We start from the raw sequence: 223,091 nt of genomic DNA, 5'->3' as shown, positions 1-223,091 counted from the left end.
CTTCATGGCCATGTTCATCGGCCTCGCGCCGCTCTCCCTACTGATTGCGGGCTATGGCGGTATCGCCATAGGCGGCGGGCCGGGTCAGCTCATGATGCTTGCAGGGCTGATCTATGTCATCGGCTGCTTTGGCGTCACGGTCTGCTTCAACGTCCCCATGAACGAGGCGCTTGCGGGGATGGACATCACGTCAGACGCTACCCAAACCTATTGGACAGAGGTCTACCTGCCGCGTTGGACCTTCTGGAACACGGTGCGCACCATCGCCAGCGGTGCCTCTGCGGCATTGCTCATGTCAGCGCTGCTTTGGTTCACAAAAATACAAACATAGCGTAGCCGTTATGCCAGCATGGCCAGTCATCCAGATTAAACTGGCTCACCTTGACGGGTGGTATTTATGCCCGCGCTTTCTCCCGCTTTGGGTCCAGGAAGGGCAGGGCGCAGACGGTTCCGGGCAGGCGTTTCATGTGCCCGTCCAACTTTCCGACTTCGAGTATCGCGCCTGCTTCGCTGTTTTCAATCGCGACCCGCGCCATGGCAATGGCGTGCCCCAGTTGATGAGAATAAGTAGCGCTGGTGATCACGCCGACTTGCTCACGCCCGACGAAGATCGGATCGCCATGGGCAGGGGCCTCTTTGCCGCTGAATGCAAGCCCGACAAGGCGGCGACGCGCGGCGGCTTTGTTGCGCTCAAGGGCTGCGCGGCCAATGAAATCGTGCTTCTTGAAATCAACCGCAAAGCCCAACCCGGATTCCATTGCATCAACATCTGGCCCGAATTCGGCCCCTGCGATCATCAGCCCGGCCTCAAGTCTGACCATGTCCAGCGCAGCACCGCCCATCGGCACCAAACCGTCGGGCGCGCCAGCGGCCATCACGCCGTCCCAGATTTCGGTCGCATCATCGCGGTCGCAGAAAATCTCATAGCCCAGCTCGCCGGTAAAACCGGTGCGGCACAGCATGAAGACGGGCCCGTCGCGGTCATGTAGCCGCGCCACCGTGAAGCCAAACCATTTGATATTCTCCAACGCCGGGCGGCCCGGCTGGGTGAACACGATTTTACTGAGGATGTCGCGCGATTTGGGGCCTTGCAGCGCAAGGTTCACCATCCGGTGCCCCAGCGAGCGTATATGCACGTTCAGCCCCAGCTCTGCCGCCACTTCCCGCAAATGCAGCGCAGAATTGTCTGACCCGCAGCACCAGCGATAGGTCGTCGGCTCGATACAGAACAAGGTGCCGTCATCCAGCACGCTGCCCCGTTCATCGCACATCAACGCGTAGAACCCGCGATGCTGTGCCAACTTTTCGACATTGCGGGTCAGGCAGTGCTGCAAAAGCGCGGCGGCATCGGGGCCGATCACGTCATATTTGCGCAGGCCCGACATATCTTGCAGCGTGGCCGCGTTCTTGCAGGCCCAGTATTCCTCGACGGCGCCAGTGGCGTCGAAATGGCTGGGGCTCCACAAGTCCCGCGCTACGGTGAAATGACTGGTCAGTTTGGACGTGCGCGGGTGAAAGGCGGAATGCCGCGTCATCTTCGCGCCATCCTCTGGCTGCGCCCGCCATGAAACAGAATGGGTGATCGAACTATCCTCTTCATAAATTCGAATGTGAACATCAGTGGGGTTCCAGCCGTTGATCGCGTCGACATCATCGGGGCAAGCGGTCGAGACGCAGACCAGGTCGGTCAACGCCTCCATGGCGACGTAATCGCCGGGCCGGGACCAAGCCTCGTCAGAGCCGAGGTGCCCGTGCGTCGGGTCCACCCATGAATTGAAAAAGAAATTAACCGCAGGCCAAGCCGCGCGGGGCGCGATGCTGTAGGGCGCGAAAGCCCCTGAAATATTGTCGGAACAATTCAGGTGCCCGGGAAAGCCCCGTTCCTCATAGCCGCGCGCGGTGCAGGCTAGCGCAAATGTGTCATGCCGCCCGACCGTGTCCTGCCGCACTGCCAAAAGCGGGCGGATGTCCTGATCGAAAAATTTGTCATGCAAGCCCGGCAACGGGTAAGCCGCACGCGCCATCGTGCGCGATACGGTCGAGTCAATGTACCGCTCGATACCCGCATCCAACGCGGAGGCGCGCATCGCCATGAAGTCAGAGCATTGCTGCCCCTCCACGTCGATCACCTGCACGAATTGGCCCGTCTTGACTTCATATGCTTTGGCCGTCCCGCGTGTTATGCGCCATTCGTCTACGATCTTGCCCAATGGTCGCGGTAGGGCAAAATCCTCGGATCCCGTCGCGGGCGGCTGAACGCGCACCGCAAAATGACTGCCACCCCCTGCCTCAACAAAGCTGCGGGCAACAGGGGCGATGATGAAAACCGCGCAATCAAGGTCGAACTTGGTAACATAAAGCGCGCCGGGCTCGGACGCCGCGTCAAACAGCTCGATGCCGGTGCCGTCGGTCAATGACGCCCCGCGTGTGTCGGCCAATGCCGCCATCTGTCGGTTATCAAAAGTCTCAAGCGGCAGTGCGATCTGATCGGCAGGCGCGGCACCTGTGGGCGTGGCGGAGAATTTCTTTTCGTCCGGCAAAAGCACTGTCAGCACTGCGGTCGCACCGCCATCCACGTTGGTCACCGACAGCGTCGACCCGGCGCAGATATCCAGTCTGACGGCCTCACCGCACAGGACATCTTCCACATGAATATTGGGCACGCCAAGTCCGCGCAGTCTGGGGCGTAGGTCGCCGAAAGAGGGCTGTGTCAGGCGCATAATCTGTGTCTCTTTCAATGCAAAGTAACCGGTTACTCAAAGGGTCGTTTTCTATCCCCGTTGGCAGATGTACTGGCGTTTAGGAGACAAGTAACTTAACGACCTGAACTTAATTTGTGTCAAGAGAAATAGCGCACGGAACCCGATACTGGATATTAAATGTCGGACAAGGTTGGAAAAATAAGAGACGTGGCGCGTGCGACAGGCCTGTCGACCGCCACTGTTTCGCGGGTGATGAACGGGAATCCCAAGGTCAATCCGGAGATGCGGGCCAAGGTTTTGGAGGCCGCGAAGCAGCTGAACTACGTTCCCAACCCTGCCGCGCGAGCCCTGTCCATGCGCAAGTCGAAAACCGTGGCAGCGATCATCCCGACGATCGAACACTCGGTCTACGCGAAATACATCACGGCCGTCGAACAAACCCTCGCACGCCACGGCTACACTTTGGTTCTGGCCATCTCGAACGCTGATCAGACGCAGGAGCTGGCCGCCGCTGAACAACTCGTAGCGATGGGCGCGGAAGCCTTCATTTTGACAGGCGCAGATCACAGCCAAGACCTGATGGACCTGCTGGCACGCCGCGCAATGCCAGTTGTCCTGACGTCCATTTTTGATGAGGCAAGCGCCGTCCCAACAATCGGGTATGACAACACCGCGCTCGCAATGTCTGCTATTAACTATTTGCACAGCCAAGGTCACCGCGACATCGCGGTCGCGCATGGCCCAACACATGAAAGCGACCGCACGGTGGCCCGGTGCGATGGGATCAAAATGGCCACAGCAGGGCAGACGATGGCTCAGATGGTCGAGGTGGCGCTAAGCGTTGAAGGCGGCAGAGACGCGGCCAAGCGCATTCTTGAAATGACCCCGCGGCCCAGCGCCATTTTGTGCCTTTCTGACGTGTTGGCATTGGGCGTCATGTTCCAATTGCAAAGCATGGGTATGACCATTCCCGATGACATTTCCATCATGGGGTTTGACAATTTGGACTGGTCGAAGGATTCTCAGCCCAGCCTGACCACCATCGACCTGCCCGCGACTAAGATGGGTGAAATTGTCGCTCAGCAGGTTGTTGATCAGCTCGAAAATGACACCCCAATTACGAGCGTTTCGTTGCCAGCCCATATCGTGATGCGCAACTCTGTCGCGTGTTCGACATAGCCAGTCGGACTAAAAACGACTGCGTTGGTATTTGAATTTGAAGAGACGACGCAGGCTGAGCTAGAGCACCGCGACTGGTGCTCAAACAGTGCTTTGCGCAACGCATCCCGCACTGCCAATTGCGTCGGCGCAAGTCCCGCACAAAAGGCGTCATCTTTCAGAAAGACAGGTGGGTTGTGAGACCCTGAGGTCTGTTGTGGTGCGGGCGGGGGGACTCGAACCCCCACGGGCATTCGCCCAACAGATTTTAAGTCTGGTGTGTCTACCATTCCACCACGCCCGCGATGACGAAGTGTCACCGATCTGCGTAGCCGCTGCGGTTTCCAAAAACAATGGGTGCGGCGTGGGGTGGCGCGTGTTTTTGGTTAAAGTTCCGTTTCACTCGCACCTTCAGGCGGCAAGTCACGCAGGCGGAAGCGTTCCGGTAACCAAGGGTTGAGCGCAAGCGCTTCGCGCAGGGCGATTTGCCCATCTCGCTCGCGGGCAAGCTGGAACAGGGTCAGGGCACGGCCTGACAAAGCGCCGATATGGTCAGGGGTGATGGTCAGCGTGTGTTCAAGGTCGCGTAGCGCCTTGTCGAATTCTGCGTTCAGGAAATAGACGAAAGCGCGTTGGTTGTAGCCCTCGGCATAGGCGGGGCAGTAGGCGATCAGCGCGTTGAAATCCTTGAGAGCACCGAGATAGTCGTAGGATCCGCGCCGCGACATGCCGCGCGTCAGCATTTCCTGCGCGGTGTCGTCAGGCGCTGTGGTCCAGATTTCCCAAAGCGCGTTGGACAGCTTACGCCCCTCGGCTTCATCTGGCGCGGTCTTTATTTGCGCCATCAGCTCGGTCTGGCGGGCGGAGCGGTCCGGAATCGGCGGGCAGGCGGCAAGCGCCAGCGAGGGCGCGCAAATCAAGGCGAGGGCAAGCATTTTCATGACATAAGTAAAGAAGACGCAAAGCGCGCGCCGGTCAAGTCACGTGGCCGTGCATGTCACTGCGCCCGCCGCAACGAAACGGTTGGGCGGGGCGCGGCGTCTCGGACGTTAAAAGAGGTGGGCCCACCCTGATCGACATAGGGAGGATCGCGGTTCCCCAGCGTATGTGAAACGCCAGCGGCTTGCCTGTCACCGGTGATCGCAAAGCAGCCCGTTCGAACTGCCGCAATCCATCTGTTTGTCTGCGCGCAAAAGGCGCGCTGGTACCGGGGACGGGTTTTAGGGCCCGCGGGTTAACGGGTCATGAGCAGGGCGTACGCTCGATTGCCCTTAACGCACGCTCGCGCTAGATTTTGCGCGAATGAGACGCGGGGCTGAGCCAGATTATGTATGACCCAAAAGGCAATAGCAGGCACCGCGCGACCGAAGCCGTCCAGTTTGATCAGGCCAGCCCGCCGCCGCATCTGCGTTCTGTTGTGCATGGTTTTTTGGACCTTCGCACAGTGACGCACCTGATGCAGGACTACCGGTTTCACGCCTTGCCGGATGCCTGCACCTATTTGGTTTTTGATCAAAACAGGACGGATGTCGCGGGCGTCACGCGCCTGCAGGCCTCCTCAGAGGAGCTTAACCTTGGGCGGAATTTTCACTTCACCAATGTCCGTTTCCTGCCGGGTGTCTGGCAAACGCAGCATGTGCCGGTCTCTTACGGGCAGGTGGACGTGCCCTATACGGGCGCCTTGCCGCTGGCCGCATGGAACCGTGATCTGATCGGAAAGACATTTGCGCAAAAGCAAGAGCTTTTGATCAGCTATGTCGAAGACTTGCTGGATCGCGGATTGGTTGCCCCAAATCCCGTTACCGAGAAAATCTTCGACCAAATCGAGGAGATCTACGCGGTCGCCGACATGGCTGAGGTGGCCGAGCTTTCGCCGCGCCAATTGCAACGGGTCCTAAAAAGCAGCACAGGCTTCACCCCGCATGACTTCTTGAAGGTGATCCGGCTGCAACAATCACTGTTGGGCGAACCCTCGCTCTCCTACGCGGATCAGTCGCATTTCATCCATTCCTTCAAACGCGCCACCGGCTACACGCCCGGTCAATTTGCGAAAAAATTCGATGTCTGAAATCTACAATACCGGCGCGCGGTGACGCTTTAGACCTCTCTTCATGACCTCAAATATGCAGGAGCAAGAGAGATGACAAAGATGAACGCAATCGGATGGTTTGACATTTACGTGGATGATTTGGACCGGGCCACAGGTTTTTACGAAACCGTTTTGGGCTGCAAGTTGGAGCCTATGGGCGATCCCACCGGGGAGCTTCAAATGATGAGCTTCCCGGCCGATATGGCAGCCTACGGCGCAGGCGGCGCGCTGTCGAAATCGCCCTATGCCAAGCCGGGTCCTGGCGGCACCGTGATCTATTTCAACGCCGAGGACTGCGCCGTGCAAGAGGCGCGTGTTGAGGCAGCAGGCGGGCAGGTGATCCGGCCCAAATTCTCCATCGGCGAATTCGGCTTTGTAACGCTGTGCCAGGACAGTGAGGGTAACGTGATCGGCATCGCGTCGATGACCTGATTTTTGGCGAGTTCGGGAGCGGTGTAATGCAAAATTGCAGCGCTTCCGGATTGCCACTGGTTGACGGGGAAGCGAATGCCTGCTTCGGGCCAATACATACCAAATTTCCGAGAAAAACCTAAAGTCAGCATTCGGGGCGACAGATGCTCGTTTAACGCAGACGCGTTCAATGCAACGGCCGGAAATTTGAAGCATTATCCGAACCTTTCTTAAAATGCAGTGTCCCAAAAAACAACGAGCAGCCGTTTCTACAATTCTAAAACAAACGCCTGACCTGAAACTTCGACCAGTGGCCGCATGTGCTCTAGAAATTCACTCGGTCTCCACCCTTAAGGTCTAGTATCTCGCGGGCCTCGTCGGGGGTGGCGACCTGACATCCCAGCTCTTCGACGATGCGCCGGACTTTTGCCACTTGTTGGGCGTTGCTTTCCGCCAGCTTGCCGCGCTCGATGAACAGGCTGTCTTCCAGCCCGACGCGTACATGGCCGCCCATTTGGCTTGCGGTCGTGGCCATCGGGATTTGTGACGCGCCAGCAGCCAGGATTGACCAGCGGTAGTCATCGCCGAACAGTTTGTCGGCAGTCTTTTTCATGAAGACCAGATTGTCGATATCCGCCCCGATCCCGCCCAGAATGCCCATCACGAACTGGATGAACACCGGGGCTTTGAACAGACCCGCATCCATACAGAATTTCAGATTGTAGAGGTGCCCGACGTCATAACATTCGTGTTCGAATTTGATGTCATGGGGGGCCAGCGTCTCGGCGGCTTCGCGGATGTCGCGGAAGGTGTTGCGGAAGATGTTGCCGTCTGACTTGGCGACATAGTCCTTTTCCCAGTCGAACTTCCAATCATCATCACTGTAACGTTTGGCGAGCGGATGAAAGCTGAAATTCATCGACCCCATATTCATGCTGCACATTTCTGCGCTGAAGGTCGCCGCCGGGTTGATCCGGTCTTGGATCGACAATGTCAGCGACCCGCCGGTCGAGATGTTCACCACCGCGTCGGTCGCCTGTTTGATCCGCCCCAGGAATGGTTTGAAATCATCCGGGTTGACTGAAGGTGCTCCGGTTTCATTGTCCCGCGCGTGCAGATGCAGGATAGAGGCGCCCGCCTCCGCGGCCTCAATCGCTTGGGTCGCGATGTCGTCATAGGTGTAGGGCAGGGCGTCCGACATGGTCGGCGTGTGGATCGCGCCGGTGACCGCGCAGGTGATGATAGTGCGCTGTTGTTTCGCCATTGGGTTAGTGTCCTTTGTCGGCGTCGCCGGTGCGCACGCGGTAGCTGAGAGGGAAGAGTTCAAGATCAAAGCGGCTGCGGATCAGGCCCCAGACGCCTTTTGGGGCTTTCAGCATGATCCCGATAGCGACCAGCCCAAGCACGATCAGATAGATGGTGCCTAGGTCGGCCAGCGTTTCGCGCAGCAGGAAGAACAGGATCGTGCCGATGATCGGCCCTTCCAATGTGCCGATCCCACCGATCACCACGATGAAGATCACGAAGGCCGTCCAGTCATTGACCGAGAACGCCGCATCCGGTGAGATGCGCAGTTTTTGCAGAAAGATCAGGCCGCCGATGATCGCCGTGAAGGCGGAGGTCACGACATAGACCTCAAGCTTGGTGCGCCAGATGTTGATGCCCAGACCAGCGGCGGCCACTTCACTGTCGCGGATCGCTGTTAGCGCCAGGCCACGGTTTGAGCGCAGGAACAGGTAGACACAGGCCATGACGGTGATGGCGGCGCCGAGGGCCAGCCAATAGCTGAGCGCCTCGCGCCCCGAACGGGACGCAGCCAAGGATTTGACGACATTCACCGGCAGCGATGACCCTGAGCCGCCCCCCAGTGATGAGGCTTGCGCAAAGCTGAGGCGGAAGACCTCCGCCATGACCCATGTACCGATGGCGAAATAGGCACCCTTGAGGCGGAAGATGAGGGCCGCGATGGGGACAGAGAGAAGCGCGGCAAGTATGCCGCCTGCGAGGATCGCGACGATTGGGTGCAATCCGGCAAACATCGTCAGGGCGAAGAGCAGATAGCCCCCGAAGCCCACATAGGCTTGCTGCCCAACGGATACGAGGCCCGCGTAGCCTGCCATGAGGTTCCACAGCATGGCGAGTGAAAGGTAGAGGTAGATTTCCCCCAAGAGCCGCAGATCAGCCCGGCCTGCCCACCAAGGGGCTGCGGCCAGCACGATCAGGCCAAGGGCTGCGATCAACATGGCCACTTGTGCCGACCGGCTGGTTCTGACGATGCGCGTGCTCAATGGGATACCCTCGGAAACAGGCCCTGCGGGCGGATGGCGAGCACGACGAGGAACGCGATGTGACCGGCCAGCAATTGCCATCCGGGGTCAATCTTGGCCCCGATGGTTTGGGCAACGCCAAGGATGACACCGCCCGCCAGCGTGCCCCACAGGTTGCCGAGCCCGCCGATGATCACGGCCTCAAACCCAAAGATCAGCCGTGCGCCGCCAACGGATGGATCAAAGCTGGTGCGCACACCAAGCAGGATGCCCGCGATTGCGGTGACCGCGAGGGCGAGCGCCATGGCCATGCCAAACACATGCGCCTTGTTCAGGCCCATCAGCTGCGCGATGTCCGAATTGTCGGATGTCGCGCGGAAGGCGCGGCCCAGCGCCGTGCGGTAGAATATGAATTGCAGCCCTGCGATGACCGCGACCGCAATGCCAAATGTCAGCAGCGGCAAGACGCCAAGCGTCAGGCCACCGACGGGCACGCTGGCGGTTTCGATCAGGCCTGCGTTCATCTTTTGCGGATCGGCGGAATAGGCCTCAAGCAGCGCGTTTTGTAGGATGACCGACAGGCCGAACGTCACCAGCAGCGGCGGCAGGATATCATCGCCAAGCGTGCGGTTCAGGATGCCCCGTTGCAGCACGTAGCCGATGCCCGCCATGGCGGGCATGACGATCAACAGGGCGACAAACGGATGAATGCCCAGCATGACCGTGGTCGACAGGCCCATATACGCGGCCAGCACGATCAGATCGCCATGGGCGATATTCACCAGCCGCATCACCCCAAAGATAAGCGACAATCCGGCGGCGAAAAGCGCGTAGAGCCCGCCCAGAAGCGTGCCTTGCACGATGGCAGAAATCCAATCCATTAGGCCTCTACTCCGAAATAGGCGCGGGTGATGTCGTCGCGTGAAATGCTGTCAGTTGCACCCGATAGCGACACACGGCCTTCCTGCAGGCAATAGACCCGCGATGAGACGGACAGCGCTTTGCTGATATCCTGTTCCACGATCACGGCGGTCATGCCGTCGCCAACGACCTGGGGCAGCGCGTCGTAGATGGATTTGATGATGACAGGGGCAAGGCCAAGGCTGATTTCATCAAACAGGATCAGATCGGGGTTCGCCATGAGCGCGCGCGCGATTGCCACCATTTGCTGCTGGCCGCCGGATAACGTGGTTGAGGCCTGGTCTTTGCGTTCCTCAAGGATCGGGAACAGGGCATAGACTTTTTCAAGCGACCACGGCCCTGCGCGCCCGGTCTGCGCCCCGATCATCAGGTTCTCGGCGACCGACAGCGACGGGAACAGCTGGCGGCCTTCGGGGACCAGCGCGATGCCTTTGCCCGCGACCTGGTCCGCACGCAACGCGCCTATGGCCTCGCCTTGATAGCTCACCTGTGCCGCGTCGTTCTTCAACAGCCCGGCGATGGAGCGCAACAGAGTCGTCTTACCCGCGCCATTCGCGCCGATGATGGCGACGACCTCGCCTGCGGCGATCTGCATATCGATGCCAAACAGGGCTTGGAAATCGCCATAATGCGCATCCAGATTGCGCAGCGACAAAACGGGATCAGGCATCGGCGGCGATCCCCAGATAAATCTCTTTCACTTCGGCGCTGTTCATGATGGCTTTGGGCTCGCCTTCAGCAATCTTGCGCCCGAAGTCGATGACGATCAGCCGCTCGGCGACGGCCATCAGGGCATGGACGACATGTTCGATCCAAATGATCGTGGTACCGTTTGCGTGGATGCGTTTGATCGTGTCTATCAGGGCGCCGCATTCGGCGTCGGTCAGCCCGCCGGCGATTTCATCGAGCAAGAGCAGCTTGGGCTTGGCTGATAGTGCGCGGGCCAGTTCCAGCCGCTTGCGTTCAAGCAAGGATAGCGATCCGGCACGCATATTGGCTTTGTCGAAAAGGCCCGTTTCTTCCAGTACATTAAGCGCGTGATCCTCAGCCTCGCGCCCGCGCAAACCAGCCCCTTGGGTGGCCCCGACAAGGGCGTTTCCAAACACCGTCATGCCGACAAAAGGTTGCGGGATCTGGAAGGATCGCGCCACGCCCATCTTGCAGCGCGCCGCGGCTGGCAATTTGGTGATGTCTCGCCCGTCAAACCGGATCGTGCCGCTGTCTGCGCGCAACGCCCCGGTGATCAGGTTAAAAAGCGATGTCTTGCCCGCACCGTTGGGCCCAAGAATGCCGACGGCTTCCCCTTGGGCCACGTCAAAGCTGCTGGCGTCGGCCACGGTCACCGCGCCGAACGACTTTTGCAGGTCTTTGATGGACAGAAGTGCGGACAAGACAGGTTTCCTTAGCTCAGCAGTTTCAGCTTGCCGCCCACTGGGATGTTGGGCGCGGCTGCGTTGTTGGTGATGACCAGTTCCATCGCGTCGCCGGTTTTCTGCCACTGGCCCGCGACCAGCGGGGTTTTGGTGACATTGGGCACAGGGCCCGCGCCAAAGTTCACGTCGCCCACGATGGTGGACATGTTGGTCGCTTTGATCGCATCGACAATTGCCATTGGGTCATCCAGGTCGGCGGCACGCGCTACGACATCGCGCACCACCTCAAACAGCGCATGTTTGAAGCCAATGGGTTGGGTCCAAGGACGCCCCGTCGCGGCGGTATACCCGTTCGCCAGATCACCCGCGCTTTGCCCTGTCAGGGAAGAGTTGAACGGGTGGTTCGGGCTCCACCAAATCTCAGAGGTCAGCCCATCGCCCCGATCACCAAGGCTTTCGATAACGGATGGGAACAGAAGCGCCTTGCCGATGGTCACAACCTTCGGGCGGAAATCCTGCTGCGCGGCTTGCGCCCAGAAGGTCGCGAAATCCGGTGGGATCATGTTGCCGGTGATGATCTCGCAGCCTGCGTCTTTGAAAGCGGCGATGTAGTTGCTGAAATCATCGTTGAGCGGCTGGTACCTGCCCGGATCAGTCAGGGTATAGCCCGCCTCAGACAGTGGTTTGGGGAAGCCCAGCTCTGGATCGCCCCAAGCGTTGCCGTCCGCATCATTGGGGAACAGCCCGCCGATGTTCTTAGCGGCACCGGAACTGCCCCAAAGATCAAGGAAGTTGCCGATGACATCTTCAAGGCCCCAGAAGAAATGGTAGGTAAAATCAAAGCCTTGCGCCGGGTTGCCGTTGCGTCCGAAGAAATAGGGCTGCCACGGACAATCTGTGGTGATGCAGGGCACTTCATTGATCTCGGCCTGATCGGAAACCGGGTTTGTCGTGTCGGGCGTCGAGGCCGCGACCATGATGTCGACCTCATCGCCCAAGATCAGGTCAGCGGCGACTTCGGCGGCGCGGTTGGGGTTGGACTGGCTGTCTTTCGAGATGATCTCGATATTGTAGGACTTACCGTTATTCTCCACGCCGCCCGACAGGGCCGCCTTGATGCCTTCGAGGACGAAATCGTCCGCTTCGGCAAAGCCTGCGAGCGGCCCGGTCCGTGGGCTGACATGGCCCACCTTGATCGTCGGCGCCTGTGCATAGGCGCGGCCGGATGTCAGGATTGCGGGGGCTGCGACAGTTGCGGCGAGCCCACCCAATACGTGGCGTCTGTTTGGTGTCTTTTTCATCTTTGCTCCTCCCAAAGCTATGGTCAGTCGGGTAAAATTTCTTCCAGTTTCTTGAGGTGTTCGGCAACGCGGGCTTTCGTCTCCTCCAGATCGCCCGGTTTCCAGTCGCGCAAACCTGCGCCTGCGGCCATGCCGCTGCGACCCGCATCGCGCATCTTTTGTAGGTAAGGGGACGGGGTGCCTGAGGTGTCTAGGTCGAACAGAACCTGGGTGTGGATGTCTTGGGTCAGTTCCAGCCCGACAAGGTCTGCGTTTTCTAGAGGGCCAAGCACCGCGAGCCTGCGGCCAAAGCTGGCCTTAACCACGTTGTCCACCGTTTCGGCGTCGCAGATGCCATTCTCGACCAGAGAAATCGCCTCGCGCCACAGCGCATGTTGCAAGCGGTTGCCGATGAAGCCGGGGACGTCCTTTTCGACCATCGCGGGGGTCTTGCCCGCTTGGGCCAGCAGGTCAAACATGCGCTGCGCCAGCGTGGGATCGGTCCATTCGGTTTTGACCACTTCCACCAGCGGGATCATATGCGGCGGGTTCCACCAATGGGTGCCTAGTGCGCGGTGGCGACCAGACAGACCGCCCATGATTTTGGAGATTTGAATGACGGATGTGTTCGATGCAAGGATCGCGTCTTCTGGCGCGTGGGCTTCGATATCCGCGAAAATCCGTTGCTTCAGCTCGAGCTTTTCGGGGGCTGCTTCAAAGACAATATTGGCGTCGCTGACAGCATCGGCCACGTCATTCGCAAGGCGCACGCGTCCTATGGTCTCTTCGACTTCATCCGTATCAGCACCAAGCAACGTCAGGCTTTCAGCAATGCGTGCAGGACAGGTGGCCAGCATATCGGCGACCGGGTCGGTCACGCTGACCGGGTGCCCAGCACGGGCGAAAGTCAGGGCAATGCCATGCCCCATCAACCCAGCGCCGATCACGGCGATATGTTGTGCCGCGTGTGTCATCCTGCGGTGTAGCCGCCATCGGCGTAAAGAATGTGCCCGGTGTAGAAATCCGACGCCGCCGAGGATAAGAACAGCAGCGGCCCGGCGAGGTCTTCGGGCTCACCCAAACGCCCCTTGGGCACGCGGGCGAGGAAGCCGTTTCGCACGGCGGTCGCCTCCTCCGTGTCTTCAAACATCCACGCGGTCAGGGGCGAGCGGAACACCGTCGGCGCGATTGCGTTCACAGTGATGCCCGTTGGCCCCAGCTCGCACCCCAACGATTTGGTCATACCATCTACGGCGGCCTTGGACGCACAATAGGCGGTGTAGCCTGCCGGGTGGCCCAATAGACCACGGGCAGAGGAGACGAACACGATCTTGCCGCCGTCGCCTTGCGCCTTCATCTGCGCCGTGACCGCACGCGCGATCAGCCAGCTTTGGGTGACATTGGCGTCCATCACCCCATCAAAAGTCTCAGGCGCCATATCTTCGATCTTGGCCACCTTGTTCATGCCAGAGGCCACGACCAGAATGTCGACCCGCCCGAAGGCCTTGACCGCCTCGGCCACCATATCGGCGCAGGCGGCTTCGCTGTCCGGGCGGGCGTTGATCTGGTGGACCTCACCGGTGCATTTGGCAGCAACTTCGGCCATGGCCGCGGCATTGCCTGCGGCCAGCACGACCTTGCAACCAGCACCCGACAGACATTGCGCGGCAACCGCACCAAAGGCCCCGGACGCGCCGGTGATCAGGGCAACCTTGCCCTTCACGTCGAACATGGAAAGTGGGTTGTCGAGCGACATGGGGCTACTCCGGTCTTTTACCGCCGGGATACGGGATCACGACGAGCATTTTGCAGATGTGGTTGGTCTTGTTCTCGATCCGGCGGACCTCACCCGGGGGGATGGTGCAGCTGTCCATCGGGCCAAGGACGGTTTCAGCGCCATCCACCTCGACGGTCATTTCGCCTTCAAGAACGACATAGACTTTCTCGAACGGGGTGCTGTCAGGACCAGCGCCGCCGCCGGGAAGGAATTGCGAAAAGCCGATCCATTGGTTTTCCGGCCCGCCGTCTTCAAACCCTTGCAACCGCAGCCCGGTGACGCCCCAATGGTTAGGGGCGTCATATGTTTCAGCGTCGGCAAATCGCTTGAGGTGCATCAGAAAGCCTCTCCAGCTTCGATGCGGTAGGCTTGCTGTTTGTCAGTGATCGCAACCAGGCGGATGATGCAGCCGTCGCCGCGGTCCCAGTTCCAAGGGAAGAACGCAAAGGTGACGCGTTTACCGGTGACGGCATCCAGATCGCCGCCTACGTTTTCGATGCCCAGAATGCCGTTGGAAAACAGGGTGTTGTGTACCGGCTCCCATTCGGGGAAGTCATCTTTCCAGTCATTGCCGCCGGACCATTCCTTATACTCTTCCTCAAGGTGAGGCAGAATCGGGCCGTTGCGCTGCGGGCCGATGGCTGTGGCAAGCGGGTGGTCATTGGCTTGCGTGTCGTGGCCGACAACCTTCACACCCTTTTCCACCATCCAATCGGCGGCAGAAGGCACCAGGCCGGGGCAATAGGCAAAGTAATCGCCATCTTCATATTGCTTGTGCCAGCCGGTGTTGATGATCAACACATCGCCTTTGCGGATCGCATGACCGCAGGCCTTTTCCAGATCCTCGCCCGTGATGCTTTCCCACTTCTTCTTGGGGATCGACACGACAAGACCGGAGCCGAAGAAATGCGGCAGCGGCACTTCGTCGATGAACGGCGTGCCCTGAACAACATGGGCGGGCGCGTCGATATGCGTGGTGACGTGCATCGTTGTGGTGATGGTTTGGCTGAGGACGCCAGACTTCGCCATGTAATGCTTCCGCTCGATCGCGACGTCTTTGAAATAAGGCCAGTTTGGGCACTGGTAGCCAAACCGATGGCTCAGGTTCACGAACTCGAGCCCCATGTCGTTGTTCAGATTGTCCTGAAAATCAATTCCGCGGATTGTTACAGTCATCGTTCTCTCCCAAAGACGTCAAATCAAGTGTTTCGCATTATGGTGCAATATGTACCGTATTGCGGTCAACTATTGATTTCTAATTTTTGCACCTTTAGGATATTCGCAACGCCAGAACCGAAATATGCGAAGTGAGGCCAATAGATTGAACGTCCAGGAAACCCATAAAACACAAGGCATTCAGGTCATTTCGCGGGCCGCCGACATCTTGCGTGTGTTAGGGGCAAACTCTGGCGGACTAAGCCTTGGGCAGATCGCGCGTAAAGTCGAATTGCCCCGCTCTACGGTACAGCGGATCGTCAGTGCGCTGATCCATGAAGGCCTTGCCGCATCCGATGGAGGCAATGGGGGAATCAGGCTCGGTGATGAAATCCGGGTGCTGGCAAATGCACCTGCTTTTGATTTGCGCGAGTACTTTCGCCCGCTCTTGGAGCAGATCGCTGCGGCAACATCCGAGACGGTGGATCTTGCGGTGCTCGAGGGGCCGCACATGCGGTTCATCGATCAAATTGAAGGCAGCCAGCGGCTCCGAACTGTCTCAACAATCGGTGACAAGTTTCCGCTCACGACAACGGCCAATGGGAAAGCAGCTCTTGCGCAGTTGAGCGAAACCTCGGCGCGCGCGCTGATTTCAGCGGAACTCGGTTCTGATGGAGATGTCGACGCACTGATGGCGGAGCTGTCCCGCATTCGGGACGGCGCTATCGCGAGCGATCTCGGTGAACATTCGGAAGAGGTCTGCGCGTTGGGCTTTGCTGTCATCGGCCCCAACAAGGAGATCGCAGCGATCTCTGTTCCGGTTCCGAGTAGCCGATTTCATCGGATTAAGGCTGATCTCACAAAGAAACTGGACCGAATTAAAGGCAAAGATATTTTGCCAGTTTAAGAGTACTTAACTCCGCTCGAACGCCCGACTTCGATCTCTGATCGTCGATGTTGTTGGGCGGAAATGAATGAAGCGGACATTGGCACAGTCGCAACGAAAGGGTAGTTTGGTGCCGCATAGGCGACATTGAAACAGCTTAGCCTCTCTCGCCCGCGAATCGCGCCGCCCAATCCTCACGCTGCTCGTCTGTGATTTTGGCAAAAAGAACATCCGGCACGGTGAAGGCGTGACCTGCGGGCAAGGCGGTTAGCGCGGCCTCGACATCGTCGGGCCAGCTGGTGTCGAGCGTATTCATGCCAGACAACATCTTGGCGGCGGCCTCCGGGATGAAGGGCGCAGACAGTACAGCGTAGACGCGGATTAGGTTGAGAGCGAGGCGAATTTGCGCGGCGGCTTTATCGGGATTGGTTTTGAAGACGGTCCAGGGCGCTTCCGCCTGCAAATATTCGTTTCCGGCGGTCCAGATGCCCCGCAGCTCATTCGCGGCTTTGCGGACTTCCATATCGGCCATAAAGCCTTCGTAAGCTCTGATTTTATGAGTTAAATCAGCGATGAGTGTGGTTTCAGAGTCTCCGAACTCGCCGCCTTCGGGCACGGCCTCTGAGAATTTGGAGCGGCAGAATTTTGTGACACGGCTCACAAAATTGCCCAGTACATCGGCCAGGTCCTTGTTCACCCCGGCCTGGAAATTTTCCCAGGTAAACTCGCTGTCAGAATTCTCCGGCGCATGGCTCAGCAGCCACCAACGCCAGTAATCGGCAGGCAAGATGTCGAGCGCCTGATCCTGAAAGATGCCGCGCCCCTGCGACGTGCTGAACTGCCCACCATCATAGTTGAGGTAGTTGAACGACTTGATGTAGTCGACCAGTTTCCACGGCTCGTTCGAGCCCATGATTGTGGCCGGGAAGCTGAGCGTATGGAAAGGCACGTTGTCCTTGCCCATGAATTGCACGTAGCGCACGTCATCGGCGCCCTTGTCAGTGCGCCACCAACGCTCCCAATCTCCGCCGGTCTTGTCGGCCCATTCCTTGGTGGCCGCGATATATTCGATGGGCGCGTCGAACCAGACATAGAAGACCTTGCCCTCCATGCCCGGCCAATCGGAGTCGCCACGTTTGACCGGCACGCCCCAGTCCAGATCGCGGGTGATACCGCGATCCTGCAACCCGTCGCCGTCATGGAGCCATTTCTTGGCGATGGATGTGGTCAACACGGGCCAAGGTTTGTCTCTGACGGTTTTGCTGTCGATCCAATCGGACAGCTTGTCCTTCAGCTGGCTTTGCTTGAGGTAGAGATGCTTGGTGTCGCGCACCTCCAGATCGGTGGAGCCGGAAATAGCGCTGCGCGGCTCGATCAGATCGGTCGGGTCCAGCTGCTTGGTGCAGTTTTCGCATTGGTCGCCGCGGGCTTTATCGTAGCCGCAATTGGGGCAGGTGCCCTCAATATAGCGATCCGGCAGAAACCGCCCGTCGGCATGGGAATAAAACTGCTGCTCGGACACTTCCTCGATCAATCCTTCATCGGCCAAGCGGCCCGCGAAATGCTGGGTGAGCGCGCGGTTTTGATCTGAGGATGATCGGCCAAAATGATCAAAGCTCAGGCCAAAGCCTTCGCCGATGCGGGCTTGAACCTCATGCATTTCGGCGCAGAACTCGGCAACTGGTTTGCCTGCCTTTTTGGCAGCCAACTCAGCAGGCGTCCCATGCTCGTCTGTGGCGCAGATGAACATCACCTCGTCGCCCCGCGCGCGGCAGTAGCGGGCGTAAAGATCGGCTGGAAGCTGAGAGCCGACAAGATTGCCCAGATGCTTGATCCCGTTGATATAGGGGATTGCGGAGGTGATGAGGATACGGGCCATAAGACGCGCCTTCGTTGTTCAGGTTTCCCCCTGTAAACCAAGGCCGCGCAAGGTGCTAGTGCCGGAGCCTCGGGCGGGAATATTTTTGAAACAATGAAGTTGGGTCCGCCGCCTAGCCTCAACGGGCCCAAGCCAGCTTCATCATCTGCGGCCATCGGCAGTCCTATCTGGCCCGGAACCACATGGTGCATTTGCCTTGGCCAAGTAAGCCTGGCCACATCTTCATTGTTTCAAAAATATTCCGGGGGTGAGGCGCATCGCCCCCTGCTACCGCGCCGCCGGCAGGCGGCGCAAAACCTGCTATTCCTTGTCGCGCTGTCGTTTCAATAGTCGTCCAATCGTGATCGACGTGCGCGGCGTGTAGACGTACGGTGTTTTGGCGTCGACGGTTTTACGGACTTTCATGCGGCTGAGGCCAAACAGGATCAGCGCGGCATGGCCTGCGGAGATCAGCAAGAACAGCGCTTGTGGCCCGAATGCGTCAATCAGGCCCGAGGCGACCAGAGGCGAAGCAATCGCGCCAATGGCGTAGAAAAACATCAAGGCGGCGGATAGCTCTACGCGTTCTTCTGAGCTTGCGAAATCATGGGCATGCGCGGCGGAGACCGAAAAGATCGGGAAGGTCGTGATGCCAAAGAGAATGGCAGCGACCATTACCGCGGCCGTGCCGCCGCCGGCCAGCAAGATGGTGACAGCACAGGACATGATCGCCGCGACCGACAGCCAAATCAGCACCCAGCGTCGGTCATATTTATCCGCAGCCCAGCCGGCGGGGTATTGTGCAAGCGCGCCGCCCAGCACGAAGGCTGCCAGAAAATACCCGATTTGTTCCGCGCCAAGCCCGACCTCCTGACCATAGATTGGGCCGACCATACGGAAGGCGGCTGAGGTCAACCCCGCCACCATCACGCCCGCGACGGCCAGTGGCGATTTGGCCCAGGCAAGTTTTGGGCGCAAACGCGGGGCGGTGGGCGTTTCGGGTTGCTTGATGGTCGTCAGCGTCAACGGAAGAAGCGAGGCGCAACATAGCAGGGCCAGCAGGTTGTAGGAAACGTAAGAGGCGGGCTCCAACACGCCAATCATCAGCTGCGCCACCAACGACGCGCCCATGTCGACAATACGGTAGGTGCCCATCGCGCGGCCGCGCGTTTCATTGGTGACTTTGGCGTTCAGCCAAGCCTCGATCACCGTGTAGCAGCCCGCCACGCAAATGCCGGAGGCCACGCGCATCAGCGCCCATGCATAGGGGTCGATCACCAGCATATGGGCCAAAAGCCCTATGGCGCCGGATGCGGTGAAGGCCGCAAAAGCGCGGCTATGCCCGACAGAGCCCATCAGGCGCGGCGCCCACCAGCAGCCGATGAAAAAGCCGATGAAATGCGCGGAGCCCAAAAGCCCCACTTGTTGGGTCGAAAAATCCAGTGCCAAGCCGGACAGCGCATCCAGCGGGCCCACGCCGCCAGAGCTGAGCTGCAACAAGATGACAGATAAAAACAAAGCGGCGAAGGAAATGAGCATGCGCATGATCTGAGCTAGACCATGCGCATGCGCCGGATGCTATCAGGTTTTCGACGCGAAACGTCGAATATAGCACCTTGCCCGACTATTTTTTGACACGCGCCACAATATCAAGCTGCACCTGATCATCCACCAAGTTGCTATATCCTGTCGCACCAAAAGCGCTGCGGCTTAGTGTGCCGTTCAGCCGGAAGCTGAGACGGGACAGATCATTCGGATCGGTGCCGCGTTGCCGAAACAGCGCTGCGTTCAGGGTTACGGGCCGGCTGACACCGCGCATCGTCAGCGTGCCGTCAATTTGCGCGCCATCTGACAATCGGCCGGACCCGTTCAGCCGGATCCGCGTGGATTGGAACCGAATGGTCGGATGCGCCTTTGCATGGAGGACGCTAGCCCCTTTCAGCGCTTCGGTGGCGAAGAACAGCCCCGTTTTAGCGCGGCGCACATCTACGGTGACATCCACACGCGAGTTGCGCAGATTTTGCAGATCAATCGCGATATTTGATGCGGTGACCGGCATCTCGCCGCGCGCATCCGCCGCGTTCAGTTTGAAGATAAAGCCAACCTGCGATTTGTCGGACTCCAGCGCGTAGGCTTGGGGTGCGGCAAAAAGGGCTGCGGGCAACAAGAGGGTAATAACCAGGGCGAGCAGTCTGAGCATGAGGTCTCTCCTTGTGAACTTAAGCTAGAGGGAAAACGCCTGAAGGCCGCTCTTTATTCATTCACACGCGATCACTGTGACGTGCGTGCTTGCCCCTGCGCGGCAATGCGCTAGCTTGGCAAAAAACAAATCTCCCTCAGAAAGCTCGCGCTCATGAAAACCATTCCGCTTGGACAAACCGATATTCAGGTCTCGCAACTTTGCCTTGGGTCGATGACCTGGGGGACGCAAACCTCAGAGGCGGGTGGCCACGCGCAAATGGATATGGCGTTGGATGCGGGCATCAATTTCATCGACACGGCGGAGGCCTACCCGGTCAACCCGATGAACAAGGAAAACGCCGGAAAGACGGAGGCCATCATCGGCACCTGGCTGGCGGACCGCGGCAAACGTGACGATGTGGTCATCGCCAGCAAATGCGCAGGGGCGGGAAATTACATTCGCGACGGAGAAGAGATATCCGGCAAGGTGATCCATGAGGCGGTCGAGGGCTCACTCAAGCGGATGCAAACGGACTATATCGACCTCTACCAACTGCATTGGCCCAACCGGGGCAGCTATATGTTCCGCCAGAATTGGACCTATGACCCGTCGGGCCAGGACAAAGCCGCAAGCCGCGCGCATATGGAAGATGTGCTAGGCGCGCTGCAGCGCGAGGTTGATGCGGGCCGCATCCGCGCCTTCGGGCTGAGCAATGAAAGCGCCTGGGGCACCTGCCAATGGCTGGATGTGGCCGAAAAAATGGGCGGGCCACGGGTTGAAACGATGCAGAACGAATACTCGCTGCTGTGTCGGATGTATGACACCGATATGGGGGAGCTGGGCCACAATGAGCAGATCACCCTGCTGGCGTTTTCGCCTTTGGCGACCGGCCTTTTGACTGGCAAATACCAAGGCGGAGCGGTGCCCGAAGGCTCCCGCGCCTCAATCGGACCAACATTGGGTGGGCGCATGTCGGAGCGGGTTCTGCCTGCCGCGCAGCTCTATCTGGATATTGCTGCCAAGCACGGACTTGATCCGGTGCATATGTCGCTGGCCTGGTGCAACCAGCGCCCGTTCCCAGTCAGCCCGATCTTTGGGGCCACGACCACTGAGCAATTGCAGCATATCATCGATGGCAAGGATTTGGTTCTGAGCGCGGAGGTCATGGCCGAGATCGACGAGGCGCAGCGCGCCATCCCGATGCCCTATTGATGGAAATTCGCGCGGCGCTTGCCTCGGAACTTGCCACAGTCCGCCTCTCGGCTACTGCGCGGACGGGCTCGACCGGGTGTCTTTTGAAAAGCAGCTGCAAGTGCTAGTCAAGGCGAGGCAAATCCGGTCGGCGGGCGGCGTCTAACGAGCGGTCCACAAAACGGATGTAGCGTGCAATTTCCTCAAGGTGACCTTCCCAGTCGGGGACGCACCGGTATTGCGCCTCATAGAGTTCGCAGTCGCGGCTCCTTTTGCTGAACTCTATCAGCTCCTCAAAATGGATCGTTGTCAGATCAGCGTCCTCGGCGAAAGAAAGGGAGCCGACGTCACAGCGATCATTGCATCTCATAACGACGTAGCGCCCCTGAAAAAGACGCTGGGTGGAAAGGTATATCCGCGACAAGTTGGCGTCATCTGATTTAAGTCTGCTGAAGTCCACCGTCGCGGGCTCCAGCAATGCGAGGCGCGACGCGTGGGTTGGGCGGTCAAATGCATTCTTCCCGGTCAAAGCATGATAGGTATAGTGGAAGCCGGGCTCCCGCTTGAAAAACGTCCCATCGTGCAGGCGCAACTTATCCCCAAAGTCATTCCAATACCCTGCCGAGCGCGTGCCGCAATGGGTGTAAAATGAGAATGCCTGACGGTCGAGCGACGCGCCGCGTTGGAACACGCCGTCTGTCACCTGCGTCTGGTCGCGGCTGTCGGTTGTGATGTGGCATTCGTCCGCTGACGTGGGGTGATACCGATGTGGGAGGCTGAAAAATTGCCCCGACATTGACTTTACGACATGGCCTTGCGGGATATCGGTGCAGTCATATTCGGTACAAAACGCGGCCCATTCCTCTGCTTTCGAGATGGCGGCTTGCTGATACTGCACGGTCTCCCACGGTTCTGGAATGGGCATGGTTTTGAACGTGTAGACCACAAAGGCAAAGACGCCCGCACTAAGCAAGGCAAAGACCAACAGCCCCGTGATCAGGGTGTCTTTGAAAAAGCGCATTATGTTCATAGCTGACCTACTAATCTCAAAAATATGACCTCACTATGGCCCGAACTTATAGGTGCCTTGCTGTCAGCGCGCGGCCTTTTTGTATGAGACGCGCCAGATCGTTTTTCCGCAGGTTTCGGTAAATGGCCGTTTTGGCCGCAAAGTGTCGAAAACCAGCTTGATACTTGCACGCGAAACTGGCCCTCTTCAAAAAAATGAAAGGGAGCCCAATGCCGCTGACCATGAACCGAGATGTTTTCATCACTTGCGCCGTGACCGGATCGGGGTCCACCCAAGACCGCAGCCCGCATGTGCCGCGCTCGCCCAAACAAATCGCCGACAGCGCGATTGCCGCGGCCAAGGCGGGAGCTGCGATTGTGCATTGCCATGTGCGCGACCCGAAAACGGGCGTGCCCTCACGCGAGCTGAGCTACTACCGCGAAGTGACAGAGCGTATTCGCGACGCCGAGGTCGATGTGGTGCTGAACTTGACCGCGGGTATGGGCGGTGACATGATTTTTGGGTCGCCCGAGCGGCCATTGCCGCTCGCGGATGGCACCGACATGATCGGGGCCGCAGAACGCGTGCAGCATGTGGCTGAATGCTTGCCGGAAATTTGCACGCTTGATTGCGGCACGATGAATTTTGCGGAAGCGGACTACGTGATGACCAACACACCCGGTATGCTTACCGCAATGGGCCGCATGATGACCGAGCTTGGCGTGAAGCCAGAGATTGAGGCGTTCGACACCGGCCATTTGTGGTATGCCAAGCAGTTGGTGAAGGACGGCGTGCTCGACAGCCCCGCGCTGGTCCAGCTGTGCATGGGGGTGCCCTGGGGCGCGCCCAATGACCTGAACACGTTCATGGCTATGGTCAACAATGTCCCCGAGGACTGGACCTGGTCGGCCTTCTCACTGGGAAGGGATCAGATGCCTTACGCTGCGCAAGCTGTGCTGGCGGGCGGCAATGTACGGGTGGGGCTGGAGGACAACCTGATGCTCGACCGCGGGGTTTTGGCGACCAATGAAGCCTTGGTCGGACGCGCTGTCGAAGTCATCGAACGGCTGGGGGCGAATATTATGGGGCCTGACGCAGTGCGCGAAAAGCTCGGGCTTGTGAAGCGGGCGCCGAAATGAGGGCGCTTGCCCTCATCGCGCTGATGCTGGTGGCGGGCTGCGCCAGCGTTGTGCCGCCCAGCTACCGCGACACGAGCGTTCTAATCTCTTCCAAGGCGGCGTTTGACGCGCAGGCCTATGCGGGGACCTGGTATGAGATCGCGAGCTATCCAACTCCGTTTCAGGAAGGATGCACCCGAACGCAGGCCTCGTACACCGCTCGGCTGGAAGGCGGGTATGACGTGCTGAACCAATGCCTGGTCAGCCGACAGCTCAAGGAAATCAGCGGCACCGCATTGCCCGACGGGCCCGGGCGTTTGCTGGTCTCATTCAAAGGCGTGCCCTTTGTCAAAGCGCCTTACTGGGTGCTGTGGGTCGATGCGGATTATGAGACGGCCGTGGTCGGCAGCCCATCGGGACGGGGCGGCTGGATCCTCAGCCGCACGCCGGACATTCGCGATGACAAGCTGACCGCAGCGCGCCAGATACTAGCGTTCAATGGGTATGACTTGGGCGCGTTGAGGATGACCCCGCAATGATTTTGTTCCTGTTGCTGCTGGTCGCTCTTGTTCTCGCGATCCTGCTGTCGGTTTTTGGCGGGCGGTTCGAGATACGCAAGCCCGCGATCATTTTGACAGGGCTGGGTGTCGCCGGGGCGGTGTTTTTCTTTGCCCTTCTTGGGATCACGGACAATGGGGCATTTGCGATCTTGGCGATGATTGGCCCGTTGGTTTGCCTGATTTCGGTGATTGGATTGTTGAGCCTGGCCATTTTGTGGGCCTATCGCCGCTGGAGCGGCTTTTACGAGGAGCGTTGAGATGAGCACAGCTTGTATCGTCGGCGGCGGCGTGATTGGCGGCGGTTGGGCCGCGCGGTTCTTGCTTATGGGCTGGGACGTGCGGGTGTTTGACCCCGACCCGGAGGCGGAGCGCAAGATCGACGAAGTTTTGGCCAATGCGCGGCGCTCCTTGCCGGGCTTGTCAGATCAGGCGATGCCCGCGGAGGGCGTGCTGAGCTTTCATGACGATATGGCCGATGCTGCGTCGGGCGCCGTATGGATACAGGAAAGCGTGCCGGAGCGGCTGGAGCTGAAACATAAGGTCTACGTGTCTTTGCAGGCGGTCTGCGATGAGGGGGCGGTGATTGCGTCCTCCACCTCCGGATTCAAACCGTCCCAGCTGCAGGAAGGTGCGGCGAGGCCTGGCCAGATCCTCGTGGCGCATCCGTTCAACCCGGTCTACCTGCTGCCTTTGGCGGAGTTGGTGCCCTCGGACGCCAACACGCCTGAGATGATCGAGGGGGCGCAAGACGTATTGCGCGCGATTGGCATGTACCCGCTGCATGTGCGCAAGGAGATCGACGCGCATATTGCCGACCGGTTCCTGGAGGCCGTCTGGCGGGAGGCGCTGTGGCTGGTCAAGGACGGCGTGGCCACGACAGAGGAAATTGACGACGCCATTCGCTACGGGTTTGGCATTCGCTGGGCGCAGATGGGCCTGTTTGAAACCTACCGCGTGGCAGGCGGTGAGGCGGGGATGAAGCATTTCATGGCGCAGTTTGGCCCGGCGCTGAAATGGCCCTGGACCAAGCTGATGGATGTGCCGGAGTTCACTGACGAGCTGGTCGACTTGATCGCGGGCCAGTCAGATGCGCAATCGGGCCAGTATTCGATCCGGGAGTTGGAACGCATCCGCGACAATAATCTGGTGGCGATGATGCGGGCCTTGAAGGCGCAGGATTTTGGGGCAGGTGCGCTGTTGAACAAGGCGGAGCCCGCGAAGCCTGCCCTTGGCGATGTGTCGAAACCCATCCTGACCGCGTCGCGCGCGGTGCCTTTGGATTGGACGGACTATAACGGCCATATGAACGAGGCGCGGTATTTGCAGGCCTTTGGCGACGCAACCGACCGGTTCATGGAGATGGTAGGCTGCGACGCCGACTATATTGCGTCAGGCGGCAGCTACTTCACGGCGGAGACCCATATCCGGCATTTGGATGAAGTGCATGCAGGAGCCCGGATCACGGTTGAGACGCAAGTGCTGCTGGGCGAGGGAAAGAAGATGCATCTGTTTCATGTGATGCGGGAGGGCGAACGGATGTTGGCTACGGGCGAGCATATGCTGATCCATGTGTCTTTGGAGACGCGCAAAGCATCCATTCCAGCCGATCATATCGCCGCATGTCTGGCTGAGATTGCGAATGCGCATGCGGTGCTTGATTTGCCAGAGGGCACGGGTGCTGCGGTGGGCAAGAGATGAAGGTTCTGATCACCGCAGGTGCCTCCGGCATCGGGTTGGCCATGGGCAAAGCGTTTGCGGCTGCGGGCGCGGATATTTGGGTCACCGATGTGGACACGACCGCTTTGGCATCGGTCCCTGACGGGTGGTGCAAGAGCGAGGTGGACGCGAGCGACGAGCAGAGCATGGCCGCGCTTTTTGGTGAGATTGAGCGCGCGTGGGGCGGGCTTGATGTGCTTTGCGCCAATGCGGGGATCGCAGGGCCGACGGCTTTGGTTGAAGACGTGGCACTTGCTGATTTCCAACGCTGCATGGCGGTGAATTTGGAAGGCGCGTTTTTGGCGGCGAAATATGCGACGCCGTTGATGAAACGGGCGGGGGCGGGGAGCATGGTTCTGACCTCCTCCACCGCTGGTTTATACGGATTTCCGAACCGCGCGCCTTACGCATCCGCCAAATGGGCCATCATCGGGTTGATGAAGACGCTGGCCATGGAGTTGGGCCCGTTTGGCATTCGCGCTAATGCGATTTGCCCGGGCGCCGTGGAAGGCCCACGCATGCAAGGCGTCATGGAGCGGGAGGCGGCGGCCAAGGGCATGTCTTATGAGGCGATCTACGAGGGTTACGCCAAAGGCACGTCACTGGGCGCTTTGGTCCGCGCCGAAGACATCGCGGATATGGCGGTGTTCCTGGCCTCACCCCAGGCCAGAATGGTTTCAGGGCAGGTGATGGCGGTAGACGGGCATACGGTGAACCCGGACCCGAAAATTTAGACATCTTGATCTAAATGTGCAGCTTCGCTGCGCGGTATTGATTTTGCTCTTTGAGGAGGCGCGGCCTCCTCAGCCGCAAGGGCAAACGCCTTCGGAATATTTTTGAAACAATGAAGTCTAGGAAGTTTCCTGACGCAGGGTTGTCAGCAGGTCAGGTAGGTCGCGCGACGAGCCTTCAGAGGCGCGGATGAGGCCATCGAAATGGGCGGTGATGGCTTGAACGCGCTCCGTGTCGCGAAAGGCGATGTAGTTGCGGCCCAGATAGATCACGGCCAGCAGGGGCCCGAAAATTGTGACCGGTGCGGAGTAGAGCTTGCGCGCGTCAAACGGGTAAAGCCGCAGCGTCGGGTAGAGCTGTGCGTGCAGATCAAGCATCCAATCGATTTGGTCGCGGCGCGTCCTTGCGGGCAGGCCCGCGTAATAGCCTTCCGCCCGAGCGAAGCTGTACAGATCATGAATAGGCATTGCGATTTCATAGTCGGAGCGCGCGGCGCGCATCCAGGTGAGCCGGTCCTCGGACGCGCCGATGGCCTGATCGGTGGTGCGGCCGAGATGTGGCGCGTATTCCCATCGGAGCATGTCGTGGGTTTTCAACATATCTGGCAGGCCTGCGGGGACGTGGCGGATTTTGTAGCCCGCCGCTTCCTTGTGCCACGCGAAGATTTGTTCATCAACCAGCGCGCGGGGCGCTTCGGTGATCGACAGTGAGGCTGCAAGAAGGTCGGCAGCTTGTTCCGGGCGCTCTGTCAGGCCAAGGAGCCAGTCGGCGGAGACGCCGAGCGCACTCGCGCATTCGGCGACGAGCTGCGCATTGGGGAGCCGCGCGTCTTGCGCCTTGAGCAATTGCGAGATCGTGGAACGATCAACGCCCGCGGCGCGCGCGAGCCCGCTTTGGGTTTCGCGCGCTTGGTCCATGGCCTGGGCCAGACGGGTGCGGAAAAGGTGGGCGCGGTCGCGTTTGTCTGTTTGATCTCCCATGTGGTGATTTAAATCACAACTTAGAAAAAATGTGAACAGTTTGCTGAATTGTGAACAGCCAATTTGCGGCTGACACTGCGCCTGATGGAAACGAAAGCACGCAGTTTGGTGAAAGCGGTGATCTGGACCCTGACGGGTTTCTTGATGATGAGCGGTGTCGGATTTGCGATGACCGGCTCAATCGGGCTTGGCGGGCAGATGGCGGTTTTGAACTCGGTGATTGGGCTGGTGTCTTACATCATCTACGAGCGTATCTGGGCCAAGATCCGTTGGGGGCGTCATGCGGATTGAGGTGCCGACCCTTGCGCTGATGGCGCTGAGCTACCTGTGCTGGGGGTTGGGAACAACGCTGGTCGCACAGTGGCATTTGGGCGCTGGGATTGCTTTGGTCGCTTTGACTGTCGCGCTCTTTTCATCGCTTCAGCATGAAGTCATTCATGGCCACCCGTTTGCGTCGCAGCGGTTGAATGAAGCGCTGGTTTTTCCGGCGTTAAACCTTGTCATCCCCTTCGCGCGGTTTCGCGATACGCATTTGAACCATCACCGCGACGCTGACCTGACCGATCCCTATGACGATCCCGAGAGTAATTTCTTGACCCTGGCGCAATGGCAGGCGTTGCCTGGACTTGCGCGCGCTGTTTTGAGGTTCAACAACACGTTGGCGGGGCGACTTTTGGTCGGGCCGGTCGTTTCGCAAGTGATGTTCATACGCGCTGAATGGCGGCAGGGTGGGGCCCCTGTTCGAAGCGGTTGGGCGTTGCATGGCTTTGGTGTGGCGCTGGTCTTGGGTTGGCTTTTGCTGGTCGGCGCGATGCCGCTTTGGAGCTATTGTTTGGCCGCTTATTTGTCCATTTCCATTGTGAAAATTCGCACCTTTCTGGAACATCAGGCGCATGAGAAAGCGCGGGGTCGAACAGTGATTATTGAGGATCGCGGCCCGCTTGCCTTACTGTTTTTGAACAATAATTTTCATGCAGTGCACCACATGCACCCAAATGTGCCATGGTATCGGTTGCCCGCGCTTTACACCCGCGGCAAGGCGCGCTTCCTGCGCTGCAACGAGGGCTATGTGTATCGCTCATACGCCCAGATTTTTCGGCAGTATTTCTGGCGGGCCAAGGATGAGGTGGCGCATCCGCTCTGGCATCGCGACTGAGCCTGTGCCACCACGGCGCCTATGAGCCTTTGGATCGCAGTCTCCGTCTTCGCCGCCTTCATGCAGAACCTGCGCTTCATGTTGCAGCGTTTCATGAAGAAAACCCGGCTAAGCACAGCGGGGGCCACCTATTCCCGGTTCCTGTTCGCGCTGCCTTTCATGCTGGCATTGGTCGCAGGCTACGCGACGTTCAATGGCGCGGGCTTGCCTGCTTTGGGCGGCGCCTTTTGGCCCTATACGGTGGTCAGCGGCGTGGCGCAGATACTGGCCACGGCTTGCGTGGTGGCGTTGTTCGGGCAGCGCAATTTCACCGTAGGCATCGCGTTGAAGAAATCCGAGGTGATCCTGACAGCGCTGGTGGGATTTGTTGTGTTGGGCGAATTGGTGACATGGGGCGCGGTGTTGGCGATTGTGGTGGGGTTTGCCGGGGTTATTTTGCTATCTGACCCGCCCAAAACCGATGTGGTTTTGCCGTGGAAAAAGCGGCTTTTCAATCAGGCGTCGGGATATGGGCTAGGGGCTGGGCTGCTCTTTGGTGTCTCGGCAGTTGGCTACCGTGGCGCGACGCTAGAGGTGATGTCCGACGATCCGCTGATGCGCGCGATGGTGGCGCTTGCGGCCGCTGTGGCCTGGCAGGTGTTTATCATGACCGTCTGGCTTTTGTGGCGCGACCGGGGGGAGATCATGCGGGTCGCCGCAAGTTGGCGCGTGTCGGTTTGGACCGGGCTTACCTCGATGTTGGGGTCGCTGGGATGGTTTGTCGCCTTCACGCTGCAAAACGCGGCCTATGTGAAGGCGGTGGGGCAGATCGAACTGCTCTTTACCTTCGCGGGCAGCTACTTTGTTTTCAAGGAACGCAGTTCGGTTCGGGAGGTTTTGGGCGCGGTGCTGATCGTGGCGTCAATCCTGGCGCTGATCACCGCTTTGTAGCTTGGGCCGCGCGGATGCGGTCATTATAGGCGCGTTGGTGAAGTGCTTTCAGGCTGAGCGGGTTTTCGGGTTCCGCCTGCGCTTCTGGCAGGTCCAGCTGCGGGTAGCGCTCGCGGAAGTAGCCCAAAAGCAGCTCTTGCCGGGTCTCAATGAAATCAACAAGGAATGGGCGGTCATATTTAGATTGACCGATCTGCGTTGGGGTCGCGGCGCGGTCGTCGCGGGTCTGCACCGTGTAGACAGCCGTTACCATCAGCATTGTCATGCTGATCGCGCCCAGAAAACTTTTGATCACGGTCAAGACCATGGAGTGCCCGTGTTACCCGTCATTGAGCACGAGACTGGCAGCGGAATGTGGCGGGCATAGGCCCAGAATGGGGAAATTTGGGTGCTGGGTCGCCGTGCGGCGTCAGACCTGAAAGATGTCTGACGCCTCTGGGTGTTTGCGCCGCCACATGTTCACAAACGGGCAGAGCGGGACGACTTGAAAGCCGTTTGCGCGCGCATCTTCGACCAGAAATCGGGCCAATGCACCTGCGTGGCCCTGTCCTTCATCGGCAACAGGAACCTCAGTGTGATCGACTATGGCAAGGGTGGGGGAGGTGACGGAAAAGGTCATGACGGCTTCGCCGCTAGGTGTTGGGATGGTGTAGCGACCATGCCCACCATCTATCGTTTTTGTAACGTCAGCCATGCCAGCTCAGTGCGGCGGGCGGGGTCGTATTTGGTTGGTGCATACCAAACTCGCGAATCTTGTCAGGGCCGACATGATGCACCCCAAATGTTAACGCGGCAAGCGGTCACGCCATGATCTGCGACAGCAATGCGCTGTGCATGTCCTGCAACGCTTGGGAGGGTTGGCGCAGCGCGAAGGTTTCACCAAACGGGTCCGGGGCCGTGATCGCGCTGCCAGCCATTTCTGTCAAAGCGGCATGGGCGCAGAACGGGACATATGTTTCAGAGTAGCCGCCCTCATGCACCAAGATCAGGCGACCATCGCAAAGATCATCGGCCACTTCCATGATCTGTTCGGTCATAGCGCGGAATGTCTCCCGTGTGGCGAGCATGCGCGACAAAGGATCGAGCGCGGCCGCGTCATACCCTGACGCCACGATGATCACATCGGGTTGAAAGTCCTCTAAGGCGGGAATGGCGTAGCGCTCCATCGCTTCCAGATACAGCGCATGGCCGCCGCCGGGCGGCAGCGGGATGTTAAGATTGTAACCCATCCCGGCACCGACACCGCGATCCGATGCATCGCCCGTGTCCATCGGGTAGTTGCGTTCCTGATGCAGCGAGATGGTCAGAACGTCGTCGCGGTCGAAGAAAATTGCCTCTGTCCCGTTGCCGTGATGCACGTCCCAATCAAGCACCGCCACGCGGTCGGTCAGGCCTTCGGCAAGGGCTGCCTCAACGGCAATGGCGATGTTGGCGAGCAGGCAGAACCCGTTCGGGTGGTCGGGCAGGCAATGATGACCCGGCGGGCGCGACAAGGCATAGGCGTTGTCGCAGCGGCCTTTCAGGACTTCGAACACCGCCGCCTTGGCCAGACCCGCTGACAGCGTCGCGATTTCGAACCCGCCGGGGCCGAATGGCGTGCGCACCCCCAACTCTCCACCGCCAGCGTCCGACGTTTCTTGGAACTTGCGAAGGTAAGTTTCAGGGTGGACGCGGGCGAGGTCGTCCCAAGTGGCCTCCGGCGCAGATTTTGTGTCGAGCGCGTCCCAAAGCCCGGTCACGCGCATTAAGTTGACCAGCCTGCGCTTGGTTTCGGGGTTTTCGGGCAAGCCGCCAGAGGCCATGGGTTGCACCAATCCGCCCAGTGGCAGCATGCCTGCGTAATTGCCGCCTGCGTGCCAGAAGCACCGTTCATCCCAGAAAAACGCGGTTTTGTTCATGAAAACCCCCTCATGACACGGAGCCCTTTTCCAGCCGGTAACTGCCTTCGGGCAGGTTCAGCGCAGCTGCCAGATCGCGGATTTGCCGCATCGAAAATGTAACGCGCTGCAAACGGTCGGTCACCGGGTCGTGCTGCTCGACGGTGACGCAATCCTCAAAAGCGTTGACGGTCACGTCTTCAAGCAAATGCGGCGTGCCCTCATCGACGAGCGTGACGGCAGTCGAGTCAAATTCATGCTCTATGGTGAACATATAGGTGCCTCATTTTTAGGTTAATCGGGATCAAATCAGCCTGCGCGGGAAAGTGCAAATGCTTGGCGCGCCGGGGGCGGGGGCTTGGCGCAGCCCGTGCGCGCCGTTATGTGTAACCTATTGCGAGAGGTTGAGTATGAAACACGCTATCTTTTTGGCCGCGGCGCTCGCGCTTGCCGCATGCGAGCCGTATCCGACTGTCACCAATGAACCCGCGCGCGTGCCTGCTGAGGCCACGACACAGGCCGCCGGGACGAAAATCTCGCCCAGCGTCGCGCGATCTAATTTTGCCGCGGTGATCCGCCGGGTTGAACCTGTGGCGGAGGCCGAATGCCGGGCACGCGCGCCGCGCGTGAATTGTGACTTCAAGATCATCATCGACAGCAATGCCAAGCTGCCGCCGAACGCCTATCAGACCCGCGAACGCTCTGGCCGCCCGGTGATTGGGTTCACCCAGTCGCTTCTGACAGATGTGCGCAATCGCGATGAACTGGCCTTTATCCTGGGCCATGAGGCGGCGCATCACATCCAAAACCATTTGACCGAGCGCGCCCAAGGCGCGGTTGGCGGTTCGATCCTGGGGGCCTTGGCTGACGCGGCCCTCGGCACAGGTGGTGTGTTTCAGGACGCTGGCGGCTTTGTCGGCGGTCGCGCCTATTCCAAGAAACACGAGCTAGAGGCCGATGGGCTGGGAACATTGATCGCCAAACGGTCAGGCTATGATCCGGTAAAAGGCGCGCAGTATTTCAATCGCATCCCGGATCCGGGCAATCAATTCTTGGGCTCCCACCCGCCCAATGCCGAACGGATCGCGACTGTGAAGCGCGTGGCGGCGGGGCTCTAGGGCATGAGCGATATCGTCACCTCCGAATGGCAACGTTTTGTAAATCGTTGCGTCTGGTCCTGGCAGGGCGTGGTCGAGATATGGCAGACGGAGGCCAGCTTCCGCCTGTGGACATTGGTTAATATCGCGTCCGCAACACTGGCGGTCAGCCTGCCTTTGTCAGGGGGGAACGTGCCGTACTGTTGTCATTGGGCGTGCTGATCCTGGCGGCGGAGATGATGAACTCCGCCATTGAGCGCGCGATTGACTATATCAGCGAGGACATCCACCCGCTGGCCAAAGCCGCAAAAGATGCGGGCTCGGCCGGGGTGGCAATCACTGCCATGGCAGGCGGCGTTGCATGGGTGGCAATTCTGCTGAGTTAACGGATCCGTGTGATCTCGGTGCCATAAAGGCAGCGCGGGAAAAACGGATACGCATCAGTGGCGAAATATACGTAGCTCCCGTTCATCATAGCGCCGTTGCACTGATCAAGGTTGCCGTAGCCCCGCACATATTCGAAATCCTCATTGTAACTGCCATCATGGGTGCCGCCCGGCGCGGTGGGGCGCGTGCCCGATTTCAGCATGTAGGACGGCTTGGCGGAGGTGCCGACATAGTGGATCTCAAACCCGTCAGCCGCCCAACCAATCCGAGTATCGTTTGAGGTCGGCGCAAGCGCTTCGGGCATACCGTGGTAATGGTAGATACCGCGATTGTCGACATGGGCGTTATTGCCATCCAGCCCCAGCGTGTTGTCCGGCCCCATCCCGTCGAGGTTCCACCCGCTGGACCGGTCGCGCGAATGCCCACGCGGGCTGGAGGCGTCAAAGAAATCCGCCGTGCCAGGGCGGATCAGGATGCCATTTTCCATAATCCCCACGGTGCGCACCTCACTAGGTTGCCCCCCTTTTTCAGGGGTGGCGGTGACGCAGACTTTGATGTTTTGCGCAGAGATCGAATGTGGATTTCCGGCGTTGGGGAACTTGCCGATGGCGTGGTTAGGGATGCCGTTTGATGCGATGCAGATTTGGTTGGCGGATTCATCAATCTTAACGCGGTGGGTCAGCGCATAGACAGCCGTGGCAAAGGTTGCGGCAATGGCAAGCGCAAGAAGCGCGGGTTTCAGATACATGGTTTTGGGTCCCTCTGGTGATGCGTTACCTCTTTCACGGCTGGCCATCGGGTTTCCGTCGCGGCATGGTGCATGTCATGAAAATATTTGAGGCGGTGCTGAGCGACCGCGGGTCGAAATACGCGGTGTCTGGCGGGCCGTGCCGGACGAAAGCCGATGCGCAGGCGTTCCTCAAGCAGCTGTGCCGTAACAAGAAATTCGCCAAAGCCACGCATAATACATGGGCCGTTTTACTGCCGGATGGCACGCCATTGAAAAACGATGACGGGGAAAGTGGCGCGGGAATGGTGATCCTGCGGATGCTGGAACGCGAAGAGGCGAGCGGCGAAATCGTGGTCGTCACCCGCTGGTATGGCGGCACCAAACTGGGCGGTGACCGGTTCCGGCGTGTCCAGGATTGCGTGCGCCACTATTTCGATCATCGCTAAGCGGACTTGATTTTTCGTCAGTATTGAACAGGCTGGACCGTGCATTGGTTAAGGAAGATTAAGATGACGCCGAGTGAAATTAACAAGTACCGTCACCGCAAAGAGCCCTTCCGGTTTTATCTGACGCTCTTCGTGATTGCCCCTTTTCTGGGCTTGCTGGTGCTGATGGTCATCCTGGCGGGCCGCGGCGGGTTTATCGCGGTCGCAATTTTCCTGTTAGCGTTTTTCATTATCCGTTGGTTCTTGCACCACCTCGCCATGGCGAGCGTCAAAAACAACATGGTTGCGGTGACGGAGAAATCTTTTCCCGAAGTGCACAACGCGATTGGCGAAGCGCAGCGGTTCTTCTCTTACCCCAACCCGATTGAGGCCTACGTGTTCGAGCAAGGCAGCTACAATATGCTGCTTGCCCCTTTGATGCGCACGAAAGTGCTGCTGCTACATTCAGAGGTGGTCGACCCGGACACGGGTGAGAATAAGGAAATGCGCTTCCTCGTGGGCCGGTTTGTGGGCGCCATGGCTGCACGTCATTACCGGTTCATGACGCTTGAAATGATCGTCGACGGGTTCGAGAAAATCGCCGTCTTCAACATCCTGCTCTACCCTTACCAACGCGCGACCCAGCTGACCGGCGACCGGCTGGGCTACGCCTTTATCGGGCATGACATTCAGACCTCGGTCCGCACACTCTTGCGGCTCAGCGCAGGCCGCAACGTGGCACACCGGGTGAATGTGAACAGCTTTTTGGAACAAGGCCGCACCAGCGCCGGATTCTTCAGCTTCCTGACCCGTATGCTGTCGAAGTTTCCGCATATGACGGAACGGGTGAATTCACTGGTAAGTTTTTCGAGGCGGTAGTTTCGCGGTAAGTACGCTTAAGCGCAATCATTGGACTGAAATTGGCTCAGGTCTACTGAGCACCACTATTGAATTGGTTAGATACAGATAGATGCATGACAGAATTTAGAGGCTCTTGCACCTAACGCGCCTTTGAGCGGGATAGCGGTGAATGTCCGTAATATAGGACGAAGTGAGCTTTTGCCGCGCTTGTTCCTATGACCGCTTTTTTTACGCCACTCAGCTCAATTGATGCTTACTTTTCATCGGTACTGTTTTGGCATTTATGACGCGCCAACAAAAAACCCGTATTGTTCAGCCAAAACATGGCGCGTATCCGCGCCCAGCTTTTTTGCCGCGTTGAACGCCCAATGCGGGTCGCGCATCATCTCGCGGCCCAGCAAAACGATGTCGGCCTTGGATGATCTGACAAGTCCATCCGCTTGCGCCGCATCGGTAATGCCACCCACAGCCATGACTGGAAGCCCCGTCGCCTCGCGGATTACACCAGCCATATCGGGCTGCTCGGCGGTCCGGTTGCCAATCGCGCCGCGTGCTTCGGGGACTGCGCCGCCGCCAGAACAATCCAGAATATCAACGCCAAGTTCCTTGAGCCAAAAACCTACCCGCGCAGTGTCGTCCAGCGTCAGCCCGTTGGCGGCAAAATCATCAACCGACAAACGGACTGATAGCACCTTTTCAGCCGGCCAGACTGCGCGGACCTTTTCAACTGTTTCTAAAAGGAACCGCGCACGTGCCAGCAGATCGCCGCCATATTCATCGTCGCGGGTGTTCACCAATGGTGTGAGGAAAGAATGCAGTAAATATCCATGCGCACAGTGCACTTCCAAAAGGTTATACCCGACTTCCAACGCCAGCTTGGCGGAGTGGACAAACTGACCTTGGATTTCCAAGATTTCATCCACAGATAGCGCACGCGGCGCTTTCCAAAGCCGTGTGCCATCGGGATCAAACGCCTCAGATGTCGGGCCGACCGTATCCCATCCATCCGGGTCATCGGCATCAAGGTGGCTCCCCCCATCCAATGCGGTCGCAGCACTTCCTTTGCGGCCAGAATGGGAGATCTGGATACCTGTCACAGCCCCAAACTGACGTTGGAATGCTACAATAGGTTTTAGCGCTGCGGCCTGCGCATCATTCCAAAGACCAGCGCATCCCGTTGAAATGCGTCCAGTCGCAGACACGGCCGTACACTCAGCCATGATGAACCCGACTCCACCGACTGCACGAGAGCCCAAATGCACCATATGCCAGTCACTCGCAACGCCGCCTATTGAGCTGTATTGGCACATCGGCGACATCCCGATGCGGTTCTTGAAGGTGACACCGTTGATCTTGAACGGCGAAAAGAGTGAGTTGGTCATATCAAACCGTTGTTGAATTACTGGCATCAGACGGAGCGCGTAATGCCGCCATCTACCCGAATATTCTGCCCTGTGATGTAAGCCCCGCCGTCTGACGCCAAGAAGGCAACGACGCTGGCAATCTCGCCCAGTGAATTGCCATAGCGGCCCATAGGGATCATAGAGCGGAACTCCTCCTTTTCCGGCAAGCTATCAATGAAGCCGGGCAGGACGTTGTTCATGCGGATGTTCTCGGCAGCGTATTTGTCCGCAAAGAGCTTGCTGAATGCTGCAAGGCCCGCGCGCATGACGCCCGAGGTCGGGAAGACCGGATTCGGTTCAAAGGCCGCGAAGGTCGAGATGTTGATGATAGCACCGCCACCTTGCTTTTGCATGATCGGGGTGACCAAACGCGTCGGGCGCACAGCATTGAGGAAATAGACCTCCATTCCCTCGTGCCAGTCTTCATCCGTCAGTTCTAACACGGGCGCGCGTGGGCCGTGGCCTGCGGAATTGACCAGCACATCGATGCGGCCCCAATGGCTCATCGCGGCATCGACAAGTTTTTGCAGGTCTTCTTCCGATTTGTTGGTTCCCGTTATGCCGACGCCGCCAAGCTCCTTTGCCAAGGCCTCCCCCTTGCCGGAGGAGGACAGGATACCAACTTTGAACCCGTCAGCTGCCAAGGCCCGGGCGCTGTCCGCGCCCATGCCGGACCCGCCTGCGGTGATCAGTGCTACTTTTACGTCTGACATAGGTGTCTCCTCTTTAGATTTTCTTCGTGTCATCGATGATATTCATTGTGGCCACGCCGCTATTTCCCAGCTCGACCGCAGCAAATGGCCCGCCGTGGCACATATTGCCGGGGTTTTGGGCGTCCATTGATCCGGTCTCGGCCAGAATTGTCTGAGCGAATTGTTCGGCATTGTCTTTGGGGCGGTAGCCCAGAAAGCTGGCCTTTGCATTGTCGACAGGTGCACGGTCATTGCCTGAGACACCATAAACGACCGAGAAACCCGTCACGGGTGTCTCAATGCTACGCTGAACAAGTTGGATCAGATCGTCGTAGGACAACCACGACCCAAGCGCGCGGGCGTTCGTGACCTGCGCGCAGGACAGGATGCGCATGTGGACGCTCTCAAGCCCACGTTTGTCCCAATACATCGACCCAAGGTCTTCGGCGAAGCACTTAGCCAGCCCATAAAACGTATCCGGGCGATGACGAACTTCGGTATCGATAAAGTCTGTCTTGGGATGCATGCCCACCGCATGGATGGAGCTGCCGTAGACGACACGTTTAAGACCGCGTTGGTAGGCTGCCTCCCAGATGTTGTAGGCCCCCACAAAGTTCGGCCCGAGCAGTTTCTCAAACGGCCCTTCATCTGCATAGGCGCCCATGTGGACGACCATGTCCGCGCCCTCCAGAACACGCATCATATCATCAAGGCTGGCCAGATCGCCTGTGGCGTAGCTTTCGCCATCATATAGGCTGCCAATATCGTCAACGATGTCGGTGGACACCAGTTCGTCGCACATTTTCGACATGGGTTCGCGCAAGTAAGACCCAAGACGGCCCGCAGCGCCTGTCAGAACAAGTTTTTTCATGCGTCAGGTCTTTCTTTTGAGTTTGGCAACCGAGGCGGCGATACGGTCCATCGCTTCGCTCAAAACCTCCATGGAGGCAGCGGTTGAGATACGGAAAAAGGGCGACAGCTCATAGGCGCTGCCGGGCACGGCGGCGATGCCGGCGTCTTTGAGGATGTAAGCCGTGACCTCAGCGTCATCGGCTAGCGTTTCACCGCCTTCGGTTTGCGCGCCAATCAGATCCGCGCAGCCGATCAGGCCGTAAAACGCGCCACCGGGCGGGGCGAGGGTTAGCCCATCAATCTGGGCCACGCGGTCCACGACGAGATCGCGGCGTTCCTCGAAGGCCTGACAAAACGCGCGCACGGCGTCTTGCGGACCATTCAGCGCCGCCGCGGCGGCGGCTTGGGCAATGGCGCATGCGCCGGAACAAATCTGGCTTTGTACCTTCGTCATTGCCGCAATCAACGGCTTTGGGCCAGCACCATAGCCAATCCGCCAACCGGTCATCGCATAGGCTTTGGACACGCCATTGACGGTCAATGTGCGCCCCTTCAGCGACGGGTTGGCCGCCGCAAAGGACAGGAACTTGCGGCCATCAAACAGTATATGTTCGTAGATTTCGTCCGACAGGATCAACACTTGCGGGTGGTTCTCAAGCACTGCGCCCAAAGCCCGCAGATCATCGTCGGAATAAACCGCACCAGCAGGGTTTGATGGCAAGTTGAGCATGATCCAGCGCGTTTTCGGTGTAATCGCAGCCTCAAGCTGATCCGGTGTCAGGCGAAAGCCGTTCTCAGCCGGGCATTTCAACGCGACGGCCTTCCCGCCAAGAATAAGAACGATGTCCTTGTACTGGCCAAAATACGGGGCACACATCAGGACTTCGTCATCTGGCTCAAGCGTGGCCATCATTGCATTGAATAGTACCTGCTTGGCGCCGTTGGAGACGATCACCTCGTCCAGCGCATAGCTAAGTGCGTTTTCTCGAAGCAGTTTGTCTACGACTGCCTGGCGCATCTCAAGCGTTCCATTGGTCGGCGGGTAACGTGTTTCACCGCGCAGGGCTGCTTGGTGCGCGGCCTCAACGATATGGCCGGGGGTGTCGAAATCCGGCTCCCCCAAACCCAGATCGATGACGTCTTCGCCGCGCGCCTTGGCCTCTTTCGCGGCTTGGCTCACCCAAGCGGAAGCGGAGGGTTTAACCGGCTCAAGGCGGGAGGCTGAAAACTTCACGCCAGTCCGTCTTTTACGGTCGCAAGCAAATGATCTGACGCTTTCGCCAAAAGGCTGGCATCTGTGCCGCAAGCGACAAAGGTGAACCCGTCATTCAGCAATTCAACCGCAAACGTGGGGTCCAGAACGAGAGTTCCAACGGGCACACCTTTCGCGATCAACTTTTGCGCGGCAGGCTTTATAAGGTCCCAGACTTCGGGATCCATTGGCTTGCCAAGCTTGCCGATGTCAGCTGCAATATCCGCAGGTCCAAAGAAAATGCCGCTAACGCCATCAACCTCGCTGATCGCCTCTGCCTGTTCGACGGCTGCGCGCGTTTCCAGTTGTAACAAAACCGTCGTTTCATCTTCGACACGCGATACGTAGTCTGTGACGCGGCCGAATTTTGTTGCACGTGTCGCACCTGACACTCCACGCACGCCGTGAGGGGGATAGCGGGTTGCAGCGACAGCTTTCGTTGCCTCTTCAACCGATTGGATCATGGGGAACAAGATGCCGGGCGCGCCCAGATCAAGCAGGCGTTTTACGGCAACCGTATCGTTCCATTCGACCCGCACAATGGCTGTGGTGTCACTTGCGGCAAAGGCCTGCAATTGACCCAAGACGCTGAAATAGTCATTGGGGCTGTGCTCCATGTCGATCAGCGCCCAATCATATCCTGCGGGTGCTGTTACCTCTGCGACGAAGTTGCTGCACAGGCTGATCCAAAGCCCAACCTGTTTGTCACCAGCGGCCAGCGCTTGGGTAAAAAGGTTCGTTGCCAACTTCATCAGATGATCGCCTTCTCGATGATCTTGCGACCTGCCGGGATGCGATCAAAGTGGAACTGCGTCATGTCGAGTGTCTGGTATGTGCCATGCACCATGATCTCGGCGGTACCACGCCCCATGGCAGGGGATTGTTGCAGCCCGTGACCGGAAAATCCGTTGAGGAAGAAGAAGTTCTCGACCTCCATATGCGGTCCCAAAATCGCGTTATGATCGAAGGTGTTGTAGGCGTAGTGACCCGCCCATTCGGATTGCACCTTGATTGCTTCAAACTGGGGGATGCGCGTCGCGAGGATCGGCCAGACGTGGTCCTGCCAAATGCCGTGATCCATGATGAAGTCATCCGGGTCGACGGCGGGGTCAATCTCGGAATGGCCGCCGCATTGATAGGTTCCGCCGCCGTTTTCGCGTACATGGACGCCGGACGGGTCGATGGTTAGCGGCAGATCACGATCCAGCGGCTGCTCGGCGGAAAAAATCCATGAATAGCGTTTGCGCGGCTCTACCGGCACGTCGATGCCCGCCATCTGAGCGGTTGCGGCGGCGCGTGGGCCGGATGCGTTCAGAACCTGACCGCAGGCGATGACCTCACCCGATTTCAAGGTAACGCTTTCGACGTGAGTGTCAGCGGCGTTCTTGTTCACTGAAACAACTTCGTTTTCGATATATTCGACACCGCGTTCACGGGCTGATTTACGCCACCAGTCAAAGACAGCCGTTGCATCCCAAAACCCTTCGTCGACCAGATTGATTGATCCCAAGACGATGTCATCGACATTGTAGAACGGATAAGCCGCTTTGATCTGATCCGGCGTCATCAATTGGGTCGCGGCACCGGCCTTCAGCTGCACCTGCTGGCTTTCACGCAAGACGTCCGCAAAGCCTTCGTTGTCGGCTAAATACATGTAGCCAAATGATCGGATTGACAGGTCAGGAACACGATCATCATTGCCCATATAGCGAGGAAGGTTTTTGACGAAGTCAGCCGCGAACTGGCTGATCCGCACGTTCAATTCGCCTGAGAATTGTTGCCGCAAGCAGGAATTGGTGTGCATGGTCGATGTGTTCTCATAGGTAAGGTCGCGATCAACAACCAAGACGGTGCCGTCAAAATCCTTGTCATCTGACAGAAACCAAGCGGCGGATGCGCCCATCATCGCGCCGCCAATGATCACCACGTCATAGGATGTGCTTTTGGGTGTTTGGGTTTTCATAGTGCATCTCCTCGTGCGACAGCGGCTTCTACGTCTAAAATGTCGGCTGCGGATAGATTGTAGTCTTTTGCGGCTGTCTCAGCTGAGATGTACCCGCGTGCCAAATCGCGTTTGACCAGATCGACAGACCGCTCGGACGGGTCGCCGTAACCAGCACCGCCAGGAAAAGCCATGACGACTTTACGCCCATGGGCCACGAACTGTTTGCCCTTGCCGTTCATAGGTGTGCCATCGTCTTGGACGATTGTTGTCGCCGCACCTGCCCCACCACCGCGTCGGCCGCGGGCGGGATGTTCAACGCGGTCGAACATGGCTTGGATGTCAAACTCATGCCCTTCCTGCGCGCCAACTTCCATGTATTGACCAAGGCCACCACGTGTCTTGCCGGCACCGCCTGAGTCAGGCCGCAATTCTTTGCGCCAGATGATGACGGGGCCTGCATGTTCTGTTGCCTCAATCGGCATCGTCATAACACCGGATGGAAACGCGGTCGCGTTCAAGCCATCATGTTCAGGTCGCGCCCCTGATCCGCCGGAATTGAAGGTCAAAACCTCTGAGCGGCGCGCATTTTCTGGGGCTGGCGCATCCGTGCGCGGGCGCAATGAGACTTGGAAGTTGCAAAGGCAGCCTGCACCCTCAGCAGGCACCAAGCCGGGCACGATCTTGTCGAAGGCGTTGAACACCGCGTCCGGCACGAAATGGCCCACGATATGGCGCAGGGCCACCGGGGCGGGGTGCAGCGCGTTGACGATGGTGTTTTGCGGCGCTGCAATTTCAAACGGGGCAAGGCTGGCCGCGTTGTTCGGAATTTCCGGTGCAATGGCGACTTTCAACGCGTAGCAGGCATAGGCCTTGGCATAGACCAGCGGGCAATTGATGCCCTTCTTGTCGAGGCCGGACGAGCCGGTAAAGTCACTCACAATCCGGTCGCCCTGAACGCTGACCTTTACCTTCAACGTGATCGGCTGCGCGAACCCGTCCACCGTCATTTCCCCCTCCGCTGATTTTTGCGGCAGGGCGGCGATCCGTTCAATCGTGGCACGGCGGGAGTTTTCGAGGATGAACTCCGCAATGCCGTTCAGATCATCGAGCGCGAATTCTTCCAGCATGTCGACAAGGCGGCGATGACCGATCTCGTTACACGTTGCCAAAGCGTAAATGTCGCCGATCAGCTGGTCCGGCTCGCGCACATTGCCGCGAATGATGCGGGTCAGGGTCTCGTCCACCGTGCCGCGATCCGCGAATTTCATAATCGGGATGTAGAGCCCTTCCTCATAGACGCTATGCGCGTCGGCCCCAAAGCCGCGCCCGCCGATATCCACGATATGCGCGGTGCAGGCAAAGAACCCGACCAATGCGCCCTGATGGAAGGAGGGCGTGACCATGGTGATGTCATGCAGGTGGCCCGTGCCCTCCCATGGGTCGTTGGTGATGTAGACGTCGCCATCATGGATGTTGTCGCGCCCGATGCGGCGGATGAAATGCGCGACAGCGTCGGCCATGGCGTTGACATGGCCCGGCGTGCCGGTGACCGCTTGGGCCAACATATTGCCTTCGACGTCATACACGCCCGCCGACAAATCACCTGCCTCACGCACGGAGGTTGAAAACGCGGTGCGCACAAGGGCCTGCGCCTGTTCTTCCACGACCGAGATCAGGCGGTTCCACATCACCTGATAGGTGACTTTTGAATGCTGTTGGGTCATTGGGCGGCCCCCTTTGTCACTATGTCGATGCAGCCGTCAGGCTGGCGGATTGCGTCGCGGCTGGCGGGGACGATAATGGTGGTTTCATCCTCAACCACTGCCACAGGTCCAACCGCCCGTTCACCGGTCGACATGTCGGAGCGGTTCACCACATCCGCATTCAGAAACTTGCCCGCGGCCGCGTCAAACAATTGACGCCCACCCACAGAGTTTGCTGTCGCTTTGCCGCTAGTTTCATCCATCCGCGCGACCTTCTCTGGTGGGGTCGTCGCGTTAACAGACCAGACGGTGATTTCGATATCCATGCCTTCAACCGGGCGGCCAAAGAGCTTGGTGTAGTCCTCTATGAACCGCGCCTCAAACGTCGCCGCATCGGGGTTCATGGCTTGGTCTTCGGTCAATTCAATCGGGATTTCCCAACCTTGACCTGTGTAGCGCATGTAGACTTTGAACTCCGACAGGATCGGGCTGACCTCGTCGCAGGTGCGCACGAATCCCGTGGCCTCGGCCTTGAGGTCGGAGAGCAAGCACTTGATCCGGTCACCGTCAAAGTCTGACAGTTTCATGTAGACGGACCGATTGGCCTCGAAACTAAACGGCGCGCGCAAGAACCCGATCGCGGAGCCCACACCTGCACCGGGTGGAACCAGCAAACGTTCAACGCCCAGTTTTTCAGCCAACCGTCCTGCATGCAGCGGCGCCGCACCGCCGAACGCGATCATGGTGTATTCCGATAGGTCTTCACCGTTTTCGACCGCATGAACGCGCGCGGCATTGGCCATGTTTTCATCGACGACTTCGGCCACGCCAAACGCGGCCTCGACTGCATCCATATCAAGCGTTTCGCCAACGTGGTTTGATAGCGCGGATTTGGACGCCTCAGGGTTCAGTTTGATCGACCCACCCGCAAAATTTTCGGGGTCAAGCTTGCCCAGAACAAGGTCTGCGTCGGTCACTGCGGGCCGCGTGCCGTTGCGGCCATAGCAGGCGGGGCCCGGCTCTGAGCCCGCGCTTTCGGGGCCGACACGGATCTGGCGCAGCGCATCGACATGCGCCAGTGATCCGCCACCCGCCCCGATTTCAACCATGTCGATCACGGGGATCGAGATCGGCATGCCGGAACCCTTTTTGAACCGATAGGTACGTGCCACTTCGAACACGCGGCTGGTTTTTGGGGTTTGGTTTTTGATCAGGCAAATCTTGGCCGTGGTGCCGCCCATGTCGAAGGACAGCACCTTGTCCAACCCGTAACGCGCCGCAATGTGGGCCGCAAAAACCGCACCACCTGCAGGGCCAGATTCGACCAAGCGCACGGGAAAGTCCGCCGCGTTCTTGATTGAAATTATCCCACCGCCTGAATGCATCAGGAAAATACGACAGGACACGCCTTCGTTTTTCAGCCGGTCTTCTAAGCGACCCAAATAAGAGGCCATCAACGGCTTGATATAGGCATTCGCGACGACTGTATTGAAGCGTTCGTATTCGCGCATCTGCGGGGAAACCTCGGACGAGATCGACACCGCAACATCTAGCAGTCTCTCCGCGAGAACGTCGCGCACAAGCTGTTCGTGGGTTGGATTCAAATAGGAATGGATGAGACCTACAGCGACACTCTCAAACCCTGCCTCGGCAATTTGATCGACAACTGCCTCAACCTCGGCGCGGTCCATTTCGACAAGGATCTGACCGTTGGCATCGACGCGCCCTGCAACGGTGAACCGCATCTGACGTGGCAACAACGGGTCGGGCAGGTTGAGGTTCAGGTCATATTGCTCAAACCGGCTTTCGGTCCGCATTTCGATCACATCGCGGAAACCTTCAGTCGTGATGAGGGCCGTCTTTGCGCCCCGCCGTTCGATCAACGCATTCGTGGCAAGCGTGGTCCCATGAATGATCTGGTCAATTTGCGCAGGGGTCACATCCGCCTTGGCACACACCTGATGCATCCCGTCGATGATCGCATTTTCAGGGGCGGAATACGTTGTCAGAACCTTAGTTGAAAACGACACGCCATCCTTTTCCAACACAACGTCAGTAAATGTGCCGCCAATATCGACGCCAAGGCGAACGGAAGGTGCTGCCATTTTGCGGCTCCTGTAATAAATTATTCATGCAGGTGACCCCAACGGGCTTAAATTATCAAATCGATTAAATTTTTCGCATCGATCACTTTTAGTGATCTAAGGGTGGTGCATAGCTGCCTTCGCGATCTGTGCAGCTTTTTCGACATATAGGGCGGTACGCGCAGGTGCGTAGCGTGCATAGAAAGACAGAGGTTCAGGGACCCAATCAGGCTCCACCCGGTGTAGCTCACCTGAAGCAATTTCAGTAGCAACGAGCCGTTCGGGCAACAAAGCGACCCCCAGCCCCTCAAGCGCCATTGGGACGCATGCCGACAAAGCGCTGGAATGAACTATCCTTTCGCTGCGCAATTTACGATCAATGGCAATGTTGTGCAGGGCGGCGCAGGCCTGTGTGTGTTTTGCGTGGGTTAAAATCGTCAAATCAAATAGATCGGTTATGGCTGGTTTTGCGCCAATTCGATTGATCAGGTCTGAATTCACAACCCAACAGTAGTTTTCTTGACCCAAGGCAAGTCTTGCGAATGTCTTTGATTTAAACGGCCCAGTTTGAAGCGCCAGATCAAGTTGCCCTTCCATCAACCTTGCGTCAATTGCAGTTGAAAGATCGACTTCCAGCTGAATACGAAGCTTGGGATAAGCCTCTCTTATCAAACGAAGGAAGCCCTGCAACCACGTGCAAGCCACAAGCTCTGTCACGCCCAGCCGCAAAGTTTCTTCGATCAACTCCTGACGGCCAGCCTCTTCAATGAGAGCTTCACCCGCCCACAAGACTTCACGTGTTTTGACGAGCAATTTGGCACCATCTGCCGTCAAACGCACAGACCCTGGATCACGAATTAACAAAGTGACGTTGAGCGCAGTTTCAAGCGCAGCGATGCGCGCCGACACATTTGGTTGGGTCGTCCCAAGCGCAGACGCTGCAGCACGAAATGTGCCGGTATCAACGACGAAGGCAAATGCTTCTAACTGCTTGAGTGTAATTTGACTTTTTATCATGTACGGCTCGTTGATGGAACGGATTAATGTTCAGGTTATCTGCTCCAATGGTCTGGGCAAGCCGTATCGAAGGCCCAAGACTATTTGATATCCCAATAAACCAACCGCTTCCTCCAAGCCGACTTTCGTGTGCGATATAGCATCAATCACTTTTGGCTCGAAGCAGATATACGTCGATGGTTTTGATCTTTTGTGCATCGCTTCGGTTAGCTGGATTTAGCTTTACTGCGGCGACACCAATCCTCCGGGGCTCCGCCTGTAGAATGGCCGAAAAGGTCCTCTGGACTTTTTCTTATTTGGCCATGCGACCCCATAAATCATACTCCCCGGCCTCATCAACTTCGACCGTCACCAAATCCCCAGCCGACAGCCCGTCAAACCCTTCATCAATAAACAGGTTCCCGTCGATTTCAGGCGCATCCGACATGGTGCGACAGGTGGCGGCGTCTTCGTCTATCTCGTCGACAATCACCTGTATCGTCTGGCCGACTTTGGCGGCAAGCTTGGCTTCCGATATGGCTTGGGCTTTCTCCATGAACCGATCCCAACGCTCTTGTTTGACCTCAGCAGGCACGTGGTCGGGCAGGGCGTTGCTCCGCGCGCCATCGACGTTTTCGTATTGGAAGCAGCCGACACGGTCGAGCTGGGCGTCGTCCAGCCAGTCGAGCAGGGTTTGGAACTCGGCCTCCGTCTCGCCCGGATAGCCGACGATGAAGGTGCTGCGCAGCGTGATGTCGGGGCATGTCGAACGCCAAGCGGCGATCTCGTCGAGCGTTTTTGCGCCGTGGGCGGGGCGGGCCATGCGTTTGAGCGTGTCGGGGTGGGCGTGCTGGAACGGGATATCTAGGTAGGGCAGCACGGCGTTGTCGGGGTCGGCCATCAGCGGGATCAGCTCGCGCACATGGGGGTAGGGGTAGACGTAGTGCAGCCGGACCCAAAGTTCATTCTGGGCGCCCAGCTGCCCCAGTTCGCGCGACAGATCGGTGATGTGGGAGCGGACCTCCCGATCCTTCCACGGGTTCATATCATAGCGACGGTCCAGCCCGTAGGCGGAGGTGTCCTGACTGATCACCAGCAGCTCTTTCACGCCCGCGTCGACCAGTTTCTCGGCCTCGCGCAGGATCGCGTGGGCGGGACGGGAGGCGAGCTTGCCGCGCATGTCGGGGATGATGCAGAACTTGCATTTGTGGTTACAGCCCTCGGAAATCTTGAGGTAGCTGTAGTGGCGCGGGGTGAGCGAGACGCCGGTTGCAGGCAGCAGGTCTATGAACGGGTCGGGGCTGGGCGGCACAGCTTGGTGGACCGCGTCGAGGACCTGTTCGTATTGATGAGGGCCGGTGACGGCCAGGACGGACGGGTGGGTGCCGCGGATGTAGTCTTCTTCGGCGCCCAGGCAGCCGGTGACGATGACGCGGCCGTTCTCGGTGAGGGCTTCACCGATGGCGTCGAGGCTTTCGGCTTTGGCTGAGTCCAGGAAGCCGCAGGTGTTGACGATGACGGCTTCGGCGCCGGAATAATCGGGGGAGATCGCGTAGCCTTCGGCCCGGAGGCGGGTGAGGATGCGTTCGCTGTCTACGAGGGCCTTGGGGCAGCCAAGGGAGACCATGCCGATCTTGGGCTGGCCGTCGCGGGCGGGCTCGGACAGGCGGGCTTTGGGGGCGAGGTCGGGGCGAAGATCGGGCGGGTTCTGAGACATGGGATGCTCTTAGGCCGTGGGGCGGGCGAGGGGAAGCATTTCTGCGGGCCCCGCATGCGGGGAATCTTGTAAGTCATTGACTCCATTTTAATTCTGAAAATTTTTAAGGGGTTGTTAACCTGCGTTTTCACGCCATGCGCGCCGCCATCCGCCGGAATTGCGCTTGCCGGAACGGGCAATGCGGGGTCTGATGGGCGGATATTGATGCAAGGATTTTACAGAGTATGGCCGAGTTAAAACCCGCCAATGAAAACCCCTGGTATGTGCTGTCGACGCTTTTTGGCGAATATACCGATGGGTATGATTCTGATTTAGCTAAGAAAAATATCGCGCTTTGGAATATTTGGTCCTGTCAGGCGCTTTCGGATGATCAGCGGAAAACGCTTCGCGACAGCGGGGCGGCGGTACCAAGTAGGGCGGCGTGGGTCCAACGAAAGACGGAGATTGAAAAGCGTTTTACCGCAGAATTTTTGCGCCGCAACGGGGAGGGGTTTGATGTCCCAAAGCTGCCGAATGTGGATCAGTTTGTGAACCTAAGCAAAACAGCCTTCTCCCATACATCTGTATGGGAGAAGGCTGTTTTCACGCAGGCCGCCAATTTCCGCTCCGCCACCTTTGAGCAGACCGCCTATTTCCGCTCTGCCACCTTCGAGCAGGCCGCCTCCTTCAGCTTCGCCACCTTCGAGCAGAACGCCTTTTTCAGCCCCGCCAAATTCGCGCAGGTCGCCTATTTCGACTCCACCACCTTCGAGCAGGCCGCCTCTTTTAGCGACGCCACTTTCGAGCAGGCCGCCTCTTTCAGCTCCGCCACCTTCGAGCAGGCCGCCTCTTTCAGCTCCGCCACCTTCGAGCAGGCCGTGGTTTTCAGAGACGCCACCTTCGAGCAGGCCGCCTATTTCCGCTCCGCCACCTTCGAGCAGGCCGCCTTTTTCAGCTCCGCTACCTTCGAGCAGGCCGCCTCTTTCATCTCCGCCACCTTCGAGCAGACCACTGATTTCCGCGCCGCCACTTTTTCTGGCGTTGCGCGATTTGTGGGAACCAAATTTGGTGTGGAGGATGTCGATAGCGCGATTTGCCAAGTTTATTTCAGTGACGCCGTTTTTGAAAAACCTACGAGTTTTCGGCGTGCGGTGTTTCAGGATCGCTATCCCGTTTTTGCAGGGACAGTGTTTCACGAAAGGACGCAAGTTACGGCCAAGGCGATGCATTGGCCGCGGATCGCGCAGCCTGACACGGAGGCCGCGAAGGAGACTTGTGCCACATTGCGCCATGTGGTGGCCAAGCAAAGCCTGCCGGAGGATGAGTATTTCTTCTTTCGGCGAGAGATGCAGTTTGCGGGAAAGACCGGACCGTTTTTGGCGCGGGCTGTCTATTGGTTTTACGGATTCTTTTCAGATTATGGGCATTCGATTTCGCGGCCTTTGATATGGCTTAGCGGGCTTTGGGTTGTGGGTTTTGTGATCTTCCAAGGGTGTGTCGCGGATGACGTGTTTTGTCTGATTAATCCCCCGCAAAACCGGCTGCTTTCGACGAGCGATGCAGCCGGGTTGTCCTTTGCAACGATGTTCAAGTTTTTTGGTTTGCAGGGGCTCTACTTTACGGAGGTCCTAAAAGCCTTTTCGCCCAGCATGAAGGTTTTCGCCTCCGTCCAGACAATCGCGAGCTTCATATTGCTCTTCTTTCTCGGCCTTGGCCTGCGGGCGCGGTTTCGGTTGCGGTAGGGGCGGGGCAGGCGGTTGCGTGAACCGGTGGGCACGTGGTTCCCGCCCATTTGACGTTAAGTCATGCTCTGGTTTGAAGACAAAAGTGGATTTTTCCCCTTTGTTTGCCGCGCTGCAGCGGCGATATTACGGGCAAATGTAATTTATGGAGTCTTCGAGATGTTTAAGACCTCTCTCCTCGCGGCCGGGTGTGTTGCCGGTCTGACGGCGGCCTCGCAGGCGGCTGTGTTTGATTTTAACGACGCGGCGTTCCTCGACACGACGGTGGGCAGCGTGACAACCAGCGATGGCACGATCACAGCGAGCCTGACCACGAAACGCAACGCGGGCAGCGCGAAAAACCCAAATCTGGTGGCTGGTATTGCCGCGATTTTTGACACTGAGAACCCGAATAACGGTCTGAGCGGCAGCAATGGCGACAACGACCTGACGGAAGGCGCAAGTGTCAATGTGAACAGCGATTTCACCGGCTCTGGCTTTGGTGGCGCGTTGATCATTTCGGAAACCGGCGCGACCGCCGGGGTTGCTCTGTCGCCAGCTGATGACAACGGCTCGGGCGGGACGATCATGTTTGATTTCGGATCGACCCTTGTGAACCTGCTGAGCTTTGACATTCTGGACGACGCGACCCTGACCGTGATCTCCAACGGCGTGTCGGTGACCGAACAAGTGACGACAAATGGCGGGTTCGGCACAGGGTTTGACCTGTCCGCGCTGACCAACGTGTCCTCGGTCACGTTTGATTTTAACGGCGCCTCGGGTGCGATCGACAACTTCGCGGTTGAAGCGGTCACAGCCGTGCCGGTTCCGGCGTCGCTGCCACTGCTGCTGGCCGGTTTGGGCGGGCTAGGCCTGCTGCGCCGCCGCATGTCCTAAGCGCTGGTTTTCGCTGGGCCGGTTTTGATCGGGCCAGTTGCAAACGGATTTTGACACCCTTCCCTCGCGGGGAGGGTGTTTTTCGTCATGGAGCTGCGAGGCCGCGCAGCGTTTGGGCGTGATCTGGCGGGACCGCGTCGGGGCGCCAAGTGGTGGTGGCCGGATCGGTATCGCCCAAAGCCGCAAGCAGCGCGAGCGCCGCCGCGTAGGCGCCAAGCGTGCTTTGGTGGTGCCCGTCGGGCGCATAAAGCGCGGTGATGCCCGCCCCATGCGCCTGCTGCCACAGCTGCCCCGCGCGGGCGACGGTTCCGCCCGTGTCGCGGGCAAGGCGCGTATAGGCGGTGTCGATCCACGCGGTGGTCAAACCGGGGAACAGGCGTTTTTCCAGCCGCGCGGCGGCCAGTGGGCGTAAAACACCAGCTCCGCGCCCTGGGCCTTGGCCGCGCGCGACAAGGTGAGGGCCGCGCGGCGCATGGTGTTGCGGCGATGGGGCGAAAAGCTCATCCAACTGGCATCTTGCAAGACCACCACATCCCAGCCGCCTTGGGCGATGATGCGAAGGGCGCGCGGCGTGAGCTCTTGCAGGGTGGCGCCGTTGCGGGTGACGCGTTCGGTGTGGTAGCGGATGGGCGGCGCGGCGCTTTGGCCCAATGCGTGGATCATCGCGGGGATGTCCTGTCGCGCGGTGTAGGAATTGCCGATGAAGAGGATGCGGCGCGCCTGCTCCTGTGCGCTGAGCGGCAGGGCCAGCGTCAGGCCCAGAGTCAGGCACAGCGCCAGCAGCGCCCCGCGGACCAGATATAGCATCACACAATCTTCCCCAATTTCTGCCCCCAAACATGCCATGCAGCGCTTTGCGGGTCAAAGGGGATGACTTGGCCGCGCGCGCGCCCTAGCATGGCGGAAAAAGAACAGGCGGAGCGGGCCCGATGCGGTGGATTTGGCGGATAATTGCGACCTTAGTGGTGCTGATCGTGGTGGCGATTGGCGCGATTTTTCTGATCCCGGCGGAGCGGATTGCGCGGATTGCGGAGACTCAGTTTGAGCAAAACACCGGGCGGGCGCTGGCAATCTCGGGGGGCGTATCGCCGACCATCTGGCCGCGTCTGGGCGTGGTGCTGGAGGGCGTGACGATTGCCAATGCCGACTGGGCGGGCCCGGCGCCGATGGTGGAGGCGGGCGCGATCAACGTGGCGGTGGGCGCCTCGGCGTTGATGGGTGGCGACGTGATTGTGGAGGCCTTTGAGGTGGACGCCCCGGTGATCCGGCTGATGCGCCACGAAGACGGGCGCGCGAATTGGGAGTTTTTGACCGATCTGGGCGGGGAGAGCGAGGCCGAAGACGGGCCGTCGCGGATCAATTCGGTCTCGCTGCCGAAGGGGACCATAACTGGTGCCAGCATCCTCTATGACGACCGGCAGGCGGGGGTGCGCCACAGTTTGGAGGCGCTGGACGCGACGCTGAGCCTGGACGATCTGGCAGGCGCGGCGCAGGTTGATGTCTCGGCGCTGATGGCGGGGCAAAGCGTGTCGCTGAGCGCCTCCGTCGCGGCGTTGCAGCCTTTGCTGGACGGGGGTGTTGAGACGGTCAGCGCCACGGCGACACTGGGCGAGAACACAGTGAGCTATGACGGCGCGGCGGGGCTGGAGCCGGTGCAGGCCAAGGGCGCCGTGGAAGGCCGGGTACGCGACTATGATGCGCTGTTTGCAATCATTGGCGGCACCAAGCCGCGGATCCCCGAGGGCATGGGGCAGCAGGTTGATTTTGCTGGGAATTTGACCGTGACGGGAGAGCAGGACGTGTTTCTGCGCGACGCCGTGCTGCAGCTGGACCAGAACCGGTTGGCGGGCGATCTGGACCTGAACCTTGGGGGCGACAAACCTGTGGTGACGGCGCGGCTGGCGGGCGACCGGCTGGATTTTTCATCGATGAGCACGGATGAAACCAGCGGCGACGGCGCGGCCAATGCCGGGGCTGGTGGCTGGTCGGATGCGCGGCTGGATGTGAGCGGGCTGGGCGCGGTCGACGGGCAGTTCACCTTCAAGGCGAATGCGGTTGATCTGGGCTCCATACAGCTGGGGGCCACGCAGCTGGGCGGTACGTTGGATCGGTCCCGGCTGGTGCTGCAATTCGAGCGCGTTGAGGCTTTTGATGGCAGCGTGACCGGGCAGTTTGTGGTGAACAATCGCAACGGCTTGTCTGTGGGCGGCGATATGGCCGCGCGCGGCGTCGTCATGCAGCGCCTGATGGCGGATTTCGTGGGCTTTGACCGGCTGATCGCAGATGCCGCACTGGATCTGCAATTTCTGGGCGTGGGCAGCACGATGGATGAGATCATGAAATCCCTGTCTGGGTCGGGCCGCATGGATGTGGGCGCGGGGGAGCTGTTGGGGCTCGATATTGCGGGCATGATCCGCAATCTGGACGCGGCCTATGTCGGCGAGGGATCAAAGACCGTGTTTGATGATATCACGGCGAGCTTTGAAATGGCGGATGGCGTGTTGCGCAATGAGGATCTGACCTTCACCTCGAAGCTGCTGACCGCGACCGGTGCGGGGGATGTGGATTTGGGCGGGCAGAGCATAGATTACCGCCTGATCCCGGTGGCCTTGTCGGGTGAAGACCGCGCGGGATTTTCGGTGCCGGTGAAGATCGCCGGGCCCTGGAGCGATATCAAATTCCGACCAGACCTGAAATATCTGGCCGATCAGGAGCTGGCGGAAGAGAAAGAGAAGCTAAAGGCGGCAGCAAAGGCACGGGAGGCGGAGCTGAAAGAGCAGGTCAGAGCGCGCGAGGATGAGATCAAGGAAAGTGCGAAGGACAAGCTGGAAGACGCCGCCAAGGACGCGCTGCGCAAACTGTTTGATTGATGTGATTCAAATGTGCGGCCTTATGGCCGCGCACGATATTTTGCGCTTTTGAAGGGGCCTTGCCCCTTCGTCGCGCGGGCAAATCCCCAGAGTATTTTTGACAAAACGAAGCGTATAGCCGCGCCTTAGCGGCGGCGGTCGCGCCGCGCTGACATCGGTTGGAAGGCGACGCCGACATGGGCTTCGCAATAGGGTTTTCCGGTTTGCACGGGCAGACCACAGAACCAGAAATCTTCTGTCGCGGGATCGCCAACGGGCCATTTGCAGGTGCGTTCGGTCAGTTGCATCACGCTGAGCTTTTTGGCCTTCTTTTCGACCTCGCGCACGGAGGCCAAAGCTTCCGGGCTGATTTCATTGGCGGAAGGTTGCGGCGGCAAAGGCTGACCGGCGGTCACGACCAGCTTGGGACGCGGGATGACTTTGGCGGGTGTTGTGGCGGCAGGCGCGGGTTTGGCGGCTGGTTCTGCGGCTTTTGGCTTCTCAGCCGCTGCGGGCTTGGCCTTGGGCGCTGCTTTTTCCTTGGCCGCAGGCTTTGCGCTGCCAGCGCCGCCGGAGCGGTTCGACAGGCCCAGACGGTGGACTTTGCCGATAACGGCATTGCGGGTGACGCCGCCAAGTTCCTTGGCGATCTGGGAGGCTGATTTGCCTTCGCCCCACATTTTTTTCAGTATTTCGACGCGATCATCTGTCCAGGACATGGGCTGCCTTTGCTTTTATAGAGCTTCAAACGACAAGACCGCCCCCAAATAAGGAGCGGCGGCTGATCGTTTAGCGTTAGAGGCAATTTAAGCCGATGGGCGGGCAGATTCAAGCGGTGATACTTGGCAAGGGGCGATGAAGCTGTCACTGGGGGATCAAATTCCAACAGTGTTGTTCCCCCATGACCCAACCCCATTCCGCCACGCGCCGCGGCATTATACTGATGTGCCTGGCCATGGCCGGGTTTGCGCTGGGCGATACGATGATCAAACTGGTCTCGTCCCAGCTGAGCGTGGGCTACATCCTGTTGCTGATCGGTCTGGGCGGTACGCCGGTTTTTGCGGCGATGACCTGGCGCGCCGGGCACCGATTGTGGAGTGCCGCGTTTTTTAGCCCCGGCGTTCTGGCGCGCAACGCCAGCGAGGTGGTGGGCACGATTTGCGTGGTCACGGCGCTGTCGATTGCGGATCTGTCGCTGGTCTCGGCCATCATGCAGGCGGCACCGATTTTTGTGACCTTTGGGGCCGCTGTGGTCTTGGGCGCGCCGGTTGGGCCGCGCCGCTGGGCGGCGATTGTTGTGGGTTTGGTCGGAGTTGTGATGGTGTTGCAGCCCGGTTTGGGACTGAGCTACGGCTTGTCACTGGCCTTGGCGGGCACGGTGATGCTGGCGGTGCGCGACCTTGCGACCCGGTTTGTGCCTGCGGACATGCCGACGCTGACGCTGGCCACCTACGGGTTTTCGATGCTGATCCCGACGGGGGCCGTGTTGATCGCGCTGGACCCGCATTGGCCCGCGATTGACGCGCGCGCAGCGGCTTTGCTGGGGGCGGCGATTGTGACGCTGGTGGTGGGCTATTACGCCGTCACCGCCGCTATGCGGGTGGGCGAGGTCGCCCTGGTCACGCCGTTCCGCTACACCCGGATCCTCTATGCGCTGGTGATTGGCTTTGTGGTCTTTGGCGAGCGGCCCAACCTTCTGGCGCTGTGCGGCGTGGCTGTCGTTGTGGGCTCAGGGCTGTTTATTCTATGGGCTGCTTGGAACCGGGCAGAAAAGGGCTAGACAGGGGCCTGCGGGTACGGGTAGGTGGCGTCACATGATCAACGCGACACATAACACGACCATGCGACGCCGACGCTAACCGCGTCCGCCTTTGATCTGCTGTGCGCCCTCTGCCCCTGAGCCTTGCGGGCTGCACATTCCAACTCTCAAATTGACACCACGCTGAAATTCCTGACAGTCGGGATTTCACTCTTGCCGTAAAGGACCGATCCGATGATCCCCTCCATTATGCCGACCTATGGCCGCGCGAAGATGACGTTTGAAAAGGGCGAGGGCTCTTGGCTGATCGAGCGAGACGGGACGCGCTACCTGGATTTTGGGGCCGGGATTGCGGTGACGGCTTTGGGGCATGCGCATCCCGAGCTGGTGCAGGTGGTGCAGGATCAGGCGGCCAGCCTGTGGCATACGTCGAACCTGTACAACATCCCCGCGCAAGAGCAGCTGGCCGATAAGCTGGTCGCCGAGACCTTTGCGGATACGTGTTTTTTCACCAATTCGGGCGCGGAGGCGATGGAATGCGCCTTGAAGACCGCGCGCAAATACTGGTCGGCGAAGGGCCAGCCGGAGCGGGTGAATATCATCACCTTCACCGGGTCTTTTCATGGGCGGACGCTGGCCACGATCTCAGCCGCGGCGTCGGAAAAGCTGACCGGCGGCTTCGGGCCACTTTTGCCCGGCATTATCAACCTGCCGATGGGCGACCATGACGCGTTGCAGGCGGCGATGGATGACACGATTGCCGCCGTGGTGGTCGAGCCGGTGCAAGGCGAGGGCGGGATCATCCCGTTGCCCGACGCCTGTCTGAAAGGGCTGCGCGACCTGTGCGACGAGACCGGCGCGTTGATGATTTGCGATGAAATTCAATGCGGAATGGGGCGCACCGGCAAGCTGTTTGCGCATGAATGGGCGGGGGTAACGCCGGACATCATGGCCGTGGCCAAAGGCATCGGAAACGGGTTTCCGCTGGGCGCCTGCCTGGCGACGGAAGAGGCGGCAAGTGGGATGACGGCTGGCACGCATGGGTCAACCTACGGGGGCAATCCGCTGGCTTGCGCGGTTGGTGCGGCGGTGATGGACCGGATCGCGGATGACGCGTTTCTGGCGGATGTGAACCGCAAGGCCGGGCTGATGCGCCAGAAACTGGAAGGGCTGGTCGCGGCGCACCCGGATGTGTTCGAACTGGTGCGCGGGGCCGGGCTGATGATCGGGGTGAAATGCAAGGTTCCCAATGGGGACGTGATTGCGGCGGGCTATGGCCAGCATATTCTGACCATTCCGGGCGGCGACAATGTGATCCGGATTTTGCCCGCGCTCAACATCTCGGACGAGGACATTGCCGAAGGCGTGGCGCGGCTGGACCGGGCGGCTCAGGATGTGGAGGCGTCGCTATGAGGCATTTCCTCGATATTCACACCACTGATCCGGCTGAGCTGCGGCGGATCATCGATACAGGTCGCGCCATCAAGGATGCGCGCAAAGGCAAGCCGAAGGGCGCTTTGGATCAGGACACGCCGCTGAAGGACCATATGGTCGCTTTGATTTTCGAAAAGCCGTCGACCCGAACACGTGTGTCTTTTGACGTCGGCGTGCGGCAGATGGGCGGGCAAACCATGGTGCTGTCTGGCACTGATATGCAGCTGGGCCATGGTGAGACGATTGCCGACACGGCCCGTGTTCTGTCGCGCTATGTCGACCTGATCATGATGCGTACGTTTGAGGAGGACACGCTGACCGAGATGGCGGAATATGCCTCCGTCCCGGTGATCAACGGGCTGACCAACCGCACGCATCCCTGCCAGATCATGGCCGATATCCTGACTTTTGAGGAGCATAGCGGCCCGATCAAAGGTAAGAAGGTGGTTTGGTCGGGCGACGGCAACAATGTCTTTGCCAGCTTCGCCCATGCGGCCAAACAGTTTGAGTTTGATCTGGTCTTCACCGGGCCGGAGCCTTTGGATCCGGAACGCGCTTTGGACGGGCTCTATTCAATTGAGCGCAACCCGCAGGCTGCGGTGGACGGTGCCGATTTGGTCGTCACGGACACGTGGGTGTCGATGCATGACCCGCAATCCGCGCGCGAACGCCGCCACAACCAATTGCGCGGCTATCAGGTGAATAAGGACCTGATGAGCCACGCCAAGCCGGACGCGCTGTTCATGCATTGCCTGCCCGCGCATCGCGACGATGAAGCGACGTCAGAGGTGATGGACGGCCCAAACTCAGTCATTTTTGACGAGGCCGAGAACCGGATGCATGCGCAAAAGGCTATCATGAAATGGTGTCTGGAGAGCTGAGCGTCGCCAAGGCACGCAGGTTCTCCTGCAAGTCGGCCAGACGGGCGGCGCCCAGATGGGTGCGGTAGTGTGCTTCGATTTCTTGTTTGACGTCGTTGCCTACGCGTAAAGTCTCAACCCCGGCCTCGGTCAGCGTGACCCGCTTTTGACGCGCGTCATTGGGGCTGTGGGTTCGTGCAACGATGCCGTCGCGTTCCAGCTCATCCAAAAGCTGTTGCACCGCTTGTTTTGATATGCCGAGCCGTTCCGGGAGGGCGTTTTGTGCGATGCCGCCAGGCCCAATCTGGCGAAAGACCGCGCCGCGAGCCTCTGCAATCCAAGCATAGCCCCGCGCGGCCATCTCAGCATCAAAGGCTTGCTTCCAATTTTGGGTGGCCTGCCAAAGATCCCATCCAATATGGTCTAGCAGAGGGGGCATCTTAGGGTTCATATTCGTCAACCTGCTTGACTATATTGAGGCGCATCGATATTCGTCAACTATCTTGACTAAATATCCAATCCCTTCAACCCAAATGATGGGAGGTCCCATGCAGGCCTTTCTTCCCGCCCGAAGCCTGAACGCTGCCTATGACCGTGCCTCTGGTCGTTGGCACCATAAATTGCGCTCCCTTGGATTTGTTGCGGCTTATCGCGAGCTGGCGGAGCTTGGGGTGGGGCGCAGTGGTCCGGCGCAGACAATGTTGGATGTGGGCTGCGGAACAGGAGCGCTGAGCGAGGCCTGGGTCGCGCAAGGCGGGCTGGCCGCTTCCGGACGGATTGATCTTCTGGACCCGTCGCCGCGTATGCTGGCGCATGCCGGTCATATGTTGCACGACCTGCGCCCGAACATGGTCGAGGGTGGCATTGGTTGTGATGCAATCGAGGCAGGGTTTTATGACGTAGTACTGTGCGCTCACGTGATTGAACACTTGCCGGACCCGATTGACAGTCTTGCTTGGATGAAGTCGCGGCTAAAGCCTGGCGGGCGTTTGATCCTTGCCGTCAGCCGACCGCATTGGTGCACTGCGCTGGTGCGCCTGAGATGGGGAAGCCGCGCGTGGCGGCCTGAACAGGTTTTGGAAATGTTGCGCGACGCGGGATTGTCGCAACCGCAGAGCCATCGGTTCTTATCCGGTCCGCCCTCCCGCCTGAGTTGCGGTTATATCGCCCAAAACTAGCTGGACGCCGTGCGACTTTCCTGTGACCTTCCTTCAATCTTGGGAGGACATAAAACATGATCGAAGATCCGCCACGGCTAAAGATTAATGGCACCCGCTTGCGCCCGACGGCTGAGCAAATCGCGGCATTCCAGGGGGTGCCAACGGGGTTTGTCGAGGACGCCTTGTTTGGCGGGGCGGCTATGGATGCGTCCATTGCGGCCATTGGGTTTGGGCGCGATATTGACTGCGTTGCCGCCGGGCCGGCGCTTACGGCGGATAACCGGCCATCCGACATCATGGGCACGATTGCGGCGCTCAACTTTCTGCAGGACGGCGATGTGCTGGTCGCGGGGTTTGGCGCGCATCAGGCGCATGCCGCCGCCGGGGACCGGGTTGCCGCGATGATCAAGAATTGCGGCGGCGCAGGGTTTGTGACGGATGGCCCGATGCGGGATTACGCGGGCATTGTGGAGGTCGGGCTGCCCTGTTGGTGCACCGGGCTGACGCCGGCCTCGCCCCATACATCTGGGCCTGCAACGGTTGGGCTGCCGGTGCAGATTGGCGGGCAAAACGTGCGGACCGGTGACATGATCGTGGCCGACCGCGACGGGGTTGTCGTGGTGCCGTTTGAGCAGATCGACGCTGTGATTGGCCGTCTGGACGCCGTGCGCGCGGCGGAGGAAGCGTTGGATGCGCAGCTGGCCGACGGGCTGAAATTTCCCGAAGGCGTGGCGCAGATAATCGAGGGCGATGACGTGGTCTATGTCAAAGGCTAGCGCCTACGTTTTGCGCATGGAGTTGGATTAAACATGTCAGGGCGATCACATTAAGTTTTTTGTGTGAACTTTACACACGCGGGCTCCGTAACCCTTTTTACATGCCGACTGGAGCATGCGTTATGAAAGGGAGACACCTTTATGAAGACCTTGATCAAAGCCGCCGTTATCGCTGCAACCGCCACGCTGAGCGCGGGCGCCGCACAATCGCAAACCATCGCTGAAATCGCCTCTGGCGATGAGCGGTTCTCGACCCTCGTGGCGGCTGTGGGCGCCGCTGGTTTGGTCGACACGCTCAACAGCGAGGGCCCGTTCACGGTCTATGCGCCGGTCAATGCCGCCTTTGATGCGCTGCCTGCCGGCACCGTTGAGACGCTGTTGCAGCCCGAAAACAAGGGCCAGCTGACCAATGTGCTGCTGTACCATGTCGATGACCGCAACCTGACGGCTGAGAAAATCCCGGCCGGATCCAACTACTTCAAGCCGGTTCTGGCCACAGAGCGTTTGTGCATCACCAAAGACGCCAGCGGTGTGTCGATCGCGGATGGCTCAGGCGAAAGCGCGAATGTTGTGATCGCCAACATCAAAGCATCGAACGGCGTGATCCATGTGATCGACAAGGTGCTGCTGCCTGGCAACCGCCCCGCTTGCCACTAAGCCAAAGTTCCAGTGATGCGGGCCGTCCTATTGGGCCCGCATCGGGCGTGCGGTGCTTGGTTTTGGGAGAGACCGATCCCCGCGCGTCACGGATGCGGCGTCTGGCCCCTCGGGCGCCGCATTTGTCTGATTGCCTGTCAGGGCGTCATGATGATGCAGGTGGTGGAGCCGGTGGCGTAAAGTTTGCCATTGTCCACGCCGCGTATTTCACCATTGGAAATACCGGTGGACCGCCCCGCATGTTGAACCGTTCCGGTGCAATCGACGAGCATGCCCTGTGGGATGGGGCGCACGATATTGAGCTTTAATTCCAACGTTGTATAGACTGACCCTTTGGGGACTTTGGTCATCACCGCGCAGGCGAGCGCACTGTCGAGGATGGTGGCGTACCAGCCGCCATGGATCGTGCCGACTGGGTTCATGTCTTCAAAACGCGGCGCCCCCCGAAAGGTAACGGTGCCGTCTTCAACCGCATGTAACTGAAAACCCAGCGTGCGCGCGATAGGGGCGGCGGGGATGCGCCCGTCCAAAATGCCGCGCATGAAATCGAGGCCTGACATCGACAAGACGGTGTCGCGGTCAGGCAAATCCTGTGGCGAATTCGCGAAAAGTATGTCGGTCAAACGCCTGCCTCCTAGCTGTACAGGGAAACGGTAGGAGGCAGGCGCCCGAGGTGCAAGCTGGCTCTTGCGTCAGGGGCCGAACCTTAGGCCACTTCTGCCAGCGACACCCGTGGGCTGAGGCCGAGCGCTGCGCAGATATCGCGGGTTAGCTCGGGGCGGTTGAGCGTGTAGAAATGCAGGTGATCAACGCCGCCTTCCATCAAATTGCTGCACAGTTCGGTTGCGAAAGCGGTGGCGAGCAGGTCTTCGCGCCCGTCGCGGACGGCTTTGCCAAAAGCGTCATCGAGCCAACCGGGGACGTTTGCGCCGCAGCGTTGCGCAAAGCTGCGCGCGTTTTTCCAGTTTTCAATCGGCAGGATGCCCGGCAGGATTGGCTGAGTGATGCCCGCCTTGTCACAGGCGTCGCGGAACCGAAAGAACGTCTCCGCCTCGAAGAAAAACTGGGTGATGGCGGCATCTGCGCCCGCGTCGAACTTGGCTTTCAGGTAGTCGATATTCTGGGCTTGGGACGTGGCTTCCGGGTGCGGGTCGGGGTAGGCGCCGACGCGGATGGTGAAATCGCCCGCGTCTTTCAGTGCTGCGATCAGCTCGACCGAGCTGTTGAACCCGTCTCTGGTGGGCGCGAAGGTCCCGCCGCCGGGTGCGTCGCCGCGCAGCGCCACGATGTCAGTGACACCGGCCTTGGCATAGGTTTGCGCGATGGCGAGTGTGTCGTCGCGTGTCGCGTCGACGCAGGTCAGGTGGGCTGCGACCTTGAGGCCAAGGTTTTTGTGGATCGCTGTGACGGCTTCATGCGTCAGGGCCCGCGTGGTGCCGCCCGCGCCATAGGTGACGGACACAAAATCCGGCGCGTAAGGCGCAAGAACATTGAGCGTGTCCCAAAGACGGAAGGAGCCTTCCAGGTTCTTGGGCGGAAAGAACTCGAAGGAAATGGACGGCTGCGACATGGGGGAATCCTTGAAAAGCGGGTTGAAGAGACTGTCCCATAGGCAGTAATGTGAGGCAATTTCATAACTCTCAAGATAAACATGAGGTTCACTTGCATATCGAATTTCGTCATCTGCGCACTGTCAAAGCCATTCACGATTGTGGCGGGCTGGCGCGTGCGGCCGATCAGTTGAACATCACGCAATCCGCCTTGTCGCATCAGATCAAAGGGCTGGAGGATCAGGCGGGGGTAGAGCTGTTCATCCGCCGTTCCAAACCGATGAAGTTGTCGCCTGCAGGGATGAAACTGCTGCGCGCGGCGGAGCGGATTTTGCCGGAGGTGGCGGCGCTGCAGGAAGAATTCGTCTCGCTCAGGATGGGCAAAACGGGGCGGCTACATATCGCGATCGAATGCCATGCCTGTTTTGAATGGCTGTTCCCGGTGCTGGAAGGGTTCCGACAAAGCTGGCCCGATATTGATGTCGATATTCGCCCCGGCCTCAGCTTTGACGGGCTGCCCGCGCTGTTGCGTGAGGAGGTGGATTTGGTGGTCTCCTCCGATCCCGAAGACCTGCCCGGCGTGGATTTCACACCGTTGTTTGACTATGAGCCGGTGTTTGTAGCCTCGTCACAGAACCCATTGGCTAAAAAGGATTTTATCGAAGCTGAGGACCTGCGCGATCAGATGCTGATCACCTATCCGGTGGACCGGACCCGGCTTGATGTGTTCACCGAATTGCTATTGCCAGCCGGGGTAGAACCGCGCGCGACGCGGCAGGTTGAGCTGACGGCGGTGATTTTGCTGCTGGTGGCTTCTAACCGGGGGGTCGCCGTGCTGCCCGACTGGGTCGTGCGGGAGGTGCGCTACAATTCAGATTATGTGACGCGGCCTTTGACGAAGGCCGGAAAGACCAAGCGCTTGTTCGCGGCGACCCGCAGCGAGGACACGCATAAGCCGTTTATGTCGAATGTCATCCGGCTGGCGCGCACGGAGCCTGTGAAGCTGCAACGCACGGAAACTGACGCCTGAGAATGCCTGCTAGGCGACGTGGCGCGCGGCGGCGCCCCCAACCTGGGCTACAAAATCCGCCTCATTGACGGGTTTTGAGAAGAAATATCCTTGCGCCAGATCGCAGCCGATGGCGCGCAGCGCGTCTACGTCCGCGGGCGTTTCAAGACCTTCGGCGACGACTTCGACGCCCAGTTCCTGGCCCAGCCCCACAAGCATTTTGACAATGCTCTGCGAGACGGGGTTATTGACGGCGTCGCCCGCAAAGGCGCGGTCAATTTTGAGCGCGGAGAGCGGCAGCTCCTTGAGATAGGCCAGGTTTGAATAGCCGGTGCCGAAATCATCAATCGCGATGCCGCAGCCGAAGGTTTTCAGCCGGTCTATGTTTTTGACCGCTTGCGGGCTGTTGGGTACCAGCGCGGTTTCCGTAACCTCCAACTTCACGTGATGCGGTTTGAGGTCGTTCAGGTCCAAGACATGCGACAGGAAGTCGACGAAGTCGGCCCGTCCAACATCATGGCCGGAAATATTGACCGAGGCGAACAGCCTTGCGCAATTGGCGTTGCCAGTGCGCAAACGCCTGAGCGTCGCGCAGGCCTCCATCAGTGCGAAATTGGTGAGCTGAGTGATGGAACCCATCGTCTCCGCCACGGTGATGAACTGGTCGGGAGGGATGTTGCCATGCACCGGGTGGGTCCAGCGCATGAGCGCTTCATACCCCGCAACACTGCTGTCAGAGAGATGGACAATTGGTTGATACGCCATGCTGAATTCGCACCGGTCGAGACCCGTCAGGATGTCGCTGGCCATTTCAAACAAGGCGATCAGCTCATCCGCGTTATGGAGCGTTGAGCGGGCCAGCGGTGCGTGATTGTCTATACCTGCTTTGCTTTCTTCAATGCGGGCGGACAGATTGATCGAGGTTTCGACACATGCACGCAGGATCGGGTCGAGCTTTTCAAACCTGTTTAGGATTTGCTCCGCTGGGATCCTGAACAGGCGGCAGGGCTTCACGGCCTCGACACTGACAGCGCGTGGGCTGTCAGTTAGAATCGACAACTCACCCAGTATGGCGCCTGCGCGGCGGCGCTCCGTGTCGACACGTACCCCGTTGCGTTGGGTGAACAGGACGAGTTCGCCAGATTCAATGATGTAGGCGCAGTCGTTTGGATCACCCTCCCGGTACAAAATGTCACCAGGCGCCAACAGAGTTTCGAAGTTCATTTGGAGCGCCTTTCGCACCGATGGACGCAAATGTGTCTAAGCAGCAGTGCTACGCCAAAGGGTTTAACAACGGTTGAAGCAATGCCGACGGAATGCCTGAAAAACGCTTAAAATTACGCCGATTGGATTAAGTGCTGCGCGCTGTGGCGCGGGCCATGCGCTGTTCGCGGAAAATGATGTAGAGGCCGGAGCCGATGGTGATCGCGATGCCCAACTGAGCCAGCCCGTTGGGCCAGTCACGGAACACCAGATACCCGATGATCGTGGCCACCGGGATTTCGAGATATTGCATCGGCGCGAGCGTGGCGGAGGGAGCGAAACGCAGGCTCCATGTCATCAACAGATGCGCGAAAGTGCCCAGCGCGCCGATCAGGAAAAGCAGATATATCTCAATCCCTTGCGGCGCGATGATCACAAAGGATTTGGGCAGCGCGCCGCCCAGAAGCGGAAAGAGCGGGACCAGCAGCACGCAGGCAATGACCCCGGAGACCGCCTGCATCGAGATCGGGTCAACATCCTTGGCGACCTGCCGCGTGACCAGCATGAACAGCGCGAACAGCACCGCCACCAAAAGCGGTAACAGGGCCGGGTAGCCAACGGCGGCAAAGCTGGGTTGGATCACCAAAAGCGTGCCGATGAAACCCACGATACAGGCGATGAGGCGGCGGGCGCCGACCTCTTCCCCCAGCACGTATTTTCCCAAGAGCAACATGATGAAGGGCATGACAAAGGCAATGGCGACCGTGTCGGCCAGCGGCATGTAGCGCAGGGCGGTGAACATCACACCGATGGCCACCATGTGAAAAACCGTGCGCAGCGCAGTGAGCTTGAGAACGCGCGGGGTCATACGCAATGTCCGGCCTGTGAGCCAGACCAGCGGCAGCAAAAGCAGCGCTTGCAGGCCAAACCGGACCAGCAACAGCTGGCCCAGCGGGATCGTCTCGCCCAGATATTTCGCAAGCGCGTCGCCCATCGGCGCCAGGATACAAAAGCCCAGCATCAGGGCGATGCCTAATGAAGGGCGATCAGCGGTCGACATGGCGCGAGGCTAGGTCGGTTTCGGGGGCGGCGCAATGAGGGGTTTATCTTGCGCGCAAGCGGGGATATACGCGCGGCCTGACCCCTTTTTTGTTTAGGACTTCCCGCGATGCAAGGCTCGGCCAATCTCAATGTCATGGTGAAAGCGGCGCGCGCCGCCGGGCGCAGCCTTGTGAAGGATTTCCGCGAAGTGGAGAATTTGCAGGTCTCCATGAAGGGCGCGGGCGATTTTGTGTCCAAAGCCGACACCGCCGCCGAGGAGATCATCCGCGAAGAGCTGATGAGCGCGCGGCCGACATATGGCTGGCTGGGGGAGGAAAGCGCGGAAGTCGAGGGCAAGGACCCGACGCGACGCTGGATTGTCGACCCGCTGGATGGGACCACCAATTTTTTGCACGGGATGCCGCATTGGGCGGTCTCAATCGCGCTGGAACATAAGGGCGAGATCGTCTCGGCGGTGGTCTATGACCCGTCCAAAGACGAGATGTTTTTCGCCGAGAAAGGGCAGGGCTGCTGGCTGAACGACCGGACACGTCTGCGCGTCTCTGGCCGAAGCCGGATGATCGAGAGCGTCTTTGCCACCGGCGTGCCCTTTGCAGGGGGCAAATACCTGCCCGCGACACTGCAGGACCTGGCCGGGTTGATGCCCGAATGCGCTGGCGTGCGGCGTTGGGGCGCCGCGTCGCTGGATTTGGCTTATGTCGCGGCGGGGCGCTATGACGGCTATTGGGAGCGCGGCTTGAAGATTTGGGATATCGCGGCCGGTGTGCTGCTGGTCAAAGAGGCGGGCGGGTTTATCGAGCCGATCCGCGACGGTCAGAACCTGCTGGAAGACGGGCATTTGATCTGCGCCAACCCCGAGATTTTCCCGAACTTTTCCAAGGTTATTCGCGCGCGGGATTGATCCATTAGGCTGATCAAAAGGGGCGGCTGCGCCGCGCTGTTTTGATTTTGCTCTTTGAGGAGGCGCTGCCTCCTCAGCCGCAAGGGCAGACACCTCCGGAATATTTTTGAAACAATGAAGCGGGTTCAGGCGCGCGTCAGTATCGCCTGGTTGGCCTGCATCTGGTCTGTGGCGCGGTCAAAGCGCAGATAGGCGAGCGCCTGTGAACCCGCGACCGTGTGCAGCGTGCCCACAGGTTTGTCGTTTGATGTGATCGGTGTGCCCGGTGTCGCGGGGCCGGTCAGCGTGACCTGGGTCAGGCCTTTGCGCAGCTCGGTCTTGTGTTTCATGCGGGCGGTGACTTCCTGCCCGACATAGCAGCCCTTTTTGAAGTCGACGCCGTTGAGGCGTTCAAACCCCATCTCAAGAATATAGCTGTCATCGGGCGTAAGTTCTTGTCCCGCCTCGGGGATCTGATGGGCCACGCGCAGAGCGTCCCAATCGGTGTGGGGGTCTGAACCTGTTTCGCCATATGCCCGCCAGCCCAGCGCGTCATGTCGCGGGTCGGGGAAAGCGCCTGCGGGCGGGGCGCCAAGGCCGCGCGCCACGCCCATGTCTTCGGGGGTGATCGTGACATTGGCGCGGAGTTTGTACATGTTGAGGCGTTTGAACAGGCTTGGTGCGAGCGCCGCGTCCACATCGATCAGGATCGCATCGCCGTCGGGGACCAGGAAGAAATCGGCCAGGTATTTGCCCTGCGGGCTGAGCAGGGCGGCGTAGACCAGCCCGTCTGCCAGCTTGGCCACGTCATTTGTGACCAGCCCTTGCAGGAAATCAACGCGGTCAGCGCCGGTGATCTTTAGAATCTGCCTATTTTCTACGCGCTCGCCGGCCATCTTCGCTCTCCCGTTTGGGTGTTAGATGTCATATAGGGGGGCGTGACGAATTCCAAAGCGATTTCCGAGACGAGGCCCATGCAGGCGGCACTTTCGATCATCATTCCGACCTTGAACGCGGGCGCGGCTTTGCCCGGCACCCTTGATGCGCTGTTGCCGGGCGTCGGTGCGGGCGTGATCCGGGAGGTGATTGTTAGCGACGGGGGCAGCAGCGACCGGTCGCTGACGCTGGCCGACGATGCGGGGTGCGAGATCATCACAGGTGCGCCCGGGCGCGGCGGGCAATTGGCGCGCGGCGCGCAGGCGGCGCGGGGCACGTGGTTACTGTTTTTGCATGCTGACACGCATTTGCCCGACGCCTGGGTGGGGGCCGTGTGCCACCATATGCAACATAGCGGGGAAGCCGCCGTCTTCGCGCTGTCATTTCGGGCTGACGGCATGATGCCGGGGCTGGTGGCGGGATGGGCGAACCTGCGCACGCGGGTCTTTGGGCTGCCCTATGGCGATCAGGGCTTGCTGATTTCGCGCGCGCTCTATGACGAGATTGGCGGGTTTGACGCAATCCCGCTGATGGAGGATGTGGCGATGGCGCGCAAGCTGCGCGGCCGGATCACCGTGCTGACCGAGACCGCCAGTACCGACGCGATCCGCTACCAAAAGGCAGGCTGGCTGCGGCGCGGCGCGGGCAACCTTGTGACGCTGGCGCGCTATTTGGCCGGGGCCGACCCCACAAAACTTGCTACGCGCTATCACAAAAGCTGAAGGGCGCGCGATTGACGGCATGGGGCGTGCGCAATAGCTCTTGTCGGCAGATAAGAAGGACCCACGCCATGACGCTTTCCAATGGTCGCCACATGCTGGCTATTCCCGGCCCCTCGGTCATGCCCGACCGGGTGCTGCAGGCGATGCACCGGCCTGCGCCGAATATCTATACCGGCGAGATCGTCGATATTGCCGCCAGTTTGGTCCCTGACCTGAAGGCGGTGGCACGCACGCAGCACAATGTGGCGATGTATATCGGCAATGGGCATGCTGCGTGGGAGGCGTCTTTGTCGAATGTGCTGGCCCCGGGTGATCTGGTGCTGGTGCCCGCGACGGGCAATTTTTCGCATGGCTGGGCGGGCATGGCGCAGCGGCTTGGGATAGAGACCCAGCTGCTGGAATTTGGCAAACGCGCGGCGCTGGACCCGGCCCGCGTGGCGGAGGCTTTGGATGCAGACAAAGCCCATAAGATCAAGGCGGTGCTTTGCGTGCAGACCGACACCGCCACCTCGGCCAAGTCGGATGTGGCCGCGTTGTCGGCGGCGATGAAGGCCACCGGCCACCCGGCCTTGCTGATGGTGGATTGCATTGCCTGCTTGGGCTGCGATGAGATGCAGATGGACGATTGGGGCGTCGACGTGATGGTGGCAGGCTGCCAGAAGGGTTTGATGACGCCGCCGGGCATGTGTTTCGTTTTCTTCAACGACCGGGCTGCGGCGCGGCGGGCGGAAATGGCGCGCGTCTCCAGCTATTGGGACTGGACCCCGCGAGCCAACCCCGAGGAATTCTATCAATATTGGTGCGGTACCGCGCCCACGCATCACCTGTACGGATTGCGCGAGGCGCTGAGCATGGTGGTTCATGAGGAAGGGCTGGAAGCCGTCTGGGCTCGCCACGCCACCCTAGCGCGCGCGGTTTGGGCGGCGTTTGAGGCCTGGGAAATCGGCGGCCCGGTGGAGCTGAACATCCGCGACCGGGCGGCGCGGTCGAACGCCGTGACCGCTGTGCGGATTGGCGCGGAAAACGGCACCCGGCTACGCAACTGGCTGACGGATGAGGCGGGTGTGACGCTGGGCATCGGGCTGGGCATGGCGACTGACGCGGACCCAAAGGCCGACGGGTTTTTCCGCGTGGGCCATATGGGACATGTCAGCGCCCATATGCTGATGGGCACCTTGTCGAGCATTCAGGCGGGGCTTGTCGCGCTGGACATTCCGCATGGCGGCGGGGGGCTGGACGCGGCGGCCAAGGTCTGCGCGCAGTGCTAGAGGCGGTATCGCGCGGGCCATTGCCCGATCTTGGATAAAAAGAGGAGGCTGCCAGATGGCCATGTTCAACCCCGACAACCACACCAAATCGGCGGAGCACAAGCAGCTCTACGCGCAAAGCGAGCTGATCTACACCATCATCGATGTGGCCGCAGCGGCGCTGTTTGTGATTGGCAGCATTCTGTTTTTCTTTGACAGCACGGTCTATGCGGGGACCTGGTTGTTTTTGGTGGGCTCGGTGCTGTTTGGCGCACGACCAAGCGTCAAACTGTGGCGCGAGCTGGGGTATCGGCGGTTGAATGCGCGCCAGGAGGGCGACGCTGACACCGGGGCCTAGGCCACAGTTCAAACAAATGCGCCTTAGCGCCAGTCGAGCACCACTTTGCCCGATTGCCCGGATGTCATGGCCGCGAAGCCGTCGGCAAAGTCGCGCGCCGCGAAACGATGCGTGATGACCTTGCTGACATCGAGGCCGTTTTGCAGCATGGCGATCATCTTGTACCAGGTTTCAAACATTTCCCGGCCATAGACGCCCTTGATGGTGATGGCTTTGAAGACGATGCGGCTCCAATTCACGGGTGATTGGCCGGGTGGGATGCCCAGTAGGGCGATTTTGCCACCCATCACCAAAGCGTCGACCATCTGATCAAGGGCCGCCTGACTGCCCGACATTTCCAACCCTACGTCGAACCCTTCGGTGAGGCCCAGCTCGTGGGTCACGTCGGCAAGGTCCTCTGCGCTGACATCGACCGTGCGCACGGATGGCACCACGCGTTGGGCAAGCGCCAGACGGTCGGCGTTGATATCGGTCAGAACCACGTGGCGCGCGCCAGCATGACGCGCGACGGCGGCGGCCATGATGCCTATCGGGCCTGCGCCGGTGATCAGAACATCCTCGCCCAACAGCTCAAAACTCAGCGCAGTGTGAACGGCGTTGCCGAGCGGATCGAGTATGGCCCCGATCTCATCAGGGATGTCATCGGGCAGGGTGACGACATTGAATGCGGGCAGCCGCAGATACTGCGCAAACGCCCCTTGTTCACTGACCCCGATCCCGCGCGTGCCGGGGTCCAGATGGAACTTGCCCGCGCGCGATTGGCGGCTTTCTGTCCCGATCAGATGGCCTTCGCCCGAACAGCGTTGGCCCAGCGACAGCCCGGTCACGTTGCGCCCGATATCGACAATTTCGCCCGCGAATTCATGGCCCGTGATCATCGGCACCGGCACGGTCGATGCGGCCCATGCATCCCAGTTCCAGATGTGAATATCCGTGCCGCAAATGCCGGTCATGTTGACCCGGATCAGCACGTCATTCGGGCCAATCTCGGGCACCGGCGCGTCGATCTGCCAAAGGCCCTGTTCCGGCTTGGTCTTCGCCAGAGCGGTCATCATATTCGTGGTCATGCGATCACCCCCAGCGCGCGCCCCACTTTGGCAAAAGCGGCGAGGGCGCGGTCCAGCTCTGCCCGGCTTAGCGCCGCGTTCATTTGGGTTCTGATGCGGGCTTGCCCATGCGGCACGACGGGGAAGAAAAAGCCCGAGACATAGACCCCTTCATCGAACAAGGCGGCGGCCATGTCCTGCGCAAGCTGCGCGTCGCCAAGCATCACCGGAATGATCGGGTGTTCGCCCGGTAGCAGTTCAAAGCCAAGTTCCGTCAAGCCGGACCGCCAGTGCCTGGCATTGTCAAAGAGCTTGGCCCGCAGCTCCGCGCCCTGTTCCACCAGCTTGATCGCTTCCAACCCGGCGGCGACAATCGCCGGGGGCAGGGAATTGGAAAACAGGTATGGCCGCGCCCGCTGGCGCAGCAGGTCAATGACGGGCTGCGGGCCTGCGATGTAGCCGCCGATGGCCCCGCCAAGCGCCTTGCCCAACGTGCCGGTTAGAATGTCGACATCGACGCCAAAGTGATCAGGGGTCCCGGCACCGCGCGGCCCCATAAACCCGGTGGCATGGCAGTCATCGACCATGACGACCGCGCCGTAAGCGTCGGCCAAAGCGCGAATGCCGGGCAGGTCGGCCAAGGTGCCATCCATCGAGAACACGCCATCCGTGGCGATCATGATGTGGCGCGCGCCGGCCGCCTTGGCCTCTTTCAATTTTGCTTCGAGGTCGGCCATATCGGTGTTCGCGTAGCGATACCGCTTGGCCTTGCACAAACGGATCCCATCGATGATCGAGGCGTGGTTGAGGCTGTCGGAAATGATCGCATCATCCGGCCCGAGCAGCGGTTCGAACAGCCCGCCATTCGCGTCAAAGCAGGCCGCGAACAAGATGGCGTCGTCTTTGCGCAGAAACTTGGCCAGCGATTGTTCCAGGGCGCGGTGCAGGTCCTGGGTGCCGCAGATGAAACGCACGCTCGCCATACCAAAGCCATGCGTGCCCATCGCGTCTTTGGCAGCCTCAATCAGGGCAGGGTGATCGGCCAGCCCCAGATAGTTATTGGCGCATAAATTGATCACCGCGCGGTCTTGAACGGCCACCGTGCTCGCCTGCGCGGATGTGATCAGACGTTCGCGTTTATAGAGGCCTTCGGCCTCGATCTGGGTCAGCGTCTGAGAAATATCTGTGAGGAAGGCATGCGGCATGATGGTCTCCTTTGAGACTCATTTTCTGCCATAACGGAATTTATTCCGCAATCATATAATCCGTTATATAAGAGATCGATCCACTAAAGCGCCGTCTTGCCCGGTTTCACGATCAAAAACACCCGTGCGGGGCCACCAGCGGCGGCGATCTGGTGCGGCACGTCGGCCCCGTAGCGCGCCGTGTCGCCCTGCGCGACCTCTGACGTCACGCTGCCCGAGGTGACCTGCACCTGCCCCTCGATGACGGCAAGCTGTTCGATCGACCCGCGCGCATGCGGCTGGCTGCTGAGGGTGCCGCCGGCCTGCAACCTGATGTCGTAAACCTCATGCTGCCCAGCGTCTTCGGGCGGGGACAGGATCACGATGCGGCAGCCTTGCCCCATATTGTCGATGGCGGGCATATCGGCGGCTTTCACCACATCAATGCGGTCGCCGCGATCTGTGTGATCCAGCAACCCGGCGAAATCGACATTCAAGGCCCGCGTCAGGTTCCACAGCGTGGCGATGGTGGGGCTGCTTTCCCCGCGCTCGATCTGGCTTACCATGGAACGGGACACGCCGCTGAGATTTGCAATCGCGTCGAGCGACAGCCCCTGCGCCTTGCGCGCCTGTTTCAGGCGGCTGGGCAGGGCGTTCAAGATAGTGTCATCATCATCCGTCATACCGGAAAAATACTGGGGTGAGCGGGTTTTGCAAGGGGCGGCAGGGGCCGGTTTCTCGCGAAAAATTATTCGCGTCCGTTTACTCTCGGCGGGGCAGCAAGGCGATGCCCCAGCGCACAAAACCGGCAGTGACAAGCGACGCGATGTAGCTATGCGCGGCCCAAAGCGCGAAAAGCCCCAAAAACACGACCAATCCGGCGGACCATAGGAACGCGACGGTATAATCCTCGGCGCGGCCAGCGGGTTGGCGGGGTTTGTAGTCGTCATGCATGGGGTCAAAGCTTAGCCCCGGAATGCGTCAGGAAAACCCTTAATGTGCCGCTTTGATCGCTTCGGGCAGAGCTGTGGCAAACAGGTCCATCTCACGTGCGCCGCCGCAGCTGATGCGGATGCAGCGGTCCTGCGGGGCCACAAACGGCATGCGCACGAACACCCCGCGTTCGATCAGGCCCGCCAGGATGGCGCGGGCATAGTCGCCGTCCCGCCCGCAATCTATGGCCACAAAATTCGTGGCAGATGGTAGCGGCGTCAGTCCATTTTCCTTTGCAATCAAGCTGATACGGTCGCGTGATGCGGCGACCTGCGCCTGCACCTGCGCCAGATACTCCTGATCTTTCAACGCCGCCAGGGCCCCCGCCTGGCTGATCCGGCACATCCCGAAATGGTTGCGGATCTTGTTGAAGGCGGTGATGAAATCGGCGTGGCCAATCGCGTAGCCCACCCGTGCGCCTGCCATCCCGTAGCCTTTTGAGAAGGTGCGCATGCGGATCACATTTGGTTGAGCGACATCAATCGCGGGCACCACGCCGCTGGGCGCAAGGTCGCAATAGGCCTCGTCCAGCAACAGCATCGCGCCGTCGGTCACGGTGTTCATCATCTCTGCGACGGTGCCCGCGCTGTGCCAGCTTCCCATCGGGTTGTCGGGGTTGGCGAAATAGATAAGCTTCGCTTGGACTTCCCGCGCTTTGGCGAGCAGGGCGTCTGGGTCTTCGTGGTCGTCCTTGTAGGGCACTTTGTGCAGCGCGCCGCCAAAGCCCGCGACATGGTAGTTGAATGTGGGGTAAGCCCCGTCGCTGGTCACAACCGCGTCGCCGGGACCCACCAGCAGCCGCACAACGTAGCCCAACAGCCCGTCAATGCCTTCGCCGACCATGATGTTGTCCGGGCTGACGCCGTGATGGGCCGCAATGGCGTGGCGCAGGTCATGGCTTTCCGGGTCGCCATACATCCAGACCTCGGCGGCGGCTTTTTGCATCGCCTCAATGGCCTTGGGTGACGGGCCGAAGACGCTTTCATTGGCCCCCAGCCGCGCGTCAAAGGCAGCGCCTCGCGCGCGTTCTTGCGCCTCTGGCCCCACAAACGGGACGGAGGCAGGCAGGGATTGGGCGAGCGGTGTGAGAATAGGATCAGTCATGGGGCGCGATCAAACCAAAAGCGCGGCCGGGCGCAAGGTTGAAATTGCGGTTTCAGATGCTTACTTGAGAATTACTCGCAACTGGAGGGCTTTATTGATGCCCAAACTGACAAGACGCGGCTTCATCGCCGCCGGGGCCGCCGCCGCATCTGTGCGCGCTTTGCCCCAAATTGCCAAAGCACCGCCCGCGCGGCGGGTGCTGACGCTGATCTATGACAAATCCATCGGCGCGATGCGCGCGATTGACCGTGTCGTAAGGTAGTGCTGGCCATGGCCCATGCGGCTGCCTAGGCTTGAACGTATGAGCCTTGTTCGCACAGAGATATCCGCGCGCGTCGCCACGGTAACGCTGAACCGCCCCGAGAAGATGAACGCTGTCAGCCTTGAGATGCTGGACGCCGTGATAGACGCGGCGCATGCGCTGCGCGGGGCGGATATCAATTGCGTCGTCTTGCAGGGCGAAGGGCGCGGCTTTTGCGCGGGCATTGATCTGGTGTCTTTGTCATCGCTGATCGGCGCCGACATGGACGAGGTTCTGGTCGCGCGCAGCCATGGTACGCGCAACCGGTTTCAGGAATTTTCTCTGGCCTGGAGCGATCTGGAGGTCCCTGTGATAGCAGCGCTGCACGGGGTGTGTTTTGGGGCCGGGCTGTTGCTGGCCTCAGGCGCGGATATCCGCATTGCCGCGCCGAGCTGCAAATTGTCCGTGATGGAAATGAAATGGGGGCTTGTCCCGGATATGGGCGGCATGGCGCGGCTGCCGCGATTTGTCCGCTCTGACATTTTGCGCCGCCTTGTCTACACCGCGGAGGTGATTGAGGGCCCGCAGGCTCTCGACTGGGGCCTTGTCACTGAGCTGGCGGATGACCCACAGGCCCGCGCGCAGGAACTGGCAGCACAGATCGCCGCCCAAAGCCCCAGCGCGCTACGCGCCGCGAAACGGTTGATCGAAGTGGCCGAGACGGGGGATGAAGCCGCCGTCCTGATGGCCGAATCCGTGGAACAAGCCGCGCTGATCGGTACGCCCGACCAAATGGCCGCAATCGCGCGCGGCATGGCCCAGAAAAAGGCGGTTGAAGCCCCGCTCCAACCGCCTCCTAAAGCCGCCCTTTCGAGCGTCGCTATCCGGTCCGGTCATCGGCTTCCCAGCCTGTACCGGAGTTTTAGAGAGCACCGATTCTTGTTTCCATTTGGTTAAAAATATCCAGTTGCGGCGCTGCTAGTGGGCGCGGAATTTGGATATTTAAAAACCAAATGGAGAGGGGGCGGTTTTCCCAGCTCAGCCAATCTCAGCGAGTTTGGAAAGTGCCGTTTTCAGCTTGCCCTCCTCCTCCTCGCGCGCGGCGAGATTGGCTTGCGCTTCCTCCACGACCTCGGGCGGGGCGGAGGCCACGAATTTCGGGTTGTTCAACCGCCCGCGCAGCCCGCCGAGTTCCTTGGCAAGCTTGCCCAAGCTCTTCTCCAGCCGCGCTTTTTCGGCGCTGACATCAACGATGCCTTCAAGCGGCAGCGCGAAATTGCCGCCTGCGACAGGGATGGAGACGGAGCCCTTCGGCGCTTCGCCTTGAGACACCTCGCCCAAGCGCGCGAGCTTGGCGATCATCGCGGCGTTACTGGCGAAAGCGGCCTGGCCCTTGTCGTCGAGGGTCACTTCGATCAGCGGGACCTCCAGCGACGCGGGCACGTTCATTTCGCCGCGCGCAGACCGCACAGCTTCGATCAGGGTGATAACCCAGTTCATTTCGCGGTCCGCGTCGACGTCGACCAGATCGGCGCCATAGTCGGGCCAGTTTGTGACGGCGAGCATCTTGTCGCGGGTGGCGGTGACGCCCCACAGCTCTTCGGTGATGAAGGGCATGATCGGGTGCAGCAGGATCATGCATTGATCCATGACCCAGCCCATCGTCGCGCGGGTTTCGGCCTTTTGATCCTCAGTGCCGTCGTAGAACAGCGGCTTGGACAGCTCGACATACCAGTCGCAGACCTTGCCCCAGACGAACTTGTACAGCGCGTCGGCGGCGTCGTTGAAGCGGTAGGCGGCAATCGCAGTGTCGACGGTTTCGCGGACCTTGGCGGTCTCGCCGATGATCCATTTGTTGACGGTCTGTTCCGGGCTTGGCAGGGGGAAGGTCATTGCGTCCTCATAGACGCCGTTCATCTCCGCAAAGCGGACGGCGTTCCACAGCTTGGTGCCGAAATTGCGGTAGCCTTTGATGCGTTCCATATCCAGCTTCAGCACGCCGCCCATCGCCGCCATGGCGGCGGAGGAAAAGCGCAGCGCGTCGGCGCCGTATTCGTCGATAATGTCGAGTGGGTCGATGACATTGCCGGTGGATTTCGACATCTTCTTGCCCTTGGCGTCGCGCACAAGGCCGTGGAGGTAGACGTCCTTGAACGGGATACGCTGTTCGACCGGCAGCTCATCCGGCAGAACCGCCAGCTGCATCATCATCATCCGGGCGACCCAGAAGAACAGAATGTCCTGCCCCGTGATCAGCGTCGAGGTCGGGAAATACTTCTCCATCTCCGCCGTCTCTTCCGGCCAGCCCAGAGTGCCGATGGGCCAGAGCCCAGAGGAGAACCAGGTGTCTAGGACGTCGGGGTCTCGCCACATTGGCGTAGTAAGGTGACCTTTTGGCGATTGACTGCTTGAATTTGGCCATTCCCAAGGTTCACTGGGCAATTCGACCAACTCTGCAGGCGGCTGGCCTGTGCGATCTATCCAGACTTTCTCAATGGCTTCTTTGGCCTCGTCCACTGAACCAGCGCAAAAATCCATTGTAAGAATGCCGCTTGGACTTAGGCGGCCGCCGAGTGCTTCATCATCATAGCTGTTTTCATCAAGGAACTTCTTCGCCCTGTCCCTTGGAATGTTGTCCCCTACCCGAACTTTCCAATTTCCAACTTGGCCATCCAGCGTTGGAACCTGCGCAGTCCAAACCGGGATCTGATGCCCCCACCAGAGCTGGCGGGAGATGCACCAGGGCTCGATATTTTCCAGCCAGTGGAAATAGACCTTTTTGTCGCTCTCGGGCATGATCCGAACCGTCCCGTCGCGCACGGCGTCGAGCGCGGGGCCGACGATCTTGGCGGAGTCCACGAACCATTGATCCGTTAGCATCGGCTCGATCACGACCTTGGAGCGGTCGCCGAAGGGCTGCATGATCGGTTTGCTCTCGACATATGGCTCAAGACGGGAACTTTCCTGCCCGTCTTCCTCATCGATGACGGGGACGGAATGCATGACCGCATTCCCCTCCGCCGTGATGTCTTCGACCACCTTTTTGCGCGCCTCGAACCGGTCGAGGCCGCGATATTCCTCAGGCACCAAGTTCATCGCGGCGATCATCGCCTCGTCAAACTCTTGTTCACCGTTCGCGATTTTTTGGGCAATGGCGGCTTCTTCCGCATAGGGCTTCCCGTCGCTGCGCATCGCGCCTTTCGTGTCCATGAGCGCATACATCGGGATGCCGCCGCGCTTGGCGACCTCATAGTCGTTGAAGTCATGCGCGCCGGTGATCTTCACCGCGCCGGAGCCGAAGGTGGGGTCGGGGTATTCATCGGTGATGATCGGGATCAGGCGGCGATGCTCTTTCGGACCGACCGGGATTTCGCAAAGCTTGCCGACGATCGAGGCATAGCGCTCATCGGACGGATGCACCGCAACCGCGCCATCGCCCAACATGGTTTCGGGCCGGGTCGTGGCGATGGAGATGTAGTCCCGCGTCTCGCGCAGGGTGACGTTGCCGTCCTCGTCCTTCTCGACATATTCGTAAGTTGCACCGCCGGCGAGCGGGTATTTGAAATGCCACATATGGCCCGGCGTTTCGAGGTTTTCGACCTCAAGGTTGGAAATCGCTGTTTCGAAATGCGGGTCCCAGTTGACCAGCCTTTTGCCGCGATAGATCAGGCCCTTGTTGTACATCTCCACAAAGACCTTGATGACGGCGTCGTGAAAATTGCCCTCATTGCCCGTAGGCGCGTTCAGGGCACCGGACATGGTGAAGGCCTCGCGCGAATAGTCGCAAGACGCCCCCAGGCGCTTCAGCTGGTTGATGATCGTGCCGCCGGATTCCGTTTTCCATTCCCAGACTTTCTCAAGGAATTTATCGCGGCCCATATCGGTGCGTTTGGGTTGTTGGGTTTCAGCCAGCTTGCGCTCCACCACCATCTGGGTGGCGATGCCCGCGTGGTCCGTGCCGGGCTGCCACAGCGTGTCAAACCCGCGCATCCGGTGCCAGCGGGTCAGGATGTCTTGCAACGTGTTGTTGAAGGCGTGGCCGATGTGAAGGACGCCGGTGACATTGGGCGGAGGGATCATCACGCAAAACGTCTCGGCCCGCGACGCATTCGCGCCCGCCTTGAAGCAGCCTGCTTTTTCCCAAGCGGCGGAAAGCCGTGCTTCGGCCTCGCTCGCGTCGAATGTTTTTTCCAGTGCCATATCAGCAATTCCCGTCCTTCTTTGAGGCGGGTCTACCCAATGGGCTGGCTGAGGGAAAGCCGGGACCCGTGTGCCATGAGTATTTTTGACAGAACGAAGCCGGATTTTACTCAAATTTAAGCCGAATCCGTGTTTCTGGCGTTGCGGTACAGGCGGGAGCGCCGATGGCCGTACAGGACGAAGCCACCTTGCTCCGCCACCCTAAATGCGTGGCCGGGCAGGGTGTCTTCACTTGATGCGGTTTTCCGCTTCGTTCTGTTAAAAATACTCAAATACCGACAGTCACCAAAGGCTCCCGCGCGCTGGGGCGGATCACCGCGGGATCATAAGGCGTGCGCGCGAACACCGCGCGCACCATGTCGCGGAAGAATTCTATGTCTTCATGCGCGTAGTCGGGGTCGAACGAGCTTTGATCCCAACGCTCGCAAAACGCGGCGCAATCGTCGAAATAGGGGTGGCCGCGATAGGCGTCGCGCTTGTGCTGGTCGCCGCCGACATGGTGGCCGTAGTAGAGCATTTGAAAATCGCCATGTTTTTCGACCACCCAGGTGCATTGTTCGCGCACGAAAGGTTTCAGGATCGAGGCTGCGTATTCGTCGTGATTGTAGGGCGCAAAAATGTCGCCAATGTCGTGCAGTAGCGCCGAGACCACCCAATCAGTATCGGCCCCGTCGCGATGCGCGCGTGTGGCCGATTGCAGCGAATGGCCCAGCCGGGTGACCTGATAGCCCGACAGGCTTTCATCAAGCGAGACCAGCGCACCCAGCAGCCTGTCCGCCGTGCCCGACGCGTAATCCACTTCCAGCGGGTGCAGCAGATCGTAATCCGCTTTGTCGCCGTCTTTCATGGCGGTGAATTTGACCTTTTGCATCGGATCCTCGCGTACGGTTTGGGCAAAGATCGCTGTTATCGCACGCTTCGTCTAGCCCACTTGCGACCCGAAATCGGTCGGGGTCTCGCTGCAGCGCGGCTTTGAATTTTGTTGACCGGCGGGCGAAGATCGCGCTCAATTGTCAGACAATTGAAATCAAAAATATTCTACGAGACTTGTTCAGCACCGATCTGGGAGGAGACCTGCTATGAACCTGAGACCTGACCCGACTTTTTATCCTTCGGCCAAAATGGCCATGGAAGCCCCAACCGAAAATTACGCGTTCACCCTTATGCTGAGCCCCGATGGCACCAAGCCTGACGGGCTGGCGGTGGTGGATGTGAACCCGACATCCAAGACCTATGGCACCATCGTGCATGAGCTTTATGTGCCCAATCTGGGCGATGAGTTTCACCATTTCGGCTGGAACGCCTGTTCCTCGGCACTGTCGCCCTTGACGGGCCACGCGTTTTTGGAACGGCGCTATCTGATCATTCCCGGTATCCGGTCGTCGCGCATCTACATCATCGATGTCAAAGACCCGCTCAACGCCAAAATCCACAAAACCATCGAGCCGCAAGAGCTGTTCGACAAAACCGGCTATTCCCGCCCGCACACCATCCATTGCGGACCGGAGGGTATCTACGTCTCGACCCTTGGCGGTGGCGGCGAGGATGGCACAGACGGCCCGCCCGGCATCTTCATCATGGATTGCGAGACATTTGACATTCTTGGCCGCTACGAGATGGATCGCGGCATTCAGGACAAACACTATGATTTCTGGTGGAATCTGCCGCGTGACTACATGGTCAGCTCGGAATGGGGCCTGCCGCCGCAGTTTGAAAACGGTGTGGTGGCGGAGGATCTGTTGTCCAACAAATACGGCCACACAATCCATTTCTGGGACCTGCGCGCGCGCAAGAATATCCAGTCCATTGATCTGGGCGAAAACCACCAGATGGCGCTGGAAATTCGTCCCGCCCATGACCCGGCCAAGGAATACGGGTTCTGCGGCGTGGTCGTCGACACCACCAACCTGCAAGGCGCGATCTTCACCTGGTGGCGCGACGATGACGGCACCTGGCAGGCCAAGAAAACCATCACAATCGACCCGGTGCCCGCCGATGCGGACGACCTGCCCGACCTGCTGAAGGGGTTTGGCGCAGTGCCGCCGCTGGTCACCGATATCGACCTCAGCCTAGATGACAAATATCTCTATGTGGCCTGTTGGGGCTTGGGCGAGATGCATCAATATGATGTCTCCGACCCGATGAATCCCAAGCTCGCGGGCAAGGTTGATCTGGGCGGGATCGTCACCAAGACCAACCACCCCAATGGCAAGCCGTTTGTCTACGGGCCCCAAATGGTCGAGATCAGCCGCGACGGCAAACGGGTCTACTGGACCAACTCGCTTTATTCCACTTGGGACGACCAGTTCTATCCCGGCGACGAGGGCGGGCAGATGGTTATGGCCAATGTCGGCGAAAATGGTGGGCTGACGCTGGACAAGGATTTCTACGTCGATTTTCCCAAAGGCTACCGGTCGCATCAAATCCGGCTTGAAGGGGGCGATTGCTCAACCGATAGCTTCTGCTACCCGAACGTCTAGTTGGGCGATGTGATGACAACGACGGCGGGCCTGTGGCTCGCCGTGGTTCTCAGCGGGCTTTATCACGGGGTAAACCCCGGGATGGGCTGGCCGCTGGCGGTGTCGTCCGCCTTGATGGAGCGCAAACCGGCCGCTCTGTTCGCGGCGTTGGGTGCTTTGGCTTTGGGCCATTTCGCGGCGATGCTGTTGATATTGCTGCCATTTTCAATGCTGACATCGCTGCTGACCTATGAACGCGAACTGCGCTACGGCGCCGGGGCCATCGTCATTGGGCTGGGGCTTTACCTGCTGATCACCCGCCGCCACCCGCGGTTCTTGTCCCGCGTTCCGCCACACCGGCTGGCGCTTTGGTCCTTCCTTGTGGCGATTGTCCACGGGGCTGCGCTGATGCTGGTGCCGATTTATTTGGGCCTTTGCGGGCCCGAGGCGTTGGAGGGCGGGCACCTCGCCGTATCCGAGCTTTTGGCGCGCAACGGCGGCATCCTGATCGGCGTGACGCTGGCCCATACAGCGGCGATGATTATCGCGGGTGGCGGGATTGCTTATGCCGTCTACCGCTGGCTCGGCCTCGCGTTTCTGCGTAAAAGCTGGTTCGATCTGGAGGCCGTCTGGGCCCTGTCGTTGATCGCCGTGGGCGTGCTGGGGCTGGCCACGGCGGGGCATGCCTAGGCCGCGCGCCAACAACGAGATCCAAAAATCTGCGAAGATGTGCTATACTCGGGTTTTTAGTATCGGAGTATTGTAATGAGACCTATTCATTTTGCACTTATTGTTCTTGCCCTTGTGCCTGCTGGCCTTGTCGCCGCCTGTGATCCGAAAACCGGGGCTGAGCGGGTCGATTTAGTCCCCGAACGCAGGCCCGGTTCCCAAGGACAAAACGGGTTTTGCAATGGCACCAACGCCGAGCTTTTTGTGCGCGTGCGCAACCAGTCCAACATTGATGCACTTCAGGTTTCAAAGACGCGCGTGACGTTTTCAACCGGCGCCACGTCAGAGCTGGACACGCCGCAAATTCCGGGCGGCTCGCTTGCGACAGTTGGACCGTTCCCGATCCCGGCGAGCTGTTTCAATGCCGATTGCAGCTTTACCATCACGGTCAACGCGACCGGCACGCTGCCCAATGAGCGCGCTGACAACAACGCAGAGGCCGGGATTTGCATCGGATGAAGCGTTTGGGCCGCGCCGTTAAGGCCCGCGCACACGGCTCAGATCAGGCCGGCTGACCCATGGCAGGCGCAGTGTCAGGCCGCGCCTGCGTTGCGCCACGCTGGGGTGAAGGGCTTCTGACGGGTCTTGCCCGACCTTGCGGGCGCGGCGTTGCAAAAAGAACCGCGTCAGCCCGCGAAACGTCCCGACAGAGCGGGCATTGACGTCGGTCGGTAGACGCTTTTGCCAGCCTTCGGGCAGCGGCAGGCCGCACCCTTCCGCCTGTTCCAGCATCCAGACCAGCGGGATGTTGGACAATCGACGCGCCTCGTAAACGCCATCGAGATGCCCGCCGACATCGCTGTGAGACCCAGGAAACCACATCTGCTTCAGCGTGCCTTCATGCCCGTCACGGCTTTCCCAAAGTACCGGTTCATAGGCTTTTCGGGTCTCGTTCAGCGCGAGCGCTTGAAACCCGTTGCGCACGCAGCGACCCAGATGGTGGCTGTGAAACGCGTGTTCCTCTGGCGAAAACCGCCACAAGATCGGGGCGCGAAATCCCAGTGCGCGCACCGTGTCCCAAACGCCGATCATCTCGATCGGTGCGCTGTCGTGGCAATGGGTCTGGCGAAACGCCGCCGCAGTTTCGCTGTCTGGGCCCAGCCGGTAATGGCGATAGGCCTGGCGCACATTGCGTTCCGTGGCGCAGTCGGCGCGCAACAGGCCCACCTTGTCGATCACGCCGCCCAAGCTGCGCACCGCATAGGCGCCGCGCGAAAATCCGAACAGGAAGATACTGTCGCCCGGCTGATAGCGTGAGGCCAGGAATCCGTAAGCCGTGCGGATCTGCTGGTTGATGCCGACGCCCGCCAGCACATCCATCGCGCGGTGCAGGCCCTGCCATTGCAACCCGGCCTCGTAGCGCAGCGACATCGCCTTGTTAGGCGCCATTTCCGACAACATACGGAAGGTCATACCGGCATTGGTCTCGTAGCCTTCTTCCAGCGAAGACATGGTGCCGTCCATGATGATCACATGCATGACTGGCCCGCGTGAGGCCGCGCCGGAGGGCGGCGGTACGCTCGCTTCTTCGGGGCCGAAGCCTGCCAAGGCTTTCAGCCGCCGCGACGCCGAAAGGCAGCGGCCAAAGGCAGATTTCAGGGCTTGGGGTAGGCGCAAGGGGCAGGGGCCTCATTGGTAGGTGGCGATGTTCAGACCGACCTTAATTCAGCCATTGCGGCCTGTCAGCACAAAGCCGCACACGAACGGGTGAGCCGCCGGTTATGGCCCTGCCAGACAAGACACTTTGTCAGAAAATATTGGTAAACATCAGGCTCGCCGCGGCGTATCCCACCAGCATTTCCAACACCGCGAAATTGAGCAGCATGTTCTTGAACCGCTGGGCGGCGGCTGAGAACAGCAGGCCAATCATCAGCAGGTGAAACCCGGCCGAAAAGCTCAGCGCGGTGAAGAAGTAAAAGGTCTCAGGACCAAAGCCCGGGCCAAACGCCATTTCGGTGCTGACCCGCGCGGCGAAAGCCAGCGGCATCAGGATCAGCGCCATTAACCCGGCCAGCGGGATCGTCCACCGCAGCTGCGGTGCCAAACGCGGTTCGGCGTGTTCTGACGACTGGTTACTGCTGTCAACAAGAGCCATAATCATGCTCCATGCTTTTTATCTTCGCATGGGGTGGTAGTGGCCGGATCGGGCAAGAATATGGCAAATTCTGTGAGATTTGGTGCGCTAAAGGGGCTAAGGCGCGGGCCGTAGCAGCCATGAAAAAGCCCGCCGCGGCGCTGCCGGGCGGGCTTTTCCGAAACTTATGTCGTTAAAAGCCTTAGGCTTTTTTGCGACGTGCTGCGATGCCGAATGCACCCAGACCAGCCAGCAGAAGCGGCAGGCCAGCAGGCAATGGAACCGGAGGCAGAACGCTGTCGTCTACCTTTTTCGTTGTGCGGTTGGACTCGTCCCAACCCAACCAGTCGTTGCCTTTGAAGCAAGTCAGGTCATCGCCAACTTCGTAAGTGCCGCCGCAAGATGCGAAGGTGTTACGTGTTGTGTGCAGCCAAGTACCGATCATACCGTCGAACTGAACGCCTTCCCAAGCCTGACCAGTCGATGTCGACAGGTTCTTCTTGTTCAAGGTCGATACGTCGATGACCATGTCATAGGTGGTTTTGCCGCCTGCGCTGGTCGAGCTGATTGCGTTTTCGTACTTGTTCAGCAGCGTGCTGTTGAACGAGCCGTTTACGCCATGTACGCCGCGGCCAGTGTACTGGTAAGCCCAGACGTCGGTCAGGTCGGAGTACAGGATCGCCAGGTGGCCGGCGCCTTGGTGGTACGGCTGTGGGCCGTTGTTAACCACAACCCAGAAACCGTCAGCATTGTCGGAATCTTTGGATGTGAAGGACATGCCGAAACGCTCGGTGGTGTCCTGGTATGTGAACGTAGCGTTCTCAACGCCGTTGCGGTTTGCCGCGGCGGTGTGCTGATACGTGGTGGCGGTCGCAGCAGTTGCTGCAAACGCACCGGCGATCAACGCGGTGGTTGTCAGAAATTTTGTCATGGGTTCCCCAGCAAAAAAATACACTCTTCATCCCCGCAGCCCCTCTTAGACATGCGAGTGACGTAAGGGTAAATGAAAGATTAACAAAATGCAATTGGTTTGAAATTTTGAAATTTTCTTATTTTCAAATAAAAACAATACCTTACACGAATGACGTTAACGTCGATTCAATCTTTTTTGGGGGAATTTTGGTGTGAAAACGACTTTGGTAGCGTGTGAAAATTGCCCACGACATCAAGCCGGTCGGCCATTGTTGTCTTAGGGAAAAAGCCCGCCATGCCAAAAGGCAAGGCGGGCTCAATCATTGCTCAAAGCGAAGCGCTTAGGCTTTTTTGCGGCGTGCTGCGATGCCGAATGCACCAAGGCCAGCCAGCAAGAGTGGCAAACCTGCAGGCAAAGGCACAGGCGGCAGAACGCTGTCATCTACGCGACGGGTTCTTTCATACGCCTCGTCCCAGCCAATCCAGTTGTTGGAGTTGAAGCAGGTCAGATCGCCATTGGTCTCGTAAGAGCCGCCACAATTCGCAAACGTATTCACCGTTGGGTGCAACCACGTACCGATCACATCATCCATGCGCAGACCCTGCCAGCCGGGTGTTACGGCTTGGCCGTTCAGGCCGGCCACGTTCAGGATCATGCTATAGGCTGTGTTTGCGCCAACCGTCGAAGCGGTAACCGCGTTTTCATATTTCGCCAGCACGGGCCCGGTATTGTAAGAACCGTTGTTGTTGCCCGAACCCTGGTACTGATAGGCCCAGATATCGGTCAGGTCGGAATACATGATGGCGTATTTGCCACCAACGCCGCCAACGGGCATCGGGCCGTTATTCACCACGAACCAGAACCCGTCCACATTGGCGGAGGTCTTGACTTCAAAGTCGAGTTTGAAGCGCTCGGTTGTGTCTTGGTAGATATACTCGGAGTTATACACCCCGTTCAGGCCGCTTGCGCCAACATTGTTGGTCGATGTGTATTGCCAGGTGGTGGCGGCGGCTGGTGCTGCGGCAAAAACTGCGGCCGCAAGTATTGTCGTCTTGATCAGATTTTTCATGGTTACCCTCAGATACAAAAACCTAGTTAATCGGTCACACTACAGGTCCCCAAAAAGCGCAAAGTGACCTCAAATTTAATACGGGGTCGTCGGAGCAAAATCAATTCGACCGGGCACGAAAAAGGCGGGTTTGCGACAATTTTAGAGCAAAATCCCAACGGGTCGCGATATAGTAAGTTTATAAGGCTCTGATTGGTTCCAAAATGTAAACAATGACGCTATTCCCGTTAAGAATCGCGTCCAAATTGAGGCGGACAAAGTTCACCGATTTTTGGCCCGAAAAGGCGGATTTAGACCGCACTGAAATCCCGCCCGAACTTAGCCTTATTGCGCTGCGCGCTTGGCCTTATCCATCCATCCCCAAACCCGCTGCGGGGTGAAGGGCATGTCGACATGGCGAACGCCCTCAGACCACAGCGCGTCCAGAACACCGTTCGACACCGCCGCAAGCGCGCCGACGGTTCCGGCCTCCCCGCAGCCTTTCATGCCCAGCACGTTTGCCGTTGATGGTGTCGGTTCTGAATGGAAGTTGATCATCGGCACGTCGCCCGCGCGCGGCATGCCGTAATCCATGAAACTGGCGGTCAGAAGCTGGCCGTCTTCGTCATAGACCACATGCTCGCTGATCGCCTGGCCGATGCCCTGCACCACGCCGCCATGGACTTGCCCCTCGGCCAGCATCGGGTTCATCAACACGCCGAAATCATCCACCACGGTAAATTTGACCACTTGGGTGACGCCTGTGTCGGCGTCGACCTCGACTTCGGCGATATGGCAGCCATTGGGGAAGGATCGCCCGGGAAGGGTGGTCGTGGCGGATGTGCTCAGCAGATCGGCTTCTCCGGCCTCCGCCGCCGCATCTGCGGCCTCGATCAGGGTCATCACGGTGTTGGAACCTTCGGCCCGGAAGCCGCCATCTTCAAACGCCACCTCCGGCACGCCCAGCTGGTCGGCCACGAAGGGTTTGAACCGCTCGATCAGCGCCTCCGATGTGCCTTTGATGGCCGTGCCTTGCGTCGTCACAGAGCGCGACCCACCCGTGCCGCCGCCCGTTTTTATGCGGTCGCTGTCGCCTTGGATGATCTCAACCGCGTCATGGGGGATGCCGGTATATTCGTGCAAGAGCTGGCGGTAGACCGTCTCATGGCCTTGCCCGTTGGACTGCGTGCCCACGTAAAGCCGCGCGCCGCCCGTACCGGTGAATTCGACCTTTGCAGTCTCATCGGGCGCGCCGAGGATGCTTTCGATATAGTAGCAGATCCCAAGCCCGCGCAGCTTGCCCGCCGCCTTTGACGTGGCTTTGCGCGCCGCAAAACCCGCCAGATCGGCCTCAGCCGTTGCGCGGTCGAGCACTTTGTCGAAATCGCCGACGTCATACAGCTCGCCCGTCACCGTCTTGTAGGGGAATTGCGCGCCGCGCACGAAGTTTTTGCGCCGCAGCTCCAACGGGTCGACGCCCAGCACACGTGCGGCGTGGTCCATGGCGCGTTCCAGCTTGTAGATCGCCTCCGGCCGGCCCGCGCCACGATAGGCGTCGATCTGGGTCGTGTTGGTGTAGATGCCCGCATTGCGGAACCAGGCGGTCTGGATGTCATAGACACCCGCCAGCACGCGGGACGCCAGATCGGACTGGATAAACTGCGCATAGCTGGAATTATACGCCCCCATATTCGACAGTGTATCAACCCGGTAGGCGGTGATCTTGTGATCGGCATCAAAGGCCAGTTCAACTTGCGAGACCAGATCGCGGCCGCCATTGTCGGCCAGCATGGATTCCGTGCGTTCGCCTTGCCAGCGGACAGGTTTTCCCAAGGCGTGGCAGGCATGGGCCACCAGAAAATATTCAGGGTAATCAAAGGCTTTCATGCCGAAACCACCGCCCACATCGGGTGTGGTGACATGCACGTCTGCCTTGTCCAACCCCAGCGTCTTGGCGATGGAGTCGCGCGTCCCCCAGACGCCTTGCCCGGTATAGGCGAAGTGCAACCGCCCCTCGGACATCTCGGCATAACAGCCGCGCGTCTCCATCGAGTTGGCGATGATCCGGTTGTCGACGACCTCAAGGCTGATGTGATGCGCGGCACTTGCAAAGGCGGCCTCCGTCGCGTCTTTGTCGCCGACCGCCCAGTCATAGGCGACGTTGTCTGGTGCTTCAGGGTGGATCGCGGGCCCACCTGGGGCGAGCCCCATGGCGACGTCCAGATCGTCATAGTCAAACAGGATCATCTCAGCCGCGTCTTTGGCCTGCTCAAGCGTGTCGGCGACGATGAAGGCCACAGGCTCACCCACAAAGCGCACGCGCCCAACCGCCAGGATCGGCCGGGCAGGGGCCGCGCCTTTGGAACCGTCCTGATTGTCGATGATCGACGCGCCCATGGCGTTTTTCACGCCTGCCGCGTCCAGATCATCCGCCGTCAACACCATATGAACGCCATCGGCGCCGCGCGCGTCCGCCACGTCCAGTTCGGTGATCTCAGCATGCGCGACCTGCGCGCGCAGCAGATAACCAAACAGCGCCCCCGCCGGGACCGCGTCTTCGGTATAGCTGCCTGCGCCCGTCAAAAACCGCGTGTCTTCCACACGCCGCACGGGTTGGGATGTTCCGAATTTCGTGATGGGGGTGTTCATGGCTATAGGCCTCCGAGACTGCACCGTTCAGAGATTAGCCGGGCATGAGCCAGTGTCTAGGGGGTGCGACTAAGGGTTGCTGGCCAATTGCTGCGTTTCGGGCAGCGCAGGCGCGTCGCGACGTGGTGGCACCGGGCCTTGCCACCGTCCTGACCAGCGGACGTCGCAGGCTTTCAGTGCTTTTGTCACCGACCGGCTGACCTTGCGCCGGAAAGTTGGCAGGATCAGGTTCTTCTTGGGGTGATATGTCTCATAGGCGCGCGCGGGCGACTTGGACATGTCCAGAATGAATCCCCAGGTGTCATACCGCGCCGTCGGTCCGCTGACATAGTGCAGCGGTGCGTCATAGTAATCGCGGGTACGCGCGTAGTCCTGATGTTCGAACAGGCCTGGCATCGTGCGGGTGTTGACGCATGTCAAAATGTCATCAACGGAGCGCATATCCGTCGCCCCTGCCTGTGTCGCCGCTCCCAGCGCCAAAACGGCACAGGTGCAATAAGTCTTCAACATCCAAAATCCCCCAAACACGCGTTTCTCCCGTGCAGGCGCCTTAAATTCAACAGCGCGACGGCACTGTGCCATGTTTTAGGGCGGCTGAAAAGCCGTCGCCATGAGGAGCGCGCAAACGACGCGCTGGCACCATTGGGATCAACGCCTCACCGGGCGGCGGCCGATTTGTACTCAGCTAACATTTTGAAAGGATTGCGTCTCAATCCCTTCTGCAAAACCTCAATTTCACAACATTTCGACCCGTTCAGACGCACCGGCCAGATCTGCACTGCTCTGGTTCAAAACCCGGTCCTCTGATGGGCTGTCTGATGCAATTGGGCCGTTCACTGGGCAAATACGCACAACTGTGCGGCGGCTCCATGTCCAAATAGGCTGGCAGTGCCGCGCAGCCTTCGGTGGTTGCGCTCAGTGCTTGGTCGGTGCCACGGCACGCTGCAATTCCAAAGCGCGCTTCGGCGCCACCCCCAGCACATGTTCAATCTGATGCAGCACGCGGTCTTCTTCGATATGTTTGATGCCATCTGCGAAAACGACCGACCAAAGCGCCGTCAACATGGCCTCTTTCTCTGCGGTGCCAATGGCCTTCGCCAAGATCGCGCTGAGCGCATCCGTGTCGGGCATTTCCGCCTCCAACCGCTCGCAAGAGGCGCGCATTTGCGCGGCCTCAACCGGGTTTAAATCGTTGAGCACCGCCAAAATGCGGTCCACCAGCTCAATTTCTGCAAAAAGATACGCGTCATCGGCTTTCGCCGCGCGCACCATCAGCGCCCCCAATGCATGCTGCGCATCTGAGGCGGGCAGGGGCGTGACATAGTTTGGGGGGTTTTTGAACAAAGCGCGTAGCCTGTCGAACATGTCTGGGTCCTTTTCAGGCAGGCCTAACGACCGGCCGTATTTTCAGCAATCATCGAGATCATTTCAAACATCACCGCAGATGCCGTCAATGCCGTGATCTGGTTCGGGCTATCCTTGGTCGGCATCATACAGACCACATCGCCACCCACGATATTGAGGCCGCGCACGGCGTGCAAAAGTCCCACGGCTTCGTCAATGTCAAAACCCTTCTCGCCGGCTTCAATATTGGACACGCCCGGCGCGATTGTCGGGTCAAGACAGTCCAGATCAAAGGTGATATAGACGGGTTTGCCTGCCAGAACCTCCTTGATCTGGGCCACCACATCGGCCAGGCCCCGCGCGCGAAAATCTTTCATGGTTACAACGTTGTAGCCATAGTCGTAGCTGGGTTGCAGCCAGTCCAGCGTGCGCGCATGGCCTCTGAGCCCGATCTGCATCGAATGCGTCGGGTCCACTTGGCCCTGATCGGCCAAATAGGCGCCCCAATGCGCGGCGGATTTTTTGGCCCCCAGAAAATGGTCAACTTTGGTGAACACATCCGTATGCGCGTCGAGATGCAGGAAACACACAGGCTCCCCGCCCGTGATCTGGCCGCAGCCCAAAGCCTGCACGATCCCGCCGGTGATCGAATGATCGCCCCCTATGGACACCGGCCGCGCGCCTGCCGCGTCGATGCTTTGGTAGAATTCCGTGATTTGCGCGATGCAGGCCTCATTGTCATTGGCGCGCGGAAACGGCACGTCGCCCACATCGACGATCTTGGCCGCGCTCCACGGGTCCAGCTGAAACCCGCCATGCATCCGCCGCGCCACGCTAGATACGTTGCGCAACGCGCGCGGGCCCAGATGCTGGTCGCGCTCCGTTGTGCCATTGCCTGCCGAATGCGGCACGCCGACCAGTGCGATATCGGCGCCGTCTGGGCCCTCATTTGGGCAGCGAAACAGGGTGGGGATCCCCCACCAATACAGGTTTTCCATCATCGAATTGAGATGCGGGTCGGACATGTTTTCTAGGCCTTTCGATCAATGTGCCGAAACTGTAGCCAAAACGGCGCCTGCGTCTACTTGCGCGGCTTCGCTCGCACGGTCGGCTCGGCCTGCGTCGGGTCTTCGGGCCACGGGTGTTTGGGGTAGCGCCCGCGCATGTCCTTACGCACATCGGCGTAAGACGTGGCCCAAAACCCCGGCAAATCCTGCGTCACCTGCACCGGTTTGTGCCCCGGCGACAGCAGCGTGATCTTCAGCGGCAGCCGTTCCGGCCCCACGGTCGGGTGCGCTGTGCAGCCGAACATTTCCTGCAAACGGACCTCAATTCCGGGCACGTCGCCCGCGTAATTTACCGCCGCTTTGCGTCCCAGTGGCGTGGTGATGGTGGCAGGCGCCAGCCGTGCCAATTCCTGGCTCGTGTCCCAGTCGAGGGCGCTGCGCAAGGCCTCCGCCACATCAACCGATTTCAAATCCGCCGCCGTTTTCTTGCCCGCCAGATAGGGCAGCAGCCAGTCCTCCAGCGTGCTCAGCAACCCCGCATCCGACCAATCCACCAGATCGCCCAAATACCGCCCCCGCGCGCGCAGCAAAGTCGCGGCTTTCGACCAGTTGAGCGCGCCGAGACCTAGCTCCCGCACCCCGTCCAATAAAGCACGCGCGACCAAATCAGGGTCCGCGTCCTGCCAAATCCGATCATCCAGCACAATCGCGCCAAACCGTTCCTGCTTGCGTGTCAAAACACGGGCGTCTCGTTTCGACCATTCACAAATCTCGCGCCATGCGATCTGGTCGCCGTAAAGCCCGCGCAGATCCGCCTCGCTGATCACCGCGGCGGCGCGGATTTTGGCCTCCCGCGCGTCGCCATCCAGATCGGCCACTGCTAACAATCGCTGCCCGGCAAGCGCATCGTCGCCCGGCAAAACAGCGCCTTTGCCGCCCGACAAATGGAACCGCGCGTCCCCGCCCTTGCGTCGCAGCGCCACCCGGTCCGGGTAGGCAAGCGCCACCATTTCACCCAAAGACCGCGCGGGGCCTTTGGCGTAGCGCGCCAGCCGCTTAGCCTCCACCGCGACCTCGCGCGTGCGCGGCTGGCGCAAGCGCGCCGCCAGATCTGCGCCCGCCGCAGGCCCCGGACGCGCCGCCAAAACAGCTGCCACATCCGCCGCTTTCGCGTCAGCCGAGGCCAGCATATGCGCCAGCCTCGGATGCAGCGGCACGCGGGCCAAAGCGCGCCCATGCGCCGTGATCCGACCGCTGCCATCCAGCGCGCCCAGCATCTGCAACACGGCCCGGGCTTCGCCCAAGGTGCCCTCGGGCGGTTGGGTCAGCAGCGCCAGATCGGCAGGATCCGCGCCCCATGCGGCCAGATCCAGCGCCAGCCCCGCTAAATCCGCCGTTTCAATCTCGGGCGGGGCGAAGGCGCCCATCACGCCTTCCTCCGCGCGGGTCCACAACCGGTAGCACACGCCTTCCGCCACGCGGCCCGCGCGCCCTTGTCGCTGCGTCGCCTCCGCCTTTGAGGCGCGCTCCGTAACCAGCCGCGACATGCCGGAGCCCGCGTCATAGCGCGCGCGCCGTGCCAACCCCGCGTCAACAACCACCCGCACGTCTTCAATGGTCAGGGAGGTTTCCGCAATCGACGTCGCCAGCACAACTTTGCGCGCGCCTTTTGTTGCGGGCGCAATCGCCGCGCGCTGATCTGCAAAGGGCAGGGCGCCATATAAAGGGCGCACCTGCACCGCGCCCAGATCCAGCGCCGCCTGCACGCGTCTGATCTCGCCCGCGCCCGGCAAAAATGCCAAGACGCCGCCCTCCGTCTCGGACACAGCCTGCGTGATCAGCGCGGCCATATCCGCCTCCATCCGCGCGCTTGCGCGGCGGGGGTGGCGAGCCACCGGGTTTCCACCGGGAAGCTGCGCCCTTCCGAGGTCACAACCGCCGCGCCACCCAAAAGCGCGGCCACAGGGGCCGCATCCAGCGTCGCCGACATGACCAAAACGCGCAAATCCTCGCGCAGCGCGTCCCGTGTTTCCCACACCAAGGCGAGCCCCAAATCCCCGTTCAAGGACCGTTCATGAAATTCGTCAAACACCACGCAGCCCACGCCCGGCAGCTCCGGGTCGGCCTGCACCATGCGGGTGAGAACGCCCTCGGTCACCACCTCGATCCGGGTCTTGTTTGAAACCTTGCTGTCGCCGCGCATCCGGTAGCCCACGGTCTCCCCGACGGCCTCCCCCAAAACCTGCGCCATCCGCTCCGCCGCCGCGCGCGCGGCAAGGCGGCGCGGCTCCAGCATGATCAAGCGCCCGGTAAATGCGCCCGCCTGCAACAAGGCCAGAGGCACCCGCGTGGTCTTGCCCGCGCCCGGCGGCGCTTGCAGTACGCAGACGCCGTCCGACGCCATCACGGCGCACAGCTCATCCAGAATGTCGTCAATTGGTAGCGCGGTCATGCCCGCCTTTTAGGCCGCGCTCAGCGTCGCGTCATCACCGCATTGCCGTAAAGCGTTTGCGTGACGACCTTTTCCACCCGGTAGCGGCCGTCACTGGTCTTGGCGTAATACAGGTTGAACGGAAACCGGGTCTTTTCGGCCATGTCTTCTGCCGAAAAGCCTTTCAGCCGCCGGTATTCGCCGTTGCACAGGATCATGTCGCCCTCTGGCCGGGGCGAGCTCAGCCGCACCTGCGAGCGGCGCTTGCCGTCAAACATCTGCACATTCAGCTTGCACACAGCGTCCGCGTCCACGTCGCGAAACGCGGCATAAATCGCTGTTTGCGGGTCCACCGTGCCCTTTTGCGCGGCCGGGTTCAGATCGCCCGTGCTGCCTGCCACAACTTTGGGAACGCCGCCCGCATAGGTCATCGTGGTCTTGGATTTGCGCTTGCCGGTATCGGCATCCTCATCATAGCGCACCGGGCTGAACCGGTTGCCCCGCACCGTACCAGAGGCTCGCGCGGTGTATTTCACCTGCGCCACCAGCCCCAGCAATCCGCCCGATTTTAACACGCCCGTGGTCTGGTAGCTGCCGCCGCCTTCGGTGCCTTTGACGCTCAGCGTGCCCGCAGAAATGCCGCGAATGGCCACGTTGAATGTCGCATCCGTCGACCCGTCGGCCCAGGCGGGCAACGCCAAAACCGCCGCCATAAATCCCGCAAAAACACCGTGTTTCATTGCCAATTACCTGCTAAATCGCATTTCTCGCTTGCCCCTCTATAATGGGGCTTTCAAAAAGACGTACCACCCCGTTCACCACTTGGTGAGGGGAAAGACAGGCAAAAGATCGCGCAGCCATGAAACATATTGAAGAACTTGCCAGCAAAGTCATGAGCGCCGAGCGCCGGGCGCTGGCACGCGCAATCACGCTTGTGGAAAGCGGGCGCGCCGATCATCAGCAAGAGGCGCAGGCGCTGCTGGAACGCCTTGCCACGACCAACCGGCAGGCCCTGCGCATCGGGCTGTCAGGCACGCCCGGCGTCGGCAAATCCACCTTTATCGAAGCCTTCGGCATGATGCTCACCGCCCAAGGCCTCAAGGTCGCGGTGCTGGCGGTCGATCCCAGCTCTGCCCGCTCGGGCGGCTCCATTCTGGGCGACAAAACCCGCATGGACCGGCTCAGCCGCGACAAAAACGCCTTCATCCGCCCGTCACCCGCAGGCGCGCAGCTTGGTGGTGTCGCGCGCCGCACACGCGCCGTGGTCGCGCTGTGTGAGACCGCAGGCTTCGACGTAATCCTGATCGAAACCGTCGGCGTCGGTCAGTCGGAAACCATGGTCGCGGAAATGTCCGATATCTTTACGCTGCTGCTGGCGCCCGCGGGCGGCGATGAATTGCAAGGCGTCAAACGCGGCATCATGGAAATCGCCGATCTGATCCTGGTCAACAAGGCCGACGGCGATCTCAAACCCGCAGCGATCCGCACCGTGGCCGATTACGCCGGCGCGCTCAGATTGCTGCGAAAACGCGCCCAAGACCCCGATGGTTTCCCAAAGGCGCAGCCCGTCTCGGCGCTGCATGAGGACGGGTTGGCGCAGGTCTGGGATGATATGCGAACACTCAGCGACTGGCGCAAAACAGAAGGCCATTGGCAGAAAACGCGGGCCCGCCAAGCCGTCCATTGGTTTGAAGAGGCCGTGCGCACAGGGCTTCTGGCACGGCTCACGGAGGATCCGGACACGGCCGCGCTTATGCAGGCCCAGGCGCAAGCTGTCCAAGGCGGGCAGACCGCGCCCGACCAGGCCGCGGCCCATATTCTGAGCGCTCTAAAATAGCTTCATTGTTTTAAAAATATTCCGGGGGAGGCGCAGCCGGGGGCAGAGCCCCCCAAACAAAACCAAAGCTGCGCGCCGCAGGCGCTCATTTTAACGGCTCAAAGCCCGGATTCATCGCTTGACCTGTCACACCGGGCTGGCTAAACCGCCCAAACAGAATTCAGGGCGTCCGAAATGTGAGTCTCGGCGCCCTTCTTATCTTTGAAAAGGAAACGTCATGTCTCGCGTTTGCGAACTTACTGGTAAAGGCCCGATGTCTGGCAACAATGTCAGCCACGCCAACAATAAAACCAAGCGCCGTTTTCTGCCGAATCTGAACGATGTGACGCTGACCTCTGATGCTCTGGGGCGCTCCTTCAAATTTCGTATCTCGGCAGCGGCGCTGCGCACCGTCGATCACCGCGGTGGTCTGGACGGCTTCATGGCGAAAGCCAAGGATGCTGAGCTGTCGGCAAAAGCGCTGAAAGTCAAAAAAGACATCGCCAAGCAATTGGCAGCTGCCTAAGCGCGCCCACACGGCGCAACATGCGCCGCGTGATGTCAAGAATGCAAAACGGCCTCACCTACACGGGTGGGGCCGTTTTTCGTTTCGCTCCGATCCAATCAGGGAACTCAACCAAGATGTGATCCCCTGTGGGTGCTGAAGGCTTCACAACCGCAGCGCTTGGTCCTACACCATCCCCTATGAAGCTGATGCGCTCCCTTCTGATGGCCATGCTCGCCTGCGCCCTCGTGCTCACCTCGGGGACGATGGCCGTGGCACGTGCGACGCCTCAAGGCGAGACGATTGTGATCTGCGCCGCCGGTGGGCTGCAGGAAATCACGCTCGATCACAATGGGCAGCCAATGGGCCCCGTGCCGCATTGCCCTGACTGCCTGACCGCAAGCCACGCGCTTGAGGCGCCGGTGTTCCGACTTGTGATCTGGACCGGCACGGCGCGTTTGCTGCGCCGCGCGCCGCATACTGTCGCCAGTACCCAATCTGAACAGCTGCGCGCCACGGCCCGCGCGCCGCCTGCCATGTCCGCCTGAAACACCACGTTACGTACCCAAAACAGTTTCTAGGATGACACAGATGTCTCTCAAATCTCTGGCCGTTTCAGCGGCCGCTTTCGCGTTTTTTGCCGGATCTGCTGTTGCAGATAGCAGCAAAATCATGGTCATGGACCCCTACGCGCGCGCCTCAACGCCGTCGTCAAAAAGCGGCGCCATCTTTTTCGAGTTGATGAACCACGGCGAAGCCGACCGGCTGATCGGCGCGAAAACCGAAATCGCCAATATGGCGCAGCTGCACACCCACAAAGAAGACGGCGACGGGGTTATGAAAATGATCCATGTCGAGGAAGGTTTTGAGCTGCCCGCCGGCGAAACCATCTTGTTCAAACGCGGCGGAAAGCACGTCATGCTGATGGGCCTGACCGGTCCTTTGGAAGACGGCGCTGAGGTTGCATTGACGCTGGTGTTTGAAAATGCGGGCGAGGTTGTCGTCACCGTGCCCGTCGATCTCAAACGCAAGCCAAAGCATGGCGGGCATAGCGGCCACGCGCATGGGACGGACGGCTAGAACGATTTTCATATCATGACCGTTGCGGGCAGCTCCCGCAGCGGACATTTTTTGCAAAACAGCCTGTTTTGTTTAATATTGGCACAAAATCGCCAAGAATTAACCGTATTCAAAATTATTTCTTCCCATAGCGTTCTCTTTCTAGGTAAGGTTTTCCTTACCTAATGCAGAGGGGCATTGGATGGACCGTATCTTGATCGTTAGCTCGCGCAACATCTGCCGTTCCCCTCTTGCCGAGGCGATTTTGCGCCGTCAGGTGCAGGCGTCCAGCTTGTCCATTCATGTTGATAGCGCGGGCACAGACGGTTGGCATATTGGTGACCCGGCTGACCCGCGCGCAGTTGTCGCCGCGCGCGTGCACAATATGGAAATCGGCGAACATCGCGCGCGCAAGCTGCGGGCAAGTGACTACAAGGACTTCTCGCAAATCCTGGTCATGGATGAACAAAACTTGGCCGACGTGCTTGCGCGGCGTCCGTTTGGGGTCAATACGCCCGTCAACCTGATCACGGAATTTCGTAAGATGCCGGGCCCGCTGGACATCCCCGACCCGTATTATTCAAGCAAGTTCGAGCCGGTCATCAGCCTGCTTGAAGACTGCATTTCGGGTCTCATGGATCAGCGTATCGCGGCGCAGTAGCGCTCACTTTCCGAGATGAATTGCTTGTAGCGGTCCCAGAACTGCTCATTGCTGCGCGCGTCGGATTGGCGAATATCCTGTGCCCGCTGCGGGTCTGAAAAGAAGCTTGCTGCAAGGCGCTGGTCCGTATTGGTCAAATGCCGGTCCGCAATGGCTTGCGCGCAGCCGCAGATGCGCGGGTTGGCGTCGCGCCGGTCAGACCGATTGCAAGCTGCAGAGACGGGCCCCATCGCCGCGACCACACCCGAAGACTGACGCGATGCCGACGGCCCACCGCCTGCGCATCCCGCAACCAAAAGGGCCAGGCTGCCTATCATCGCGCGTCTCAGATATGTCATCGCCAATGCCCTTCATATGCGTGCCCGGCCAGTGTGGCGTGGCAGTCTTAACAGAGTGCAAAATGCGGGCAGAAAACTCAATCGCTGCGGCGATCACGATAGGTAAGAAAGCGCCGCCGCGGCATAGTCCGACCACATCAACAGCCCCGCCGGCTTAAAGAGTATCCGACCAACGGGTAAAATCGGCGTTCGAGGCTAGCGATTGCCGGAGAGCCAATGTCGCGCCTCAATCCAAATGCGTGGCAAGTCTGTGCGCCATTAGGTGGCGCTGCAGTTTCAACTCTCAGTTCAAAGAGTGCGCAAATTTTTTGAATTATGCCTAAAAAGATAAATATTGGACATAAATTTGCCTAAAATTTCATCAAATGAAGACTCTCGATCCATAGGTAGAGAGTAGAACATGAGAACGAATGTCATCGGAATCGCAGCGCTAGCCGCCCTTTTCGCAGGGCCCGCTGCTGCACAACAAGCCTCTTCAGGCGTTTCACCCTTCGTTATGAATACGTTGTTTATTGTCTTTTGCGGCGTCCTTGTCATGTGGATGACCGCAGGGTTCGCAATGATCGAAGCGGGCTTCGTCCGCCAGAAAAACGTCGTCAATCAATGTGCCAAAAATATTGGCCTCTTCCCCATCGCCGCATCGGCATTCGTTCTGTGCGGATACGGGATCATGTTCCCCAACGAGAACTGGATCATGCCCGGTATCTTGGGGTTTGACGGCGCAATCGAAATCACAAACGTTGTTGACTACAGCAGCGACTTCGTTGGGCGCGGCCATGCCGGTGCCAGCGATATCTTCTTCCAGTCGATGTTCTGCGTCGCGGTCGCGTCGATTGTGTCGGGCACCATCGCCGAGCGCATGAAGATCGTGTCGTTCTTCATTTTCACCGCCGCTTTGACGGCTGTCATCTATCCGATCCAAGCCTCTTGGACATGGGGTGGTGGTTTCCTGGCAACCGATCTTGGCTTCAAGGACCTGGCCGGTAGTACAGTTGTGCACGTGGTTGGCGGTGTCGCCGCCTTGACCGGCGCGCTGTTTGTCGGTGCCCGCAACGGGCGGTTCGTTGACGGCAAGAAAGTGGCTCTGGGCAACTACTCTTTGCCGCTGGCAACGATTGGCGCCCTGATCTTGTGGATGGGCTGGTATGGCTTCAACGCGGGCTCCTACCTCAGCTTCTCAACCGATGGCGATGCAGCGAACGTGTCGCGTATCTTCCTGAACACCAATATGGCCGCAGCGGGCGGCGTCGTCGCGGCAGCCTTCGTGTCCTACCTGCGCGAGTACCGCTTTGATCTGGCCTTCATGATCAACGGGGCGCTGGGCGGTCTGGTCTCGATCACGGCAGAGCCGCTCTTCCCGACACCATTCGCGGCCTTCGCAATCGGCATGTTCGGCGGCATGGTCATCTACTGGTCCATTCAGCTGCTCGACTATTTCAAAATTGATGATGTCGTTGGCGCCATCCCGGTTCACCTGTTCTGCGGCATCTGGGGTACCATTGCCGTTGCGCTGACCAACCCGGATGCGACCTTCCTGGGGCAGCTGTCCTCGGTGTTGATCATTATTACCTATGTTGCCGTCGCAAGCAGCGTGGTCTGGATCGCGCTCAAAGAGACAATCGGCCTTCGCGTGACGTCTGCCATTGAGGAAGACGGCATCGATATCAGCACGTTTGAGCTGAGCAACTGATCGTCTGATCGGTCGCAGTAAGAGTATGGCCCAAGGCAGACCACGTGGGTTTGCCTTGGCAGAGACGGCAGGCAGTGGTTTGCCAGTAGCGTAAAAAGAAAGAACGTTTTGTGGAATTCAGCGTTCTTGTTTCGGAGTACAGTAAATGAAGATGCTGATGTGTGGAGTTGCAGTATCGCTCGGGCTTGGTGCCAGCGATGTGAGCGCCGAGGTGACGCTAAAGGTTGATGGGGTCGACTACACGCTGTCCGCTTTGATGGAAAACTGTAAGAATATCAAAGGCGATGCAGCGGGAAAGGTCGCGTGTTTCAACGCGGTGTCCGAGCTTCTTGCCGAACAACCCGAAGCACAAGAAACAGGTGGCCCTTCCGTCAGCGAAACCCTGGATGCGCTGAGAAATGTGGCCCAGTATCAGGACGACGCGACGGGCCTGACAATCGCCGGATCGGACTGCAACATCCAAACGATCTACTTTGGCAATTACTACCATATCAGCCGCCGCAACATATCGACCTTCGACATGTTCAGCGCGCAGTTTGATGCGTCAAAACTGAATGCTGATCAGCTCACCAAGGACCAGGGCGGGAAACACCCGCTGTCAAAAGGGACCATGGCCGCTGGCGCAATGGCCCAGATGCGGGGCGGTGAGGGCCTCGATTCAGGACAGCATAACTTCGCCCCCAGGTCCCCGCGCATGACGCTTGGCGTCTATGCCAATGAGGTCGCCGTTCAATTGCCCGCCCGCCAAGATCAGGCCTTTGACTTCGTGCTGGTCCACCCAATGCGGCGCAATGCCAGTGCAGATATCTGGAACGCTTTCGACGCCTTCGTCGCCGCGTGCAAAGCCTGAAGGTCTTGGCCCTCCGATAAAGCCAAACTAGGGACAAGCGTTGTGTTTTACTCTGCCAAGCTGCAGAAACAGCGGCCTTTGGTATTGGGCGCGGCGTAAAGCAGCTGGCAATTTACGTGCAATGTCTGCTTTCATGGAGGTCAGAAATGCTAGCCAATAGTCGGCGGGGCAGGGTGGGCCATAGACATCGACCGGTGTTTTCAGCCCTGCGGTCCAAGACATGAGCAACAGCAGCCCGAGTTCAAGGGAGTTGTCGGAATGCAGGTGCGTGATGAAGAGCAGGGACAGATCTTTAAGCTGCATGCCTTGATCGACCAAACCTTTGGTGACACCAAACCCGCAATCCACAGCGACTTTATTGCCGTTCAGGACATACGAGTTTGACGTTGGCATAGACGACCCGGGACGGATCGTGGGGCCGCCTTTCGTGCCCAAAATGGGCGACGTAGTTCTCTGATATGAGGTTTCCCTTCAGACCGACGCGAAACCCGCATCGAGCGCGGTCAAGATCGTGTTGGCATCGGCTTCGGTCAGAACCAGCGGCGGTGACAAAATCAGGTTCGGGCCGGACACACGCACCATTGCACCGGACGCATAGGCACCTTCGTAGACTTTGGCCGCCGTCGCCGCGTCGATCGGTTTTTTGGAGGCGCGGTCGCTGACCATTTCAATGGCGGTCATCAACCCGTGCCCTCCACGCACATCTCCGATGATGTCGTGTTTTGCCATCAACGATTTGCACCCTTCGTAAAGTTGCGTGCCGCGTGCAGCGGCGTTCTCGACCACGTTCAGGCGTTTGGTTTCTTCCAGACAAGCAAGGGCCGCTGCCGCGCCGACAGGGTGGCCGGAATAGGTATACCCATGACCGATTTTGGCGTTTGGATCAGCCTCGAAAGCTTCGATCATGCGATCACCCAACATCACGGCCCCGAATGGGAAATAGCCGTTGGTAATCGCTTTTGCGGTTGCCATCATGTCGGGTTTGATGCCCCACAGCCGTGCGCCAGACCAGGCACCTGTGCGGCCATAAGCCGTAATAACCTCATCCGTGATCAACAGAATGCCGTTTCGGTTGCAGATGTCCTGCACCATCGGCGCAAAGGATTTATGCGGAGGAATCACGCCTCCCGCGCCCAAAATTGGTTCCATAATCATGGCCGCGATTGTGCCAGCCCCTTGGAATGCGACTTCATCTTCAAGCGCTTGGGCGCAGAGCTGCGCGAGACGTTCGGGATCTGTTTCGTCGAATGGATTGCGATAGGTGTAGGGTGCGGGAATGTGATAGCAGCCCGGCAAGAGAGGTTCATAAGCCGTGCGGAAATTGGCGTTACCATTAACCGACGCGCCACCAATATGGGTCCCGTGGTAGCCCTTCTTCAGGCTTAGGAACTTGGTACGTCCCGCCTCGCCACGCAGCTTGTGGTATTGGCGCGCCAAACGCAGCGCGGTTTCAACGGAATCGGACCCGCCTGACGTGAAAAACGCGCGGCTGAGACCATCGGGCTCGAAAAATTGCCCAAGCTCATAAGACAACTCAATGGCGGCGTCATTGGATGTGCCGCGGAATGTTGAATAATAGGGCAACGCATCCAATTGTTTAGCGATCGCGTCTTTGACCGGCTGGCACGAATATCCCAAATTGACGTTCCAAAGCCCGCCAACGCCATCCACCACAGAATGCCCATCGATGTCCGACACGCTAACGCCGGATGCGCCTGTGATGATCTTGGGCGGATTGTCATGGCTGTCTTTGGGGGACGTCATGGGGTGCCACATATGGCGCCCGTTATTCTCTTTCAGGAAGTTCAGAATCTTTCATGATGTCGGGTCCAATGTATTGAGATTTTTCAGCGTGGCGGCCCAAACGGCTTCAATTTTGTCGGGCACGGTGCCGCCCCATCTGCGGGTTAGATCGCGGCTGGCGGTTATCAGGTGTTCTTGGCATTTGCGCTCGAGTTCGGGCGAAAATCGGGTCGCGACACAGGCTACGGAGACTGCCCCGGCCAAACTTCCGGTTTCGTCAAAGACAGGTGCCGCGAGGCTGGACACCTCTTCTTCAAAGCTTCGGGTCGTTCGGCCAAACCCGGTTTCCCGAACCGATTGCACTGTCTCTTCTAGGGACGCCTTCGAATTGACGGTGTGGCTTGTAAAGGTTTCGAGGTTTTGCGTCGCAACCTCCATAAGATCGGCCGGACCGAAGGCTAATATGGACAGGCCGGAGGCCGTCGCGTGAAGCGGAAATTTGTTGAGGTCAATCACAACACGTGTGCTGTGCTGGGTCGATTCACACGACGCCAATGCAAAAACAGTTGTCCCTGACAAAACCGACGCGTGGGTCGTTTCACCTGTTTCTTCCGCCAATGTCTTCAAAACCGGCACAGCGCTTTCTTTGCGAGGCACTGTCTGTTCGCGTATCTGCGCCAACTGCAAAAGAGCGGGCCCTAGGCGGTACTGCCGTGTGAGCGGGTTTTGTTCGACAAACCCCGCTTCCTCAAGGGCCTGAAGATGCCTGTGAGTCGTTGCCTTGTCACGTTTCGCCAGTCGGTAAAGCGCAGACAGTCCGATTTCCGGTCTGGCTGCTGAAAAAAACGACAGCAAATGAAGGGTTTTTACCGCTGAGGACAATTTGGGACCGCCGATATGTCTGATTTCAGAAAAAGTTTGACAGACACAATTTCCTAAGGCAACCTTTTTTTAAACCAATGGTTCAAATAATAAACCGATCAACTGGGAGAACGTAGATGATCAAATTGACGAAAGCGGCAACGGCTGTGGCTTTGGGTCTTGCCGCGATGGCGGGAAGTGCGCAGGCGGAATATCCTGAAAAACCGGTGGAGTTTGTTGTGCCTTGGCCGCCGGGCGATCTTGAGGACGTGCTGACACGCATGATTGCGGAAGATTTCAGCGCGGCATATGGCGTTCCTGCCGCAGTCGTGAACAAGCCGGGCGGCGGCGGTGGGCCATTCCCGGGGGCGATCGAAGTCGCGAATGCCCCTGCTGATGGCTATACCGTTGGCTCCTTTATTATCGCCATTCCAGTCGTGGGGCCGCAGATCGGTATCCCTGAGCTGAACCCGAACCCGTTTGTGCCGCTTGGCAACTTCCTGACTTACCCATTTGTCATCGCGGCAGGCGCGAATGCGCCATATGATGATATGGCGGGTCTTGCAGCACATGCGCAGGACAACGACGTTGTTTTGGGCCACTTCGGCGCGCCGCTTGTTCCAACGCAGGTCACGCTTGGGTTGGCGTCCGAGATGGGCTTCTCTTACGCAGCGGATGCAGCGTTTGACGCACTGGATTGCAATACCTTGGCATCTGGTGATGTCGATGTAATCAATACAACATTGCAGCTTATCCTGCCTTGCCTAGACGATGTGAAGGTTTTGGCGTCCATCGGTTCTGAACGTATTTCGCTGACCCCTGACGCACCGACTGTTGCTGAACTTGCGCCGAACCTGAACGTCGCGCTTTGGAACGGTTTGTTCGTTCACAAAGACACACCACAGGACGTGCGCGAAAAGATCATCGCGGTCGCAAAGGAAACTGTCATGTCTGAGCGTGCTCAAACATTGGCCGCTGAAACGGGTGCGCTTGTCTACTGGCAGGACGCAGATGCCGTGACTGCCCAGATCGAGAAAGACACTGAAACGCTCGGAGCGATCGAGTCGATTTTGGCTGAGTAAGCGCCGGCTTGCAAAATCGAGCCGGGCGACGCTGTTGCCCGGCTGTTTTAGGCAGAACGGTTTTAGCTGGCCAGCGCGGAGCATTCCTTTGACAAATACCAAGACATTGAAGTCGCTTTTCAAACGATATCGCCGTCCCGGAGATATCGTATTCGCTTGGTTTTGCGTTGTCGGTTCTGTCTTCTTGCTGAGCCAGATTTTTGACCAGACAGCCTATAAGAACGGGGCAAAGTTATTTGCGCAGCCCCGGTTCTGGCCCGCTGTTTCTTTGACCCTTATGACGGCATTCGCAGCGTTTCACCTTCTGGGGTCGGCTTTGTCGGAACGAATAGAAGGGCGCTGGCGCGAAGTCTGGCTTTGGGTTTCCTCGTTGGAATATGCGGGTTGGTTCATGGTCTATGCTTTTGCGGTGCCCTACACCGGCTACCTTTTGACAACGATTGTCTTCGCTGTCTTGCTTGTCCTGCGCGTCGGATACCGCAGCGCCAAAGTGATGCTCGCGGCAGCGGGAAGCGCGCTGATGACTGTCTTATTGTTCAAAACCCTCCTGAAAGTGAATTTGCCTTCTGGCTTGATCTACGAACAGCTTCCCGACGGTTTGCGTCAATTCATGCTGACATATTTCTAACAGGATCTGATGATGGAAAATATTCTCGCAGGCCTGGAAATGTTGGCGCGATGGGATGTCCTGATCGCCTTGTTGGTTGGGTCGATTGGCGGCGTGATCATCGGCGCAATTCCCGGCGTCGGACCAGCTGTCGCGATTGCGATCATGCTTCCGGCGACGTTTGGGCTGGACCCGATTGTCGGTCTGACAATGCTCTTGGGGATCTATGGGTCGTCCATGTATGGCGGTGCGATCCCGGCTGTTTTGATCAACACCCCTGGTACCGCCGTGAACGCGCTGACCTCCTATGATGGCTACCCGATGACGGAAAACGGCGAGGCCCACCGCGCGGTATCGCTGGCCTATAGCGCCTCGTTCTGGGGTGGTTTTTTTGGCATAGGTTGCCTGATCTTGTTGTCACCGGTTCTGGCCATTGTCGCCCCGATGTTTGGCAGCCGGGAGATTTTCCTGGCCGCCCTTTTGGGCATCATATTGGTGGTGCTGGCGCATCGCGGCCAGATCATGGCGGCAGGTATGCTGGGGATGTTTGGGATATTCCTGCAAACCATCGGCCTTGATGCTGTGACCTACACACAGCGCTACACCTTTGATCAATCTTTCCTGTCATCCGGCATCAACTTGATCGTTGTCGTGTTGGGTTTGTTCGCGCTCAGTCAGGCCTTCTTTTTGCTGACGGCACCCGATAGCAGCCCCGATGCCAAACCCGTTTCCGGTAAACTGGGTGCGGGATTTAAGGAACTTCTGAAGCACAAGCGGATCGCAACCGTTGCCTCTGGGTTTGGTGTCATCCTTGGCATGATCCCCGGCACTGGCGAATTCACAGCCCAATTCATGAGCTACACTTATGCGCAGAAAACATCGAAGGACCCCGAGAAATTCGGCAAAGGGTCGCCCGAAGGTTTGATCGCCTCAGAGGCTGCGAACAACGCCGTACCTGCGGCGGCTATGATCCCGCTCTTGGCGTTGGGCATTCCGGGTGAAGCGCTGACCGCGATGATGTTGTCAGTGTTCTACGTTCACAACGTCATCCCCGGCCCACAGTTGTTCCAAAACAATATTGACCTTGTATATGGTCTGTATTTCGCGCTGATCGCACTGAACGTGATCGTGTTGGTCTTCTTGCTTTTCTCGACGAACCTGTTGACCAAGATCATTCGCATCCCAACCCGTTTCTTGGGTGTCATGATCCTGATGCTCTCCTTCGTGGGCGTCTACTCGCTGCGCAATTCGCTGACGGATGTCATCATCTCTGCAGTATTTGGTGTGCTTGGCTTGGTGCTGAAGCGGCTGAACCTGCCGATCGTTCCGATCATCCTCGGGATGGTGCTTGGCGGGATCATGGAGACCAAGCTGCGATCCGCCTTGCCGCGACTTAAGTCGCCGCTGGATATGATCGACCGTCCGATTTCATTCATCATCTTCGCTCTGATCCTGCTGGTGATCGCCCTCCATATTCGCACCTTGGTGAAGGAATTTAAGGCCCGTCAGCCGGACGAGGATCACGAGCTTCATGACACGCAATCACGGTAAAACATAATGGATCAAACCCAAATCGATGCGCTGCGCGGTATCGCGATTTCACCACGCGGCCACATCATCGACGGTAAGTCTGTCGCCGCATCGGACGGCGCGACGATGGAAATCGTGTCGCCAATTGATGGCGCTGTTCTGACGCAGGTTGCCCGCGGAACTGTGGCCGATATGGAAGCCGCGATTGCGTCGGCACGGGCATCGTTTGATGATGGGCGTTGGTCGGCAATGCCGCCCGCGGCGCGCAAAAAGGTGCTGCTGAAATGGGCTGAATTGATCGAAGCCAACGCGCTTGAATTGGCTGTGTTGGGTGTGCGCGACAACGGCACCGAGATCAACATGGCGATCAAGGCTGAACCAGGGTCAGCCGCAGGAACGATCCGGTATTACGCCGAGGCGCTTGATAAAATTTACGGCGAGATTGCACCAACCTCCGCTGATGTTCTGGGGCTGGTCCACAAAGAACCTGTTGGCGTTGTCGGCGCGATCATACCTTGGAATTTCCCTATGATGATCGGGGCTTGGAAACTCGGCCCCGCATTGGCCCTGGGCAATTCAGTTGTCTTGAAGCCAGCGGAAACAGCATCGCTTTCGTTGATGCGCATGGTGGATTTGGCGCATGAGGCTGGCCTGCCCCCCGGTGTCTTGAACGCTGTAACAGGGGAGGGTGCGGTCGTGGGCGAAGCTATGGGGCTGTCGATGGATGTCGACGTCCTCGTTTTCACCGGATCAGGCGGCACAGGTCGGCGGCTGATGGAATATGCCGCGCGGTCCAACATGAAGCGGGTCTATCTCGAACTGGGTGGCAAATCGCCCAACATCATTTTCGCAGACGCCCCCAATCTGGATGAGGCCGCGAAGGTCGCAGCGGGCGGCATTTTCCGCAATGCCGGGCAGGTCTGCGTCGCGGGCTCGCGTTTGCTGGTCGAGGCCGCGATCCATGATGAATTCGTCACGGCAGTTGTGAAGGCCGCGGAGGCTATGCCCGTGGGCAACCCGTTGGACATGACCACCGCCATTGGGGCTGTGAATTCCGAAGTGCAGCTGACGGCGAACCTTGGGTTCGTCGACACGGCGCGTTCTGAAGGCGGGGAGGTCATCACAGGTGGCGAACGGATTTTGCAAGAGACCGGCGGCTATTACATGGCTCCGACTGTCGTTACCGGCGTCACGCCAGACGCGACGCTGACGCAGAAAGAGGTCTTCGGGCCCGTCTTGGGCGTCACCTCCTTTACCGACGAGGCCGAGGCGACGCGCCTTGCCAACGCTACGGTCTATGGGTTGGCGGGGGGCGTCTGGACAAGCAACCTCAGCCGCGCGCATCGCATGGTGAAAGCCGTTCGCACGGGGGTCATGCACGTGAATACTTATGGCGGCGCGGACGGGACCGTTCCCTTGGGCGGTGTCGGCCAATCGGGCAATGGTCATGACAAATCGCTGCATGCGATTGAAAAATACATCAATCTCAAGACCGCTTGGATCAAGCTTTAAGGAGTAGACGTAATGTCGGGCAAAACGATACTCGTCATCGGAACCTATGACACAAAAGACGATGAGCTGGACTATCTGGCCGGCGTGATCCGACAGCAGGGCGGGCAGGTTGTCACCATGGATGTGTCGGTCCTGGGCGATCCGACAAAGCCGACAGATTATTCCAAACATGATGTCGCCGAGGAAGGCGGCAGCAGCATTGCCGCCGCTATCGCGACAAAGAATGAAAACAAAGCCATGCAAATCATGGCCGAAGGCGCGGCCCTTTTGACCGCGCGGCTTTATGCCGAGGGCCGGTTCGATGGCATGATGGTATTGGGTGGGTCTATGGGCACCGATCTGGCGCTGGATGTTACCGCCGCCTTGCCGCTGGGCGTGCCGAAATACATCGTCTCCACGGTCTCCTTCTCGCCGCTCATTCCGCCCGAACGGCTTGCAGCAGATACGCAGATGATCCTGTGGGCGGGCGGCCTTTATGGGCTCAACAGCGTGTGCAAAGCATCTTTGAGTCAAGCCGCAGGTGCCGTCTTGGGGGCTGCCAATGCAGTTGAAAAACCGGATGCCTCCAAGCCGATGATTGGGATGACGTCACTGGGCAAAACGGCACTGCGCTACATGGTGTTTTTGAAACCAGCACTGGAAGAACGCGGCTATGAGGTCGCAGTGTTTCACGCCACGGGCATGGGCGGTCGCGCCTTTGAAAGCCTTGCCGCGCAAGGCGCGTTTGCCTGTGTGTTCGATTTCTGCACCCAAGAGCTCGGCAATCACATTCATGGGTCGAATATATCCGCAGGCGCGGACCGTCTGACCAACGCGGGCATGACCGGAACGCCGCAGATTGTGTCTGGCGGTTGCTATGATTTGGTCGATATCGTGGGCTGGCAGGGAGTGCCGGATAAATGGAGCGATCATCTGACCCATGCCCATAACCGACTGATCACCTCTGTTGTTTTGAACACCGATGAACGGCGTGCCGTTGCGCGGGCCCATTCCGACCAACTGTCGACCGCCAAAGGGCCTGTTGCGTTTCTTTTGCCAGAACATGGGTGCGGCGAATGGGATCGCGACGGCGCCGATCTGCACGACAAGGACGGGCTTGATGCATTCTTGTCAGAATTGCGGGCGACATTGCCGGAAAATGTCGAACAGCATAACGTAGATGCTCATATCAACGACGAAGGCTTCGCCGAAAAGGCCCTTGAAATCTTCGATGTGTGGCGCGCAAAGGGGGTTGTGACAGGTTAGGATATTTTCGCCATTTGCTTTAAGCATCGCCGCAATATGGCTTGTTCGTCTGCAGTGAATGACGCCATGAGAGTTTCGTTGTAACGCGTTGCTTCGTTCTGAAGATGATCGAAGGCGGACTGCCCAATTTTGGTCAAAGAAAGCAACGCGTTCCTACGATCTATGGGCACCTCTGTGCGTTTCAAAAATCGTTTGCGCTCAAGGGCAGACACCGCGCGGCTGACCTTGGTTTTATGCAAATCAGCCATGGTACAAATCTGTTTCGCGGTCAGATCGCCGTATCGCCCAAGATGAAAAAGCACCCGCCATTCGGTGCGCAACATGTTGTAGCTGTCTTTGTAGGTTTTTTGGAAGTCCAAACTCGTGGTTTCTGCCGCCCGGTTCAAAAGATACGGCATAAAATCTTGAATCGATAAGGGGTCATTTTTTGTCATTTTGCAAAATTATCCATTGATAGTTACAAATGCAACAAATACCGAAGTGTGAGATTTAGGAGGGGTTCCATGAACAAGCTCAGCGCGCCGCACGGATTACAGCAAGCAAGTACAACTGTCGGCACTCATGCAGGTTACATGCCCGGCTTTGGCAATGATTTTGAGACGGAAGCCCTTCCCGGTGCCTTGCCGCAGGGGATGAACAGCCCGCAAAAATGCAACTACGGTCTGTATGGCGAGCAGCTTTCCGGAACGGCTTTTACCGCGCCAAGCCATCAGAACGAACGGACGTGGTGTTACCGTATTCGCCCCTCCGTCAAACATTCCCACCGCTATGAACGGATCGATTTGCCCTATTGGAAATCGGCCCCCAACGTGGTCGAGGATGTGACCTCCTTAGGGCAGTATCGCTGGGATCCCGTCCCGCATTCCGACCGGCCCCTGACATGGCTCACCGGCATGCGCACGATGACCACCGCCGGTGACGTGAACACGCAGGTGGGCATGGCGTCTCACATCTACCTTGTGACCGAAAGCATGGTGGACGCCTATTTCTATTCCGCGGATTCCGAACTGCTTGTGGTGCCTCAAGAAGGTCATCTGCGGTTCTGTACCGAATTGGGTGTTTTCGACGTCGCGCCGCAGGAAATTGCGATTATTCCACGCGGTTTGGTTTACAGCGTTGAGGTTCTTGAAGGCCCGTGTCGCGGCTTTGTCTGTGAAAACTACGGCCAGAAATTCGAACTGCCCGGTCGCGGGCCAATCGGGGCCAATTGCATGGCCAACCCGCGTGATTTCAAAACACCGGTTGCGGCGTTTGAAGATCGCGAAACACCGTCCACAGTGACCATAAAATGGTGCGGCCAGTTCCATGAAACCAAGATCGGCCATTCGCCCTTGGATGTGGTTGCATGGCATGGAAATTACGCGCCCTGCAAATACGATCTGAAAACCTACTGCCCTGTCGGCGCGATCTTGTTCGACCACCCTGATCCGTCGATCTTTACAGTCCTCACAGCGCCGTCTGGCCAGGAAGGCACCGCGAATATCGACTTTGTTCTGTTCCGCGAACGTTGGATGGTGGCCGAGGATACGTTCCGGCCCCCGTGGTATCACAAGAACATCATGTCCGAGCTGATGGGCAACATTTATGGCCAGTACGATGCCAAACCCAAAGGGTTTGTTCCGGGCGGCGTGAGCCTGCACAACATGATGTTGCCCCACGGGCCCGACAAAAACGCCTTCGAAGGCGCATCGAATGCAGACCTGAAAGCGGAAAAACTGGACAACACCATGTCCTTCATGTTCGAAACCCGCTTCCCTCAACATCTGACGACCTTTGCCGGTAAAGAAGCACCGCTGCAGGACGACTACATTGATTGCTGGGAAAGCCTCGAGAAAAAGTTCGACGGCACGCCGGGGCTGAAATGAAGCTCTACAGCTACTGGCAATCCACAACATCCTACCGCGTCCGCGCGGCGTTGAACCTCAAGGGGCTGTCCTATGAGACGGTGCCTGTGGATCTGGTCGCTGGCGCACAAAAGGACCCCGAATATACAGCACTTAACCCAAGCGCAGGGGTGCCAACGCTGGTGCTGAATGACGGCGCGATCTTAACGCAATCGATGGCGATCCTTGATTATATTGACGCAATCTGGCCCGAGCCGCGTCTGATCCCAACCGACCCGATGGAACGCGCACGGGTTTTGGCGGTGGCCCACGGCATCGCTTTGGACATTCACCCGGTCAACAACCTGCGCGTCGTCCAAACGCTGGGCTCTGATTTCGGGGCAACGCCTGCGCAGAAAAAGACATGGATGCAAGGTTGGATGACCAAGGGGTTTACTGCCGTAGAGGCGCAACTGCCCGCCGATACGCCCTTTGCATTTGGTGACACGCCGAACCTCGCCGACCTGTGCATCGTATCGCAAATGTACAATGCTGAACGTTGGGATGTCGCGCTCGATGCCTTTCCAAACCTGACCCGAATAACCGCCAATTGCTTGGCCGTTCCTGCCATTATGGCTGCCCACCCCTACAACCAACCTGATGCGAAAGAAATCAAATGACATTGCTCCGTTCATGGGTCGAAAGCGCGAATAGCGCCGACACGCCGTTTCCGCTCAATAACCTGCCTTACGGGGTGTTCTCGACCGATCCCGAAACCATGCCGCGTTGCGGTGTGGCCATTGGCGACATGATTTTTGATTTGTGCAAAGCCGAAGGCGACGGTCTGATCGACTTGGGCGCGCCTGTTTTTGATGTGCCTTACTGGAACGAGGTGATGGATCTCGGCCCCGAGGCTTGGTCTGCTTTGCGTGCGCGATTGACTGAGCTTCTTGCCGAAGGCTCAGATGCCCTGCCTGACTACCTCGTCGCGCAGACCGATGTCATAATGCAGATGCCCTTCAAGGTTGCTGAGTTCACAGATTTCTACGCAGGCAAACACCATGCCATGAACGTGGGCACCATGTTCCGTGGCCCAGAGAATGCACTGCCGCCGAACTGGCTGCACATCCCGATTGGGTACAATGGCCGTGCATCAACTGTCGTTGTGTCCGGCACAGATATCGTCCGCCCGAACGGCCAAACCAAAGCACCAGACGCGGAGGTGCCCTCATTTGGCCCCTGCAAACGACTGGATATTGAGCTTGAGATGGGTGCCATCATCGGCGGCGCGAATGCCATGGGTGATCCGGTCACGGTGCAACAAGCCGACGATATGATCTTTGGCTATGTCCTTCTCAACGACTGGTCCGCGCGCGACATCCAAGCGTGGGAATACCAACCGCTTGGGCCCTTCCAAGCCAAGGCCTTCGCGACTTCCATCAGCCCGTGGATCGTCACCAAAGCAGCGCTTGAGCCTTTCCGCACCAGTACGCCCGCGCGCGAAAAAGAACTGCTGCCGCATTTGGTTGAGCCCGGCCCGATGCTCTATGATATCGACTTGGATGTGACGATGGCCCCAAAGGGTAAGACAGCCACAACCATCGCGCGCACCAACTACAACCAGATGTACTATTCCGCCGCCCAGCAATTGGCGCATCACGCAACATCGGGCTGCGCGATGAACGTTGGTGATTTGATTGGCTCCGGCACGATCTCCGGCCCTGAGAAATCCGAACGCGGCTCTCTCCTGGAACTCACATGGGGCGGCAAAGAACCGATGACGCTCGACACCGGCGAAACCCGCACATTCATCGAAGACGGTGACACGTTGACACTGACGGGTGCCGCAAAAGGTGAAGGTTATCAAATTGGATTTGGTGCCTGCACCGGCACAATCCTCCCTGCAAAATCATTCCCTGAATAAGGACCAGAACAATGGCAAAAGCATTCGCATCCCAAGGGGACATGACTGAAAAGAAAATCACCTTCGATGAAATCGGTGAGGGGCTCTACGCCTTCACGGCCGAAGGGGACCCGAATTCTGGCGTGATCATCGGTGATGACAGCGTCATGATCATCGAGGCTCAGGCAACACCGCGACTTGCCGGCAAGGTCATCGAAAAAGTGCGCGAAGTCACCGACAAACCCATCAGCCACGTTGTGCTCACCCACTACCACGCCGTGCGCGTTTTGGGCGCGTCTGCCTTTGGCGCATCACAGATCATCATGTCTGATGCGGCGCGCTCGATGGTGATGGAACGCGGCCAAGAAGATTGGGACAGTGAATTCCAGCGCTTCCCACGTCTCTTTGAAGGCCATGAAAGCATTCCGGGCCTGACTTACCCGACCACGACATTCAGCGACAGCATGACGGTGTTCCTTGGCAACCGCCGCGTTGATATCAAACAGATTGGTCGCGCCCATACTGCGGGTGATGCCGTTATCCACGTGCCTGATCAAAATGTCATGTTCACAGGCGACATCGTTGAAGATCACTCAGCCTGCTATTGCGGCGATGGCCACTTTGCCGATTGGGGCAACACGCTTGACGCGATCAAAGCCTATGATGTGGATGCTATCGCACCGGGCCGTGGAGGTGCATTGATTGGCAAAGATGCTGTGGAACGCGCCATCGAAAGCACCCGCGATTTCGTGAACTCGACCTATGCACCAGCGGCGCGTGTTGCCGTCAAAGGCGGTAGCCTGAAAGACGCATGGGACGCCGTGCGCGCCGAATGTGACCCAAAATTTGCAGACTACGCGATTTACGAACATTGCCTGCCCTTCAACGTAGCCCGCGCCTATGACGAAGCGCGCGGCATCCATCACCCACGTATCTGGACCGACAAGCGCGACATCGAAATGTGGGAGGCCCTTCAGGGGTAAGTCACTATGGTTGCTGTCAGATACCAAACGGCGTTCAAGCTGTACCCCTATGAAAAGGTCGCGGACCAGGACGCGCCAAATCCAAAACGTCACCCCGTGGTGATTGTGGGGGGCGGCCCGATCGGGATGGGCCTCGCGCTTGATCTCGGGAAAAAGGGCGTGCCGTGTTTGGTTCTTGATGACCATGACGGTGTTGGTACGGGCAGCCGCGCGATTTGTTTTGCCAAACGGACGCTGGAAATTTGCGACCGTTTGGGCTGCGCGGATCCGATGGTCGACAAGGGTGTCGTGTGGAATGTCGGGCGCGTGTACCGCGATGAGCGGGAGGTGTATAACTTCAACCTCCTCCCCGAAAAGGGCCACAAACACCCGGCCTTCATCAACCTGCAACAACCCTATTTCGAACAGTTCCTCGTCGAAGAAATCCGACAGCAGCAGGCCACAGGAGCGCCCATAGAAATTCGCGGGCAAAATTGTGTGACGGCGGTGGACCAAAAGGCGGACCATGTTGTGTTGGACATTGATACGCCGGATGGCCCTTACCAACTTGAGGCCGATTATCTGGTCGCCTGTGACGGGGCCAGTTCCCCCACACGCGCCATGATGGGCCTCGATTTCGATGGCCGCGTGTTTGAGGACAACTTCCTCATCGCGGACATCAAGATGGAGGCGGATTTCCCGGTTGAGCGCCGGTTCTGGTTTGACCCGCCTTTCAATCGCGGCGAAACGGCGTTGCTGCACAAACAGCCCGATGATGTTTGGCGTCTTGATTTCCAATTGGGGTGGGACATTGACCGCGCTGCCGAATTGAAACCGGAGCGTATCAGCGAACGGGTTTCGGCGATGATTGGCGCGGATATTGACTTTGAACTGGTCTGGACGTCGATCTACACATTCCGCTGCTGCACGATGGAAAAATACCGCCATGGGCGGGTGTTCTTTGCAGGTGACGCGGCCCATCAGGTCAGCCCTTTCGGCGCCCGCGGTGCCAATGGCGGAATGCAGGACATTGACAACCTCGGGTGGAAACTGGCTGCCGTGATCAACGACGGAGCGGACGATGCGCTGCTCGATAGCTACCACGACGAGCGCAAATATGGCGCGATGGAGAACATCAAAAACTCCAGCCGCACAGCCGATTTCCTGACACCGCGCAACCCCGCCCATACGCTGTTCCGCGATGCGGTTCTTGATCTGGTGGAACACCATGATTTTGCACGACCTTTGGTCAATTCCGGTCGGCTGTCGGTGCCCTGCACCTATGATGCATCCTTGCTGAACAGCGAAGACGCTTTGCCAAATGGACCTGCCGGAAGCCGCCCGGGCAGCGCATGCCCTGATGCGCCTTTGGCAAATGGGCATTTGCTAGGAAAACTCGGCGGCCGGTTTGCGATACTGTTCATCGGCGCCGATGGTCCCAGTGATCTGACAGCACCGAACGCCCAAATGGATGTCGTGACCATAACGGGTGCTGACGACCCAATAGGGGCAGTCGCTGAGCGGTATTTAGGCGGTAATACCTCAGCCGTTTACCTCATTCGACCCGACCAACATGTCGCGGCGCGGTGGGCGGAATTTAATGCGGATGCGGTCACAGATGCAGTTCAGCGCGCAGTTGGAGGGACAAAAGCATGATCCAGTTAAACACCGCCCCGAACCTAGAAAACGCTGATGATTTCTACGCAGCCCTTCTTGCTGCCCATGACGGGCAAAGTGAGGCTGACATGCACGCACTTAATGCGAGGTTGATCTTGATCTTAGCCAACCACATCGGGGATCAGACCGTGCTGGAGGCAGCGATTGATGCTGCGAAAGGGTCGTCGTCCTAGTTGGTGCCATCAGCAGCTCTTTGCGCCTCTTGGCCATTCATGCGTGATGCAGCATCCGGTGAAATGCAGCCAATTGCCGCCATAGGCCAAAGCCGCTTCACGCACCTCAATGCAGCCGCGCCGCCACGATATACCCCTCGATCATCTCCTCGCCCAAAGCGCGCATGGCTTCCAGCCGGTGGTAGCCTTCGATCAGCACAAACCCTTTGCCGTCCTCACGCACGCGGATCGGGGTGGTCTGGCCATTCTCCAAAATATCTTCCGCAAGCGCCTCGACCTTTTCCGCCTCCAGTGTTTTCTTACGTTTCACGGGGACACGAATGTCGGCGATGCGGAGGGGGAGTTTGGCTGGCATGCCACCACCCTGCACCGCGCGCGGCGATAAGGCCAGAGCTCTGTGCCCGGACCTCGGGGTGGGTGCAAAGCGCCCTCCCGTCAAACCGCAGGTTTGCCTTTGGCAAAGCGGGGGGCGGGCGCTGCCGGGCGATACCTGCGATCAGCCCTAGCCTAACCCTAGAAGCCGCGACATGATCTGCCAAAGCGGCTGCAGTATCGGGATCGCTTGATCTAAAGCGACAATAGCCCCAGCCGTAACACCCGTTCCGGCGACTGTCGCTTTCAAAACCAGCCATATCTTGGCCAACCGATTGCCCGAGCGTGCAACGGCATCAGTGCTTGCGCTCGCGTCGCCATCGAGCGCAACGCCGTCTTCATTCACGATCTCTTGCAGGTCCTCGATGATTTCTTCTGCAAATTCTGACTCTGCCACCTCACGGATCACGGGGAGCCCGTCCAAAATAGCTTGCTTCTCTTCATCCGAGGCCCCGCGCACAGCCTCCAACATCCGCTTTGCGCGGGCCGTCTTGATCTCTGGGTGGTTCGCGTGAATTTCGTTCTTCACCTCATCCAGCGTTTTGCAAAGCCCCATCAGTTCCGGTGCGTCTGGCAGATAGCCTTTGTTCATCTGCACCTGTAACGAGCCCCAGATTTTGACAACATCCATTTCTACCCGCTCCGGGTTGTCGGCGTATTTCGTCAAAGTCCGGTCGAGCGTTCGGTAGTCGTAGGAGCCCGGTGTAAGCGCATTTCCAGCTGTGGCGTCCTCAAGATCATCCCGAAGGACTTCCAATAGAACGTTTATAGTTCTAGGTTTTCTGGGTTTGATAAAGCTACGTGCTGCCCGAGCGGTTTCGCGATGGAAGTAAACCTCTTCAGCCAGCTCCGTTTGTTCGATCAGGTGCTGAGCCTTGATTGTTTGAATTGTGATGGCGACGCTTCGCGGTCCTTCAGCCCAAATTTCTTCGGAGATAGCGCTAATACGCCGCAACAAACGCCAGTCTAGTGGTGCGCCAGCTTCGAGTGCGTCATACCATTCGATCCAAAATTGCCAATCAGCCTGCCGGGCGTTCCTTTGCCTAAACGCATCCCAACCTTCGGCAACAGATTGCTTGACGTGTTTGCCCCAAAGTGCGCGCCTAAAAAGTACGCGCGTTTCGTTGCTGGCGGCCTTGTTGAGTGAACGCGCATCAGAGCTCATGGATTGCCGCGCTGCGCTATCGCCAAGAGTGAAAGCTTGGCATGACCAAATTCCCTGTTCGATAGCAGTGTTTGCATTTACCGCTGCATTCTCCTGAACGACAACGAGGTCTTGCACTCCGGAATTGCAAGCCGCTTGGCATGCTGAAGAAATTGCGATCAGCGCTTTGTAAGAGGGTTCATCTTTTTGGAGTTCAGATGCATAGGTCCCAAGCGTTTTTGACAAACGAGAGGCTTTTGAGAAGTAGCTTTTTAGCTCTGTCATGCTGCCAGTTGCGGCCACGATACAGGTTAACAAAGCTCTAAGGCTCGTTAAGAGAGTTGCGGCTTGCTCTTGGCTTTGTGCGCTAAGGTTGACATCTTTTGTTAGTACCGGAAGCGCACGCAGCGCCGCGCGCGTCGCTAATCCGATTGAGACACGCTGCTCTTGCGTCATGAGCCATTTGTCAAAGGGCAATTCTTCAAATGAGTTTGCCATAAAATGCTCCGTGCTCAGTTCTTTATAGGTTGGTTGCAAACCCCTCAATGCAACCGCGCCGCCACGATATACCCCTCGATCATCCCCTCGCCCAGCGCACGCATGGCTTCCAGCCGGTGGTAGCCTTCGATCAGCACAAACCCTTTGCCATCTTCCTGCACGCGGATGGGGGGCTGGCCGTTCTCCAAAATATCTTCCGCAAGCGCCTCGACCTTTTCCGCCTCCAGCGTTTTCTTACGTTTCACAGGGACACGAATGTCGGCAATGCGGAGGGGGAGTTTGGCTGGCATAGCCTCAGCATGCACGGGCGAGGGGTGTAAGGCCAGAACATATGCGCGCTTGAACGGTGCCTGGGTGCGAAAATCGTGGGTTAACAAGCGGTAAAGAAATTTCAAAAGGGAAGCGATATCATGGGCTTGCCAGATTCCCCGCATGCGGGGGACCCGCCCGCTTGACCAAACCGCCTTTCCACCGCATATCCTCCCCATGACCGATCTCGCACATATCCGCAATTTCTCCATCGTGGCCCATATCGACCACGGCAAATCCACGCTCGCCGACCGTCTCATTCAGGAGACCAACACCGTCGCCGAGCGGGACATGAAGGAGCAGATGCTCGACAGCATGGATATCGAGCGCGAGCGCGGCATCACCATCAAGGCCAACACGGTCCGGATCGATTACAAAGCCGATGACGGGCAGGATTACGTCTTGAACCTGATCGACACCCCCGGCCACGTCGATTTCGCCTACGAGGTCAGCCGGAGCATGCGCGCCGTCGAGGGCTCCCTGCTGGTCGTCGATTCAAGTCAAGGCGTCGAAGCCCAGACGCTCGCTAATGTCTACCACGCCATCGACGCCGACCATGACATCGTGCCGGTGCTGAATAAGATCGACCTGCCTGCGTCAGACTGCGACCGCGTGGCGGAACAGATCGAAGATGTGATCGGCATCGACGCCACCGGCGCCATCCAGGTCTCCGCCAAGACGGGGCAGGGGATCCATGAAACGCTTGAGGCCATCGTCACCCAGCTGCCCGCCCCCAAAGGCGACCGCGACGAGCCCCTGAAAGCCATGCTGGTCGACAGTTGGTATGACAGCTACCTCGGTGTCATCGTCCTAGTCCGCATCATCGACGGCGTCCTGAAAAAGGGCGAACGGATCAAGATGATGTCGAACAACTCAACCCACCACGTGGACCGCATCGGGGTCTTCAAGCCCGAACGCGAAGACATCGCGGAGCTTGGCCCCGGCGAGATCGGCTTCCTGACGGCTTCCATCAAGCAGGTCCGCGACACCCGCGTTGGCGACACGATCACGCATGAGAAGAAGGGCACGACCGAGCCGCTGCCCGGCTTCAAGCCCTCCCAGCCCGTGGTGTTCTGCGGCCTCTTCCCGGTGGACTCAGCCCAGTTCGAAGACCTCCGCGACGCCATCGAAAAGCTCGCCCTCAACGACGCCTCCTTCAGCCACGAGATGGAGACCTCCGCCGCCCTCGGCTTCGGCTTCCGCTGCGGCTTCCTTGGCCTCCTGCACCTCGAGGTCATCCGCGACCGGCTGGAGCGCGAATATGACATCGACCTGATCACCACCGCGCCGTCGGTCATCTACCATGTCCACATGCGCGACGGCGAAATGGTGGAGCTGCACAACCCCGCCGACATGCCCGACCTCACCCATGTCGACCACCTCGAAGAGCCGCGCATCAAGGCCACCATCCTGGTCCCCGACGAATACCTGGGCGATGTGCTCAAGCTTTGTCAGGACCGCCGCGGCATCCAGGAGGACCTGACTTATGCCGGCACCCGCGCCATGGTGGTCTATGACCTGCCGCTCAATGAGGTGGTGTTCGACTTCTATGACCGGCTGAAATCCGTCACCAAGGGCTACGCGTCATTCGACTACCAGATGACCGGTTACCGGGAGGACTTTTTGGTCAAGATGCAAATCCTGGTGAATGACGAGCCCGTCGACGCGCTCTCCATCATGGTCCACCGCGACCGGGCCGAGGCGCGCGGCCGCGCCATGGTCGAAAAGCTCAAAGACCTCATCCCCCGCCACATGTTCAAAATCCCGATCCAGGCCGCCATCGGAGGCCGCATCATCGCGCGCGAAACCCTCGCCGCCATGCGCAAAGACGTCACCGCCAAATGCTACGGCGGCGACGCGTCCCGGAAGCGGAAGCTTTTGGACAAGCAGAAGGCGGGTAAGAAAAAGATGCGGCAGTTCGGGAAGGTTGATATCCCGCAGGAAGCCTTTATCAGCGCTCTCAAAATGGACGGCTGAAGCCGTCTTTTTGACGCGCTGAGAAAGGCTGGTGGGCGTAAGCAGTTTTGCAGAGAAAAATTGCGGGCCCACATCCCTGAAAATCTGGGTGTTTGCGGGTTAGCGAATTTGGAACATATATGAAATTTCAGCGGATAACTCTTGAAAAAATTGCGACCTTGATTGGGATTTTACTCAGTTGTGCGGCGCTTCATTACTATTTCTTTTCGATTTCGATCCCTATTGGCATCAGAAGTTTGGTAAGCATCGAATTTCGATTTTCTTTTGCGGCAGAGTACTTAGTTCTGTTCGCGCTTACATCTTTCATAGTCCGATTAGCACCACGCTTAGTCTTTGGTTTTGTGGCTTTTATGTATGCTTTGAGGCTCGACTATGTCTATGGAAAGAGAGGCTACACGCGTTATCCGACAACGTGGCGAAAACACAAGCTTTCTCTAGCCGAGTCAATGCAGTTGGCAAGAAAAAGGCTTTCCGAAAACAAAAATTTTGATGCAGTTCAAGGCCGGATAGTGAATTTCCGTACTCGAAAACTTCAGAGTTTTTTACCGATCACTTGGTACGAAAGGAATTCGTTCCGAATTACGCTGCTGACAACGGTTTTTGTGTTTGGTATAGTTTATGTTGGCTTTTGGAATGGCGTAGCTTTAACTTTGGCAGGAGCAACGGTTTATTTTTGCTTGTTTGTTTATGATTTCGAAAAAGAGGGATTTGTTTTTGATCTCAGTTTTTTGCGAGAATATAGCAGATCTGAAACTACCGATGATGATAGTTCAAGCCTTGGTCTTGACGATTTAATAAGTGGAGCGTTGGTCTTCATTCTGCTGACCTGCGCTTTTGGGACCATGCGTGCTGTAGATGTTCGTGAGACATTTGATCTAGTCAGAAAGGTTAGCGGAAGAGAATTTGTAGTAAGTGTCATTGCTCCAACGGCTGATGGCGTAATTTTATATACAAAGGAAACGGCGCTCTATTCTTTTGAAAGCTCAATTGGTTTGTCATTGGCAGAGCGTAAACCTCATCGAGAATGATGTTTGTTCCAATACCAAAATCTCCGATTTTGGCAGCGCCCGAACCGCCCCCACGGGGCGGGCGCTTTCAGCGCCTTATCCGCCCCTCGGTTCGGCCGCTGGGCCGGGAACAGCCGTTTCAACCCCGAACCCGCCCAACTCTTACGCACTGCGCCCAAAAACCACGCACTCCCCCTCCCAAAGCCGTCCAACCCCCGTTTTCCCCCTGAAACCCGGGCGCTTCCCACCTATATCCCAATCATAGCCAGTCATGAGGGGACCGCACACAATGTTCAAATTTCTATTCGGCAAGAAACCCGAAGAGGCCGTCGTCAAGGAAACGCAGCGCGAGACGGTGGTGCGCGCTTTGGGGGAGGTGAATGAAATCCTCGGCGCGATGGCGGTGAAGGCCAAGATCGCCGTGAATCTAGAGACGGGCCTGTTGGAGATCGACCTGCCCGAACAGATGCCCGACGAGGCGCTCGCCCTGCCTGCGCCAGAAGAAAAGCCAGAAGAAACGCCAAAAGCGGAAAAACCCGAGGCCAAAGAGGCAAAGCCAGCGGATGAAAAACCCGCAACCGAGGCCACGGAAAAACCAGCGGAGCCGGAAAAAACCGCCGCCTAGGCCGGTTTTGACGCGGCGTCATTTGAAATGACGTGGCGTCCTGTCCCTTCCGCGCCGGTTTTCCCCGTAATTTGGTCCAGTCAGCAAATTAGACAGCCCTCAAGATCATCAGGGGAATGTCATTATGCTGTCTTCTACGACGTTTTTGAGTCTCGGTATCGTCACGCTGTCGCTGGTGATGCTCGCTTTTTAATTGTTTCAGGGATGTTTGGAGCTGTGCATCGCTTATTTTGACGCCGCGCCGCAGCGTTCAATTGCTATCCTGCCGCAAGTCCGGGCGGGGCCGGGGAAAAACAAAACCCTCCCCAAATCATCCACATGACGATCCACCGTGAAGGCAGGTTTTCATCCCCAAGAAATGCATGTCGTTTCGTAAAAATCATTTGCTAGAACGGGCCCAGCAGGCCCAACCTGTCGTCACCGCAGCGGAGTTCACAGAACGAAGCAGTGGACGCGGAAGACCCTCTGGGGGAACTGGCGGATCGGGATAGGGGCCCTAGGCTTCAGGTTCGATCTGTAAAGACCACGGGGATGCAGGTCAGGCCGGGTAGGGGCGAAAGCGCCATGCCGGAGACGGGTATCAACAGGGCAGATGCGAGAGGCGCGGGGTTGCAGAACCGGGTGTCTCGGCGATGAGGTGAAAGCCTCAAAGCAAGCTGGGCCAAAACTCGCCCTCTGGGGGGATGATAGGTTCAAGGAAGGCGTCAGGATGTGCCGCAAGGCACGTGGTTGCGGGGCTCGCCCCACACACCGCCTGACGCCTTTTCTTATGCGCGGATTTGGTCGGTTGCTTGAATTTACGCTTTGTTTAGGATTCGGTCCGGAAAATTCTGTACAAAATGGGGTTTGGGGGTTTGAAATTTTGTACAAAATGTACAAAAACCGGGATTTAGCTCTGATTTAGGAAGAAACGCAGCGCTGCTTCGAATTCCCGCGGCTTTTCGGCGTGCAACCAATGACCTGCATCCGGGATTTTCGCAAATTTAGCCTTTGGAAACAGGGGCTTGATCGCAGGTCTGTGCTCCGGCAGCACGTAATCCGACGCCCCGCCCGACAAAAACAGCGTGGGCTTGGTAAATTCGCCGGTGAGTTCAGGAAAGCCAATGATATCAGGCATTTGGGCGTCCAAAACGTCCAGATTGATCCGCCATTCCTTGGCCCTTACGTCCAATGATTGCAGCAAAAACGCCCTGATTCCGTCTTCCGCGATGAATTCCGCCAACTGCCGGTCCGCATCACCTCGTGTGTTGACCTGCGTGAGGTCAATTTTTCTCATGAATTCAATAAGATGCGCTTGCGTGTGCGTGTAGCCCACGGGCGCAATATCGGCCACAACAAGCCGTTCCACCAGCTCCGGATGCTCAACCGCCAACACCATCGCCGCCTTCCCACCCATCGAATGGCCCATCACATTGGAAGCCCCAAGCCCCCCAAAACCTCCGCCAAATCATTGGCCATATCGTGGTATGTTTGCGTGTCAGCGCGGAAGCTATCGCCGTGGTTGCGCATGTCGACCGTCGTGACAAGATACTGATCCGAAAGCCTTTTTGCGATCACGCCCCAGTTGCGCGCAGAGCCGAAAAGCCCATGCGCGATCAACAAACGGGGCAGGCCCGGCGCGCCATATTCTATGGTCTTCAACATAGTGTTTCCGCTAGCACGGCCCGCAGGCCTTGGCTAGCCGTTGGGAGATGGGCTAGAGTGTTAAGATAGTATTTAGGGGGTAATTCCATATGGAACCGGTTGTCATCAACCAGCTTGCAGGGCGCATTTCTGACCTGCTTTCCGAGCGGCTCGGCGCCAAGGGCGCGACTTTAGAGAAGCGGCTGAACTACAGCGCGCGCAAGCTGCCGCGCGGTATTCGTCGGGCCGGCGAAAGGCTGGTCGAGGCGCAGGCGCATATCCAACATCCCAAACTTGCCATGACGGTGGACGGCAAGGCGGTGTCCAAGTCTTACGATTTGGTGGTCCGGTATCTGACAGGGATCGATGTCGCCGTCGAACGGTCGCGGAAGCGCTACAATTTCATGGCCAAGATCGCAGGCCAATTTCTGATCATTGCGGGCGCGACGGCGGGCGTTTTTGCCTGGCAGGGGATGCTTTAGGGGCCACCTAAATGGCCCCTAAATCTCAATGAGCGGGCTTGATGAACTTGTCATTGCGCAGGTCTTGCATGGCCTGCATTAGTTCTTCCTGGGTGTTCATCACAATGGGCCCATGCCAGGCGACGGGTTCCTTAATTGGCGCGCCTGAAATCAGCAGAAAACGAATGCCTGCTTCCCCCGCCTGAACGGTTACCTCGTCGCCTGTGCCGAACTGCACAAGGGTTCGGTCGCCGGACAGATCGCGGATGTTGACTTCCTCGCCCTGGACTTCTTTTTCCAGAAGTATCCCTGCTGGTTGAGACGCGTCACGGAATGAGCCTGCGCCCTCAAACACATAGGCAAAAGCGCGGCGATACGTATTGACCTTGAAAGTCTTGCGCACGCCCGCTGGGACGGAGATATCCAGAAATTGTGGATCTGCCGCAATGCCGTCGACCGGGCCTTTCTGTCCCCAGAATTCGCCGATCACGACACGCACTGTGGTGCCGTCATCATCGGTAATTTCAGGGATTTCAGTGCCTTGGACGTCCTGGTAGCGCGGCGCTGTCATTTTAAGCGAGCCCGGCAGGTTCGCCCAAAGTTGGAAACCGTGCATCTGGCCTTGCGCGTTGCCCTTGGGCATTTCCTGATGGAGGATGCCTGATCCTGCGGTCATCCACTGCACAGCGCCGTCTTTCAACGTACCGGTATTTCCAAGGCTGTCGCCATGTTCGACCTCACCCTTAAGGACATATGTGATGGTTTCGATCCCGCGATGGGGGTGCCAAGGAAAACCGCGCTCGTAATGCGCGGGATCATCATTGCGGAAATCATCCATCATCAGGAACGGGTCCAGCATGGTCGGGTCGCTGAAACCGAATGCGCGATGCAGATGGACGCCTGCACCTTCCATGGTGGGGACGGCTTGGGAAGTTTCTTTTACGGGTCTGATGGACATAACTTGGTCCTCCTTTGCGCTAGACCTAAGCGTCAGATTGCGTCCCGACAATCATAGGTCCGCACCGTTTCTGTGCGTTTGGGCGCTTTTGTTTCACCTAACCGTCGCAAATGGGGGCGACATGTCGCGAACACCGTTCAAATCATGGCCTCGACAGAAGAAGAAATGTGAAGGCTTGAGCATGAAAATAGGGTTTATCGGGTTGGGTAATGTCGGCGGCAAGCTGTCAGGTTCGCTCATTCGTAACGGGTTGGACGTGACCGTGCGCGATCTGGATGAAGCGCTGGTTGCCGCAGCCGTTGCCAAAGGGGCCCAATCGGCCGACAGCCCACGGGAAATGATGGAAGTCTGCGACATTGTCATCACCTGTTTGCCGCATCCTACGATCTCGGCCGCGGTTGTCGAAGGGGAAGACGGGTTGTTGGAGGCCTGCGGGCCCGGCAAAATTTGGCTGGAGATGTCGACCACCGACGAGGCGGAAATCAAGAGGTTGGGCGCGAAAGTCATTGCCACCGGGGCGGCGGCGGTTGATTGCCCGGTCTCGGGCGGGTGTCACCGGGCGGATACGGGAAATATCTCGATCTTTGCTGGCTGTGACCGGGCCACTTTTGAACGCGTTTTGCCGTTGCTGACGACCATGGGGCGCCGTGTGCTACACACGGGCGCATTGGGCACGGCGTCGATGCTGAAGGTGATGACAAACTATTTGGCCACGGCAAACCTGCTCAGCGTGTGTGAAGCCTTGGTGGTGTCAAAGGCTGCGGGCATGGACTTGGCGACAACCTATGAGGCGATCAAGATCTCGTCGGGGACCTCCTTCGCGCATGAAACTGAAAGCCAGGTGATCCTGAACGGCTCGCGCTGTGTCGATTTCACCATGGATTTGGTTTTGAAAGACATTGGTCTGTTTCAGGAAATTGCAGACCGGAACGGCGTGCCGTTAGAGCTGTCGCCAAAGCTGATCGACATTTTCAAAGATGGGCAAGCGCGCTACGGGGAGCGGGCGCAGTCTGACGACATCATCCGCCGGCTTGAAGACGCAACAGGGCTGGACATCCGCGCGCCCGGTTTCCCGACAGAGCTGGTCGATGATGAGCCGGAGGAGCCTGGTTACGAAGTGGTCCCCAATCGCGGTTGAGCATAGCGCATTGAGCCGCTAAGCCCGTCGCCAAGCTTTGGAAGGAACTGCGCCCATGTCAGACGTGATCACAGCTATCGTGCCATCTGCGCCCAGGCGCGCCTTTGGGACGGCGGTTCTTTACGGTTTGGGCGGCTTGCTTGTCTATATCGCGATCACGCAGCCACCATCAGCCGCATTTGCCTTGCTGCTCGTGGGTATTGGAGGCGTCAGCCTTTATGGTGGCTGGCGCATGTGGACAGTCACGGGCCGGATGATCGAGTTGACTGAAGACGAGCTGCGCCTGTCAGACGGCACGTTGATTTGCAAAATTGAAGACATTCACAAAATCGATCGGTCGTTTTTTGCCTTCAAGCCGTCAAACGGCTTTCTTGTGACGTTGAAGGTGAAGTACCCGTTTTCATGGGCGCCGGGCCTTTGGTGGCGCATTGGCAAACGTATCGGCATTGGAGGTGTGACGCCGGGCTCGCAAGGGAAAATCATGGCCGACACGTTGGCGGCCATGATTGCAACGCGGGATGGCGTGATCGACGGGCTCTAGAGCCCTTTGGCGCGGTAGCTTGACGCGATCCGGTCAATCGAGACCAGATAAGCCGCCATACGCAGATCCGGGACGTCATCGCGTTCGTGCCACACTTTGCGCATTGCTTGGTAGGCCGTGCGCATCGTGTCATCCAGGCCGGAGCGGACCAGCTCCAACTCGCCTGCGCCCTGCATGAACTTGTCCTTGAAGTCTTTCGACAGCTCCCAGCCCAGACCCTTGTCGGCTGACAGGCGTTCAAGCTCATCGATGAGCAACCGGTGCTGCGCCTCTTCCTGACGCTTCTCCATCCGACCAAAGCGGATATGGCTCAAGTTTTTGACCCACTCGAAATAGGATACGGTCACACCGCCAGCATTGGCGTAAAGGTCAGGGATGATCACGCAGCCCTTGTCGCGCAGAATTTCATCCGCCCCGGCCGTCACCGGACCATTCGCAGCCTCGATAATCAGCGGCGCCTTGATGTTTTTGGCATTGCCAAGATTGATGACGCCTTCCAATGCCGCCGGGATCAGAATGTCGCATTCATATTCCAACGCGTTGGACCCGTCTTGCACATAGGCGCCTTTCGGGTAGCCCGACACGCCACCATGATCGGCAATCCAGCTGCGCAGGTCTTCGACATCAATGCCCGCCTCATCATGGATGGCACCGTCGCGTTCAATCACGGCAGTGACCAGGCATCCGTCCTCCTCTGACAAGAATTTCGCTGCGTGATACCCCACATTGCCCAAGCCTTGCACGATCACGCGCTTGCCTTTCAGCGTGCCGGTCAGCCCGGCCTTGGCAATATCTTCCGGATAGCGGAAGAATTCCTGTAGCGCGTATTCAACGCCCCGCCCGGTGGCCTCAGTCCGGCCCTGGATGCCGCCAGCATTGATCGGCTTGCCGGTCACGCAGGCCCGCGAGTTGATATCGGTCGTATTCATCCGCGCGTATTGGTCGGCAATCCATGCCATCTCGCGTTCGCCAGTGCCCATATCGGGGGCGGGCACGTTTTGGGATGGGTGGATCAGGTCGCGCTTGGCCAGTTCATAGGCGAAGCGGCGGGTGATCTGTTCCAGCTCATCATCGTTCCATTCGCGGGGGTCGATGCAAAGCCCGCCTTTTGAGCCGCCAAACGGCGTTTCCACCAGCGCGCATTTAAATGTCATCAACGCCGCCAGGGCTTCGACCTCGTTCTGATTCACACCCAGAGAGAAGCGGATGCCGCCTTTTACCGGTTCCATATGCTCTGAATGCACGGCCCGATAACCGGTAAACGTGTGGATTTGGCCGCGCAGCCGGACCCCGAACCGCACGGTATAGGTGGCGTTACAGACGCGTATTTTCTCCTCAAGCCCGGGTGATAGCTCAATCAATTTTACGGCGCGGCTGTACATCAGCTCAACGGAATCGCGGAAGGAGGGTTCTGTGTTCGGGCTCATGGGTCTACCTGAAGTTGGAGAAAAGGGGCTGCATAGAATGCCTAAAAAATAGGCAGCTTAAAAACTCACGCTGGTCGAATTTACAACGCAATTCAACCCCAATATCGAAGCGAGCTGGTATCGTTTTTTGGTGATTGCGCTGCGTAAATGTCATGTCATCGAGATTAGTGCCGGTTTGGGAACAACGATAAGAGTTTAGTTAATTTGGCGTTAAAGATGGGGCTAATGCGCCCAAAATGCACCCGAATTGAGGTCATTTCCGCCAAATTCATGCCATAGTTCTGGGCTTCCTTAAAAGACGGACGAGATCCAGATTGTCAGAGCTATTGCGCTGCCAGAGCGCGGGGAAGGAAAGTCATGAGTGACTTGAAACGATCTAACTTTATGACCTTGGCTGCCAGCCGTATTGCGGCGCGTGCAAAGGGGTTCCGCCGTCAAGAAGGCGGCGCAATGATTGCATTTAGTCTTACGATTTTTGTGATGATGCTCTGGGTTGGCGGAATTGGGATCGACTTGATGCGTTTCGAACACGAACGCGCCCGCATGCAATATACGCTCGACCGTGCTGCACTGGCATCAGCCAGCATGAACGCGCCTTCGGTGGACTGTAAGGCAATCGCGACCGATTACTTCAACAAAGCAGACCTCGATACGACCAAGTTCTTCGTCGATGGGCGCTGCGACGCGACTTCACGCACCGTTTTGGTTACGGCTGAAACAAAGGTGAAAAGCCTTTTCATGAATCTTATCGGGATTGAGCAGCTGCAGACATCTGGTCGCAGCATTGCATATGAAAGCAAGCAAGACGTCGAAATCAGTCTTGTCGTAGACATTTCTGGCTCCATGGGCTGGAACGACAAAACCGGGACGCGCACCAAGCTGGAAGCCCTTCAAGAAGCCGCTGGAGACTTCTTTGACATCTTGCTGACAGCGGACAATGCCGACCGCGTGTCGATCAATATCATTCCCTACAACATGCAAGTTAACGTCGGCAAAGACATCCTTGATCAGCTGAACGTGACAGATGAACATAGCTACTCCCATTGCGTCGATTTCGAACGCGATGATTTCAAAACTGTCGAGCTGACAGAGCAATTGGGTAACGCCGCCAGCCTGGGTGATTTGAGCTTATTCACCGGCACGTCGAGCATTATGGGCAACGCTGACGAATTGCAGCGCACTGGGCACTTTGACCCGTATTACACGACTATCAACCACCCTCACATAACATCTGACGACAACAACTATCGTGCTTTTGTATGCTCCAACACGGAAGCGTCCGAAGTAACGCTGATGTCGCAGAACGCCGCTGCGCTGAAAGAGATTATCAACAATCTCGAAGCTGGCGGTAACACATCGAGCGATATCGGAGTGAAGTGGGGGTCTTACTTCCTAAACGCGAGCGCTGAGGAGTTGTTTGATAACATCCCTGAGGGCTCAAGCGTTTTGACAAAAGATGGTGCTGATCCGGTTGATGCCGATGGTTCGCCATTGCGCGATGCCGACAACAACGTCGTTGAGGCACCGATCCGCATTCCGGACGTTTTTGATGAGCGTCCGTATCAATACGGTCGCAAGAACACCAAAAAGATCATGGTGGTCATGACCGATGGTATCAACACCACGCAATATACTTTGAAGGACCAATATAAAGAAGGCCCATCCGGGTTGTGGATGAACCAGGACGCCAATGCGATATCGGGCTCAACGTGGTTATCCTATTACAAGCCGCAATCTGGAGCAGATGATTACTTCATCTCTAAGGGTGAGCACTGGACTGACTATCGTGACAGCCAACAACGCGATCCATTCAACGCCGTTGAATTGGACTGGCCCGAGGTCTGGAACATGATGGGTATCAAATACCTGGCCTATTACTACTACTACGCCGAAAAGTGGCAGGCTTGGGAATACTACGACTTCGTCAATGCGGTGACTGGCAAGATCAATGGCTCCGCTAAAGATACGCGCCTGCTGGACGCCTGTACTGCGGCTAAAAATGAAGACGTCATCATCTTCACCGTCGGGTTTGAAGTGTCGAACCACTCAGCCGGCATCATGGAGCAATGCGCCAGTTCGGAGAACAACTTCTTCCGGGTACAAGGCTCTGAGCTTGAGGACGCGTTTGGCAAGATTGCCGGCACAATTCAGCGCTTGAAGCTGACCAACTAAGGCATGTAAATCATGACACTGCGTAAAATGAACAAACTGTGGCGCCTCGCGAAAGAAGAGGACGGGACCGCGTCCTTCGAATTTGCGATCGTCGTCTGGGTGTTCTTGCTCTTGTTCGTCTCCACTTTTGAGCTGGGCATGGCCACGATGCGCCTGACCATGCTCGAACATGGGATGGACAAGGCAATGCGCGATGTTCGTCTTGGCACTGACACCACGTACTCGCGCGACGAAATTCGCGACAGCGTGTGTGACTATGCAGGCTTGCTAAAGGATTGCCATTCAAGCTTGCTGCTTGAAATGCAGGTTATCGATCGATCCGCCTTCGCGCTGCCCAAAGTGCGCGCAACCTGCATCGACAAAGACGCCGCTGCCATTCCGGTGACCACTTTTACCAATGGGCGCGATAGCGACCTGATGTTTATTCGGGCCTGCTACGTGATCGACCCGATTTTTCCGACTTTGGGCTTGGGCGCAATGTTGAAAAAGGATCCGGCCGGCAACTTGCAGCTCGTTGCAAGTTCGATTTTTGCACAGGAGCCAAGTTAATGATCAGGATCAAAAGCCGACTGGCCTACCTTCGGGAAAACTTGACCTATGCATTGCGGCGTGACGAGGGCACGGTGACCGTTGAAGCGGCATTGATGATGCCAATGTTGGCGTTTTTCTACTGCGCCATGTTCGTCTGGTTCGACGCCTACCGTCAAAAAACGCTGGTACTCAAAGCAAGCTACGCCGTCAGCGATGTCTTGTCGCGTCAAGAAACGGTAAACGAGCCGTTCATGGACGATATGCTCGACATCATGGACTATATGATCCCGAGCTTTGCTAAGCCGCGCATGCGGATCTCGTTGGTCGAGTATAACGAGAATGTTCCGGACGCGAACAAATATCGCTTGCGTTGGTCCTATGGGCCAAATGGCATGACCGACTTGACACAACAAGACTTGGATAACGACGTGTCCTGGATCCCTTCTATGGGTCATCTTGATGCGGTCGTCGTTACAGAGACGGCCGTCTCCTACCAACCGATCTTCCGTGTGTGGATCAAAGATAAAGTGTATCGCAACACGTTCGTGACGCGTCCGCGCTTCGCATTGAGCCTCAAAAAGACAGATGAACCAGCATACGCGTCCAACTACGATGACCTTGACGATTACGGCGACGGCGATCCGGTCGGCGGCGGCGGTACGACCGTAGTGAATAACTAAGACTCGCTTAATTTGAAAACCTTGTGCAAATGACAGGCGCCCCATGCGGCGCCTGTTTTCGTTTTTGACGTAAATATGCTGCAATTTGTCTCTGGTGCTCATTGAATTTCGTCTGGCTCGGTGGTTCTCTAAACCGCGCTTGCTAGGGAGACAGAGCCGACATGGGTTACAACGCCTTTCGCATCCTGAAAGAGGGGCTGACCGGCAACAAGGGCTGGGGTCCTGTCTGGCGCAACCCAGAACCAAAATCTGAGTATGACGCGATCATCATCGGCGGCGGCGGACACGGGCTGTCGACAGCCTACTACCTTGCCAAGAACCACGGGCTGACAAATGTCGCTGTGCTGGAGAAAGGCTATATTGGCTCCGGCAACATCGGGCGCAATACAACCATTGTCCGCGCCAATTATTTCCTGCCTGGCAATTCGGAGTTCTATTCCCACTCCCTCAAGCTTTGGGAAGGGCTTGAGCAGGAACTCAACTATAACGTTATGATGTCGCAGCGCGGCGTCATCATGCTGTGCCACTCAGACGGACAACGCGACGCTTTTGCCCGGCGCGGCAACGCGATGATCAACCAAGGCGACGATGCTGAGCTGTGGACGCCCGAACAGGTGCGCGCGGAAATCCCGTATCTAGATTTCGACAATACGCGTTTCCCCATTTATGGCGGGCTGATGCATGGCCGCGGCGGCTCCGCCCGTCATGACGCGGTCGCTTGGGGGTATGCCCGCGGGGCGGATCAACTGGGAGTCGATCTGATACAAAACTGTGAGGTCACGGACATCGACGTGAAAGGCGGGGTGGTGCAAGGCGTACAAACCTCCCGTGGGCCGATCCGGGCCAAGAAAGTTGGCATCGTCACAGCCGGGCGCTCAAGCCAAGTGGCTGCCATGGCTGGGATCGAATTGCCCATTGAAAGCCATGTGCTGCAAGCCTTCGTAACGGAAGGACTTAAGCCCGCGATCGATCACGTGATCAGTTACGGCATGGGGCATTTCTATATCAGCCAGTCAGACAAGGGTGGTTTGGTCTTTGGCGGCGATCTGGATTTCTACGCCTCTTACGCGCAGCGCGGCAACCTACCGATGATGGAACATGTGATGGAGGCGGGCATGACCCTGATGCCAGCGATTGGCAAAGCCAAAGTATTGCGATCCTGGGGCGGGATCATGGACATGACGCCTGATGGTTCCTTCGTGATCGACCGGACCGAAGTGGATGGGCTCTATATGGATTGCGGCTGGTGCTATGGCGGTTTCAAGGCTGTGCCCGCTTCGGGCTGGTGCATGGCGCATCTGATGGCCGAGGATACGCATCACGAGGTGGCGCAGCGCCACACATTTAATCGGTTCCGTACGGGCGAAAACCTGATGGATGAAGAGGGCACCGGCTCTCAACACAATCTGCATTAAGGGGGCGGGGAGATGCGTATCAATTGCCCGATCTGCGGTACCCGTGACAGGCGTGAGTTTTGCTATATGGGCGCTCAGGACTACCTCAATCGCCCTGCGGAGGGCGATGCGGAGGCGATGCATCGCTACTTGCATATCCGATCAAACCCGGCCGGGGTGACGAAAGACCTTTGGCATCACGAGGCTGGATGCGGCGCTTGGCTGCTGGTTGAACGCAATGTCTCAACGCATGAAATTCTGAGCGTTGAGCTTGCCTCGGAGGTCACGCGATGAGGTTGCGGCAGGGCGGCCAGATTAACCGCGACAAGCGTGTCAGTTTCAAATTTGACGGCACGACCTATCAAGGCTGTGACGGCGATACGATGGCCTCAGCACTGCTGGCCAATGGCGTCAAGCTGGTCGGTAGGTCGTTCAAGTACCACCGCCCGCGCGGGATCATGTCTGATGGCAGCCAGGAACCCAACGGGCTGGTCGAACTGCATCGCGGAAACCAGATCACGCCAAATGTGCGGCTGACACAGCAGGAACTTCATGCAAGCCTCGATGCGCGCCCGCAAAATTATTGGGGTTCGTTGGAATGGGACCTGCTGGAGGTCAATGACCTGTTGTCGCCGTTCCTGAGCGCTGGTTTCTACTACAAAACTTTCATGTGGCCGCGCGCCTTTTGGGAGCGGGCGTACGAACCTGTGATCCGCCGTGCCGCGGGACTTGGCAAACTGTCTATGCAAAGCAATTCAGACAGTTACGAGAAGGCCTTCGCTTTCTGTGACGTGCTGGTGATCGGCTCTGGCCCTGCGGGGATCATGGCAGCGCTGACAGCAGCTAAAGCTGGTGCCGATGTCATCCTTTGCGAAGAGGATTTCCGCTTTGGCGGGCGGTTGAACGCGGAAACCCATGAAATCAATGGCATGCCGTGCGCTGAGTGGGCCGATGCGAAAATCGCTGAATTGGCGAAGATGGAAAACGTGCGCCTGATGAAACGCACCACGGTGACTGGGGCCTATGATGGCGGCACTTACGGCGCGCTTGAACGCGTCGCGCATCATGTCGCTGACCCCAAAGGCGCACCGTTGGAATGCTTCTGGCGCATCGTGGCCAAAGGCTGCGTCTATGCCGCAGGCGCGATGGAACGCCCGATTGCGTTTCGGAACAACGACCGGCCCGGCGTGATGATGGCAAGCGCTGTGCGCGGTTACGTGAACCGCTTTGGCGTGGCGCCGGGCAAACGGGTCGCGGTTTTTGGAAATAATGACGACGCGTTCCGCACAGCGCATGATCTGACGGCGGCAGGTGTCAACGTGGTGGCCTATGTCGATAGCCGCCATGATGCCAAGATCGAGGGAGATTTCCCGATCTATAGAGGCGCGCATATCGAAAACGTCAAAGGCCGTAAGCAGATCGAGGGCGTTTCCATTTCAGGGCAGGGCGATGTGATGGCCGATTGCGTCGCGGTCTCTGGTGGTTGGAACCCGACCCTGCACCTCACCTGTCACATGAACGGTCGCCCGCAATGGGATGAAAGCATTTCGGCTTTTGTCCCGCGCCCCGGAATGATCCCGGGGATGGAGATCGCAGGCGCGGCAAATGGTGTCTTCTCGACCCATGAGTGTTTGGCGTCCGGTATGTCCCGTGCAAAAGAGGTTTTGAAAACCTTGGGCATCACCACCCGTACCCCGCACATGCCCAAGGCGGAGGCTTGGGAATACAAGATCATCCCACTTTGGTCGGTCGAAGGAAAGGGCCGCGCCTGGCTGGATTTCCAGAACGATGTGACCACCAAGGACGTGAAGCTCGCGGCGCAAGAGAACATGACCTCCGTCGAGCATATGAAACGCTACACGACGCAAGGCATGGCGCCCGATCAAGGCAAAAATTCCAATGTTAATGCACTGGCGGTGCTGGCCGATGCGACGGGCCGCACGATCCCGGAAACGGGCACAACGACGTTCCGTCCGCCTTACACGCCCGTTTCAATCGCCGCCATGGGCGCGGGCGGGCAGGGCGAAGGGTTTGCGCCAGAACGCTTCACCACGTCGGACGCAAAATCACGCGACATGGGCGCGCCGATGATAGAGGCCGGGATGTGGTTCCGCCCGTCTTATTTCCCGCAAGAGGGCGAGACGACGTGGCAGCAGGCATGCGCACGTGAGGTCAAAATGGTCCGCTCCGCCGTGGGGATTTGCGATGTCTCAACTCTTGGCAAGATCGACATCCAAGGCTCTGATGCGGCTGCCTTTTTGGACTTCGTCTATACGAACATGTTCTCCACCCTGAAGGTCGGTCGGGTCCGCTATGGATTGATGCTGCGCGAAGATGGCCACGTTATGGATGACGGCACCACGGCGCGGCTGGGCGAGCATCACTTTGTGATGACCACGACCACGGCTGCCGCCGGCCAGGTTATGCGGCATCTGGAATTTGTGCATCAATGTTTGCGCCCGGAACTCGATGTGCGGTTCATCTCGACGACAGAGCAATGGGCACAATTTGCGGTCGCCGGCCCAAAGTCGCGCGATCTGTTGAACGGGCCGCTCGATACCCCGATCGACAATGGTAGTTTCCCCTTCATGGCCTGCGGCGAGGTGTCGATTGGCGGCGTCAAAGCGCGCCTCTTCCGTATCTCGTTCTCCGGCGAGCATGCCTATGAGTTGGCAGTGCCCGCGCGCTACGGCGAAAGCCTGTTTGAGGCGCTGGTGGACGCTGCCAAACCACTGGGCGGCGGAGCTTACGGGATGGAGGCGCTCAATGTGATGCGGATCGAAAAAGGGTTCATCACGCATGCGGAAATTCATGGGCGGGTCACGGCGTTCGATATCGGGATGGAGCGGATGATCTCGCCCAAAAAGGACTGCATCGGCAAAACCGCCGCTGCGCGGCTCGGTCTTCTGGGGAACGCACGTGAGCAATTGGTCGGGCTGCAACCTGTTGGCGCGGTCAAGGATATCAGCGCGGGCGCGTTCCTGTTCAAGCCGGATGAGGACGCGACACGGATCCACAACCAAGGCTACACCACATCGGTCGGACCCTCGCCCGAGCTGGGCAATCTCGGGCTCGCCTTCTTGAAAAACGGTCGTACGCGGCACGGGGAAACCCTGCGGCTGGTTGATCATGTCCGCAAAATCAACACCTTCGTAGTTGTCACCGATCCCGTCTTTATGGACAAACAGGGGGAGAAAGCCCGTGGTTGAGCTGAGCGCCAAATCCGCCTGCGACGGGCTGCTTCCTATCGGCCATGGTGGTGTCAAATTGCGCGAAATTGTGCCCGAAGCGCTGATCTCGGTTGCGCCCTTTCGCGGCCAAACACCCGAGATTTCCGCAGTATTGGAAGGCGCGATAGGCGCGGGATTGCCTGATCCGGGCCGCGCCCTGACCGGCGCAAAGGGCGAAATCATTTGGGGCGGGCACGGGCAATATTTTGTGATTGGTGGCGCTGTTCCCAAGCTACCGGCGGCTGTAACGGATCAAACCGATGCGTGGGCTTTCGTGGCGCTAGAAGGGGCCGGCGCAACCGATGTATTGGCGCGTTTGTGCCCGCTGGACCTGCACGCGATGGATGAGGGCGACGCAGCGCGCTCCCTCATCGGGCATATGAACGCGCTCATAATCCGCCGCTCTGATGGTTATGATCTTATGGTCTTCCGCTCCATGGCGAAAACGCTCGTCCATGAGCTGAGTGTTGCGATGAAGGCGGTCGCTGCGCGCGCTGCCCTCTGGACTCTCCGCCCGCCCGATACGATATACTATGGCATGAGCCTGCCACCCGGATTTCTGGACGAATTGAAAAGCCGCACCTCCATTGCGCAGGTGGTCGGGCGCAAGGTGATGTGGGATCAGCGCAAGTCGCAGCCCGGCAAGGGCGATATGTGGGCGCCATGCCCGTTCCATCAAGAAAAATCCGCGTCTTTCCACGTCGACGACAAGAAGGGCTACTACTACTGTTTCGGCTGCCACGCCAAAGGCGATGCGCTGGGCTTCATAAAGGAGACGGAGAACGTTTCTTTCATGGAGGCGGTCGAGATCATGGCGCGTGAGGCTGGCATGACCATGCCCGCCCGTGATCCCAAAGCGCAGGAAAAGCAGGATCGCCGGGCTGAACTGGCAGGCGTGATGGATCAGGCCGTTCAGTTTTTCAAATTGCAGCTCAAAACCGGTGGTGGGACCGCAGCGCGTGACTATCTGGTGGGTCGCGGGCTTGCTGAGGACGCATTGGACCGTTGGGAGATCGGTTTCGCACCCGACGGCTGGCAAAACCTATGGGATCATCTGACTGGCAAAGGTGTGAAAGAAGAGCTGATCCTGGCAGCGGGCCTCGCCAAGGCGTCGACTAAGGGCAAGAAGCCCTATGACACGTTTCGCAACCGGATCATGTTCCCGATCCGTGACGCGCGCGGGCGCTGCATTGCGTTTGGTGGCCGTGCGATGGACCCGAACGACAACGCCAAATACCTGAACTCGCCTGAGACGGAACTGTTCGATAAAGGGCGCTCGCTCTACAACCACGGTGCCGCGCGTGATGCGTCCGGCAAGGGCCACACACTGTTGGTCGCCGAGGGGTATATGGACGTGATTGCGCTTGCTGAGGCGGGCTTTGGCGCGACCGTCGCCCCTTTGGGCACCGCTGTGACAGAAACGCAGCTGCAGATGCTCTGGCGTATCGCGCCGGAACCGATCATCACGCTTGACGGCGACACCGCCGGGCAACGCGCCGCGATGCGGCTGATCGACATGGCGTTGCCGCTGATTGGCCCCGGCCAGTCACTCCGGTTCTGCGTTCTGCCCGAAGGCCAAGACCCTGATGACCTGCTCAAATCGCAGGGCGCTGGGGCGATGCGCAAGCTTTTGGAACAGGCCAAACCACTGGTGCATCTGCTTTGGCAGCGTGAAACAGATGGCAAGGTCCTCGATAGTCCGGAACGCAAAGCGGCTCTTGATCAGTCGCTTCGGCAAGCGCTTGGCAAGATCACAGATGCCGGGCTGCGCAACCACTATGCCGCTGAAATCAAATACCTGCGCGGTGAACTTTTCGCCTCCCAACGTCCGCAGCGCGACACCGGGGGGTGGCAGAAGGGCAACAGTGGCGGTGGTGGGAAACCACGCCAGGGCTTTGCCAGCAAGGGTGTCGCGGTGCCCTCGACAAAGAACTCGCTGCTGGCCCAAAGTGCAGATGTGGAAGAACGTGTGCGCGAGGCCGTGATCCTGGCCATCTTGGTCGCCCATCCGCATCTTATCGGCGAATTTCTATCCGATCTCGAAACGCTTGATCTTCATGGCCCTGACCACCGGGCGTTGATTGCAGCGCTTTTGCGCCATGAAGAAGAGACAGATCGCGACATTTTGCATAAAATTTTAGAAGCAGAGCTAGGACCCGAACCCCTTGAAAAGCTTTACTCCCTTAGCCATGTGCAAATAGCACCGGCAATCCGGCCGGGGGCGCATGAAGACCTGACACGGATGACGCTTGCGGAAGAATTGGCCAAGCTTGAGGCCCGCCGCGGCGTTCAAAGAGAGGTCGAAGAGGCGGTCGAAGACCTGGCTGGCGTCGCCGATGAAGGGCTGACCTGGCGGGTCGGCCAAGCGGCTGAGGCGCGAGAGGCTGCAAACCGCAAAGGAATGACGGACAATGAGGGTGACAGCGAAGATCGCGGCGCTATGTCCAGCTATCTACAAAGCCTCATCGATGGTGAGGTTTGGGTTAAGAAAAGAAAGTAATCATCGGTTTTGAAACCGACGTGCGAATCAGTTCGATTCGCGATATTGATTCGGAAACGAATCAGACCGAATCATTTAGGCGATCCGTAGCCACGCCGCGTTAGCAGGAGCATTCCATGGCCCCCAAAGACACAGACGACCAGAAGCAGGAACGTGAAGACACCGCCGAAGGTCTCGATATGAGCCAAGCCGCGGTCAAGAAGATGATCGCTGAGGCCCGGCAACGTGGCTACATCACCTATGATCAGCTCAACCAAGTGCTGCCGCCCGATCAGGTGGCGTCCGAGCAAATCGAAGATGTGATGTCGATGTTGTCCGAGATGGGCATCAACATCATCGAGGAAGAAGAAGCCGAAGACGACGGCAGCTCGAAAGAAGTCGCAACGACTTCCCAGGCCAAAGACGTTGTTGTCGCCACTTCTACGACCGAGACGCTGGACCGCACCGACGACCCGGTCCGGATGTATCTTCGTGAAATGGGCTCGGTCGAGCTGCTTAGCCGCGAAGGCGAGATTGCGATCGCCAAGCGGATTGAGGCCGGTCGCAAAACCATGATCGAAGGGCTTTGCGAAAGCCCGCTGACATTCCAGGCGATTACAATCTGGCGCGACGAGCTTTTGTCGGAAGACATTTTGCTGCGCGACGTGATCGACCTTGAAACCACCTTCGGCAATCAGATGGACGAAGACGGCGAAGAAGAAAGCGTCGTCGCCGCCCCCGGCGCAGAGAAGGCCGAGGAAAACAAAGAAGAAAAGCAAGAGCTGGACGCGGACGGAAACCCCATCGCCACTGACGATGATGAGGATGACGAGGACGAACAAGCCAACCTGTCGCTGGCTGCGATGGAAGCTGCGTTGAAACCCCGCGTGCTGGAAACGCTCGACATCATCGCGGGCGACTATGAAAAGCTGGCCGAGATGCAGGACTTGCGTATCTCTGCCGCGATCAACCATGACGACACGTTTTCCAAGAAAGAAGAGACCGCGTATCAAAAGCTGCGCCAGGAAATCGTCGATCTGGTGAACTCGCTTCACCTTCACAACAACCGGATTGAAGCGCTGATCGACCAGCTTTACGGTATCAACCGCCGTATCATGTCGATTGACGGCGCGATGGTGAAGCTGGCTGATCAGGCCCGCATCAACCGCCGCGAGTTCATTGATATCTACCGCGGGTATGAGCTGGACCCGGGCTGGGTGGACCGCATCGCCGAAATGCCGGGCCGTGGCTGGGTCGCGCTGATCGAAAAATCCCGCGACAAGGTTGAAGACCTGCGCGCCGAAATGGCCCAGGTCGGCCAATATGTCGGCGTCGACATCACTGAATTCCGTCGTATCGTGGCGCAAGTGCAAAAGGGTGAGAAAGAAGCCCGCCAAGCCAAGAAAGAAATGGTCGAAGCCAACCTGCGCCTCGTGATTTCGATTGCCAAGAAATACACGAACCGCGGCCTGCAATTCCTGGATCTTATTCAGGAAGGTAACATCGGCCTGATGAAAGCGGTTGATAAATTTGAATACCGCCGTGGCTACAAATTCTCCACCTACGCGACGTGGTGGATCCGTCAGGCGATCACGCGCTCCATTGCCGATCAGGCCCGCACGATCCGTATTCCGGTTCATATGATCGAAACGATCAACAAGCTGGTCCGTACCGGTCGTCAGATGCTGCACGAGATTGGCCGCGAGCCGACGCCAGAAGAACTGGCCGAGAAGCTGCAAATGCCGCTCGAAAAAGTGCGCAAGGTGATGAAGATCGCGAAGGAGCCGATCAGCCTTGAGACGCCAATCGGCGACGAGGAAGACAGCCAGCTCGGTGATTTCATCGAGGATAAGAACGCGGTCCTGCCGCTGGATTCGGCTATTCAGGAAAACCTGAAAGAGACGACGACGCGCGTTCTGGCATCGCTCACGCCACGTGAAGAGCGCGTCCTGCGCATGCGCTTCGGCATCGGGATGAACACGGACCACACGCTTGAAGAGGTCGGTCAGCAATTCTCGGTCACGCGGGAACGTATTCGCCAGATCGAGGCGAAAGCGCTTAGAAAGCTCAAACACCCAAGCCGTTCACGCAAGTTGCGTAGCTTCCTCGATCAATAAGTAACAGCACTGCCTCAGGTCACTCTGAGGCAGGTTGTTACGGGTTCGGCAGTTTTGTTTTTGAATAGAGACACCATGGCCTTTTTCTCAAAGCTTTTCGGTTTGTCCAAACCTTCGCAACCGGAACCAAAAAAGTCGAGCATAACGGGTTCACAATTACCCCCGAGCCAATGCAAGAAGGGTCTCGCTACAGGCTATGTGCCCTGATCGAAAAAGGTGAAGGCGATGCCGTGCAAACCCATAGGCTCGTTCGGGCGGATGTCCTCGATAGCGCAGATGCTGCGGCGGAAGCCGCGGTAAACAAAGCCAAGCAGGTCATCGATGAACAGGGCGAGCGGCTCTTTTCCTAAGGAATTCCCTCGAAATCCGTCGCTTTGGAAATCGCCCGACCTCTGCTAGCTTTCATTCAAGATGAAGCTTTGTAGCTAACGGGAGGTAGATTTAATGCGTGTTCTCAAATGGATACTCGGCGGACTTGCCGTGCTTATTGTCGGTTTTGTCGCCATCGGAATGCTGTTGCCGCGCGAAGTGACTGTAGAACGGCAGGCCGAAATGAATGTGCCCGCCGATAAAATCTTCCCGCATGTCAACAACCTCAAAGCGACCGAAGCGTGGTCGCCTTGGCTGGGGATCGATCCAAATGTGCAGACGACCTATGGCAACGTGGCCGAAGGCGTCGGCGCGAAAATGTCATGGGCATCTGACAATCCACAAGTGGGCAACGGCTCGATGGAAGTCGTCGAGAGCGTGCCAAATCAAAGTGTTAAAAATGCGCTCGATTTTGGCGATATGGGCACTGCCACGGCCTCCTACAAGTTGGAAGAGGCCAGCGGCGTGACAACCGTGACCTGGGGCATGACCGCCGACATGGGCGCCGGTCCAGTAGGTCGCTGGATGGGGCTTATGATGGATGACTGGGTTGGCGCCGACTATGAAAAAGGTCTCAGCAATCTCAAAGCGTTGGTTGAAGAGTGAAAGCACTTGTACTCGCCTTTGCCTTCTTTGCGACGCCTGCATTCGCCTGCGGAATTGGGGAGCGGGAGGTGTTTGATTGCACTGTGTCAGGCGGCAAGAAAGTGTTGCGCGTCTGTTCCACGGAACAAGCTGCGATCTACCGCTTCGGCCTGCGCGGCCAAGAGCCTGAGTTGGAACTGATCGAGCCGATCCAATCGCTGAGATATCTTCCATGGAATGGCATTGGACGCACGCTGTCTGAATGGGTTGAGTTCACCAATCGAGACTACGGCTATACTGTCTACAGCGCCTTCGACCGCCTGACAGAAGGGGCAATTCAACAAGGCGGTGTCTCCGTCAGCAAAGGGGGCGAACAGCTAGCGCGACTGGAATGCGACGCTGGAAGCGTCACAGAAAACCTAAACCTGTTCTTCGACTTGAAGACTAATGCCGGGCAGTGTTGGGATTTCGACGCGCGCCAATGGAAAACGGATTGCCCAAGCAATTGAACAAGGTTTTTACGATACAGACCGATGGGCAAGGCCTGTACGAATTCACGCATGGCCTACGTGCATGGGTCGAGGACCAACATATGGGGGAGGGCCTGCTAACCCTCTTTGTGCGCCACACCTCATGCTCGTTGCTGATCCAAGAAAATGCGGACCCAGAGGTGCAGACCGATCTACGCAACTTTTTCGCGCGTTTGGTGCCGCCGACAACGGACCCGTCCATGTCCTACCTCACCCACACCTATGAGGGGCCTGACGATATGCCAGCACATATCAAAGCTGCAATGATGCCGGTTTCGCTGTCTATTCCGATCATTGGCGGGCAAATGGCGTTGGGCACCTGGCAGGGCATCTACCTTTTCGAGCACCGGGATCGCCCCCATAGCCGCCAGGTTGCGGCTCATCTTGCGGCTTAATTTCCCCTCTACCCAAAGTCTGGTTGCTGTCCTATAGTTGCTGTGGATAACTGGGGAACAACACCCAGAGGCAGATGAAGGGGAAGTCAGAATGCGGTGTCCGTTCTGCGGTAATGTCGATACTCAAGTCAAAGATTCACGCCCTGCGGAGGACCATGTGGCCATTCGCAGGCGCCGGTTTTGCCCGGCCTGTGGCGGGCGGTTCACGACCTATGAACGCGTGCAATTGCGCGATTTGGTGGTCATCAAAACCTCCGGCAAACGCGAGGATTTCGACCGCGACAAGCTAGAACGCTCGATCCGCATCTCGATGCAAAAACGCCCTGTGGATCCTGAGCGGATTGACCAGATGATTTCTGGCATTGTGCGCCGGCTTGAAAGCATGGGCGAGACAGATATTCCGTCCACATCAATTGGTGAGATCGTCATGGAAGCGCTCGCGCGTATCGACACTGTTGCCTATGTGCGCTTTGCCAGCGTTTACAAGAACTTCCAGGCAGCGGATGATTTTGAAGACTTCGTCTCCGAGCTGCGCCCACCTTCGCCAAAAGACGACTAAGGCAATGGCCGCCGGGTCCGCATCGACGCAGGTTGATGCCCGATGGATGGCGCTTGCTCTGTCGATGGGGCGGCGCGGCCAAGGCCGCGTCTGGCCGAACCCTGCCGTGGGTTGTGTGCTTGTCAAAGACGGCCGTGTTATCGCGCGCGGTTGGACACAAGACGGTGGCAGACCCCATGCGGAACGCCATGCGCTTGACCAAGCAGGGCCCAACGCGCGCGGCGCAACGGCCTATGTCACGCTTGAGCCTTGCGCACATACCGGCAAAACCCCGCCCTGTTGTGACGCGCTGATCGAAGCTGGAGTAGAACGCGTTGTGGTCGCCACGGGCGATCCTGACCCGCGCGTTGCCGGGCGTGGACTACAAAAATTGCGCGATGCGGGTGTTCGTGTTGAAACGGGGGTGTTGGAGCTGGAGGCCCTTCAAGATCATGCGGGCTTTTTAAGCCGCGTGACCCGGTCACGTCCGATGGTCACGTTGAAACTTGCCCAAAGCCTCGACGGTCGGATTGCGACTTCGACAGGTGAAAGCCAGTGGATCACTGGACCCGAGGCGCGCCGCCGCGTTCATTTGATGCGCGCGCGTCATGACGCGGTTCTGGTTGGCGCAGGCACAGCGCGCGCGGATCTGCCGTCGCTGACGGTACGCGGCTTGGGCGATGCTCATCAGCCGGTCCGTGTGGTGTTGAGCAATGACCTCAACCTGCCGCAGCGCGGACCGCTATTTGACACGACGCGCGACACGCCGGTTTGGCTCATCCACGGCAAGGACGCGGACTCTTTGGCCAAAGAGGTTTGGGAAAAGGCAGGCGCAATGTGTGTGTCCACTCAGCGGTCTAAAGTAGCAGTGGTCGACGCGCTAACGCTTCTGGCGAAGCAGGGCATAACGCGTGTCTTTTGCGAGGGTGGCGGTGGGCTCGCGGCTTCCCTCATTGCCGCCGGTTGCGTTGACGAGCTGGTGGTCTTCACTGCAGGGCTTGTGCTGGGTGCCGACGGGCTGGCCTCAACCGCAGCGCTTAACCTCGACAAACTTGGCACTGCCCCGCGCTTTGCGCTGCAAAATCAGGAACAGGTTGGTCCCGACCTGATGCAAACCTGGTGTGCTGATCACGTGTCGTAATAGTCGCGGTACCACGCTACAAAACGCTTCATTCCGTCTTCAATGGACATGGACGGTGCGTACCCGGTCAAACGTTGCAGTAGCGCTGTGTCGGCCCATGTCGCGGGAACGTCACCGGGTTGCATGTCCATGAAATTCTTGTCGGCCTCAATGCCAGTTGCGGCCTCAATCGCCTCGATAAACGCCATAAGCTTGACCGGCTCGCCATTACCAATATTGACGATGCGCCAAGGGGCCACGGCGGACAGGCTGTCGCCGGGCTCGATCGCGTCCGCCGTCTCAGGTCGTTCTGGGGCTGCGTCAATCAGCAGCCGTATGCCTTCCACCAAATCGGTCACATAGGTGAAGTCGCGCTGCATGTTGCCGTGGTTATAGACGTCAATTGTCCGCCCCTCCAGGATCGCTGATGTGAACAGGAAGGGCGCCATATCTGGCCGCCCCCACGGGCCGTAGACGGTAAAAAACCGGAACATTGTGGTCGGAATATCGTAGAGATGCGCGTAGCTATGGGCCATGGATTCATTGGCCTTCTTGGTCGCGGCGTAGAAGCTGACCTGCATATCAGCCTTGTCGCTTTCGCGGTATGGCATCTGCGTGTTCGCGCCATAGGCCGACGAGGTCGACGCCATCAGCAAATGCGCAGGTTTATGCGCGCGCGCGGCCTCAAGGATGTTGAAACTTCCGATCAAATTGGCATCCACATAGGCGCGCGGATTCTCGATGGACCAACGCACGCCGGCTTGACCAGCAAGATGGATTACGACATCGGGTTTGTGCGTTTCAAACAGCTGCATCACCAGACCATCGGCTTCCAGCAACCCTTCGACGGGCACAAACCCTTCAGATTGCGACAGCATTTCATGGCGGCGACGTTTCAGCGTGACGTCGTAATAGTCTGAAAACCCGTCCAGCCCGATGACCTTGTAGCCATCTTCCAGCAAACGCTTGCTCAAATGGTAGCCTATGAACCCGGCAGACCCGGTGATCAGTGCGCATTTTGCCATGGTGCCGATCCTCTTTACATTTCAGAGCGCTTTTATGACGGTTTTCCTTGAATTGCATCGCGAATTCGCCGTCATTAGGGAGAAATACTGTTGACGCAATGAGGCCTGCGCCGTGAAGTTCTTAAATTCGTTGGTGAGTGGACGTGACAAAGCCGCGTCCGAGAGTGATTCAGATGGCGGTGTCTCTCCCGAACAACCGCTGTTCGTCGTGGGCGATATTCATGGTCGCGCGGACCTTCTCGAAAGCCTTTTAGAGCTGATCGACACCGAAATCGGAGAACGTGGGCTTAAAGGGCCAAAACTGGTTTTCGTGGGCAACCTGATCGACCATGGCCCGCAAAGCGCACGTGTGCTGGAACGTATGCGGGAGCTCACAACCGAATTTCCCGAAAACGTTGTCTGCCTCTTGGGCAATCACGAACAGATGTGCCTTGATTTTCTCGACACGCCTGGCGCCCGCTGTTCCCGCTGGTCAAAGGAAGGCGCTGCGGCGACCTTCGCGAGTTTCAACATTGCCTTGGGCGATGCTGGGTTGACGGTCGATAATGCTGACGCCGCTGCGGAATTTCTCAAAGGTGAACTGCGTCAGCGCGGAATTGATTGGCTAAAAGCGCGCCCCACACAGCTTCAAAGTGGCAACGTGCACGTGGTGCATGCCGCAGCCGATCCGCGCCGTGGCATGGATGAACAAAGCGCGCGGGTTCTGACCTGGGGCCACCCAGAATTCCTGACGGTCGCGCGAAGTGATGCGCAATGGGTCGTCCACGGCCATTCCCGCGTAGATGTCGCGGGCGAAAAAGATGGGCGTATCGCGGTAGACACAGGGGCTTGGGAAACTGGGCTGCTTTCTGCGGCGATGATCTTGCCCGATGGCACGCTCAGCTTTCTGCAAACAGATTAACGTCGCCAGATCGGTGCGAAACGCCCAAACAGGCTTTGCAGCTTTGACAAAAACCGATTGCCGGGCGTGGGAATATCGCCAGAGACCAACCGTTCCACAATCACCTCGACGGGGCAGGGCAGGCCTGTTTTCGGGTCATGGTAGCGCGGATAATCGATCAGGCTGGCATGTATGATCTGCGCAAGCGTGGGCCGCGCGAAGCGTCGCTGAGGCGTGCTCATCTTGTCATCGGTCAATCCCCAACCCGCGTAGAACGGTACGCCGTAGCAGGTCACCGGGATCTCACGCATCAGCGCTTCAAACCCCAAAAGCGACGTGATCGTCGCGACGCGGTCGCAGCGTTCCAAAAGCGCTAGCGGATCGCTTCTTTTTGCGACCAAGTCGGCGCCCTGAACCGGCGCGCTGCCGCGTAGCCCCGCTTCGACATCAGGATGGGGTTTGTAGATCAGAAATGCCTTTGGAAAATCGGCGCGGACTGCGTCCAGCAAGGCTTGGTTGGTCGAAACCTCGCCTGCACCGAGCTTGATTGAGGCATCGTCCTCCACTTGGCCCGGCACCAGAATGACCTCTCGCCCGGCGGCATCAAAGGCGGGCAGGTCGCCCGCGAGGTTGTATTTGCTCAACCCATGTTTGACTATTTGGCGGCGCAACCGTTCTGCGCGGTCAGAGGCGTGCTGCGGCAATTCCGGGCTGGCATTGATCAGGTCTTCCAGGTCGCTGGGCGCGGACGGGTCGTAATAGATGCCTTGGGTGTCCTGTACCAATGACATTGGCGGGATCAACTCGGCCCCCAAACCGCGTGATCGCAAAAAGCCGTCCTCCGCGCGGATCACGGACGCGCCACTTGGCAGCGCCAGAGTTTTGGACTTGCTGGCCCAAGCCATGACAGGGCGATCACCCCCGCCCGCGTCAAAGTCCACAGGCCCGTGCTGGCCAAATATCGCCCGTAGATGCGTGTGTTTCCATCTGCTCATCGCCAGCATGTGATAGCCGTCCCGGTCGCGGCGATACGCGCGGCTTTGGGCTTCCAGCGTGTCGATCACCTGTTCAATCTCGCACAGCCGGTCACGGTAGGGGTCATACCATTTGGGGTAAAGCATCATCGCGCCCGCAAATAGCTGCGCGCGCGTCAGGCGCCGCTGCCGCCGGTCGATGGGTTGATGGTCCTCTGTCAGGTCCCAACCCGCATAGAACGGTTGGCCAAACACGACAGGCCGGTGTCCGGCCATGATCGCTTCAAACCCCATTCCTGAGCTAACCGTGTAGACTGCAATCGCGCCCGAAAACAGCTGTTGCGGGCTGTAAGGCGCCGTCACCAGCTCCATCCGGTCGGACAAGTGTTCCGGTCCAAAATGGCCGTCGCGAAAGCCTCCAACCGTTTCGGGGTGGCTTTTGATCAGGATACGCGCGCCGGGGTGGTCCTGTTGCGCAAAGACCAACATCTCGCGAAACGCTGCGACCGAGCCGCCGCCATAGGTGATCGAGGCATCGTCGCGCGTCTGATCCAGCACCAGCACATAACCGGGCGCAGGGTCGGGCTGGGTGAGATCGAAATCATTGTATTTGGATAACTGCAATGCCTGAATACGTTCGTTGGCAATGCGTGCACGCGCAAGGAATGCGGCATCGTCCAAAGGCTCGGTGGCCAGTAACGTTTCCAGATCAGAAGGTGCGGAGCTGTCGAAATACGGGCGTTGATGATCGATTGTGAGGCCAATAGGCGGCCCGCCCGCACGCCCGGTTTTGATCGACCGCAGGAACGCATCTTCGATATGGATCAGCCGCGCCCCGGTCAAATCCCCCATCGCCTCGCCCCGCCCGGAGGTCGGGCTTTTACCCCAGACCGCAATCTGATCATCCGACCCGGGCTTGCCGAGCGTCAGGTCAAGTCCGGCCAGATCAAGGATACGGCGCACGCGCGATTGTGTGAAAAAACCGCCGTTAAAATAGAAAACCCGCGCGCGGTGGGAGGGACCGGGCGCGGGTTTTGTCGGGACTTGCGCCCCGGTCGTCATGTTAGTTGCCGCTGCCAGCGGCCGATGCAAGCGCGTTCGCGGATGCAAGCGAGCCGGTAAGCGCGGAGATTGTTTTGTTCCAAGTCACGAATGGCGCCTCGGTCACATACATCGTGTCGCCGTCGCGGATCACGAAGTCACGTGCCTCAAACATGCCGTTGGGCGCTGTCAGGTCCAGAACATAAACCATGCGCTGCGCACCTTGCAGGTCGTTGCGACCCAGCACTGAATTGGCGATCTCAGAAGGCTCATTGCGGAAGATGAAGACGCCGGTCGGGTCTGCAAGGTTCGAATTCAAGCCACCAACTTGCGCGATTGCTTCAATCGAGGAGAGCGTTTGCGTTTCAAACTCAAGTCGGCTCTGCGCACCAGTAGCGCCCAACACGGTGAAAGAACGCGTGTCCTGCTCGACCAAAATCCGGTCCCCACCGCGCAGGGCGATGTCGAATTTCGGGTTGGAATAGAGGTCCTCGAACCAAATCTTGGAGGTGTGCGCACCGCGAATAACGCTGATCTGCGCAACTTCGGGCGCAATCGAAATACCACCAGCCCGGGCAATCATTGCCGACAATGTGCGGGTCGGGCGTTCAATTGCAAATAGGCCCTGGCTACCAACGCCGCCCACAAGCGACACAGTGGAGCCGTCGCCAGCGACGCGGCGCACGATGACCTGCGGGTCAGGGGTTTGAGTGTTCAGCTTGTTGGTGATCACGCGGCGTAGGCTTTCGGGCGTGTTGCCCGCAGCCCGGATACGGCCTGCATAAGGCACAAAGATAAAGCCGTTGCCGTCAACCTGCACTTCGTCAAGCGGCGTGGCGTTACCGCCTTCGGCTGCCAAAAGCCCGTCATCAACGTTTTCATAGATCAGCAAACCCAGTGTGTCGCCTGGGTTGATCGTGTCTGACCCTAACACGCCCGCATTCAGGAACGCATCAGAAAAGCCAAGAACCGGCTGTACAGAGGTCGCACGTGTTACACGGCTATTGACCGAAACAACGAAGGCATCGCCTTGTTTTTGCACGGAACCTGCAAAAATCTCGCGTTTTCCGGGGCCTGTTCTGGGCAAGCCGCAGGATGCTACGATAGATGCGATGAGAAGAAAGGACGCAATACGCGCACCCTTTTTGGATAGAATAGACACTGCCTCGGCTCCTCGTTGGGAAACTGCCTTAAGTTTTTCTTTTAACCGTATAGAAACGTGCGGAAAAAGAAAGCCACTAGGTCATTTGACCAGTTGCAACTGTTGCCGTGGCGTCGCAGTGCCTGAAGTCAATGCGTCGTAAGGGTCCTCAGCCGTCAGCATCATGTCGACCACTTGGCGCAGCAATTGTCGTCTGCCTTTGGCAGAATAGAACCCTCCGGGGATCTGCGACGTCTCCAACAAATAGTGACGATAGTCGCGATAGGCCTTGCTGTCGGGCCGCGTGGGATGCGTGAAAAAATCGCCCAAAGACTGGGTCGAGACGAAGTCCGGCTTGTTGTAAACCGCGTCTCCAAAGGCCTTCAGGGGTAACCCGCGCCACAACGCTTGCTGCGCGGCGGTTGAATTGACAGTGACCGCACTGCGCGCCGTATCCAAAAGCCGCGCCAGTTTGCCGCCACGTAGGTAATGCACCCTACTGGTCACGCCGCGATCATGGGCCAGCCGTTTGATTTCTTTGCGCAAATTCACGCGCCCGTCCTCTAGCGGATGGGCCTTTAGGATCAAATGATGATGCGACGGCGCACCCGTCGCAAAGCCGTCAATCACCAGTTCAAGAAACTCGGACATGGTTGTGAACGGTGAATGCGCTTGAAAGCTCGCGTCATGTTCCAGCTGCAGCAGGCACAAATGGTATGGAAACCCGCCCCGAATGATCCGGGATGTCGCAATACGCCGTTCAAGCCGGGTGAAAGGCAGCGTAAGCAACCGTTTGAGATACAGCTTGAATTCCTGCGTCACCGAGATCGCGCGATGCGGTGTGAAGTTGCGGTAAGAGCCGTTCCGCAGGAAAACGAAATAGTGGTAGAGCGCACCGTAGAAAATATGTTGGCGCATGTCGCCCCAGGTTGTCGGTGCTTCCGTCAGACTATGCTCCAACCCGTCGAGATCACGGCGCATGTCTTCAACGGTCATTTGCATCAGGCGGGAGTTGCCATTCGTGCCGCCGCGCTCATACGTCACCCAATAGGGGCGCAGATATCCTTCTTCAAACACATGGATACGAAGGCCTCGTTCTTTCGCAATTTCAATAGCTTGGGCATGTATTGGTCGCGTGTCGCCATACAGCACAATGTCAGTGATCCCGGCCTCACCAATCAGCGTAGCAAAGCGTGCCGGCCAAGTCTCATAGGGGTCTTTGAACGGAATATAGTTGGATTTATTCCGCCAAAACGCTTCGTCCCCTTTGTTAAACCCTACCCGCCATGTCTGGCATCCGGCAGCACTCAACATCTGGCTCAGCCGATGGAAAAACGGCCCATGCGGTCCTTGCAAGAACAGGTATTTGCGTTCTGCGTCAGGCATTTGTCTTTACCGCCTCCCACGTGCTGGTCCTGGCAGATTAACCAACTCACTTAGCATTGAGCCAAGCAATCCGAACGCTAAGCGCCGATTTCGGCGCTATTGTGGCATCTCGGCGACCTTGCGAGCGCGCCATCCGCGCGCTAGATCACCCTTAAGAGCAGGAGCTTACGAAAATGTTTACTGGCATTATCACAGATATCGGCCGCATCACCGATCTTGAACAGCGCGGCGATTTACGCGCCCGCATTGAATGTAGCTACGACACAAAGGGCATCGATCTCGGCGCTTCAATTGCCTGCAATGGCTGCTGTTTGACCGTGATTGCGTTGGGCGATGACTGGTTTGATGTCGAAATCTCCGCCGAAAGCGTGTCGAAAACCAATATCGGCGATTGGGTGGTCGGTAGTCGTCTGAACCTTGAACGCGCATTGAAAGTCGGGGATGAGCTTGGTGGGCACATCGTGTCGGGCCATGTCGACGGCGTCGCTGAAATCGTCGCAATGGTTGATGAAGGCGACAGCACCCGCGTTACCTTGCGCGCGCCTGACGCGCTCGCCAAATTCATCGCCCCCAAAGGGTCCGTCGCACTGAACGGCACATCTTTGACGGTGAATGAGGTCGACGGCACCGATTTTGGCATCAATTTCATCCCGCACACCAAATCCGTGACCAATTGGGGTGATGCCAAGACAGGCGACCGGATAAACCTCGAAATTGACACGCTGGCCCGCTACGTCGCGCGGTTGCAGGACTGGGCATGACCATGCTGGGCCACAATAACGGCCCCTCTATGGAAGCGGGCTATGCCTGGCGCAAACATAGCTGGGCCAAGGCACGCGCCGATCTGCTGCCAAACTTGCCGATAGAGGTGCTGCGCACCCGTGTAAAACGCGCGAAGGCGCTGGGCTTGCCCTATAAAACCTACGCCTCTGTTCGGGCAGCGTCGGGGAGGGATGTAGTTGGGTTTCTGTTTTCAAACAATGCGTTGCGCGTATTAAAGGCGGGGCAGGTGTTGCCCTCAGACCGAACTGCAAGGCTCAGCGCGACGGAAGCAAAGCTTTCAGGTTTGGTGCACAGACCGCTTGATCCGCAGGACTTGGCAAATGTTCTGGCCGCCCAAGGTATTCCGCTGATAGCCGCACGCGCCCCCCATTTTTCGGACGCTTGGTCTGCTATCGCCCAAGCAGTTAACGTGCCATTGCAAGCGGCGAATTTGCCACGTGACGGGGTGCTCGTAATTGGTGATACTCAGATTGAGCAGGAATGGTCGGAAGCCGCGAAACTGGCGGGTTTTTTGACCTCGGATCGATTTTTCGGCGCGGCCCAACGCTAACAAATTTTTGCCCAGAAAGCCCTATAGCTTCGACGCATAGGTAGATGGATGAGGAACATCACATGCGGTTTCTCGCAGTTTTGGGCATGTCGATAGCGGTCACGACGCAGGCTCATGCCAGCCAGCCGATCAGCACATCCATGGCGGAATGCGCGGGGCTGGCCTTCGCAACATCAGACTTCATAAACACGCCCGCTCGGCGTGATTTCGTGATAGAGGTCGCAAACACTTGGGCGGATGAGGCCGAAAAGACATCTGGTGAGGACATGACGGACTTCATCAACGACACCGCCGACAGGTGGAGCGAAAAGGGTGCGATGATGGTCGTCAGCCAGGATTTCAAGGACTGGACCAAATATTGCGGCGCGCTCGCGCGGCACCGTAAGATCAAAATGCCCACACAACCCTGAATGCGTTTAATAGCGCACAGCGTCACCCTTTTCATGGCCCGCTAAACGCACTATCTGCGTCTCAAGCAAAGGACGCTGCCCATGACTGACTATTCCGACGCCATTTCTTCCATCGACGAAATTATCGAGGACGCGCGCAATGGGCGTATGTTCATCCTCGTCGACCATGAGGATCGTGAGAATGAGGGCGATCTGGTGATCCCCGCACAAATGGCCACGCCCGAGGCGATCAACTTCATGGCCACTCATGGGCGCGGGCTGATCTGCCTGACACTGCCCGGCGAACGGATTGACGCGTTGGGCCTGCCTTTGATGGCGTCCTACAACTCCTCGCGCCATGAAACGGCCTTTACGATCTCCATCGAGGCGCGCGAGGGGGTTACCACCGGCATTTCCGCCCATGACCGCGCGCGCACGGTCGCCGTGGCTATTGATGCGTCCAAGACCGCCGCTGACATAGCCACGCCCGGCCACGTCTTCCCGCTGCGTGCCCGCGATGGTGGGGTGCTTGTCCGAGCCGGCCATACTGAGGCCGCTGTGGATGTCTCCCGTCTTGCCGGGCTGAACCCGTCAGGCGTAATTTGTGAGATAATGAATGATGACGGCACCATGTCGCGCCTGCCCGATCTGATCGCATTCGCGCAACGGCATAACCTGAAGATTGGCACGATCAGCGACCTGATTGCCTACCGCCGTCGCCACGACAATCTGGTCAAGCAGGCGTCTGAAGCGCAGATGACGTCGCAATTCGGCGGCGACTGGACCATGCGGGTTTTCGCAGATGAAACCCAAGGGGCCGAACATATCGCGCTGACGATGGGCGATCTATCCACAGACGCGCCGGTTTTGACACGGATGCACGCGCTCAACCCGATCGAGGACGTTCTGGGGCTAGGACCGTCGCCTGCCGATGAACTGCGCAACGCTATGAAGGTGATCGCCGATGAAGGGCGCGGAGCGGTCGTGCTGCTGCGCGACACCACAATGAAGCTGGTCACAGACGGGGAGGTCTCCCCGCAGACACTGCGCCAATACGGGCTGGGGGCGCAAATTCTGGCCGCATTGGGCTTGAGCAAGCTGGAGCTTTTGACCAATCACGGCACTCCCAATGTGGTCGGCCTTGACGCCTACGGGCTGGAAATCACCGGCACCCGCAACATCCCAAGAAAGGGCTAAATCATGGCCGGTTCCGAGACACATCACATCATGGATACCCCCAAATTTGATGAGCCGACCAAGCTGTTGATCGTCGTATCGCCTTACTACAAAGACATTGCCGACAACCTACGCGCGGGCGCCAAGGCGGAATGCGAAAAGGCCGGTGCGACCTATGAAGTTGTCGAAATGCCCGGTGCGCTGGAGGTTCCGTCTGCGATCCGCATTGCGGACCGGCAGGGTGACTTTGATGGCTACGTAGCGCTGGGCTGCATCATTCGGGGCGAGACCACGCATTACGACACGGTCTGCAATGACAGCTCGCGCGGGCTGATGCTGCTTGGCCTGCAAGGCTGCAACATCGGCAATGGCATCCTGACCGTGGAAAACCGCGCCCAGGCAGAGGTCCGCGCCGATCCCAATGGGCAAAATAAAGGTGGCGGGGCTGCGGCTGCGGCCTTGCATCTGATTGCGATGCAGCGCACATACGGCCCGAAATCAAAAGGCTTGGGGTTCAAGCCCGGCGGCAAAAATATCGACGACGACGGAAGCTTCCAGATCGCATGACGCTCTCAAACAACAAGAAACGGGCGATGAAATCCGCCTCTCGCCTCTATGCCGTGCAGGCGCTGTTTCAGATGGAACACTCAAGCCAAAGCATCGACGCGGTGCGCGAAGAATTTGAAGACCACCGTTTTGGCGCCGTCTATGAGGGCGAGGAAATGATCGAAGGCGATATCGACACGTTCCGCGCCTTGTTGGAAGGCGCTGTCACTGAACAGCGCCAGATCGATCAGCTGGCCGACCGCGCCATCGTCGAAAAATGGAAAATTGACCGCATCGATCCCACTTTGCGCGCACTTTTCCGCGCGGCGGGCGCGGAGATGGTTGCAGGCAAGACGCCCCCTAAAGTTGTCATTGTAGAATTCGTCGACGTGGCTAAGGCCTTTTTCCCAGAAGGCCGTGAGCCAAAATTCGTCAACGCTGTGCTTGATCACATGGCGCGTGAGGCGCAACCCTCAGCCTTTTAAGTTGTCGCGTTCTAGCTAGAGCAGCCAGTCGTGCGCAGCACGGCGCGGCTGGTATTGTCGATGACAGCAAAAACATCCCCTGTCGCGGAATTCAGGCTGACGGTTGCACCCGCAATCTCGCTATCCGTCACCTGAATTTGGCCTAAGGCGCTGTGGCGCAACGTGTCATCCACATCAATGGTGAAGGCCACGCTTTGGCCCGCTGGCAAGCCGTTCAAGGTTAGGGTGATCTCGGTGTCGCCATCTGCGACTGGGCTCACGCTGTCCAACGCGCTTTCGCCCGCGACGGTCTCGTAAGGTTGGAACACCTCAACACCAGCGCCTGCGCCGGTGGTGTCAAAAATCAGCCCGGCGGCGCTTTCGCTCAGATCAAGCGTCAGCTTGGCGGCGCCAATCGCGCAATCCCCGATATTTGTGAAGGTAAATCTGTCTTTCGGCGCGCCTTCACGAAACTCGACGGCGATGTTTGCAGTGGCCGGGGTCGCGGCAAGCAGCGCAATAGCAAGAAGGTATTTCATGGCGTGAGGGTCCCTGTTTCAGCTTCCTTGCACACGTAGTGCGGCGCAAGGTCGCGTCCAGCCCTAGGGGAATTTACGCTTGGTCTGTGCGCCGAGCTCAGCCTCAAACGTGTCTTGGGCCATCCCTTCGTTTAAAGCGCGGGCAAAAAGCTCCGCCTGGCTTTCAGGGATCAATCCGCCCACGGGCGGGTCGCTGTCAAGGTTCGTTGGAAACGCGTAGCCTTCTGCCGCAGCGGCGATGACACGGGCTTGCGTTGCCTCTGGTCGGTCTTGCAAAACGGGGAATAAGGCACGGCACATTGCGTCGCGATCCAGCGCCTCGATGGAACGTCCAAAGGGTGAGCCCACCTGCAACAAGTTGGCCAGTCTGAACCGATCCTCCGTCACGTTGTCACCCGAGCCATGCATCACCGCCGGGTTGAAAAACACCGCGTCGCCCTTTTCCAAAGGCAGTTGGGTGCGGTTGGCTTTGAAATAGTCCTGAAATTCGGGGCGGGAGAAGGCGACATATCCTTCCAGAAATTGCTGCGAATAGGGCAGGTAAAGCGTGGGCCCCGTTTCGAGTGGCATGTCGCAATGCGCAATTGCGCCTTGCAGCGTCAAAAGTGGTGACAGCCGGTGTACCTGCGCGGGGTAGGTGGCCACGCGGGCGGGGTCCATGAAACCCAGATGATAGTCGCGATGCGCTGTTTGCGCCGCGCCGCCGGGGTTCACGCGGTTGACTTGAGCGGTTAGCTGGTAGCCTTGCCCCAGCCATGCGCGGCACGTCAGATCGACTGCCGGGGCGTCGAAATAGGCGGCAAAATTGGCCGGATCCGCAAGGCAGTGTTTTTGCGCCGCGTTCCAGACACGGTCATTCGCACCCGGTTTGGCGAAGTGGTCGCCGCCACCCGTGCCGCGCTCCGCTTCGATCATGCGCTCGAACAGGGACGTCGCGGCGTCAATGACGCTGTCGTTCCCAAGCGCGCCCTTGATGGCCACAATGCCTGGGCCGGTATCGAAAGCGCGGTTCAGCTCCGCCATTAATGCGGAAGGGTCGGTTTTTGCGTCAAAGGCCGCTGCCTCATAGACCAAAGTGTTCTGGATCACATCCGAGGCAAACGGATAGTCACTTTTCTCGGTCTCGCGTTCAACCAATGCGCGCAAATCGGCGAGTTCGCCCGATGTTGCGCTAAGCCAAGGGCTGGGATGTGTCGATGTCAGCATGAGGCCTCCTCGCATCTGCTGCCAACACTAGCCCGCAGCGACGCATCGCGGTCAAGAGGGGAGGTGACGGAACCACCCAAACGTAAGGGAGCTTATTCCCGCAGACCTGTATATACAGGTGGGCGCCAGTTAACTGAACCAGGGTCCAGACAGAGCCAGCTCCCGCGGAATTGCTTAAGGCCACCGGAATGTAGTCCCTATGGCACGGGATGGGCAGAACCGTCAGGTGTCAAATAGGGGGGCTCGGGCGCGCTGGCAAGCCATGCGGCAAAGAAGGCCGGACCGATCCCCTATTCAGCATGCGCATCTGCGCGCATCCGGGCCAGATGATCGTCCCATCCTTTGTCGAGCGCGAGGGTCAGCCCGAAAGTCTCAACACCTTGCGGCAATCCGCTATGGGTCAGTGACAAGCGCGTGCCGCCGGGCACTTCTTCCAACTGCCAGTCAACGGTGCTGACGGCGTCGCCCATCGGTTTGATGGTAAAGGTGTAGCTCAGCCGCTCAAAGGGCTGCATTTCAGTGACTGTGCCCCACATCAGTTTGTCGCCGCTTTCCGTGCCGAACATGGCATAGTCTTCGCCATCCGAGAGCGGTGTTTTGGGTTTGTGAAACCAGATGCCGAGCTTTTCAGGGTCGGTCAGGTAGGCCCAGACGGTATCAGGGGCGGCTTTGAGAAAAATGGCTTTCTTAATGATCGTGTCAGGCATCTGGGGTGTCCTTTTCTATGGCGGATTTCAGGGCGGCAAGGCGGTCGTCCCAGAACTGGTCGAAGAATTCGAACCATTCAAAGACGGGCGCAAAGCCTTCTTTGTTGAGAGCATTGATCTTTTCACGCCCGCGGGCGGTGACGGTGATTAAGCCGCCGTCGCTGAGTAGGGTGAGGTGCTTTTTCACAGCCGCCCGGGTCATGTCGAAATTCTGGGCCACCTGCGCGATGGTCATGTCTTGCCCCGCCAAATGGCGCAGTATGTCGCGGCGGGTCGGGTCGGCCAGAGCGCGGAAGGTCTGTTGTTCGTGTTGGGTATCTGGTGGCATGGCGGCTCCTCAAAAAAAGAGATACTATTTGGTATCATTTAATATGAAACTATTTGGCATCATGTCAAGTGCTTGATTTTTGTTTACGTTTTGTTCACATTGAGGCCATGAGAGATGAACATGCCCCATCGCCTCAGCCCGGCCAGCTTTTGGCGCGCGGTGTTTGCCGGCACCTGGCGAGCCACGGGTTTGTCTGTGTTGAGGAACTGGTGCCCGACCGTGGCTTGCGCGTCGACGTGATGGGGCTGGGCCCAAAGGGCGAGATTTGGGTAGTCGAGTGCAAGTCGTCGCGCGCTGACTTTCAAACCGACAAGAAATGGCAGGGCTATCTGGACTGGTGCGACCGATATTTTTGGGCCGTCGATGAGGCCTTCCCGACCGAGCTGCTGCCCGATGCAACCGGGTTGATTATCGCAGATGCCTATGACGCTGAAATCATCCGCATGGCACCCGAAGACAAGCTGGCAGCGGCCCGCAGGAAGGTTTTGACCGCAAAATTTGCCCGCCACGCCGCACGTCGGCTGCAGGGATTGCGTGACCCGGATTTTGAACAGAGCTTTATGTGATTCAAATGGGCGCGTGCCGCGCGCATCTTTGATTTGCGTTCTTGGGGCGTTTCACGCCCCGCCACGCGGGCAGCCACAGCGATAACTTTCAGGCCAAATGGAAACAGAACGCGTCAGCGCTTTTGGGCGAGCCCGCGTGCACGCGCCGCTGCCGCCTTAATTTCCTCGGCAATTTCTTCGGCTTCTTCGGGGTCGAAGTCGAACGGCAGATCGATTCCGTCGCCTTGAACATAAAGGCGCACCATGCCCTGATCGGTTGGCCCGATCTGCAGGTTGGCGGCAATTTCGCTTTCGGTGTTGATACCCATTCGCGCGGTTCCTTGTTGCTGTGCCCTAGCTACAAATTCGTGGCGGGTCTTGCAAGATCGCGTGCAGAGAGCGCTTGCATTCATGTTATGTCGCGGCTAAATCAGCCAAAGTGTGCCGCCTTAGCTCAGTTGGTTAGAGCACTGGTTTGTGGAACCAGGGGTCCCCCGTTCAAGCCGGGGAGGCGGTACCATCTTCCCCCCACTATTCCGTGACGAGCGTGACCGTTTGGGTCAATGCACCGGTCGTGCGATTGAACACCATCAAGCGATTGTCTTGCGTAACGACGGCGAACCAAGTGGGGCCTTGGGTGAAGCTTTGTGCGATAGCGCCCTGCGGTAAGGTGATGGTCTCGGGCAGGGCAATTTCGGTGGCAGGCTGTTGAAGGCGGATGACAAGCAGTGCCACGATCAGTACAACGCCGCCAATCATCACCGCGGTCAGCACTGTCACGAGGCGGCGCAGGAAGCGCAAATTGGCGGGTTCCGCCGGCTCAAGCTCGGAAGTGTCCATGTCTGACGTCACGATTGTCTCCGTTGAAATATCGGACAGCGCCGATAAGCGGCTTGATAAAGCATTGGCGCGCGACGTGCCAGTGGAGGCCAACCTGTCGCGCTCCCGCATTGCCAAACTGATCGCAGAAGGCGCGGTCCTGAAAGACGGGCAGGCCGTGACCGACCAAAAAGCCCGCGTGTTCGCGGGAGATGTCTTTGAGCTGCGTGTCGCCGTCGCGACGCAGATTGATGCGGGCCCCGAAGATATTCCGCTTGATGTGGTCTATGAGGATGGCGCCCTAATCGTGATCAACAAGCCTGCGGGCATGGTGGTACATCCGGCGCCAGGCTCGCCAAGTGGCACTTTGGTAAATGCGTTACTGCACCATTGCGCAGACAGCCTGTCGGGGATTGGCGGGGCAAAGCGGCCAGGCATTGTGCACCGGATCGACAAAGACACCTCCGGGCTTTTGGTCGTCGCCAAATCGGACGAGGCGCATCATGGGCTGGCCAAACAATTCGAAAAGCATACGGTCGAGCGTCATTACCGCGCTTTGGCTTATGGCGTTCCCGATGCCGCTGACCCCCGGCTGCGCGGCTTAGCGGGGGTGGATTTTGAGGCCTCGAATATTTTGAGGGTCAACGCCAATCTCGCACGTCACAAAACCGACCGGCAGCGTCAAGCGGTGGTCAAGAACGCGGGCCGCCATGCAATCACCCGTGCCCGCGTGGTGGACCGGTTTGGCACACCACCGGTTGTCTGCCTGCTCGATTGTTGGCTGGAAACGGGCCGCACCCATCAGATCCGCGTGCATTTGGCCCATGTCGGCCACGCGTTGATCGGCGATCCGGTCTATGGGGGGCGGCGCAAACTGGCCAAAGGCCCGCTTAGCGAAGCTGCGATCGACGCCATCAGCGCCTTCCCGAGGCAGGCATTGCACGCGGCAACATTGGGGTTCATTCATCCCGTTTCTGGTGAAAAGCTGAGCTTCAAGGCAGATTTCCCTGCCGATATGGTCTCATTAATTGACAAAATATCGCAAAAAACCACAAATATGTGATTTCGCGTAACATACCCTTTTACTCAACAAATACGGTGTTTACGTGTTGTTAGGGTTTAGGACGCACATACCCTGTGCGCTGCTTGAAACTTGAAAATGAACGGACCGGTTCATAACTCTAGGTCAACGAAGAAACTAACCTCTAAGGGGGACTGACATGGCAAATTACGGCAACCTTCCCGCACCAAGCCCGGAACAGGGCCTGAACCGCTATATGCAGGAAATCCGCAAGTTCCCGATGCTGGAACCTGAGGAAGAATATATGCTGGCCAAGCGCTGGGTCGAAGAAGAGGACACAGAGGCTGCCCATAAGATGGTGACATCTCACCTGCGCCTCGCGGCAAAAATCGCTATGGGCTATCGCGGCTACGGTCTTCCGACAGCTGAGGTCATCTCGGAGGCCAATGTCGGCCTCATGCAGGCGGTTAAGAAATTTGACCCTGAAAAAGGCTTTCGCCTTGCGACCTACGCGATGTGGTGGATCCGCGCGAGCATTCAGGAATATGTGTTGCGCAGCTGGTCGATGGTCAAACTGGGTACGACGTCTGCGCAAAAGAAGCTTTTCTTCAATCTGCGCAAAGCCAAGAACCGGATCGGCGCGCTGGAAGAGGGCGATTTGCGCCCCGAAAACGTGGCCCGCATCGCCAACGACCTGAACGTGACCGAACAGGAAGTGATCTCTATGAACCGGCGTATGTCGGGTGGCGACGCATCGCTGAACGCGGTGATCTCGGCTGATGGCGAAGGTGCGACGCAATGGCAAGATTGGCTGGAAGATGAAGATGCCGATCAGGCTGGCGATTACGAGGCCAAGGATGAGCTGGAATCACGCCGTGAGCTGTTGGCGGAAGCCATGGATGTGCTCAACGACCGTGAAAAGGACATTCTTGTGCAGCGCCGTCTGAGCGAGGAGACAATCACATTGGAAGACCTGTCCGGCCAATATGACGTCAGCCGCGAACGCATTCGCCAGATTGAAGTGCGCGCCTTTGAAAAACTGCAAAAACGCATGCGTGAGTTGGCAAAGGAGAGAGGCATGCTTGCTGTCGCCTAAGTCGCTCAAAAAACACAGATAAAGAAAGGCCCGCCCTTCCGGCGGGCTTTTTTATGCCCTACGATCTGATGCAACAGCCATTGGGAGATACAGTATGGAACCGGTCAATTGGGGCATCTTGGGCGCCGCTAAATTTGCGCGTCAACACATGGGCCCTGCGATCCATGCAGCTAGTGGGGCGCGGCTGTATGGCGTCGCGTCGCGCTCTGGTGACATTTCAGGGTTCCAGAGCTTCGCTCCCGATTGCAAAGCCTATGACAGCTATGACGCCCTGCTGGCGGACCCTGCAATTGACGCGGTCTACATTCCGTTGCCCAACCATCTGCATGTTGAATGGGCCCAGAAAGCGATGCAAGCGGGCAAACATGTGCTCTGCGAAAAACCCATCGCCATGCAGGCGGACGAGATCGACGCGCTGATCGAGATGCGCGAAGCCACTGGGCTGCTCTGTGCTGAAGCTTTTATGATCCTCCACCATCCGCAATGGCAGCGTGCGCGAGAAATCGTGCAGGGCGGCGGCATCGGCGCGCTGCGCCATGTCAGTGCGCAGTTTTGCTACAACAATATCGGCGACCCGGGCAATATCCGGAACAAGCCGGAAACCGGTGGCGGTGGCATTCCTGATATCGGCGTCTACACGATGGGCAGCGCGCGGTATGTCACAGGGCAGGAACCTCTCGACGTTGCCGCCAACATCACTTGGGAAAACGGCGTCGATGTGAAGGCGGAAATCAGCGCGCAATTTGACGGTTTTAGTTTCCAATCAATGGTGTCGATGCGGATGGCCAACTTTCAAGAAGTCGTCTTTCTGGGGGAGGCAGGTCATGTGCGGCTGACGGCCCCGTTCAACCCGCTGGTCTATGGCGGTGCAGTGCTACACCACGCCGATGCAGCGGGAGCTGTCACGTCTGAGAAATTTCCGGGCGTGAACCACTATGTGGCCCAGGTCGAAGCGTTTTCAAAGACTGTGCGCACCGGCGAGGACTACCCTGCGACGCTTGAATTTGCCCAAGGCACACAGGTCATGATTGACCGGGTGTTCGCGGCCGCAAACCCGCCAAATTGAAAAGGGCCCGACGAAATCGGCCCCTTTTGGTTTTTTGTGATGTTGCGCCTTAGCTCTTGCGGCGACGGCGACCTGCAAAGGCCAACCCACCCAAAGCAATGGGAAGCAGAACACCAGCTGCAGGCAATGGCACGGCCGTCAGGTCGAGGTTGAAGTCGCCCTTCTGGCATTTCCAAGGCTTGGCGCTGCAATCAACACCGGTTGCGCTATGCAGGAACCAGCCCGAGCCACCAAAGTTGATGTTTTTGCCATTCGCGCCGATGCCAACCTGGAACGGGTGCTTGCCCGATACAGGCGCCTCAAACAGGCTGAGGACGGTGCCCGCCAGCTTGCCTTTGCCGGTCAATGTGCCCGACGTCATGGTGAAAAATTTCCACGTTTTGGGATCCACCGGGCCTCCATGGCTGGCGTACGCGCTTTTGCGTAACTCTTCCTTTGGCGTGCCTTTGCTCGCTTGGAAAGACACGTCCACATTGTAGCCAACACTCGCGCCATATCTGTCGGATACGATCATACCCGTCAAAGTGGCGGACCCGTCATCAAAGACCGAAAAACGGCCCGACGGCATGAAGTCAAAGTCACTGCCACCCGGCGTATGGGGCAAATAAACTGAATGCCCGGCTCCCCCACCGTAGTATTTGGGGTCTTTTTCTGCCGATGTCGCGAAGTAGTCTTTGACCAAAACTGGGGCAGCGGATGCTGCAGTACTTAAGATCGCGATCGCCCCAGCTGCGATTGCGGTACGAACTAAGTTAAGGTTCATTTCCCCTCCATTGAACTCATTAATCGTGCCACAAAGGTTAACGTCGGCGGAAAACCGCTGCAACAAGCGAAAAACAAACGTTTTCAAGGGTTCTGTCAGAAAAAAGTGACAGACGGAGCGGAATTACCCCTCCATCGCCTCCAATTCGTCAATCATGCTTGAGATCATGCTGAGACCCTTATCCCAGAATTTCGGGTCGCTCGCGTCCAAGCCAAACGGCGCCAAAAGCTCCTTGTGGTGTTTCGATCCACCGGCTTTGAGCATGTCGAAATACTTGGTTTGGAAGTCGTCGCCGCCTTCCTCATAGACCGCGTAAAGCGCGTTCACCAACCCGTCGCCGAAAGCGTAGGCGTAGACATAAAACGGCGAGTGGACGAAATGCGGAATGTAGGCCCAGAAAGTCTCATACCCGTCCATATACTCAAACGCAGGTCCAAGGCTTTCGGCCTGCACGGACATCCACAAGGCGTTGATGTCGTCCGGCGTCAGCTCGCCATTCGTGCGCGCCTCATGCAGCTTGCATTCGAAATCATAAAACGCGATCTGACGCACGACCGTGTTGATCATGTCCTCGACCTTGCCCGCCAGCATAACCTTGCGTTGCTCTTGGGTTTTGGCCCCGTCCAACATCTTGCGGAAGGTTAGCATCTCGCCAAAGACTGATGCGGTTTCGGCCAGCGTCAAAGGCGTCGAGCTGAGCAATTCACCTTGCCCCGCCGCCAGCACCTGATGCACGCCATGGCCCAGTTCATGCGCCAGCGTCATCACGTCGCGCGGTTTGCCCAGGTAGTTCAGCATGACATACGGGTGTACCTCAGTCACGGTCGGATGCGCAAACGCGCCGGGGGCCTTGCCGGGCTTCACCGCCGCGTCGATCCAGCCGTCAGTGAAAAATGGTTTGGCGATTTCCGCCATCTCAGGTGCGAAATCGGCATAGGCTTCCATCACGGTTGATTGCGCGCGGTCCCAGTCCACCAAGGTCGGGTCTTCCATCGGCAAAGGCGCGTTGCGGTCCCAGACCTGCATCACATCCAGCCCCAGCCATTTGCGCTTCAGCTCATAATAGCGGTGCGACAGCTTCGGGTAGGCCTCAACGACTGCGTTGCGCAAAGCCTCGACCACCTCTGGTTCCACATGGTTGGACAGATGCCGCCCGGTCTGAGGCGTCTCCATCCCGCGCCAGCGGTCCTCGATCTCTTTCTCTTTGGCCAACGTGTTGTGCACCCGGGCAAACAGCTTAATGTTCTCGCCAAAAACCTTCGCAAGTTCACGCGCGCCCAGCTCCCGGCGTTCGCGGTCGGGGTCAGTCAGCAGGTTTAGCGTGCCTTCGATATTCAGCTCTTCACCGTCCACATCGAAGGTCAGACCGGCAATGGTCTCGTCAAACAGACGGTTCCACGCTGCCGATCCAACGGTCGATTGGTCATGCAAGAATTTTTCCAGCTCGTCTGACAGCTGATATGGCTTCATCGCGCGCAGCCGGTCAAAAACGGGCTTGTAGCGCGCCAAATCTGCATTTGCGTCAAACCAGCCGGCAATCACCGTGTCGTCAATCCGGTTCAGCTCAAGCGAGTAGAACACAAGCGGGGTCGTGAACGTCGTAATCTTGTCCTGCGCATTCGCCATGAACTGCGCGCGTTCCGCGTCGGTGGTGTTTTGGTAATAGCGCAGCCCGGCAAAGGACATGATCCGGCCAGCAATGATGTCGATCTTCTCGTAGCGCTTGACGCAATCCAGCATGCCGCCCGCATCCAGATCCGCCATCTTTCCTTCATAGTCACTGGCGAAATCGGCGCAGGCCTTTTCCAGCCAATCCATGTCGCGCTTGAATTCCTTGGCATCCGGGCTGGCGTAGAGGTCGCTCAGATCCCACTCTGGCAAATCCCCCAGCCCCCCGGAGCCATCATGCGCGTCGCGCAGAAGTTTCGGTGCGGTCGGGCGGAAGGGGGTTTTCATAGAAAGCGTCCTTGTCAAATGGTGTTGTCAGGGAACCTATGCGTGCAACGGGGCAGTCTCAAGGCGCGCCATCAAAAAAGCGCGTGACCCAGAAGCCCAAGCGCCATCACGCCGATCAACCCGAAGGTGACACCCATCGTTAGCACGCGCATTTTGATCGGTTCCGGCGTTTGGCTGATGAAATAAGCATGTCCGACGCGCGCCAAGATCATGGTCACTCCCAAACTGTGCAAAACCCATCCCGGGGCGCCTTGCATTTCGCTCACCACCAGCAAGATCAACAAAATCGGCGCATATTCCGCGCAATTCCCATGGGCGCGAATGCGCTTTTGCAGCTCTGTGTTGCCGCCATCCCCCAGTGCGGTGCCGATAACGGGCCGCATCCGAATGACCCGCGCCGCCAGTACGATATAGAGCAGCGCCATGAGTGCGATATAGATCGGTGAGACAGTCAGCATATGGTCTCCTATTGTGACGCGGGGTCGCGCAAGGCTGTGGCCGCCGCCGCAATCGCAAAGTCTTCGCTATGGGCAATAATGCCATCCGGTCCCGCCAGCACAATTCCATATGCGCCCGGCTCATCCACGGAATGGTCCGTCTCGGCAACGCCCAGGGTCATCGGCTGCTGGTGGCAGGGGCTTTTGAATATCGTGAACGGCAAGCCATGTGCAAAGCCGGAAATAGTCCGATGCACATGGCCGCAGAGCAGGTGCAAAGGCCCGTCATAGCCGCGCAACAACGCGCGCAGAGGTTCGGGATTTTGCAACGCGATCCGGTCCATCCCGACAAAACCGGTCATGATCGGTGGGTGGTGCATGGCCACAAGCACAGGGCGCCCGGCAGCCCATGTCAGTGCGCGCTCAAGCCACGCCAAACGATCTGCGCACATCACGCCCGAATGCGGCGGGTCCACCTTCGCATCCATCGTATCCAGAGTGATCAACACGCATCCCGCCAGCTCCTGCATGCGTTGCACATGGCCCGAAGAGGTCACCTCCGCCGCCGGAAACACCCGCCGAAACACGTCGCGATTGTCGTGGTTGCCCAGCATATAGGTCACCGGGAACGGCACATCGGCCAATATCCCTTTGAGCCGCTCAAACTGCGCCGTCCGCCCGTGATGGGTCAGATCGCCCATCAGCAGCAACCCTTCTGCATCTGGATGCTGCGCACAGGCATGCTTCAATCCTTCAGCAAACCGCGCTGCCGGGTCGAGCCCAATAATATCCGCGCCCTCGTCAACAATATGAAGGTCAGTGAAGACCAGAAGCTTGGTCAGGTGGGGCATGGGCCGCCGCTCCATCCGTTTCGATGGCGCTATTGATACAGCTTTCCCTGTCGCGCGAAATACCCAACCAGCTGTGACCGCGAAACATCGCTGGCATAGCAGATTGGCGCGGCGCCGCCGGGGCGTGACCACGCAGACCGCCCGCCGCATCTGCGCCCAGCCCGGTCGGTGTTGTAGGGGCACGGGCACGACCCAGAATAGCTTCGAATACTTCGCCAATGATCTCGTTGCGGGCGAGTGTGACCTCCGCCGAACTGGGGATCGGGGTGCTGCGCGCAGGCTTTGCGGCAGTTGCTGCCGGCCGCGCGGGCGGCGTTCCGGCCAGGTATCGGCTCGACATCCACCCTTGCAACGGTGTGCCGCCCCGCCGGCCCGACACACGGGTCCAGCCCCCCGAACTTTCATAGGCGTTGATTTTGGTGCCCCGTGTGAATTGCCCGACGACATTCTTGGCGATATCCGGCGTGCTGCGGACGTTCACACGTGACCCTGAAACGTAAACAATGCTTGGTTCCAGTGCGTCGGGGGCGGGCGTTGCGATCTCAGGTTTTGGTCTCGTTGGGGCCGGAGCAGGCGTAGGCGTAGGTGTAAAGACAACAGGCTCGGGGTCCTCATCGCCGTCGAGAAGGGTATCTTTTTCGGGGGGAGGGGCGTGGAAATAACCAGTTCTTCTGGCCTGGTAGGTATTTCTACCGCTATGTCGGTCGGCTCACGTTCGGGCGAAAGCCACAACAAAACCACCAAACCCAAAAACAAAGCGCCCAATACGCGCGCATAACTCATACAAATATCCTTAACCTTAATTTAACTAAGGTTAAGGATCAGATGTCGTCACATCAAGGCGGTCTAAACCGAGGCTACTCCAGCTCGACCAGCAGGTCCTTTGCGTCAATCTGCCCGCCTGGCATGACATGGACCGCTTTCACGACTGCATCACGCTCGGCATGGATACCGGTTTCCATTTTCATCGCTTCGATGGTCAGCAGCAAGTCGCCCTCTTTGACCTCTTTGCCGACGATGGCCGCAACGGTGGCGACAACCCCCGGCATTGGCGCGCCGATATGGTTCGGGTTGCCGACTTCGGCCTTAGGCATCTTGGCCACAACAGCCGCCGCTTTGCGGTCGGGCACGCGGATGGTGCGAGGTTGGCCGTTCAGCTCGAAAAACACCTTCGCTTCGCCATCATCATTGGTCGCGGCACGGGCCTGCATCCGGATTTCCAATATCTTGCCCGGGTCAATCTCGACGCTGATCTCTTCGCCCGGCTCCATGCCGTAAAAGAACGTATGGGTTGGCAAGGTGCGCACGGGGCCGTAGGTGGCATGACGGGCGGAATAGTCCATGAAGACTTTGGGATACATCAGGTAGCCGTTCAGGTCTTCATTGTCGATGTCCTTGCCGTCCAGCTGCGCCGAAACCTCGGCGCGTACCGCTTCAAAATCGACCGGCTCCAGCTCTTCGCCGGGGCGTTTGGTCGAGGGTTTCTCGCCCTTCAAAATCTTCTTCTGGATGGCTTTGGGCCAGCCCCCGGGTGGTTGGCCAAGCGAGCCGCGCATCATGTCTACAACGCTGTCCGGGAAGGCCACGTCGGTGTCTTTGTCTTCCACCTCAGACCGGCTCAGCCCTTGGCTGACCATCATCAGAGCCATGTCGCCCACAACTTTCGACGACGGCGTTACCTTGACGATATCGCCAAACATCTGGTTCACATCCGCATAGGTTTGCGCCACCTCATGCCAGCGTTCTTCCAACCCGACAGAGCGTGCCTGTGCCTTGAGGTTGGTAAACTGCCCGCCGGGCATCTCGTGCAAATAAACCTCGGAGGCAGGGGCCTGCATGCCGCTTTCAAACGCCGCATATTGCCCACGCACCGCTTCCCAATAGTCGCTGATCTGGCGCACGGTTTTGATGTCCAACCCGGTGTCGCGTTCCGTATTGGCCAATACTTCCACAACCGACCCCAAAGTTGCCTGTGACGTGTTGCCTGACAGCGCATCCATCGCGCAATCAACCGCGTCGACCCCAGCGTCGGAGGCCGCCAGAATGGTCGCCACAGCCGTGCCAGCCGTGTCATGGGTGTGGAAATGGATCGGCAGGCCAACCTCTTCCTTCAATGCTTTGATTAGGATCGTCGCCGACGCCGGTTTCAACAACCCGGCCATGTCCTTCAGGCCCAAAACATGCGCGCCTGCGGCTTTCAGCTCTTTGCCCATGTCGACATAGTATTTCAGGTCATATTTCGACCGATCCGGGTTCAAAAGATCGCCCGTGTAGCAGATCGAGCCTTCGCAGACCTTGCCGCTTTCGACCACCGCATCCATCGCCACGCGCATGTTCTCGACCCAGTTGAGGCTGTCGAACACGCGGAACACGTCCACGCCAGTTTCCGCCGCCTGTCGCACGAATTCCTGCACGACATTGTCAGGATAATTGGTGTAGCCGACCCCGTTGGAGGCGCGCAAAAGCATCTGCGTCATCACGTTCGGCATCGCCTTGCGTAGGTCGCGCAGCCGCTGCCACGGGCATTCCTGCAAGAACCGGTACGCCACGTCAAAGGTCGCGCCACCCCAGCATTCCATCGAGAACAGCCCCGGCATATTGGACGCATAGGTCGGCGCCACCCGGATCATGTCGATCGACCGCATGCGCGTGGCCAGCAAGGATTGGTGTCCGTCCCGCATGGTTGTGTCAGTGATAAGCAGTTGTTTTTGCTCAGACATCCAGTCGGCCACGGCTTGCGGGCCGTGATCTTCCAAAATGTTGCGCGTGCCATAAGCGGGCTCGCCCACAGGCTCCGGCGCTTTTGGCGTGCGCGTCTCGATGGGCATGGCACGGCCTTCGGTCTCCGGGTGGCCGTTCACGGTGATGTCGGCGATATAGGTCAGCACCTTGGTGCCCCGGTCGCGCCGCGCCTTGAAGTCAAACAGCTCCGGCGTCTCATCGATAAATTTGGTGTGGTATTCGTAATTCAGGAAGGTCGGGTGCTTCAGCAGGTTCTCAACAAAGGCAATGTTGGTCGACACGCCGCGAATACGAAATTCGCGCAGCGCCCGGTCCATCCGCGCAATCGCGGCCTCAGGCGTCGGTGCCCAGGCGGTCACCTTTTCCAAAAGCGAGTCGTAATACCGCGTGATAACAGCGCCTGAATAGGCGGTGCCGCCATCGAGGCGGATGCCCATGCCTGTCGCACCGCGATAAGCGGTGATCCGGCCATAATCAGGGATAAAGTTGTTTTGCGGGTCTTCGGTTGTGACCCGGCATTGCAGCGCATGCCCATCCAACTTCACGTCATATTGCGAGGCCGTCCCGGTGGCCTCCACAAGTGATTTGCCCTCTGCGATCAGAATCTGGGCGCGCACGATGTCGATGCCGGTGACTTCCTCGGTCACGGTATGCTCGACCTGGACGCGCGGGTTGACCTCGATGAAGTAAAACTCGCCGCTGTCCATATCCATCAGGAATTCGACGGTGCCCGCACATTCGTAATTCACATGCTCGCAAATCTTTTTGCCAAGTGCGCAAATCTGTTCGCGCTGCGTGCCGCTCAGATACGGGGCAGGGGCGCGTTCAACGACCTTCTGGTTGCGCCGCTGTACGGAGCAATCGCGCTCCCAAAGATGGTAAATCGCGCCATGGCTGTCGCCCAAAATTTGTACTTCGACATGGCGCGCGCGCAGGATCATCTTCTCCAGATAGCCCTCGCCATTGCCGAATGCGGCCTCAGCTTCGCGCCGGCCTTCCAGCACTTTTTCTTCCAGCTCATCCTCGGACATGATCGGACGCATGCCGCGCCCGCCGCCGCCCCAAGACGCTTTCAGCATCAGCGGGTAGCCCACCTCCGCCGCCTCCTTCTTGATCGCGGCCATGTCGTCGCCCAACACATCCGTCGCCGGGATCACCGGGACACCCGCTTTGATCGCCACTTGCCGAGCGGAAGCTTTGTCACCCAAAGCGCGCATGGTCTCCGCCTTAGGGCCGATAAACTTGATGCCATTCTCGGTACAGGCATCCACAAATTCGGGGTTTTCGGATAAAAGCCCGTAGCCCGGGTGGATCGCGTCGGCGCCGGACATCTTTGCGACGCGAATGATCTCGTCAATCGCTAGGTAGGCTTGAACCGGGCCCAGTCCTTCGCCGATCTTATAGGCCTCATCTGCCTTAAACCGGTGCAGGCCTAGCTTGTCTTCCTCGGCGAACACGGCGACCGTTTTCTTCCCCATCTCATTGGCGGCGCGCATCACGCGGATTGCAATTTCGCCCCGGTTGGCAATGAGAATTTTCTTGAAATCGGCCATGGCGTTTGTCCCCGTCTGGTCGTTATTTTGCAGTCGCAGCATTCTTTAAGCTGGAAATGCCCCTTCGTAAACTAGTTACAATTGGGTAGGCTGGCCGAAACGGGGCTCCACTGCCCGAAGGCGACCTAAAAACAAAGGCCTTTAGCCGCTACCAATATTGCCCATCAAACCCGCCTATGCGCCAAATCGGCCAGTGTTTTGGTACCCAATTGCCCCATATTGGCCTCCATATCTTTGCGCAACATATCGGCTAAATGCGCGGGGCCTGCCTTGCCAGCCGCCCCGAGGGCGTAATGCCAGGCGCGACCCAACATCACGAAATCCGCACCAAGTGCCAAGGCGCGGATTATATCCAGCCCACCTTCAACGCCGCTGTCTAAGATGATGGGTAAGGATGTGCCCGCGCGGACTTGCGCCAGACAATCAATCGCACCAAGGGCCGCGTCAAACTGCCGGCCCGCATGGTTCGACACCCACAACGCGTCGACGCCTGCATCCTGCAATCGCGCCGCATCCTCCGTTTGCGTGACGCCTTTCACGATCAACGGGCCGGTCCAGGCCTCCCGCAGCCGTTTCAAATACTCCCAATCCGGGGAGGTGCGCAGCAGATAGCCAATATGCTCGGTTGATGGCAATTGGCCTTTGAAGTCCGAATATTTGTCCAAAGTTTTCATGCGCGGCATGCCGGTTTGTCGGATCCCTCTCAGCCAGACAGGGCACTGCGCCGCCTGCATCGCCAAACGCGGCGTCAAGCGCGGCGGCTGTGTCAGCCCGCCACGCGTTTGCCGTTCACGGCGCGACGCCACAGGCACGTCCACCGTCAAAATCAGTGTCCCGAACCCGGCGGCACGCGCGCGCGAAATCATGTCGTCACGGATGGCCTCGTCACGCGGCGGGTACATCTGGAACCACGCATGCTCCCCCAAATGAGGCGCGATATCTTCTGGTGTTTGCGTGGCCACGGTCGACATCGCATAAGGAATGCCCAGTTCTTTCGCAGCACCCGCCAATATCTTTTCCGCCCCAGGCCAGATCAGCCCCGACATGCCCACCGGCGCAATTCCAAAGGGCAGGGGGAACCCTCGATCCAAAAACGTCGTGGTCAAATCCGGCACAAACTCCCCATGCAGGATCGACGCCTTGAATAGCACTCTATCCAAAGCCTCCCGGTTGCGCCGCGCCGTCATCTCGTCGCCTGTGGCGCTATCAAGATATTCCCAGACAAAATGCGGGATACGTTTGCGCGCGGCGCGTTTCAGGTCAGAAATGGCGGGAAATTTCGAATGCAGGTCCATGGGGCACGGTTGTCAAACCAAACCCGGCCTATGTCCAGAGAAAGCTGTGGAACATATATAGAACACCTCTTTCCCTGAACCCCGCTTAGCGCTATCTTGAAACTCATGAGCAGCTCAGACGATTTCGACGCCTTCGAGGCGGCCTCCTCCGTTCCTTTGTCCCAACGCGCCTTCGGGGCCGCCGTCGCGTCGCGCGCGGCGCCCTACCTTGAAGGGTTGAACCCCGCGCAGCGCGAAGCTGTCGAAACACTCGACGGTCCGGTCTTGATGCTCGCAGGCGCGGGCACGGGCAAAACCCGCGCACTGACCGCGCGCATCGCGCATCTTCTGACCACCGGTTCCGCGCGCCCGAACGAAATTCTAGCCGTTACCTTCACCAACAAAGCCGCGCGCGAGATGAAAAACCGCGTCGGCAGCCTGCTTGGCGAACAGGTGGAGGGCGTACCATGGCTCGGCACCTTCCACTCGATCTGCGTGAAATTGCTCCGTCGCCACGCCGAGCTTGTCGGCCTGAAGTCCAACTTCACGATCCTCGACACGGACGACCAGCTGCGGCTGCTCAAGCAACTCATCGCCGCCGAGGGGATTGACGACAAACGCTGGCCCGCCCGCATGTTGGCGGGTCTCATCGATAGCTGGAAAAACCGCGCTTGGACGCCCGACGCGCTGCCTGCCTCTGAGGCCGGGGCCTATAACAATCGCGGCGGCGAATTCTACGACGCCTACCAACAGCGTCTCAAAACTCTGAACGCCGTCGATTTCGGTGACTTGCTCTTGCACATGGTCACGATCTTCCAAAACCACGAAGATGTACTCGCGCAATACCAACGCTGGTTCAAATACATCCTTGTCGATGAATATCAGGATACCAACGTCGCTCAATATATGTGGCTGCGCCTGCTCGCCGCCGGGCACAAAAATATCTGCTGCGTGGGCGACGATGATCAGTCGATCTACGGTTGGCGCGGCGCCGAAGTGGGAAACATTTTGCGGTTCGAAAAGGACTTCGAGGGCGCAAAAATTGTTAAATTGGAACAAAACTACCGTTCCACCGAACATATCCTCGCCGCAGCCTCCGGCGTGATCGCGGGCAACAAAGGTCGCCTCGGAAAGACGCTTTTCACTGAGGCCAAGGGCGGCGAAAAGGTCCGCCTTATCGGCCATTGGGACGGCGAAGAAGAAGCCCGCTGGGTCGGCGATGAGATTGAGGCCGCTCAGGTCGGCACCCGTGGGATGGACCCGATGTCGCTCAACGACATGGCCATCCTCGTGCGCGCCTCCCACCAGATGCGCGCTTTTGAAGACAGGTTCTTGACCATCGGGCTGCCCTATCGCGTCATCGGCGGGCCGCGCTTCTACGAACGGATGGAAATCCGCGATGCGCTCGCCTATTTCCGTCTAGCCGTCAGTCCTGAAGATGATCTCGCGTTTGAACGGATCGTGAATACCCCCAAACGCGGCCTCGGCGACAAGGCGCAGCAAAAAATCCAGATGACGGCCCGCAGCAATGGCGTGTCACTGCATGAGGGCGCGCGGCTGCTATTGATGGCCAAGGGCTTGGGCGGCAAGGGTGCGGTGGAACTGCAAAAGCTCGTCGACGGCATCGACCGCTGGGCCGCGCAGGTCCGGTCAGAGGCCGACACCCACATTGAGACCGCCGAGATGATCTTGGAGGAATCCGGCTATACCGAGATGTGGCAAAATGACAAAACGCCCGAAGCGCCAGGGCGGCTCGACAACCTCAAGGAACTGATCAAAGCCCTTGAAAGCTTTGAGAACCTGCAAGGGTTCCTCGAACATATCTCCCTTGTCATGGACAATGACACCGAAACTACCAGCGAACAGGTCTCTATCATGACGCTGCACGGCGCCAAGGGCCTTGAGTTCCCCGCCGTATTCCTGCCCGGCTGGGAAGACGGGCTATTCCCGTCCCAACGCTCCATGGATGAAAGCGGGCTCAAAGGTCTCGAAGAAGAACGCCGCCTCGCCTATGTCGGCATCACCCGGGCCGAAAAGATCTGTACGATCAGCTTTGCAGGCAACCGCCGGGTCTACGGCCAGTGGCAATCGCAATTGCCCTCTCGCTTCATTGATGAGCTGCCCGAACCCCATGTCGAAGTCCTGACGCCACCGGGCCTTTACGGCCACCAAGGCGGCAACATGGCCTCCGCCTCGCCGGTCTTGCAGGCCGTTGCAGAAAGCGATCTGCACGACAAAGCCGCAAGCGCCAATGTCTACAACTCCCCCGGCTGGCGCCGCTTGCAGGAACGTCAAAGCAATCGTGGGATGGGCCAACCGCGCGAAAGCAAGAACATGGTGATCGACGCGCAGGCCGTGTCCAGCTTCACAACCGGCGAGCGGGTATTTCACCAGAAATTCGGCTACGGCACGGTTGAGGCGATAGAGGGTGACAAGCTCGACATCGCTTTCGACAAGGCGGGCACCAAAAAGGTCGTCGGCAAGTTTCTTATCGCGGCTGAAAGCGCAGGCGACGTCCCGTTCTAACCCGCAAAAAGCGCGGGGTAGAGCGACGCCATCAGCAACGCCGCCATGCCCCAATTGAACGCCCGTAACCGCGCAGGATTGGTCAGGACGCGCCGCAACTGCGTTCCCAACAGCGTCCAAGTGCTCACAGCCGGCCCGTTGACCAGCCCAAAGGTTCCGGCCACAGCTGCAACAGCCCAAAGAGACGGCCCAAAGGAATAAACGGTCACGGCCGTCAGCGCCATGGCCCAGGCCTTCGGGTTCACCCACTGAAATGCAGCCGCCTGCAAAAATGTCATGGGCGTGCCGCTGGCCTCACCTTCCTTGGGCGGCGCGGCATTGGCGATTTTCCAGGCAAGCCAAGCCATGTAGATCACGCTCACCACTTTCAGCAGATCGTGCAGAACCGGGTAGGCGTCAAATACCTGCGCTAGGCCCAAACCCACCAAAAACACCATCAAAGTGAACCCCAAAGCGATCCCCAGCATATGCGGTACTGTACGCCAAAACCCGAAATTTGCGCCCGACGCCATCAGCATCAGGTTGTTGGGCCCTGGGGTGATTGAGGACACGAAAGCGAAGCCGATAAGGCCATAGAGAACGTCGTAGGTCATGCACGCAACACTATGCGTACCCGTACGCATTTGAATTGCGTTATTGCGCGCTCTGCATAAATGTGTGCAACTTCACAGCGCAATGGACGACATAAACCACAAAATATTGCGCGAGCTGTCGCGCGACGGGCGCATCAGCAATATTGAGCTGGCTGACCGCGTCGGCCTTTCTCCGTCAGCGTGCCTCAGGCGCGTCCAAGACCTTGAAAAGCGCAAGGTCATCAAAGGTTACCGCGCGGTGCTGGATCGCGAAAAGATCGGCGCGGGCTTCGTGGCGTATATCGCGGTGGGGCTCTCTGACCACTCAAAAGCATCGCAAGAAGCGTTTGAACGGTCCATTGCGCGGGCACATGAGGTCAAGGAATGCCACAACATCACCGGCACGGTCGAATATATGCTGCGCGTCGAATGTGCGGACCTGCCCAGCTACAAGCATTTCCACACCGAAATCCTGGGCGTTCTGCCGCAGGTCAACGCAATCACCAGCTATATTGTGATGGGCTCCCCCAAAGATGAACGCGCGTGACGCCCCGCGAACAAGTTATGGCGAGGCGTTCCAAGCCAATTGCGGCGCAAACCGCGGGCTTGTGACGATAAATTCCTTGAAAATCAGGTCGCGACGCTTCCAGCCGTATTTGAAAGGGTGTTGGTAGTCGTAAAACGCTTCGACCAAAATGATCGTCTCGCCAACGAACATCCCGGGCAACTCTGTATCAAAGCCGCGCGTCACGAGCGAAGCATCGTCCAAGCTGGGAACCTTGGCGTGTGTTGGGTGCGACCATTGCACTATGTGCGCGCTGCCGTCCCATTCGATGCTTGAGACACGCAAGGCAGTCCCACCCGCTGCCGGCGCCAAACGATCATACAGATCACCAAGGGAGTTGATATAGGTCGGCGTCGCGGCATTGGTCCGGCGCGATAGCACGTCACTCACCGTATAGACGGCCTTCGTCGCGGATGTGCGCGCATAAAATGAGTCGAAAATTGCAAAGGACGCGACAAACCAAGCCGCAAGCATTGGCATGATAATCGCAGCTTCGACAGTCGCCGTGCCGCTTTCATTTCTGAACAGGTCGAGAACTCTGCCGAAAAGGCTTTTAACTTGTGACATGGGGATGATGGTCCTAGCTACTCGGTTCAATAACAAATGCATCTTCGGTTCTCATGGCGAAGCCGCCCGACGGATCAAGATCTAAATTGGCAGCAAAGCCGGATGTTGGGAACCATGGGTTCACAACGATACACGCCCGCAAAAACATCATGTCATTGCTCGCCCCTTGCTCAAAAACCGTTGCAGGAATGACGTTGTTCGCACGGTCGACACAAGGCGACTTGCTGTTTGGCAAAAGGGAGGTGAAATTGTCACCGGAAATCCGGGTCATTTCCAAGACCATGTCGGTTTTGCAGGTCTGAAAAATCCAAGCGGCCTCACAAATTCTGTCGCGCAAATCGTCATGCACAACCGGCGAACCGCCTGCGCTCAATCTAATCTCGCGCATTGCAATATTGAGCCCTTTGTCGAGCATGACCGCACGTGTCATCAGAAGCCCAACTTCGAACATCGACAGAAACATCACCATAAAAATCGGGAAAATGATGACAAATTCGATCGTTGTGCTCGCCCCGTTCTCATCCTTGAGAAAGACGCGGAATGCATCACTCGCCATGGTTGTAAAATTGCGCATCTTCAATTTACCAACCTCAAATCATGAATGTCGCGAGCGATTGCCGAGAACGCTTTTGTGATATCAAGACCGTCCACGCGGAAATAATGGCTGTCCGAAGTGGCGCAGTATTTCATTTCATTTTCGCCAGCCGATCCGATCGATACCTCATAGGCAATCGAGTAGACGGTAATGTTTTGCGCCTTGGCGAGATCGCAAATGCGTTTGAAGTTGGCCAGATTGGTCGCCCGCGTGCTGAGCTTGTTGGTCCCCAAGGACCCGTCCTGTTTGCTGTCTTCTTTCAGCGCATTTTCATAGTCGTAATGCGTTCCGTCGATATTGTCGCTGTCGACTTCGTTGTCCAGATTATCGCCGTCACTGTCACCATAGCCACGGAATTTAGGCGAGAATTGATCGGTAATCCCGCCATCGGTCATCAGAACAATATATTTCTTTGTGCCTGTGTCACTCCACAAGGCCGGACGGTCCTGAAAGCTTGGATCGACAAGGTTGGCATTGCGCAAAATGGTAACCGGCTGGCCCACTGACGCATTTGGGTCAGTGTATTCATGGGTCAGGTAGCTCATCCCTTGACCGTTCATACCCGTCACGGCGGCATTTGACGTCGGATCAAGTAGCGCAAGCGCCCATTTCATCCCGGCTTGGGTGCCTGTGCCGTCATGCAAACGCATCGATCTGATCCGGTTCTTCAACTGCGTCGCATTGTTCGAGGCGGTGATAATCGCGGAATCGTCGCTCGGGCACCAACCCCAATCCATTGTCGGCAGATCAATTGTCCATTGCATAAAATGCGCGACTTGCGTTGTGGACGCGACCGGCAATTCCGAGTGCAGAAAGTCCGAATTGTCGAGACGGACACAGCTGGAATAGCCGTGCTCACGCACACCGCCAACCTGGTCAAACAGATACGGCCCCGGGTTCACCTGACCTGCGTAGGGGACAAGATTGATCGTCGTTGTATTGCCATTTGCCCCGCCAACGGTCAGATCAACAAAGGCTTCTGCGGCATCGCGCATGTTAAGATCACGACGACGGCCATTGGATGACCCAAAGCGCATCGACCCGGAAATATCGAGCACAAGAGAGATCTCGATCTCATCCGCGCGCTCTGTCGCCCGTGAAACGGCGTTGACCGAAAGTTCCTTCACGCCCACCATATTCATGAAAAACGTGTTCACCTTTTGCGTTGCTTTTACGCGCACATCTCTGATCGAAATTGTGGATGTAGCAGGTGGGATAGTGATAACCACATCACTTCCAAGCCCGGCTTTATCAATGTAATCTTGCACAACAACTTCGGGAGAACGGGTCTGGTTGAGACTTGCCGCCGCCAGTACCGCGCGGTCCAGAGTTGCCTGAACACGCAGTCTTTGCTGTTCGTGGCGCACGATATCAATTGCCATTCCCGAAGCCACAAGCATCGCAATCAGGATAAAAAGACTAAATGCCGTGAAGCTACCTTCTTGGCGTTCAATAAAGCTACGAAACCTTTGCATCATACGGCCCTTTATCGTGCATCTACTCAAAAAACTTAGATGCGGCTCTCTGTGAGCCCATGAACTTGGTGCGTGACGCCTTTGCTTTGGGCGAAAGGTCTAGAGCGACCTACTGGTTAACAACCTCACATTTACATCAATTTTTCTACTGTTCATCTGTGTCAAAACTTGGGCAAATTTGTTTGTTTTTTGGCGATATTGAGGCGCGCCCAAAAACAGTAATGTGGGTTTCGATCTATTGTTCCAAAAAGCGGATCAACCAAAAAGAAAGCGGGTTTTGAAAACCGGTTCAAAACATATTCTTTTTAAGTGCTTTGAAGTTGTTTGGCGTCGCAATCGTCGCAAAAACGCGCCTGTGTCGATGCCACAAAAAAGTCAGATAGGACCGTTGGCAATTGTCGCAATAAAAAGGCGGTTGGAACGCGCTACTACATGCCGCCAACAATGATACCCAGCATGATGCGCCGGACATAAAAAAACGGTGGTGCCGGGAGGAGGCACCACCGTTCTTATTTATATGGCCCACCCAAGGGAGGAGGAGGGTAGACCATAATGCGAAGCGCTCTTTTGGGAGGAGTAAAAGCTGCGCCTCTTGTTGCCCGGGCCATCAATCGGGAGGAAATCGTGCCCAGAGCAAATTCTTAGTTCTTATATGCCGCCTCATATGCGATGCGCTTGATCTCGGAGCGGTGAATGCCCAAGTCTGCCAGTTCGCGGTGCGACAGCGTTTTCAGTTCGTCCACAGTTGTGCGATATACTTTTGCACGTGCTGCGCGGTCGGTCAGTTCGGCGATGACAGCGCGTGCGCGGTCAAACAGGCCGTTTTGAGAAGTTGTTGTATAAGCCATTTTCTATTCCTTGCTCGGTCTACTGGGTGGTGAGCGATCCCGGCCCCCAGCGTTACTCTCGTCTTGTGGTTCATATTTAGGCTTTTGCTGCGCTGCCGCAAGTGCCACATCGGCAATGCTGCTATGCAGCATTTGCATAGCTTAAATCCTTGATTTCTATGGTTAACCTTGCGGCAATCTGCCCAATTTTTCGCCGGTTTGGAGACCTGATTGTTTCACAAATTGTTCACAATTGGCGCGTTCTCAGCCCTTTGAGGTCCAATCTGGCAATCGCGGGGGTTGCTCTCACTGATTTTGCCCTCCAAGTAGGCTTAAGGGCCAAATGGAAGGCAGAAAACAATGTCTGTCACAAAAGAACAAATTTTATCCGCGTTGAGCAGCCTCGGGCTGCCAGATGGGGGCGATGTCGTTTCCCGCGACATGGTGCGCGCGCTTAACATCGATGGCGGCACGGTTCGATCTCGTCCTCGAAGTCTCCCCAGAACAGGCCCCGAAATTCGGCGGGGTGCGCGACGCCGCGCAGGCCGTGGTCCAGCGTATAGAAGGTGTCGACACAGTCTCTGTTGTGCTGACCGCTCATGGGCCTGCAGCCAAAGCCGCGCCAGCCGCAGCGCCCGCAGGCGCGCCGCCCTCTCTCAAGATCGGCGGCCACCCCAAGCCACAGGCAGAAGCAACCAAACCGTCCGGCGTCGACCGCATCATTGCAATCGCATCTGGCAAGGGCGGGGTCGGCAAATCGACGCTGTCGTCCAACCTTGCCGTGGCCCTTGCTAAGCAAGGCCGCAAAGTCGGCCTGCTGGATGCCGATATATATGGGCCGTCGCAGCCGCGCATGATGGGTGTGTCCGACCGCCCGAAATCGCCTGATGGCAAAACCATCATCCCGCTGACCGCGCATGGCGTCACCATGATGAGCATCGGGTTGATGGTCGATGCCGACAAAGCCGTCGTCTGGCGCGGCCCTATGTTAATGGGCGCGCTGCAGCAGATGATGGGGCAGGTTGAATGGGGCGAACTTGATGTGCTTCTCGTTGACCTTCCGCCCGGCACCGGTGACGTGCAGCTCACGCTTTGTACGAAAACGCAACTGACAGGCGCGATTGTGGTTTCCACCCCGCAAGACGTGGCGTTGCTTGATGCGCGCAAGGCGCTGGACATGTTCAAGACGCTCCACACGCCCGTTTTGGGTCTGGTTGAAAACATGTCCCACTATATATGTCCCACCTGTGGCACCGAGGCGCATATCTTCGGCCATGGCGGCGTCGCGGAAGAAGCGCAAAAGCTGGGCCTGCCTTTCCTGGGTGAAATCCCGCTGCAGCTTGATATTCGGCTCGCAGGGGATGCAGGCACGCCAATTGCAGTTGGCGACAGCGCGACGGCGCAAGCCTATGACACGCTTGCCGCCCGACTGGTCGAAGGCGGAATGGCGTAAACACGCCACCACCGGCCCAGGCCCCCAAACCCCTTGATCGGCGAATCAAAATGACTCACTTTCGGGTGATTCGTTTGTCCTTTGCTGTCGTTTGATCGGGTGTTTCGCCGAAAACTGCGATTTTTTTGGGGAAATATGGGAAATCGCACACCCTACGGTCGACCACTACATTTGGTGTTTGCGCTTTCTCAAACCGCAATCACGGCGAAAATTACGAGGCGTAGGAAACGGGCAGGGGCGTCATTCCCCTTCAATTCCCACAGTTGCCCATAAATTTCCATTGCTTCCCACAATATACCATGGCACAACAGTTCCACGATGAGGACGGGCCAATAACAAGGGGCATCTAAGAACCCCGAAGGCGACCAAAAGGTTTCATACAGGCACCCTTTCACATCGAAAGACCCGAACCCTGCGCGAGCAGACATCCCCCCAGGTGGCGCGGGTTCGGCACTCCCCAAGTGGGAACACGCGGCGAGTTGATCAGTGGCAGCAGATCAACTCGCCGTTTCCATTTCTAGGACATGAACTGGGTGGGACGGGACAAAGGGCTCACATATCGTGACGCAACGGTTCAGAGGTGAAAGCGTCCACAAGGTGGACAGCAAGGGCAGGGTGTCTATCCCAGCCCTGTTTCGCCGCGTTCTGGAGGCATCCGATCCCGATTGGACCGAAGGCCTGCAGCCCAATGTTGTCATCGTTTATGGCGGCGCGTCTCAAAACTATCTCGAATGCTACACGCAAGACGCGATCACCGAGGTCGACGCCAAGATCAGCGCCTTGCCGCGCGGCTCTAAACGCCGCCGCGCCTTGGAACGCATCTTCAACGGTCAGGCTTTGCCCACGCAAACCGACGACACCGGTCGTCTGGTCTTGCCCGCCAAGCTGCGCGAGAAAATCGGCATCACCAATGAGGCGCAATTCACTGCCTCCGGCGATACGTTCCAAATCTGGTCGCCCGACGCCTTCACCAAGCGCGATGACGACATCGAGGAATTCATCGCCATGGAGGGCGAAGATTTCGACCCGCTCACTTGGCTCGACGACGACCCGTTCGGATCGTCAGGGGAGTAAGGCATGGCAAATTCCGTGCGCGAGCCTCAAGGTGATGCACCGCACTTGCCGGTCCTTATTGATGCAATTCTCGAACACGTTAATGCGTCAGGCACCTGGCTCGATGGCACATTCGGGGCCGGTGGCTACACGCGCGCTTTCCTGGAAGCGGGTAGCGGCACCGTAATCGGTGTCGACCGTGATCCGATGGTCTTTGAAATGGCTCAAAGCTGGGCCGCGGATTACGGTGACAGGCTGAAGCTGGTCGAAGGCACATTTTCCGATCTCGACACGCTTGCCGGCGATCTGTTGCCGCTCGATGGTGTCGTGCTCGACCTTGGCGTGTCTTCAATGCAGCTTGATCAGGCAGAGCGCGGCTTTTCTTTCCTGCGCGACGGCCCGCTCGATATGCGCATGGGGCAGAACGGCCCGTCAGCAGCGGATCTGGTCAACAGCGCGGACGAGGCCGCGATTGCCGATATCCTGTTTCAATACGGCGAAGAACGCGCCTCGCGCCGGATCGCGCGCGCGATCATCTCCGCCCGGCCAATCACAACGACGGCGCATCTGGCCGATGTGATCGAAAGCGTGCTGCCCAAATCCAAGCCCGGCCAAAGCCATCCCGCGACGCGCAGTTTTCAGGCGATCCGCATCGCCGTAAATGACGAATTCGGGCAACTTATCAAAGGGTTGGAAGCCGCCGAACGTGCGCTGAAGCCCGGCGGGCAACTGGCCGTTGTCAGCTTCCACTCCCTCGAAGATCGCGTCGTCAAAAAGTTCATGGCCGCCCGCGCAGGCGCCACCGGGGGCGGGTCGCGCTATGCACCCGCCGTTGAAAAAGACGCGCCCACTTTCGCGCTGACCCCGCGCCGCGCAATCGCTGCGGACAAGGATGAACTGGTCCGCAACCCGCGCGCGCGCTCCGCCAAACTGCGCGTCGCGACTCGTACGGACACACCCGCACGCGCGTCAGACCGCGCCGGGCTGGGCCTGCCAAAACTCGTCGGAAAGGATCTCTTTTGATGCGTGGCTTTATTTTTGGTCTCTTCGCGTTCGCCGTTATGGGGCTGGCCTATTGGGCCTATTCCGAGAATTACAAAACCCAGGACGCGCTGCGCACCGCCTCTGATTTGCAGCGCGAAATTGGCCATTCGCGCGAAACGCTCGCTGTGCTGCAGGCCGAATGGGCATATCTCAACCGCCCCGAACGCTTGTCTGATCTGGCTGCGCTGAATTTTGACAAGCTGCAATTGCTCCCCATCACACGGGACCAGTTCGGGCTGGTCACGCAAGTGGGCTTCCCGCCGATTGAGTTCAACATCGAAGACCTGATCGGCTCCATCGAGGTGCAGGGCCAGCTGACACCCGAAACCCAAACGGGGGACCGCCCATAATGCGCACGCCGCTCCGCCCGCTCGCCCGTATCCTGCCCGCACGTCTGCGTGGCGAAAACACTGATAAGATCGAGGCCGACAATATCCGCGCCCGGCATGAAGAAATGCGCGATAAGATGCGCGCCCGCGCGGAATCGCGGTTGCTTTTTACCGCCGTACTGTTTCTCGCAGGTTTCACCGTGGTCGGCGCACGGATGACCGTGCTCGCTTCTTCCGAGCCGGTGGAACCGCGCGCCTCTGCCTCTTCTGCCGCCATCGTGGCGCAACGCGCCAACATCACTGACCGCAATGGCCGCGTGCTGGCGACGAACCTGATCACAAACTCGCTCTACGCCCAGCCCAAGTTGATGGTGGAACCCAAACGCGCCGCAGCCGAGCTGGCCGCGATTTTCCCTGAGCTTGAAGAAGACCAGCTTCTCAAAGATTTCACGGGCACTCGTAAATTCCTCTGGATCAAGAAGAAACTCAGCCCGGAACAACAACAAGCCGTCCACGATATCGGCGATCCCGGGCTGCTCTTCGGCCCGCGCGAAATGCGCCTCTATCCCAATGGCCGTCTCGCCGGTCACGTTCTGGGCGGCGCCAGTTTCGGGCGTGAGGGCGTCCATTCCGCCGAGGTGATCGGCACCGCAGGCGTTGAAAAAGCCTTCGATGCGTTCCTGCGCGACCCGTCGCTTGAAGGCGCACCGTTGCAGCTGTCAATCGATATGACCATCCAATCCGCCATGCGCCGCGTGCTTTATGGTGGCATGAAGCTGATGAACGCCAAAGGTGCCACAGCCGTGTTGATGAAGGTCGACACGGGCGAGGTCGTCTCGATGGTCTCGCTCCCTGATTTCGACCCGAACACGCGCCCGCGCGATCTGCCCAAGTCCGACCCCTCCGACAGCCCGCTCTTCAACCGCGCGGTGCAAGGTGTCTACGAGCTGGGCTCGACTTTCAAGATTTTCACCGCAGCGCAAGCGCTTGAGCTGGGCCTCGTTAACCCCTCCACGATGTTGGAGACCAAAGGCCCGATGCGCTGGGGCCGCTACCGGATCCGCGATTTTCACGATTACGGCGATACGCTCAGCGTCACCGATGTCATCGTCAAATCCTCCAATATCGGCACCGCCAAAATGGCGCTCAGCATTGGGGCCAAGCGCCAAAAAGACTTCCTCGAAAATCTGGGCTTCTTCGATCACACACCCATCGAGCTGGTCGAAGCCCCCGGCGCCAAGCCGCTTCTGCCAACGAAATGGTCTGAAATCTCAACAATGACTGTAAGTTACGGGCACGGCCTTGCCGCCAGCCCACTGCATCTGGCAGCAGCCTATGCCACCATCGTTGGCGGCGGCACCCGCGTGACGCCCACATTGATGAAGGTAAACAAAGTCAAACCCGGCCCGCGTGTGATTTCGGAACGCACCTCCGCGCAGGCGCGCTTGATGCTGCACAAGGTCGTGCGCGAAGGCACCGCCTCTTTCGCCCGCGACACAGGCTATCTGATCGGCGGAAAGACCGGTACTGCCGACAAGCCCAAACGCACAGGCGGCGGCTATCACAAGGACAAGGTCATCGCGACTTTTGCCTCCGCTTTCCCGATCACCGACCCACAATATGTGTTGGTGGTCACGCTTGATGAGCCATCCGAGAATTCCGGCAAGGAGCCACGCCGCACCGCTGGATGGACAGCCGTTCCCGTCGCCGCCGAGATCGTCAAACGCACGGCCCCGCTTCTGGGCCTAAGACCGATTGAAACCAGCAACGCAGTTGCGGTAACACCCGTCAAACATTAAGACCAAACGGGGCGCAAAAGCGGGGGCAGCATGGCGCGCGAAAGCAGATCACTCAGCGCTTTGGGCCTGACCGCCGCGGGCGGTCGCGAAGCGCAGGTGACGGGCCTCAGCGTTGACAGCCGCACGGTCAAACCCGGCCACCTTTTCGCGGCCCTCCCCGGCAGCAATGTCCACGGCGCGGAGTTCATCAAATATGCGGTGCGTATGGACGCAGGCGCGATCCTCACTGACCCCGCGGGCGCGGATATCGCCGAAGATGAGTTGAAAGCCGCAGACCTGCCTGTCGTCATTACCGAAGACCCCCGCCAAGCGCTCGCATATGCATCCGCGCTTTGGTTCGGCGCGCAACCCGCCCATATGGCCGCCGTCACTGGCACAAACGGCAAAACATCTGTTGCCAGCTTCACCCGTCAAATCTGGTCTGAACTGGGGTTTGAGGCCGCAAATCTGGGCACCACCGGCGTCGAAGGCGCCTTCAGCGCGCCCTCAAACCACACCACGCCGGAGCCGATCACCTTGCACGGGCTGCTTGCCGAGATGGCGCAAGCTGGCGTCACCCATGCTGCGATGGAGGCGTCGTCGCATGGGCTGGAACAACGCCGTCTCGACGGTGTCCACCTGATGGCCGCGGCTTTCACCAATCTCAGCCAAGACCATCTCGATTACCACGCGACGTTTAACGACTATTTCAACGCCAAAGCGCGGCTGTTTTCGCGGGTGCTGGCGCAAGACGGCGTCGCAGTGATCAACATGGATGACAGCTATGGCGCGCGTATGACGGGCGTCGCGCAAAAGCGCGGCGCGAAACTGCTGCGCGTAGGCTCAACCGAGGATTGCGAATTACAGCTTCTAAATCAACGCTTTGACGCAACGGGCCAAGAGCTGCGTTTCGCCCATGGCGGCGATGTGCACCAGCTACGGCTCGATTTGATCGGCGGGTTTCAGGCCTCCAACGTGATGGTCGCCGCAGGCCTCGCCATCGGCTGCGGCGCCGCACCCCGCGAGGTCTTTCAGACATTGCCAATGCTGCAAACCGTGCGCGGCCGCATGCAAAAGGCGGCCACGCGCGCGAACGGTGCGGCGGTCTTCGTGGACTACGCCCATACCCCCGCCGCGTTGGAAACCGCGCTGCAAGCCATGCGCCCCCATGTCATGGGCCGCCTTATTGTCGTGTTCGGCGCAGGCGGTGATCGCGACACAGGCAAACGCCCATTGATGGGCAAAGCCGCGCAAAACAACGCCGATGTGGTTTTTGTGACCGACGACAACCCCCGGTCGGAGGACCCCGCCGCCATCCGCGCCGCCGTGATGGCGACGGTGCCAAACGCCAATGAGGTCGGCGACCGCGCTGAAGCGATCCTGCGCGGCGTCGACGCATTGGGCCCCGGCGACACGCTCTTGATTGCGGGTAAGGGCCATGAAACCGGCCAAACCGTGGGCGATGCGGTGCTGCCCTTCGATGATGTTGAACAAGCCAGCATCGCCGTCGCCGCTTTGGACGGGGGGCTTTAGAATGGCACTTTGGACCGCTTCAGACGCCGCAAACGCCACGGGCGGCACGGCGACGACGGATTGGCAGGTCAATGGCGTGTCCATCGACACGCGCACGCTAGAGCCAGGCGATTTATTTGTCGCCCTCAAAGACATCCGCGACGGCCATGATTTCGTGGCCCAAGCGCTGGAAAACGGGGCAGGGGCCGCACTTGTGTCCCGCATCCCTGATGGCGTTAGTGAGGATGCTCCGCTGCTGATCGTTAGCGACGTTCTAGAGGCGCTCGAAGATCTTGCTCGCGCCGCCCGTGCTCGCACCAAAGCCACGGTGATTGGCGTCACCGGGTCCGTCGGTAAAACCTCCACCAAGGAGATGTTGCGCACAATGCTCAGCGTGCAGGGCAAAACCCACGCGGCTGAGAAAAGCTACAACAACCATTGGGGCGTACCTTTGACGCTGGCGCGCATGCCCGCCGAAACGGACTATGCGGTGATCGAAATCGGCATGAATCATCCCGGTGAAATCGCGCCCTTGGCCCGCATGGCGCAGCTCGACGTGGCCCTGATCACGATCGTTGCCCCGGCCCATTTGGAGGCCTTCGAAAGCATTGAAGGCATCGCCCATGAAAAGGCAGATATATTCGAAGGCTTGACTGAGACCGCAGGCATCGCCGTCGTCAACGCCGATTTGCCAGTCTCCGAACTGCTCCTCGATCGCGCGCCGTTCCAATGCCAGATTTTTGGATCGTCTGAACGCGCCACATGGAAGTTCACCGAGCTTACAGAGACGGAAGACGCCACAATCTGCCGTGCTACGCAGCACGGCGAAAGCTTCCTGTTCAAGATCAACGCACCGGGAAAGCATCTTGCAATGAATGGCTTAGGAGCCTTAGCCACCTGCGTCGCTGCTGGGGCCGACCTTGGCCAATCAGTTATCGCGCTAGGCAATTGGCAGCCACCCCAAGGGCGTGGCGCGCGCCGCGTCATCGCGCTCGACCTAACCGACGACACAATGAATATCGAGCTGATTGATGAGGCCTATAACGCCAACCCGGCCTCCGTCGGGGCTGCGTTGGATGTTCTTGCCAAGGCCAAGCCACCCGGCAAACGCGGTCGTCGCATCGCGGTGCTGGGCGACATGAAAGAGCTTGGCCAGACAGAGGCCGACCTGCACCGCGCAATCGCTCACTCAGACGCCGTCGCGCAGATCGACCTCTTTCACTGTATAGGCCCGCTGATGAAGCATCTTTACGACGCCCTACCGGAAGAAAGACGCGGCCGCTGGGCCGAAACCTCAGCCGAGCTGGCCGCGCAACCATCGCAGCTCACGCATGCCGGGGACGTCATTATGGCCAAGGGCTCGCTCAGCATGAAAATGGCGCTGATCGTTGACGCCATCACAAAATTGGGTCAAGCCATGCCCGACCAAACCGAGGGGCACCGCTAGATGTTGTATTGGCTGACCGCCTTTTCCGATGGTGGGGACTTTTTCAATCTGTTCCGCTACATCACATTCCGCGCCGGTGGGGCCTTCTTCACGGCGCTGATTTTCGGTTTCGTCTTTGGGCGCCCGCTGATCAACCTGTTGAAACGCAAGCAGCGCAACGGCCAGCCCATTCGCGATGATGGCCCCGAAGGCCATCTGCTGACCAAACAAGGCACGCCCACCATGGGCGGAGTGCTGATCCTAGGCGCGTTGATCCTATCCAGCCTGCTTTGGGCGCGGCTCGATAATGGATTTGTCTGGATTGTGCTCTTTGTGACGATGGGCTTCGGCGCGATCGGCTTTGTCGATGACTACGCAAAGGTCACCCAAAACACGCATGGCGGCATCTCCGCCCGTGTGCGCCTTGCCGCGGGCTTCGTGATCGCGGCCATTGCGGGATTTGCCACGACGCAAATGCACCCCGACGGGCTCACCAATCAACTGGCGCTACCGGTCTTCAAGGACACGCTGGTCAATCTGGGGTTCTTCTTCATCCCCTTCGCCATGTTCGTGATCGTCGGCGCGGCCAATTCCGTTAACCTCACCGATGGGTTGGACGGTCTCGCAATCATGCCCGTGATGATCGCCGCAGGCGCGCTGGGCGTCATCGCCTACGCCGTGGGCCGGGTCGATTTCACCGATTATCTGGGCCTGCACTATGTTCCGGGCACGGGCGAATTGCTGATCTTTGTCGCCGGTATCATCGGCGGGGGCTTGGGCTTTTTGTGGTACAATGCGCCACCCGCTGCCGTTTTCATGGGCGACACAGGCTCGCTGGCCTTGGGCGGCGCATTGGGCGCAATCGCGGTCACCACCAAACATGAACTTGTACTGGGTATCATCGGCGGGCTTTTCGTTGTCGAAACGCTCTCGGTCATCATTCAGGTCGTCTATTTCAAACGCACCGGCAAACGCGTTTTCCTGATGGCGCCCATCCATCACCACTTCGAGAAAAAGGGCTGGGCCGAGCCGCAGATTGTCATCCGCTTCTGGATCATCTCCCTCATCCTCGCCATGATCGGGCTCGCCACGCTGAAGATCAGATGATCCCCGTCCAAGGATATAAAGGCGCGAAAGTCGCCGTGCTGGGCTTGGGCCGCTCTGGGCTGTCCGCCGCCAAAGCTTTGCGCGAAGGCGGGGCCGATCCAATCGTCTGGGATGACAACGCAGACGCCCGCACACGGGCGCAGGCCGAAGGCTTCACACCGCAAGACCTGTCCAAACAAGGCGCATTTGATGGCGTCGCCGCGCTGATTACGTCCCCCGGCATCCCGCATCTTTATCCTGCGCCCAACCCGATTATCGCCAAAGCCTGGAACGCGGGCGTGCGCGTCGACAATGACATTTCGCTGTTCTTCCAAAGTTTCGCCACGCGTGACTGGGATAATTTCGACCAAATGCCCAAAGTCGTGGCCGTCACGGGCTCCAATGGCAAATCGACCACCTCAGCGCTGATCCACCACATTCTGACGGAGGTCGACCGCCCCACCCAGCTGGCCGGCAACATTGGCCGCGGTGTGCTGGATCTGGACCCGGCGATTGATAACGAGGTCGTGGTGCTGGAGCTGTCCTCCTACCAAACCGATCTCGCCCGCAACATGACGCCTGACATTGCCGTCTTCACCAATCTCAGCCCCGACCATCTGGATCGCCACGGCGGTTATGGCGGCTATTTCGCGGCCAAACGGCGGCTCTTCTCCGAAGGTGGCCCCGACCGCGCGGTGATCGGCGTTAATGAGCCGGAGGGGCGGTATCTGGCCAATCAACTCGTCTCAAATGCGCAAGATGACCGGGTGATCCGCATCTCGTCGGGCCAAAAAATCACTGACCCGGGCTGGACGGTTTTCGCCAAGAAAGGCTTCCTTGCCGAATGGCGCAAGGGCAAGCAAATCGCCAATATTGACCTGCGCCAAATCGCGGGCCTGCCCGGCGCGCATAATCACCAAAACGCCTGCGCCGCATATGCGGTCTGCCGCTCGCTTGGCCTCGCGCCCAAGGTGATCGAGGCCGCATTCCACAGTTTCGGCGGATTGCCGCACCGGTCGCAATTGATCGGCCAAAAGGACGGCGTGCGCTTCGTCAATGACAGCAAAGCCACCAACGTGGATTCCGCTACCAAGGCGTTGCAGGCCTTCCAAAACATCCGTTGGATCTGCGGCGGGCTGGAAAAAGAAGGCGGGCTAGAAGCGTTGAAGCCCGCGACGTCGGGCGTCAAGAAAGCCTATGTCATCGGGCGCGAAGCCGCGGCCTTCGCCCTGCAACTCGGCGACACCCCGCATGAGGTCTGCACGACGATGCAAGCCGCCGTGGCGCGCGCTGCGGCTGAGGCTGAAAGCGGCGACACAGTGCTGCTGGCCCCCGCCGCCGCCAGTTTCGACCAATATGACAGTTTCGAAAAACGCGGCGAGGATTTCATCGCTGAGGTTGAGGCGCTGCTGTAGACACGGCCCGCCCGGCTTGGCTAGGCAGGCCCTAGATCCGCGCAAATCAGCCGCCTAGCTATGAAAACGTTAAGCTTTATACGCCGCGTCCCGCTCGGCATCGGTCAAAGTATGAGGTTTCACTACTGCCCGTCCTGTGGCTGCATCGAAAAACGGCGTCTCCCGCCACCGTCCATTCACCCGCGACCGCACCACATTGCGCATCGTTCGAAACGCAAACCGCGCCAAGCTGCCCGAAGGCTCGGACACGGGCGTCAAAGCCTGCTCCGGCTTGTGGCGAAACTGCACAGGTCCCAACACGTCCAGCGGCGGTTTCATGTTGGCAACGATCAGCCCCACGAAGGAAAACGTCGCCCTCCCCATCGTGTTGCCCAACGAAGTGCCGCAGCAAGACGTAAACCAACGATAAAGCCCCTTTGGCGCCAACCGCATCACCGCCAGATGCTCAGCACCCGCCCGGATCTCAAGCTGATGGGGTTGCGCTTGGTAAATCCGTGTGCCGCCCTGCGCATCCATGATCCGGTCCGCCTCACCAAAATGGCGCGCGGCCGCTTGGCAATCGGTGCAATAGCAAATCGCATGGTTGCACGTATGCGGGTTGGCACCGTGCAACACCGCGTTGAACGCGCCGCATTTGCACGACAGGGAGATATCATTCGCCATGTCCGGGCTCCCGTTCACTAACGCGCCAAGCCTAGCGCCAAAGCCAACGAAGGCACAGCAAAACTGTGACTGGATCGGCGCGCCAAATACCGCTACACTCAAGGGATAGATCCGAAAAATCGGGCACCGGGCAACCGGATATGAGGCAGTAAATGGCGGTATTCTCATGACTGAGATGGTGTATGGCACCGTGACGGCGCGCCCGGGCGAGCCGATCCTTCCCAAATGGTGGCGCACGGTCGACAGCTGGTCGCTGGTCTGCGTCTTCGCGCTTTTTGGCATTGGCCTGTTGCTTGGACTTGCGGCCTCGCCGCCGCTCGCGGCCAAAAACGGGCTGGATCCGTTCCACTATGTCTCCAAACAGGCGGTTTTCGGCTGCATGGCGATGGGCGTGATGATCGCCGTCTCCATGATGTCGGTCGAGCTGGTCCGCCGCCTTGCTGTCCTTGGCTTCTTTGTGGCCTTCGCCGCCCTCGCGCTGCTGCCGGTCTTCGGTACGGATTTTGGCAAAGGGGCGACGCGTTGGTATTCGCTGGGCTTCGCCTCCGTCCAGCCGTCTGAATTTCTCAAACCGGTCTTCATCGTCTTTTCGGCCTGGCTGATCTCCGCCAGTCAGGAAATCAACGGCCCGCCGGGCAAAACTTTCTCCTTCGCGCTGACCTGCGTGGTGGTAGGCTTTCTGGCGCTACAACCTGATTTCGGTCAGGCCTGCCTGATCCTGTTCGCATGGGGCGTCGTCTATTTCGTCGCCGGTGCGCCGCTGACATTGCTTATCGGCATGGCCGGAGTGGTCGTGGCCGCAGGCGTCAGCGCCTATAACATGTCCGAACATTTCGCACGCCGCATTGATGGCTTCCTGTCGGCTGATGTCGACCCCACAACGCAGCTGGGCTACGCGACTAATGCGATCCGGGAGGGCGGCTATTTCGGCGTCGGCGTCGGCGAAGGCTCGGTGAAATGGTCACTGCCCGACGCGCATACCGACTTCATTATCGCGGTCGCCGCAGAAGAATACGGGCTGGTGCTCGTCTTCGCCATCATCGCGCTTTACGCAGTATTCACGACCCGCTCACTACACCGTCTAACCAAGGAACGTGACCCGTTCATCCGCCTCGCAGGCACCGGCCTGGCCGCGATGTTTGCGATGCAGGCGATCATTAACATGGGCGTCGCGGTGCGGCTATTGCCCGCCAAAGGCATGACGCTGCCTTTCGTGTCCAATGGCGGCTCGTCGCTGATCGCGGGCGGTATTGCACTGGGCATGCTCTTGGCCTTCACCCGCAAACGTCCGCAAGGCGACATGCGCGATTTGATGATCCATCGTCGCAAGCACGGGCAAGCGTCATGACCCAACCGCTGCTTGTCATCGCCGCAGGCGGCACCGGCGGGCATATGTTTCCCGCGCAGGCCTTGGCGGAAACCATGTTGGCGCAGGGCTGGCGGGTGAAGCTGACCACCGACGCGCGCGGCGCGCGCTACACCGGCGGTTTCCCCCACACGGTCGAGATTGAACAGCTCAAGTCCGCCACCTTCGCGCGTGGCGGGTTCGCGGCCAAACTGTCCGCACCGTTCAAGCTGGCGGCGGGCGTCATGTCGGCCGTGCTGAACTTCCGCCGCGACCGGCCCAATGTCGTTGTGGGCTTCGGCGGCTACCCGTCTTTCCCGGCCATTGCCGCCGCGTGGCTGATGAAGCTGCCGCGCATGATCCATGAACAAAACGGCGTGCTGGGCCGGGTCAACAAAGCCTTCGCCACCCGCGTCGACGCAATCGCCTGCGGTACATGGCCTACCGACTTGCCCGCTGGTGTCGAGGGCAGCTTCACCGGCAACCCAGTTCGCAGCGCCATTCTGGAACGCCAGGGCGCGCCTTACATCCCCCCCGGCGACTACCCGATGAGCGTTGTGGTGATCGGCGGCAGCCAAGGCGCGCGCATTCTGGGGGAGGTCGTCCCACAGGCAATCGCACTATTGCCTGAGCCGATGAAATCCAACATCCGCGTCGCCCAACAGGCCCGCGATGAAGATGCCGCGCAAGCCCAGCACATCTATAACGAGGCCGGGATCACCGCAGAGGTCGCGCCGTTTTTCCACGATGTGCCCAGCCGATTTTCTGAGGCGCAATTGGTCATCGCCCGCTCCGGCGCATCAACCGTGGCCGACTTGTCCGTGATCGGGCGCCCGTCCATTCTGGTGCCCTTCGCGGCGGCCACAGCCGACCATCAAACCGCCAATGCGCGCGGGTTGGTTGAGGCAGGCGCGGCAATTATGATGCCCGAAAGCACCTTCACGCCGGACGCTTTGGCCGAACAAATCACCTTGATCCTGAACCAGGATAAGGGCGCCGTGCAAATGGCCAATGCCGCGCTCAGCGTGGGCAAACCCGACGCGGCTGAGGCGTTGTCCGAGCTGGTCCATCAACTCAACCAAAAGAACACGACATGAATGCAGACAGCACCAAACTGCCCCTAGAGCTGGGCGCGATCCATTTTGTCGGCATCGGCGGTATAGGCATGTCGGGCATCGCCGAGGTGCTGCTCAATCTGGGCTACACGGTGCAGGGATCGGATCTGAAAACCTCCAAGATCACTGACCGTCTGGCAAAGCTAGGCGCCACGATTTTCGAAGGGCAACGCGCAGAGAATTTGGAACATGCCGATGTCGTCGTGATCTCGTCGGCCATCAAACCCGGCAACCCCGAACTCGACGCCGCCCGCCAGAAGGGCCTGCCTGTCGTGCGCCGCGCCGAAATGCTGGCCGAACTGATGCGGATGAAATCCAACATCGCCGTCGGCGGCACGCATGGCAAAACCACGACCACCACAATGGTCGCGGCGCTGCTGGACGCGGGCAACATCGACCCAACGGTGATCAATGGCGGCATCATCCACGCCTATGGCTCGAATGCGCGGGTGGGGCAGGGCGAATGGATGGTGGTGGAGGCCGACGAATCCGACGGCACCTTCAACCGCCTGCCTGCGACCATCGCAATCGTCACCAATATCGACCCGGAGCATATGGAACATTGGGGTGATTTCGACACGTTGCGCCAAGGCTTCCTCGATTTCGTCTCCAACATTCCGTTCTACGGCCTCGCCGTGTGCTGCACCGACCACCCTGAGGTGCAAGCGCTGGTCGGCAAGATCACCGACCGCAGGATTGTCACCTTCGGCTTCAACGCGCAGGCCGATGTGCGCGCGGTCAACCTGACCTACAAGGCCGGTGTCGCGCATTTCGATGTGGCGCTGCAAAACGATGGCATGGTGATCGAGAATTGTTCGCTGCCAATGCCGGGCGACCACAATGTCTCCAACGCTTTGGCGGCCGTCGCCGTCGCTCGGCATCTGGGCATGAAGGCCGAAGAGATCCGGGAAGCCCTCGCAAGTTTCGGCGGGGTCAACCGCCGTTTCACCAAAGTGGGTGAGGTCGGCGGCGTCACGATCATCGACGATTATGGGCATCACCCCGTCGAAATCGCCGCCGTGTTGAAAGCCGCTAGGCAAGCCACCGAAGGCCGGGTCATCGCCGTGCATCAGCCGCATAGGTTCACGCGCCTGCATGACTTGTTCGAAGATTTTTGCAGCTGTTTCAACGACGCCGATGTTGTTGGCATCTCGGACGTGTTTTCGGCGGGCGAGGATCCGATCCCGGGCGCCGGGCGCGACGATCTGGTCGCTGGCCTGATGCGCCACGGCCATCGGGACGCCCGTGTGATCGCCGATGAGGACGCGCTTCTGGCGTTGGTAAAAGAGCAGGCCAAACCCGGCGACATGGTCGTCTGCCTAGGCGCGGGGACGATCAGTACCTGGGCCAATGCGTTGCCCGACAGGCTCTGAAAGGTGTTTTTGTGAAGAGTTCCCCCTATGTTCACGTGCCATTAACCAACAATTTGACGCAAAGGTATGAAAACTCGCACTTTTCTTGGTGCGTGAAGTCCTGCAATATAATGACACATACCGTGCTGGAGTGTTTAACGTGAGTCTGTCGCTAATATTGGCCGCTCTTTGGGCCGTTGCCGCCACCATCGTGGCGCTGCTGCCGATGCGCTACCAGTATGTCCCCGGCGTCGCCTTGCTGATTGCAGCACCTTTCATGATCGCGTTCATCGGGTATGAGCACGGCGTCTGGTTCGCGCTTCTGGGCCTCGCAGGCTTCGTGTCGATGTTCCGCAACCCGCTGCGCTATTTCTACCGCCGTGCCTGGGGTGAGCATCCGGAGATCCCGCGATGAGCCTCTCCCTTGTCTTTGCATTGATCTGGTTTGTGGGCGCGAATTTCGTAGCCATGCTGCCGTCGCGCGACCACCATTGGAAAGCTGCCTACGCGCTGATCGCCCTGGGCATCCCGCTGCTGGGCTGGCTCACATGGGAAAACGGTCCTTGGGTCGGCATGATCGCCTTCGCCGCCGGCATCTCGATCCTGCGTTGGCCCGTGCGCTATCTGGGCCGCTGGATGCGCCGCAAGGCGGGGCTGGACAAGACGATTAATCCAGCCGAATAAGAAAGCACCTGCAAGAAGCGGGTGGTTTTTCGCAGGCAATCTACATGATCAACGATGTTTGGCCAGAAACGCGCGGAGCGCTGACGCCCGACCGGGCGCTGGCCGATTTGACCTGGCTGCGCGTCGGCGGCCCTGCACGCGCGCTGTTTCAACCGGCTGATCGTGACGACCTCATTGATTTTCTCAAGGCTTACGAAGGCGCGGTTTTCGCGATGGGCGTCGGCTCCAACCTGATCATCCGCGACGGCGGGCTTGATGCGGTGGTGATCCGGCTCGGGCGGGGCTTCAACGGGTTCTCAGTCGAAGGCACCCGCGTCACCTGCGGGCCCGCGCTATTGGACGCACATGCCGCACGCAAGGCTGCGGATGCGGGGCTGGACCTGACATTTCTGCGCACCATTCCGGGCGCTATTGGCGGCGCCGTCGCGATGAATGCAGGCTGCTACGGCACCTATATGGCCGATGTTTTTGTTCGGGCGACAGCGGTGCTGCGTTCTGGCGAAACCGTCACATTGACCAAAGACGACATGAATTTCGCCTACCGCCAATCCGCCTTGCCCGAAGGCGCGGTGCTGGTGGAGGTGGTGATGGACGCCCCCAAAGGCGAGCCTGCGCAGCTACATGCCCGCATGGAAGACCAGCTCGCCAAACGCGACGCGACCCAGCCAACGAAAGACCGCACCGCCGGTTCGACATTCCGAAACCCCGCCGGGTTCAGCTCTACCGGCAAAGCCGATGACGTCCATGATCTGAAGGCCTGGAAGGTGATTGACGACGCTGGTTTGCGCGGCGCAACACTGGGCGGTGCACAGATGAGCGAGAAACACCCGAACTTTTTGATCAACACCGGCACGGCCACGGCGGCGGATCTGGAAGATTTGGGGGAGCTGGTGCGGAAAAAGGTTTTCGCCCACAGCGGAATAGAGTTACACTGGGAGGTGCTTCGCATCGGAAACAGGCTTCCGCGCGAAGGTTAACCAATTTGTAGTGGCCACAAGGCTACACAGGCACAAGGCCCAACCATAAGGGCCATAGAAGAACACGAGGCGGCGATGTCGAGCAGGGCATTTCGCAAAGTGGCGGTATTGATGGGCGGACCCTCCGCTGAGCGGGAGGTGTCTCTGTCGACCGGGCGCGCATGCGCCGCGGCTTTGCGAGGCGAAGGATATGACGTGGTTGAGCTGGACGCCGGTCCAGACCTTGCCGCGCGCCTGACCGAGATCAACCCCGATTGCTGTTTCAACGCTTTGCATGGCCGCTGGGGCGAAGATGGCTGCGTGCAGGGCCTGCTGGAATGGATGCGCATCCCCTACACCCATTCGGGCGTCGCGGCCTCCGCCTTGGCGATGGACAAGGAACGCACCAAGGAGGTCTACCGCCGCCATGGATTGCCCGTTTGCGACAGTGTTCTTGCCGCAAAATCTGATGTGATGGCGGCCCATGTCATGGCGGCCCCATACGTGGTGAAACCCTATAATGAGGGCTCGTCTGTCGGCGTATATCTGGTGGCCGAGGGTGCCAACAGCCCGCCCAAACTGGCCGATGATATGCCCGAGACGGTGATGGTCGAGGCCTTCGCGCCGGGCCGTGAATTGACAGTCTCAGTGATTGGCGAACGGGCGTTGGAGATCACCGACATCATCACCGACGGCTGGTATGACTACGAGGCAAAATATGCCGAAGGCGGCTCACGCCATGTGATCCCGGCGGATGTGCCTGCCGATATTCGACAGCTGTGTTTTGACCACGCTGTCACCGCGCATACCGCTTTGGGGTGCCGCGGCGTGTCGCGCACCGATTTCCGCTGGGATGAAAGCAAGGGCGCCGCCGGGCTGATCCTTTTGGAAACGAACACGCAACCCGGGATGACCGGAACTTCGCTGACGCCCGAACATGCGCAAGCGGCTGGCATGTCGATGGGCGCGCTCTGTGCGTGGTTGGTGGAGGATGCCTCATGCGATCGTTGAAACGCTTTTCACCTTTGAAACGCGACCCCGCGCCCAGCCGTTGGGCCTACCGGATGGAACGGCTCTGGTTACGCCCCGGTTTTCGCAAGCTGATCCGCGTCGGCGCGCCCATGGCGCTCTCCTTCGCTTTGGGCATCTGGTATCTGGGCGACAAAACCCGCCAGCAGGCCATGGTCGATTGGGTGGTTGAGGCGCGCGCCTCCATCGAGACGCGCCCTGAATTCATGGTCAACATCATGGCAATCGACGGCGCGTCTGACGTGCTGTCGGGCCATATCCGCGAGGTGATGCCTGTGGACCTGCCCGCATCCTCCTTCGATCTGGATTTGGAAGCGATGCAGGAACAGGTCGAAAGTCTCGATGCGGTCAAAAAGGTCGACCTGCGCATCGTTGCGGGCGGGTTGTTGCAGGTCGATGTCGAAGAACGCATCCCCGCGATCATCTGGCGTGGCCCCGACGGGTTGGAACTGCTCGATCAGGGCGGGCACCGGGTCGCGGCCTTGGCCGCGCGCATGGACCGCGCCGACCTGCCGATCATCGCGGGCGAGGGGGGCAATGCCGCCGTGCCCGAAGCGCTCGCGCTGTTCAAAGCTGCCGCCCCGATCAGTGATCGCGTCATCGGTCTGGTGCGCGTCAGTGAACTACGCTGGGATCTGGTGCTCGACCGCGACCAACGCATCATGCTTCCGCCCACCGGCGCGGATGCGGCCCTCGACCGCGTGCTGGCGCTGAATGAGGCCCAAGACCTTTTGAAGCGCGATTTGGCGCGTGTCGACATTCGAAATACGCAGCGCCCGACGCTGCGACTGACGCCAGGAGCGCTGGAAGATATGCGTATTCTCAAAGGCATAGAGATCAAAGGAACCACGACAGAATGACCGATCTTTATTCAACCCAACGCGCCATGCGCAACAAACGCCAGGCCGCCATGCAGCGCGGCGTCATCGCGATCTTGGACGTGGGCTCGTCGAAAATTGCCTGCTTCGTGCTGCGCTTTGACGGGCCGGAACGGTTTCAGGACAGCGATGGCATTGGCACTATGGCGGGCCAGTCGGCCTTCCGCGTCATTGGGGCCGCGACCACCCGATCTCGCGGCGTCCGCTTTGGCGAGATCGAGACGATGCATGAAACCGAACGCGCCATCCGCACCGCCGTGCAGGCCGCTCAAAAGATGGCGAATGTCCGCGTCGATCATGTGATCGCATGCTTTTCCGGCGCCAAACCGCGATCCTATGGTCTGACCGGCAGTGTCGAGCTGCATGATGGCCAAGTGACGGAAAACTGTGTGGCCCGTGTCTTGGCCAGCTGTGACCTGCCTGACTATGGCAACACGCGGGAGGTGCTGCACGCGCAGCCGGTGAATTTCGCGGTCGATCATCGTTCCGGCCTTGGCGATCCGCGCGGGCAGGCGGGCAACGAGTTGTCGACCGATCTGCACATGCTGACCATCGACCGCACGCCGATTGAAAACCTGCTTTATTGCATCAAGCGCTGCGATCTGGACGTGGCGGGGATTGCGTCCTCGTCCTATGCGGCCGGGATCTCCTCGCTGGTGGAGGATGAACAGGAACTGGGCGCGGCTTGTATTGATCTGGGCGGCGGCTCTACCGGTATTTCGATCTTCATCAAGAAGCACATGATCTACGCAGATACGGTGCGGATGGGGGGCGATCACGTGACCTCCGATATCTCCCAAGGGCTGCAAATCCCGATGCCCACGGCGGAGCGGATCAAGACGTTTTATGGCGGTGTCGTAGCGACGGGAATGGATGACCGCGAAATGATCGACCTCAGTTCTGACACTGGCGATTGGGAACATGACCGCCGCACCGTCAGCCGGGCAGAGGTCATCGGCGTAATGCGCCCACGCATGGAAGAAATTTTGGAGGAAGTGCGAAGCCGCCTCGATGCGGCTGGCTTTGAACATCTGCCAAGCCAGCGGATCGTGCTGACGGGCGGGGCCTCGCAACTGCCGGGCCTTGATGGGTTGGCCACGAAAATTCTGGGCCAGCAGGTGCGGCTCGGACGCCCCCTGCGCGTGCAAGGCTTGCCTCAATCGGTGACAGGGCCGGGCTTCGCGGCGGCTGTCGGAACCTGTCTGTTTGCTGCACACCCACAAGATGAATGGTGGGATTTCGATGTGCCCGTCGACAGTTATCCGGCGCGCTCGCTGAAGCGTGCAATGAAGTGGTTTAAGGACAATTGGTAGGCCGCATCCGGGACTGACCCGGCTGGGGCAACAGTGATGCAAGATGGGCGAAAACTCGCCTCATTTAAATCGAATTTTCATTTGATCCCAATGGCATCACCGCAGGTGCGCGCTGTTGCGCCCTGTTTGTCCAGAAGGAATTTATCAATGAGTCTTTCAATCTTGCGTCGCCCGCTTGGGCGCGCAATCTCGGTCGCGGGCTGTACTGCTGCAGTTTGTTTAAGTGCCGTCGCCGCGCAGGCCAGCTTTGTCCCCTCAGACCCAAGCGGCACAATTGTTGTGCTGCCGGATCCAGTGCCGACCGTAACCTACACCTTTACGCCGCCGTCCTTTCCGACATTCGTCTACAACCCGGGCTATACGTTTGGCGGCTTCTTTATCATCGATCCGAATGCGCCGGTCGTGATTGATTCCGGCCCGGTCTCCGCCGTGCCATTGCCCGCGGGTGCGCCGTTGTTGCTGGCCGGTTTTGCCGGATTTGCTGCATTGCGCGCGCGCAAAAAGGCCCGCGCAGCCTAAGAAAATATGCAATTCGGGCCCTTTATGCTGTGTCTTTCGCCCAACGGAAGGCGTGACAGAGGGGCCCGTTTTTGCTATACTACCGGTAAGCGTCCCAAGAGGCGCAGGCGGCCGAGCAGTGGCCCCTTTATTTTGACCCTGAAATACATGTGCCTTGGCGCATGAACTTCTGCGTCTAACTACCTGTTGTGGCGGGCAAAGCGTCTTATGCGGTATGTTGGGGTTTTGGCAAGATGCCGCTTGCATACCAAGAGTTTTCCCCAGATTTTGTGGCATAATTGCCTTTTTCGCGTGACGCAGCCTGCGCGTTTCGATAGTCTCCCCTTCAAAGAGGCAAAATTATAAATGGCCAAAAGGCCAGCACGACCGGTGACACTCACCACTCATTTGCGACAAACAGGCGGACATAACCCATGACACTCAATCTTCGGATGCCCGAGCAACCAGAACTGAAACCACGCATCACCGTATTTGGTGTGGGGGGCGCAGGCGGTAACGCGGTCAATAACATGATCGAAAAGGCGCTTGATGGCGTCGAATTCGTGACCGCCAACACAGACGCGCAGGCGCTGCAGCATTCCAAGGCGCAGGCGAAAATTCAGATGGGCGTCAAAGCGACCGAAGGTCTGGGCGCAGGCGCGCGGCCGTCCGTGGGCGCGTCCGCCGCTGAAGAAACCATCGAAGAGATTGTCGACCACCTGGCCGGCGCGCATATGTGCTTCATCACCGCCGGCATGGGTGGCGGGACTGGCACAGGCGCGGCCCCAATCATCGCGCAAGCCGCGCGGGAGCTGGGCGTTCTGACCGTGGGCGTTGTCACTAAGCCGTTCCAGTTCGAAGGCGGCAAGCGCATGAAGCAAGCCGATGAAGGCATCGAAGCGCTTCAAAAAGTCGTCGACACCCTGATCATCATTCCAAACCAGAACCTGTTCCGTCTGGCCAATGAGAAGACCACCTTTACCGAGGCATTCTCGATGGCCGATGACGTGCTCTATCAAGGTGTTAAAGGCGTCACCGACCTGATGGTGCGCCCCGGCCTGATCAACCTCGACTTTGCTGATGTGCGCGCCGTGATGGACGAGATGGGTAAAGCGATGATGGGCACTGGCGAGGCCGACGGCGAAGACCGCGCAATCCAGGCCGCTGAAAAAGCCATTGCCAACCCGCTGCTGGACGAGATTTCGTTGCGCGGCGCCAAAGGCGTGCTGATCAACATCACCGGCAGCCACGACCTGACCCTGTTCGAACTGGACGAAGCCGCCAACCGCATCCGCGAAGAGGTGGACCCAGAGGCCAACATCATCGTCGGCTCAACGCTGGACACAGATATGGACGGCAAAATGCGCGTCTCCGTCGTGGCAACTGGCATCGAGGCGTCAGAAGAATTGCTGGCACAACCCGTGCCACGCCGTTCGCTGGCCGCCCCTTTGACGCAAGAGCGCGTCGAAGAGCCCGCGCCACAGCCAATCCCGCAACCTGTTGCACAACCTGCTGCGGCACCAGTTGCTGCAAGTCTGGCAACACCGCAGCCCGTCGCCGAGGAGCCTTCGCTTTTCGAAGGCATGCCCGCAGCGGCACCTGTTGCGGCCCAAGCACCCGCGCCAGTGCAAGCGGCAGCGCCGGTGGGCGCCGATGGCCTGCCGACGCCGGTCTATCAGCCCGCTCCGCAGCAACCGGTCATGGTCGCAGCCGAGGAACCGACCGCGTTCGCAGCACCGCAGCCCGCACCGGCAGGCACGCCAACACCCGAAGCGATGGAACGTTTGCGCGCCGCCGTAAACAAAGCGCCGCTGACCGAACCTGCGGCCCCCACGCCTGCGCCAGCACCGGTTGCCGAGCATAAACCGCGCTTCGGCATCAACTCCCTGATCGGTCGTATGACGGGCGCAGCTGGCGAAGAAAGCCAGCAAACAGCTCGCCAACAGCCGCAAATGAGCGCGCTGCAACCTTCCGCCGAAGTCGATCCCGAGCAAGAAAAAATCGAGATCCCGGCCTTCCTGCGGCGCCAGGCGAACTGACACAAACCCAAGTGACGTAACGTTCAAACCCGGGCCTGTCCCGGGTTTTTTCGTTTTAAAACCAATGTCTTGCTGCGACTGCGAAATGAATTTTCCTAAATATGACACTATTGTTGCAAACGGTCACAAAGAGTGAGTTGAGCGTTGGGCGCACCATCCCTATTTTCCAATCAACCGAGCCGGGGGGCTACGGGTCAGACTGCCAACAATTTGCTGCTTCCGAAGGAGGCTCCACGTGCAAACGACTTTGAACACTCATGTCACCTTTGAAGGTGTCGGACTCCATTCCGGCATCGCAACAAAGATGACCCTGCGCCCCGCTGAGGCGGATCACGGCGTGTGGTTCAAGCGTACCGATGTTGCAGATCGCGACCCGATGGTGCCTGCGCTCTATGACGCAGTGGCGCACAAACCGCTTTGCACACGCATCGTAAACGCCGCTGGCGTCGAAGTCACAACCATCGAACATATCATGGCCGCGCTCGCAGGCTGCGGCGTGCACAACGCGCTGATCGAACTCGACGGGCCGGAAGTGCCTATCATGGATGGCTGCTCTGCCGATTTTGTGCGCGCCATCGTTGATGCTGGCGTGACCAAACAAAACGCGCCGCTTTACGCGATCGAAGTGCTGCGCAAGGTCTGCGTTTCGCAGGACGGTGCGCGCGCTGCACTGTCGCCTGCTGACGCATTGGAAATCGACTTCGAGATCGACTTTGCGGATCGCGCGATCGGCGCGCAGTCCAAGCACCTGAATATGGCCAACGGCACCTTCGTGCGCGAGCTGTCTGACAGCCGCACCTTCTGCCGCAAATCCGACATCGACATGATGCATGCCAACGGCCTTGCGCTGGGCGGCACATTTGAAAACGCGGTTGTTGTGGACGGCGATGAGGTGCTCAGCCCTGGTGGGCTGCGCCACCCCGATGAGGCCGTGCGCCATAAGATGCTGGACGCTTTGGGCGATCTGTCGCTGGCGGGTGCGCCGATTTTGGGCCGTTACCACGGTGTAAAAGCGGGCCACGCCATGACGAACAATCTGCTGCGCGCGCTGTTTGCCGATGAGGCCAACTACCGGATCGTGCGCTGCAACGCGGATCAGCTAAGCCGCCTTCCGGGCGTCGGTGTCAAACAGGCCGATCTGGCGCTGGTGGCGTAACGCAAGCTTGCGCGCTGATGGTGCAAAAACCTGCTCAAACCCGTTTTGCATGTGAAAGTCTTGTGCTAGACCTACCCGGAGGCGCCAAAGCTCCGCATGACGGGGCAGGCGGAACATTGGGGTGTGCGGGCTGATTATGCCATTCAAGAAAACGTTCAAAACAGTGGTTGCCGTATCGCTATTGGCCAGCCTTGCCGCTTGCGGCGCGCGCGAGGGTGGCGAACGCCGCGGCTTTCTGGGCTCGCTTTTTTCGGCGCAGCAGGAAACCCCGCTGGACCAGGTCGCCCCGCAGGAGATTTTCAAGCGCGGCGAGGCCGAGCTTGAAGCCGGCGACGTCGATGAGGCTGTACGCCTCTTTGGCGAGATTGAGCGCCTGTACCCCTATTCCGAATGGGCCAAACGCGCGCTGATCATGCAGGCTTTCGCCTACCACGCAGACCGCGAATACGAACAATCACGCGGCGCCGCGCAGCGGTTCATCGACTTCTACCCCGCCGATGAGGACACGCCTTACGCGCAATATTTGCTGGCGATCAGCTATTATGACCAGATCGACCAAGTGGGCCGCGACCAGGGCCTGACCTTCCAGGCATTGCAGGCCCTGCGCACAGTGATCGAACGCTACCCGGATAGCGAATATGCGCGCAGCTCCATTCTGAAATTCGACCTGGCCTTCGACCATCTCGCCGGTAAGGAAATGGAAATCGGGCGCTATTACCTCAAGCGCGGGCATTACACATCTGCGATCAACCGGTTCCGCGTTGTGGTCGAAGAATTCCAGACCACGACCCACACAGCCGAAGCGCTGCACCGGCTGGTGGAAAGCTACTTGTCGCTGGGCTTGACGGATGAGGCGCAGACCGCCGCCGCGATCCTTGGGTTCAACTATCAGTCCGATCCGTTCTACCAAGACAGCTTCGATTTGTTGGCGGGGCGGGGCTTGAAACCCGCGCCGCGTGGCACAGGCTGGCTGGTCGACATCTACCGGCAGGTGATCCGGGGCCGCTGGCTCTAGGTCGGGCGCATATGCTCAGATCGCTCGACATTCGTGACATGCTGATTATCGACCGGCTGGTTTTAGACTTCCAACCGGGCCTGAATGTGCTGACCGGGGAAACCGGTGCGGGCAAGTCTATCTTACTGGATTCATTGGGCTTTGTGTTGGGCTGGCGCGGCCGGGCAGAGCTGGTGCGCGCGGGCGCAGAGCGCGGCGAAGTTACGGCCGAATTTGATCTGCCGGACGGCCACGCTGCCCATGCGGTGCTGGATGAAGCCGGGTTTGAACCGGCAGAAGAGCTGATTTTGCGCCGCGTCAACTACCCAGACGGGCGCAAACAGGCCTGGGTCAATGACCGGCGCGCCAGTGCCGAAGTGCTGCGCGCTTTGTCGGATGTTTTGGTCGAACTCCACGGCCAACATGACGACCGGGGGTTGCTGAATGCACGCGCCCATCGCGCGCTTCTGGATCAATTTGCGGGCGTCGATCTGGGGCCGGTCAAGGCCAGCTGGCAGATCATGTCAAAAGCCCGCAAAGCACTAAAAGCAGCGGAAGCCGAACTCGCCCGGATGAGCGCGGAAGAAGATTTCTTGCGCCATTCCGTCGAAGAACTGGAAGCTTTGGATCCGCAACCCGGCGAAGAACCAGAGCTCGATACCAGACGCCGTCAGATGCAGGCAGGTGAACGGATCAAGGACGATATTTCCAAAGCACATCAAGCGCTTGGCGGCTCTGGCGCGGAAGGCATGTTGATGGACGCGGCCCGCTGGCTGGACGGCGTGGCCGACAAGGCAGACGGCCATTTGGAAGCGCCATTGGCCGCCTTGGAACGCGCCATGACCGAACTGGGTGAGGCGACACAAGGCGTTGAAGGCGCGCTCGACGCCGTGTCTTTTGACCCGTATGAGCTGGAACGCGTCGAAGAACGGCTCTTTGCCATTCGCGGGCTCGCGCGCAAACACGACGTGTTGCCCGCCGAGCTGAGTGAATTGACGCTTAAGTACCGCGAACGGCTGGACGCATTGGACGGCGGCGCGGCGGCAATTGGCGGCTTGGAACAGGCCGTTGCTGACGCGGAAGACGCCTATGGCGACGAGGCCGACAAGCTGCGCGCCCTACGCATGGATGCGGCGTTAAAACTGGACGCCGCCATGATGACTGAACTGGCACCTTTGAAAATGGAACGCGCTGTTTTCAAAACAGAAATCACAGATGAGGCCTACGGTCCCGAAGGTCATGACGCGGTCGCGTTTACCGTGGCGACCAACCCCGGCACCCCCGCAGGCCCGCTGAACAAAATCGCGTCGGGCGGGGAGCTGTCGCGGTTCTTACTGGCCCTGAAAGTCTGCCTGACAGGCACCACAGGCGGCGTCACGATGATCTTTGACGAGATCGACCGCGGCGTCGGCGGCGCGACGGCGGATGCGGTCGGGCGGCGCTTGGCGTCGCTGGCCGACGGCGCGCAGGTTTTGGTCGTCACGCATTCGCCCCAGGTCGCGGCCTTGGGCGGACATCACTGGCGGGTGCAAAAATCGGTTCAGGACGAACAGACCTTGTCGACCGTCGTGGCGCTGGACGCGGAGGCGCGGATTGACGAGATCGCGCGCATGGTCTCGGGCGACACCGTGACCGACGCCGCACGCGAAGCCGCGAAAGCCCTGCTGGCAGGCTAAGGCCGGGGCGCGTAATCCGGCCTAGTTGATCTGCACCATCTTGCCGGGGTTGAGGATGTTTTGCGGATCAAAGCTGCGCTTGATATCGGCCATCACGCCCCACGCATCCCCATGTTCTCGCGCCATATATTTCATCTTGCCTATGCCCACGCCATGCTCGCCCGTGACTGTGCCACCCATATCCAAAGCGCGCTCTGCCATCCGGTCCGACAGGCGTTTCGCCTCCGCCAGCTCATTGGGGTTGTCGGGATCCATCATCAGGATCGCGTGGAAATTTCCGTCGCCGACATGGCCCAGAATGGGCCCTTCAAGCGGGCTGTCGGCGATGTCGGCCTGGGTTTGCGTCACCGCCTCGGCCAGCTTTGAGATTGGCACGCAGATATCGGTGGACATGGCCGTGGCGCCCTTGCGCGACGCCAGGATTGCGTAATAGCCGTCATGGCGCAGCTGCCATAACGCGTTGCGATCCTCAGGCTTGGTGGCCCATTGGAAATCTGCGCCGCCGTGATCTGCCACGATCTCACCAAAGCGCGCGGACTGCTCAACCACGGCCTGATCCGATCCGTTGAATTCCACCAGCAAATGCGGTTGCGCGGGCATGTCGCGGCCCGCATAGGCGTTGAAGGCGCGTGTCGTGGCGGCGTCTACAAATTCAATCCGCGCCATGGGCAAACCCATCTGGATCGTCTCCATCACGCAATTCACAGCCGATGCCATGTCCGGAAAAGCACAAATCCCCGCCGAGATCGCCTCCGGCTGGCCCTGCAGCTTCAGCGTCAGCTCGGTGATCAGCCCCAACGTGCCCTCAGACCCCACAAAAAGATGCGTCAGATCATAGCCTGCGGCGGTTTTGCGCGCGCGTGATCCGGTGCGGATGATGCGCCCATCGGCCAGCACAACCTCCAGCCCCATGACATTGTCGGCCATCGTCCCGTAGCGCACGGTGGTGGTGCCCGAGGCGCGCGTTGAAGCCATCCCGCCAAGGGAGGCATTGGCGCCGGGATCAACAGGGAAAAACAGGCCCGTCGCCCGCAGATCTTCGTTCAGCGCCATGCGGGTTAACCCGGGTTGCACGCGCACATCCATGTCCTGCGCGTTCACCTCAATAACCTGCGCCATGCGGGAAAAATCCACCGTCACCCCGCCTTGCAGCGCCAAAGCGTGCCCTTCCAGAGAGGTCCCCGTGCCCCATGGAATAACGGGGCAGTCATGTTTTGCGCAGATTTTAACCAGCGCGCTGACCTCAGCCGTGGTTTCGGGGTAGGCGACCGCATCGGGCGGCATCGGGGTGTAATAAACTTCCGATTGGCCATGAATGTCGCGATCCGACTTGGAGGTGGCGCACCTTTCCCCTAAGAGGGTTTTAAGCTCTTGAATTGCTTCGGCGATGGTCATGCGTTGGTGGCCTTTCACGGGTGTGGTGCGATGTTAGGCCAGGGATGGCCGCAGGGAAAGCGCAAGGCGGGTATGGCCGAGCCGAAAAAATCCATGTTGGGGGACCAGCTGGGCGAGGTCGTCCAAAGCTGCAAAAGCGGCTGGGCGGTGTTGAAACATCGCGGCCCCTCCGCCCTGCAATTCTGGTTCATCGCCTTGCTGGTTGGGATTGCGGCAGGGTTTGCGGCAGCAGGGTTTCGCATTTCCATCGAATGGCTTCAGGGCGTGCTTTATGACGCCAAAGATATTCGCAGCCTGCAGGAACTTGTCACCGATCTGGAATGGTACTTCATCCTGACGATCCCGGTCCTGGGCGGGTTGATCACCGGCGCGATCTTGCATTTCTTTACACCTGACGCACGCGCGCGCTCGGTTGCCGAAGTCATCCACGGCGCCGCAATGAACAACGGCAGGGTTGAAAAACGCGCGGGGCTTGCCTCCGCCGTGGCGTCGATGATCACGCTGTCCACAGGCGGCTCGACAGGGCGGGAGGGGCCGGTCGTCCACCTTGCTGGCGTCATATCCAGCTGGGTGTCGGGCTTCATCAAGGCCGACGGCATCACCGGGCGCGACCTGTTGGGCTGCGCCGTGGCTGCGGCGGTGTCGGCCAGTTTCAACGCGCCAATTGCCGGCGCGCTGTTCGCATTGGAAGTGGTGTTGCGCCATTTCGCCGTGCACGCCTTCGCGCCGATTGTGATTGCCAGCGTGGCCGGGACCGTCATCAGCCGGTCGATCTTTGGCGATGTGCCCGAATTCGTGCTGCCCGACGATTCCGCGCTCAGCTTTTATCGTGAACTTCCGGCCTATCTGATCCTCGGCTTGCTCAGCGGTTTGGTCGCAGTGGTCATGATGCGCACCGTGTTTTGGGCGGACAATGTCGGCACTTGGTTTCAGCGCGTCACACGGTTGCCCCGCTGGCTGCGCCCGGCCGTCGCGGGCCTAATGCTGGGTGCGATCGCGATTTATTTTCCGCATATCATCGGGGTTGGCTATGGGACGACCTTTGCTGCCCTGACCGGCGATATGATGCTTTACGAGGCTGTGGTTTTTACCGTCATCAAAGTCATTGCCGTGGCGATCACAATGGCCGGGCGCATGGGGGGCGGCATCTTTTCGCCCGCGCTGATGGTGGGCGCGCTCACGGGGCTCGCCTTTGGGATGATCGCCACCAGCATCTTTCCCGAAGTGTCCGGTGCGCTCACACTTTACGCGCTTGCGGGTATGGGCGCGGTCGCAGCGGCGGTGCTGGGAGCGCCGATCTCGACCACTTTGATCGTGTTTGAACTAACGGGCGATTGGCAATTGGGCCTTGCGGTTATGGTCGCCGTGTCGCTGTCCAGCGCTGTGTCCAGCAAGCTAGTTGACCGGTCCTTCTTCCTGACCCAGTTGGAGTCGCGCGGCATCCATCTTGCGGCGGGCCCGCAGGCCTATTTGCTCTCGATGTTCCGCGTCGCAATGGTGATGCGTGCACCCGACCATCCGCGCGCCGCCGATGAGGCGGAGGTTCTGGCAATGGTCGCGGACGGCATCTACCTCAGCCCCAACGCCACCTTAGAAGACGCCATGCCGATCTTTGAGGAAACTAACAACATCTTCCTGCCCGTCGTCCGATTGGGACCGGAGGGCGAAACGCCAGAGATATTAGGCGCGCTTTTCCAAGTCGATGCATTGAAGCAATATAGTCGTGCCTTGGCGGCAACGGCGGCCGAAGAACACTCCTAGACCGCCGGTTGCGTCGTCTGTCGCGTTCAGGTCTTCTCGACCGTCACCTTATCTGAGTAAAACGCCAAATGCCCGGCGATCTGCTCCAACCCCTCTTTGGGGTTTTCATAGGACCAGGCGGCGTTCACGATTGGCCCGCTCTTGGCTTGCAGTGTAAAATAGGTCGCGTCGCCCTTATGCGGGCAATGGGTCGTATGGTCGGTTTGGTCGAAAAATGCCATGGCCAGATCAGCGCGCGGGACATAAAGCACGGGCGCCATGTCGCCCTCTTTCAGGATAATCACATCGGCGCTCTCGCCCAGAACCGCGCCAGCGGCACGGATGGAATAAGTGTCTGTTGCCTTGGACAACGTGATGTAATCGGACATGATTTCGTCCTCCCTAAATTCAAGTCTCGTCTCAATAGACGCGCTGTATGACAGCTTTACGTCAGTCATGACAAGGGCAGGGATGCCGCAGGGCTACAGCGGGGCCGTGGCCGCCGATAGCCAGTCGGCGACGTCGCTCTCCACCGACAGCACCTGCGCGACATGCGCGTGATAGGCGTTGATCCAGTCGCGCTCCGCCGGGCTGAGCATCTCCGTGGTGATCAGGCGGCGATCAATTGGCACCCAGGTAAGAGTTTCAAACCCCAGTTGATCGCGCCCGTCGCCCTTTTCAGCTGCTTTTTCGACCACGATCAGGTTCTCGATGCGGATGCCGAACGCGCCTTCGCGGTAGTAGCCCGGCTCATTGGACAGGATCATGCCCTCCTGCAAGGGAACGTCACTGACGCGGCTGAGCCGCTGCGGCCCCTCATGCACCGACAGATAGGCGCCGACGCCGTGCCCAGTGCCATGGTCGTAATCCATCCCTTCGCGCCACAAGGGCGCGCGCGCAAGCGCATCCAGATCGCGGCCGGCACATCCGCGCGGGAATCGCGCCTGCGAGATCGCAATCATGCCCTGCAGCACCAATGTGAAGCATTTGCGTTGCTCATCCGTGGGCGCACCAATGGCGATGGTGCGGGTGATGTCCGTGGTGCCATCCACATATTGCCCGCCGGAATCGACCAGAAGCAGGCCTTGTTCGACGGTGGCATTCGTCTCTTCCGTCACCCGGTAATGCACGATCGCGCCGTTGGCATTGGCCCCCGAAATCGTCTCAAAGCTGATGTCGCGCAGCGCGTTGGTGCCCGCGCGGAACCCTTCAAGCGCCTTGGCCACGTCAATCTCGGTAAGGCTGCCCACAGGCTGCGCGTCCAGCCAGGCAAGGAAATGAACCATCGCATGCGCGTCGCGCAGATGCGCCGCGCGCGCGCCTTCAATCTCAACCGGGTTCTTGCGGGCCTTGGGCAGGATGCAGGGGTCCATCGCGTAGTCGATCTCGACCCCGGCCTCTTGCAGGATGTGCGTCACCGCCAAAGGCGCGCTGCCCGCGCCGACGCGGACAGGGCCGTCCAGCTTTGCGATGACCTGCGCAAACGCGTCCGGGCTATGCAAGGTGATGGCGGGGTCAGGGCCCAGATGCGCAACGCGCGCGGCATCAATAAACAGATCAACGCGCGCGTCGTCATGGATCACCGCGAAACACTGGACAATCGGGATGCGCGGGATGTCGTTCCCCCGAATATTCAGCAGCCAACAAATTGAATCTGGCAGTGTCAGGACCGCCGCCTTATGGCCTTTGTCGCGCAGTTTTTCGGCGATCTCATCGCGTTTCTCGACGGAGCGCTTGCCGCTCAGCTCAATAGGGTAGGCGTCGACAGATTCCGCGGGCCGTGCGGGCCGGTCGTCCCAGATCGCGTCCACAAAATTGTCCGACGGCTCCAACGTAATTCCGGTGCCGTCCAGCCCGTCCTTGATCTCGTCGATCTGTAATTTGGTAAACAGCCAAGGGTCAAATCCAACTTTGCCAGTCGTCAGTTGTTCCTTCAGCCAGTCTTCGGGTTTGACCTCCGGCCAATGGACGGGGGTAAAGTGTTCGGTGTCGACCTGTTCTTTGACCTGCACGCGGTAGCGGCCATCGATGAACACACCGGCGACCTCGTTTAGGGCGATGCAAAACCCGGCGGAGCCCGTAAACCCGGTCAGCCACGCCAAACGCGCGTCGCAATCGGCGACATATTCGCCCTGATGCGCATCGGCGCGCGGGATCAAAAAGCCGTCAAAGCCTTCTTTTTCAAGCACTTGCCGCAAGGCTTTCAGCCGTGGCGGGCCCTGATCGGGGGAGGTCGACGCCTCATAGCTTTGAAACATCAGCTCGCCCGTTTCATGCCCATGATGCGCGCCCGGGCGCGCGGGTCGCTGTCAAATAGCGCGGCCAGCTGTTCGGTCATCGCACCGGCCAATTGTTCGACATCGGTGATGGTCACGGCACGGTCATAATAGCGGGTCACGTCATGGCCGATGCCGATCGCGATCAGCTCAACCGCCTTGCGTTTTTCGACCATGGCGATCACGTCACGCAGGTGTTTTTCCAAGTAATTCGCGGGGTTAACGGACAAAGTTGAATCGTCCACCGGGGCCCCGTCAGAAATCACCATCAGCACTTTGCGGCTTTCAGGCCGGCCCAACATGCGTCGGTGCGCCCATTCCAGCGCCTCGCCGTCGATGTTTTCCTTCAGCAAGCCTTCCTTCATCATCAGACCCAAATTGGGCCGCGTGCGACGCCACGGCGCATCGGCGCCTTTGTAGATGATGTGGCGCAGATCGTTCAGGCGGCCGGGCTGTTGCGGGCGGCCTTCGTTCAACCAACCTTCGCGGCTTTGCCCGCCTTTCCAGGCGCGGGTCGTGAAGCCCAGAATTTCGGTTTTGACCTGACAGCGTTCTAGCGTGCGCGCCAATACATCGGCGCAGATCGCGGCAATGGAAATCGGCCGTCCGCGCATCGAACCGGAATTGTCCAAAAGAAGCGTGACACAGGTGTCGCGGAATTCCATGTCCTTTTCCTGCTTGAAGCTCAGCGGGGTCGTCGGGTTCGCGACCACACGGGCAAGGCGTCCGGCGTCCAGAATGCCTTCTTCAAGGTCAAATTCCCAAGACCGGTTTTGCTGGGCCTGCAAGCGGCGCTGCAGTTTATTCGCCAGCCGCGACACGGCACCCTTCAACGGGTCAAGCTGCTGGTCAAGATAGGCGCGCAGCCGTTCCAGCTCAGCCGGTTCGGCCAGATCCTCGGCCTTGATCTCCTCGTCGAACTCGGTTGAGAACACGATGTAATTGGCGTCAGCCTCGGAATGCGGCGGCGGTGGAGGTGGGTCCATCGGTGCCTCCCCCTCGGGCAATTCCGCCTCGTCGCCCATCTCTGCATCGGCCATGTCGTCAAGCTGAACTGTCGCGTCGGAGGCGTCCTGCTGCTCCTCCTGCGACTGCTCGGGGGACGCATCGGCATCTTCCGAATTGTCTTCCTTGTCAGCGTTGGACTGATCATCCTGATCGGCCTCTTCCTGATCGTCAGACGCCTCGTCCTGCTGGTCGTCATCAATGTCATCAGGGTCGTCGCCCAGCTGGTCGCCATATCCCAGATCGTCAATGATCTGGCGCGCAAATTTCGCAAACTGGGTTTGATCGGACAGCACGTCTTGCAGATTGTCGAGCGTGCCACCGGCGGCGCCCTCGATGAAATCTTTCCACAAATTCATGACGTTATCTGCGGCGGGCGGCAGATCGCGCCCGGTTGCGAGATGCCGGATCAGGTAGCCTGCGGCGACCGAAAGCGGCGCTTGCGCATTCTCGGTGATCTGGCCGTAGCCTTTGCGTTCAGCCTCCGTGCCGATCTTGGCGTCGATATTGCCTGCGGTGCCGGGCATGGTGCGCGCGCCCATTGCCTCGCAGCGGGCGGTTTCCATCGCGTCATACAGATCGCGCGCCATATTGCCCTGAGGCAGGTATTTATTGGCGGTTGATGCATTGTGGAAGCGGCGGCGCAGCGCATAGGCATCGGCGGTGCCACGCGCCAGCAAAACCTCATCGCGGGTCATCCGCCGCGTGACCTGCGGCAGGCGCACCTGATCATTGGTCATGCCGGGCGGGTCGACCGAATAGCTGACGCCCAGATCGGGGTCATTGGCCAATGTCTTGGTGGCCTCGGCCAATGCCTTTTTGAACGGATCGGCGGGGTTGTCGTTTTGTGCCATAGCGCGTGCAGACCTTGTGAATTGCGTCTGCAATTTAGGGCGCTTGGGTTGAAAAGACCATGCCCCTGATGCGCCATTTTGGCGCGCATGTCCGCGCGTCTTAGTCGGTGCCGGTCAGGATCAGCGAGCGGCACTCCGCAATCATCTGTTCCGACGCGGCGCGGGCGTTTTCGGCGCGGCGTGTGTCGAATGAATAATTCGCGTCATTCAGGATTGCGGCGTGGCTGCGCCATGCATCGAACTTCCAGTTGGCCGCCTGGGCCGCTGGCATGCCGTAAGCCACGGCGGCGGGCAAAACAGCATCCAACATCAAATCAAACATCGCCATGCGTTCGCGCACGGTTTCAAATGTTTCGGTGCTGGCATTGTTGATGTGATTGGCCATGGCCGAATAACGCCCGGCGCATTGCGCGAAGGCTTGCGCCCGCTCCGAGGGGGAAACGGGGATGGTGGCCAGGGCCGGGGCGCTTATCAAGCTCATCCACAAGCCCACTAAAAAGGTCTGTCGCAAAACTGTCATATGACAAGTTTATGACGGAACGTCTCACCACCAAGTAAATTCTGCCTGAAAAATAGGCAAAATGAAAACTAAACTGTCATGATGCAAATGGGTGACGATTTGGTCCTGTTTTGAGCGCCAATTACACCAGATAGGGCGCAAAATGCGCCCCAGCCCCCAACAAATTGTGCCACGCGGTGCGCGCGGCTCTTAGCTGTCTTCGTCGAAACCGTCGGTCTCGAAGCTGACTTTGGCCTCTGGGTCGATGTCAAAAGGCTCGGTCGCAATTTCGTTGAAATTGTCCATCTCGGCCACGCCGGGCAGGGTTTGGCCCGCGTCGTCGATGAAGGCCAGGCGGGGGCGGTAGGTCTTGCCGCCAATCACGATCTCGCCCTCGTCCAGCGCGAAGGCCAGCTCGGTCATGATGCCTTCGACGTTGGCCTTGGCCAGCTTTTCGCCCATCGCGTCCTCAAACATCGGCAATAGGCTATGCGCGATCAACGTGTTGGCCGCCGACGCAAGGTCGGCATGGGCGGGCTGGTAATCTTCGGGCAGCTCAGCGCCAATGGTCATCTTCATGTCGGGCCTCTTTGGTCATGTGACATCATGTTTGAGCCAATGGTTGCCGAGCCAATCGGACGAAAATGCGGCGGTTTTACGGAAAATTAGAACAAACCGGTGGCCCAAAAAGGTAAACGGGCCCCGCGATGCGAGACCCGTTACCGTTCAAAACCTGAAGGTTGGCTTAGCCCAGGCTCACGCTCGCGGCGCTTTCGGGCAGCTCTTCGTCAAAGCAGCGCTGGTAGAATTCTGCCACTGTCTCGCGCTCCAGCTCGTCGCATTTGTTGAGGAACGAGGTGCGGAACGCGTAGCCAACATCGTTGAAAATCATGGTGTTTTGCGCCCACGCGATGACGGTCCGCGGCGACATCAGCGTCGACAGGTCGCCATTCATAAATGCGGTCCGTGTCAGGTCGGCCACCGTCACCATCTGGCCCACGGTCTTGCGTCCGGCCTCGGTGTTGTAGTTCGGGTTCTTGGCCAGCACGATCGCGGCTTCCGCGTCATGGCTGAGGTAATTCAAAGTGGTCACCAGCGACCAGCGGTCCATCTGGCCTTGGTTGATTTGCTGCGTGCCGTGGTACAGCCCGGTTGTGTCGCCCAGACCAACGGTGTTGGCGGTCGCAAAAATGCGGAAATAGGGGTGCGGCTCGATCACTTTGTTCTGGTCCAGCAGCGTCAGCTTGCCGTCCACTTCCAGCACGCGCTGGATCACGAACATCACATCCGCGCGTCCCGCATCATATTCGTCAAACACAATCGCGGTCGGGTTGCGCAAGGCCCAGGGCAGGATGCCTTCCTGAAATTCGGTGACTTGCACGCCGTCTTTCAGCTTGATCGCATCTTTCCCGATCAGGTCGATGCGGGAGATGTGGCTGTCGAGGTTGACCCGCACGCAGGGCCAGTTCAGCCGCGATGCCACCTGTTCGATATGGGTCGATTTCCCCGTGCCGTGGTAGCCTTGGATCATCACCCGGCGGTTGTGCGAAAAGCCTGCCAGAATGGCCAGCGTTGTGTCCGGGTCGAACTTGTAGGTGCTGTCGATGTCGGGCACCCGGTCGGTGCGCTCGGCGAAGCCTTTGACCTTCATGTCGCTGTCGATGCCAAACACTTCGCGAACCGAAATCTCATCTGTCGGTTTCGCGTTCAAATCTATGCTGCCATCTGCCATTGTCATGTCCTCTGATCTGTCCGTGGCGGCATGCAACAATTTGCGGCGAAGGGCAAGGGGAAGCGGCTGCGTTGTCACGTCGCGCGCGGCTTGTTAAGCCTTGGGTCGCGGCGCCCGCCGTCCCATATCCTTTGCGAGAGCCCGATTTGTCCGAAATCAAGAATATCCTGCTGCTTTCGGTCGAGGATCTGAATGATTGGATCGAGCCTTTGGGCGGGCATGCCGATGCGGTAACGCCGAACCTCAAAAGGCTGGCGGCGCGTGGCACGGTGTTTGACGCGGCCTTCACACCCGCGCCCGCCTGTTCGCCCGCGCGCACGGCGACCCTGTTTGGTCAGGCCCCGTGGCGCACCGGGATTTACGGCAACGAACAATCCTGGGCCATGGCCTACCCGCCGCATCAGCGCCTGTCGATTGTGGGGCAGGCGCGCAGCGCGGGTTGGCGCACTATCGGGGCGGGTAAAGTGTTTCACTTGGGCAAATCGGGCCTTGATCAGGAAGATTGGGACGCGGTCTTCTACGAACGCCCCGAGCGGTTTGAGCCGATCTCGCGCGCGGTCAAAAACGGGCTCTTTGCCCCGCGCGAAGATTTTGGTCCCAGCGACCGCCCGCTGGAGCAATTTCAAGACATGCAGCTCTGCACCAAGATGATCAATCAGATGCGCAAAGGCGACACCGGAAAGTTCTGGGCGCATGGCATTTACCGGCCGCATTTGCCCTTCGTGGCCCCGCGCCAGTTTTTCGATCATATTCCGGCGGAGGTGCGCATGCCGCCCTCCTTCGGCAACAGGGTGTTTGATCCGCGCGACGACACCGAGTTGGCCGATTTGCCAGACCATGCCTTCGTGATGGCGCGGCGCTGGACCGGTCGGGTGCTGGACGATACCGGCGAATACAACGACTTCCTGCGCGCCTATCTGGCCTGTGTCGCCTATGCTGATTTTCTGGTCGGGCGCCTGTTGGATCATCTTGATGACACGGGTCTGTCGGAAAGCACCCTGATCGTACTTTGGTCCGATCACGGCTGGCAGCTTGGTGAAAAGCTGGCCTTCCGCAAGTTTTCCCTCTGGGAACGCGCGTTGCGGGTGCCTTTGATGATGGCCGGGCCCGGCGTGCCTGTCGGGCGCAACTATGAACCGGTCTCGCTGCTCGATATCTATCCCACGCTGATGGAAGTGCTAGATCGGCAGGCCCCGCATGCGCTGGACGGCCAAAACCTGTGGCCGCTTTTGCGTGGCGAGCGCGGGCGCGGCTACGCGATCTCGGCCTTTGATGCGCCCGCTGGCGGCCCGCCACCTTTGCCACGTCTGTCCGTGTCGATCCGCAGCGACACCTACCGGTTGATCCACTACTTCGACGGCACGGGTGAGCTTTACGATCACCGGTCCGACCCGTTCGAACGCCATTCCCTACTGGAACCCGATGCGTTTGTAGCTGAACAAGCGCTCGATGATGAAACGATCCGCCTGATCGAACTGATCCCGGACTTCACCGACCCGCTGGTGGAGGGCGACTTGCCGCGCGACTTGAACACGCTATTTCTTCCCAAAGCCAAAAAGAAACCCGCTGAAATCACGCGTTGATGTGATCGGATTTGAAACTAATCCACAACATCGAACGTTATTCTAATGGGAAGGGGCCGTCCCTCGCGCGCCCCTCGACAGCTCCGACTTTGCAGGGTTGGGAGAACTTGCAAAGTTGGCGGGGAGCGGCGCATCAGGAATTGACCTTATTGCCCGCTCCCTTCTTTGCTTCCTGCTAGATCAATCTCCGAAGCTGCGGCTGTCCTTGATCTGATCCCAGGCCCAGACGACTTGCTGTAGCTGGTCCTCATCGGCGCGGTTGCCGCCGTTCATGTCGGGGTGCAGCACTTTGATCAGAGATTTATAGAGCTTGCGCAGCTCCTTTTTCGACATGTCCGGCTTGCCGTCGAGAATTTCCAGCGCCTGACGCTCGGTCGGCGGCAATTTGCGGCCCGCATTGCCGCCATTGCGGCCGGGGTTGCGCGTGGCGTTTTCGCCCAGCACGGCCATCGGATCATCCACGCCAAGGCGCGACCAGGCGCGCTGCTCCTCGCCCTTCTTCATGGGCTTGGTGGGGCGTTCCCAGACCTTGTCTGACGACATCTGGCGCTCCATTTCCTCCTGCGTGTGGGTCTCGAAGAAGTTCCATTTCAGGTTGTACTCGCGCGCATGCGCTTTGCAGAACCAGTAGAAATCATCCAGCACGTCGGGGCTTTTGGGCGCGCGGTACTGGCCCGCTTCCTCGCAGCCCGGTGCCTCGCATTGACGTTGGGAGGTTTCAACAGCACCCGACATGCCGCGACGCCCCTTGGCGCGCTTCTTTTTGTCGGTGGAGACGGAAATATCAAATTCAAATGGATCAAAAGGGGCGCGCGCCATGAACAAGCCTTTCGTAAATGGAGAGACGAGTTTAAGGTTTTTACGGCTGAGTTGAAGAGGGAAGTTGGAATAAAATGGGGATTGTTTCAGAAATCGAGCGAAAGCTGGCCGACGCCTTCGCCCCGCGCGTGCTGGAAGTGGTCGATGACAGCGAGGCGCATCGCGGCCACGCGGGCTTTCAGGAAGGCGGCGAGAGCCATTTCAACGTCAAGATCGTCTCCGACGCCTTCGCGGGCCAAACCCGCATCGCGCGGCACCGGGCGGTGCACAAGGCGCTCGGCCCCGAGATCATCTCCCGCATCCACGCGCTCGCTCTCGACCTGTCGGACTGACGTCCGCCGCGATGATTTTGCTCTTCGAGGAGGCTTTGCCTCCTCAGCCGCAAGGGCAGACACCTCCAGGATATTTCCGACCAAATGGAAACGCGCCTGCGCCTCAAGCGCTACTCCGCCGCCAGCTTGTCCTTGTCGGTGGGCTCATCGCCGAATTCTTCGTTTTCCTCAGCGATTTCCAGCGCTTCCTCATCCATATACGGCTCGTCCTCAGCCGCCTGGTCGTCAGGATGGGGCAGCGCCAGCGTTTCGTCCTCCGCGGCGCTGGGCCGGCGAAACACCAGCATCGAATGGTATTTCACCGTTTTCGACGTCAGCCCCTGGCGTTCCTCGCAGGGCAGGGTGTCGGCGCGCAGGTATTCCCAGCCATGCGCGCCCATCTCGTTCATCAGATGCGTCACCGCATTGGCAAATTTGGCGCTGTTGCCGCGCACGCCCTTGGCGGATTTGCCTTTTCGCGGCGCGGGTACGGCGCGGTATTCAAATGCGGACATGCTCAAACTCCCCAAGCGGTTCTCGGGGTCAGCTACCATTTGCGGTGGGGGGCGATCAAGGGGAAGGATGGCGTTCTGCGGGCGCTGACCCAGGGTCAACGGGGCCGCCGGTGGGCAAGGCCGAAGCCCTCATGACACCCGAAAAAGCCGCAAAAAAGAAGGCGGGACGCGGCCGCTGCTTGCCGCGTCCCGCCCGCTCAACGCCCGCGCAGGAAGACCGCAGGCGCGGAGGGGGATTGCCCAACGCGCAGATGACGCCAAATGCCAACCAACCCAATCGCGATCCAGCTGATCTGGATCAGCATCGAGGCCAAGTTGAACGCCGAGACGAGGGAGATCAGGACAAGAACCGCCCCGACGACATTTGTCAGCGCATAGAGCACGCCATTCCCGTCGAGCCGCCCAAGCTGCAACGCCGCAAAACCGCCCAGATAGGTGACAAACCCCAGGACGCCGCAAAGCTGCAACACCACATGCATATCAAGCGCAGGGAAGGCCGTTTGCAAAATGGTAAACATAAGAGCTGATCCGACTTGGTGATGACGTAACGGCAGCTTGTCGCGGGTTTTGCCCCCAATCCAGAGCCCACCCGCCGGGTTTCACGGGACATTCACGGTTTTGGGGTCCGTTTTGACGCAGCGGTGACGAAGGACGTGTCAATCACCCGCATGCGCCCTATCAGGTGGGCACGACGACGCTGAGCTACGATGCCAATGGCAACATGACCGCGGGCATCGACGGCAAGGTCATGAGTTATGACGCCGAGAACCGGCGGATTTCCGTGCTCAAAGGCGGCGTGCTGACGGAATATGTCTACGGCGCTGATGGCAGCCGATTGAAGCTGATCACGGGCGGGCAAACCACCGTGACCTTCGCCGAGGTGGAAATCCGCACCTTCCTGTCGGGCGCGGAGACGATCTTCACCCAGCCCCATCCGCTGATCCGGCTCGAAAGCGGGCTGACGCCGAGCTACATGCACCGCGACCACCTAAACTCCGTCCATCTGGTGATGAGTGACACGGGCGCAGTCGCCGACCGCCGCACCTACAAACCCTTCGGCGAGATGCGCAGCTGGACCGACCCGGCACATGTCCAGGACGCCAAAGGCTGGATCGGAGAACGCTACGACGCAGGCGCCGACCTCCAATACCTCAACGCAAGATACTACGACCCACAACTCGGCATCTTCCTGCAGCCCGATTGGTGGGAGGTGACAGAGCCAGGCGTCGGGACCAACAGGTATGCGTATGCAGCAAACGATCCGATTAATAAAATGGATCCGTTAGGCAATGCCTCAGAAAAAGAAGCTAAGGCAATATCAGAGGACACTTACTTCGATGATGACGATATAGAAAAGGGCACTGGCCTGCCTGATAATATCGAGCTTGCAAGTGAGGCTCAGTTGGAAAAATTAGGTTTGGCAGACCTAACGCTCAAAGACAAATCATCAGGTCTGCACGTGAATGTCTACATCAATGCAACTACAGGTGAAGTAATTGTCGGGTTTCGGGGGTCTGAAGGTAAGTATAACGATTGGGTCGAAAACAACATTGCGCAGGGTCTTACAGGGGTCGCTCCACAATATACCCAAGCGACTAAGATCGGTGTGGCTGCCGGAAAATCTGCGAAAGAAAACGGCTACAAAGTATCTTTTACGGGCCATTCACTAGGTGGTGGGCTTGCGCTAAAAGCAAGCTTGGCTGCCGGAAAATTAGACGAAAGGTTTTTAGACGCCAAGACATTTAACGCGGCCGGACATTTTGGTCACATCCCGTCTGCGGGACCAAGAGACCTATCGAATCTTCAAAACCACGTCATAATAGGTGACCCACTGTCGATGCTAAATCATAATCATCCTCTTCAAAACGTACCTGGAAAAAATACTTACCACCCTCCAGTTGCTTTTCTAGGCTCAATCAAGAATCATTATATTGATGCTTTTGACGGAAGGTTTTAAGGGATTGGAAAAACGGTACAAATTCGTAGTCCTTCTTGCGCTACTTACGCTGTCAGGCTGCAATACAATGTTTGTTGGCACTTATTTCGAGCTACAAAGGAAGCAAGCGAGTGGTGAAACTATACTTCGTTTATCCAACGCAGTTAGAGCCGTTTCTTTGGAGTTGGGAGGGGAGTGCCCAGACCCTTCCGACAAAGACAAAAGTTCTCTGCGATGTACGTTTACCGACATTGTCGGTTTGAGGAATATTCAGCTTAATGAAACGCTAGACGGCAATTACATCTTTGTTGGAGTTTCGTCAGAAGTCGGTAGTTTTTTCCCTTTCAACGAAGATCGGCTTGATTCTTTTGTTTCTGATACCCATTTAAAAGCGGAAAATTTAATGTTCAAAGCGTTAGAAGGGATAGAATTCACTTCCATTACAAGAACTTATACTGGCTTCGATAAGGTGGAATCCCTTTTCGACTCAGACTGAGACTTCCTTCTAAATTTGTGGAGGTGAATATTATGTCATTCCACAATCCGATGCCCCACCGACCGCTCTCCAATCCTGCGCTTCACCAACCCATTCGCCCCTTCAATCCGCCCGCGCAGCTCCGCCGTAACCGACCGCGCCTCTGACCCGTTCCGAATAACGCGCGGGGTGATCAGCACCAACAGCTCCGTTTTACCAACTCGGTCGCCTTTGCTCCGAAACAGGCTGCCGAGAATAGGCACATCGCCTGCCAACGGCACTTTGGAAGTAGTCTTGTTCTGACTCTCTTGAATCAAACCGCCTAGAGCAATCGTCTGCCCGCTATCCACCGCGATATTCGTGTTGATCCGCCGTTGGGATTTGGTCGGGCCGAGTATGCAGGGATGCCCTTCGTTCACGCCAAATATAGGGTGGGCAATGCTGCCTGCCTGACCAAAACCAAAACCTTTCCAAATACTTAAGAAATTTGGAAAGGTGCTTTATATCAGAGGTTTACAAGAATCCCCGCATGCGGGGGAGCGCTTATGAACCGAGTTTTTGGGCCACCAGCTGGTTTACAGCCTTCGGATTGGCCTTCCCTCCGGTCGCCTTCATAACCTGCCCCACGAACCAGCCCGCCAGCTTCGGGTTTTCCTTGGCTTTCGCCACCTGATCCGGGTTCGCTGCGATGATCTCGTCCACCGCTTTTTCAATCGCCCCCGTATCCGTGACCTGCTTCATTCCTCGGGCCTCAACAATCTCCGCCGGGTCGCCACCCTCGGAATAGACGATCTCGAACAGATCCTTGGCAATCTTGCCGGAAATGGCGTCGCTGGTGATCAGGTCAATGATCCCGCCCAGCTGCCCCGGGCTGACAGGGCTGTCGCTGATGGATTTGTCGTCGTCCTTCTTCAACCGCCCGAACAGCTCATTGATCACCCAGTTCGCCGCCAGCTTCCCGTCACGCCCCTCGGCCACCTGCTCGAAATAGGCCGCGTCAGCCGTATCGGCCGTCAGAACGGAGGCGTCATATTCCGACAGCCCGAAATCACCCATGAAGCGCAGCCGTTTCTCATCGGGCAGCTCCGGCAGTTTCGACGCAAGGTCGTCCACCCAATCCTGCTCAATCTCCAAAGGCAGCAGATCGGGGCAGGGGAAGTAGCGGTAATCATGCGCCTCCTCCTTGGACCGCATCGAGCGCGTCTCGCCCTTGTCGGGGTCATAGAGCCGGGTTTCCTGATCGACAGTGCCGCCGCCCTCGACGATAGCGATCTGGCGCTTGGCCTCGACCTCAATCGCCTGCTGGATGAAGCGCAGGGAGTTCATGTTCTTGATCTCGCACCGCGTGCCGAGATGGGAGAAATCCTGCGTCTCCTGATATTTTTCATAGGCGCCGGGCAGGCAGATGGAGACGTTCACATCTGCGCGCAGGTTGCCGTTCTGCATGTTGCCGTCGCAGGTGCCCAGATAGCGCATGATCTGGCGCAGCTTGGAGACATAAGCGGCGGCCTCCTCAGGCCCACGAATGTCGGGGCGGGAGACGATCTCCATCAGGGCGACGCCGGTGCGGTTGAGGTCCACAAAGGACATAGTCGGGTCCATGTCGTGGATCGATTTGCCCGCATCTTGTTCAAGATGGATACGCTCAATGCGAACGGTGCGCGCGATGCCCGGTTCCATATCGACATGCACCTCACCCTCGCCCACGATCGGATGGTAAAGCTGGCTGATTTGGTAACCCTGCGGCAGGTCGGGGTAGAAGTAATTTTTGCGGTCAAAGGCGGAATAGAGGTTGATGTCAGCCTTGAGGCCCAACCCGGTGCGCACGGCTTGGGCGACGCACTCCTCATTGATCACCGGCAGCATGCCGGGCATGCCCGCGTCCACGAAGGCCACGTTGGAATTGGGTTCCGCCCCAAACAAGGTGGAGGCGCCCGAGAACAGCTTGGCGTTGGTTGCGACCTGTGCGTGGACCTCAAGGCCGATGACCAGCTCCCAATCATGTTTCGCGCCAGCGATCACTTTGGGTTTCGGGGTCTCATATGTGAGGTCCAGCATGGGGCGGCTCCGTATCAGAAAGCGTGTCAGAAGTACCGTTTGGCTTTTAGGCGAGGGCACGGGGGCGGGCAAGCGTCTTTGCCGGGAGGGGGCCTTGGTAAGTTGCACCTGTTTTGGAAACAATATGGCGAAATACAAAGTATTGTCGGCGTTTGAGCGCCGATTAAGACGGGCGCGTTGCTATGCGAGTGGGTTTCTGATTTGAGTTCCGCCTATGCGCAAGTTTGGATGGATTGTGGTTTTGGCCGCCGGGATTGTTGGCGGTGATGTCGTGCCCGCGTGCGCGCAGCAAGTGGCTGTGCTTGAGGCGCCTGCCTCTGCGCAAACTGCAGCGCGGCCCAATGTGCGCCCATCCTACCGCCCGCGGGCGCGCTGGGACTATCAGCGCGACGGGTATTTGTGGACGCGCGCGACGATGAGCGCGGTTCTGGCGCATGGTCGCCCGCTGGTGGAAATGGTGCCCGATGATATTGCGGCCTGGTGCCCGGCCTACCCGGATCATGGGCCCGAGAAACGCGCGGCGTTTTGGACCGGCATGATCTCGGCGCTGGTGAAGCATGAAAGCACGTTTCGCGAAACCGTGGTGGGTGGCGGCGGCAAATGGGTGGGGCTGACGCAAATTCTGCCCGCAACAGCGCGGGGTTATGAATGCCGTGCCCGAACCCGGAGCGCGTTGCAAAACGGACCCGCCAATCTAAGCTGCGCGGTGCGTATCATGGCCGTGACGGTACCGCGCGATGGGGTTGTGGCGCAAAAGAACGGGCGCAGCGCCGGGGTGGCGGCGGATTGGGGCCCGATGATGTTCCGCGCAAAACGCTCCGAAATGCAGGCCTTCACACGCAAGCAGAGCTATTGTCGGCTGCTGTCATCCGTCAAACCGGCACAACGGCCCGGTCGCGAGTGATCCAAAGGCGCGGCTGCGCCGCACGCTATGATTTTGCTCTTTGAGGAGGCTTTGCCTCCTCAGCCGCAAGGGCAAACACCGCCAGAATATTTCTGACCAAATGGAGAGACGCGCCCTTCAGCGCCCGCCGGAGACGTCGAGCGCAGTACCGGTGATATAGCTGGCGCCTTCTCCCAAAAGGAACAGGATCGCATGCGCGCATTCCTCTGCGTCGCCGGGGCGTTTCATCGGTACCGAGTCAGCCAGGTCGTCGCACCGGTCAGGCAATCCGCCTTTGGCGTGGATTGCGGTCTCGATCAGGCCGGGGCGGATGGCGGCAACGCGGATCCCTTCGGCGGCCACTTCGTCGCTGAGGCCTTTGGTGAAAATATCAATACCGGCTTTGGTGGCGGCATAGTCGACATATTGGTTCGCTGATCCCAACCGCGCGGCAGCCGAGCTGGTGTTAACGATCACCCCGCCTTCGCCGCCATAGGCGCGCGACATGCGCAACACCGCCTCCTTGGCGACCAGAATAGGGGCAATCAGGTTGATTTGCGTCATCCTTTGAAGCCGCTCAAACGACATCTCATCAACGCGCTGCGGATCATCCACGATGCCCGCATTATTGACCAGAGCGTCGAGCTGCGGGAAGGCCGCATCGAATGCGTCAAACATCGCGGTGATGTCGTCGGGCTTGTTCATATCGGCTTGCAGCGTGTGGGTTACCGCGCCCTCTTGCTCGCACATCTGGGCGACTAACTGAGCGCCCTTGAGGTCGGAATTGTAATGTATTCCAATGTCATAGCCGTATTTTGACGCCAGAACCGCCGTCGCCGCCCCAATGCCCGAAGAGGCACCGGTAATGAGAATTGATTTTTTGCGTGCCATTCTGCGCACCTTCTTGACTGGGTAGCTTGCGCCCGTTGCGCAGCTGCCGTGATGGAGCAGGAGTTAGACCCTTTTGTGGCGCGCGAGGCAAGAAAAAGAGGCTGCGCGGCTAGATTTCGAGCCGGGACAGTACCTCTTGTGCAAGGGCTGTGACCTCTATGGCGGCGGGGCTTTTGGCGGACTTGTCCATGACGCTCAGACCCTGTCCCAAGGTCTCTGCATAGGCGATGCGATTGGCGAGGCTGGCCTCGGCCAAGTCCGCGTCGACTTTTGCAGCTTCTGTTTCAATTTCGCGGCCCAGACGGGTGCCCGCGCGGGTCCGGTTCAGCACCAGCATCGCGGGCGTGCGTTCACGCCGCGCTAGATCGAGCACACCTTCGGTTGCCCAAAGATCAACATGCGAGGTTGCGACTGGCACCAGGGTCAGCGCGGCTTTGCGCAATGCGGGGCGCAGGTCGCTATCGGCCTTGGGTGGCGTATCGACAATCACGATATCAACTTCGCCGAGCATTTTGCCGACCTCGTATTCGATGCCCCATGCGGAGGAGGTCGAAAATTCGAGATCAGGGGTGTCCATCATCGCAGCGCGGGTCATGAACCAACGGCCAAGGCTGCCTTGCGGGTCGGTGTCGATGATGGCGACCTTTTTGCCAAGCTTGACCAAGCCAACGGCAAGATTGGCCGCGAGGGTTGTTTTGCCGCTGCCCCCTTCTGCTGGGCGACGGTGATG

219 protein-coding genes, 2 tRNA genes and 6 pseudogenes (1 of these 227 cut by a window edge) are annotated in these 223,091 nt (G+C 58.8%); 118 read left to right on the top strand and 109 right to left on the bottom strand.

From position 1 onward, the window contains the following. Window positions 1–331, top strand: the 3' portion of a protein-coding gene (locus ACZ1G7_RS07080; RefSeq protein ID WP_472663113.1) for an anthrone oxygenase family protein. It extends 170 nt beyond the left edge of the window; 331 of the gene's 501 nt are visible here — the last part of the coding sequence; its start codon lies off the left edge, out of view; its stop codon occupies window positions 329–331. A 64-nt stretch (window positions 332–395) separates the two neighbouring features. Here the strand turns inward: ACZ1G7_RS07080 and ACZ1G7_RS07075 are convergent, their stop codons facing one another. Beyond that, window positions 396–2,720 carry a DUF1989 domain-containing protein gene (locus ACZ1G7_RS07075; protein WP_472663112.1) on the bottom strand — a complete coding sequence of 775 codons (2,325 nt, stop codon included), beginning with the start codon at window positions 2,718–2,720 and terminating at the stop codon, window positions 396–398. A 159-nt stretch (window positions 2,721–2,879) separates the two neighbouring features. Between ACZ1G7_RS07075 and ACZ1G7_RS07070 the strand changes: the two genes are divergently transcribed. Next, on the top strand, window positions 2,880–3,881 hold the full coding sequence (locus ACZ1G7_RS07070) for a LacI family DNA-binding transcriptional regulator (protein ID WP_472663111.1): 1,002 nt from the start codon (window positions 2,880–2,882) through the stop codon (window positions 3,879–3,881). A gap of 197 nt (window positions 3,882–4,078) precedes the next feature. On the opposite strand, the gene ACZ1G7_RS07065 is transcribed toward ACZ1G7_RS07070, so the two are convergent. After that, window positions 4,079–4,164, bottom strand: a tRNA-Leu gene (locus tag ACZ1G7_RS07065). 82 nt (window positions 4,165–4,246) lie between these two features. Beyond that, window positions 4,247–4,795, bottom strand: a complete 549-nt coding sequence (locus ACZ1G7_RS07060) for a tetratricopeptide repeat protein (RefSeq protein WP_472663110.1) — start codon at window positions 4,793–4,795, stop codon at window positions 4,247–4,249. A 392-nt stretch (window positions 4,796–5,187) separates the two neighbouring features. Between ACZ1G7_RS07060 and ACZ1G7_RS07055 the strand changes: the two genes are divergently transcribed. Further along, a complete protein-coding gene (locus ACZ1G7_RS07055; protein ID WP_472663109.1) occupies window positions 5,188–5,928 on the top strand; it encodes a helix-turn-helix domain-containing protein in 741 nt (246 codons plus the stop codon). Between the two features lie 72 nt (window positions 5,929–6,000). Further along, a complete protein-coding gene (locus tag ACZ1G7_RS07050; protein WP_472663108.1) occupies window positions 6,001–6,381 on the top strand; it encodes a VOC family protein in 381 nt (126 codons plus the stop codon). Window positions 6,382–6,685: 304 nt separating this feature from the next. On the opposite strand, the gene kce is transcribed toward ACZ1G7_RS07050, so the two are convergent. The 10 genes from kce to ACZ1G7_RS07000 are packed head-to-tail and all read right to left on the bottom strand — an operon-like array spanning window position 6,686 to window position 15,154. Then, window positions 6,686–7,624: a 3,5-dioxohexanoate:acetyl-CoA acetone transferase gene (gene kce, locus ACZ1G7_RS07045; protein WP_472663107.1), complete on the bottom strand. Its 939-nt coding sequence runs from the start codon at window positions 7,622–7,624 to the stop codon at window positions 6,686–6,688. A gap of 4 nt (window positions 7,625–7,628) precedes the next feature. Beyond that, window positions 7,629–8,648 (bottom strand): branched-chain amino acid ABC transporter permease, encoded by a 1,020-nt coding sequence (locus ACZ1G7_RS07040; RefSeq protein ID WP_472663106.1) that lies wholly within the window; start codon window positions 8,646–8,648, stop codon window positions 7,629–7,631. Then, window positions 8,645–9,508 carry a branched-chain amino acid ABC transporter permease gene (locus tag ACZ1G7_RS07035; protein WP_472663105.1) on the bottom strand — a complete coding sequence of 288 codons (864 nt, stop codon included), beginning with the start codon at window positions 9,506–9,508 and terminating at the stop codon, window positions 8,645–8,647. The genes ACZ1G7_RS07040 and ACZ1G7_RS07035 overlap by 4 nt, the downstream gene beginning before the upstream one ends. Next, window positions 9,508–10,218 (bottom strand): ABC transporter ATP-binding protein, encoded by a 711-nt coding sequence (locus ACZ1G7_RS07030; RefSeq protein ID WP_472663104.1) that lies wholly within the window; start codon window positions 10,216–10,218, stop codon window positions 9,508–9,510. Before ACZ1G7_RS07030 ends, ACZ1G7_RS07035 begins: the two co-directional genes overlap by 1 nt. Then, on the bottom strand, window positions 10,211–10,939 hold the full coding sequence (locus ACZ1G7_RS07025) for an ABC transporter ATP-binding protein (protein ID WP_472663103.1): 729 nt from the start codon (window positions 10,937–10,939) through the stop codon (window positions 10,211–10,213). Before ACZ1G7_RS07025 ends, ACZ1G7_RS07030 begins: the two co-directional genes overlap by 8 nt. A gap of 11 nt (window positions 10,940–10,950) precedes the next feature. After that, window positions 10,951–12,222, bottom strand: a complete 1,272-nt coding sequence (locus tag ACZ1G7_RS07020; protein ID WP_472663102.1) for an ABC transporter substrate-binding protein — start codon at window positions 12,220–12,222, stop codon at window positions 10,951–10,953. Between the two features lie 23 nt (window positions 12,223–12,245). Further along, entirely contained in the window at window positions 12,246–13,175 is a 930-nt protein-coding gene (locus ACZ1G7_RS07015) for a 3-hydroxyacyl-CoA dehydrogenase family protein (RefSeq protein ID WP_472663101.1), read from the bottom strand. Continuing rightward, window positions 13,172–13,957, bottom strand: coding sequence for an SDR family NAD(P)-dependent oxidoreductase (locus tag ACZ1G7_RS07010; RefSeq protein WP_472663100.1), 786 nt, complete (start codon window positions 13,955–13,957; stop codon window positions 13,172–13,174). The genes ACZ1G7_RS07015 and ACZ1G7_RS07010 overlap by 4 nt, the downstream gene beginning before the upstream one ends. A gap of 4 nt (window positions 13,958–13,961) precedes the next feature. Beyond that, window positions 13,962–14,315, bottom strand: coding sequence for a cupin domain-containing protein (locus ACZ1G7_RS07005; protein WP_472663099.1), 354 nt, complete (start codon window positions 14,313–14,315; stop codon window positions 13,962–13,964). After that, complete coding sequence (locus ACZ1G7_RS07000) at window positions 14,315–15,154, bottom strand: cyclase family protein (protein ID WP_472663098.1); 840 nt, start codon at window positions 15,152–15,154, stop codon at window positions 14,315–14,317. The genes ACZ1G7_RS07005 and ACZ1G7_RS07000 overlap by 1 nt, the downstream gene beginning before the upstream one ends. 145 nt (window positions 15,155–15,299) lie before the next feature. Here ACZ1G7_RS07000 and ACZ1G7_RS06995 point away from each other — a divergent pair, with 145 nt between their 5' ends. Next, entirely contained in the window at window positions 15,300–16,040 is a 741-nt protein-coding gene (locus tag ACZ1G7_RS06995) for an IclR family transcriptional regulator (RefSeq protein ID WP_472663097.1), read from the top strand. A gap of 136 nt (window positions 16,041–16,176) precedes the next feature. Here ACZ1G7_RS06995 and metG read toward each other — a convergent pair whose 3' ends face one another. The 3 genes from metG to ACZ1G7_RS06980 all read right to left on the bottom strand — a co-directional run bounded on the left by metG (window position 16,177) and on the right by ACZ1G7_RS06980 (window position 20,077). Further along, window positions 16,177–17,898 (bottom strand): methionine--tRNA ligase, encoded by a 1,722-nt coding sequence (gene metG / locus ACZ1G7_RS06990; RefSeq protein ID WP_472663096.1) that lies wholly within the window; start codon window positions 17,896–17,898, stop codon window positions 16,177–16,179. A 300-nt stretch (window positions 17,899–18,198) separates the two neighbouring features. Then, window positions 18,199–19,422, bottom strand: a complete 1,224-nt coding sequence (locus ACZ1G7_RS06985; RefSeq protein ID WP_472663095.1) for an MFS transporter — start codon at window positions 19,420–19,422, stop codon at window positions 18,199–18,201. A 79-nt stretch (window positions 19,423–19,501) separates the two neighbouring features. Next, window positions 19,502–20,077 carry a YceI family protein gene (locus ACZ1G7_RS06980; protein WP_472663094.1) on the bottom strand — a complete coding sequence of 192 codons (576 nt, stop codon included), beginning with the start codon at window positions 20,075–20,077 and terminating at the stop codon, window positions 19,502–19,504. Between the two features lie 153 nt (window positions 20,078–20,230). Here ACZ1G7_RS06980 and ACZ1G7_RS06975 point away from each other — a divergent pair, with 153 nt between their 5' ends. After that, window positions 20,231–21,271 carry an aldo/keto reductase gene (locus tag ACZ1G7_RS06975; protein ID WP_472663093.1) on the top strand — a complete coding sequence of 347 codons (1,041 nt, stop codon included), beginning with the start codon at window positions 20,231–20,233 and terminating at the stop codon, window positions 21,269–21,271. Between the two features lie 103 nt (window positions 21,272–21,374). On the opposite strand, the gene ACZ1G7_RS06970 is transcribed toward ACZ1G7_RS06975, so the two are convergent. Then, a complete protein-coding gene (locus ACZ1G7_RS06970) occupies window positions 21,375–22,271 on the bottom strand; it encodes a hypothetical protein (protein WP_472663092.1) in 897 nt (298 codons plus the stop codon). Window positions 22,272–22,489: 218 nt separating this feature from the next. Between ACZ1G7_RS06970 and bcoG the strand changes: the two genes are divergently transcribed. The 5 genes from bcoG to ACZ1G7_RS06945 are packed head-to-tail and all read left to right on the top strand — an operon-like array spanning window position 22,490 to window position 26,387. After that, window positions 22,490–23,398 carry a 3-dehydrocarnitine:acetyl-CoA trimethylamine transferase BcoG gene (gene bcoG, locus ACZ1G7_RS06965; RefSeq protein WP_472663091.1) on the top strand — a complete coding sequence of 303 codons (909 nt, stop codon included), beginning with the start codon at window positions 22,490–22,492 and terminating at the stop codon, window positions 23,396–23,398. Continuing rightward, window positions 23,395–23,916 carry a lipocalin family protein gene (locus tag ACZ1G7_RS06960; protein WP_472663090.1) on the top strand — a complete coding sequence of 174 codons (522 nt, stop codon included), beginning with the start codon at window positions 23,395–23,397 and terminating at the stop codon, window positions 23,914–23,916. The genes bcoG and ACZ1G7_RS06960 overlap by 4 nt, the downstream gene beginning before the upstream one ends. Continuing rightward, window positions 23,913–24,194 carry a hypothetical protein gene (locus tag ACZ1G7_RS06955; RefSeq protein WP_472663089.1) on the top strand — a complete coding sequence of 94 codons (282 nt, stop codon included), beginning with the start codon at window positions 23,913–23,915 and terminating at the stop codon, window positions 24,192–24,194. The genes ACZ1G7_RS06960 and ACZ1G7_RS06955 overlap by 4 nt, the downstream gene beginning before the upstream one ends. Window position 24,195: 1 nt before the next feature. Next, window positions 24,196–25,635 (top strand): carnitine 3-dehydrogenase, encoded by a 1,440-nt coding sequence (locus ACZ1G7_RS06950; protein ID WP_472663088.1) that lies wholly within the window; start codon window positions 24,196–24,198, stop codon window positions 25,633–25,635. Further along, window positions 25,632–26,387: an SDR family oxidoreductase gene (locus ACZ1G7_RS06945; protein ID WP_472663087.1), complete on the top strand. Its 756-nt coding sequence runs from the start codon at window positions 25,632–25,634 to the stop codon at window positions 26,385–26,387. The genes ACZ1G7_RS06950 and ACZ1G7_RS06945 overlap by 4 nt, the downstream gene beginning before the upstream one ends. Before the next feature lie 117 nt (window positions 26,388–26,504). Here the strand turns inward: ACZ1G7_RS06945 and ACZ1G7_RS06940 are convergent, their stop codons facing one another. Then, on the bottom strand, window positions 26,505–27,365 hold the full coding sequence (locus ACZ1G7_RS06940) for a helix-turn-helix domain-containing protein (RefSeq protein WP_472663086.1): 861 nt from the start codon (window positions 27,363–27,365) through the stop codon (window positions 26,505–26,507). Window positions 27,366–27,449: 84 nt separating this feature from the next. On the opposite strand from ACZ1G7_RS06940, the gene ACZ1G7_RS06935 reads away from it, so the two are divergent. The 3 genes from ACZ1G7_RS06935 to ACZ1G7_RS06925 are packed head-to-tail and all read left to right on the top strand — an operon-like array spanning window position 27,450 to window position 29,451. Next, the gene (locus tag ACZ1G7_RS06935) at window positions 27,450–27,656 is read left to right on the top strand and encodes a DUF2061 domain-containing protein (RefSeq protein WP_472663085.1); all 207 of its coding nucleotides are present in this window, start codon (window positions 27,450–27,452) and stop codon (window positions 27,654–27,656) included. Next, on the top strand, window positions 27,646–28,521 hold the full coding sequence (locus tag ACZ1G7_RS06930; RefSeq protein WP_472663084.1) for a fatty acid desaturase: 876 nt from the start codon (window positions 27,646–27,648) through the stop codon (window positions 28,519–28,521). The genes ACZ1G7_RS06935 and ACZ1G7_RS06930 overlap by 11 nt, the downstream gene beginning before the upstream one ends. A gap of 21 nt (window positions 28,522–28,542) precedes the next feature. Next, complete coding sequence (locus ACZ1G7_RS06925) at window positions 28,543–29,451, top strand: EamA/RhaT family transporter (protein WP_472663083.1); 909 nt, start codon at window positions 28,543–28,545, stop codon at window positions 29,449–29,451. On the opposite strand, the gene ACZ1G7_RS06920 is transcribed toward ACZ1G7_RS06925, so the two are convergent. The 4 genes from ACZ1G7_RS06920 to ACZ1G7_RS06905 form a co-directional block, all read right to left on the bottom strand. Next, a complete protein-coding gene (locus ACZ1G7_RS06920; protein WP_472663082.1) occupies window positions 29,438–29,746 on the bottom strand; it encodes a hypothetical protein in 309 nt (102 codons plus the stop codon). The genes ACZ1G7_RS06925 and ACZ1G7_RS06920 overlap by 14 nt on opposite strands. A gap of 114 nt (window positions 29,747–29,860) precedes the next feature. After that, window positions 29,861–30,145 (bottom strand): GNAT family N-acetyltransferase, encoded by a 285-nt coding sequence (locus ACZ1G7_RS06915; RefSeq protein ID WP_472663081.1) that lies wholly within the window; start codon window positions 30,143–30,145, stop codon window positions 29,861–29,863. Between the two features lie 106 nt (window positions 30,146–30,251). Next, window positions 30,252–31,349, bottom strand: a complete 1,098-nt coding sequence (locus ACZ1G7_RS06910; protein WP_472663080.1) for a class II histone deacetylase — start codon at window positions 31,347–31,349, stop codon at window positions 30,252–30,254. 10 nt (window positions 31,350–31,359) lie between these two features. Continuing rightward, window positions 31,360–31,602 (bottom strand): hypothetical protein, encoded by a 243-nt coding sequence (locus ACZ1G7_RS06905; RefSeq protein ID WP_472663079.1) that lies wholly within the window; start codon window positions 31,600–31,602, stop codon window positions 31,360–31,362. A 136-nt stretch (window positions 31,603–31,738) separates the two neighbouring features. Here ACZ1G7_RS06905 and ACZ1G7_RS06900 point away from each other — a divergent pair, with 136 nt between their 5' ends. Further along, window positions 31,739–32,446 (top strand): M48 family metallopeptidase, encoded by a 708-nt coding sequence (locus ACZ1G7_RS06900; protein ID WP_472663078.1) that lies wholly within the window; start codon window positions 31,739–31,741, stop codon window positions 32,444–32,446. Between the two features lie 182 nt (window positions 32,447–32,628). Then, window positions 32,629–32,811: a diacylglycerol kinase gene (locus tag ACZ1G7_RS06895; protein ID WP_472663077.1), complete on the top strand. Its 183-nt coding sequence runs from the start codon at window positions 32,629–32,631 to the stop codon at window positions 32,809–32,811. On the opposite strand, the gene ACZ1G7_RS06890 is transcribed toward ACZ1G7_RS06895, so the two are convergent. Then, a complete protein-coding gene (locus ACZ1G7_RS06890; protein ID WP_472663076.1) occupies window positions 32,808–33,560 on the bottom strand; it encodes a YHYH protein in 753 nt (250 codons plus the stop codon). The genes ACZ1G7_RS06895 and ACZ1G7_RS06890 overlap by 4 nt on opposite strands. A 77-nt stretch (window positions 33,561–33,637) precedes the next feature. Here ACZ1G7_RS06890 and ACZ1G7_RS06885 point away from each other — a divergent pair, with 77 nt between their 5' ends. Beyond that, on the top strand, window positions 33,638–33,988 hold the full coding sequence (locus ACZ1G7_RS06885) for a YigZ family protein (protein WP_472663690.1): 351 nt from the start codon (window positions 33,638–33,640) through the stop codon (window positions 33,986–33,988). 63 nt (window positions 33,989–34,051) lie between these two features. Next, the gene (locus ACZ1G7_RS06880) at window positions 34,052–34,846 is read left to right on the top strand and encodes a M48 family metalloprotease (protein WP_472663075.1); all 795 of its coding nucleotides are present in this window, start codon (window positions 34,052–34,054) and stop codon (window positions 34,844–34,846) included. 263 nt (window positions 34,847–35,109) lie between these two features. Here ACZ1G7_RS06880 and ACZ1G7_RS06875 read toward each other — a convergent pair whose 3' ends face one another. The 10 genes from ACZ1G7_RS06875 to rimO all read right to left on the bottom strand — a co-directional run bounded on the left by ACZ1G7_RS06875 (window position 35,110) and on the right by rimO (window position 47,472). Then, window positions 35,110–36,210: an NADH:flavin oxidoreductase/NADH oxidase gene (locus tag ACZ1G7_RS06875; protein WP_472663074.1), complete on the bottom strand. Its 1,101-nt coding sequence runs from the start codon at window positions 36,208–36,210 to the stop codon at window positions 35,110–35,112. A 26-nt stretch (window positions 36,211–36,236) separates the two neighbouring features. Then, window positions 36,237–36,944 carry an SDR family oxidoreductase gene (locus tag ACZ1G7_RS06870; protein WP_472663073.1) on the bottom strand — a complete coding sequence of 236 codons (708 nt, stop codon included), beginning with the start codon at window positions 36,942–36,944 and terminating at the stop codon, window positions 36,237–36,239. A 13-nt stretch (window positions 36,945–36,957) separates the two neighbouring features. Beyond that, window positions 36,958–37,794 carry an NAD-dependent epimerase/dehydratase family protein gene (locus ACZ1G7_RS06865; protein ID WP_472663072.1) on the bottom strand — a complete coding sequence of 279 codons (837 nt, stop codon included), beginning with the start codon at window positions 37,792–37,794 and terminating at the stop codon, window positions 36,958–36,960. A gap of 3 nt (window positions 37,795–37,797) precedes the next feature. Then, window positions 37,798–39,009, bottom strand: coding sequence for a pyridoxal phosphate-dependent aminotransferase (locus ACZ1G7_RS06860; protein ID WP_472663071.1), 1,212 nt, complete (start codon window positions 39,007–39,009; stop codon window positions 37,798–37,800). Next, window positions 39,006–39,779: an HpcH/HpaI aldolase family protein gene (locus ACZ1G7_RS06855; protein ID WP_472663070.1), complete on the bottom strand. Its 774-nt coding sequence runs from the start codon at window positions 39,777–39,779 to the stop codon at window positions 39,006–39,008. Before ACZ1G7_RS06855 ends, ACZ1G7_RS06860 begins: the two co-directional genes overlap by 4 nt. Then, window positions 39,779–40,990: an NAD(P)/FAD-dependent oxidoreductase gene (locus ACZ1G7_RS06850; protein WP_472663069.1), complete on the bottom strand. Its 1,212-nt coding sequence runs from the start codon at window positions 40,988–40,990 to the stop codon at window positions 39,779–39,781. Before ACZ1G7_RS06850 ends, ACZ1G7_RS06855 begins: the two co-directional genes overlap by 1 nt. Next, window positions 40,987–42,696 (bottom strand): hydantoinase B/oxoprolinase family protein, encoded by a 1,710-nt coding sequence (locus ACZ1G7_RS06845; RefSeq protein WP_472663068.1) that lies wholly within the window; start codon window positions 42,694–42,696, stop codon window positions 40,987–40,989. Before ACZ1G7_RS06845 ends, ACZ1G7_RS06850 begins: the two co-directional genes overlap by 4 nt. Further along, window positions 42,693–44,780, bottom strand: a complete 2,088-nt coding sequence (locus ACZ1G7_RS06840) for a hydantoinase/oxoprolinase family protein (RefSeq protein WP_472663067.1) — start codon at window positions 44,778–44,780, stop codon at window positions 42,693–42,695. Before ACZ1G7_RS06840 ends, ACZ1G7_RS06845 begins: the two co-directional genes overlap by 4 nt. Window positions 44,781–44,876: 96 nt before the next feature. Next, a complete protein-coding gene (locus ACZ1G7_RS06835) occupies window positions 44,877–45,776 on the bottom strand; it encodes a LysR family transcriptional regulator (protein ID WP_472663066.1) in 900 nt (299 codons plus the stop codon). Window positions 45,777–46,068: 292 nt separating this feature from the next. After that, window positions 46,069–47,472, bottom strand: a complete 1,404-nt coding sequence (rimO, locus tag ACZ1G7_RS06830) for a 30S ribosomal protein S12 methylthiotransferase RimO (protein ID WP_472663065.1) — start codon at window positions 47,470–47,472, stop codon at window positions 46,069–46,071. Window positions 47,473–47,696: 224 nt separating this feature from the next. On the opposite strand from rimO, the gene ACZ1G7_RS06825 reads away from it, so the two are divergent. Beyond that, window positions 47,697–49,193, top strand: a complete 1,497-nt coding sequence (locus tag ACZ1G7_RS06825; RefSeq protein ID WP_472663064.1) for a pentapeptide repeat-containing protein — start codon at window positions 47,697–47,699, stop codon at window positions 49,191–49,193. Window positions 49,194–49,352: 159 nt separating this feature from the next. Continuing rightward, window positions 49,353–50,069 (top strand): VPLPA-CTERM sorting domain-containing protein, encoded by a 717-nt coding sequence (locus ACZ1G7_RS06820; RefSeq protein ID WP_472663063.1) that lies wholly within the window; start codon window positions 49,353–49,355, stop codon window positions 50,067–50,069. A gap of 85 nt (window positions 50,070–50,154) precedes the next feature. Here the strand turns inward: ACZ1G7_RS06820 and ACZ1G7_RS06815 are convergent, their stop codons facing one another. Both ACZ1G7_RS06815 and ACZ1G7_RS06810 read right to left on the bottom strand, forming a co-directional pair. Next, window positions 50,155–50,433, bottom strand: coding sequence for a hypothetical protein (locus ACZ1G7_RS06815; protein WP_472663062.1), 279 nt, complete (start codon window positions 50,431–50,433; stop codon window positions 50,155–50,157). Then, window positions 50,430–50,876: a hypothetical protein gene (locus tag ACZ1G7_RS06810; RefSeq protein WP_472663061.1), complete on the bottom strand. Its 447-nt coding sequence runs from the start codon at window positions 50,874–50,876 to the stop codon at window positions 50,430–50,432. The genes ACZ1G7_RS06815 and ACZ1G7_RS06810 overlap by 4 nt, the downstream gene beginning before the upstream one ends. A 122-nt stretch (window positions 50,877–50,998) precedes the next feature. On the opposite strand from ACZ1G7_RS06810, the gene ACZ1G7_RS06805 reads away from it, so the two are divergent. Then, a complete protein-coding gene (locus ACZ1G7_RS06805) occupies window positions 50,999–52,939 on the top strand; it encodes an AsmA family protein (RefSeq protein ID WP_472663060.1) in 1,941 nt (646 codons plus the stop codon). 125 nt (window positions 52,940–53,064) lie between these two features. Here the strand turns inward: ACZ1G7_RS06805 and ACZ1G7_RS06800 are convergent, their stop codons facing one another. Then, window positions 53,065–53,637 carry a GcrA family cell cycle regulator gene (locus ACZ1G7_RS06800; RefSeq protein WP_472663059.1) on the bottom strand — a complete coding sequence of 191 codons (573 nt, stop codon included), beginning with the start codon at window positions 53,635–53,637 and terminating at the stop codon, window positions 53,065–53,067. Between the two features lie 182 nt (window positions 53,638–53,819). On the opposite strand from ACZ1G7_RS06800, the gene ACZ1G7_RS06795 reads away from it, so the two are divergent. From ACZ1G7_RS06795 to argF, 3 genes are all read left to right on the top strand, one after another. Beyond that, window positions 53,820–54,698 carry a DMT family transporter gene (locus ACZ1G7_RS06795; protein WP_472663058.1) on the top strand — a complete coding sequence of 293 codons (879 nt, stop codon included), beginning with the start codon at window positions 53,820–53,822 and terminating at the stop codon, window positions 54,696–54,698. Between the two features lie 213 nt (window positions 54,699–54,911). Continuing rightward, the gene (locus ACZ1G7_RS06790) at window positions 54,912–56,090 is read left to right on the top strand and encodes an acetylornithine transaminase (protein WP_472663057.1); all 1,179 of its coding nucleotides are present in this window, start codon (window positions 54,912–54,914) and stop codon (window positions 56,088–56,090) included. Beyond that, on the top strand, window positions 56,087–56,992 hold the full coding sequence (gene argF / locus ACZ1G7_RS06785; RefSeq protein WP_472663056.1) for an ornithine carbamoyltransferase: 906 nt from the start codon (window positions 56,087–56,089) through the stop codon (window positions 56,990–56,992). Before ACZ1G7_RS06790 ends, argF begins: the two co-directional genes overlap by 4 nt. Here the strand turns inward: argF and ACZ1G7_RS06780 are convergent. Beyond that, entirely contained in the window at window positions 56,967–57,410 is a 444-nt protein-coding gene (locus tag ACZ1G7_RS06780; RefSeq protein ID WP_472663055.1) for a MarR family winged helix-turn-helix transcriptional regulator, read from the bottom strand. The genes argF and ACZ1G7_RS06780 overlap by 26 nt on opposite strands. Window positions 57,411–57,519: 109 nt before the next feature. Here ACZ1G7_RS06780 and ACZ1G7_RS06775 point away from each other — a divergent pair, with 109 nt between their 5' ends. The 3 genes from ACZ1G7_RS06775 to ACZ1G7_RS06765 all read left to right on the top strand — a co-directional run bounded on the left by ACZ1G7_RS06775 (window position 57,520) and on the right by ACZ1G7_RS06765 (window position 59,564). Further along, on the top strand, window positions 57,520–58,149 hold the full coding sequence (locus tag ACZ1G7_RS06775; RefSeq protein WP_472663054.1) for a class I SAM-dependent methyltransferase: 630 nt from the start codon (window positions 57,520–57,522) through the stop codon (window positions 58,147–58,149). 56 nt (window positions 58,150–58,205) lie between these two features. Then, window positions 58,206–58,907, top strand: a complete 702-nt coding sequence (locus tag ACZ1G7_RS06770) for an RraA family protein (protein ID WP_472663053.1) — start codon at window positions 58,206–58,208, stop codon at window positions 58,905–58,907. Window positions 58,908–59,048: 141 nt separating this feature from the next. Then, window positions 59,049–59,564, top strand: a complete 516-nt coding sequence (locus ACZ1G7_RS06765) for a fasciclin domain-containing protein (protein WP_472663052.1) — start codon at window positions 59,049–59,051, stop codon at window positions 59,562–59,564. A 137-nt stretch (window positions 59,565–59,701) separates the two neighbouring features. Here ACZ1G7_RS06765 and ACZ1G7_RS06760 read toward each other — a convergent pair whose 3' ends face one another. Together ACZ1G7_RS06760 and metF are read right to left on the bottom strand one after the other, a co-directional pair. Further along, entirely contained in the window at window positions 59,702–60,178 is a 477-nt protein-coding gene (locus tag ACZ1G7_RS06760) for a PaaI family thioesterase (protein ID WP_472663689.1), read from the bottom strand. A 92-nt stretch (window positions 60,179–60,270) separates the two neighbouring features. Beyond that, window positions 60,271–61,134, bottom strand: coding sequence for a methylenetetrahydrofolate reductase [NAD(P)H] (gene metF, locus ACZ1G7_RS06755; protein WP_472663051.1), 864 nt, complete (start codon window positions 61,132–61,134; stop codon window positions 60,271–60,273). Window positions 61,135–61,226: 92 nt separating this feature from the next. On the opposite strand from metF, the gene ACZ1G7_RS06750 reads away from it, so the two are divergent. Further along, window positions 61,227–62,144, top strand: coding sequence for a LysR family transcriptional regulator (locus ACZ1G7_RS06750; RefSeq protein WP_472663050.1), 918 nt, complete (start codon window positions 61,227–61,229; stop codon window positions 62,142–62,144). Window positions 62,145–62,153: 9 nt separating this feature from the next. Here the strand turns inward: ACZ1G7_RS06750 and ACZ1G7_RS06745 are convergent, their stop codons facing one another. The 3 genes and pseudogenes from ACZ1G7_RS06745 to ACZ1G7_RS06735 all read right to left on the bottom strand — a co-directional run bounded on the left by ACZ1G7_RS06745 (window position 62,154) and on the right by ACZ1G7_RS06735 (window position 64,386). Then, complete coding sequence (locus tag ACZ1G7_RS06745) at window positions 62,154–63,137, bottom strand: EAL domain-containing protein (protein WP_472663688.1); 984 nt, start codon at window positions 63,135–63,137, stop codon at window positions 62,154–62,156. Between the two features lie 6 nt (window positions 63,138–63,143). Continuing rightward, window positions 63,144–63,347, bottom strand: a pseudogene (locus tag ACZ1G7_RS06740) (cyclic nucleotide-binding domain-containing protein); the annotation flags it as partial. A 127-nt stretch (window positions 63,348–63,474) separates the two neighbouring features. Then, window positions 63,475–64,386: a DMT family transporter gene (locus tag ACZ1G7_RS06735; RefSeq protein WP_472663049.1), complete on the bottom strand. Its 912-nt coding sequence runs from the start codon at window positions 64,384–64,386 to the stop codon at window positions 63,475–63,477. Window positions 64,387–64,494: 108 nt separating this feature from the next. Here ACZ1G7_RS06735 and ACZ1G7_RS06730 point away from each other — a divergent pair, with 108 nt between their 5' ends. Then, a complete protein-coding gene (locus tag ACZ1G7_RS06730) occupies window positions 64,495–65,289 on the top strand; it encodes an inositol monophosphatase family protein (protein ID WP_472663048.1) in 795 nt (264 codons plus the stop codon). Between the two features lie 125 nt (window positions 65,290–65,414). On the opposite strand, the gene ygfZ is transcribed toward ACZ1G7_RS06730, so the two are convergent. Beyond that, window positions 65,415–66,164 carry a CAF17-like 4Fe-4S cluster assembly/insertion protein YgfZ gene (ygfZ, locus tag ACZ1G7_RS06725; RefSeq protein ID WP_472663047.1) on the bottom strand — a complete coding sequence of 250 codons (750 nt, stop codon included), beginning with the start codon at window positions 66,162–66,164 and terminating at the stop codon, window positions 65,415–65,417. A 42-nt stretch (window positions 66,165–66,206) separates the two neighbouring features. On the opposite strand from ygfZ, the gene ACZ1G7_RS06720 reads away from it, so the two are divergent. The 3 genes from ACZ1G7_RS06720 to ACZ1G7_RS06710 all read left to right on the top strand — a co-directional run bounded on the left by ACZ1G7_RS06720 (window position 66,207) and on the right by ACZ1G7_RS06710 (window position 68,531). Beyond that, window positions 66,207–66,926, top strand: a complete 720-nt coding sequence (locus ACZ1G7_RS06720) for a TIGR04283 family arsenosugar biosynthesis glycosyltransferase (protein WP_472663046.1) — start codon at window positions 66,207–66,209, stop codon at window positions 66,924–66,926. Between the two features lie 68 nt (window positions 66,927–66,994). Further along, window positions 66,995–68,194, top strand: coding sequence for a pyridoxal-phosphate-dependent aminotransferase family protein (locus tag ACZ1G7_RS06715; protein ID WP_472663045.1), 1,200 nt, complete (start codon window positions 66,995–66,997; stop codon window positions 68,192–68,194). Between the two features lie 55 nt (window positions 68,195–68,249). Beyond that, on the top strand, window positions 68,250–68,531 hold the full coding sequence (locus ACZ1G7_RS06710; protein WP_472663044.1) for a YrhK family protein: 282 nt from the start codon (window positions 68,250–68,252) through the stop codon (window positions 68,529–68,531). A 23-nt stretch (window positions 68,532–68,554) separates the two neighbouring features. Here ACZ1G7_RS06710 and tdh read toward each other — a convergent pair whose 3' ends face one another. From tdh to ACZ1G7_RS06685, 5 genes are all read right to left on the bottom strand, one after another. Beyond that, on the bottom strand, window positions 68,555–69,583 hold the full coding sequence (tdh, locus tag ACZ1G7_RS06705; protein WP_472663687.1) for an L-threonine 3-dehydrogenase: 1,029 nt from the start codon (window positions 69,581–69,583) through the stop codon (window positions 68,555–68,557). A gap of 11 nt (window positions 69,584–69,594) precedes the next feature. Further along, window positions 69,595–70,782, bottom strand: a complete 1,188-nt coding sequence (locus ACZ1G7_RS06700; RefSeq protein WP_472663043.1) for a glycine C-acetyltransferase — start codon at window positions 70,780–70,782, stop codon at window positions 69,595–69,597. Between the two features lie 83 nt (window positions 70,783–70,865). Continuing rightward, window positions 70,866–71,444, bottom strand: a complete 579-nt coding sequence (locus tag ACZ1G7_RS06695; RefSeq protein WP_472663042.1) for a helix-turn-helix domain-containing protein — start codon at window positions 71,442–71,444, stop codon at window positions 70,866–70,868. Window positions 71,445–71,523: 79 nt separating this feature from the next. Beyond that, window positions 71,524–71,715, bottom strand: coding sequence for a hypothetical protein (locus ACZ1G7_RS06690; protein WP_472663041.1), 192 nt, complete (start codon window positions 71,713–71,715; stop codon window positions 71,524–71,526). Window positions 71,716–71,754: 39 nt separating this feature from the next. After that, complete coding sequence (locus tag ACZ1G7_RS06685; RefSeq protein ID WP_472663040.1) at window positions 71,755–72,858, bottom strand: pyridoxal phosphate-dependent aminotransferase; 1,104 nt, start codon at window positions 72,856–72,858, stop codon at window positions 71,755–71,757. A gap of 97 nt (window positions 72,859–72,955) precedes the next feature. Between ACZ1G7_RS06685 and ACZ1G7_RS06680 the strand changes: the two genes are divergently transcribed. Then, a complete protein-coding gene (locus ACZ1G7_RS06680) occupies window positions 72,956–73,120 on the top strand; it encodes a Tat pathway signal protein (protein WP_472663039.1) in 165 nt (54 codons plus the stop codon). A gap of 39 nt (window positions 73,121–73,159) precedes the next feature. Then, window positions 73,160–74,056 carry a crotonase/enoyl-CoA hydratase family protein gene (locus ACZ1G7_RS06675; RefSeq protein ID WP_472663038.1) on the top strand — a complete coding sequence of 299 codons (897 nt, stop codon included), beginning with the start codon at window positions 73,160–73,162 and terminating at the stop codon, window positions 74,054–74,056. 81 nt (window positions 74,057–74,137) lie between these two features. Here the strand turns inward: ACZ1G7_RS06675 and ACZ1G7_RS06670 are convergent, their stop codons facing one another. Both ACZ1G7_RS06670 and ACZ1G7_RS06665 read right to left on the bottom strand, forming a co-directional pair. Beyond that, the gene (locus ACZ1G7_RS06670) at window positions 74,138–77,299 is read right to left on the bottom strand and encodes a valine--tRNA ligase (protein ID WP_472663037.1); all 3,162 of its coding nucleotides are present in this window, start codon (window positions 77,297–77,299) and stop codon (window positions 74,138–74,140) included. A gap of 268 nt (window positions 77,300–77,567) precedes the next feature. Next, complete coding sequence (locus ACZ1G7_RS06665; protein WP_472663036.1) at window positions 77,568–78,170, bottom strand: HD domain-containing protein; 603 nt, start codon at window positions 78,168–78,170, stop codon at window positions 77,568–77,570. Window positions 78,171–78,378: 208 nt separating this feature from the next. On the opposite strand from ACZ1G7_RS06665, the gene ACZ1G7_RS06660 reads away from it, so the two are divergent. The 3 genes from ACZ1G7_RS06660 to ACZ1G7_RS06650 all read left to right on the top strand — a co-directional run bounded on the left by ACZ1G7_RS06660 (window position 78,379) and on the right by ACZ1G7_RS06650 (window position 80,946). Then, on the top strand, window positions 78,379–79,779 hold the full coding sequence (locus tag ACZ1G7_RS06660; protein ID WP_472663035.1) for a selenium-binding protein SBP56-related protein: 1,401 nt from the start codon (window positions 78,379–78,381) through the stop codon (window positions 79,777–79,779). A gap of 12 nt (window positions 79,780–79,791) precedes the next feature. Then, window positions 79,792–80,448: a hypothetical protein gene (locus tag ACZ1G7_RS06655; protein ID WP_472663034.1), complete on the top strand. Its 657-nt coding sequence runs from the start codon at window positions 79,792–79,794 to the stop codon at window positions 80,446–80,448. A gap of 75 nt (window positions 80,449–80,523) precedes the next feature. Continuing rightward, window positions 80,524–80,946 carry a hypothetical protein gene (locus tag ACZ1G7_RS06650; RefSeq protein ID WP_472663033.1) on the top strand — a complete coding sequence of 141 codons (423 nt, stop codon included), beginning with the start codon at window positions 80,524–80,526 and terminating at the stop codon, window positions 80,944–80,946. A gap of 18 nt (window positions 80,947–80,964) precedes the next feature. On the opposite strand, the gene ACZ1G7_RS06645 is transcribed toward ACZ1G7_RS06650, so the two are convergent. From ACZ1G7_RS06645 to ACZ1G7_RS06600, 10 genes and pseudogenes are all read right to left on the bottom strand, one after another. Next, window positions 80,965–82,104 (bottom strand): DUF2235 domain-containing protein, encoded by a 1,140-nt coding sequence (locus tag ACZ1G7_RS06645; RefSeq protein WP_472663032.1) that lies wholly within the window; start codon window positions 82,102–82,104, stop codon window positions 80,965–80,967. Window positions 82,105–82,234: 130 nt separating this feature from the next. Then, window positions 82,235–82,582: a hypothetical protein gene (locus ACZ1G7_RS06640; protein WP_472663031.1), complete on the bottom strand. Its 348-nt coding sequence runs from the start codon at window positions 82,580–82,582 to the stop codon at window positions 82,235–82,237. A gap of 181 nt (window positions 82,583–82,763) precedes the next feature. Beyond that, window positions 82,764–83,492 carry a VPLPA-CTERM sorting domain-containing protein gene (locus ACZ1G7_RS06635; protein WP_472663030.1) on the bottom strand — a complete coding sequence of 243 codons (729 nt, stop codon included), beginning with the start codon at window positions 83,490–83,492 and terminating at the stop codon, window positions 82,764–82,766. A gap of 322 nt (window positions 83,493–83,814) precedes the next feature. Further along, window positions 83,815–84,543, bottom strand: a complete 729-nt coding sequence (locus ACZ1G7_RS06630; RefSeq protein WP_472663029.1) for a VPLPA-CTERM sorting domain-containing protein — start codon at window positions 84,541–84,543, stop codon at window positions 83,815–83,817. 324 nt (window positions 84,544–84,867) lie between these two features. After that, window positions 84,868–87,171, bottom strand: a complete 2,304-nt coding sequence (locus tag ACZ1G7_RS06625) for a xanthine dehydrogenase family protein molybdopterin-binding subunit (protein WP_472663028.1) — start codon at window positions 87,169–87,171, stop codon at window positions 84,868–84,870. Window positions 87,172–87,240: 69 nt separating this feature from the next. Next, window positions 87,241–87,681 carry a hypothetical protein gene (locus tag ACZ1G7_RS06620; protein WP_472663027.1) on the bottom strand — a complete coding sequence of 147 codons (441 nt, stop codon included), beginning with the start codon at window positions 87,679–87,681 and terminating at the stop codon, window positions 87,241–87,243. 405 nt (window positions 87,682–88,086) lie between these two features. Continuing rightward, window positions 88,087–88,536 carry a tellurite resistance TerB family protein gene (locus ACZ1G7_RS06615; protein WP_472663026.1) on the bottom strand — a complete coding sequence of 150 codons (450 nt, stop codon included), beginning with the start codon at window positions 88,534–88,536 and terminating at the stop codon, window positions 88,087–88,089. A gap of 23 nt (window positions 88,537–88,559) precedes the next feature. Next, entirely contained in the window at window positions 88,560–89,540 is a 981-nt protein-coding gene (locus tag ACZ1G7_RS06610; protein ID WP_472663025.1) for an arginase family protein, read from the bottom strand. A 56-nt stretch (window positions 89,541–89,596) separates the two neighbouring features. Next, window positions 89,597–91,974, bottom strand: a pseudogene (hrpB, locus tag ACZ1G7_RS06605) (ATP-dependent helicase HrpB). 20 nt (window positions 91,975–91,994) lie between these two features. Continuing rightward, window positions 91,995–92,693, bottom strand: a complete 699-nt coding sequence (locus ACZ1G7_RS06600) for a DUF3108 domain-containing protein (RefSeq protein WP_472663024.1) — start codon at window positions 92,691–92,693, stop codon at window positions 91,995–91,997. A gap of 119 nt (window positions 92,694–92,812) precedes the next feature. On the opposite strand from ACZ1G7_RS06600, the gene meaB reads away from it, so the two are divergent. From meaB to ACZ1G7_RS06575, 5 genes are all read left to right on the top strand, one after another. Further along, complete coding sequence (meaB, locus tag ACZ1G7_RS06595; protein WP_472663023.1) at window positions 92,813–93,790, top strand: methylmalonyl Co-A mutase-associated GTPase MeaB; 978 nt, start codon at window positions 92,813–92,815, stop codon at window positions 93,788–93,790. Between the two features lie 217 nt (window positions 93,791–94,007). Continuing rightward, window positions 94,008–94,295, top strand: a complete 288-nt coding sequence (rpmB, locus tag ACZ1G7_RS06590; protein ID WP_472663022.1) for a 50S ribosomal protein L28 — start codon at window positions 94,008–94,010, stop codon at window positions 94,293–94,295. 188 nt (window positions 94,296–94,483) lie between these two features. Continuing rightward, a complete protein-coding gene (locus ACZ1G7_RS06585; protein ID WP_472663021.1) occupies window positions 94,484–94,822 on the top strand; it encodes a hypothetical protein in 339 nt (112 codons plus the stop codon). A 43-nt stretch (window positions 94,823–94,865) separates the two neighbouring features. Continuing rightward, a complete protein-coding gene (locus tag ACZ1G7_RS06580) occupies window positions 94,866–95,354 on the top strand; it encodes a copper chaperone PCu(A)C (RefSeq protein ID WP_472663020.1) in 489 nt (162 codons plus the stop codon). Window positions 95,355–95,535: 181 nt separating this feature from the next. Then, complete coding sequence (locus tag ACZ1G7_RS06575; protein WP_472663019.1) at window positions 95,536–95,994, top strand: low molecular weight protein-tyrosine-phosphatase; 459 nt, start codon at window positions 95,536–95,538, stop codon at window positions 95,992–95,994. On the opposite strand, the gene ACZ1G7_RS06570 is transcribed toward ACZ1G7_RS06575, so the two are convergent. Beyond that, window positions 95,973–96,332 (bottom strand): hypothetical protein, encoded by a 360-nt coding sequence (locus ACZ1G7_RS06570; protein ID WP_472663018.1) that lies wholly within the window; start codon window positions 96,330–96,332, stop codon window positions 95,973–95,975. The genes ACZ1G7_RS06575 and ACZ1G7_RS06570 overlap by 22 nt on opposite strands. A gap of 400 nt (window positions 96,333–96,732) precedes the next feature. Between ACZ1G7_RS06570 and ACZ1G7_RS06565 the strand changes: the two genes are divergently transcribed. Both ACZ1G7_RS06565 and ACZ1G7_RS06560 read left to right on the top strand, forming a co-directional pair. Then, window positions 96,733–98,022, top strand: a complete 1,290-nt coding sequence (locus tag ACZ1G7_RS06565; protein WP_472663017.1) for an ammonium transporter family protein — start codon at window positions 96,733–96,735, stop codon at window positions 98,020–98,022. Between the two features lie 145 nt (window positions 98,023–98,167). Continuing rightward, the gene (locus tag ACZ1G7_RS06560; protein WP_472663016.1) at window positions 98,168–98,872 is read left to right on the top strand and encodes a hypothetical protein; all 705 of its coding nucleotides are present in this window, start codon (window positions 98,168–98,170) and stop codon (window positions 98,870–98,872) included. Between the two features lie 27 nt (window positions 98,873–98,899). On the opposite strand, the gene ACZ1G7_RS06555 is transcribed toward ACZ1G7_RS06560, so the two are convergent. The 4 genes and pseudogenes from ACZ1G7_RS06555 to ACZ1G7_RS06540 form a co-directional block, all read right to left on the bottom strand. Next, window positions 98,900–99,265: an MBL fold metallo-hydrolase gene (locus ACZ1G7_RS06555; protein WP_472663015.1), complete on the bottom strand. Its 366-nt coding sequence runs from the start codon at window positions 99,263–99,265 to the stop codon at window positions 98,900–98,902. Window positions 99,266–99,343: 78 nt separating this feature from the next. Further along, window positions 99,344–100,691, bottom strand: a pseudogene (locus ACZ1G7_RS06550) (aminotransferase class III-fold pyridoxal phosphate-dependent enzyme). Continuing rightward, window positions 100,688–101,251: an IclR family transcriptional regulator gene (locus ACZ1G7_RS06545; protein ID WP_472663686.1), complete on the bottom strand. Its 564-nt coding sequence runs from the start codon at window positions 101,249–101,251 to the stop codon at window positions 100,688–100,690. The pseudogene ACZ1G7_RS06550 and the gene ACZ1G7_RS06545 overlap by 4 nt, the downstream one beginning before the upstream one ends. A 144-nt stretch (window positions 101,252–101,395) precedes the next feature. Then, window positions 101,396–101,470 (bottom strand): annotated as a pseudogene (locus tag ACZ1G7_RS06540) (hypothetical protein); the annotation flags it as partial. A 143-nt stretch (window positions 101,471–101,613) separates the two neighbouring features. Here ACZ1G7_RS06540 and ACZ1G7_RS06535 point away from each other — a divergent pair. The 5 genes from ACZ1G7_RS06535 to ACZ1G7_RS06515 all read left to right on the top strand — a co-directional run bounded on the left by ACZ1G7_RS06535 (window position 101,614) and on the right by ACZ1G7_RS06515 (window position 107,452). Beyond that, entirely contained in the window at window positions 101,614–102,558 is a 945-nt protein-coding gene (locus ACZ1G7_RS06535) for a tripartite tricarboxylate transporter substrate-binding protein (RefSeq protein WP_472663014.1), read from the top strand. Window positions 102,559–102,646: 88 nt separating this feature from the next. Beyond that, on the top strand, window positions 102,647–103,186 hold the full coding sequence (locus ACZ1G7_RS06530; RefSeq protein ID WP_472663013.1) for a tripartite tricarboxylate transporter TctB family protein: 540 nt from the start codon (window positions 102,647–102,649) through the stop codon (window positions 103,184–103,186). 12 nt (window positions 103,187–103,198) lie between these two features. Then, window positions 103,199–104,716, top strand: coding sequence for a tripartite tricarboxylate transporter permease (locus tag ACZ1G7_RS06525; RefSeq protein WP_472663685.1), 1,518 nt, complete (start codon window positions 103,199–103,201; stop codon window positions 104,714–104,716). Window positions 104,717–104,722: 6 nt separating this feature from the next. Beyond that, window positions 104,723–106,207 carry an aldehyde dehydrogenase gene (locus ACZ1G7_RS06520; protein WP_472663012.1) on the top strand — a complete coding sequence of 495 codons (1,485 nt, stop codon included), beginning with the start codon at window positions 104,723–104,725 and terminating at the stop codon, window positions 106,205–106,207. 12 nt (window positions 106,208–106,219) lie between these two features. Then, window positions 106,220–107,452, top strand: coding sequence for a Tm-1-like ATP-binding domain-containing protein (locus tag ACZ1G7_RS06515; protein ID WP_472663011.1), 1,233 nt, complete (start codon window positions 106,220–106,222; stop codon window positions 107,450–107,452). Here ACZ1G7_RS06515 and ACZ1G7_RS06510 read toward each other — a convergent pair. Next, window positions 107,449–107,886 (bottom strand): MarR family winged helix-turn-helix transcriptional regulator, encoded by a 438-nt coding sequence (locus ACZ1G7_RS06510; RefSeq protein ID WP_472663010.1) that lies wholly within the window; start codon window positions 107,884–107,886, stop codon window positions 107,449–107,451. The genes ACZ1G7_RS06515 and ACZ1G7_RS06510 overlap by 4 nt on opposite strands. Before the next feature lie 69 nt (window positions 107,887–107,955). Between ACZ1G7_RS06510 and hmgA the strand changes: the two genes are divergently transcribed. The 6 genes from hmgA to ACZ1G7_RS06480 are packed head-to-tail and all read left to right on the top strand — an operon-like array spanning window position 107,956 to window position 113,990. Continuing rightward, window positions 107,956–109,317: a homogentisate 1,2-dioxygenase gene (hmgA, locus tag ACZ1G7_RS06505; protein ID WP_472663009.1), complete on the top strand. Its 1,362-nt coding sequence runs from the start codon at window positions 107,956–107,958 to the stop codon at window positions 109,315–109,317. Beyond that, window positions 109,314–109,955 (top strand): maleylacetoacetate isomerase, encoded by a 642-nt coding sequence (maiA, locus tag ACZ1G7_RS06500; RefSeq protein WP_472663008.1) that lies wholly within the window; start codon window positions 109,314–109,316, stop codon window positions 109,953–109,955. Before hmgA ends, maiA begins: the two co-directional genes overlap by 4 nt. After that, window positions 109,952–111,199, top strand: coding sequence for a fumarylacetoacetase (gene fahA, locus ACZ1G7_RS06495; RefSeq protein WP_472663007.1), 1,248 nt, complete (start codon window positions 109,952–109,954; stop codon window positions 111,197–111,199). Before maiA ends, fahA begins: the two co-directional genes overlap by 4 nt. 11 nt (window positions 111,200–111,210) lie before the next feature. Beyond that, complete coding sequence (locus ACZ1G7_RS06490; protein WP_472663006.1) at window positions 111,211–112,161, top strand: MBL fold metallo-hydrolase; 951 nt, start codon at window positions 111,211–111,213, stop codon at window positions 112,159–112,161. A gap of 6 nt (window positions 112,162–112,167) precedes the next feature. Then, window positions 112,168–113,796, top strand: coding sequence for an FAD-dependent oxidoreductase (locus ACZ1G7_RS06485; protein ID WP_472663005.1), 1,629 nt, complete (start codon window positions 112,168–112,170; stop codon window positions 113,794–113,796). Continuing rightward, the gene (locus tag ACZ1G7_RS06480; RefSeq protein ID WP_472663004.1) at window positions 113,793–113,990 is read left to right on the top strand and encodes a DUF2783 domain-containing protein; all 198 of its coding nucleotides are present in this window, start codon (window positions 113,793–113,795) and stop codon (window positions 113,988–113,990) included. Before ACZ1G7_RS06485 ends, ACZ1G7_RS06480 begins: the two co-directional genes overlap by 4 nt. A gap of 106 nt (window positions 113,991–114,096) precedes the next feature. Here the strand turns inward: ACZ1G7_RS06480 and ACZ1G7_RS06475 are convergent, their stop codons facing one another. The 3 genes from ACZ1G7_RS06475 to ACZ1G7_RS06465 all read right to left on the bottom strand — a co-directional run bounded on the left by ACZ1G7_RS06475 (window position 114,097) and on the right by ACZ1G7_RS06465 (window position 116,294). Continuing rightward, a complete protein-coding gene (locus ACZ1G7_RS06475; RefSeq protein ID WP_472663003.1) occupies window positions 114,097–114,345 on the bottom strand; it encodes a ParB N-terminal domain-containing protein in 249 nt (82 codons plus the stop codon). A gap of 147 nt (window positions 114,346–114,492) precedes the next feature. Further along, complete coding sequence (locus tag ACZ1G7_RS06470) at window positions 114,493–116,043, bottom strand: hypothetical protein (protein WP_472663002.1); 1,551 nt, start codon at window positions 116,041–116,043, stop codon at window positions 114,493–114,495. Between the two features lie 5 nt (window positions 116,044–116,048). Continuing rightward, complete coding sequence (locus ACZ1G7_RS06465; RefSeq protein ID WP_472663001.1) at window positions 116,049–116,294, bottom strand: ParB N-terminal domain-containing protein; 246 nt, start codon at window positions 116,292–116,294, stop codon at window positions 116,049–116,051. A gap of 196 nt (window positions 116,295–116,490) precedes the next feature. Between ACZ1G7_RS06465 and lepA the strand changes: the two genes are divergently transcribed. The 3 genes from lepA to ACZ1G7_RS06450 all read left to right on the top strand — a co-directional run bounded on the left by lepA (window position 116,491) and on the right by ACZ1G7_RS06450 (window position 119,922). After that, window positions 116,491–118,290, top strand: coding sequence for a translation elongation factor 4 (gene lepA / locus ACZ1G7_RS06460; protein ID WP_472663000.1), 1,800 nt, complete (start codon window positions 116,491–116,493; stop codon window positions 118,288–118,290). Between the two features lie 119 nt (window positions 118,291–118,409). Then, a complete protein-coding gene (locus ACZ1G7_RS06455; RefSeq protein WP_472662999.1) occupies window positions 118,410–119,318 on the top strand; it encodes a hypothetical protein in 909 nt (302 codons plus the stop codon). Between the two features lie 268 nt (window positions 119,319–119,586). Then, entirely contained in the window at window positions 119,587–119,922 is a 336-nt protein-coding gene (locus ACZ1G7_RS06450) for a hypothetical protein (protein WP_472662998.1), read from the top strand. Window positions 119,923–120,811: 889 nt separating this feature from the next. Here ACZ1G7_RS06450 and ACZ1G7_RS06445 read toward each other — a convergent pair. Further along, window positions 120,812–121,566, bottom strand: a pseudogene (locus ACZ1G7_RS06445) (alpha/beta fold hydrolase). Between the two features lie 89 nt (window positions 121,567–121,655). Here ACZ1G7_RS06445 and ACZ1G7_RS06440 point away from each other — a divergent pair. Then, window positions 121,656–122,027 (top strand): hypothetical protein, encoded by a 372-nt coding sequence (locus ACZ1G7_RS06440; RefSeq protein WP_472662997.1) that lies wholly within the window; start codon window positions 121,656–121,658, stop codon window positions 122,025–122,027. A 25-nt stretch (window positions 122,028–122,052) separates the two neighbouring features. On the opposite strand, the gene ACZ1G7_RS06435 is transcribed toward ACZ1G7_RS06440, so the two are convergent. Then, window positions 122,053–122,964, bottom strand: a complete 912-nt coding sequence (locus tag ACZ1G7_RS06435; protein ID WP_472662996.1) for a pirin family protein — start codon at window positions 122,962–122,964, stop codon at window positions 122,053–122,055. Between the two features lie 181 nt (window positions 122,965–123,145). Here ACZ1G7_RS06435 and ACZ1G7_RS06430 point away from each other — a divergent pair, with 181 nt between their 5' ends. Then, on the top strand, window positions 123,146–124,102 hold the full coding sequence (locus ACZ1G7_RS06430; RefSeq protein WP_472662995.1) for an NAD(P)-dependent oxidoreductase: 957 nt from the start codon (window positions 123,146–123,148) through the stop codon (window positions 124,100–124,102). Between the two features lie 55 nt (window positions 124,103–124,157). Beyond that, a complete protein-coding gene (locus ACZ1G7_RS06425; RefSeq protein ID WP_472662994.1) occupies window positions 124,158–124,643 on the top strand; it encodes a hypothetical protein in 486 nt (161 codons plus the stop codon). On the opposite strand, the gene ACZ1G7_RS06420 is transcribed toward ACZ1G7_RS06425, so the two are convergent. After that, window positions 124,640–126,070, bottom strand: a complete 1,431-nt coding sequence (locus ACZ1G7_RS06420) for a Glu/Leu/Phe/Val family dehydrogenase (protein WP_472662993.1) — start codon at window positions 126,068–126,070, stop codon at window positions 124,640–124,642. The genes ACZ1G7_RS06425 and ACZ1G7_RS06420 overlap by 4 nt on opposite strands. A 357-nt stretch (window positions 126,071–126,427) precedes the next feature. Between ACZ1G7_RS06420 and ACZ1G7_RS06415 the strand changes: the two genes are divergently transcribed. From ACZ1G7_RS06415 to ribD, 14 genes are all read left to right on the top strand, one after another. Continuing rightward, window positions 126,428–128,242, top strand: coding sequence for a TadE/TadG family type IV pilus assembly protein (locus tag ACZ1G7_RS06415; RefSeq protein WP_472662992.1), 1,815 nt, complete (start codon window positions 126,428–126,430; stop codon window positions 128,240–128,242). Window positions 128,243–128,254: 12 nt separating this feature from the next. After that, the gene (locus ACZ1G7_RS06410; protein ID WP_472662991.1) at window positions 128,255–128,791 is read left to right on the top strand and encodes a TadE/TadG family type IV pilus assembly protein; all 537 of its coding nucleotides are present in this window, start codon (window positions 128,255–128,257) and stop codon (window positions 128,789–128,791) included. Continuing rightward, complete coding sequence (locus ACZ1G7_RS06405; protein ID WP_472662990.1) at window positions 128,791–129,453, top strand: TadE/TadG family type IV pilus assembly protein; 663 nt, start codon at window positions 128,791–128,793, stop codon at window positions 129,451–129,453. Before ACZ1G7_RS06410 ends, ACZ1G7_RS06405 begins: the two co-directional genes overlap by 1 nt. A gap of 161 nt (window positions 129,454–129,614) precedes the next feature. Continuing rightward, entirely contained in the window at window positions 129,615–130,868 is a 1,254-nt protein-coding gene (locus ACZ1G7_RS06400) for a sarcosine oxidase subunit beta family protein (RefSeq protein WP_472662989.1), read from the top strand. Between the two features lie 12 nt (window positions 130,869–130,880). Next, window positions 130,881–131,141 carry a sarcosine oxidase subunit delta gene (locus ACZ1G7_RS06395; protein ID WP_472662988.1) on the top strand — a complete coding sequence of 87 codons (261 nt, stop codon included), beginning with the start codon at window positions 130,881–130,883 and terminating at the stop codon, window positions 131,139–131,141. After that, window positions 131,138–134,056, top strand: coding sequence for a sarcosine oxidase subunit alpha family protein (locus tag ACZ1G7_RS06390; protein ID WP_472662987.1), 2,919 nt, complete (start codon window positions 131,138–131,140; stop codon window positions 134,054–134,056). The genes ACZ1G7_RS06395 and ACZ1G7_RS06390 overlap by 4 nt, the downstream gene beginning before the upstream one ends. A gap of 559 nt (window positions 134,057–134,615) precedes the next feature. Further along, window positions 134,616–136,577, top strand: a complete 1,962-nt coding sequence (dnaG, locus tag ACZ1G7_RS06385) for a DNA primase (protein WP_472663684.1) — start codon at window positions 134,616–134,618, stop codon at window positions 136,575–136,577. Window positions 136,578–136,693: 116 nt separating this feature from the next. Further along, window positions 136,694–138,673 (top strand): RNA polymerase sigma factor RpoD, encoded by a 1,980-nt coding sequence (gene rpoD / locus ACZ1G7_RS06380; RefSeq protein ID WP_472662986.1) that lies wholly within the window; start codon window positions 136,694–136,696, stop codon window positions 138,671–138,673. 170 nt (window positions 138,674–138,843) lie between these two features. Further along, window positions 138,844–139,023, top strand: a complete 180-nt coding sequence (locus tag ACZ1G7_RS06375) for an HlyU family transcriptional regulator (RefSeq protein WP_472662985.1) — start codon at window positions 138,844–138,846, stop codon at window positions 139,021–139,023. Between the two features lie 94 nt (window positions 139,024–139,117). Further along, a complete protein-coding gene (locus ACZ1G7_RS06370; RefSeq protein ID WP_472662984.1) occupies window positions 139,118–139,648 on the top strand; it encodes an SRPBCC family protein in 531 nt (176 codons plus the stop codon). Continuing rightward, window positions 139,645–140,136, top strand: coding sequence for a hypothetical protein (locus tag ACZ1G7_RS06365; protein ID WP_472662983.1), 492 nt, complete (start codon window positions 139,645–139,647; stop codon window positions 140,134–140,136). The genes ACZ1G7_RS06370 and ACZ1G7_RS06365 overlap by 4 nt, the downstream gene beginning before the upstream one ends. Beyond that, window positions 140,109–140,552, top strand: a complete 444-nt coding sequence (locus ACZ1G7_RS06360; RefSeq protein WP_472662982.1) for a secondary thiamine-phosphate synthase enzyme YjbQ — start codon at window positions 140,109–140,111, stop codon at window positions 140,550–140,552. The genes ACZ1G7_RS06365 and ACZ1G7_RS06360 overlap by 28 nt, the downstream gene beginning before the upstream one ends. A 91-nt stretch (window positions 140,553–140,643) precedes the next feature. Then, the gene (gene nrdR / locus ACZ1G7_RS06355; protein WP_472662981.1) at window positions 140,644–141,111 is read left to right on the top strand and encodes a transcriptional regulator NrdR; all 468 of its coding nucleotides are present in this window, start codon (window positions 140,644–140,646) and stop codon (window positions 141,109–141,111) included. 4 nt (window positions 141,112–141,115) lie between these two features. Continuing rightward, window positions 141,116–142,231 (top strand): bifunctional diaminohydroxyphosphoribosylaminopyrimidine deaminase/5-amino-6-(5-phosphoribosylamino)uracil reductase RibD, encoded by a 1,116-nt coding sequence (gene ribD, locus ACZ1G7_RS06350; protein ID WP_472662980.1) that lies wholly within the window; start codon window positions 141,116–141,118, stop codon window positions 142,229–142,231. On the opposite strand, the gene ACZ1G7_RS06345 is transcribed toward ribD, so the two are convergent. Continuing rightward, window positions 142,219–143,235, bottom strand: a complete 1,017-nt coding sequence (locus ACZ1G7_RS06345) for an NAD-dependent epimerase (protein WP_472662979.1) — start codon at window positions 143,233–143,235, stop codon at window positions 142,219–142,221. The two genes, ribD and ACZ1G7_RS06345, sit on opposite strands and share 13 nt — an antisense overlap. Before the next feature lie 112 nt (window positions 143,236–143,347). Here ACZ1G7_RS06345 and ACZ1G7_RS06340 point away from each other — a divergent pair, with 112 nt between their 5' ends. After that, complete coding sequence (locus ACZ1G7_RS06340) at window positions 143,348–144,136, top strand: metallophosphoesterase (protein ID WP_472662978.1); 789 nt, start codon at window positions 143,348–143,350, stop codon at window positions 144,134–144,136. Here ACZ1G7_RS06340 and ACZ1G7_RS06335 read toward each other — a convergent pair. The 3 genes from ACZ1G7_RS06335 to ACZ1G7_RS06325 all read right to left on the bottom strand — a co-directional run bounded on the left by ACZ1G7_RS06335 (window position 144,133) and on the right by ACZ1G7_RS06325 (window position 148,657). Further along, complete coding sequence (locus ACZ1G7_RS06335; RefSeq protein WP_472662977.1) at window positions 144,133–146,151, bottom strand: capsular polysaccharide biosynthesis protein; 2,019 nt, start codon at window positions 146,149–146,151, stop codon at window positions 144,133–144,135. The genes ACZ1G7_RS06340 and ACZ1G7_RS06335 overlap by 4 nt on opposite strands. Before the next feature lies 1 nt (window position 146,152). Then, entirely contained in the window at window positions 146,153–147,292 is a 1,140-nt protein-coding gene (locus ACZ1G7_RS06330; protein ID WP_472662976.1) for a polysaccharide biosynthesis/export family protein, read from the bottom strand. Between the two features lie 81 nt (window positions 147,293–147,373). Continuing rightward, the gene (locus ACZ1G7_RS06325; protein ID WP_472662975.1) at window positions 147,374–148,657 is read right to left on the bottom strand and encodes a capsule biosynthesis protein; all 1,284 of its coding nucleotides are present in this window, start codon (window positions 148,655–148,657) and stop codon (window positions 147,374–147,376) included. A gap of 173 nt (window positions 148,658–148,830) precedes the next feature. Between ACZ1G7_RS06325 and ACZ1G7_RS06320 the strand changes: the two genes are divergently transcribed. The 6 genes from ACZ1G7_RS06320 to nusB all read left to right on the top strand — a co-directional run bounded on the left by ACZ1G7_RS06320 (window position 148,831) and on the right by nusB (window position 152,586). Next, on the top strand, window positions 148,831–149,418 hold the full coding sequence (locus tag ACZ1G7_RS06320) for a riboflavin synthase (RefSeq protein WP_472662974.1): 588 nt from the start codon (window positions 148,831–148,833) through the stop codon (window positions 149,416–149,418). Then, complete coding sequence (locus tag ACZ1G7_RS06315) at window positions 149,415–149,990, top strand: hypothetical protein (protein WP_472662973.1); 576 nt, start codon at window positions 149,415–149,417, stop codon at window positions 149,988–149,990. Before ACZ1G7_RS06320 ends, ACZ1G7_RS06315 begins: the two co-directional genes overlap by 4 nt. Window positions 149,991–150,052: 62 nt before the next feature. Then, window positions 150,053–150,400, top strand: coding sequence for a hypothetical protein (locus ACZ1G7_RS06310; protein ID WP_472662972.1), 348 nt, complete (start codon window positions 150,053–150,055; stop codon window positions 150,398–150,400). A gap of 81 nt (window positions 150,401–150,481) precedes the next feature. Further along, window positions 150,482–151,576 carry a 3,4-dihydroxy-2-butanone-4-phosphate synthase gene (ribB, locus tag ACZ1G7_RS06305; RefSeq protein WP_472662971.1) on the top strand — a complete coding sequence of 365 codons (1,095 nt, stop codon included), beginning with the start codon at window positions 150,482–150,484 and terminating at the stop codon, window positions 151,574–151,576. Between the two features lie 3 nt (window positions 151,577–151,579). Further along, window positions 151,580–152,122, top strand: coding sequence for a 6,7-dimethyl-8-ribityllumazine synthase (locus tag ACZ1G7_RS06300; RefSeq protein WP_472662970.1), 543 nt, complete (start codon window positions 151,580–151,582; stop codon window positions 152,120–152,122). Beyond that, window positions 152,119–152,586 carry a transcription antitermination factor NusB gene (gene nusB, locus ACZ1G7_RS06295; RefSeq protein ID WP_472662969.1) on the top strand — a complete coding sequence of 156 codons (468 nt, stop codon included), beginning with the start codon at window positions 152,119–152,121 and terminating at the stop codon, window positions 152,584–152,586. Before ACZ1G7_RS06300 ends, nusB begins: the two co-directional genes overlap by 4 nt. 11 nt (window positions 152,587–152,597) lie before the next feature. On the opposite strand, the gene ACZ1G7_RS06290 is transcribed toward nusB, so the two are convergent. From ACZ1G7_RS06290 to ACZ1G7_RS06275, 4 genes are all read right to left on the bottom strand, one after another. Next, complete coding sequence (locus ACZ1G7_RS06290) at window positions 152,598–153,104, bottom strand: aggregation factor core (RefSeq protein ID WP_472662968.1); 507 nt, start codon at window positions 153,102–153,104, stop codon at window positions 152,598–152,600. A gap of 63 nt (window positions 153,105–153,167) precedes the next feature. Further along, a complete protein-coding gene (locus ACZ1G7_RS06285; protein WP_472662967.1) occupies window positions 153,168–154,310 on the bottom strand; it encodes a phytanoyl-CoA dioxygenase family protein in 1,143 nt (380 codons plus the stop codon). Window positions 154,311–154,600: 290 nt separating this feature from the next. After that, entirely contained in the window at window positions 154,601–155,017 is a 417-nt protein-coding gene (locus tag ACZ1G7_RS06280; protein WP_472662966.1) for an SRPBCC family protein, read from the bottom strand. Continuing rightward, window positions 155,010–155,345 (bottom strand): ArsR/SmtB family transcription factor, encoded by a 336-nt coding sequence (locus ACZ1G7_RS06275; protein WP_472662965.1) that lies wholly within the window; start codon window positions 155,343–155,345, stop codon window positions 155,010–155,012. The genes ACZ1G7_RS06280 and ACZ1G7_RS06275 overlap by 8 nt, the downstream gene beginning before the upstream one ends. A 107-nt stretch (window positions 155,346–155,452) precedes the next feature. Between ACZ1G7_RS06275 and ACZ1G7_RS06270 the strand changes: the two genes are divergently transcribed. Next, window positions 155,453–155,911 (top strand): MmcB family DNA repair protein, encoded by a 459-nt coding sequence (locus ACZ1G7_RS06270; RefSeq protein ID WP_472662964.1) that lies wholly within the window; start codon window positions 155,453–155,455, stop codon window positions 155,909–155,911. A gap of 113 nt (window positions 155,912–156,024) precedes the next feature. On the opposite strand, the gene ACZ1G7_RS06265 is transcribed toward ACZ1G7_RS06270, so the two are convergent. Beyond that, on the bottom strand, window positions 156,025–156,219 hold the full coding sequence (locus ACZ1G7_RS06265; RefSeq protein WP_472662963.1) for a DUF6324 family protein: 195 nt from the start codon (window positions 156,217–156,219) through the stop codon (window positions 156,025–156,027). A gap of 114 nt (window positions 156,220–156,333) precedes the next feature. Between ACZ1G7_RS06265 and ACZ1G7_RS06260 the strand changes: the two genes are divergently transcribed. Further along, window positions 156,334–156,410: transfer RNA gene (locus tag ACZ1G7_RS06260), tRNA-His, on the top strand. 11 nt (window positions 156,411–156,421) lie between these two features. Here ACZ1G7_RS06260 and ACZ1G7_RS06255 read toward each other — a convergent pair. Further along, a complete protein-coding gene (locus ACZ1G7_RS06255) occupies window positions 156,422–156,742 on the bottom strand; it encodes a DUF6476 family protein (protein ID WP_472662962.1) in 321 nt (106 codons plus the stop codon). Between ACZ1G7_RS06255 and ACZ1G7_RS06250 the strand changes: the two genes are divergently transcribed. The 3 genes from ACZ1G7_RS06250 to ACZ1G7_RS06240 all read left to right on the top strand — a co-directional run bounded on the left by ACZ1G7_RS06250 (window position 156,729) and on the right by ACZ1G7_RS06240 (window position 159,892). Next, window positions 156,729–157,772, top strand: a complete 1,044-nt coding sequence (locus ACZ1G7_RS06250; RefSeq protein ID WP_472662961.1) for an RluA family pseudouridine synthase — start codon at window positions 156,729–156,731, stop codon at window positions 157,770–157,772. The genes ACZ1G7_RS06255 and ACZ1G7_RS06250 overlap by 14 nt on opposite strands. Before the next feature lie 157 nt (window positions 157,773–157,929). Continuing rightward, window positions 157,930–158,826, top strand: a complete 897-nt coding sequence (gene rpoH, locus ACZ1G7_RS06245; RefSeq protein ID WP_472662960.1) for an RNA polymerase sigma factor RpoH — start codon at window positions 157,930–157,932, stop codon at window positions 158,824–158,826. Between the two features lie 94 nt (window positions 158,827–158,920). Then, a complete protein-coding gene (locus tag ACZ1G7_RS06240) occupies window positions 158,921–159,892 on the top strand; it encodes a Gfo/Idh/MocA family protein (protein WP_472662959.1) in 972 nt (323 codons plus the stop codon). Window positions 159,893–159,941: 49 nt separating this feature from the next. Here the strand turns inward: ACZ1G7_RS06240 and ACZ1G7_RS06235 are convergent, their stop codons facing one another. The 7 genes from ACZ1G7_RS06235 to ACZ1G7_RS06205 form a co-directional block, all read right to left on the bottom strand. After that, window positions 159,942–160,655: a VPLPA-CTERM sorting domain-containing protein gene (locus tag ACZ1G7_RS06235; RefSeq protein WP_472662958.1), complete on the bottom strand. Its 714-nt coding sequence runs from the start codon at window positions 160,653–160,655 to the stop codon at window positions 159,942–159,944. A 123-nt stretch (window positions 160,656–160,778) separates the two neighbouring features. Next, window positions 160,779–162,611 (bottom strand): M3 family oligoendopeptidase, encoded by a 1,833-nt coding sequence (locus tag ACZ1G7_RS06230; RefSeq protein WP_472662957.1) that lies wholly within the window; start codon window positions 162,609–162,611, stop codon window positions 160,779–160,781. 71 nt (window positions 162,612–162,682) lie between these two features. Beyond that, complete coding sequence (locus ACZ1G7_RS06225) at window positions 162,683–163,069, bottom strand: MAPEG family protein (protein WP_472662956.1); 387 nt, start codon at window positions 163,067–163,069, stop codon at window positions 162,683–162,685. A gap of 8 nt (window positions 163,070–163,077) precedes the next feature. Continuing rightward, window positions 163,078–163,899, bottom strand: coding sequence for a phosphodiesterase (locus ACZ1G7_RS06220; protein WP_472662955.1), 822 nt, complete (start codon window positions 163,897–163,899; stop codon window positions 163,078–163,080). Continuing rightward, window positions 163,865–164,380, bottom strand: a complete 516-nt coding sequence (locus ACZ1G7_RS06215) for an SH3 domain-containing protein (RefSeq protein ID WP_472662954.1) — start codon at window positions 164,378–164,380, stop codon at window positions 163,865–163,867. Before ACZ1G7_RS06215 ends, ACZ1G7_RS06220 begins: the two co-directional genes overlap by 35 nt. A gap of 376 nt (window positions 164,381–164,756) precedes the next feature. Next, window positions 164,757–168,194: a pyruvate carboxylase gene (locus ACZ1G7_RS06210; protein WP_472662953.1), complete on the bottom strand. Its 3,438-nt coding sequence runs from the start codon at window positions 168,192–168,194 to the stop codon at window positions 164,757–164,759. A 164-nt stretch (window positions 168,195–168,358) separates the two neighbouring features. Beyond that, complete coding sequence (locus ACZ1G7_RS06205) at window positions 168,359–169,489, bottom strand: alpha-hydroxy acid oxidase (RefSeq protein WP_472662952.1); 1,131 nt, start codon at window positions 169,487–169,489, stop codon at window positions 168,359–168,361. A gap of 105 nt (window positions 169,490–169,594) precedes the next feature. Between ACZ1G7_RS06205 and ACZ1G7_RS06200 the strand changes: the two genes are divergently transcribed. Then, complete coding sequence (locus ACZ1G7_RS06200; protein WP_472662951.1) at window positions 169,595–171,994, top strand: ATP-dependent helicase; 2,400 nt, start codon at window positions 169,595–169,597, stop codon at window positions 171,992–171,994. On the opposite strand, the gene ACZ1G7_RS06195 is transcribed toward ACZ1G7_RS06200, so the two are convergent. Next, window positions 171,991–172,587 carry a LysE family translocator gene (locus ACZ1G7_RS06195; protein ID WP_472662950.1) on the bottom strand — a complete coding sequence of 199 codons (597 nt, stop codon included), beginning with the start codon at window positions 172,585–172,587 and terminating at the stop codon, window positions 171,991–171,993. The two genes, ACZ1G7_RS06200 and ACZ1G7_RS06195, sit on opposite strands and share 4 nt — an antisense overlap. 82 nt (window positions 172,588–172,669) lie before the next feature. On the opposite strand from ACZ1G7_RS06195, the gene ACZ1G7_RS06190 reads away from it, so the two are divergent. Then, window positions 172,670–173,113, top strand: a complete 444-nt coding sequence (locus tag ACZ1G7_RS06190) for an Lrp/AsnC family transcriptional regulator (protein ID WP_472662949.1) — start codon at window positions 172,670–172,672, stop codon at window positions 173,111–173,113. Between the two features lie 15 nt (window positions 173,114–173,128). On the opposite strand, the gene ACZ1G7_RS06185 is transcribed toward ACZ1G7_RS06190, so the two are convergent. The 4 genes from ACZ1G7_RS06185 to ACZ1G7_RS06170 form a co-directional block, all read right to left on the bottom strand. Further along, window positions 173,129–173,698 carry a TadE/TadG family type IV pilus assembly protein gene (locus ACZ1G7_RS06185; RefSeq protein ID WP_472662948.1) on the bottom strand — a complete coding sequence of 190 codons (570 nt, stop codon included), beginning with the start codon at window positions 173,696–173,698 and terminating at the stop codon, window positions 173,129–173,131. A gap of 13 nt (window positions 173,699–173,711) precedes the next feature. Then, window positions 173,712–174,272: a TadE/TadG family type IV pilus assembly protein gene (locus ACZ1G7_RS06180; RefSeq protein WP_472662947.1), complete on the bottom strand. Its 561-nt coding sequence runs from the start codon at window positions 174,270–174,272 to the stop codon at window positions 173,712–173,714. A gap of 2 nt (window positions 174,273–174,274) precedes the next feature. Further along, on the bottom strand, window positions 174,275–175,675 hold the full coding sequence (locus ACZ1G7_RS06175; RefSeq protein ID WP_472662946.1) for a hypothetical protein: 1,401 nt from the start codon (window positions 175,673–175,675) through the stop codon (window positions 174,275–174,277). Window positions 175,676–176,409: 734 nt separating this feature from the next. Then, window positions 176,410–176,616 carry a DUF1127 domain-containing protein gene (locus tag ACZ1G7_RS06170; RefSeq protein ID WP_472662945.1) on the bottom strand — a complete coding sequence of 69 codons (207 nt, stop codon included), beginning with the start codon at window positions 176,614–176,616 and terminating at the stop codon, window positions 176,410–176,412. A 339-nt stretch (window positions 176,617–176,955) separates the two neighbouring features. Here ACZ1G7_RS06170 and ACZ1G7_RS06165 point away from each other — a divergent pair. The 9 genes and pseudogenes from ACZ1G7_RS06165 (at window position 176,956) to murD (ending at window position 187,691) form a co-directional block, all read left to right on the top strand. Beyond that, window positions 176,956–178,048, top strand: a pseudogene (locus tag ACZ1G7_RS06165) (Mrp/NBP35 family ATP-binding protein). Window positions 178,049–178,609: 561 nt separating this feature from the next. Next, on the top strand, window positions 178,610–179,122 hold the full coding sequence (gene mraZ / locus ACZ1G7_RS06160; RefSeq protein ID WP_472662944.1) for a division/cell wall cluster transcriptional repressor MraZ: 513 nt from the start codon (window positions 178,610–178,612) through the stop codon (window positions 179,120–179,122). 3 nt (window positions 179,123–179,125) lie between these two features. Next, a complete protein-coding gene (rsmH, locus tag ACZ1G7_RS06155; protein WP_472662943.1) occupies window positions 179,126–180,124 on the top strand; it encodes a 16S rRNA (cytosine(1402)-N(4))-methyltransferase RsmH in 999 nt (332 codons plus the stop codon). Beyond that, entirely contained in the window at window positions 180,124–180,495 is a 372-nt protein-coding gene (ftsL, locus tag ACZ1G7_RS06150; RefSeq protein WP_472662942.1) for a cell division protein FtsL, read from the top strand. Before rsmH ends, ftsL begins: the two co-directional genes overlap by 1 nt. After that, on the top strand, window positions 180,492–182,273 hold the full coding sequence (locus tag ACZ1G7_RS06145) for a peptidoglycan D,D-transpeptidase FtsI family protein (RefSeq protein ID WP_472663683.1): 1,782 nt from the start codon (window positions 180,492–180,494) through the stop codon (window positions 182,271–182,273). The genes ftsL and ACZ1G7_RS06145 overlap by 4 nt, the downstream gene beginning before the upstream one ends. Before the next feature lie 30 nt (window positions 182,274–182,303). Further along, window positions 182,304–183,785 carry a UDP-N-acetylmuramoyl-L-alanyl-D-glutamate--2,6-diaminopimelate ligase gene (locus tag ACZ1G7_RS06140; RefSeq protein WP_472662941.1) on the top strand — a complete coding sequence of 494 codons (1,482 nt, stop codon included), beginning with the start codon at window positions 182,304–182,306 and terminating at the stop codon, window positions 183,783–183,785. Between the two features lies 1 nt (window position 183,786). Further along, window positions 183,787–185,211, top strand: a complete 1,425-nt coding sequence (locus ACZ1G7_RS06135) for a UDP-N-acetylmuramoyl-tripeptide--D-alanyl-D-alanine ligase (RefSeq protein ID WP_472662940.1) — start codon at window positions 183,787–183,789, stop codon at window positions 185,209–185,211. Further along, window positions 185,212–186,297, top strand: coding sequence for a phospho-N-acetylmuramoyl-pentapeptide-transferase (mraY, locus tag ACZ1G7_RS06130; RefSeq protein ID WP_472662939.1), 1,086 nt, complete (start codon window positions 185,212–185,214; stop codon window positions 186,295–186,297). It abuts the gene before it with no gap. Beyond that, the gene (gene murD, locus ACZ1G7_RS06125; protein WP_472662938.1) at window positions 186,294–187,691 is read left to right on the top strand and encodes a UDP-N-acetylmuramoyl-L-alanine--D-glutamate ligase; all 1,398 of its coding nucleotides are present in this window, start codon (window positions 186,294–186,296) and stop codon (window positions 187,689–187,691) included. Before mraY ends, murD begins: the two co-directional genes overlap by 4 nt. A 69-nt stretch (window positions 187,692–187,760) precedes the next feature. On the opposite strand, the gene ACZ1G7_RS06120 is transcribed toward murD, so the two are convergent. Then, complete coding sequence (locus ACZ1G7_RS06120) at window positions 187,761–188,354, bottom strand: DUF6151 family protein (protein ID WP_472662937.1); 594 nt, start codon at window positions 188,352–188,354, stop codon at window positions 187,761–187,763. Between the two features lie 166 nt (window positions 188,355–188,520). Between ACZ1G7_RS06120 and ACZ1G7_RS06115 the strand changes: the two genes are divergently transcribed. The 14 genes from ACZ1G7_RS06115 (at window position 188,521) to recN (ending at window position 203,389) form a co-directional block, all read left to right on the top strand. Next, complete coding sequence (locus tag ACZ1G7_RS06115) at window positions 188,521–189,702, top strand: FtsW/RodA/SpoVE family cell cycle protein (RefSeq protein ID WP_472662936.1); 1,182 nt, start codon at window positions 188,521–188,523, stop codon at window positions 189,700–189,702. Continuing rightward, entirely contained in the window at window positions 189,699–190,796 is a 1,098-nt protein-coding gene (gene murG / locus ACZ1G7_RS06110; protein WP_472662935.1) for an undecaprenyldiphospho-muramoylpentapeptide beta-N-acetylglucosaminyltransferase, read from the top strand. The genes ACZ1G7_RS06115 and murG overlap by 4 nt, the downstream gene beginning before the upstream one ends. After that, complete coding sequence (murC, locus tag ACZ1G7_RS06105) at window positions 190,793–192,187, top strand: UDP-N-acetylmuramate--L-alanine ligase (protein ID WP_472662934.1); 1,395 nt, start codon at window positions 190,793–190,795, stop codon at window positions 192,185–192,187. Before murG ends, murC begins: the two co-directional genes overlap by 4 nt. Before the next feature lie 139 nt (window positions 192,188–192,326). Further along, window positions 192,327–192,581, top strand: a complete 255-nt coding sequence (locus ACZ1G7_RS06100; protein ID WP_472662933.1) for a DUF2484 family protein — start codon at window positions 192,327–192,329, stop codon at window positions 192,579–192,581. After that, on the top strand, window positions 192,578–192,850 hold the full coding sequence (locus ACZ1G7_RS06095) for a DUF2484 family protein (protein ID WP_472662932.1): 273 nt from the start codon (window positions 192,578–192,580) through the stop codon (window positions 192,848–192,850). The genes ACZ1G7_RS06100 and ACZ1G7_RS06095 overlap by 4 nt, the downstream gene beginning before the upstream one ends. Before the next feature lie 44 nt (window positions 192,851–192,894). Continuing rightward, window positions 192,895–193,827 (top strand): UDP-N-acetylmuramate dehydrogenase, encoded by a 933-nt coding sequence (gene murB / locus ACZ1G7_RS06090; RefSeq protein ID WP_472662931.1) that lies wholly within the window; start codon window positions 192,895–192,897, stop codon window positions 193,825–193,827. Between the two features lie 111 nt (window positions 193,828–193,938). Continuing rightward, entirely contained in the window at window positions 193,939–194,817 is an 879-nt protein-coding gene (locus ACZ1G7_RS06085) for a D-alanine--D-alanine ligase (protein WP_472662930.1), read from the top strand. Beyond that, on the top strand, window positions 194,805–195,695 hold the full coding sequence (locus ACZ1G7_RS06080; protein WP_472662929.1) for a cell division protein FtsQ/DivIB: 891 nt from the start codon (window positions 194,805–194,807) through the stop codon (window positions 195,693–195,695). The genes ACZ1G7_RS06085 and ACZ1G7_RS06080 overlap by 13 nt, the downstream gene beginning before the upstream one ends. After that, window positions 195,692–197,026, top strand: a complete 1,335-nt coding sequence (gene ftsA / locus ACZ1G7_RS06075) for a cell division protein FtsA (RefSeq protein ID WP_472662928.1) — start codon at window positions 195,692–195,694, stop codon at window positions 197,024–197,026. Before ACZ1G7_RS06080 ends, ftsA begins: the two co-directional genes overlap by 4 nt. Window positions 197,027–197,173: 147 nt before the next feature. Next, window positions 197,174–197,545, top strand: a complete 372-nt coding sequence (locus ACZ1G7_RS06070) for a VPLPA-CTERM sorting domain-containing protein (protein WP_472662927.1) — start codon at window positions 197,174–197,176, stop codon at window positions 197,543–197,545. A gap of 413 nt (window positions 197,546–197,958) precedes the next feature. After that, window positions 197,959–199,563, top strand: coding sequence for a cell division protein FtsZ (ftsZ, locus tag ACZ1G7_RS06065; RefSeq protein ID WP_472662926.1), 1,605 nt, complete (start codon window positions 197,959–197,961; stop codon window positions 199,561–199,563). Window positions 199,564–199,798: 235 nt separating this feature from the next. Continuing rightward, the gene (gene lpxC, locus ACZ1G7_RS06060; protein ID WP_472662925.1) at window positions 199,799–200,719 is read left to right on the top strand and encodes a UDP-3-O-acyl-N-acetylglucosamine deacetylase; all 921 of its coding nucleotides are present in this window, start codon (window positions 199,799–199,801) and stop codon (window positions 200,717–200,719) included. A 136-nt stretch (window positions 200,720–200,855) separates the two neighbouring features. Beyond that, window positions 200,856–201,734 (top strand): outer membrane protein assembly factor BamD, encoded by an 879-nt coding sequence (locus ACZ1G7_RS06055; RefSeq protein ID WP_472662924.1) that lies wholly within the window; start codon window positions 200,856–200,858, stop codon window positions 201,732–201,734. An 11-nt stretch (window positions 201,735–201,745) separates the two neighbouring features. After that, window positions 201,746–203,389, top strand: a complete 1,644-nt coding sequence (gene recN, locus ACZ1G7_RS06050; RefSeq protein ID WP_472662923.1) for a DNA repair protein RecN — start codon at window positions 201,746–201,748, stop codon at window positions 203,387–203,389. Between the two features lie 21 nt (window positions 203,390–203,410). Here recN and ACZ1G7_RS06045 read toward each other — a convergent pair whose 3' ends face one another. Continuing rightward, a complete protein-coding gene (locus ACZ1G7_RS06045) occupies window positions 203,411–204,784 on the bottom strand; it encodes an FAD-binding oxidoreductase (RefSeq protein WP_472662922.1) in 1,374 nt (457 codons plus the stop codon). A 72-nt stretch (window positions 204,785–204,856) separates the two neighbouring features. Between ACZ1G7_RS06045 and ACZ1G7_RS06040 the strand changes: the two genes are divergently transcribed. Then, complete coding sequence (locus tag ACZ1G7_RS06040) at window positions 204,857–206,545, top strand: chloride channel protein (protein WP_472662921.1); 1,689 nt, start codon at window positions 204,857–204,859, stop codon at window positions 206,543–206,545. A 26-nt stretch (window positions 206,546–206,571) separates the two neighbouring features. On the opposite strand, the gene ACZ1G7_RS06035 is transcribed toward ACZ1G7_RS06040, so the two are convergent. The 6 genes from ACZ1G7_RS06035 to cobS form a co-directional block, all read right to left on the bottom strand. After that, window positions 206,572–206,913 (bottom strand): DUF427 domain-containing protein, encoded by a 342-nt coding sequence (locus ACZ1G7_RS06035; RefSeq protein WP_472662920.1) that lies wholly within the window; start codon window positions 206,911–206,913, stop codon window positions 206,572–206,574. A gap of 93 nt (window positions 206,914–207,006) precedes the next feature. Next, window positions 207,007–208,782: an aminopeptidase P family protein gene (locus tag ACZ1G7_RS06030; RefSeq protein WP_472662919.1), complete on the bottom strand. Its 1,776-nt coding sequence runs from the start codon at window positions 208,780–208,782 to the stop codon at window positions 207,007–207,009. Further along, entirely contained in the window at window positions 208,782–210,659 is a 1,878-nt protein-coding gene (gene cobT / locus ACZ1G7_RS06025) for a cobaltochelatase subunit CobT (protein ID WP_472662918.1), read from the bottom strand. The genes ACZ1G7_RS06030 and cobT overlap by 1 nt, the downstream gene beginning before the upstream one ends. 100 nt (window positions 210,660–210,759) lie before the next feature. Continuing rightward, entirely contained in the window at window positions 210,760–211,140 is a 381-nt protein-coding gene (locus ACZ1G7_RS06020) for a hypothetical protein (protein ID WP_472662917.1), read from the bottom strand. A gap of 228 nt (window positions 211,141–211,368) precedes the next feature. Beyond that, on the bottom strand, window positions 211,369–211,737 hold the full coding sequence (locus ACZ1G7_RS06015) for a hypothetical protein (protein ID WP_472662916.1): 369 nt from the start codon (window positions 211,735–211,737) through the stop codon (window positions 211,369–211,371). 166 nt (window positions 211,738–211,903) lie between these two features. Continuing rightward, entirely contained in the window at window positions 211,904–212,890 is a 987-nt protein-coding gene (cobS, locus tag ACZ1G7_RS06010; RefSeq protein ID WP_472662915.1) for a cobaltochelatase subunit CobS, read from the bottom strand. Window positions 212,891–213,036: 146 nt separating this feature from the next. Between cobS and ACZ1G7_RS06005 the strand changes: the two genes are divergently transcribed. Beyond that, window positions 213,037–214,473: a sulfatase-like hydrolase/transferase gene (locus ACZ1G7_RS06005; RefSeq protein WP_472662914.1), complete on the top strand. Its 1,437-nt coding sequence runs from the start codon at window positions 213,037–213,039 to the stop codon at window positions 214,471–214,473. 180 nt (window positions 214,474–214,653) lie between these two features. Here the strand turns inward: ACZ1G7_RS06005 and ACZ1G7_RS06000 are convergent, their stop codons facing one another. Next, window positions 214,654–215,292 (bottom strand): J domain-containing protein, encoded by a 639-nt coding sequence (locus tag ACZ1G7_RS06000; protein ID WP_472662913.1) that lies wholly within the window; start codon window positions 215,290–215,292, stop codon window positions 214,654–214,656. Window positions 215,293–215,366: 74 nt separating this feature from the next. Between ACZ1G7_RS06000 and ACZ1G7_RS05995 the strand changes: the two genes are divergently transcribed. Continuing rightward, window positions 215,367–215,624 carry a BolA family protein gene (locus tag ACZ1G7_RS05995; RefSeq protein WP_472662912.1) on the top strand — a complete coding sequence of 86 codons (258 nt, stop codon included), beginning with the start codon at window positions 215,367–215,369 and terminating at the stop codon, window positions 215,622–215,624. 110 nt (window positions 215,625–215,734) lie between these two features. Here the strand turns inward: ACZ1G7_RS05995 and ACZ1G7_RS05990 are convergent, their stop codons facing one another. Further along, on the bottom strand, window positions 215,735–216,118 hold the full coding sequence (locus ACZ1G7_RS05990; RefSeq protein WP_472662911.1) for a DUF4177 domain-containing protein: 384 nt from the start codon (window positions 216,116–216,118) through the stop codon (window positions 215,735–215,737). A 197-nt stretch (window positions 216,119–216,315) separates the two neighbouring features. Further along, a complete protein-coding gene (locus tag ACZ1G7_RS05985; protein ID WP_472662910.1) occupies window positions 216,316–216,636 on the bottom strand; it encodes a CBU_0592 family membrane protein in 321 nt (106 codons plus the stop codon). A gap of 164 nt (window positions 216,637–216,800) precedes the next feature. On the opposite strand from ACZ1G7_RS05985, the gene ACZ1G7_RS05980 reads away from it, so the two are divergent. Together ACZ1G7_RS05980 and ACZ1G7_RS05975 are read left to right on the top strand one after the other, a co-directional pair. After that, window positions 216,801–218,075 carry an RHS repeat domain-containing protein gene (locus ACZ1G7_RS05980; protein WP_472662909.1) on the top strand — a complete coding sequence of 425 codons (1,275 nt, stop codon included), beginning with the start codon at window positions 216,801–216,803 and terminating at the stop codon, window positions 218,073–218,075. Further along, window positions 218,050–218,550, top strand: a complete 501-nt coding sequence (locus tag ACZ1G7_RS05975; protein ID WP_472662908.1) for a hypothetical protein — start codon at window positions 218,050–218,052, stop codon at window positions 218,548–218,550. Before ACZ1G7_RS05980 ends, ACZ1G7_RS05975 begins: the two co-directional genes overlap by 26 nt. A 35-nt stretch (window positions 218,551–218,585) precedes the next feature. Here the strand turns inward: ACZ1G7_RS05975 and ACZ1G7_RS05970 are convergent, their stop codons facing one another. Together ACZ1G7_RS05970 and gatB are read right to left on the bottom strand one after the other, a co-directional pair. Further along, window positions 218,586–218,879: a type II secretion system protein GspD gene (locus ACZ1G7_RS05970; protein ID WP_472663682.1), complete on the bottom strand. Its 294-nt coding sequence runs from the start codon at window positions 218,877–218,879 to the stop codon at window positions 218,586–218,588. A gap of 193 nt (window positions 218,880–219,072) precedes the next feature. After that, window positions 219,073–220,587, bottom strand: coding sequence for an Asp-tRNA(Asn)/Glu-tRNA(Gln) amidotransferase subunit GatB (gatB, locus tag ACZ1G7_RS05965; RefSeq protein WP_472662907.1), 1,515 nt, complete (start codon window positions 220,585–220,587; stop codon window positions 219,073–219,075). Window positions 220,588–220,801: 214 nt separating this feature from the next. Between gatB and ACZ1G7_RS05960 the strand changes: the two genes are divergently transcribed. Further along, a complete protein-coding gene (locus tag ACZ1G7_RS05960; protein ID WP_472662906.1) occupies window positions 220,802–221,491 on the top strand; it encodes a transglycosylase SLT domain-containing protein in 690 nt (229 codons plus the stop codon). A gap of 117 nt (window positions 221,492–221,608) precedes the next feature. Here the strand turns inward: ACZ1G7_RS05960 and ACZ1G7_RS05955 are convergent, their stop codons facing one another. Then, on the bottom strand, window positions 221,609–222,361 hold the full coding sequence (locus ACZ1G7_RS05955; RefSeq protein ID WP_472662905.1) for an SDR family oxidoreductase: 753 nt from the start codon (window positions 222,359–222,361) through the stop codon (window positions 221,609–221,611). 109 nt (window positions 222,362–222,470) lie between these two features. Further along, a complete protein-coding gene (locus tag ACZ1G7_RS05950) occupies window positions 222,471–223,025 on the bottom strand; it encodes a ParA family partition ATPase (RefSeq protein WP_472662904.1) in 555 nt (184 codons plus the stop codon). Between the last annotated feature and the right edge of the window lie 66 nt (window positions 223,026–223,091).

It is taken from the genome of Litoreibacter sp. JB4-2 (assembly GCF_055693445.1).
The sequence above is the reverse complement of the archived record's forward strand: the minus strand, read 5'-3'. Positions and strand labels throughout refer to the sequence as shown.

What these genes read in the sequence shown, in the direction of transcription:
- ACZ1G7_RS06955 (WP_472663089.1), top strand. Translation starts at nt 23,913, where the DNA reads ATGATTTTGTTCCTGTTGCTGCTGGTCGCTCTTGTTCTCGCGATCCTG.
- argF (WP_472663056.1), top strand. Translation starts at nt 56,087, where the DNA reads ATGAGGCATTTCCTCGATATTCACACCACTGATCCGGCTGAGCTGCGG.
- ACZ1G7_RS06580 (WP_472663020.1), top strand. Translation starts at nt 94,866, where the DNA reads ATGTCTCTCAAATCTCTGGCCGTTTCAGCGGCCGCTTTCGCGTTTTTT.
- mraY (WP_472662939.1), top strand. Translation starts at nt 185,212, where the DNA reads ATGTTGTATTGGCTGACCGCCTTTTCCGATGGTGGGGACTTTTTCAAT.
- ACZ1G7_RS06980 (WP_472663094.1), bottom strand. Translation starts at nt 20,077, where the DNA reads ATGCTCAGACTGCTCGCCCTGGTTATTACCCTCTTGTTGCCCGCAGCC.
- ACZ1G7_RS06400 (WP_472662989.1), top strand. Translation starts at nt 129,615, where the DNA reads ATGGGTTACAACGCCTTTCGCATCCTGAAAGAGGGGCTGACCGGCAAC.
- ACZ1G7_RS06015 (WP_472662916.1), bottom strand. Translation starts at nt 211,737, where the DNA reads ATGAAGATGACCATTGGCGCTGAGCTGCCCGAAGATTACCAGCCCGCC.
- ACZ1G7_RS06030 (WP_472662919.1), bottom strand. Translation starts at nt 208,782, where the DNA reads ATGTTTCAAAGCTATGAGGCGTCGACCTCCCCCGATCAGGGCCCGCCA.
- ACZ1G7_RS06660 (WP_472663035.1), top strand. Translation starts at nt 78,379, where the DNA reads ATGAACCTGAGACCTGACCCGACTTTTTATCCTTCGGCCAAAATGGCC.
- ACZ1G7_RS06780 (WP_472663055.1), bottom strand. Translation starts at nt 57,410, where the DNA reads ATGCCCCCTCTGCTAGACCATATTGGATGGGATCTTTGGCAGGCCACC.
- ACZ1G7_RS06650 (WP_472663033.1), top strand. Translation starts at nt 80,524, where the DNA reads ATGAGACCTATTCATTTTGCACTTATTGTTCTTGCCCTTGTGCCTGCT.
- ACZ1G7_RS06250 (WP_472662961.1), top strand. Translation starts at nt 156,729, where the DNA reads ATGTCTGACGTCACGATTGTCTCCGTTGAAATATCGGACAGCGCCGAT.
- ACZ1G7_RS06265 (WP_472662963.1), bottom strand. Translation starts at nt 156,219, where the DNA reads ATGGGTATCAACACCGAAAGCGAAATTGCCGCCAACCTGCAGATCGGG.
- ACZ1G7_RS06515 (WP_472663011.1), top strand. Translation starts at nt 106,220, where the DNA reads ATGTCGGGCAAAACGATACTCGTCATCGGAACCTATGACACAAAAGAC.
- ACZ1G7_RS06360 (WP_472662982.1), top strand. Translation starts at nt 140,109, where the DNA reads ATGGAAAACGGATTGCCCAAGCAATTGAACAAGGTTTTTACGATACAG.
- ACZ1G7_RS06675 (WP_472663038.1), top strand. Translation starts at nt 73,160, where the DNA reads ATGAGCCTTGTTCGCACAGAGATATCCGCGCGCGTCGCCACGGTAACG.
- ACZ1G7_RS06810 (WP_472663061.1), bottom strand. Translation starts at nt 50,876, where the DNA reads ATGCTATATCTGGTCCGCGGGGCGCTGCTGGCGCTGTGCCTGACTCTG.
- ACZ1G7_RS06035 (WP_472662920.1), bottom strand. Translation starts at nt 206,913, where the DNA reads ATGTCCGATTACATCACGTTGTCCAAGGCAACAGACACTTATTCCATC.
- ACZ1G7_RS06225 (WP_472662956.1), bottom strand. Translation starts at nt 163,069, where the DNA reads ATGCTGACTGTCTCACCGATCTATATCGCACTCATGGCGCTGCTCTAT.
- ACZ1G7_RS06480 (WP_472663004.1), top strand. Translation starts at nt 113,793, where the DNA reads ATGATCCAGTTAAACACCGCCCCGAACCTAGAAAACGCTGATGATTTC.
- ACZ1G7_RS06240 (WP_472662959.1), top strand. Translation starts at nt 158,921, where the DNA reads ATGGAACCGGTCAATTGGGGCATCTTGGGCGCCGCTAAATTTGCGCGT.
- ACZ1G7_RS06575 (WP_472663019.1), top strand. Translation starts at nt 95,536, where the DNA reads ATGGACCGTATCTTGATCGTTAGCTCGCGCAACATCTGCCGTTCCCCT.
- ACZ1G7_RS06710 (WP_472663044.1), top strand. Translation starts at nt 68,250, where the DNA reads ATGGCCATGTTCAACCCCGACAACCACACCAAATCGGCGGAGCACAAG.
- ACZ1G7_RS06370 (WP_472662984.1), top strand. Translation starts at nt 139,118, where the DNA reads ATGCGTGTTCTCAAATGGATACTCGGCGGACTTGCCGTGCTTATTGTC.
- metF (WP_472663051.1), bottom strand. Translation starts at nt 61,134, where the DNA reads ATGTCGCAGCCGTCCATTTCCTTCGAGTTCTTTCCGCCCAAGAACCTG.
- ACZ1G7_RS07005 (WP_472663099.1), bottom strand. Translation starts at nt 14,315, where the DNA reads ATGCACCTCAAGCGATTTGCCGACGCTGAAACATATGACGCCCCTAAC.
- ACZ1G7_RS06665 (WP_472663036.1), bottom strand. Translation starts at nt 78,170, where the DNA reads ATGCAAAAGGTCAAATTCACCGCCATGAAAGACGGCGACAAAGCGGAT.
- ACZ1G7_RS06935 (WP_472663085.1), top strand. Translation starts at nt 27,450, where the DNA reads ATGGAAACGAAAGCACGCAGTTTGGTGAAAGCGGTGATCTGGACCCTG.
- ACZ1G7_RS06700 (WP_472663043.1), bottom strand. Translation starts at nt 70,782, where the DNA reads ATGCCGCATGCCTTCCTCACAGATATTTCTCAGACGCTGACCCAGATC.
- ACZ1G7_RS06630 (WP_472663029.1), bottom strand. Translation starts at nt 84,543, where the DNA reads ATGAAAAATCTGATCAAGACGACAATACTTGCGGCCGCAGTTTTTGCC.
- ACZ1G7_RS07035 (WP_472663105.1), bottom strand. Translation starts at nt 9,508, where the DNA reads ATGGATTGGATTTCTGCCATCGTGCAAGGCACGCTTCTGGGCGGGCTC.
- ACZ1G7_RS06135 (WP_472662940.1), top strand. Translation starts at nt 183,787, where the DNA reads ATGGCACTTTGGACCGCTTCAGACGCCGCAAACGCCACGGGCGGCACG.
- ACZ1G7_RS06570 (WP_472663018.1), bottom strand. Translation starts at nt 96,332, where the DNA reads ATGACATATCTGAGACGCGCGATGATAGGCAGCCTGGCCCTTTTGGTT.
- gatB (WP_472662907.1), bottom strand. Translation starts at nt 220,587, where the DNA reads ATGCTGGACCTCACATATGAGACCCCGAAACCCAAAGTGATCGCTGGC.
- rpmB (WP_472663022.1), top strand. Translation starts at nt 94,008, where the DNA reads ATGTCTCGCGTTTGCGAACTTACTGGTAAAGGCCCGATGTCTGGCAAC.
- cobT (WP_472662918.1), bottom strand. Translation starts at nt 210,659, where the DNA reads ATGGCACAAAACGACAACCCCGCCGATCCGTTCAAAAAGGCATTGGCC.
- ACZ1G7_RS07030 (WP_472663104.1), bottom strand. Translation starts at nt 10,218, where the DNA reads ATGCCTGATCCCGTTTTGTCGCTGCGCAATCTGGATGCGCATTATGGC.
- fahA (WP_472663007.1), top strand. Translation starts at nt 109,952, where the DNA reads ATGACATTGCTCCGTTCATGGGTCGAAAGCGCGAATAGCGCCGACACG.
- ACZ1G7_RS06085 (WP_472662930.1), top strand. Translation starts at nt 193,939, where the DNA reads ATGGGCGGACCCTCCGCTGAGCGGGAGGTGTCTCTGTCGACCGGGCGC.
- ACZ1G7_RS06210 (WP_472662953.1), bottom strand. Translation starts at nt 168,194, where the DNA reads ATGGCCGATTTCAAGAAAATTCTCATTGCCAACCGGGGCGAAATTGCA.
- ACZ1G7_RS06845 (WP_472663068.1), bottom strand. Translation starts at nt 42,696, where the DNA reads ATGACCCAACAGCATTCAAAAGTCACCTATCAGGTGATGTGGAACCGC.
- ACZ1G7_RS06960 (WP_472663090.1), top strand. Translation starts at nt 23,395, where the DNA reads ATGAGGGCGCTTGCCCTCATCGCGCTGATGCTGGTGGCGGGCTGCGCC.
- ACZ1G7_RS06640 (WP_472663031.1), bottom strand. Translation starts at nt 82,582, where the DNA reads ATGGCTCTTGTTGACAGCAGTAACCAGTCGTCAGAACACGCCGAACCG.
- ACZ1G7_RS07015 (WP_472663101.1), bottom strand. Translation starts at nt 13,175, where the DNA reads ATGACACACGCGGCACAACATATCGCCGTGATCGGCGCTGGGTTGATG.
- ACZ1G7_RS06490 (WP_472663006.1), top strand. Translation starts at nt 111,211, where the DNA reads ATGGCAAAAGCATTCGCATCCCAAGGGGACATGACTGAAAAGAAAATC.
- ACZ1G7_RS07075 (WP_472663112.1), bottom strand. Translation starts at nt 2,720, where the DNA reads ATGCGCCTGACACAGCCCTCTTTCGGCGACCTACGCCCCAGACTGCGC.
- ACZ1G7_RS06435 (WP_472662996.1), bottom strand. Translation starts at nt 122,964, where the DNA reads ATGTCCATCAGACCCGTAAAAGAAACTTCCCAAGCCGTCCCCACCATG.
- ACZ1G7_RS06185 (WP_472662948.1), bottom strand. Translation starts at nt 173,698, where the DNA reads ATGTCACAAGTTAAAAGCCTTTTCGGCAGAGTTCTCGACCTGTTCAGA.
- ACZ1G7_RS05990 (WP_472662911.1), bottom strand. Translation starts at nt 216,118, where the DNA reads ATGTCCGCATTTGAATACCGCGCCGTACCCGCGCCGCGAAAAGGCAAA.
- ACZ1G7_RS06485 (WP_472663005.1), top strand. Translation starts at nt 112,168, where the DNA reads ATGGTTGCTGTCAGATACCAAACGGCGTTCAAGCTGTACCCCTATGAA.
- ACZ1G7_RS06020 (WP_472662917.1), bottom strand. Translation starts at nt 211,140, where the DNA reads ATGAGCTTGATAAGCGCCCCGGCCCTGGCCACCATCCCCGTTTCCCCC.
- ftsZ (WP_472662926.1), top strand. Translation starts at nt 197,959, where the DNA reads ATGACACTCAATCTTCGGATGCCCGAGCAACCAGAACTGAAACCACGC.
- ACZ1G7_RS07010 (WP_472663100.1), bottom strand. Translation starts at nt 13,957, where the DNA reads ATGTCGCTCGACAACCCACTTTCCATGTTCGACGTGAAGGGCAAGGTT.
- ACZ1G7_RS06870 (WP_472663073.1), bottom strand. Translation starts at nt 36,944, where the DNA reads ATGTCAGACGTAAAAGTAGCACTGATCACCGCAGGCGGGTCCGGCATG.
- ACZ1G7_RS06315 (WP_472662973.1), top strand. Translation starts at nt 149,415, where the DNA reads ATGACCATGCTGGGCCACAATAACGGCCCCTCTATGGAAGCGGGCTAT.
- ACZ1G7_RS07020 (WP_472663102.1), bottom strand. Translation starts at nt 12,222, where the DNA reads ATGAAAAAGACACCAAACAGACGCCACGTATTGGGTGGGCTCGCCGCA.
- ACZ1G7_RS06430 (WP_472662995.1), top strand. Translation starts at nt 123,146, where the DNA reads ATGAAAATAGGGTTTATCGGGTTGGGTAATGTCGGCGGCAAGCTGTCA.
- murB (WP_472662931.1), top strand. Translation starts at nt 192,895, where the DNA reads ATGATCAACGATGTTTGGCCAGAAACGCGCGGAGCGCTGACGCCCGAC.
- ACZ1G7_RS06915 (WP_472663081.1), bottom strand. Translation starts at nt 30,145, where the DNA reads ATGGCTGACGTTACAAAAACGATAGATGGTGGGCATGGTCGCTACACC.
- nrdR (WP_472662981.1), top strand. Translation starts at nt 140,644, where the DNA reads ATGCGGTGTCCGTTCTGCGGTAATGTCGATACTCAAGTCAAAGATTCA.
- ACZ1G7_RS06275 (WP_472662965.1), bottom strand. Translation starts at nt 155,345, where the DNA reads ATGCCACCAGATACCCAACACGAACAACAGACCTTCCGCGCTCTGGCC.
- ACZ1G7_RS06335 (WP_472662977.1), bottom strand. Translation starts at nt 146,151, where the DNA reads ATGACGACCGGGGCGCAAGTCCCGACAAAACCCGCGCCCGGTCCCTCC.
- ACZ1G7_RS06805 (WP_472663060.1), top strand. Translation starts at nt 50,999, where the DNA reads ATGCGGTGGATTTGGCGGATAATTGCGACCTTAGTGGTGCTGATCGTG.
- ACZ1G7_RS05985 (WP_472662910.1), bottom strand. Translation starts at nt 216,636, where the DNA reads ATGTTTACCATTTTGCAAACGGCCTTCCCTGCGCTTGATATGCATGTG.
- ACZ1G7_RS06615 (WP_472663026.1), bottom strand. Translation starts at nt 88,536, where the DNA reads ATGTTCGACAGGCTACGCGCTTTGTTCAAAAACCCCCCAAACTATGTC.
- metG (WP_472663096.1), bottom strand. Translation starts at nt 17,898, where the DNA reads ATGGCCCGTATCCTCATCACCTCCGCAATCCCCTATATCAACGGGATC.
- ACZ1G7_RS06635 (WP_472663030.1), bottom strand. Translation starts at nt 83,492, where the DNA reads ATGACAAAATTTCTGACAACCACCGCGTTGATCGCCGGTGCGTTTGCA.
- recN (WP_472662923.1), top strand. Translation starts at nt 201,746, where the DNA reads ATGCTCAGATCGCTCGACATTCGTGACATGCTGATTATCGACCGGCTG.
- murG (WP_472662935.1), top strand. Translation starts at nt 189,699, where the DNA reads ATGACCCAACCGCTGCTTGTCATCGCCGCAGGCGGCACCGGCGGGCAT.
- ACZ1G7_RS06410 (WP_472662991.1), top strand. Translation starts at nt 128,255, where the DNA reads ATGACACTGCGTAAAATGAACAAACTGTGGCGCCTCGCGAAAGAAGAG.
- tdh (WP_472663687.1), bottom strand. Translation starts at nt 69,583, where the DNA reads ATGACCGCTCTGGCGAAGACCAAGCCGGAACAGGGCCTTTGGCAGATC.
- ACZ1G7_RS05960 (WP_472662906.1), top strand. Translation starts at nt 220,802, where the DNA reads ATGCGCAAGTTTGGATGGATTGTGGTTTTGGCCGCCGGGATTGTTGGC.
- hmgA (WP_472663009.1), top strand. Translation starts at nt 107,956, where the DNA reads ATGAACAAGCTCAGCGCGCCGCACGGATTACAGCAAGCAAGTACAACT.
- ACZ1G7_RS06800 (WP_472663059.1), bottom strand. Translation starts at nt 53,637, where the DNA reads ATGTCCTGGACAGATGATCGCGTCGAAATACTGAAAAAAATGTGGGGC.
- murC (WP_472662934.1), top strand. Translation starts at nt 190,793, where the DNA reads ATGAATGCAGACAGCACCAAACTGCCCCTAGAGCTGGGCGCGATCCAT.
- ACZ1G7_RS07050 (WP_472663108.1), top strand. Translation starts at nt 6,001, where the DNA reads ATGACAAAGATGAACGCAATCGGATGGTTTGACATTTACGTGGATGAT.
- lepA (WP_472663000.1), top strand. Translation starts at nt 116,491, where the DNA reads ATGACCGATCTCGCACATATCCGCAATTTCTCCATCGTGGCCCATATC.
- ACZ1G7_RS06120 (WP_472662937.1), bottom strand. Translation starts at nt 188,354, where the DNA reads ATGGCGAATGATATCTCCCTGTCGTGCAAATGCGGCGCGTTCAACGCG.
- ACZ1G7_RS06140 (WP_472662941.1), top strand. Translation starts at nt 182,304, where the DNA reads ATGGCGCGCGAAAGCAGATCACTCAGCGCTTTGGGCCTGACCGCCGCG.
- bcoG (WP_472663091.1), top strand. Translation starts at nt 22,490, where the DNA reads ATGCCGCTGACCATGAACCGAGATGTTTTCATCACTTGCGCCGTGACC.
- ACZ1G7_RS06985 (WP_472663095.1), bottom strand. Translation starts at nt 19,422, where the DNA reads ATGCGCATGCTCATTTCCTTCGCCGCTTTGTTTTTATCTGTCATCTTG.
- ACZ1G7_RS06940 (WP_472663086.1), bottom strand. Translation starts at nt 27,365, where the DNA reads ATGGGAGATCAAACAGACAAACGCGACCGCGCCCACCTTTTCCGCACC.
- ACZ1G7_RS06555 (WP_472663015.1), bottom strand. Translation starts at nt 99,265, where the DNA reads ATGCCAACGTCAAACTCGTATGTCCTGAACGGCAATAAAGTCGCTGTG.
- ACZ1G7_RS06535 (WP_472663014.1), top strand. Translation starts at nt 101,614, where the DNA reads ATGATCAAATTGACGAAAGCGGCAACGGCTGTGGCTTTGGGTCTTGCC.
- ACZ1G7_RS06585 (WP_472663021.1), top strand. Translation starts at nt 94,484, where the DNA reads ATGCGCTCCCTTCTGATGGCCATGCTCGCCTGCGCCCTCGTGCTCACC.
- ACZ1G7_RS06655 (WP_472663034.1), top strand. Translation starts at nt 79,792, where the DNA reads ATGACAACGACGGCGGGCCTGTGGCTCGCCGTGGTTCTCAGCGGGCTT.
- ACZ1G7_RS06890 (WP_472663076.1), bottom strand. Translation starts at nt 33,560, where the DNA reads ATGTATCTGAAACCCGCGCTTCTTGCGCTTGCCATTGCCGCAACCTTT.
- ACZ1G7_RS06970 (WP_472663092.1), bottom strand. Translation starts at nt 22,271, where the DNA reads ATGCGCTTTTTCAAAGACACCCTGATCACGGGGCTGTTGGTCTTTGCC.
- ACZ1G7_RS06625 (WP_472663028.1), bottom strand. Translation starts at nt 87,171, where the DNA reads ATGAACACCCCCATCACGAAATTCGGAACATCCCAACCCGTGCGGCGT.
- ACZ1G7_RS06885 (WP_472663690.1), top strand. Translation starts at nt 33,638, where the DNA reads ATGAAAATATTTGAGGCGGTGCTGAGCGACCGCGGGTCGAAATACGCG.
- ribD (WP_472662980.1), top strand. Translation starts at nt 141,116, where the DNA reads ATGGCCGCCGGGTCCGCATCGACGCAGGTTGATGCCCGATGGATGGCG.
- ACZ1G7_RS06770 (WP_472663053.1), top strand. Translation starts at nt 58,206, where the DNA reads ATGATCGAAGATCCGCCACGGCTAAAGATTAATGGCACCCGCTTGCGC.
- ACZ1G7_RS06235 (WP_472662958.1), bottom strand. Translation starts at nt 160,655, where the DNA reads ATGAACCTTAACTTAGTTCGTACCGCAATCGCAGCTGGGGCGATCGCG.
- ACZ1G7_RS07000 (WP_472663098.1), bottom strand. Translation starts at nt 15,154, where the DNA reads ATGACTGTAACAATCCGCGGAATTGATTTTCAGGACAATCTGAACAAC.
- ACZ1G7_RS06045 (WP_472662922.1), bottom strand. Translation starts at nt 204,784, where the DNA reads ATGACCATCGCCGAAGCAATTCAAGAGCTTAAAACCCTCTTAGGGGAA.
- rsmH (WP_472662943.1), top strand. Translation starts at nt 179,126, where the DNA reads ATGGCAAATTCCGTGCGCGAGCCTCAAGGTGATGCACCGCACTTGCCG.
- ACZ1G7_RS05955 (WP_472662905.1), bottom strand. Translation starts at nt 222,361, where the DNA reads ATGGCACGCAAAAAATCAATTCTCATTACCGGTGCCTCTTCGGGCATT.
- ACZ1G7_RS06465 (WP_472663001.1), bottom strand. Translation starts at nt 116,294, where the DNA reads ATGCCAGCCAAACTCCCCCTCCGCATTGCCGACATTCGTGTCCCTGTG.
- meaB (WP_472663023.1), top strand. Translation starts at nt 92,813, where the DNA reads ATGAAACATATTGAAGAACTTGCCAGCAAAGTCATGAGCGCCGAGCGC.
- ACZ1G7_RS06795 (WP_472663058.1), top strand. Translation starts at nt 53,820, where the DNA reads ATGACCCAACCCCATTCCGCCACGCGCCGCGGCATTATACTGATGTGC.
- ACZ1G7_RS06930 (WP_472663084.1), top strand. Translation starts at nt 27,646, where the DNA reads ATGCGGATTGAGGTGCCGACCCTTGCGCTGATGGCGCTGAGCTACCTG.
- ygfZ (WP_472663047.1), bottom strand. Translation starts at nt 66,164, where the DNA reads ATGGCCGGCGAGCGCGTAGAAAATAGGCAGATTCTAAAGATCACCGGC.
- ACZ1G7_RS06390 (WP_472662987.1), top strand. Translation starts at nt 131,138, where the DNA reads ATGAGGTTGCGGCAGGGCGGCCAGATTAACCGCGACAAGCGTGTCAGT.
- ACZ1G7_RS07070 (WP_472663111.1), top strand. Translation starts at nt 2,880, where the DNA reads ATGTCGGACAAGGTTGGAAAAATAAGAGACGTGGCGCGTGCGACAGGC.
- ACZ1G7_RS07055 (WP_472663109.1), top strand. Translation starts at nt 5,188, where the DNA reads ATGTATGACCCAAAAGGCAATAGCAGGCACCGCGCGACCGAAGCCGTC.
- ACZ1G7_RS06205 (WP_472662952.1), bottom strand. Translation starts at nt 169,489, where the DNA reads ATGGACCTGCATTCGAAATTTCCCGCCATTTCTGACCTGAAACGCGCC.
- ACZ1G7_RS06420 (WP_472662993.1), bottom strand. Translation starts at nt 126,070, where the DNA reads ATGAGCCCGAACACAGAACCCTCCTTCCGCGATTCCGTTGAGCTGATG.
- ACZ1G7_RS06840 (WP_472663067.1), bottom strand. Translation starts at nt 44,780, where the DNA reads ATGGCAGCACCTTCCGTTCGCCTTGGCGTCGATATTGGCGGCACATTT.
- ACZ1G7_RS06345 (WP_472662979.1), bottom strand. Translation starts at nt 143,235, where the DNA reads ATGGCAAAATGCGCACTGATCACCGGGTCTGCCGGGTTCATAGGCTAC.
- ACZ1G7_RS06945 (WP_472663087.1), top strand. Translation starts at nt 25,632, where the DNA reads ATGAAGGTTCTGATCACCGCAGGTGCCTCCGGCATCGGGTTGGCCATG.
- ACZ1G7_RS06950 (WP_472663088.1), top strand. Translation starts at nt 24,196, where the DNA reads ATGAGCACAGCTTGTATCGTCGGCGGCGGCGTGATTGGCGGCGGTTGG.
- ACZ1G7_RS06395 (WP_472662988.1), top strand. Translation starts at nt 130,881, where the DNA reads ATGCGTATCAATTGCCCGATCTGCGGTACCCGTGACAGGCGTGAGTTT.
- ftsA (WP_472662928.1), top strand. Translation starts at nt 195,692, where the DNA reads ATGACCGATCTTTATTCAACCCAACGCGCCATGCGCAACAAACGCCAG.
- ACZ1G7_RS06875 (WP_472663074.1), bottom strand. Translation starts at nt 36,210, where the DNA reads ATGACCAACTCACTCTTTTCGCCGTTCAAGATCAACGGTGTCACCTTC.
- ACZ1G7_RS06520 (WP_472663012.1), top strand. Translation starts at nt 104,723, where the DNA reads ATGGATCAAACCCAAATCGATGCGCTGCGCGGTATCGCGATTTCACCA.
- ACZ1G7_RS06850 (WP_472663069.1), bottom strand. Translation starts at nt 40,990, where the DNA reads ATGAAAACCCAAACACCCAAAAGCACATCCTATGACGTGGTGATCATT.
- murD (WP_472662938.1), top strand. Translation starts at nt 186,294, where the DNA reads ATGATCCCCGTCCAAGGATATAAAGGCGCGAAAGTCGCCGTGCTGGGC.
- ACZ1G7_RS06040 (WP_472662921.1), top strand. Translation starts at nt 204,857, where the DNA reads ATGGCCGAGCCGAAAAAATCCATGTTGGGGGACCAGCTGGGCGAGGTC.
- ACZ1G7_RS06195 (WP_472662950.1), bottom strand. Translation starts at nt 172,587, where the DNA reads ATGACCTACGACGTTCTCTATGGCCTTATCGGCTTCGCTTTCGTGTCC.
- ACZ1G7_RS06825 (WP_472663064.1), top strand. Translation starts at nt 47,697, where the DNA reads ATGGCCGAGTTAAAACCCGCCAATGAAAACCCCTGGTATGTGCTGTCG.
- maiA (WP_472663008.1), top strand. Translation starts at nt 109,314, where the DNA reads ATGAAGCTCTACAGCTACTGGCAATCCACAACATCCTACCGCGTCCGC.
- ACZ1G7_RS06290 (WP_472662968.1), bottom strand. Translation starts at nt 153,104, where the DNA reads ATGAAATACCTTCTTGCTATTGCGCTGCTTGCCGCGACCCCGGCCACT.
- ACZ1G7_RS06690 (WP_472663041.1), bottom strand. Translation starts at nt 71,715, where the DNA reads ATGCATGACGACTACAAACCCCGCCAACCCGCTGGCCGCGCCGAGGAT.
- ACZ1G7_RS06910 (WP_472663080.1), bottom strand. Translation starts at nt 31,349, where the DNA reads ATGAACAAAACCGCGTTTTTCTGGGATGAACGGTGCTTCTGGCACGCA.
- ribB (WP_472662971.1), top strand. Translation starts at nt 150,482, where the DNA reads ATGACTGACTATTCCGACGCCATTTCTTCCATCGACGAAATTATCGAG.
- ftsL (WP_472662942.1), top strand. Translation starts at nt 180,124, where the DNA reads ATGCGTGGCTTTATTTTTGGTCTCTTCGCGTTCGCCGTTATGGGGCTG.
- ACZ1G7_RS06730 (WP_472663048.1), top strand. Translation starts at nt 64,495, where the DNA reads ATGCAAGGCTCGGCCAATCTCAATGTCATGGTGAAAGCGGCGCGCGCC.
- ACZ1G7_RS06415 (WP_472662992.1), top strand. Translation starts at nt 126,428, where the DNA reads ATGAGTGACTTGAAACGATCTAACTTTATGACCTTGGCTGCCAGCCGT.
- ACZ1G7_RS06440 (WP_472662997.1), top strand. Translation starts at nt 121,656, where the DNA reads ATGGAACCGGTTGTCATCAACCAGCTTGCAGGGCGCATTTCTGACCTG.
- ACZ1G7_RS06230 (WP_472662957.1), bottom strand. Translation starts at nt 162,611, where the DNA reads ATGAAAACCCCCTTCCGCCCGACCGCACCGAAACTTCTGCGCGACGCG.
- ACZ1G7_RS06450 (WP_472662998.1), top strand. Translation starts at nt 119,587, where the DNA reads ATGTTCAAATTTCTATTCGGCAAGAAACCCGAAGAGGCCGTCGTCAAG.
- ACZ1G7_RS06475 (WP_472663003.1), bottom strand. Translation starts at nt 114,345, where the DNA reads ATGCCAGCCAAACTCCCCCTCCGCATCGCCGACATTCGTGTCCCCGTG.
- ACZ1G7_RS06000 (WP_472662913.1), bottom strand. Translation starts at nt 215,292, where the DNA reads ATGGCGCGCGCCCCTTTTGATCCATTTGAATTTGATATTTCCGTCTCC.
- ACZ1G7_RS06280 (WP_472662966.1), bottom strand. Translation starts at nt 155,017, where the DNA reads ATGCCTGACACGATCATTAAGAAAGCCATTTTTCTCAAAGCCGCCCCT.
- ACZ1G7_RS06735 (WP_472663049.1), bottom strand. Translation starts at nt 64,386, where the DNA reads ATGTCGACCGCTGATCGCCCTTCATTAGGCATCGCCCTGATGCTGGGC.
- ACZ1G7_RS06095 (WP_472662932.1), top strand. Translation starts at nt 192,578, where the DNA reads ATGAGCCTCTCCCTTGTCTTTGCATTGATCTGGTTTGTGGGCGCGAAT.
- ACZ1G7_RS06170 (WP_472662945.1), bottom strand. Translation starts at nt 176,616, where the DNA reads ATGGCTTATACAACAACTTCTCAAAACGGCCTGTTTGACCGCGCACGC.
- ACZ1G7_RS06300 (WP_472662970.1), top strand. Translation starts at nt 151,580, where the DNA reads ATGGCCGGTTCCGAGACACATCACATCATGGATACCCCCAAATTTGAT.
- ACZ1G7_RS06900 (WP_472663078.1), top strand. Translation starts at nt 31,739, where the DNA reads ATGAAACACGCTATCTTTTTGGCCGCGGCGCTCGCGCTTGCCGCATGC.
- ACZ1G7_RS06455 (WP_472662999.1), top strand. Translation starts at nt 118,410, where the DNA reads ATGAAATTTCAGCGGATAACTCTTGAAAAAATTGCGACCTTGATTGGG.
- ACZ1G7_RS06200 (WP_472662951.1), top strand. Translation starts at nt 169,595, where the DNA reads ATGAGCAGCTCAGACGATTTCGACGCCTTCGAGGCGGCCTCCTCCGTT.
- ACZ1G7_RS06855 (WP_472663070.1), bottom strand. Translation starts at nt 39,779, where the DNA reads ATGAAGTTGGCAACGAACCTTTTTACCCAAGCGCTGGCCGCTGGTGAC.
- ACZ1G7_RS06525 (WP_472663685.1), top strand. Translation starts at nt 103,199, where the DNA reads ATGGAAAATATTCTCGCAGGCCTGGAAATGTTGGCGCGATGGGATGTC.
- dnaG (WP_472663684.1), top strand. Translation starts at nt 134,616, where the DNA reads ATGAGCCTGCCACCCGGATTTCTGGACGAATTGAAAAGCCGCACCTCC.
- ACZ1G7_RS06620 (WP_472663027.1), bottom strand. Translation starts at nt 87,681, where the DNA reads ATGTTGAAGACTTATTGCACCTGTGCCGTTTTGGCGCTGGGAGCGGCG.
- ACZ1G7_RS06565 (WP_472663017.1), top strand. Translation starts at nt 96,733, where the DNA reads ATGAGAACGAATGTCATCGGAATCGCAGCGCTAGCCGCCCTTTTCGCA.
- ACZ1G7_RS06425 (WP_472662994.1), top strand. Translation starts at nt 124,158, where the DNA reads ATGTCAGACGTGATCACAGCTATCGTGCCATCTGCGCCCAGGCGCGCC.
- ACZ1G7_RS06790 (WP_472663057.1), top strand. Translation starts at nt 54,912, where the DNA reads ATGATCCCCTCCATTATGCCGACCTATGGCCGCGCGAAGATGACGTTT.
- ACZ1G7_RS06685 (WP_472663040.1), bottom strand. Translation starts at nt 72,858, where the DNA reads ATGACTGATCCTATTCTCACACCGCTCGCCCAATCCCTGCCTGCCTCC.
- ACZ1G7_RS06610 (WP_472663025.1), bottom strand. Translation starts at nt 89,540, where the DNA reads ATGTCCGACCCGCATCTCAATTCGATGATGGAAAACCTGTATTGGTGG.
- ACZ1G7_RS06220 (WP_472662955.1), bottom strand. Translation starts at nt 163,899, where the DNA reads ATGCCCCACCTGACCAAGCTTCTGGTCTTCACTGACCTTCATATTGTT.
- ACZ1G7_RS06775 (WP_472663054.1), top strand. Translation starts at nt 57,520, where the DNA reads ATGCAGGCCTTTCTTCCCGCCCGAAGCCTGAACGCTGCCTATGACCGT.
- ACZ1G7_RS06055 (WP_472662924.1), top strand. Translation starts at nt 200,856, where the DNA reads ATGCCATTCAAGAAAACGTTCAAAACAGTGGTTGCCGTATCGCTATTG.
- ACZ1G7_RS06270 (WP_472662964.1), top strand. Translation starts at nt 155,453, where the DNA reads ATGAGAGATGAACATGCCCCATCGCCTCAGCCCGGCCAGCTTTTGGCG.
- ACZ1G7_RS06175 (WP_472662946.1), bottom strand. Translation starts at nt 175,675, where the DNA reads ATGGCAATTGATATCGTGCGCCACGAACAGCAAAGACTGCGTGTTCAG.
- ACZ1G7_RS06070 (WP_472662927.1), top strand. Translation starts at nt 197,174, where the DNA reads ATGAGTCTTTCAATCTTGCGTCGCCCGCTTGGGCGCGCAATCTCGGTC.
- ACZ1G7_RS06715 (WP_472663045.1), top strand. Translation starts at nt 66,995, where the DNA reads ATGACGCTTTCCAATGGTCGCCACATGCTGGCTATTCCCGGCCCCTCG.
- ACZ1G7_RS06670 (WP_472663037.1), bottom strand. Translation starts at nt 77,299, where the DNA reads ATGGCACTGGAAAAAACATTCGACGCGAGCGAGGCCGAAGCACGGCTT.
- kce (WP_472663107.1), bottom strand. Translation starts at nt 7,624, where the DNA reads ATGGCGAAACAACAGCGCACTATCATCACCTGCGCGGTCACCGGCGCG.
- ACZ1G7_RS06325 (WP_472662975.1), bottom strand. Translation starts at nt 148,657, where the DNA reads ATGCCTGACGCAGAACGCAAATACCTGTTCTTGCAAGGACCGCATGGG.
- ACZ1G7_RS06405 (WP_472662990.1), top strand. Translation starts at nt 128,791, where the DNA reads ATGATCAGGATCAAAAGCCGACTGGCCTACCTTCGGGAAAACTTGACC.
- ACZ1G7_RS06820 (WP_472663063.1), top strand. Translation starts at nt 49,353, where the DNA reads ATGTTTAAGACCTCTCTCCTCGCGGCCGGGTGTGTTGCCGGTCTGACG.
- ACZ1G7_RS06600 (WP_472663024.1), bottom strand. Translation starts at nt 92,693, where the DNA reads ATGAAACACGGTGTTTTTGCGGGATTTATGGCGGCGGTTTTGGCGTTG.
- ACZ1G7_RS06510 (WP_472663010.1), bottom strand. Translation starts at nt 107,886, where the DNA reads ATGACAAAAAATGACCCCTTATCGATTCAAGATTTTATGCCGTATCTT.
- ACZ1G7_RS06905 (WP_472663079.1), bottom strand. Translation starts at nt 31,602, where the DNA reads ATGTTCACCATAGAGCATGAATTTGACTCGACTGCCGTCACGCTCGTC.
- ACZ1G7_RS06080 (WP_472662929.1), top strand. Translation starts at nt 194,805, where the DNA reads ATGCGATCGTTGAAACGCTTTTCACCTTTGAAACGCGACCCCGCGCCC.
- ACZ1G7_RS06695 (WP_472663042.1), bottom strand. Translation starts at nt 71,444, where the DNA reads ATGACGGATGATGATGACACTATCTTGAACGCCCTGCCCAGCCGCCTG.
- ACZ1G7_RS06180 (WP_472662947.1), bottom strand. Translation starts at nt 174,272, where the DNA reads ATGCGCAATTTTACAACCATGGCGAGTGATGCATTCCGCGTCTTTCTC.
- ACZ1G7_RS06975 (WP_472663093.1), top strand. Translation starts at nt 20,231, where the DNA reads ATGAAAACCATTCCGCTTGGACAAACCGATATTCAGGTCTCGCAACTT.
- rpoH (WP_472662960.1), top strand. Translation starts at nt 157,930, where the DNA reads ATGGCAAATTACGGCAACCTTCCCGCACCAAGCCCGGAACAGGGCCTG.
- ACZ1G7_RS06115 (WP_472662936.1), top strand. Translation starts at nt 188,521, where the DNA reads ATGACTGAGATGGTGTATGGCACCGTGACGGCGCGCCCGGGCGAGCCG.
- ACZ1G7_RS06925 (WP_472663083.1), top strand. Translation starts at nt 28,543, where the DNA reads ATGAGCCTTTGGATCGCAGTCTCCGTCTTCGCCGCCTTCATGCAGAAC.
- ACZ1G7_RS06865 (WP_472663072.1), bottom strand. Translation starts at nt 37,794, where the DNA reads ATGAAAAAACTTGTTCTGACAGGCGCTGCGGGCCGTCTTGGGTCTTAC.
- ACZ1G7_RS06680 (WP_472663039.1), top strand. Translation starts at nt 72,956, where the DNA reads ATGCCCAAACTGACAAGACGCGGCTTCATCGCCGCCGGGGCCGCCGCC.
- ACZ1G7_RS06310 (WP_472662972.1), top strand. Translation starts at nt 150,053, where the DNA reads ATGCGGTTTCTCGCAGTTTTGGGCATGTCGATAGCGGTCACGACGCAG.
- ACZ1G7_RS05995 (WP_472662912.1), top strand. Translation starts at nt 215,367, where the DNA reads ATGGGGATTGTTTCAGAAATCGAGCGAAAGCTGGCCGACGCCTTCGCC.
- rpoD (WP_472662986.1), top strand. Translation starts at nt 136,694, where the DNA reads ATGGCCCCCAAAGACACAGACGACCAGAAGCAGGAACGTGAAGACACC.
- ACZ1G7_RS06835 (WP_472663066.1), bottom strand. Translation starts at nt 45,776, where the DNA reads ATGATAAAAAGTCAAATTACACTCAAGCAGTTAGAAGCATTTGCCTTC.
- rimO (WP_472663065.1), bottom strand. Translation starts at nt 47,472, where the DNA reads ATGTCTCAGAACCCGCCCGATCTTCGCCCCGACCTCGCCCCCAAAGCC.
- nusB (WP_472662969.1), top strand. Translation starts at nt 152,119, where the DNA reads ATGACGCTCTCAAACAACAAGAAACGGGCGATGAAATCCGCCTCTCGC.
- ACZ1G7_RS06190 (WP_472662949.1), top strand. Translation starts at nt 172,670, where the DNA reads ATGGACGACATAAACCACAAAATATTGCGCGAGCTGTCGCGCGACGGG.
- ACZ1G7_RS06765 (WP_472663052.1), top strand. Translation starts at nt 59,049, where the DNA reads ATGAAGACCTTGATCAAAGCCGCCGTTATCGCTGCAACCGCCACGCTG.
- ACZ1G7_RS07060 (WP_472663110.1), bottom strand. Translation starts at nt 4,795, where the DNA reads ATGCTTGCCCTCGCCTTGATTTGCGCGCCCTCGCTGGCGCTTGCCGCC.
- ACZ1G7_RS06880 (WP_472663075.1), top strand. Translation starts at nt 34,052, where the DNA reads ATGACGCCGAGTGAAATTAACAAGTACCGTCACCGCAAAGAGCCCTTC.
- ACZ1G7_RS06285 (WP_472662967.1), bottom strand. Translation starts at nt 154,310, where the DNA reads ATGCTGACATCGACACATCCCAGCCCTTGGCTTAGCGCAACATCGGGC.
- ACZ1G7_RS06320 (WP_472662974.1), top strand. Translation starts at nt 148,831, where the DNA reads ATGTTTACTGGCATTATCACAGATATCGGCCGCATCACCGATCTTGAA.
- ACZ1G7_RS06560 (WP_472663016.1), top strand. Translation starts at nt 98,168, where the DNA reads ATGAAGATGCTGATGTGTGGAGTTGCAGTATCGCTCGGGCTTGGTGCC.
- ACZ1G7_RS06375 (WP_472662985.1), top strand. Translation starts at nt 138,844, where the DNA reads ATGCAAGAAGGGTCTCGCTACAGGCTATGTGCCCTGATCGAAAAAGGT.
- cobS (WP_472662915.1), bottom strand. Translation starts at nt 212,890, where the DNA reads ATGGCAGATGGCAGCATAGATTTGAACGCGAAACCGACAGATGAGATT.